Origin of the sequence: Amycolatopsis balhimycina FH 1894 (assembly GCF_000384295.1) — a bacterium.
Lineage (GTDB): Bacteria > Actinomycetota > Actinomycetes > Mycobacteriales > Pseudonocardiaceae > Amycolatopsis > Amycolatopsis balhimycina.
Genome location: NZ_KB913037.1, coordinates 956070 through 1159874, shown reverse-complemented (window position 1 = coordinate 1159874; position 203805 = coordinate 956070). Strand labels below are relative to the sequence as shown.

183 protein-coding genes, 3 tRNA genes and 8 pseudogenes (1 of these 194 cut by a window edge) are annotated in these 203805 nt (G+C 68.1%); 88 read left to right on the top strand and 106 right to left on the bottom strand.

Features of this window, described 5'->3' with window-relative positions; translation table 11 throughout:
* From A3CE_RS59545 to A3CE_RS50120, 3 genes are all read right to left on the bottom strand, one after another.
* The coding region (locus tag A3CE_RS59545; protein ID WP_020638860.1) for a winged helix-turn-helix transcriptional regulator at positions 1–735 on the bottom strand (735 nt) is incomplete at its 3' end.
* A gap of 342 nt (positions 736–1077) precedes the next feature.
* Positions 1078–1293 (bottom strand): hypothetical protein, encoded by a 216-nt coding sequence (locus A3CE_RS0104445; RefSeq protein WP_020638858.1) that lies wholly within the window; start codon positions 1291–1293, stop codon positions 1078–1080.
* A gap of 1348 nt (positions 1294–2641) precedes the next feature.
* The gene (locus A3CE_RS50120) at positions 2642–3805 is read right to left on the bottom strand and encodes an IS630 family transposase (RefSeq protein WP_043790678.1); all 1164 of its coding nucleotides are present in this window, start codon (positions 3803–3805) and stop codon (positions 2642–2644) included.
* A 72-nt stretch (positions 3806–3877) separates the two neighbouring features.
* Between A3CE_RS50120 and A3CE_RS0104435 the strand changes: the two genes are divergently transcribed.
* The 3 genes from A3CE_RS0104435 to A3CE_RS56100 all read left to right on the top strand — a co-directional run bounded on the left by A3CE_RS0104435 (position 3878) and on the right by A3CE_RS56100 (position 6425).
* Entirely contained in the window at positions 3878–4201 is a 324-nt protein-coding gene (locus tag A3CE_RS0104435) for a hypothetical protein (protein ID WP_043791768.1), read from the top strand.
* 525 nt (positions 4202–4726) lie between these two features.
* A complete protein-coding gene (locus A3CE_RS0104430) occupies positions 4727–6094 on the top strand; it encodes a hypothetical protein (protein ID WP_020638855.1) in 1368 nt (455 codons plus the stop codon).
* 31 nt (positions 6095–6125) lie between these two features.
* Positions 6126–6425: a hypothetical protein gene (locus A3CE_RS56100; protein ID WP_125591798.1), complete on the top strand. Its 300-nt coding sequence runs from the start codon at positions 6126–6128 to the stop codon at positions 6423–6425.
* A gap of 414 nt (positions 6426–6839) precedes the next feature.
* On the opposite strand, the gene A3CE_RS56095 is transcribed toward A3CE_RS56100, so the two are convergent.
* The 4 genes from A3CE_RS56095 to A3CE_RS56090 form a co-directional block, all read right to left on the bottom strand.
* A complete protein-coding gene (locus A3CE_RS56095) occupies positions 6840–7511 on the bottom strand; it encodes a hypothetical protein (RefSeq protein WP_125591800.1) in 672 nt (223 codons plus the stop codon).
* A 125-nt stretch (positions 7512–7636) separates the two neighbouring features.
* On the bottom strand, positions 7637–10564 hold the full coding sequence (gene fxsT, locus A3CE_RS0104425; protein ID WP_260473766.1) for an FxSxx-COOH system tetratricopeptide repeat protein: 2928 nt from the start codon (positions 10562–10564) through the stop codon (positions 7637–7639).
* A gap of 104 nt (positions 10565–10668) precedes the next feature.
* Positions 10669–10791, bottom strand: coding sequence for a hypothetical protein (locus tag A3CE_RS59200; protein WP_260473767.1), 123 nt, complete (start codon positions 10789–10791; stop codon positions 10669–10671).
* Complete coding sequence (locus A3CE_RS56090) at positions 10785–12542, bottom strand: SAV_2336 N-terminal domain-related protein (RefSeq protein ID WP_125591806.1); 1758 nt, start codon at positions 12540–12542, stop codon at positions 10785–10787. The genes A3CE_RS59200 and A3CE_RS56090 overlap by 7 nt, the downstream gene beginning before the upstream one ends.
* A gap of 134 nt (positions 12543–12676) precedes the next feature.
* Here A3CE_RS56090 and A3CE_RS58305 point away from each other — a divergent pair.
* Together A3CE_RS58305 and A3CE_RS56085 are read left to right on the top strand one after the other, a co-directional pair.
* Positions 12677–13140: pseudogene (locus A3CE_RS58305) on the top strand (aKG-HExxH-type peptide beta-hydroxylase).
* Between the two features lie 153 nt (positions 13141–13293).
* Complete coding sequence (locus A3CE_RS56085) at positions 13294–13677, top strand: hypothetical protein (RefSeq protein ID WP_020638851.1); 384 nt, start codon at positions 13294–13296, stop codon at positions 13675–13677.
* Between the two features lie 7 nt (positions 13678–13684).
* Here A3CE_RS56085 and A3CE_RS0104400 read toward each other — a convergent pair whose 3' ends face one another.
* On the bottom strand, positions 13685–13924 hold the full coding sequence (locus tag A3CE_RS0104400) for a hypothetical protein (protein ID WP_020638850.1): 240 nt from the start codon (positions 13922–13924) through the stop codon (positions 13685–13687).
* A gap of 46 nt (positions 13925–13970) precedes the next feature.
* Here A3CE_RS0104400 and A3CE_RS54750 point away from each other — a divergent pair.
* Positions 13971–14217: pseudogene (locus A3CE_RS54750) on the top strand (low temperature requirement protein A); the annotation flags it as partial.
* 16 nt (positions 14218–14233) lie between these two features.
* Here the strand turns inward: A3CE_RS54750 and A3CE_RS56080 are convergent.
* Positions 14234–14521, bottom strand: a complete 288-nt coding sequence (locus tag A3CE_RS56080; RefSeq protein WP_125591808.1) for a hypothetical protein — start codon at positions 14519–14521, stop codon at positions 14234–14236.
* 518 nt (positions 14522–15039) lie between these two features.
* On the bottom strand, positions 15040–15561 hold the full coding sequence (locus tag A3CE_RS50110; protein ID WP_020638846.1) for a DNA cytosine methyltransferase: 522 nt from the start codon (positions 15559–15561) through the stop codon (positions 15040–15042).
* Between the two features lie 727 nt (positions 15562–16288).
* Between A3CE_RS50110 and A3CE_RS58300 the strand changes: the two genes are divergently transcribed.
* The 8 genes and pseudogenes from A3CE_RS58300 to A3CE_RS57860 all read left to right on the top strand — a co-directional run.
* Positions 16289–16423: a hypothetical protein gene (locus A3CE_RS58300; RefSeq protein ID WP_281170655.1), complete on the top strand. Its 135-nt coding sequence runs from the start codon at positions 16289–16291 to the stop codon at positions 16421–16423.
* Between the two features lie 382 nt (positions 16424–16805).
* Positions 16806–17156, top strand: coding sequence for a hypothetical protein (locus A3CE_RS50105; RefSeq protein WP_020638843.1), 351 nt, complete (start codon positions 16806–16808; stop codon positions 17154–17156).
* Between the two features lie 95 nt (positions 17157–17251).
* A complete protein-coding gene (locus A3CE_RS0104360) occupies positions 17252–19648 on the top strand; it encodes a CHAT domain-containing protein (protein ID WP_020638842.1) in 2397 nt (798 codons plus the stop codon).
* Positions 19649–19975: 327 nt separating this feature from the next.
* Positions 19976–20509 carry a hypothetical protein gene (locus A3CE_RS50100; protein ID WP_125591810.1) on the top strand — a complete coding sequence of 178 codons (534 nt, stop codon included), beginning with the start codon at positions 19976–19978 and terminating at the stop codon, positions 20507–20509.
* Positions 20506–21543 (top strand): caspase family protein, encoded by a 1038-nt coding sequence (locus A3CE_RS54745; RefSeq protein WP_084641261.1) that lies wholly within the window; start codon positions 20506–20508, stop codon positions 21541–21543. The genes A3CE_RS50100 and A3CE_RS54745 overlap by 4 nt, the downstream gene beginning before the upstream one ends.
* Before the next feature lie 52 nt (positions 21544–21595).
* On the top strand, positions 21596–23026 hold the full coding sequence (locus A3CE_RS57295; RefSeq protein ID WP_169523883.1) for a hypothetical protein: 1431 nt from the start codon (positions 21596–21598) through the stop codon (positions 23024–23026).
* Between the two features lie 337 nt (positions 23027–23363).
* Entirely contained in the window at positions 23364–23555 is a 192-nt protein-coding gene (locus A3CE_RS57865; RefSeq protein ID WP_211231806.1) for a hypothetical protein, read from the top strand.
* 50 nt (positions 23556–23605) lie between these two features.
* A pseudogene (locus tag A3CE_RS57860) lies at positions 23606–23830 on the top strand (integrase core domain-containing protein); the annotation flags it as partial.
* Positions 23831–23917: 87 nt separating this feature from the next.
* Here A3CE_RS57860 and A3CE_RS0104340 read toward each other — a convergent pair.
* Positions 23918–24460 (bottom strand): hypothetical protein, encoded by a 543-nt coding sequence (locus A3CE_RS0104340; protein WP_125591815.1) that lies wholly within the window; start codon positions 24458–24460, stop codon positions 23918–23920.
* A 169-nt stretch (positions 24461–24629) separates the two neighbouring features.
* On the opposite strand from A3CE_RS0104340, the gene A3CE_RS56075 reads away from it, so the two are divergent.
* Positions 24630–25004: a hypothetical protein gene (locus A3CE_RS56075; protein WP_125591817.1), complete on the top strand. Its 375-nt coding sequence runs from the start codon at positions 24630–24632 to the stop codon at positions 25002–25004.
* Positions 25005–25074: 70 nt separating this feature from the next.
* Positions 25075–25293, top strand: a complete 219-nt coding sequence (locus tag A3CE_RS0104335) for a hypothetical protein (RefSeq protein ID WP_020638837.1) — start codon at positions 25075–25077, stop codon at positions 25291–25293.
* A gap of 211 nt (positions 25294–25504) precedes the next feature.
* Here A3CE_RS0104335 and A3CE_RS59195 read toward each other — a convergent pair whose 3' ends face one another.
* Positions 25505–25636, bottom strand: a complete 132-nt coding sequence (locus A3CE_RS59195) for a hypothetical protein (RefSeq protein ID WP_020638836.1) — start codon at positions 25634–25636, stop codon at positions 25505–25507.
* Positions 25637–25700: 64 nt separating this feature from the next.
* On the opposite strand from A3CE_RS59195, the gene A3CE_RS58295 reads away from it, so the two are divergent.
* Complete coding sequence (locus A3CE_RS58295) at positions 25701–26828, top strand: GNAT family N-acetyltransferase (RefSeq protein ID WP_245589426.1); 1128 nt, start codon at positions 25701–25703, stop codon at positions 26826–26828.
* Positions 26829–27470: 642 nt separating this feature from the next.
* On the opposite strand, the gene A3CE_RS56070 is transcribed toward A3CE_RS58295, so the two are convergent.
* A complete protein-coding gene (locus tag A3CE_RS56070) occupies positions 27471–27674 on the bottom strand; it encodes a hypothetical protein (protein WP_125591821.1) in 204 nt (67 codons plus the stop codon).
* Between the two features lie 83 nt (positions 27675–27757).
* Positions 27758–27955, bottom strand: coding sequence for a hypothetical protein (locus A3CE_RS0104315; protein WP_020638833.1), 198 nt, complete (start codon positions 27953–27955; stop codon positions 27758–27760).
* A gap of 242 nt (positions 27956–28197) precedes the next feature.
* On the opposite strand from A3CE_RS0104315, the gene A3CE_RS50080 reads away from it, so the two are divergent.
* On the top strand, positions 28198–28704 hold the full coding sequence (locus A3CE_RS50080) for an adenine nucleotide alpha hydrolase family protein (RefSeq protein WP_020638832.1): 507 nt from the start codon (positions 28198–28200) through the stop codon (positions 28702–28704).
* A 352-nt stretch (positions 28705–29056) separates the two neighbouring features.
* On the opposite strand, the gene A3CE_RS0104305 is transcribed toward A3CE_RS50080, so the two are convergent.
* The 3 genes from A3CE_RS0104305 to A3CE_RS50075 all read right to left on the bottom strand — a co-directional run bounded on the left by A3CE_RS0104305 (position 29057) and on the right by A3CE_RS50075 (position 33185).
* Positions 29057–30208 carry a methyltransferase domain-containing protein gene (locus A3CE_RS0104305; protein WP_020638831.1) on the bottom strand — a complete coding sequence of 384 codons (1152 nt, stop codon included), beginning with the start codon at positions 30206–30208 and terminating at the stop codon, positions 29057–29059.
* The gene (locus A3CE_RS0104300; RefSeq protein WP_020638830.1) at positions 30205–30432 is read right to left on the bottom strand and encodes an MvdC/MvdD family ATP grasp protein; all 228 of its coding nucleotides are present in this window, start codon (positions 30430–30432) and stop codon (positions 30205–30207) included. Before A3CE_RS0104300 ends, A3CE_RS0104305 begins: the two co-directional genes overlap by 4 nt.
* A gap of 137 nt (positions 30433–30569) precedes the next feature.
* Positions 30570–33185 carry an ATP-binding protein gene (locus A3CE_RS50075; RefSeq protein WP_084641254.1) on the bottom strand — a complete coding sequence of 872 codons (2616 nt, stop codon included), beginning with the start codon at positions 33183–33185 and terminating at the stop codon, positions 30570–30572.
* Between the two features lie 513 nt (positions 33186–33698).
* On the opposite strand from A3CE_RS50075, the gene A3CE_RS0104290 reads away from it, so the two are divergent.
* The 5 genes from A3CE_RS0104290 (at position 33699) to A3CE_RS56065 (ending at position 39111) form a co-directional block, all read left to right on the top strand.
* Complete coding sequence (locus tag A3CE_RS0104290) at positions 33699–35507, top strand: hypothetical protein (RefSeq protein WP_125592181.1); 1809 nt, start codon at positions 33699–33701, stop codon at positions 35505–35507.
* Positions 35508–35557: 50 nt separating this feature from the next.
* Complete coding sequence (gene istA, locus A3CE_RS0104285) at positions 35558–36823, top strand: IS21 family transposase (protein WP_020638827.1); 1266 nt, start codon at positions 35558–35560, stop codon at positions 36821–36823.
* A complete protein-coding gene (gene istB / locus A3CE_RS0104280) occupies positions 36820–37629 on the top strand; it encodes an IS21-like element helper ATPase IstB (protein WP_020638826.1) in 810 nt (269 codons plus the stop codon). Before istA ends, istB begins: the two co-directional genes overlap by 4 nt.
* A 77-nt stretch (positions 37630–37706) precedes the next feature.
* Complete coding sequence (locus A3CE_RS0104275) at positions 37707–38366, top strand: hypothetical protein (RefSeq protein ID WP_125592183.1); 660 nt, start codon at positions 37707–37709, stop codon at positions 38364–38366.
* Positions 38367–38922: 556 nt separating this feature from the next.
* Positions 38923–39111: a hypothetical protein gene (locus A3CE_RS56065; RefSeq protein WP_125592185.1), complete on the top strand. Its 189-nt coding sequence runs from the start codon at positions 38923–38925 to the stop codon at positions 39109–39111.
* Between the two features lie 172 nt (positions 39112–39283).
* On the opposite strand, the pseudogene A3CE_RS0104270 reads toward A3CE_RS56065, so the two are convergent.
* The 9 genes and pseudogenes from A3CE_RS0104270 to A3CE_RS0104230 all read right to left on the bottom strand — a co-directional run.
* A pseudogene (locus tag A3CE_RS0104270) lies at positions 39284–39503 on the bottom strand (IS481 family transposase); the annotation flags it as partial.
* A gap of 199 nt (positions 39504–39702) precedes the next feature.
* Positions 39703–42789, bottom strand: coding sequence for a DEAD/DEAH box helicase (locus A3CE_RS0104265; RefSeq protein WP_020638824.1), 3087 nt, complete (start codon positions 42787–42789; stop codon positions 39703–39705).
* 21 nt (positions 42790–42810) lie between these two features.
* The gene (locus A3CE_RS50070; RefSeq protein ID WP_020638823.1) at positions 42811–43410 is read right to left on the bottom strand and encodes a restriction endonuclease; all 600 of its coding nucleotides are present in this window, start codon (positions 43408–43410) and stop codon (positions 42811–42813) included.
* Positions 43411–43924: 514 nt separating this feature from the next.
* Positions 43925–44419 (bottom strand): NUDIX hydrolase, encoded by a 495-nt coding sequence (locus A3CE_RS0104255; RefSeq protein WP_020638822.1) that lies wholly within the window; start codon positions 44417–44419, stop codon positions 43925–43927.
* 57 nt (positions 44420–44476) lie between these two features.
* The gene (locus A3CE_RS0104250; protein WP_020638821.1) at positions 44477–45292 is read right to left on the bottom strand and encodes an endonuclease/exonuclease/phosphatase family protein; all 816 of its coding nucleotides are present in this window, start codon (positions 45290–45292) and stop codon (positions 44477–44479) included.
* On the bottom strand, positions 45283–45915 hold the full coding sequence (gene tmk / locus A3CE_RS50065; RefSeq protein WP_020638820.1) for a dTMP kinase: 633 nt from the start codon (positions 45913–45915) through the stop codon (positions 45283–45285). The genes A3CE_RS0104250 and tmk overlap by 10 nt, the downstream gene beginning before the upstream one ends.
* Positions 45912–47018 (bottom strand): radical SAM protein, encoded by a 1107-nt coding sequence (locus tag A3CE_RS54725; protein WP_020638819.1) that lies wholly within the window; start codon positions 47016–47018, stop codon positions 45912–45914. Before A3CE_RS54725 ends, tmk begins: the two co-directional genes overlap by 4 nt.
* 47 nt (positions 47019–47065) lie before the next feature.
* A complete protein-coding gene (locus A3CE_RS0104235; protein WP_245589424.1) occupies positions 47066–47326 on the bottom strand; it encodes a hypothetical protein in 261 nt (86 codons plus the stop codon).
* Positions 47323–48150: a Scr1 family TA system antitoxin-like transcriptional regulator gene (locus A3CE_RS0104230; protein WP_084641251.1), complete on the bottom strand. Its 828-nt coding sequence runs from the start codon at positions 48148–48150 to the stop codon at positions 47323–47325. Before A3CE_RS0104230 ends, A3CE_RS0104235 begins: the two co-directional genes overlap by 4 nt.
* A 516-nt stretch (positions 48151–48666) precedes the next feature.
* On the opposite strand from A3CE_RS0104230, the gene A3CE_RS0104225 reads away from it, so the two are divergent.
* Positions 48667–50109 (top strand): helix-turn-helix domain-containing protein, encoded by a 1443-nt coding sequence (locus A3CE_RS0104225; RefSeq protein ID WP_245589774.1) that lies wholly within the window; start codon positions 48667–48669, stop codon positions 50107–50109.
* Here A3CE_RS0104225 and A3CE_RS0104220 read toward each other — a convergent pair.
* The 7 genes and pseudogenes from A3CE_RS0104220 to A3CE_RS0104185 form a co-directional block, all read right to left on the bottom strand.
* Entirely contained in the window at positions 50100–50657 is a 558-nt protein-coding gene (locus tag A3CE_RS0104220) for an NUDIX hydrolase (protein ID WP_020638815.1), read from the bottom strand. The two genes, A3CE_RS0104225 and A3CE_RS0104220, sit on opposite strands and share 10 nt — an antisense overlap.
* Positions 50658–50937: 280 nt before the next feature.
* Complete coding sequence (locus A3CE_RS59540; protein WP_342668278.1) at positions 50938–51321, bottom strand: HAD family hydrolase; 384 nt, start codon at positions 51319–51321, stop codon at positions 50938–50940.
* 272 nt (positions 51322–51593) lie between these two features.
* Positions 51594–52584 (bottom strand): annotated as a pseudogene (locus tag A3CE_RS50060) (amidohydrolase family protein).
* Between the two features lie 202 nt (positions 52585–52786).
* Positions 52787–53233 carry a PNPOx family protein gene (locus tag A3CE_RS0104200; RefSeq protein WP_020638811.1) on the bottom strand — a complete coding sequence of 149 codons (447 nt, stop codon included), beginning with the start codon at positions 53231–53233 and terminating at the stop codon, positions 52787–52789.
* Positions 53230–54354, bottom strand: coding sequence for an MAB_1171c family putative transporter (locus A3CE_RS53285; protein ID WP_020638810.1), 1125 nt, complete (start codon positions 54352–54354; stop codon positions 53230–53232). The genes A3CE_RS0104200 and A3CE_RS53285 overlap by 4 nt, the downstream gene beginning before the upstream one ends.
* A complete protein-coding gene (locus A3CE_RS0104190) occupies positions 54351–54902 on the bottom strand; it encodes a hypothetical protein (protein ID WP_245589423.1) in 552 nt (183 codons plus the stop codon). The genes A3CE_RS53285 and A3CE_RS0104190 overlap by 4 nt, the downstream gene beginning before the upstream one ends.
* Before the next feature lie 81 nt (positions 54903–54983).
* Positions 54984–55403, bottom strand: a complete 420-nt coding sequence (locus A3CE_RS0104185) for a helix-turn-helix domain-containing protein (protein WP_020638808.1) — start codon at positions 55401–55403, stop codon at positions 54984–54986.
* Between the two features lie 220 nt (positions 55404–55623).
* Between A3CE_RS0104185 and A3CE_RS0104180 the strand changes: the two genes are divergently transcribed.
* The 12 genes from A3CE_RS0104180 to A3CE_RS0104130 all read left to right on the top strand — a co-directional run bounded on the left by A3CE_RS0104180 (position 55624) and on the right by A3CE_RS0104130 (position 66602).
* Positions 55624–57924 carry a helix-turn-helix domain-containing protein gene (locus A3CE_RS0104180; RefSeq protein ID WP_020638807.1) on the top strand — a complete coding sequence of 767 codons (2301 nt, stop codon included), beginning with the start codon at positions 55624–55626 and terminating at the stop codon, positions 57922–57924.
* A gap of 43 nt (positions 57925–57967) precedes the next feature.
* The gene (locus tag A3CE_RS0104175; RefSeq protein ID WP_245589422.1) at positions 57968–58750 is read left to right on the top strand and encodes a hypothetical protein; all 783 of its coding nucleotides are present in this window, start codon (positions 57968–57970) and stop codon (positions 58748–58750) included.
* A 172-nt stretch (positions 58751–58922) separates the two neighbouring features.
* On the top strand, positions 58923–59261 hold the full coding sequence (locus A3CE_RS56055) for a DUF6355 family natural product biosynthesis protein (RefSeq protein WP_125592189.1): 339 nt from the start codon (positions 58923–58925) through the stop codon (positions 59259–59261).
* A gap of 358 nt (positions 59262–59619) precedes the next feature.
* Positions 59620–60177 carry a hypothetical protein gene (locus tag A3CE_RS0104165; RefSeq protein ID WP_020638804.1) on the top strand — a complete coding sequence of 186 codons (558 nt, stop codon included), beginning with the start codon at positions 59620–59622 and terminating at the stop codon, positions 60175–60177.
* A gap of 194 nt (positions 60178–60371) precedes the next feature.
* Positions 60372–61145 (top strand): hypothetical protein, encoded by a 774-nt coding sequence (locus A3CE_RS54715; RefSeq protein ID WP_245589421.1) that lies wholly within the window; start codon positions 60372–60374, stop codon positions 61143–61145.
* A gap of 133 nt (positions 61146–61278) precedes the next feature.
* Positions 61279–61944, top strand: coding sequence for a hypothetical protein (locus A3CE_RS0104160; RefSeq protein ID WP_020638803.1), 666 nt, complete (start codon positions 61279–61281; stop codon positions 61942–61944).
* Positions 61944–62786, top strand: a complete 843-nt coding sequence (locus A3CE_RS54710; protein WP_084641248.1) for a MinD/ParA family ATP-binding protein — start codon at positions 61944–61946, stop codon at positions 62784–62786. The genes A3CE_RS0104160 and A3CE_RS54710 overlap by 1 nt, the downstream gene beginning before the upstream one ends.
* Complete coding sequence (locus A3CE_RS0104150) at positions 62783–64135, top strand: TadA family conjugal transfer-associated ATPase (protein ID WP_020638801.1); 1353 nt, start codon at positions 62783–62785, stop codon at positions 64133–64135. The genes A3CE_RS54710 and A3CE_RS0104150 overlap by 4 nt, the downstream gene beginning before the upstream one ends.
* Entirely contained in the window at positions 64123–65016 is an 894-nt protein-coding gene (locus tag A3CE_RS0104145; protein ID WP_020638800.1) for a type II secretion system F family protein, read from the top strand. The genes A3CE_RS0104150 and A3CE_RS0104145 overlap by 13 nt, the downstream gene beginning before the upstream one ends.
* The gene (locus tag A3CE_RS0104140; protein ID WP_020638799.1) at positions 65013–65900 is read left to right on the top strand and encodes a type II secretion system F family protein; all 888 of its coding nucleotides are present in this window, start codon (positions 65013–65015) and stop codon (positions 65898–65900) included. The genes A3CE_RS0104145 and A3CE_RS0104140 overlap by 4 nt, the downstream gene beginning before the upstream one ends.
* A gap of 20 nt (positions 65901–65920) precedes the next feature.
* A complete protein-coding gene (locus A3CE_RS0104135; RefSeq protein ID WP_026468127.1) occupies positions 65921–66121 on the top strand; it encodes a hypothetical protein in 201 nt (66 codons plus the stop codon).
* A 25-nt stretch (positions 66122–66146) separates the two neighbouring features.
* Positions 66147–66602, top strand: a complete 456-nt coding sequence (locus A3CE_RS0104130; protein WP_020638797.1) for a TadE/TadG family type IV pilus assembly protein — start codon at positions 66147–66149, stop codon at positions 66600–66602.
* Between the two features lie 23 nt (positions 66603–66625).
* On the opposite strand, the gene A3CE_RS0104125 is transcribed toward A3CE_RS0104130, so the two are convergent.
* Complete coding sequence (locus A3CE_RS0104125) at positions 66626–67867, bottom strand: MFS transporter (RefSeq protein ID WP_125592193.1); 1242 nt, start codon at positions 67865–67867, stop codon at positions 66626–66628.
* 254 nt (positions 67868–68121) lie between these two features.
* Between A3CE_RS0104125 and A3CE_RS53275 the strand changes: the two genes are divergently transcribed.
* Positions 68122–68997 carry a hypothetical protein gene (locus tag A3CE_RS53275; protein ID WP_020638795.1) on the top strand — a complete coding sequence of 292 codons (876 nt, stop codon included), beginning with the start codon at positions 68122–68124 and terminating at the stop codon, positions 68995–68997.
* Positions 68994–69482 (top strand): TadE/TadG family type IV pilus assembly protein, encoded by a 489-nt coding sequence (locus A3CE_RS0104115; protein ID WP_020638794.1) that lies wholly within the window; start codon positions 68994–68996, stop codon positions 69480–69482. The genes A3CE_RS53275 and A3CE_RS0104115 overlap by 4 nt, the downstream gene beginning before the upstream one ends.
* 65 nt (positions 69483–69547) lie before the next feature.
* On the opposite strand, the gene A3CE_RS0104110 is transcribed toward A3CE_RS0104115, so the two are convergent.
* Complete coding sequence (locus tag A3CE_RS0104110) at positions 69548–69988, bottom strand: hypothetical protein (protein ID WP_020638793.1); 441 nt, start codon at positions 69986–69988, stop codon at positions 69548–69550.
* Positions 69989–70159: 171 nt separating this feature from the next.
* On the opposite strand from A3CE_RS0104110, the gene A3CE_RS0104105 reads away from it, so the two are divergent.
* Entirely contained in the window at positions 70160–70585 is a 426-nt protein-coding gene (locus A3CE_RS0104105) for a pilus assembly protein TadG-related protein (RefSeq protein ID WP_020638792.1), read from the top strand.
* 160 nt (positions 70586–70745) lie between these two features.
* Here A3CE_RS0104105 and A3CE_RS0104100 read toward each other — a convergent pair whose 3' ends face one another.
* The 4 genes from A3CE_RS0104100 to A3CE_RS0104085 form a co-directional block, all read right to left on the bottom strand.
* A complete protein-coding gene (locus tag A3CE_RS0104100) occupies positions 70746–71264 on the bottom strand; it encodes a hypothetical protein (protein WP_125592195.1) in 519 nt (172 codons plus the stop codon).
* A gap of 105 nt (positions 71265–71369) precedes the next feature.
* Positions 71370–73334, bottom strand: a complete 1965-nt coding sequence (locus tag A3CE_RS0104095) for a hypothetical protein (protein ID WP_020638790.1) — start codon at positions 73332–73334, stop codon at positions 71370–71372.
* Positions 73335–73648: 314 nt separating this feature from the next.
* Complete coding sequence (locus A3CE_RS0104090; protein WP_020638789.1) at positions 73649–73963, bottom strand: helix-turn-helix domain-containing protein; 315 nt, start codon at positions 73961–73963, stop codon at positions 73649–73651.
* A gap of 13 nt (positions 73964–73976) precedes the next feature.
* Positions 73977–75050, bottom strand: coding sequence for a tyrosine-type recombinase/integrase (locus tag A3CE_RS0104085; RefSeq protein WP_020638788.1), 1074 nt, complete (start codon positions 75048–75050; stop codon positions 73977–73979).
* Between the two features lie 198 nt (positions 75051–75248).
* On the opposite strand from A3CE_RS0104085, the gene A3CE_RS57855 reads away from it, so the two are divergent.
* The 5 genes from A3CE_RS57855 to A3CE_RS0104060 all read left to right on the top strand — a co-directional run bounded on the left by A3CE_RS57855 (position 75249) and on the right by A3CE_RS0104060 (position 82695).
* Positions 75249–75656 (top strand): hypothetical protein, encoded by a 408-nt coding sequence (locus A3CE_RS57855; protein ID WP_020638787.1) that lies wholly within the window; start codon positions 75249–75251, stop codon positions 75654–75656.
* Between the two features lie 69 nt (positions 75657–75725).
* A complete protein-coding gene (locus tag A3CE_RS0104075; RefSeq protein ID WP_026468125.1) occupies positions 75726–78173 on the top strand; it encodes a hypothetical protein in 2448 nt (815 codons plus the stop codon).
* A gap of 789 nt (positions 78174–78962) precedes the next feature.
* Positions 78963–80189 carry an AAA family ATPase gene (locus A3CE_RS0104070; protein WP_020638785.1) on the top strand — a complete coding sequence of 409 codons (1227 nt, stop codon included), beginning with the start codon at positions 78963–78965 and terminating at the stop codon, positions 80187–80189.
* A 41-nt stretch (positions 80190–80230) separates the two neighbouring features.
* Positions 80231–81991 (top strand): vWA domain-containing protein, encoded by a 1761-nt coding sequence (locus tag A3CE_RS0104065; protein ID WP_020638784.1) that lies wholly within the window; start codon positions 80231–80233, stop codon positions 81989–81991.
* A 107-nt stretch (positions 81992–82098) separates the two neighbouring features.
* Positions 82099–82695, top strand: coding sequence for a TerD family protein (locus A3CE_RS0104060; protein ID WP_020638783.1), 597 nt, complete (start codon positions 82099–82101; stop codon positions 82693–82695).
* 79 nt (positions 82696–82774) lie between these two features.
* Here the strand turns inward: A3CE_RS0104060 and A3CE_RS50035 are convergent, their stop codons facing one another.
* The 4 genes from A3CE_RS50035 to A3CE_RS50030 form a co-directional block, all read right to left on the bottom strand.
* A complete protein-coding gene (locus A3CE_RS50035; protein ID WP_125592199.1) occupies positions 82775–83359 on the bottom strand; it encodes a MarR family transcriptional regulator in 585 nt (194 codons plus the stop codon).
* A 177-nt stretch (positions 83360–83536) separates the two neighbouring features.
* Entirely contained in the window at positions 83537–84499 is a 963-nt protein-coding gene (locus tag A3CE_RS0104050) for a C40 family peptidase (RefSeq protein ID WP_020638781.1), read from the bottom strand.
* Between the two features lie 18 nt (positions 84500–84517).
* Complete coding sequence (locus tag A3CE_RS0104045; RefSeq protein ID WP_020638780.1) at positions 84518–85588, bottom strand: replication-relaxation family protein; 1071 nt, start codon at positions 85586–85588, stop codon at positions 84518–84520.
* Complete coding sequence (locus tag A3CE_RS50030) at positions 85585–88059, bottom strand: type IV secretory system conjugative DNA transfer family protein (RefSeq protein ID WP_020638779.1); 2475 nt, start codon at positions 88057–88059, stop codon at positions 85585–85587. Before A3CE_RS50030 ends, A3CE_RS0104045 begins: the two co-directional genes overlap by 4 nt.
* Positions 88060–88445: 386 nt before the next feature.
* On the opposite strand from A3CE_RS50030, the gene A3CE_RS0104035 reads away from it, so the two are divergent.
* Positions 88446–89132: a hypothetical protein gene (locus A3CE_RS0104035; protein ID WP_020638778.1), complete on the top strand. Its 687-nt coding sequence runs from the start codon at positions 88446–88448 to the stop codon at positions 89130–89132.
* 44 nt (positions 89133–89176) lie between these two features.
* Here A3CE_RS0104035 and A3CE_RS0104030 read toward each other — a convergent pair whose 3' ends face one another.
* The 5 genes from A3CE_RS0104030 to A3CE_RS50025 form a co-directional block, all read right to left on the bottom strand.
* Positions 89177–90970 carry a VirB4 family type IV secretion system protein gene (locus A3CE_RS0104030; protein ID WP_026468124.1) on the bottom strand — a complete coding sequence of 598 codons (1794 nt, stop codon included), beginning with the start codon at positions 90968–90970 and terminating at the stop codon, positions 89177–89179.
* 5 nt (positions 90971–90975) lie between these two features.
* The gene (locus A3CE_RS0104025) at positions 90976–92013 is read right to left on the bottom strand and encodes a PrgI family protein (RefSeq protein WP_020638776.1); all 1038 of its coding nucleotides are present in this window, start codon (positions 92011–92013) and stop codon (positions 90976–90978) included.
* 13 nt (positions 92014–92026) lie between these two features.
* Complete coding sequence (locus A3CE_RS0104020) at positions 92027–93799, bottom strand: TrbL/VirB6 family protein (RefSeq protein ID WP_020638775.1); 1773 nt, start codon at positions 93797–93799, stop codon at positions 92027–92029.
* 423 nt (positions 93800–94222) lie between these two features.
* Positions 94223–94546, bottom strand: a complete 324-nt coding sequence (locus tag A3CE_RS0104015) for a pilin (protein ID WP_020638774.1) — start codon at positions 94544–94546, stop codon at positions 94223–94225.
* Between the two features lie 161 nt (positions 94547–94707).
* The gene (locus A3CE_RS50025; protein WP_020638773.1) at positions 94708–95592 is read right to left on the bottom strand and encodes a sigma-70 RNA polymerase sigma factor region 4 domain-containing protein; all 885 of its coding nucleotides are present in this window, start codon (positions 95590–95592) and stop codon (positions 94708–94710) included.
* A gap of 386 nt (positions 95593–95978) precedes the next feature.
* Between A3CE_RS50025 and A3CE_RS56045 the strand changes: the two genes are divergently transcribed.
* Together A3CE_RS56045 and A3CE_RS0104000 are read left to right on the top strand one after the other, a co-directional pair.
* A complete protein-coding gene (locus A3CE_RS56045) occupies positions 95979–96857 on the top strand; it encodes a hypothetical protein (RefSeq protein ID WP_125592201.1) in 879 nt (292 codons plus the stop codon).
* Positions 96854–97957, top strand: coding sequence for a TRM11 family SAM-dependent methyltransferase (locus A3CE_RS0104000; protein WP_020638771.1), 1104 nt, complete (start codon positions 96854–96856; stop codon positions 97955–97957). The genes A3CE_RS56045 and A3CE_RS0104000 overlap by 4 nt, the downstream gene beginning before the upstream one ends.
* On the opposite strand, the gene A3CE_RS0103995 is transcribed toward A3CE_RS0104000, so the two are convergent.
* Genes A3CE_RS0103995 through A3CE_RS0103985 form a run of 3 tightly spaced genes read right to left on the bottom strand, consistent with a single transcriptional unit; the run spans position 97873 to position 100965 of the window.
* Positions 97873–99561, bottom strand: coding sequence for a hypothetical protein (locus A3CE_RS0103995; protein ID WP_020638770.1), 1689 nt, complete (start codon positions 99559–99561; stop codon positions 97873–97875). The genes A3CE_RS0104000 and A3CE_RS0103995 overlap by 85 nt on opposite strands.
* A 3-nt stretch (positions 99562–99564) precedes the next feature.
* On the bottom strand, positions 99565–99891 hold the full coding sequence (locus A3CE_RS0103990) for a helix-turn-helix domain-containing protein (protein WP_020638769.1): 327 nt from the start codon (positions 99889–99891) through the stop codon (positions 99565–99567).
* Entirely contained in the window at positions 99892–100965 is a 1074-nt protein-coding gene (locus tag A3CE_RS0103985; protein ID WP_020638768.1) for a tyrosine-type recombinase/integrase, read from the bottom strand.
* Positions 100966–101258: 293 nt separating this feature from the next.
* On the opposite strand from A3CE_RS0103985, the gene A3CE_RS58290 reads away from it, so the two are divergent.
* From A3CE_RS58290 to A3CE_RS56035, 3 genes are all read left to right on the top strand, one after another.
* Positions 101259–101900, top strand: coding sequence for a hypothetical protein (locus tag A3CE_RS58290; protein WP_245589419.1), 642 nt, complete (start codon positions 101259–101261; stop codon positions 101898–101900).
* Positions 101890–102840, top strand: coding sequence for a tyrosine-type recombinase/integrase (locus A3CE_RS0103980; protein WP_084641245.1), 951 nt, complete (start codon positions 101890–101892; stop codon positions 102838–102840). Before A3CE_RS58290 ends, A3CE_RS0103980 begins: the two co-directional genes overlap by 11 nt.
* Before the next feature lie 247 nt (positions 102841–103087).
* Positions 103088–103261, top strand: a complete 174-nt coding sequence (locus A3CE_RS56035) for a hypothetical protein (protein WP_020638766.1) — start codon at positions 103088–103090, stop codon at positions 103259–103261.
* Between the two features lie 480 nt (positions 103262–103741).
* Here the strand turns inward: A3CE_RS56035 and A3CE_RS57290 are convergent, their stop codons facing one another.
* Entirely contained in the window at positions 103742–104011 is a 270-nt protein-coding gene (locus A3CE_RS57290; RefSeq protein ID WP_169523882.1) for a hypothetical protein, read from the bottom strand.
* Positions 104012–104150: 139 nt separating this feature from the next.
* Here A3CE_RS57290 and A3CE_RS50010 point away from each other — a divergent pair, with 139 nt between their 5' ends.
* The 3 genes from A3CE_RS50010 to A3CE_RS0103960 all read left to right on the top strand — a co-directional run bounded on the left by A3CE_RS50010 (position 104151) and on the right by A3CE_RS0103960 (position 107245).
* On the top strand, positions 104151–105158 hold the full coding sequence (locus A3CE_RS50010; RefSeq protein WP_312024835.1) for a serine hydrolase domain-containing protein: 1008 nt from the start codon (positions 104151–104153) through the stop codon (positions 105156–105158).
* Positions 105155–105829 carry a MerR family transcriptional regulator gene (locus A3CE_RS53265; RefSeq protein WP_020638763.1) on the top strand — a complete coding sequence of 225 codons (675 nt, stop codon included), beginning with the start codon at positions 105155–105157 and terminating at the stop codon, positions 105827–105829. Before A3CE_RS50010 ends, A3CE_RS53265 begins: the two co-directional genes overlap by 4 nt.
* A 612-nt stretch (positions 105830–106441) precedes the next feature.
* Complete coding sequence (locus tag A3CE_RS0103960; RefSeq protein ID WP_026468122.1) at positions 106442–107245, top strand: IclR family transcriptional regulator; 804 nt, start codon at positions 106442–106444, stop codon at positions 107243–107245.
* Between the two features lie 19 nt (positions 107246–107264).
* On the opposite strand, the gene A3CE_RS0103955 is transcribed toward A3CE_RS0103960, so the two are convergent.
* Together A3CE_RS0103955 and A3CE_RS50000 are read right to left on the bottom strand one after the other, a co-directional pair.
* Complete coding sequence (locus A3CE_RS0103955) at positions 107265–108092, bottom strand: fumarylacetoacetate hydrolase family protein (protein ID WP_020638761.1); 828 nt, start codon at positions 108090–108092, stop codon at positions 107265–107267.
* On the bottom strand, positions 108038–109675 hold the full coding sequence (locus A3CE_RS50000; RefSeq protein ID WP_020638760.1) for an FAD-dependent monooxygenase: 1638 nt from the start codon (positions 109673–109675) through the stop codon (positions 108038–108040). The genes A3CE_RS0103955 and A3CE_RS50000 overlap by 55 nt, the downstream gene beginning before the upstream one ends.
* Before the next feature lie 120 nt (positions 109676–109795).
* On the opposite strand from A3CE_RS50000, the gene A3CE_RS0103945 reads away from it, so the two are divergent.
* Complete coding sequence (locus A3CE_RS0103945; RefSeq protein WP_020638759.1) at positions 109796–110311, top strand: VOC family protein; 516 nt, start codon at positions 109796–109798, stop codon at positions 110309–110311.
* A gap of 56 nt (positions 110312–110367) precedes the next feature.
* Here A3CE_RS0103945 and A3CE_RS0103940 read toward each other — a convergent pair whose 3' ends face one another.
* The 7 genes from A3CE_RS0103940 to A3CE_RS0103910 all read right to left on the bottom strand — a co-directional run bounded on the left by A3CE_RS0103940 (position 110368) and on the right by A3CE_RS0103910 (position 118949).
* Complete coding sequence (locus A3CE_RS0103940; protein ID WP_020638758.1) at positions 110368–111810, bottom strand: carotenoid oxygenase family protein; 1443 nt, start codon at positions 111808–111810, stop codon at positions 110368–110370.
* A 19-nt stretch (positions 111811–111829) separates the two neighbouring features.
* Positions 111830–113293 carry an aldehyde dehydrogenase family protein gene (locus A3CE_RS0103935; protein WP_020638757.1) on the bottom strand — a complete coding sequence of 488 codons (1464 nt, stop codon included), beginning with the start codon at positions 113291–113293 and terminating at the stop codon, positions 111830–111832.
* A 53-nt stretch (positions 113294–113346) separates the two neighbouring features.
* Positions 113347–114147: an SDR family NAD(P)-dependent oxidoreductase gene (locus A3CE_RS0103930; RefSeq protein ID WP_020638756.1), complete on the bottom strand. Its 801-nt coding sequence runs from the start codon at positions 114145–114147 to the stop codon at positions 113347–113349.
* Between the two features lie 19 nt (positions 114148–114166).
* Positions 114167–115477, bottom strand: a complete 1311-nt coding sequence (locus tag A3CE_RS0103925; protein WP_026468121.1) for an acyl-CoA dehydrogenase family protein — start codon at positions 115475–115477, stop codon at positions 114167–114169.
* 88 nt (positions 115478–115565) lie between these two features.
* Complete coding sequence (locus A3CE_RS0103920) at positions 115566–117014, bottom strand: FadR/GntR family transcriptional regulator (RefSeq protein ID WP_020638754.1); 1449 nt, start codon at positions 117012–117014, stop codon at positions 115566–115568.
* 24 nt (positions 117015–117038) lie between these two features.
* A complete protein-coding gene (locus A3CE_RS0103915) occupies positions 117039–117461 on the bottom strand; it encodes a nuclear transport factor 2 family protein (RefSeq protein WP_020638753.1) in 423 nt (140 codons plus the stop codon).
* A 6-nt stretch (positions 117462–117467) separates the two neighbouring features.
* Positions 117468–118949, bottom strand: coding sequence for a carotenoid oxygenase family protein (locus A3CE_RS0103910; protein ID WP_026468120.1), 1482 nt, complete (start codon positions 118947–118949; stop codon positions 117468–117470).
* Positions 118950–119206: 257 nt separating this feature from the next.
* Here A3CE_RS0103910 and A3CE_RS0103905 point away from each other — a divergent pair, with 257 nt between their 5' ends.
* Genes A3CE_RS0103905 through A3CE_RS0103895 form a run of 3 tightly spaced genes read left to right on the top strand, consistent with a single transcriptional unit; the run spans position 119207 to position 121760 of the window.
* The gene (locus A3CE_RS0103905) at positions 119207–120430 is read left to right on the top strand and encodes an MFS transporter (RefSeq protein ID WP_084641242.1); all 1224 of its coding nucleotides are present in this window, start codon (positions 119207–119209) and stop codon (positions 120428–120430) included.
* Positions 120427–121257 (top strand): DUF8021 domain-containing protein, encoded by an 831-nt coding sequence (locus A3CE_RS0103900; RefSeq protein ID WP_020638750.1) that lies wholly within the window; start codon positions 120427–120429, stop codon positions 121255–121257. Before A3CE_RS0103905 ends, A3CE_RS0103900 begins: the two co-directional genes overlap by 4 nt.
* Positions 121258–121271: 14 nt before the next feature.
* Positions 121272–121760 (top strand): flavin reductase family protein, encoded by a 489-nt coding sequence (locus tag A3CE_RS0103895; protein WP_026468118.1) that lies wholly within the window; start codon positions 121272–121274, stop codon positions 121758–121760.
* 96 nt (positions 121761–121856) lie between these two features.
* Here A3CE_RS0103895 and A3CE_RS0103890 read toward each other — a convergent pair whose 3' ends face one another.
* Positions 121857–122738 carry a ribonuclease domain-containing protein gene (locus A3CE_RS0103890; RefSeq protein ID WP_125592007.1) on the bottom strand — a complete coding sequence of 294 codons (882 nt, stop codon included), beginning with the start codon at positions 122736–122738 and terminating at the stop codon, positions 121857–121859.
* Positions 122739–123161: 423 nt separating this feature from the next.
* Here A3CE_RS0103890 and A3CE_RS0103885 point away from each other — a divergent pair, with 423 nt between their 5' ends.
* The 3 genes from A3CE_RS0103885 to A3CE_RS0103875 all read left to right on the top strand — a co-directional run bounded on the left by A3CE_RS0103885 (position 123162) and on the right by A3CE_RS0103875 (position 127878).
* Positions 123162–126041, top strand: a complete 2880-nt coding sequence (locus A3CE_RS0103885) for an ATP-binding protein (protein WP_211231804.1) — start codon at positions 123162–123164, stop codon at positions 126039–126041.
* 119 nt (positions 126042–126160) lie between these two features.
* Positions 126161–127234 (top strand): sensor histidine kinase, encoded by a 1074-nt coding sequence (locus A3CE_RS0103880; RefSeq protein ID WP_169523933.1) that lies wholly within the window; start codon positions 126161–126163, stop codon positions 127232–127234.
* Positions 127231–127878, top strand: a complete 648-nt coding sequence (locus tag A3CE_RS0103875; protein ID WP_020638745.1) for a response regulator — start codon at positions 127231–127233, stop codon at positions 127876–127878. Before A3CE_RS0103880 ends, A3CE_RS0103875 begins: the two co-directional genes overlap by 4 nt.
* A 448-nt stretch (positions 127879–128326) precedes the next feature.
* On the opposite strand, the gene A3CE_RS0103870 is transcribed toward A3CE_RS0103875, so the two are convergent.
* The 6 genes from A3CE_RS0103870 to A3CE_RS49995 all read right to left on the bottom strand — a co-directional run bounded on the left by A3CE_RS0103870 (position 128327) and on the right by A3CE_RS49995 (position 134067).
* Positions 128327–129025: a S1 family peptidase gene (locus tag A3CE_RS0103870; RefSeq protein ID WP_020638744.1), complete on the bottom strand. Its 699-nt coding sequence runs from the start codon at positions 129023–129025 to the stop codon at positions 128327–128329.
* 349 nt (positions 129026–129374) lie between these two features.
* The gene (locus A3CE_RS0103865) at positions 129375–129857 is read right to left on the bottom strand and encodes a poly-gamma-glutamate biosynthesis protein PgsC/CapC (protein WP_020638743.1); all 483 of its coding nucleotides are present in this window, start codon (positions 129855–129857) and stop codon (positions 129375–129377) included.
* Positions 129851–131032 (bottom strand): poly-gamma-glutamate synthase PgsB, encoded by a 1182-nt coding sequence (pgsB, locus tag A3CE_RS0103860; protein ID WP_020638742.1) that lies wholly within the window; start codon positions 131030–131032, stop codon positions 129851–129853. The genes A3CE_RS0103865 and pgsB overlap by 7 nt, the downstream gene beginning before the upstream one ends.
* Positions 131029–132132 carry a HAMP domain-containing protein gene (locus A3CE_RS0103855; protein WP_043790664.1) on the bottom strand — a complete coding sequence of 368 codons (1104 nt, stop codon included), beginning with the start codon at positions 132130–132132 and terminating at the stop codon, positions 131029–131031. Before A3CE_RS0103855 ends, pgsB begins: the two co-directional genes overlap by 4 nt.
* Positions 132116–133147, bottom strand: coding sequence for a hypothetical protein (locus tag A3CE_RS0103850; protein ID WP_026468117.1), 1032 nt, complete (start codon positions 133145–133147; stop codon positions 132116–132118). The genes A3CE_RS0103855 and A3CE_RS0103850 overlap by 17 nt, the downstream gene beginning before the upstream one ends.
* On the bottom strand, positions 133144–134067 hold the full coding sequence (locus A3CE_RS49995) for a hypothetical protein (RefSeq protein ID WP_020638739.1): 924 nt from the start codon (positions 134065–134067) through the stop codon (positions 133144–133146). Before A3CE_RS49995 ends, A3CE_RS0103850 begins: the two co-directional genes overlap by 4 nt.
* A 358-nt stretch (positions 134068–134425) precedes the next feature.
* Here A3CE_RS49995 and A3CE_RS0103840 point away from each other — a divergent pair, with 358 nt between their 5' ends.
* Complete coding sequence (locus A3CE_RS0103840; RefSeq protein WP_125592009.1) at positions 134426–136561, top strand: hypothetical protein; 2136 nt, start codon at positions 134426–134428, stop codon at positions 136559–136561.
* 170 nt (positions 136562–136731) lie between these two features.
* On the opposite strand, the pseudogene A3CE_RS49990 reads toward A3CE_RS0103840, so the two are convergent.
* Positions 136732–137378 (bottom strand): annotated as a pseudogene (locus tag A3CE_RS49990) (AI-2E family transporter); the annotation flags it as partial.
* Here A3CE_RS49990 and A3CE_RS49985 point away from each other — a divergent pair.
* Positions 137372–139102: a M36 family metallopeptidase gene (locus tag A3CE_RS49985; protein WP_425387608.1), complete on the top strand. Its 1731-nt coding sequence runs from the start codon at positions 137372–137374 to the stop codon at positions 139100–139102. The pseudogene A3CE_RS49990 and the gene A3CE_RS49985 sit on opposite strands and share 7 nt — an antisense overlap.
* Before the next feature lie 69 nt (positions 139103–139171).
* On the opposite strand, the gene A3CE_RS0103825 is transcribed toward A3CE_RS49985, so the two are convergent.
* The 12 genes from A3CE_RS0103825 to A3CE_RS0103770 form a co-directional block, all read right to left on the bottom strand.
* Positions 139172–140806: an ABC transporter substrate-binding protein gene (locus A3CE_RS0103825; protein ID WP_169523931.1), complete on the bottom strand. Its 1635-nt coding sequence runs from the start codon at positions 140804–140806 to the stop codon at positions 139172–139174.
* 232 nt (positions 140807–141038) lie between these two features.
* Positions 141039–141869: a cyclase family protein gene (locus A3CE_RS49980; protein WP_020638734.1), complete on the bottom strand. Its 831-nt coding sequence runs from the start codon at positions 141867–141869 to the stop codon at positions 141039–141041.
* A 60-nt stretch (positions 141870–141929) separates the two neighbouring features.
* Positions 141930–142598, bottom strand: a complete 669-nt coding sequence (locus A3CE_RS0103815; protein WP_020638733.1) for a nuclear transport factor 2 family protein — start codon at positions 142596–142598, stop codon at positions 141930–141932.
* A gap of 4 nt (positions 142599–142602) precedes the next feature.
* Positions 142603–143274: a nuclear transport factor 2 family protein gene (locus A3CE_RS0103810; protein WP_020638732.1), complete on the bottom strand. Its 672-nt coding sequence runs from the start codon at positions 143272–143274 to the stop codon at positions 142603–142605.
* 34 nt (positions 143275–143308) lie between these two features.
* Positions 143309–144286 carry a sugar kinase gene (locus A3CE_RS0103805; RefSeq protein ID WP_020638731.1) on the bottom strand — a complete coding sequence of 326 codons (978 nt, stop codon included), beginning with the start codon at positions 144284–144286 and terminating at the stop codon, positions 143309–143311.
* A gap of 1 nt (position 144287) precedes the next feature.
* Entirely contained in the window at positions 144288–145316 is a 1029-nt protein-coding gene (locus A3CE_RS0103800; RefSeq protein WP_020638730.1) for an ABC transporter permease, read from the bottom strand.
* Positions 145313–146347, bottom strand: a complete 1035-nt coding sequence (locus tag A3CE_RS49975) for an ABC transporter ATP-binding protein (RefSeq protein WP_125592011.1) — start codon at positions 146345–146347, stop codon at positions 145313–145315. The genes A3CE_RS0103800 and A3CE_RS49975 overlap by 4 nt, the downstream gene beginning before the upstream one ends.
* Positions 146344–147138, bottom strand: a complete 795-nt coding sequence (locus A3CE_RS0103790; protein WP_245589773.1) for an ABC transporter ATP-binding protein — start codon at positions 147136–147138, stop codon at positions 146344–146346. Before A3CE_RS0103790 ends, A3CE_RS49975 begins: the two co-directional genes overlap by 4 nt.
* Before the next feature lie 2 nt (positions 147139–147140).
* Positions 147141–147818 (bottom strand): ABC transporter permease, encoded by a 678-nt coding sequence (locus A3CE_RS0103785; RefSeq protein WP_211231803.1) that lies wholly within the window; start codon positions 147816–147818, stop codon positions 147141–147143.
* Between the two features lie 303 nt (positions 147819–148121).
* Positions 148122–148784 (bottom strand): L-ribulose-5-phosphate 4-epimerase, encoded by a 663-nt coding sequence (locus A3CE_RS0103780; protein WP_026468116.1) that lies wholly within the window; start codon positions 148782–148784, stop codon positions 148122–148124.
* A gap of 12 nt (positions 148785–148796) precedes the next feature.
* Positions 148797–149639, bottom strand: coding sequence for an L-ribulose-5-phosphate 3-epimerase (locus tag A3CE_RS0103775; protein ID WP_169523928.1), 843 nt, complete (start codon positions 149637–149639; stop codon positions 148797–148799).
* A gap of 29 nt (positions 149640–149668) precedes the next feature.
* Entirely contained in the window at positions 149669–150463 is a 795-nt protein-coding gene (locus A3CE_RS0103770) for an orotidine 5'-phosphate decarboxylase / HUMPS family protein (RefSeq protein ID WP_169523919.1), read from the bottom strand.
* 61 nt (positions 150464–150524) lie between these two features.
* Here A3CE_RS0103770 and A3CE_RS0103765 point away from each other — a divergent pair, with 61 nt between their 5' ends.
* On the top strand, positions 150525–151490 hold the full coding sequence (locus A3CE_RS0103765; protein ID WP_020638723.1) for a sugar-binding transcriptional regulator: 966 nt from the start codon (positions 150525–150527) through the stop codon (positions 151488–151490).
* A gap of 155 nt (positions 151491–151645) precedes the next feature.
* A complete protein-coding gene (locus tag A3CE_RS0103760; protein ID WP_020638722.1) occupies positions 151646–152638 on the top strand; it encodes a phosphotriesterase family protein in 993 nt (330 codons plus the stop codon).
* A gap of 689 nt (positions 152639–153327) precedes the next feature.
* Here the strand turns inward: A3CE_RS0103760 and A3CE_RS0103755 are convergent.
* The 4 genes and pseudogenes from A3CE_RS0103755 to A3CE_RS49960 form a co-directional block, all read right to left on the bottom strand.
* Positions 153328–154602 (bottom strand): glycoside hydrolase family 1 protein, encoded by a 1275-nt coding sequence (locus tag A3CE_RS0103755; protein WP_020638721.1) that lies wholly within the window; start codon positions 154600–154602, stop codon positions 153328–153330.
* Positions 154603–154739: 137 nt separating this feature from the next.
* Positions 154740–155490 (bottom strand): annotated as a pseudogene (locus A3CE_RS59535) (fumarylacetoacetate hydrolase family protein).
* Positions 155491–155634: 144 nt separating this feature from the next.
* Positions 155635–155943 carry a RidA family protein gene (locus A3CE_RS49965; RefSeq protein ID WP_211231887.1) on the bottom strand — a complete coding sequence of 103 codons (309 nt, stop codon included), beginning with the start codon at positions 155941–155943 and terminating at the stop codon, positions 155635–155637.
* Positions 155944–156042: 99 nt separating this feature from the next.
* Complete coding sequence (locus tag A3CE_RS49960) at positions 156043–156342, bottom strand: cupin domain-containing protein (RefSeq protein WP_020638718.1); 300 nt, start codon at positions 156340–156342, stop codon at positions 156043–156045.
* 200 nt (positions 156343–156542) lie between these two features.
* Between A3CE_RS49960 and A3CE_RS57840 the strand changes: the two genes are divergently transcribed.
* The 5 genes from A3CE_RS57840 to A3CE_RS49950 all read left to right on the top strand — a co-directional run bounded on the left by A3CE_RS57840 (position 156543) and on the right by A3CE_RS49950 (position 160423).
* On the top strand, positions 156543–156716 hold the full coding sequence (locus A3CE_RS57840) for a hypothetical protein (protein WP_020638717.1): 174 nt from the start codon (positions 156543–156545) through the stop codon (positions 156714–156716).
* Positions 156713–157453: an amidohydrolase family protein gene (locus A3CE_RS57835; protein ID WP_342668128.1), complete on the top strand. Its 741-nt coding sequence runs from the start codon at positions 156713–156715 to the stop codon at positions 157451–157453. The genes A3CE_RS57840 and A3CE_RS57835 overlap by 4 nt, the downstream gene beginning before the upstream one ends.
* 59 nt (positions 157454–157512) lie before the next feature.
* Entirely contained in the window at positions 157513–157785 is a 273-nt protein-coding gene (locus A3CE_RS0103725) for a hypothetical protein (RefSeq protein WP_020638715.1), read from the top strand.
* A 271-nt stretch (positions 157786–158056) separates the two neighbouring features.
* Positions 158057–159526: a multicopper oxidase family protein gene (locus A3CE_RS0103720; protein ID WP_020638714.1), complete on the top strand. Its 1470-nt coding sequence runs from the start codon at positions 158057–158059 to the stop codon at positions 159524–159526.
* 138 nt (positions 159527–159664) lie between these two features.
* Positions 159665–160423 (top strand): PrnB family protein, encoded by a 759-nt coding sequence (locus A3CE_RS49950; protein ID WP_169523916.1) that lies wholly within the window; start codon positions 159665–159667, stop codon positions 160421–160423.
* 742 nt (positions 160424–161165) lie between these two features.
* Here A3CE_RS49950 and A3CE_RS0103705 read toward each other — a convergent pair.
* Both A3CE_RS0103705 and A3CE_RS0103700 read right to left on the bottom strand, forming a co-directional pair.
* Positions 161166–163796, bottom strand: a complete 2631-nt coding sequence (locus A3CE_RS0103705) for an alpha-L-rhamnosidase (RefSeq protein ID WP_020638712.1) — start codon at positions 163794–163796, stop codon at positions 161166–161168.
* Entirely contained in the window at positions 163793–164905 is a 1113-nt protein-coding gene (locus A3CE_RS0103700) for a LacI family DNA-binding transcriptional regulator (protein WP_245589418.1), read from the bottom strand. The genes A3CE_RS0103705 and A3CE_RS0103700 overlap by 4 nt, the downstream gene beginning before the upstream one ends.
* A 221-nt stretch (positions 164906–165126) precedes the next feature.
* On the opposite strand from A3CE_RS0103700, the gene A3CE_RS0103695 reads away from it, so the two are divergent.
* The 9 genes from A3CE_RS0103695 (at position 165127) to A3CE_RS0103660 (ending at position 176606) form a co-directional block, all read left to right on the top strand.
* Entirely contained in the window at positions 165127–166458 is a 1332-nt protein-coding gene (locus A3CE_RS0103695; protein WP_020638710.1) for an ABC transporter substrate-binding protein, read from the top strand.
* A gap of 24 nt (positions 166459–166482) precedes the next feature.
* Entirely contained in the window at positions 166483–167469 is a 987-nt protein-coding gene (locus tag A3CE_RS0103690; RefSeq protein ID WP_020638709.1) for a carbohydrate ABC transporter permease, read from the top strand.
* The gene (locus A3CE_RS0103685) at positions 167466–168311 is read left to right on the top strand and encodes a carbohydrate ABC transporter permease (protein ID WP_020638708.1); all 846 of its coding nucleotides are present in this window, start codon (positions 167466–167468) and stop codon (positions 168309–168311) included. The genes A3CE_RS0103690 and A3CE_RS0103685 overlap by 4 nt, the downstream gene beginning before the upstream one ends.
* A 72-nt stretch (positions 168312–168383) precedes the next feature.
* Positions 168384–169559, top strand: coding sequence for a serine hydrolase domain-containing protein (locus tag A3CE_RS53255; RefSeq protein ID WP_020638707.1), 1176 nt, complete (start codon positions 168384–168386; stop codon positions 169557–169559).
* Complete coding sequence (locus A3CE_RS49940) at positions 169556–170533, top strand: alpha/beta hydrolase (protein WP_020638706.1); 978 nt, start codon at positions 169556–169558, stop codon at positions 170531–170533. The genes A3CE_RS53255 and A3CE_RS49940 overlap by 4 nt, the downstream gene beginning before the upstream one ends.
* A 7-nt stretch (positions 170534–170540) precedes the next feature.
* Positions 170541–172931 (top strand): family 78 glycoside hydrolase catalytic domain, encoded by a 2391-nt coding sequence (locus A3CE_RS49935; protein WP_483756902.1) that lies wholly within the window; start codon positions 170541–170543, stop codon positions 172929–172931.
* Positions 172928–173131, top strand: coding sequence for an alpha-L-rhamnosidase C-terminal domain-containing protein (locus A3CE_RS58280; RefSeq protein WP_245589417.1), 204 nt, complete (start codon positions 172928–172930; stop codon positions 173129–173131). Before A3CE_RS49935 ends, A3CE_RS58280 begins: the two co-directional genes overlap by 4 nt.
* 85 nt (positions 173132–173216) lie before the next feature.
* Complete coding sequence (locus tag A3CE_RS0103665) at positions 173217–175634, top strand: glycoside hydrolase family 3 C-terminal domain-containing protein (RefSeq protein WP_169523914.1); 2418 nt, start codon at positions 173217–173219, stop codon at positions 175632–175634.
* Between the two features lie 18 nt (positions 175635–175652).
* Positions 175653–176606, top strand: a complete 954-nt coding sequence (locus A3CE_RS0103660) for an alpha/beta hydrolase fold domain-containing protein (protein ID WP_020638704.1) — start codon at positions 175653–175655, stop codon at positions 176604–176606.
* A gap of 43 nt (positions 176607–176649) precedes the next feature.
* Here the strand turns inward: A3CE_RS0103660 and A3CE_RS0103655 are convergent, their stop codons facing one another.
* Together A3CE_RS0103655 and A3CE_RS0103650 are read right to left on the bottom strand one after the other, a co-directional pair.
* Positions 176650–177609: an amidohydrolase family protein gene (locus tag A3CE_RS0103655; RefSeq protein ID WP_020638703.1), complete on the bottom strand. Its 960-nt coding sequence runs from the start codon at positions 177607–177609 to the stop codon at positions 176650–176652.
* A 58-nt stretch (positions 177610–177667) separates the two neighbouring features.
* Complete coding sequence (locus A3CE_RS0103650; protein WP_020638702.1) at positions 177668–178645, bottom strand: amidohydrolase family protein; 978 nt, start codon at positions 178643–178645, stop codon at positions 177668–177670.
* A gap of 76 nt (positions 178646–178721) precedes the next feature.
* On the opposite strand from A3CE_RS0103650, the gene A3CE_RS53250 reads away from it, so the two are divergent.
* Together A3CE_RS53250 and A3CE_RS0103635 are read left to right on the top strand one after the other, a co-directional pair.
* Positions 178722–179351 carry a TetR/AcrR family transcriptional regulator gene (locus A3CE_RS53250; RefSeq protein ID WP_020638701.1) on the top strand — a complete coding sequence of 210 codons (630 nt, stop codon included), beginning with the start codon at positions 178722–178724 and terminating at the stop codon, positions 179349–179351.
* A 360-nt stretch (positions 179352–179711) separates the two neighbouring features.
* On the top strand, positions 179712–180605 hold the full coding sequence (locus A3CE_RS0103635; protein WP_020638699.1) for an amidohydrolase family protein: 894 nt from the start codon (positions 179712–179714) through the stop codon (positions 180603–180605).
* 74 nt (positions 180606–180679) lie between these two features.
* Here the strand turns inward: A3CE_RS0103635 and A3CE_RS0103630 are convergent, their stop codons facing one another.
* The 5 genes from A3CE_RS0103630 to A3CE_RS0103605 all read right to left on the bottom strand — a co-directional run bounded on the left by A3CE_RS0103630 (position 180680) and on the right by A3CE_RS0103605 (position 184075).
* On the bottom strand, positions 180680–181291 hold the full coding sequence (locus A3CE_RS0103630) for a TetR/AcrR family transcriptional regulator (protein ID WP_026468110.1): 612 nt from the start codon (positions 181289–181291) through the stop codon (positions 180680–180682).
* 306 nt (positions 181292–181597) lie between these two features.
* Entirely contained in the window at positions 181598–182275 is a 678-nt protein-coding gene (locus tag A3CE_RS53245) for a carboxymuconolactone decarboxylase family protein (RefSeq protein WP_125592017.1), read from the bottom strand.
* Positions 182247–183026, bottom strand: a complete 780-nt coding sequence (locus A3CE_RS0103615) for an SDR family NAD(P)-dependent oxidoreductase (RefSeq protein WP_020638695.1) — start codon at positions 183024–183026, stop codon at positions 182247–182249. Before A3CE_RS0103615 ends, A3CE_RS53245 begins: the two co-directional genes overlap by 29 nt.
* Positions 183027–183096: 70 nt before the next feature.
* On the bottom strand, positions 183097–183597 hold the full coding sequence (locus A3CE_RS0103610; RefSeq protein WP_020638694.1) for a TetR/AcrR family transcriptional regulator: 501 nt from the start codon (positions 183595–183597) through the stop codon (positions 183097–183099).
* Between the two features lie 103 nt (positions 183598–183700).
* Positions 183701–184075 (bottom strand): hypothetical protein, encoded by a 375-nt coding sequence (locus A3CE_RS0103605; RefSeq protein WP_020638693.1) that lies wholly within the window; start codon positions 184073–184075, stop codon positions 183701–183703.
* 175 nt (positions 184076–184250) lie between these two features.
* On the opposite strand from A3CE_RS0103605, the gene A3CE_RS0103600 reads away from it, so the two are divergent.
* Genes A3CE_RS0103600 through A3CE_RS0103585 form a run of 4 tightly spaced genes read left to right on the top strand, consistent with a single transcriptional unit; the run spans position 184251 to position 189628 of the window.
* The gene (locus A3CE_RS0103600) at positions 184251–185795 is read left to right on the top strand and encodes an FAD-dependent monooxygenase (protein WP_043790660.1); all 1545 of its coding nucleotides are present in this window, start codon (positions 184251–184253) and stop codon (positions 185793–185795) included.
* Positions 185796–185844: 49 nt separating this feature from the next.
* Positions 185845–186669 (top strand): VOC family protein, encoded by an 825-nt coding sequence (locus A3CE_RS0103595; RefSeq protein ID WP_051183863.1) that lies wholly within the window; start codon positions 185845–185847, stop codon positions 186667–186669.
* On the top strand, positions 186666–187931 hold the full coding sequence (locus tag A3CE_RS0103590; protein ID WP_026468107.1) for an alpha/beta fold hydrolase: 1266 nt from the start codon (positions 186666–186668) through the stop codon (positions 187929–187931). Before A3CE_RS0103595 ends, A3CE_RS0103590 begins: the two co-directional genes overlap by 4 nt.
* Complete coding sequence (locus tag A3CE_RS0103585) at positions 187928–189628, top strand: AMP-binding protein (RefSeq protein WP_020638689.1); 1701 nt, start codon at positions 187928–187930, stop codon at positions 189626–189628. Before A3CE_RS0103590 ends, A3CE_RS0103585 begins: the two co-directional genes overlap by 4 nt.
* A 10-nt stretch (positions 189629–189638) precedes the next feature.
* On the opposite strand, the gene A3CE_RS0103580 is transcribed toward A3CE_RS0103585, so the two are convergent.
* Positions 189639–190979 carry a protoporphyrinogen/coproporphyrinogen oxidase gene (locus tag A3CE_RS0103580; RefSeq protein ID WP_185839831.1) on the bottom strand — a complete coding sequence of 447 codons (1341 nt, stop codon included), beginning with the start codon at positions 190977–190979 and terminating at the stop codon, positions 189639–189641.
* Between the two features lie 143 nt (positions 190980–191122).
* On the opposite strand from A3CE_RS0103580, the gene A3CE_RS0103575 reads away from it, so the two are divergent.
* Positions 191123–191920, top strand: coding sequence for a TetR/AcrR family transcriptional regulator (locus A3CE_RS0103575; protein ID WP_125592021.1), 798 nt, complete (start codon positions 191123–191125; stop codon positions 191918–191920).
* Here the strand turns inward: A3CE_RS0103575 and A3CE_RS0103570 are convergent.
* The 4 genes from A3CE_RS0103570 to A3CE_RS49910 are packed head-to-tail and all read right to left on the bottom strand — an operon-like array spanning position 191893 to position 196569.
* Complete coding sequence (locus A3CE_RS0103570; protein WP_020638686.1) at positions 191893–193638, bottom strand: FAD-dependent oxidoreductase; 1746 nt, start codon at positions 193636–193638, stop codon at positions 191893–191895. The genes A3CE_RS0103575 and A3CE_RS0103570 overlap by 28 nt on opposite strands.
* Before the next feature lie 11 nt (positions 193639–193649).
* A complete protein-coding gene (locus A3CE_RS49915; protein WP_020638685.1) occupies positions 193650–194618 on the bottom strand; it encodes a VOC family protein in 969 nt (322 codons plus the stop codon).
* The gene (locus A3CE_RS0103560; protein WP_020638684.1) at positions 194615–195535 is read right to left on the bottom strand and encodes an alpha/beta fold hydrolase; all 921 of its coding nucleotides are present in this window, start codon (positions 195533–195535) and stop codon (positions 194615–194617) included. Before A3CE_RS0103560 ends, A3CE_RS49915 begins: the two co-directional genes overlap by 4 nt.
* Entirely contained in the window at positions 195535–196569 is a 1035-nt protein-coding gene (locus A3CE_RS49910; protein WP_020638683.1) for a dihydrodipicolinate synthase family protein, read from the bottom strand. The genes A3CE_RS0103560 and A3CE_RS49910 overlap by 1 nt, the downstream gene beginning before the upstream one ends.
* Before the next feature lie 224 nt (positions 196570–196793).
* On the opposite strand from A3CE_RS49910, the gene A3CE_RS0103550 reads away from it, so the two are divergent.
* Positions 196794–198326 carry an aldehyde dehydrogenase family protein gene (locus A3CE_RS0103550; protein WP_020638682.1) on the top strand — a complete coding sequence of 511 codons (1533 nt, stop codon included), beginning with the start codon at positions 196794–196796 and terminating at the stop codon, positions 198324–198326.
* A gap of 79 nt (positions 198327–198405) precedes the next feature.
* Here the strand turns inward: A3CE_RS0103550 and A3CE_RS58275 are convergent, their stop codons facing one another.
* The 3 genes and pseudogenes from A3CE_RS58275 to A3CE_RS54675 form a co-directional block, all read right to left on the bottom strand.
* Entirely contained in the window at positions 198406–198669 is a 264-nt protein-coding gene (locus A3CE_RS58275; protein WP_020638681.1) for a hypothetical protein, read from the bottom strand.
* Positions 198670–198856: 187 nt separating this feature from the next.
* Positions 198857–200223 (bottom strand): annotated as a pseudogene (gene tnpC, locus A3CE_RS58270) (IS66 family transposase).
* Between the two features lie 802 nt (positions 200224–201025).
* On the bottom strand, positions 201026–201457 hold the full coding sequence (locus tag A3CE_RS54675; RefSeq protein WP_043790656.1) for a histone-like nucleoid-structuring protein Lsr2: 432 nt from the start codon (positions 201455–201457) through the stop codon (positions 201026–201028).
* Positions 201458–201681: 224 nt separating this feature from the next.
* Here A3CE_RS54675 and A3CE_RS0103525 point away from each other — a divergent pair, with 224 nt between their 5' ends.
* Positions 201682–202014, top strand: a complete 333-nt coding sequence (locus tag A3CE_RS0103525; RefSeq protein WP_020638678.1) for a helix-turn-helix domain-containing protein — start codon at positions 201682–201684, stop codon at positions 202012–202014.
* 152 nt (positions 202015–202166) lie between these two features.
* A complete protein-coding gene (locus tag A3CE_RS0103520) occupies positions 202167–203378 on the top strand; it encodes a tyrosine-type recombinase/integrase (protein ID WP_020638677.1) in 1212 nt (403 codons plus the stop codon).
* A 50-nt stretch (positions 203379–203428) separates the two neighbouring features.
* Here the strand turns inward: A3CE_RS0103520 and A3CE_RS0103515 are convergent.
* The 4 genes from A3CE_RS0103515 to A3CE_RS0103500 form a co-directional block, all read right to left on the bottom strand.
* Positions 203429–203503: transfer RNA gene (locus A3CE_RS0103515), tRNA-Val, on the bottom strand.
* A gap of 1 nt (position 203504) precedes the next feature.
* Positions 203505–203575, bottom strand: a tRNA-Cys gene (locus A3CE_RS0103510).
* A gap of 23 nt (positions 203576–203598) precedes the next feature.
* Positions 203599–203671, bottom strand: a tRNA-Gly gene (locus A3CE_RS0103505).
* A gap of 112 nt (positions 203672–203783) precedes the next feature.
* Positions 203784–203805: the 3' portion of an SsgA family sporulation/cell division regulator gene (locus tag A3CE_RS0103500; protein WP_013227152.1), read on the bottom strand. The gene runs 404 nt beyond the window's last position; the window shows 22 of its 426 coding nt (coding positions 405–426); its start codon lies off the right edge, out of view; it ends in the stop codon at positions 203784–203786.

The following is a 203805-nucleotide window of genomic DNA, read 5'->3' as shown; positions in this document are numbered from 1 at the left end:
CCGTGGGTTGCCGCGGCTGGCGAAGTCCGTTGCCAGCAAAGCGGTTGTGGTGGCGGTGGCGATCTCGGCGCCGCGCCGGAGGTCGCCACCGCTCTCGACCAGGTCGGCCGTCAGCTCGTTGAGACCGCCCGAGATGATCAGCGCCAGGTGTCGCGGCGCGGGGCCGAGTCCTGAGCGGCGGAACTCTTCGTTGTCCGACAGGTCGTGGATGAGGTCGACGAAGGCGTCGTTCGACTTGCGGATCACTTCCTCGGCGACGGCGCCTGGCCGCGATCGGCCGCGTCCAGCCATCATGCGGTCGCCGAAGACCTGTCCGCGGCGGGTGCCGAGGTGAGTCTCGCGCAGTTCGTCCATGAAGGCTTCCCACAGCGGGGGACCGCCGGCGGTGAGCACTTCCGCGCGGGCCGCGTAGGCGTCGGCGACGGGCAGGTGCCGCACTCCCCAGGCGCTGAGCTGCACGAGCACCGGGACGAGGTCGATCGCGTGTTCGGTCAGGCTGTAGGTGACCTTCTGCTTGTGCGACGCGTCCCCGGCCCGGGTGAGCAGCCCGTGTTCGACGAGCGCGGCCAGCCGGTCGGCCAGCACGTTCGACGAGATCCGTTCCGCACCGCCGAGCAGCTCCCGGAAGTGCCGCGCCCCGCCGAAAACGACGTCACGCAGGACGAGCAGCGTCCACCGGTCGCCGAAGATCTCCAGCGACAGGTTGATCGGACACCGCGACCGGGCTTCCTTCACCGCTCTCACCTCGAAACTGGTTGCGTTACGAGAGCAGTAGTACCCCGGAACGACCGGTGCCAAACCCCGCCGAAGCCGTCCAGCCGGCGCAGGACAGAAGAATTCTTGCCGTAACCGCGTGCGCCGGGTTGTGAGGGGAGATCGAGGTGACCGTGAACGTCACGCTCCTGGTGATCGGGTTGGTCTTCGTCGCCACGGCCGTGGTCGGGGGTGGGCTCAAGGCCGTTGGGGCGAGGTCTCGGTGATCTCCGATCCGGTTCACCCGATCGAAACCGATGCGCCGCGAGCCGGTGCCCTTGCTGGCCGTCGGGTAAGGCATCACCGTCGCACCAAGACCGACAGCTACGGGGACCCCGCCAAGGACCTTCTCGACCGGAGACGCCGCAGCAGAACGATCGCGACGATCACTGTCCACGCCATCGACGTGATTCGGCCGATGGGCAGGAAGGCGTTCGCGTAGTAGAACACCAAGGACAGCAAGGAAAGCGTCGCCAGGATCCCGGCGACGTAGCCTTGTACCCGGGCGAGCGGGCGAAGCTGGTGTCGTGGTTCCCGCACCTGCGGTCCCAGCGGGTGATCGGGCCGGGTCCGGGGGCCGTCGCCGGATCGTCGCCGACTGACAGCTGAAAGCCCCGCCCCTCCGGGGAGGGACAGGGCTTCTGACCTGCGAAAACATGTGGTGCGCGATACTGGGATTGAACCAGTGACCTCTTCCGTGTCAGGGAAGTGCGACACATAGCTCGACCAGTCGAAACGTGTACTTACGCAGGTCGCGGGCTGCTGTTCTGCTCCGGAGGGGCGGGCTTGGCGTCGTTGCTTCCGGTTGCCGTCGCCGGGGGATCGCCAGATGGGCGGGCCGCCCCGAAATGCGCGTGCATGTTGGTGGCGCCGAGCTGGCCGTACTGCACGCCGTTGTCAGGACGTCGGCGGGAGTCACGGGATCCTGGTTTGACCAGCTGGCTTCACCCGGTCGGCTCAGCAGCGTGAGGCAAAAGCAGTCTTCCCGGCGGTGGAACTTCGCGAGGTGTGCGCCGCTACCTCCTGACTTGCCGAGCCGGGTCTTCACCTTTGAGGCTGGCAGGCACCGGCAGGGCGGTCCTGGAGCTATGTCGGGCACGCTGACGTGCGATACTCATCTTTGTGAGGATTCGGCCGTCGCGAACGTTCGTGTGCGCTACGTTGATGGCCTCCTCAGCTGGCGCCCAGGTGATGGCGGGTGTGCCTGGCGGGTTGTCGATCTGGCAAGCGTGCTGGTTGCTTGTGACACTCGGGACAGCCAGCATGGGTGTTGCTCTGAGTGCATCTACATCGAGTCAGCCGCCCTCGTTGATTAGACCAAACGGTGGGGATGAGTATAAAAAAACTCTAGCTCGACTACCCCTAGTTAGTTTGTTTGAAGATCGGCGGCTACAGCCCGGTTTCCCTAGTTTCAATGAGTGAATTGTGTAACGCCGCTGGCCGAGTGTGTGCAGCGGTGGTGGACATCCGTTATCAGCGGTCGCCTTGGTTGAGCAGTTGGCGGCGACGGCGCTGACAGGTCGGTATCAGCCCGAAGCGGCTCGTCGTCCGTCGCCGGATGCGCGCGATCGACCCGCTCATCAACGTCGCGCAGCGGCCGGGGATCACCGTTGCCGAACCGCATCCGGAACTGCATGACGTCGACCTGATCACCGGGTGCGTCGACCACGACGGTCCCCGGCACCGGCCCAACCAGGTCGCGGTCGACTCGCGGATGCCCTACCTCGACATCACCGCCGGGGCCGACCGCACCGCCGCGCCCGCGGCTCTCGGTGGCCGTGTCGTGTTCGTCCTGCCGGACGGTCCTTGCCTGTCTTGCCTGACGAGTTGGATCCGGCGGAGGTCGGGCTGGGCTAAGTGGTCGGTTTCGGAAGTTCTTCGTGGGTGGTCATGCCGCGTGTGGGAGTTCGACAGGGACGTCTTGGCGTTCGTGGTCGCTGATCCTGGTCAGCAGGTCGCGCAGGTCCCGGCGGGTGAACTTCCATCGGAAGGGTTTGGCGGTCGCGTTGTAGCGTTTCTCGAACTCGGCGAGTCGTTGCTTGACCTCGTCCAGATCGGTGAAGTCGTTGGGAGACACGACCTTGCGTTGCACCACCGAAAAGAAGATCTCCACCTGATTCAACCACGAGGCGTGGATGGGGGTGTGCACCATGACCGCGTTGGGGAACCGTGCGGCCAGACGATCGATCGCGGCCTGGCCGCGGTGGGAGGACCCGTTGTCCACCACCCAGAACACCCGCTTCGCCGAGGCATACGGCTCGACGGTCATGACCTGCTCGACCAACGCCATGAACGGCACGATCCCCGTCGAGGCCGCGCAGGAGCCGAACACCCGCGCCTGATGCACGTCGTAGGCGGCCAGATACGCCACCGCACCACCCCGCGCGTACTCGTGGTTGACCCGCATCATCCGCGCCCGCCCGGGCGCCAGGGTGGGATGGCAGCGGCAGCGGGCCTGGATCGAGGTCTTCTCATCACTGGAGATCACGAACTCATCCGGCCCCAGCCTCCGGCCGTTCCAGCGGCGTTCGTAGAGGTCCAGCACCCGCCCGGCCTTCGCCGCGAAGTCCGGATCACGCGGAAACAGCCAGGACCGGTACTGCCACGGCTTGATCGCCTCCCGCGCCAGCCACCGCCACACCGTCGCCGCCGACATCGCCTCCGCGATGCCTTGGGTCACCGCCTCCCGGGCCAGTTCCGGGCACGACCACCGCGACAACGCCACCCCCGCACGAGCCGGAAACTGGCAGGCCAGCGCCTTGACCTGCGCGACCTGCACCGCGGTGAACCGCGACGGCCGACCCGACCGGGGAAGATCCACCAGCCCCGCCAACCCCAGTTCCGCGAACCGGCCACGCCAGGTCCGGACCGTGTCCACACTGATCCCCACCGCCGCCGCGATCGCCGTGTTGGACCACCGACGGGCGGCCAGCAACACGATCTGCGCCCGGACCTTGTCCCGATACGGCGTCTTCTGCCCCCGGGAACGCCGGGTCAGCACCCGCCGGATCGCGCCGGTCACTGTCACTGGGCAGGCCTGGACCACGGGCATCGCAACAGGACTCGTTTCATGATCGAGGAGTCAGGGCGGCACCCAGGATGGCGGTGGGGCACGATGTCGGTCATGGCCACCCCACCGGAGTCCACCAAGATCTCTGTCGGGCAACGGTTGCGCGCCCACGCCGCAACCCACTGGCCCCAGGCCGGTGAGCTGCAGTTCCGCTACCGGGGCGCGTTCGTCTACGTCGAGGCACACCTGCCCGACGGGACAGTGCAACCCCTGATCCGGCTCCGCTACGGCGGCTCAGCCCGGCACTGGGGCTTCGGGCTCTACCTGGCCAGCAGCGACCGCTACGAAAACCAGATCCTGCCCACCGGATTCCCCAGCGGCAGCCCCGAAGAAGCCCTCGACTGCGCCTGCCGCCTCTACCTGGACAACCCCTACTGATCCCGGGTCGTCACGACCCCCGAAGAACTTCCGAAACCGACCACTAAGTCCGCCGACCAGCAGGCCCTCGATCGGCAGCACGGCTACGGAACCAGCTCGGCCAACCCGTTTGTGGTCTACCTCAACGGGCTCACCGTCCACGCCGCGCTGGGCGAATTGGCAGCTTGGCTCCGGTTCGAGGCCGTCGGCGACGTGGCTCGACGAGGACCTGGTCGGCAGCACACGCCAGCCGGCACCAAGGTCGGCCCTCGACAGATCGCCGGCCCTAGCGAAGGCTGTATCGACTGCGGTGGAGTTCGACAATCCCGGTCGGCTTGACCGTGGTCGAGCCCGGACGGCGAGATCACCGGCGGACCGGCCGCCGAAACCATGCGGCGGATGGAACCCCACCGGTTGCCCGGTAGGGCTGCGGAGTAACGGTTTCAGGGCTGAACGGGTGCTTGTGACAACCTTGTCCTCTTCGCTATCGACGGCAGGAGTGTTGGCGAGGATCCTGGTTGGATCGCCGAAGGATCGGAGAGTGCGATGCGGTTTCTCCTCGCGCTGATGGCCGTCTTCTTTGTCGGCGCCCTGCTCGTCAAGCTCGTGCAGTCCGTGGTCGCCGGCGTGGTCTACCTCGTCTCCAGGGTGCCGGCTCTGTTGGAGACGATCGCGATCCCGCTCGCGGCTGTCGTGATCTTCGTCTTCGGGGTCTGGATTCTCGTTGTGATTGCGAAGCGCCGAGCGGCCCGACCGTCCGGCCGCTCGGCCCGGCGTGTACGGATGAGCCCGTCTCCCGCCAAGCCGATGCGGGCGGCCAACGAGATCAACTGGACCGGTGCCAACGTCCGTGCGACTGCGCACCTCGACAATCTCCGGCCCGGAACCGCCCAGCGCGACCCCGACCGGGCCGACGGCCAGAGCTGGTCGACGGACCGCCTGCCGCTGCCCAGACCACACCTGCAAGCGGAAGCCCGTGCCGCCGGCGGTCGGACAACACCACCACCGGTTGCCTCACACGGGGCGGGACCGTTCGTGGCGTCCGCGGTGCCGAAGCGTAAACAAGCCGCCCAGGTCGAAAATCCACCGATCGGCGAGATCGGCGATCCCAAGTCATCCCGCCGTGCGGGTGTCACCATCACGATCATCGTCAATGGCCCTGGGCGCCTGACCGGCTCGACGGACGTGCCGATCCGGTTGATTCACTCCGACTCGGTCGACGTCGTCGCTATCGGCGACCATACCAAGGTCGGTTGCGAGACGACCTATGTCGTCAAGCGCATGCACGTGGACATCAAAGAGTTCTGGCGAGACCTGACGCAAGCAGCTCGTGACGCGTTCCTCGACGTGGTGATGAAGCCGCGGGACGGCGCCGCGATCCACCGATTCCAGCGACTTCTCGACGCAGCACCGGAGGGCAACTTCAGGACCGCCGCCGAGTTGCCGGCTGCTGAGGATGTCGAGCTCAACCTGGGCGACTGCGAAATGGTGGTATACGGCGATCATAACCACGTCTCAGCCAACTCCCGGGTGGTCATCGCTCGGGCGACCGTGCCGCTCGATCACCTGCTCAAGACGAGCGACCTGCTGGTACGCCGCTTCGCGGAAGCGGTGACGGATCCGTCGGCCATTTCGGCCTTCAGTCGAGCACTGCACAGGTTTGAGAACCAGCAGCCCTCCGAAAGTTTCCTTGAATTCCAGCTTTCACATGATTCTAACGCGATCATCAGCGACGGCCGAGTCGACGCTGACGATATTCTTGCGTTGCCGATTGGTAGAAGCACGAAGTACACGCAGAATTTCGAACACGAGGTGAGGCGCATGGAGAAGCTGCCATGCTGCGAGCTTCACCGGATTCGGATGGAGTCGGTGGCGACGGAAGAAGTGCGAGCGCCCGGCTTCGGGCTGTTCTGATTCTGAGGATGTGACGACTATGCAAAAATCAGTGAAGAAATTCGTGGTTCTGGTGTCAACGACGGTCGTTTGCGCCGCGCTTGCAGGCTTTTTTCTAACCCAAGGCCTGGACAGTGCTGACAAGTACGCCAGCGTGTTTGCCCTTTTTGCTACGGTTATCCTCGCCGGTGTGTCGTATCGTGCGCGACCAATCACTTCCACGCAGGAACATGTCGGTGAGGCAAGCGGATCGCCGAGTGGTGGTCATAATCATCTTAAGATTAATGCGCGCCACATAGGTCATGTAAGCAATGGAGACAATCAAATAATTAATTACAATAAGCGCGACTGAAGTGTTCCGATGAGTTGCCGGGCCTATTTCGCCACAAGAAAGACGGATCGGGATTCTATTTACTGGGCGAACCTGGCGGTCCCACTGTCGCTTGGCCGCCCGAGTGCCGGGATCTCGCGCTGGGCCGACTGGAGCTGACCGCCCGGCCAACCTCTTGATGGGTGAGGTGATGATCGGCCCGATCCGGGTGTGGCGTCCGATCTCGCGAGGCCGTGGGGGAGACGACTTTTAGTAGGTCATGTGCCGCCACGGTATCTGCGCGATATACGCTTTGCCAGGGTGAGTGATCAAAGCGCAACTGTGAGCCACTCGCGCGAGTTGTCTTCCTGGATACTTTGGTGCGGAGAGCGCTGAAGCACCCGGGAGCGACGGATCCCGCTTTCGCGGAAGCATGGTGGTAGGAGGTTGCAGAAGTCACGGCGGAGCGTCGTAGGCGTCGCCTTCGGCGATCAGTTTGCCAAGACTGTAAGCGTCGAAGCCCGGTACGCTCACCCATGAAGTGTCTTCGAATTCTTTAAAGGCGACTGCTAGTTGTGCGAAGTCTCTGCGCTTTGCCAACTTCGTGTGATTTCCACTGAAGATCGTCCGGTATGTGGTATTAGAAATGATTAGAGCGATACTCATCGAGCTGCCAAGACGCTCTTTGGCGCATCGGAGAGCTAATTTCTTGAACTGTGGAGACTCTAATAGTCGGTTGCATGAAATGTTACTAGGGTATAATCCTGGTTTGGCTGGAAGTGGTCCAACCTCAACGGCTATGCGCAAGCGAAGTTCCGGCTTGTACCATTTATTATGATCGAAAACGAGCTCGGCCAGAATGTAAGCTAGATCGACGACTTGTCCGAGTTGGCGGCTGGAGAAGGCAAAGGACTGCCCATCTCCAGTGTATTGATGTCCCACGGCCGACTCTCGGTCTAGGTCGACGTCGGCCAGTCCAATGCGCACGAGGCGGTCAAGTCTTTCGGGAATCTGTGATAGTAGATGTGGTGCGGTTTGTGCGGACTCGATCACGTCAATTTGTAGCAGGGAGCGAAAATCGGGAACTGCGTTAGCCGGGTTCCGACGCGAAATTCTCCAAAGTCCCATGATCTCTTCCCTATGTCTGCTATTTGTTGCTATTTTTGGAAAGTTTGAAAAGGTTTGGGTCTGTGAGGTTGTATTGAGCTAGTCGTGATTGCTGTCGGGGTGCTCTGGTCTGGATAGCACTTGCTTCATCCGAGACACTGTCGCGTGCGGGAGCAGCTCGGAATAGGTCTTCCAGTTCGCCGAGTTCTCCGGGGCGTTGGGGTCGCGTGCACCAGCAACACGTGCACCGCGTTTCGCATCTCGTCGCGCTCGGCGTCAGTCAGCTGGTTCTTCGGCACCGTCTGCACCAACCGGTGCAGCTGGAGGGTGTTGCTGCGGTGATCCAGTCTCGCGAGGCTGTATCGGCTGATCTCCCGGATCGCGAGGTTGAGCTTGATCGGCTGGCTGAGCGCCTCGCCGAGGGCTTCCGGCACCGGCGCGTTCCGCACCGCCGTGAAGAGGTTGCGCGAAATCGGCTCGGGGCCGAAGAAAGCGCAGACCTGGAGCAGCTGCAGGGCGGCCGGGTGCGAGACCCGGAGCTTCGCCAGCGGGACGTTCCAGGCCGCGGTCACCGAACGCTGGTAGTCGGGGGATTCGAACGCCGTCGTCAGCTCGGCGAGGTTCTGGTCCAGCAGCAGCAGGTACTCGGCCACCGGCATCCCGGTCTGCGCCCGCCACGCCGCCGCCTGCTCCACAGTCAAGGGTAGATCGCCCGGCGCTTCCGCCAGCACGTCCGCGTCGTCGTCGGTGATTGCCCCGCCGGCTTTGCGGAGCAGCTCTTTGCTTCCTTGCCTGGTGGAGAGGTCGACCTCGACCATGTGCGCCACGCCGGACCGGCGTGAGCTGCGAGAAGTGACGACGACGCGCCCAGTGTCACCGGAAATGGTCGGGAAGAACGGGCTCACCAAGTCCGGCCGGTCGGCGCAGTCGAACACCAGCAACCAGCGTGAATTCGGCTCACCTCGTCCCAGTGCTTCGAGTACACCCGGGACCGCCGCGTCCGCCGTGCCTGGCACCTGTGAGCTGTGGCGTTTGGCCAGTTCGGCCAGGCTGCTCGAGATTTGGGGCGGCTGTTCGGCGGGTATCCACCAGATCACATCGCACTCGTTGGCGTGCCGGAAGATGTACTCGACCATCGTCTGCGACTTGCCGACACCGCCCATGGCGTGGAGGGCTTCGGGCGGGACCGCGGTCGCGCCGGCCGCCGGGGCCAAGCGGTTGCGGAGCTGGTCCAGTAGCTCGTCGCGGCCGACGAAGTAGGGGTTGCGCAGCGAGACGGTGCCCCACATCTGAGGCCGCGTCCGCACCGAAATCTGCGAACTCGAGCCAGAAGTGGCTGATGCGGAAGCGGTCACGGCGTTGGCTCCTTCCCGGGGATGGTTGCACACGCGGTATCGAGAGCGTTGGTCGTCGTAACTCTCGCGGCCTCGGTCCTGAATTGATACAGAAGCGGTGTTACGCCTCACATTAGGGGATCCGGCAAGGGCGCCGCCCACCAGCTCACCGTTCCGAGGCGCCAACTCCGCCCGCAGTTTCTTCGCCCGCCGGGCGTACCTTCCGGACAAAGCGCGGAAGACCGCCTCTTGTACACGCAGGTAAGGGGCGTTCTCCGGAGACGCTCCGACCTCTGATGTCGCGTCCGGATCGTCTATGGTGCCCCGGTAGTTCCGCAGGGCGGCGATTCGCGAGCCCGCATACTGCCCCAGAACGCGGGCGACCCGGACCGTTGTATCGCGCCTTTCAACCGACAAGAGTTCCGCGCGGACTCCGTCCCGGAACTCGGACGTCACCTCGGACGGATCAGCGGAGCCGCTGTTCGGGGAAACGCGCTGGAGCAGATCTCTGAGGAGGACCTCCGCCAGCGCCGGCAGTCCCGAACCCGGGAGCAGCACGCGTCGCACCAGCCTGATCAGCGGCAGGTTCAGCGGCGCCGCGGCGAGCAGGCCAGCTAGCTGGAACGCCTGCGCGGACGCGTAAGTGCGGAAGCGGAGCACGCGGGAGCGCGGCGAGAGCTCCTCCGGCGGCGCGGCGGGCCGGCGGGCCGGCCTCTTGCGGTGGTCGCGGTGCGCGAGGACCGCCGTCGTTTCGATCGTGGTCGCCGTCGAGACCAGCTTTGCCCAGTCGCCCAGCCACGCCTGGGACAGGTTCAGGACCGGCACGGCCACCGCGCCCTTGGCGGCGGCCGGCGCGTCGCCGTCGATCCGCCCGCGAGCCCGGACCCGCAGCCGCCGGTTCGGCACCCCGGGCGCGGTCGCGGACAAGCGGAGCCGGCTCGGCGAAAGCCCGTCCCACGTCCAAAGGCGTTGCGGCAGCACGTGCGCGACCGCCACCGGCATCTGCTCGTACCAGCGGGCCAGCATCTCGTGCGCCACGCCGTCGTGCCAGGTGGAGCCGATCGCGTCGGTCAGGACCAGGACGAGCCTGCGCCCGGTGCGATCGGCGAGGTCCCGGGCGCGGTATCGCGCTCCGACCGGCCCTTCCGCGCGCTGCACGGGATCTCCCACCGACGGCTCCGAACTGTCCATCAGGTGCACCCGGATGTCGCGGAACGCTCCCTGCCTGCGGGTCAGCTTCCGGAACTCGGTGACCGTGTTCTGCCAGAGCTCCATCGAGGGAGCGGTGTCCACCACGAGCGACAGCGCGAACTTGTGCCACAGGTCGGGTTGCCACACCGGCAGCCACATCCCGTCGTCGGCCGCTTGGATCGCGGTGGCCTCCTCGTCCACGACTGTCGCCCACGGCGAGGGTGACGCGCGCATGAGCGGCCGCAGCGCCCTGGCGACCCCTCTGGCGTCCGGCAGCGCGGGAGAAATCGACGTGAGCAGCGGAGCGGTAGCCTGACCGTCATCGGCGATCACGCCGGTGGCGTGGAGGAATCCAGGGTCGCCCGGCTCGAAGACCTGCCTGCCCAGCGGAGCCGGCTGCTCGGTCTTGGCTGGGTCAGGTTCCCGGCGCGGCTGGGTCTCTTCCGCTTTCGCGGCCGGCGGCAGATCGCTTTCCGGGGCGGGTGGCTTCGGTTTCGCGGACCCGGCGGCTCCGACTCGGCCGGCGCACCCGGCTCTCCGGCCAGCCATTCCAGACCGAGCTTTTTGGTCAGCCACAGGGCGTCGCGCACTTCCCGCCAGGTCGCCCCTTCCCAAGGAAGGGCGTCCGTCCAGTGGCGGTGTCTCGTCGGCGGTCATTCCGCCTCCAGGGACGACAACGGGTGCCAGATCGCCTCGCGGAGTTCCCTCCACTCGTCGTCGCTCTGGTACGCACCGGACGTCGCGAGCTCGGCGGCGAGGTGAACGGCGTTCAGCAACTGGTCCGAAGCCAGGCCGCCGACCCGTCCGCTGTGCTCGAGGAACCGGTGGATGGGCCCGCGGATGTCCACGCCGTCGGTTTCCCCGACCCGGGCCGCCACCATTTGCCCGAGCTGTTCGGAAGTCGGTGGCCGAATTTCCAGCCGCAGGCACCTTCGCAGAATTCGGTGGCCATCTGGGTCTTGCCGATGCCGCCCATTCCATGCAGGGTGGCCGGAAGCGCCGCCGTGGTGCCGGCGCCCAGGAGCCCACTCAGCTGGGCGAGCAACTCGCCGCGGCCGGTGAAGTTCGGATTGGGCGGGGGGATCACACCCCAGACCGGGGGAACCTCTTCACCCGAACGCCGTACCTGGCGCGAAGTCGACGCTCCTACGCTGGCCACGACGTTTGCCTTGTCGGCGAGTTTTGCTTCGGTCTCGGGAGAGCGTTCTGTCGTCTCCGTGTCCGCCACGTCCGTAGCGGCGGGCTCGCCAGGGTTACCCGACTGCTTGAGTTCCTGCGACATCGTCACCGCCGGGATGCTAGCAGCGCTAGTATCGTTGTTCATAGTAGGGGAACCACGCAAACTGAGTGAACTCGAAGGATTGGCGTTCAGTCTGGCCAAACGATCGGCTCGCGATAAGTATGGACCAGACAACGCACTCATGACATCGCGTTCGAGCGCTATCTCGGCAGCTGATGCCGTCGCGGGTTCCGGGTCCGGGGTCGGGTCCGGCTCGGCCAATGCTGCCTGCAGCCGGGCCAGCGTGGGATTCTGCCCCGTACTGCCGCGACGCCGCCCGGACCGCGTGTGCGTTGTCCGACCTCCGCGCCTCGCTGAGCAGCACTCTTCTGGTCTGGCCTGAGAATTCCCACGGGTGTTCCGGTCCCAAGGCTGCCGATCACCCTCGTGCCGCAGCTGACCACTCGTGAACACCTCCACAAGGTGATCCGGGCCGGACCCCGGCAGCATCTCCGCCTGCACCGCCGACGCGACATCGAGATCCACCGGAACCGCGGCCAGTAGCGTGGCCAGCCGAAACGCCGACGGCGAAGCCTGACTGTGAAAACCCCTCACCCGATCGCTCGAGGTGACCTCATTATCCCGCAAAACCGGGATTTCACTCGATTCGGTTACCGCTCCCGCCGGCCGGTTCCGAATCACCATGACCGAACATTTCCGCGGAACATCCGCCCGGCCGGTGACCACCTCCGCCCACCTGCGGAACCACCGTTCCTCCAGTTTGAGCACCGGCACCGCGACCGAGTCCGCGGTCAGTTCTTCCTGCGTGGCTTCGTCGAGCAGGAAGTCGGTCAACCGGACGAGGTACGAGGCGTTGGGGCGTACCGGCCCCTTGGTCGTGATCTCGGCGTTCCGCACGTCGACGCCGCCGCGGGCCCAGAGCCGGCGGGGCAGCAAGTGCAGCACCGCGACCGGGACCTTGCGCCCCCATCGCGCCAGCAGGGGCTGCACGAGGTCCCGGCGCCAGGCGTCGCTGATGCCATCGGTCAACACGAGCATCGACCGGCGGCCGGAGGAGTCGACCGGCTCGCCGGCACCACGCGCCGGGCTGTCCGGCGTCCCGCCGCGCAACACCGGCCCCAGGACCATGCCCCCCTCGGCCCGGCCGGTCTTCCCCGTCTCCAGCAGCCGCACCTGGACCGAGCGGAAGATCCCGAGCCGCCGCTGGCACAGCGTGACGAACGCCGCGATGGTCGGGTTCCAAAGTGCCATCGACGGCGCCTGCTCGACCACCAGGGTCAGGTACATCGCTGATGCCGTCCGTCAGCACGAGCATCCCCGGCGCCCGGAGGAACCGACGGGCCGGTCGGCGCGCCGCATCTGCCTTTCCGGGGTTCCGCCGGGCAGCAACGGCCCCATGACCGGCCGGCCTCGAATCGCTGGTGCCGGCTCCGGCGGTGACCTTTCGGCTGCCCAATGCGTCGACAGAAGATGCTTTCAGCAGTGCGATCGTGGCCTACAGCGCGGAGCCCGAGCAACTCGCGGCGAAACTCGTGCACGAGTTTCACCACATCCGGCTCGGCGGCGTGCAGCACCTCGCCACCTTGCACGCGACGACAGCCGGGAACGGTTGTACGCACCGTGGAGGGAAGCCCCGCGGCCCATCGACGGTGTGCTACACGGGATCTACGCGTTCTTCGGGGTCGCTGCGTTCTGGCGGGCGTTGTCCGCTGCGGAGCCGGCCCATGAACTGGCAGCCTTCGAGTTCGCGTTGTGGCGTACCGCGGTCTGGCGAACGTTGCGCGCGGTGTACGACGACGAAAGCCTCACTTCCACCGGACGCAGATTCCTCGACGGAATCGCGGCCAAACTGGCACCGTGGCAGAAGGAACCGGTACCCACCTGACCGGCGGCTTGGGCTGCGACAGCCGCGCTCGACCACTACGCGACCTTGCGCCTCCGCCACCTCCGCCCGGATGCGCGGACGGTCTCGATCCTCGCCGACGCCTGGCGCCGCGGGGAGTCATCGCCCAAGCTCGGCCGGTTGCCCGAACCAAGCATGCCGACTCCTGGCCCGGACGGCGGCTGGTTCGACGCCCGGACCGACCTGATCCGGCCGCGGCTGTGCCAGGACCGGAACTCGTTCGCCGTCAACGGCCCGCTGGTCCCCGGGGTGACGAGCGCGGATCTGGCGTTGATGGGAGGTACCCACCAGCTGGCGGCGGACGGCTACCGGGACCTGTTGGCCGTGGCCCCCGACGTCCCGGCGGCGCTGGTCGGTCTCGGGCTGGCCTTGGCCGCGCGTGGCACCTGGCCGGCGGTACGCGCTCTGCTGCACCGTCCGGAGCTGGTCCGGGCAGTGCACCGTGAACTCCGTTCGAGCACCGATTCCATGCCGGCGATCGAGGTCATCGCCTGGGGGTTCGGCCGGTTCATCCACTGATCGAAAGTTACAGCGGCATCGGGTCGCCGTTCGGAGTCATGACGATGATCGGGAAGGCTCGGCACGTGATGCGTCCGAACCGCACCACTGCGGTGCGCTCGGGATCGGCGGTTTGCACCCTGACCTCGGGGTGGCGGGTGCGCACGCGAGCCAGTTCTTCGACCGGGAACTCCCCGTCCTCGAACAGCGACAGTAGATCGTTCGGTAGGTCGGCCTCGGACTTGTCGAGTTCGTCGATGAGCAGCATCCGGGGCAGCCGGGGTGAGCAGGAACGCGGTGCCCAGCGGGCCGAGCTGCAGCGTGTGCTGCTCAAGATGTTCGTCGGGCTCCTGCCGAGCGTCGCGCTGCTCGATGTGGCCGCGTCGCTGAGCAGGCCCTGGCAGCTGGGGGCTATGGGTCGTCGCGCTGCTCGTCGACTATCTGAACGTCTACCTCGCCGGGCCGGACGGGTGGCGGCCTAACTCTGCCGCGCACTTCGCCGAGCGGTTCGGGCTCATCGTGATCATCGCGCTCGGTGAGTCGATCGTCGCGTCGTCGGTTTTCCAGTCGCCCACGGCTATTCCTGCCCGTCGGCGCGGCGGTAGAGCGCGACGATGGCTTTGGCGGCTTCCGCGGTGGCATCCACGACTTCGGCGCCGTGTTTCTGCCTGGCGGCGATTTCGTCGGTGAAACGCGCGTAGGTCACCTGAAAATCGTTGACGGCACCGAAGGAGCCGGGCCCGGCGAGACCTTCATGTGCGTTCAACACCGGGAGTTGAGCTGCCATGATGTCCCGTAACGCAGGAAGAGCGCTGTCACCGACGCGTTGCAACTCTTCGAGCGCCACCTTGAAGCCATTCCCCACGGGGCCTCCCCACCCTCGTACAGGCATGTCAACTCACCATAGCTGATCGATTACACACCGCAAGTGACGTGCGTCACCTGTATAGGTGCCCGGTCGTGGCGCTGAACCGATTCAAACCAGATTGAGATGCAGATCGGAGCGTGATGTCGGCGTCGATTCGGCCGACTCGTTCAATGCTTGGCGGTCGGCATTCGGCGCGCGAACGTGAGACTGCATGGCCTTCCGTCGGCGGCGGTGATTGAGGCTGTGCGCCGCCGACGGGACGACAGCGATGATCTCTCCCAGTGATCTGCCGGCCATGATGGTCGGGTCAGGCGGCTGTTTTGCGCGTGCGTGGTGGTCGCGCCCGTGAGGGAGGCGCCCGCGATGGCGGTGCTCGCGCTCGTCGGGGCCTTTATGTTCGGGGTGCTCGCGCTCGAATTGAAGGACCCGAAGATGCTGGAGGAGGTGAGGCCGGGCTCGTAGCCGTGGGAACGCGAAAGTCCCCACCTCTCGGCGGAGACAGGGCCTTCCGGTACTCACGAGGCGACGGCGGACAGGACGGAGCGGGCCAGGATCGGAGGGATCGCGTTGCCGATCTGTTGGAACGCCTTGGTCCGGTCGCCCTGCCAGGTGTAGTCCGCGGGGAAGGTCTGGAGGGCGGCGGCCTCCTCGACGGTGACGCGGACCAGCTCCGAGTCGACCTTGCCGTCCTGGGGCCAGCGGAGCCAGCTCCGGGCCTTTTCGGTGACGGTGAAGCTCGGCTGGTCGGTGCCGCGGAGGTCGCGGGCGCGATACTCGGTGCCGTTGATTGTGTTGGCCCGGCCGCCGGGGTCGACGAGTCGCGGGAAGCCGACGAGCCCGGCTGGCCAGCCGAGCGCCTCGGCCATCGAGACCCAGGGCAGGACGGCTGGGTCGCGGTCGGCCTGTATAACGCCCTTCACGAGGGGAGGGGGGGTCGGCGTCGAGAGCGCGGCCGTGCCGGAGCGCTTCGCCACGAGGATCGCGGGAGCGGGTCTGGGGCCGCCGAACTCCTCGGCGGAGAGGAGCCCGGTGTCCACGGACTAGCCCTCGCGGCGGAGCACGTCGGCGACGGCCTCCTAGCCGGGAGCACGGTGACCACCTTGTCGAAGGCGATCCACTCCGCCGGGGCGCCGAGGTCGAGGAAGGCGAGTCGACCATGTGGGCCACAGTGCCGCGCAGTAGCTGACCGACTGGAAGGCCGATTCGGAGGACACCGCGGCGTCCCCGGCGAAGCCAAGCGCGGTGTCCGAAGCACCTAGACGTTGAGACGCTCTTGCAGAGCTTCGTGCGTGCCTGCCTCGAGGACTTGTGTCGGCGCGGCCGGCCTTCCGCGCATGACCGAGGGGGTGTCCCTAATGACTACTGAACGAGCTGCTAAGGATGCCTCCCGGCGGTCGCATAGGTCTTGATCCGCGGGGGCCTTCGTGCTGCTCGTTCGGGCGGGTGGGGCCGGACGTGCTCGGTGGACGCCTCGGGTGTCCCTGGGCTTGCGAACCCTCCTGATAGAGCGGCGCGACCGGCGTGTCCGCGTCCCACCCGTCACCTGATCGGGCAGTTTCGTTGTCCGAGCCCGTTCGCGCGGAGGACACCTCAGTGGCCGGGGACCGCCCGAGTTCTCCGTCGAGACCGGTGCCCGCGCGGATCGCTGGGATCGCGAACGGCTCAATCGGAGGTCAGGCCGCAGAGCCTCGTCATTAGGGCGCCGCGCGTTCTCGTCAGGGTCTCTGACCAGCACAAACAGCTAGCCGAGGGGAAAGTTTAGGAGTGAAGGTGTTCTGCGGGATCGACTGGGCCGAGGACCACCACGACGTCGCCTTGGTCGACGCCGAGGGTGCCCTGGTGGCCAAGCGCAGGCCGTCGGGTACCACCTGTGAGTACGGTTTGGACGTAACGCCGTGAGAGGCGAGCGTGCGGCGTGACTGTGCAAGTCGATACAATGTCCGGTTGATCACAGTCCGGCGACTCCTTCCCCGGCGACGTAACACGCAGAGTGGTCGAGGCGACCTCCCACTGCACTGAAAGTCGCCGAGAGGCCAGCCATGACCCGTGCCGATGCCGTACCTGGAGCACTTGCGAAAGTGTCGTTTCGCAAGCGGCGGCCCTTTGCTGCCGACCGTCCGACCCGCGGCCGGTGCCTGGCCAAGCTGCGGCAGCTGCTGGAGACCGTCGGCCGGGACGACGAACGGTGGCTGTCATGAGGGCTTCCGACGAGGCGGTCCTGCGGCGGATCCGCGAGCTGTGAGAGGAAGCCGACCCACCGCCGCCGCTGCTGGCGGACTGGGTGTTGTTCGCGCTGGAGCCTGCCGATCCGGACATCGAGGTCCTGAAGGCGTGCGGGTACCGGGAGCCGGCGGTCGCCCGCGGCGATGAACGCACCCGCTCGATCACGTTCGAAGGCGCGAGCCGGACGGTCGTGCTGACCGTGACGCCCACGTCCGGCGGCCTGGTCCGGGTCGACGGCTGGCTCACCCCGCCCGCCGCGCTGCCGGTCGAGCTGCGCACCCCGGACGGTCCGGTGGCCACCAGCTCCGACGAACGGGGGAGGTTCGCGTTCGACCAAGTCGGACGCGGCACGGTGCAACTGGTCGTCCGGGACAACGGCACCACGCTGACCCCTTCGATCGTCGTGTGACGGCTGCCGATGGCCGGATCAGGCGGAGAGGCCCGCGCCCTGCACGAGCGTGGGGTCGCGGCCATCGGCGGGGCCGTCCGCAGGACGGCGCCCGGTTGCTCCGCGCGGCGCTGCGCGCGATCGACGAAACCGACTCGCTGCGGCCGCGGGTGCTGATCAGCCTGGCTGCGGCCGAAGTCCAGCTCGGTCACCGCGACGCCGGGTTCGCCCTGCTTGACCAGGCGGAGGCACTGGCCGAACCCACGGACGTCGGCATCCTGCTCCAGCAGCGCGGGTTGCTGCTGATGCTCGTCGGCCACCTGGACGAGGCCCTGCGGTGCATGGACGCGGCCGAGCCGCTGGTCGAGGCAGTCGGCGAGCCGTTCCGGATCGCCCGCGGCCTGCTCAACCGGGCCATGCTGCACGACCTCGCCGGCCGCATCCGGGCCGCGCTGGCCGATCTCGACCACTGCGAGCGCATCGCCGAGGCGGAGCGGCTGCCGCTGCTGCTGGCGAAGGCGCACCTCAATCGGGGGCACTGCGAGACGTTGATCGGGGACATCCCGGCGGCGCTGCGCGCGTTCGACGCCGCCAGACCCGGGTTCGCCGAGCACGCCCCCGGCCTCCTGCCGGTGCTCGGCGTCGACAAGGCGCGGGCGCTGCTCGCCGCCGGTCTCGCCGACGAGGCGGCGACGGAGCTCGATTCCGCGCTGGCGCTGCTGGCGAAGTCACGGACCACGCACGAGCGCGCGGAGGCCGAGCTCACTCGGGCCCAGACGGCGATCGCGCAACGACGGCCCGCCCTCGCCAGAGCCTGGGCGAAGCGAGCTGAACAACGCTTCCGGCGCCGGGGCAACGAAACCTGGGCTGCGGTCGCCGCCTTGACCGTGCTCGCCGCCGACTTCGAGGCCGGCCGCCGCGGCGTGGCGGATCGAGCGGCGGGGCTCGCCGAGAGACTGGCCAAGCTCGGGCTGCGGACCGACGCGCGGCTCGCCGGGCTCCTCGCGGCACGTGCCTGTGTCGCGGCAGGCCGGTTCGACGACGCCCGTCGTCACCTCTCGATGCGGCCGATCTCCCGGCCGTCACTGGACATCGTGCTCTCGCGCTGCCTGACGCTGGCGGAGCTCGCGGCCGGGCAGAACGACACCGGCGGGGTCTTCACCCAGGCCAGGGCCGGGCTCTCGGCGTTGCACCGGCACCGGGCCCGGTTCGGGAGCGTGGACCTCCAGACCGGCAGTGCCGCACTGGGCGAAGCCCTTGCCGGGCTGGGACTGTCCACGGCGGTGCGGTCCGGCCGTCCGTCGACGACGTTCGCCTGGCTCGAGCGATCGCGGGCGCAGGCGTTCCGGCTGCGGCCGGTGCATCCGCCGTCCGACGAGGAAACCCTCGACGCGGTCGCCGAACTGCGCAAACGGGCTTCGCTGGCCCGCACGGCCGAGCTGGCCGGCCACCCGGACCTGGCGACGGAACGCCGGTGTGCCGAGCTGGAACGGACGATCCGCGCGCACGGCTGGGCGGCAGACGGCACCGGCGAACACGATGAGCAGCCGGCGTTTCGTGAATTCGCCGAAGAACTCGACGCGGCCGGGAGCTGCCTGGTGAGCTTTCTCGTCGACCGGGAAGACCTGGTCGCGCTCACGATCGCCGGCGGCCGGTCCGGGCTCACGCGGCTCGGGTCGTTCGCGACGGTCACCGAGGCGGCCACCCGGTTGCGCAGCGACCTGGACACGTTGTGCGGGAGGCAGCTCCCGGTGCGCGTCGCCGAGGTCATCACCGCGTCGCTGCGGTACGACGCCACCACGCTGTCCGACCAGGTCGTCGCTCCGCTGGCCGCGGTCCTCGCCGACCGGGACCTCGTCGTGCCGACCGGGCCGCTGTCGGCCGTGCCCTGGGGGCTGCTGCCGCGGCTGCGCGGACGCCCGGTCACCGTGGCACCGTCGGCCACCACCTGGCTGCGCGGCAGACGACGGCCACCGCGGCCGCCGAGCGGACCGCTGCTGGTGGCCGGGCCGAACCTTGCACACGCCGATGGGGAAGTGCACGCGATCGCCGGGACCTTGCCGGGCAGCACCGCGCTCACCGGGCCGGCCGCGTCCGTGGCCGCCACGCTGAACGCGCTGGACGGCGCCGGTATCGCGCACCTCGCCGCGCACGGCCACCACGAACAGGCCAACATGCTGTTCTCCCGGCTCGATCTGGCCGACGGCCCCTTGATGGCCTACGACATCCACCAGCTCACCACCCCGCCCGAGCACGTCGTGCTCTCGGCCTGCGACGTTGGCCGCGCGATCGTCCGAGCGGGCGACGAGATGCTCGGGTTCACCGCGGCGCTGCTCTACGGCGGGACCAAGACCGTGATCGCCGGAGTGGCCCGCGTGCCCGACGACGCGGTCGTCGACGTCATGGTCCGCTACCACCGGATCCACTCTCGGGGCACGCCACCGGCCAAGGCGCTGGCGGAGGCGGCCACGGGCGAGCCGTTCATCCCGCTGGTCTGTTTCGGGAGCGGCTGACGTTCTCGGTACCGGCGTCCGGTATCTCGGCCCGGTTTCCGCACCCTCAGGAGCTGGCCACGCTCGGAAACGGGCACCGGCCACCTCGGCGTCCGCCGTGGACGCATTGCTGCAGTCGAGCTCTGCTCGGCAACACGCAAGGTATTACGTGCACGCGCTGGCCGGCTCGGGAGGCCGGAGCACTCAAGAACAAGGTAATTACCAACCACTGGCTGACCCTGGTCTGGTTTCACGAATTGTCAGCGAATGTAGCGATGATCGGTCTGCCCGCGACTGTACATGAAGACCCGACCGTGTTGAGGAGGGTCCTGGCAACGAGGAGCTGGTATGAGTGAGGTAACCATTCCGGCGGGTCAGGCCGGTCAAGATGGCGGGCCCGGCGCCGGCGGTGTTTCCGGTGCGGCGCCGGGCAGTTTCGCTGAACGCTTTCGGGGTGTTGTGGCCGTCGTGGCCGCGGTGCTGCTTCTGCTCGGTTTCGCCGCGCTGGTCTTCTTCCTCGTTGGGAAGGCTGAATCGGCGGGTGAGGGAACGTGGTCCCGCTTCGTCTACCTCTTCGGCGCAGCGGAAGCATTGGTGTTCACCGCAGTCGGATGGCTGTTCGGCCGTGAGGTTCACCGGCAGGCGGCGCAGAACGCCGAGGTACGCGCAGACCAGGCCACCACAAGAGCGGAGTCGGCGATAAACGTCGCTGCTGACCAGGAGGCCAAGGGCAGGGCGCTCAAGGCCGCCGTCGAGGCGCGAGCGCGGCTTCTGCCCGGCCAGAGCGGTGTGGAGGAGCGGGGCATCGGCACCGATGAGCCGCCTGCCGATGACGTGCGCCAGCTCGCTGAATTTGCCAGAACACTGTTTCCGAACAGATGAACCACCTCCATTTCGCGATCGTCGTCGGCATCAACTGCTATCCCAACATCGCCAGGCAACTGTCGGCGGCACGGGATGACGCAGAGGCGTTCGCAGGTTGGTTGAAGGACCCTGACGGGGGCGGCGTTCCGCCCGAGCAAGTCGAGTTGATCACCGCAAGCCCCACGGAAGAGCGGACATTTGTTGATTCCGGAGAAACACGGCCCGTCCGGCAGGAAGTGATCAATGCACTGAGGCGGTTTCACAAGATGGTCCGGAAGGTCGATGATCGCAGCTGGCCCGAGACACGCCTCTACCTCTATGTCGCCGGACACGGGATTGCCCCGTCAGGGGGAAGAGGTGCCTTGTTGTACGCCGACGCAGACCCGCCGGACTACGCGGACAATCTCGATCTGGCCAAGTACGACGAACTTTACGGGACCAAAAGTACGCCGTTCCACGAGGTCGTGCTGCTTGCCGATTGTTGCCGGGAGACCGCACTGGGTCTCCCGGATGCCGGGGCTGTCCCCTTCGGGAAAACGGAAATCCGGGGGCAGACCCGCCGGATACTCGCCTATGCGACTACTTACTCGAAGATGGCCGGCGCACCGAAGCGGATGATCGGGCCGAAAGACCACGGACGCGGATTCTTCACCGAAGCGTTATTGGCCGGCCTACGTGGCGGCGCGGCACACGATCCCGAGACGGGCGCAATTCGGAGTGACCATCTAAAAGACTACCTTTACGAGAGCGTTCGCAATCGTGCGGCGGCCCTGAACTATAAGCAACGAGCGGACTTGCAACTCTCCGGTCCTGGGCAAATCGACCTGGCGTACGTCCCGGTGCAACGTTACAGAGTGGAGTTTCGCGTACCCAAGAGGTGGAACGATGATGTTCTGGTAACTCAGGGTGACTCGCAAACGGTTCGGCACGCGCCGGTCGATGACGGCGTGGCGGTCATCGATCTACGCAATGGGATTTACAAGGCCACAGAAGGATCCGGAAGAAGCAGGTTTTTCCAGGTTGACGGGGGTGAACTGACCATTGAAATCTGAACCGCGTCGCTCGTCGGGAACGATCATTCTTGGCAATGAGTGGTGGCCCTCAGTGTTCCGTCTGCGGGACAGCAACCTCAGGACTTTCAAGGAAGGAATCACGCCGGCGGTCGTCGATGTGGCGCCTGGCCTTTACGCGGCGGAGGTGTGGAATTCGGTTGATCGCCGACAACGGTTGCTCGAAGTGTCGGCGGGCACTACCCAAATGGTCGGCCGGCTCGGCATCGCGGTGGACACGCCGGTCCCCGTCCATTGCGCGCTCGATCGCTCGCAGCCGGTTGCCGAGTTCGTCACTACATTGAGTGGTCGTCTCCGCGACACGGGCTCAGGCTCGGGATTGGTGATCGCTGCCATCCCCGGCCAAGCCGGAACTTGGTCCCAGCCCAGAACCGTCAGGAGCCAGTTCACCCTCCTGGACTCGGCGTACCACCCGATACGAGAGGTAAGTGTCACCTCCGACAACCTGCACGGAGGAGCCGCGGGAGCGAGCATGCCGTTGCGACCTGGCGGCTACGTTATCCGAGTGAGGTTGGCAAAGCTGGCCACCGTTGATGTACCGGCCTGGATTTCCGCTGGGTACCAGACGGTCGCATTCATACCCTGGGACGATGCCCCTGATATATCACGAATATCGTTTCACATGCTACCGTCAACATCGGTATGGACGGGTTTCGACGTCGCGTCCGGAATTCTCGAAATGGCCTTGGAAAACCTGCGCAGCGGGCGACGCCCATTCGCCGAGGACGGGCCTGGGCTGGACTTTGTCCGCATTTCGACGCTGAATCCGGTGCTGGGCCTGATCAGGGCCCATGATCTGCTCATGCAGCGCAGGGACCCCAGGTCAGTGCTCGCGCTGTTGAGCCGGCTGCAAACGGTCGTCCCCGGCCATCCCGACCTTCAGGCGTGTGCGGCCGTCAAAGACATGACTTTCCCGCCGATGACGCTCAGCGGCCAGCGCTTCGTCCGGCAGTACGCGGCCGACCACGGCCGTGCCATCGTCCCCGGCTCACTCCTCGACCTGTCGCTTCGGACCGCGAAGACAGCTGGGCCGTGGGCCTCCTGGACCGCCGATCCGAAGCGCCGCCAGGTCTCCGGCCAACCGTTACCGGACGCGCTCGGGCCGGCCGCACTGATCTCACCCGACGTACTCACCCGCGCAATCCGCGTGATCACCGGGTTCGTCTTGGGCGTGGCAGTGGTTTTCCTGCTGGCTTGGCTTCCTCGTCGCGAGGCAATCGCGGTGCTCGGCACTGGCGCGAGCCGTGACCAGATGACATACCTGGTTCGCACGTACCTCTCCGATCTGGTGCTGGTGGGCCGTGCCGGCACGGCGGTCGCCACCCTCCTCGGCGGTTCACGGCCGGCGCTGGCCCGGGCAACCGCCGCCTCCCGGAATGCTGCCACCGAGGCGCTTGACCAGGTTCGCCGAGAACTCTGGCGACAACTCGTCGCCGGCCGTCGCCGATTTGACCGCAAGAAGTAGGCGCAGTGTTTCCCGCCCAACGCTCGGAACCCCGGACGGCAACCGGCGGTGTCGGGCGGGCGGCGAGGGTCGCGGCGAACAGGCCGTCGGCGATCCCGACCTGGCATTCGACGCCGGCGTGGGCTTCGACCTCGGTGATCAGCAGCTCGGCGAGGGCTTCTGCGCCGCCGAAGTATCCGGCCGCGCCGGCTCGCCGTGCTTCGGCACCAGGTGGCGCGGCCGCATTTGCCCTGGGCTGATCGCGCGGTACTGGTAGCGCTGATGCGGCTGATACCGACCGGCTGATAGTTGCGCGACACTGGTGTGACACACGGTGTTGCCGCATTGACTGTATGTGTTGTTTGTCGTCGAGCACGCCCGCCGGCGGGTGCGCATCGTTGGGGTGACGGCTCATCCGACTGCAGAGTGGGTGGTGCAGCGAGCCTGGAACCTGCTGGTGAAGCTTGATGATCGAGTGGACAGCCTGCGGTTTCTGATCCGCGACCGCGACGTGAGGTTCACTGCCGAGTTCGATGCGGTGTTCGAGTAGGTCGGTATCGACATCCTGCGCAGCCCTGCTCGAGCACCGCGCGCGAAAAAGCGATCGCTGAGCGCTGGGTGGGCAGCGTGCGTCGCGAGTGTCTGGATCGGATGCTCGTCCTCAACTGGCATCGTCTGGAGCAGGTACTAGCCGAGTACGTCGATCACTTCAACCAGCATCGACCTCATCCCTCTTTGGACCAACGACTGCCCGATCAGGTGCTGGTTTCCCCCGAACGACTGGTGTGGGGCGGGTTCGTCAGCGTGATCGGCTCGGTGGACTGATCCACGAATATCAGCAGGTTGCACGATGTGACATAGTTTTCGGCACCCGCAAGGTCGCCAACAAGGCCAGTTCCCTTGGGGGCGGGCTCAGTGATCGCGGTTCTGCTGGTCGAAGGTGATACCGACAACCTCGCGGTAGGGCACTTCGTACGTCTCACCGGTCGATGTGGTGACGATCAGCAAGCCCTCCTGCCAGACCTGCTTCCAGTGCAGCAGTATGTCGACGGCCGTCCTCGCGGGAATCGTCAGCTCGATCTGCTCTTCGAAGATCTCTTCCGCCTGGGTTACCGAGGTCTGGCTCTGTTTGACCGTCTCCTCCAGGGCTCCCCGCAGGTTGAGGACGTTGGCCACCTCCACCCCGCCGGTGACGGAGCGTTTCTTCAGCTTCTCAAAGAGCAGCTCCTGCTTGCGGATCCAGCTGCGCTGGGCGCGGATGCGCCGGATTGATGTGCTGTTGGAAGCGGAGTTGTCGATTCGCCGGGTTTCCGTGCCGAGCGGCTCCTCGCTGCGTCCCATCAGGACCTGCTGGGATGCGATCACGGAAACCTCTGCTGGTCGCTCCACCCGGCGTCGCGTGATGAGCTCTCTGATCATCTGTTCGGCTACCTTAACCAGCACTGCCTCGATCATTTGTTCGCCCTATCTAACACGTGATCACCGTTCGGTTCGGCTGTGATTGTGGCATAGAAACGATGTCTGTCGGAGTGTCTGTTGGGCGTCATGCGCGTAACGGCTGTACAGGTTCGTCCGACCTCGATGCTGGTGCGTTCGCAACATCCGGATTCGGGGCGAAGGCGCCGTGAAGTTTCTGGGTAAGACGATCGCGGTCGGCCTGTCGAAGGCGGTCGGGACGGTTGCTTCCGTCGCGCAGACGGCGGACTACCTGCAATCCCTGGAGTTCAATATTTTCATTCTTGGCGTCTTCATCGTTGCCGCCGCGGTCGTACTGCTATTTTCGCCTGAGCTTGTCTCGAAGTTTCAGAAGCTGCGCAGCCGCGAAGACGCATCTGTCCGCCGGCACAGAGCAGTTGAGTATGTTGCCCCCGGTGTCCCGCGCGGTCATCGCCGCCGCCAGCGTGGTCACCGCCGTCATCGGGGTGATGGCATTCGCAGTCGGAGGCGCGGACCTCAATCAACTGTTGATCCACACCGGTCGAGCCGAGGCTGCGCCTGATTTTCAAGATCCATCGCAGGCCACCAGTTCTCAGCTCCGCCGGTAGAAACTCGGAAGGGTTACTGGTCCCGTGGAACTGCTCGTGGTCATCATCGCGCTCACCATCGTCAGTTTGATGGCGCTCGTTGTCGTCATGGCCGTCATCCGCAAGACGCCACCGATTCGTGTGCTGCTGGTGCTCGGCCTGGTACTTTTGGCTGTCCTGGCGCTGGGCGTTGGCAACCCACAGATGTTCGAGACGGTCGTCAACGCCTTCGTCACCGTCTTCAGCGGCAAAGCGTCGACCTGACGCGCTCTGTGGCCGGAGGTGATGCAGGCATCATCATCTCCAGGCCCAGAACTGCCGGACATCGACATGTGCGGCCAGCCAGCCGGCGCCATGACGACCCGCTCGACACCGCTCCCTGTCGACGTCACGACTACCTGACCAGCTCGTCGCAGTCAGTTCAATCACCCTGCGTTACATGGCGCACGGCAAGGTCGGCGGCCGGCCGTGTCGGCTACGAGAACCAGGACAACACGGTGGGCGTGATCGCGTTGACGACGATGCCGAAGATGAAGGCGATCACCAGCGCGACCCACCAGTAGATCGCGTTCGCCCGCCCTTGCGCGGTGTCGGTCGCAGGCTCCACCGCGCTGGTCCTTGCGCTACTGGCCGCAGCGACACGGGAAGGATCCTGGGTAGCGATCACCGGCATGCCCGACATAGGTGTGGCAGCCGCCGCCGAGCTGGGCGTCGAGCTGGAGCGGTTCGCGCTCGTGCCAGATCCTGGGGCCGAGGTCGCCGCGGTGCTGTCGGCGCTGATCGACGGGTTCGACCTGATTGTGCTCGGCCGGACCATCGCCTCGGTATGCAGCCGCAGCCGGAGCGCCGGCTGCTCGGACGAGCTCGCAACCGCGGCACAGTCCTGCTCGCTGCCGGTCCGCTGCCCGGCGCGGACCTCGAGCTGCGCGTGTCGAAACGTCGGTGGCGCGGGCTTACCGATGACGGTTTCGGCCACCTGGAGTTCCGTGACGTCGTCGCGACCAGCCGCGGCCGCGGCGTCGCGGCCCGTCCGCGCACCGTCGCACTGCAGCTTCCGGGCTTCGGTGGTGCTGTCGCCGCCGTCGAGGCGTCCACCAGTCGTAGATGGGCTGAGGTCGCCGGATGACCCGCACGTCGCAGCCGTTTCCGAACCAGCCGTGGCCGCGTGGTGCCCGGTGATGGGCGAGGCCGGCGAAGCCGTCCGGTCAGAAGCGCGCGGTGAGTACGGTGGGCTGATTCCGGTCCGGCCGGCGACGAGCAAGCTCGTGGTGTGCCTGCGTGGCCACCGGCTTGACCTGGACCTTTACGACAAGCTCAAGCCCTACAGCCATCGCTACCGGCTGCACGGCACGCTGTGCGAGGTCTGTCGCGCACAGGAGGCCTGCGAGCCCGCGGCTCGGCGCCTCACCGAGTGGGCGCACCTTGACGTCACGGTCCAGCACCCGACCGGTACAGCGCCGGGCAATGGGCTCGTCCTGGTCGCCCATCCGCCGGCAGCGGGAACGCTGGCGGGCCGGATCGAACTTCGTCTCGACGGCACGTTGGTCGGTGCGGTGACTGCCAGCCTGTGCGCGGGCTGTCGGACGGCCACCCTCGACTATGTCCACGTCGCCGCCGAGTACCGGCGCCTGGGCTTTGGCCGCACGCTTGTGGCGGCCGCGGTGGCTCGTGCCCCGTCGTATCGGTGGACTGCGCCGCTGCCGGACGGTCCGGTGGCGCAGTCTTTTCGGGCTCGGATGGCCATGCGTCGACCTGGTCAGCGATGCGTTCACGCTGGTGCGGTTGATTCCCCGCGATGAAAGGGGCTCGCGTCCGGTGCGGAGTGGCCGCGCCACACGCTGTGCTGTCAACCCAGGCAGAACTCGTTGCCTTCCGCAAATGCTGAGGTGTGACACCTTTCTGTGCAGCGAGCTTGGATCACCACTCACCTCCGACTCTCAGGCGGAGGTGAGCGGTAAGCCACGCTGTCTCAGGCTCCCAACGGAGTAATACTCAACCAACGGAGCAATGCTCGGGTTTTTTTGAAGCCCCACGTCGCAAGGGCGGCGAAGATGGCAGCGACTAGCGTGCTGCCAAGCTGGAAGAGGTTAGGGAGCTCGTGGAAGCCCGCGCACGCCGCCGCGATCGCGACGAGCGCCGCGATGGCCGCAGGCACGAACCGCGGTGCAGCGGTTGCGCGTCGAACTGGCTGCCTGCCCACGACGCCGATTCTGCCATGAGCGGTGTTCGACCCCCGCAAGAGCTGAGCTGTGACACCCTTCGACCTGGTGTCTGACCTTACCCGCGCTGCTTCGCGGCTCATCGTTCGCGATTAATCCGATCGCCCAGATTACTGTGCGCCGAGCCGCGCGACAGTTGCACCGTCGACCTGTACTGCTGCAACGACCACCGCAGCCGAGCGCCGCGTTCACCAAGCGCCCGTTCTCAGTCCTACGTCGACGTTATTCCGAAACCGCGGAGGATTTTTTAAAAACGGCCGTTGCCAGCGCGGCGAAGAGAGCGGCCACGAGGGTGCTGACCAGCTGAAAGAGGTTGGGCAGCTCGTGGAAGCCTGCTGCTGCCGCAGCAATCGCAACGAACGCAGCCATGATCGCGGGCGCGATCGGGCGGGCAACTGCGTTGCCTCGAATCAGTCGACCGCCCACCAGGTTGATTTTGCCATAAGTCTCGTTTAACTACTGGTTCGTGTCCTGACGCTTCAGCTGTTGCTCTTCGGTTCCCGCGAGGATCACGCAGAGGCGGCGGGATCTTCGGGCTGCCGCCGGTCCACCAGTTCACGAATCAGCGCCGCGCGGACGTGGGCGTCGATCTCCCTCGCTGGAACCGACCGGTCGGCAAGCACCTCGAACGGCTCGTGACTGCGCTTCTCCCGGATCAGGATCGTCTGTCGGCCGCCCAGATCGACCCGCTTGACCGTGTACTCCACATCGCTTCCGTTGCCCTGATGGCTTACGGACCCCTCCCCGCCGTCGTAACCGTGGCCTCACGGCTGGTGACCGGCGGTCGCTGGCGGACTACGAGAAGTTCTTCGGGGTCACGATCCCGCAGCTTCCGCACCCGTCGCTGTTCCGGTGGCTGAACAACCTGACGTTTCAAGTACCTGAGCGGCGGCTGATCATCGAGGCCGCTCAGCTGCCCGAGCCCAACTACGTCGAGATCTCCCGCGCGTTGTGCACGGAGTACTACGACCTGGACCCGGCGGTGACGTTCACCGCGGACTGCATCCGGGCCGCGGACTCCCCGAACCGCCGTACGGCGATCAAGGGACACGGCGCGGTCCGCGAGCACGTCATGAAGGTCTCGCCGGTCTGGGACTGGCGCGTGCGCCACGTTCGGGCGGCTCTGGCCGACAACCGGTGCCCACTGCCGATCGACTACGAGTGGTTCAACTGCAGCTTCGACGGGCCGGACTTCCGGTTCCTCGATCCGATCAGGCGCAACGCCCCGCCGATTACGCCCGAATCCTGGACTGGTTCCCGCTGGTGGACTTGGAGATGTTCCGTGCCGAACTCTGACAACGACGACCTGCTGGCCCAGCTCTCGGCACAGGCCGCGCCCGTCGGTGCCCAGTCGAACGAGGACAGCCTCGCGCAGCTCAACGCGGCACCGGAGCCGGACCCCTGGGTGACGTCGAGTACACCGGAGACCTCCCGGAGGACTCCCATAGGGAGCTGACCGAACTACAGCAGGGGTTCCGCGATCGCGCGAAGCGGGAGGCGGAGCGGTTCCGGCTGGCGACGGACTCCGAGTACTGGATCGCCGCAACCGATCCGCACGTCAAAGAAGCACTGAGCCTCGGCCCGGACGACAGCATCGTCGGCTTCCTTTACCGCGGCAGCCTTCCCGCCGGTCGCGAAGCGCGCATGCCGCGCCGAGAAACGGACATCTCCGGCGTTGTCCGAACCTGGTTCCCGTCCCCGGACACCCTTTCCACGGTGGGTCTGGCTTCTGCTCAGGACCTAGGCGGTTAGCGTCCGTGTCCGGTTGTGGAAAGGGCCGCCTCGAGCTGCGCTTTGCAGCGTGATCGTCAGCTGTGCAGGTCCCAATGGGTGTCGCTGTCGGGCTGGTCGAGCCAGACGCGGTGCGGCCGGCTGGGGTAGACGGTGAGGCCGAGTCGCTCCCAGCCTGGCCGGCCGAGCCGGGTCCAGGCGTGGGTGGCGGCTTCGACGCGGTCCCAGATTGCGGTCGGCCCGTTCTGGAGGACGTCCCGCTGTCCGTTGTCGTCGGGTTGTGTTCGGACGGTGCACCACGAGCCGTCGGGAGCGGCGAAGACTGCCCATTCCGGGCCCGCGCCGGTTGCGCCGCGGTAGCCGAAGTCGATTCCTGCTGGGAGGTGGGCGTGGGCGAGCAACCACGGCACGGGGGACGTCCACGGGAGCGGGTCGAGCTGTGTTGTGGTCGGTGTGCCGGTGTCGGGGTTGATCGGGGGCTGGTGGGTTTCGGGTGCGGTGTCGGTGTGGCGGATGGCCATGAAGCCGGCCCAGCGGGGGAGGAACCGGCCTGCCAAGCGGTCGTCGTGCCGTCTGAGCAGGACGAGGTTGCCGGCGTGGATGGTGCGTTTGAGGTCGGTCAACAGGAGGCCGCCGGGGCGCAGTTGTTCGGCCCAGGCCCAGGGGATTTCCTGGACGGAGCAGGTGGCGATGATCCGGTTGTAGGGGGCGTGCTGGGGGAGGCCGGCTGTGCCGTCGGTGACGGCGAGGGTGGGGGTGTGGCCGAGGCTGGCGAGGCGTTGGCGGGCGGCGGTGACGAGGTCTGCGCCGATGTCGACGGAGTACACGTGCTGGTCGCCGAGGCGGTGGGTGAGCAGGGCGGCGTTGTAGCCGGTTCCGGTGCCGATCTCGAGGACGTGGTGTCCGTCGTGGATGTCGAGGGCTTCGAGCATGCGGATCATCAAGCCGGGCTTGGTCGAGGAGGAGATGGTGACCTCGTGGCCGGTCGTGGTGGTGGCGAGCGCGGTCACGAGGGGCTGGTTGCGGTAGACCTGTTCGAGCCATCGGTCATCACTGTCGGTGGTGGTCGCCCAGGTGCCGTCGGCGCGTTGGGTGTGGAATGCCGGGACGAACACGTGCCGCGGGGTCTGCTCGAGTGCGGCCCGCCAGGCGGGGGAGTGCAGGACGCCCTCGTCGGCGAGCTGGTCGGCCAGGCTGTGGGCCAGTTCCGGCCAGCCGGCGGCTGTCATGCGGCTCCCTGGGCGAGGAGGTCGGCGATGGTGTCGGTGATAGGGGCGTTGATCGCGTCTTCGATCCAGCCGTATTGGCCGGTGGCGTTGCATTCGAGGAACACCCATGCGCCGTCGGGCCGGATGACGAAGTCGAAGGCGCCGTAGAGCAGGCCGAACTCGATGCAGTACTCCGGCACGCCGGCGACGACGTCGCACGGTGGGTCGATGCGTTCATAGTGCAAGGTGCCGTAGTCACTGCGCCAGCTGCCGCATGCTGGAGGAACAGCGTCAGGCCACGTATCCGCGCGGCGCCGGTCGAATCGACGTGACGTGGTTGCCGCCTGCTTTCTGCCGGTTGTGGCGCGATGGCGGGCGGTCCTCAAGCTGGGAGGTCGCCGTGCGCGGTCGTGCTCGGCCGATCACCGGGCAATTGATCACCGGCAGTGCTCTCCGGAAGCCGGGAGAGTGTGTCGAAGAGTTCCTTTGGAGAGTGCAGCAGCTGCGGATTGGCGCGCAAGATGCGCATAGTCTCAGCGGTGGGCACCCAGCAGGTGATTCGGCCGTCGACCTTGACGAGCACGAAGGAGCTGGTGCAGACGGCGACCTCGTCCTGGGCTTGGCACGCTTCGAGCAACCGGGCGATCGCGTTGGCTTCTTGTTCGTTGTGCCCGACACCTGCGGTGCTGTGGTTGAGAGAGATATTGCGAGCTTGGACTACCGCGCCGTTCACTGTGCCGTCCAGCTGGTTGGCCACCGCAGCCGCCACCAGCCGGCCCAGCTCTTCTCCGCCTTGGGAGTCCTTCTTGGTGACGAACAGGCGCTGGAACCAGGACCCGTGCTGGGGTACGTCCAGCGAAATGATGTCGAATCCGGCGACCTCCAGAAGTTCGACCAAGGCGTCTCGCACCGGTTGACCGTCGTCACCGGACGTGTGGATCGTGATCTCTTCCGCGTCGCCCGGTGCAGCATGATACAGAGCTTCCACCTGGTGTCGCGTGTCCTCGGCCTCTTCCGTCCGGCCCTGTTCGGTGAACAGCTCGCGGGCCTCGGTCCAGCGCAAATGGGCAGTTTGGTAATCGCCGACGCCTGCGTGGATTTCGCCGAGGTTGCGGAGTGTGTCAGCGACTTGGTAGAGGTCACCCAAGTCGCGGCGTAGTTGCAGAGCGTCACCATAGAGCGTCAGGGCTTGGGGATACTCGCCTGAATGGTGGGCGAGGTAACCCAGGGTGTCCAGCGTGTCAGCCTCTTCGGCGCGGTCGGGGTGGTAGCGGTGCAACTCCTGCGCCGCTCTGCAGTGATCGCGAGCTTGGCCGAAATGACCGAGCCGGGCGGCGTAACGGGCGACGGAGTTGAGGACCTCCGCTTCGGCGAAGCCGTCACCGAGCGTGCGAACGCGGTCGAGAGCCTGAAGAGCGTGGTCGAGAGCTCGTCCGCTGTCCCCTTGGCGCTCCAAGATCATCGCCAGCGTCCGATGGACTTCGGCTTGTTCGGCGGCCCCGGCAGGCTCGGACAGTTCGAGGCCTCGCTGCGCGAGATCGAGAGCTTCGGCGTGTTGCCCGGAGCGGGAACAGGCATCACCGAGTTGGCGAAGCGCTAGGGCCAGCGGACCCGCCTTGCCGAGGTGCTCGGCCGCGGCGAGTGCTGTCCGCCAGCTCGTGAGCCGATCGTCCAAGCTGCCCTTACGCCGCAGGTAGGTGTCCATGGCGATGGCCAGCTGCCACACAGCGCTGTACCGGCCCAAGGTCGAGGCCAGCCGTTGAATCGCAAGCAAGCAGATGTGCTCGGTATCGAACCACGCCAAGGCCTCGATCGCGTCCGCCAAGGTCAGGGGAATGGTGCCAGGTGCGAACTGACCGAGCTCGAGACGGCCCTTGCGCTGCGACAGCTGCTGGTTCGCGTCTTTGGCGGTGTGCAGGTAGAAATCGATCACCCTGTCGCGAGCGTCCGACCGAACGGCCTCGCCGTCAACCGAAAGGGTTAGTTCAAGGGCGTAGGTGCGTACCAGATCATGAAGCGCGTACCGATCGGGTGTCCGGTGTTCGACGAGGTTGGTCTGGTCCAGGACGGCCAGAGCGTGCCGGGTCTGGTCGATGCTCCGCTCGTTCAAGGTGGCAGCGGCGTTCAGCCCGAAGTCCGGCCCGGGCGCCAGGCCGAGCAGGCGAAAGGAGCGCGCGACATCGGCCGGAAGGGCTTGGTAAGACCAGGACAGCACCGACAGCAGGCTGATTGTCGGGTCGTCTTCGTTGGGTTCGAGTACGGCGGTGCGCAATTCGGCGGCGATGCCGGCCAACGGCAGGCGACGGCGTTCCCGTACTCGTCCACCGAGAATTCTCAATGCCAGCGGGAGTCCGGCACAGGTGCGGACCAGTTCGTCAATCGCCTGGGGTTCAGAGGCGGCGCGGTCCGCTCCGACAAGCTGAGCCAGCAGAATTCGCGATTCCGCTTCCCCGAGGATGTCCAGTTTCAGCCGGCGTGCGCCGTGGACGGCGGTCAGCTCGGTGAGTGACTGGCGACTGGTCACGATGACGGTACACGACGCGGTTCCCGGCAGCAGTGGAATGACCTGACGAGCGTCCCTTGCGTCGTCCAAGATAATCAGCATTCGTTTATCAGCGATCAGAGTCCGGTACAGGCGTGATTGGGCGTCGGGATTCTCTGGGACCTGGTTCGGGACAGCGCCCAAAGCATCGAGGAATCCACGCAGAGCAGTGCTCGGCGGCAACGGCTGGCCGGGCGAGTAACCCCGAAGATCGACGTACAACACCCCGTCGGGGAACTTGCCGATCCCCCGCCACGCCCACTCGATTGCCAGTGAAGTCTTGCCGACTCCCGGCATGCCGGTGACCACCACTACCGGTAACTCAGGGCCTGAGTGGCCCCATTGCTTGTCCAACGAGAGGAGTTGCTCTTCTCGCCCGGAAAAACCTCGGGAACGGGCGGGGAGCTGGTGTGGAACCGGAAGAGGTGGCCAGGGCGTCGTCGGTTCGTGCTGCATGGGTGGTCCTCCCGTCACCCTGCCACTATGGCACTGAGGGCTCTTTTCCGCAGCTGCACGCTTCGGTGGTGCATCTCGGCGAGGATGCATCTCGCCGCACAGTATTCACCAGCAGGACGGTTGAGGCCGCACGATGTGGGCGACAGTGCGGCGTGCACCCGGTGATGGTTCCGTACGGCGCTCTCGAACGCCAGCGCCAGCTTGCGGGGCAGGTAATCCGGTAACGAGTTGATGCGGTGGTCTCCCGGCTTGGAGCCCAAGCTGGTCGAGGGTGCGTTCGACACCGCCTTTGCGATGATCACGCCAAGGCGTCGGTCGTTGGCGTTGCGCGCCCCATCGCAGGCACCTGCGCAGCCGACGGGCCAGCGCTTGGCAGTTGATGTGGTCGATCTGGCGAGGACGAGAGTGTGTTGCGACCCATGAAGTGCCTCGATCGGATTAGCTCAACTTGGGAAATATGACGCACCGATGGGGCAGCGGCTCGAACCACGTATCGCATGGTTCAATCGGCCAGTGGCATCGACCGAAATCTTGTCGTACACCTCGGTAAGTACGACCCTGCGCCCTCCGCGAGTCGTTATCATCGTCGACGGCGGCCAGCATTGGAGCTACTGGGTGCGTCGCGCTCTGTATCGCGCGGACCGGGCCTGGGGCGGTGCTGGCTTCGCAGTCGTACCGCACCGTGGTGGTCAGGTCGACCCCGTACTGCTGCGCGCATGCGAGGCATATGACCCAGATTTTGTCGTGACTTACAGCCCAACTGTGGACGACTTGGAAAATCTCCGTCCGGGCTGGTTCACGATCGCCGGAGATGACGGCGAACCTCTCTCAGGAGACGAGCGAGAGCGGATGCTCAGCATGGTGGTGGACGAGGCTGTGCCGAGTGCCGCCGACCACGCCGCACGGGAACAGATCGCTGCCGTGTGCTCTCCCTACGCCTCTCGCCGTGGAGGTGCCTGGCACGAGAGCATCGAGTACCTGGGCGACGAGCCGACCGGCCATTTCCCGAACGTCGTGGATATGTCGGAGACATGGCATGCATCCGTCCTTGCCTGTCCCGCGCATTGGGGAGGTGTGCTCGGTGCTGCCGTAGCAAATCACGCTGGTGTCGCCGCACCACCAGAGCACAATGCTAAAGAACCTGTGCTCGACGATGACCTTCGGGAGCAGCTGGCCGGTTGGCTGCTCGACGACCCGAGTTGCTCAGCGCCCGACGAGTTGATGTGGCATCCCGGTGTAGCAGTTGGCATGGACACCAAGATGACGCCGACGGCCCACGCCCGATCCAAGACGCATCTCGTCGACGTTCATACCGGCTTTGACATCCACCGCACCGGACTCTTGGTCGTCGGCGACAGCGCCGAGGACTTTGCGCTGGCCCGCCTCTGGCAGCTGACCTTCGGCACCGGATTCTGGCTGCCGTCGTCGTTGCTTGATGGTGAGGGCACTGTACGGTGGCGTCTCGGACACCGTATTGCACGGATCGCACGTGATCTCGCTCGAAACTCCAACCGCCTGGCGATCACGTCGATCTCGCGATCGGAAAAGGAACTCGAGGTCACGCGCGACCGTGTCGTTGCGGCGAATCAGATCAAGATCCCTGGGCAGCAGGATCCGAAGCTCGATGTGATCTTCAGTCCAAAGTTGCCGTGGCGACAGCAGCCGACCGTGAGTCTGGCCGTGGAAGACCAGTGGGACAGCCAGGTGACCGTGCCGATATCCGTCGCGGAGGACGGTACTCGTCGAATGGCTGCACCGCTTCCTGCTCCGGTGCTCGTGAGTGCCGATTTGGTGGCTCAGGAGGATCTTCAGTGGCACGTCGACGTGCACTGGGAGGACAGCCGTGCTGTGCGTCGACGTGGTTTGGACAGCATCGAGCTGTTCGGTAGCCGCCCGGCTTTTATGTCCACATGGGCAAGAAGCAGCCGCCACGGCATGACCTACCAGTCACGGCGGAATGACTTCGTCACGCGCGGGACCAGGCCGGAAAACACCCTTGCCCGAGTCGCACTCCGCGAGTTGAGCCTCGTCGCATGGATCAGAGCCAAGGCGGCGGAACGCGATCTTGTAGCGAGGCCGAGTGAAGCTGGTCTGCGCACGGGACTGCTAGTGGGCATGCTCGGAGGGCGCGAGCAGTACGTCGATGTGTTCGGTGGAGTTCTGTTGTCGGCGCTCCGCGGCATGTTGGTGACCAGTTCGACAAGCAAGGTGGCGTACCCGGACGGGGACGGCGTGTCACTGTCGTCAACGGAGGGTGTGTTGACCTTCGCCGGAATGTGCACGCGCGTCGCCGGCCTCGATGAGGCTGTCGTCGCTTCGTGAAAACTGACCCCCAGGCGCCCTCCGAAAGTTGACCCCTCTGAGGTAGGAGGGTGCTGAACGTGGAGGACTGGGCGGAGATCCGCCGGTTGCATCGGGCCGAGGGCGTGCCGATCAAGGAGATCGCCCGGCGGCTGGGTATCGCACGGAACACGGTCCGGGCGGCGTTGAGATCGGACGGGCCGCCGAAGTATGAGCGGGCGGCGCGAGGGTCGGCGGCGGATGCGTTCGAGCCGCAGATCCGGGCGTTGCTGGCCGAATGGCCGCGGTTGCCGGGACCGGTGATCGCGCAGAAGATCGGCTGGCCGCATTCTATGTCGCCGTTGAAGAAGAAGCTGGCCGCGTTGCGGCCGGAATATGCCGGGATCGACCCGGTCGACCGGGTGGCGTATGAGCCCGGGCAGGTCACCCAGTGTGACTTGTGGTTCCCCGAGCCACGGATCCCGGTCGCCGCGGGTCAGGAAAGGATGCTGCCGGTGCTGGTGATGACGTTGTGCTTCTCACGGTTCCTTACCGCGACGATGATCCCGTCGCGGCAGGCCGGGGACATCCTGTCGGGCATGTGGCAGCTGATCAACGGGATCGGCCGGGTCACCAAGCAACTGGTCTGGGACCGGGAGTCCGCGATCGGCGGGACCGGGCGGGTCAGCGTCCCGGCCGCGGCGTTCGCCGGCACCTTGGCCACGAAGATCGTGCTCGCGCCACCGCGGGACCCGGAGTTCAAGGGCATAGTCGAGCGGAACAACCAATTCCTGGAGACCTCGTTCCTGCCTGGCCGCGTTTTCACCTCACCCGCGGACTTCAACATCCAGCTGGATGCGTGGCTGGCCCAGGCGAACAACCGGACCGTCCGGTCGATCCAGGGTCGCCCGGTGGAGCTGCTGGAGACCGACTACCAGGCGATGCTGCCGCTGCCGCCGGTCGCCCCGCCGATCGGGCTGAACCAGCGGGTCCGGCTCGGCCGCGACTACTACGTGCGGGTCGACACCGTCGACTACTCCGTCGACCCGCGGATGATCGGCCGGTTCGTCGACATCGCGGCATCCCCGGAGCAGGTGAAGGTGTCCTGCGACGGGCAGGTCGTCGCCCGGCACGACCGTTGCTGGGCCAAGCAGGTCGTGATCACTGATCCGGCCCACCAGCAGGCCGCGGCCTTGCTGCGGAAGAACTTCGCGGCCGAACGCGCGCGCCGCGAGGCCTCCGGCGAGACCCGTCGTCACGCCGACGGACACGTCGTCGCGATGCGGGCCCTGCCGGACTACGACGCGCTCTTCGGCGTCGATTTCACTGCACCACCAACGAAAGCGAGCAACACGTGAGCACAACCGAGTCCACCTCCGCGGCGCCGAAAGATGGGCTGCCGTCCCAGATCGCCTATCTCACCCGGGCGCTCAAGACCCCGACGATCGGGATGTTCTGGGAGCAGCTGGCCGGTCAGGCCCGGGACGAGAACTGGTCACACGAGGAATACCTCGCTGCGCTGCTGGCCCGCCAGGTCGCCGACCGCGAATCCAAAGGCACCGTGATGCGGATCCGCACCGCCCACTTTCCGGCGGTCAAAACCTTGGAGGACTTCAACCTCGATCACCTGCCTTCGCTGCGCCGCGACATCTTGGCGCATCTGTCGACCGGCACGTTCCTCGCGAAGGCCGAGAACGTGATCCTGCTCGGCCCGCCCGGCATCGGCAAAACCCACCTCGCGATCGGGCTCGGCGTCAAAGCCACCCAGGCCGGCTACTCGGTGCTGTTCGACACCGCGAGCAATTGGATCGCCCGGCTCACCGCCGCCCACCACGGCAACCGGCTCGAGGACGAACTCAAGAAGATCCGCCGCTACAAACTGATTATCATCGATGAGGTCGGCTACATCCCGTTCGATCAGGACGCGGCGAACCTGTTCTTCCAGCTCATCGCTTCCCGCTACGAGCAGGGCTCGGTGATGGTGACGTCGAACCTGCCGTTCGGGCGTTGGGGTGAGACCTTCTCCGACGACGTCGTCGCCGCGGCCATGATCGACCGCCTGGTCCATCACGCCGAAGTTCTCACCCTGACCGGCGACTCCTACCGGACCCGCCAGCGCCGCAACCTGCTACGCGACCAGCAGCAGAACCCCGACCGGAACTAGACAGCAACACCGCGGAGGGGTCAATTTTCCGGAGACCACCGGGGGTCAAAGTTCCCGAGGCGTTGACAGAGGCCGACGTGCGTGACCGGGTGGATGCCGCTCTAAGTTCCGGGATGCTGCGCCGCGGGATGGTGCTTCTGTGCTCGACGTGCCAGCAGAAGCAGTTTCAGACTATCGATCGGCTCGGCCAGCGCTGGCGGTGCGCCCGCTGTGACGCGTTGAACGACCTTGACCGGTCCGCGTGGAAGCTCCCCGTGAACGAGCCGACGTGGTTCTACGACCTGCATCCGGTGGGCCGGCATGTTCTGGCCGAGCACGGTGAAGTGTCTGCCCTGCTGTCGGCATACCTGCGGGCGACGCGGAAGGACCGGCGCTCGTCGTTCGGCGACGTCGAGGAGGTCACGTTTCTCGACGGAGGCAAACCACAGGTCGAAGTGGATCTGGTGGCGTATGCCGACGATGTCCTTACCGTGGCCGAGTGCAAGAGCGGTAGCGACCTGACCGGCCGAAAGGCCAGATTGGAGGTGGAGAAAAAGTGTCGTGTGGCGGCGTGGCTGCGCGCCGACCGGCTACTGTTCGCAACCAGCGCCGAGGCATGGACGCCGGCTACTATCGGCTCGGTCAGCGACATCGTGCGCGACTTCAGTGGTTGGGGTACGTCGGGTTCACCAGAAGTCAGGTTTATCTCGGGTCTCGGGCGGAATCATGCCGATGTCGTCGATGAAAGCGGCATATGACTGATGCCCCGGTTGGATGTGGTTTTCGGTACTCGCTGCGCGTTCTTCGTGCGGAAGGCGAAGAGCTACGCGCCCGATATTTACACCGAGCCGATTCTAGCGCAGTGACAACGGCTGTAAAAGCCGACGCGGGCGGCAGAGTGGAGCCAGGGCCGGCGGAATTGCAATAATCCTGCGTCATTCATCCACCGGGCGTTAGCATTGGCTCAATGAGATTCTGTGCCCGGCAGGCAGTGCAGGTCACGTCCTAAATGCACGTCCAGGAGTACGCGAAATCCGGTCCCATGAGTAGGCTTGAGTGTCGGGTGCCCAGACCTGACATGCAACGGTGATCTCTTCCCGTGTCAATTGTGGTCCTTTGTTCGACCCGCAAGTCCATTTGTAGGCCTGGTCAGTGGCGTGAAGAACACGACCTGCGAAGCTGTGCGGTTTGGTCTGACCCGGAATCCATGCGTCAGCCGGATATCCGGCCCTTTCGCAGGCGTCCTCCATGTGTGGCAGTCCAGTTTCCCGAAGCGGTGAATCTGGCGGCAGGGAAGTCTGACCGGGGTACTGCATGCTCGGCTCGACTCGAGGCTGCGTCGTCGGAGTTTGCTGTGAAGACGCGGTGGGGCTTGAGGCGGTAGGTGATACCGTTGGCGCTGCCGATGGTGACGAGTTCCAATCGTTTGTCGCGCTGACGATGGCGGCGATCATTCCGATCAAACCAATTACACCGCTGGTGATCGTCCATCGGTCTGGGTGATTCGACAGTCGTCGCATGAGGATCGCGAGTAATACTAGAACGGCGGCGACGATGACGATCGCTGTAGTGCGGGCCGCAGGACTCATAGCCCCAGAGTCGATTGTTTCGGCGGTCTTGTTACACACTTGTCAGTGTCATCGCACAAGCGACGCGGGCAGATACTCGCATCTCAGCGCCGCAGTACCCCGCCCTTGACGATTCGTCGTTCGGTCCGCGTCGGTGTCTGGGCTGGACTGGTGCGCGGGCGGCTGGGCTGGTCGGCCATGCCGGCTTTGCCGAGGTCGCGGTAGCGGCCGGCCCTGCAGACGGTGGTCGAGAACCGCACCTGGAGCCCGTTCCGCCGCCCGTCGTAGTCGTAGCGGTCAGCCGTGCTCAACGACGCATCGGGCCAGGTGGAGTCTCTGCCGGTCGGGGTCAGGGTGCGTTGGCGTGGGTCACGGGGACCTCCGTTGGGCTGGTGTCGACGTCGCAATCCACACCGAACCGGAGGCCTTCCGTCACACCAAGGTCATCCGACCATGTGTGACCACGATCGCGACCTCCCCGAGCAGTACACCTAGCTTTCTGCGGCCGCGGGTGTCCACGACGGTGCTACTCAGTGGGCGGCGGGAGCAAAGGGACGAACGACTCCTCGCTCTGCCGCTCACGGTTGTGCAGGAAGGCCTGGAGCTCAGCGGCCCTGGCCGTAGAGACGTTGAGGTGATCGGCCAGGCTCTCGACGTCGCTGGCTTCGACCTCATCAGGGGTCGTGATGCCGTGGCCGAGAAGTGCGAGGTACTGCGCCCGGGTGAGTTCGGCGCCGAGCACCATTCCAAGGTCGACAAGCTCGGCTGGGATGCCGAGTTCGAGACGTACCATCGTGCGCTCGGCCAGGGAGCTCGTCGCGACATCGGGGTGCAGGAACGTGAACACTCGCATGACGGCCGGTACCAAGTCGCGCGTGCGACCGGCGACGCTACGTATCGCGCCCGCGGCCTCGTTGCCAAGGTTGTGCTGCATGAGGTGTTGTTCCACAACGCCGAGTGGTGTGCTGCTCGCGTACAGCAGACAGGCCATGGCCTTCTTCGCCCTGACCGCGCTGGCGAGCTGGTCGGTGCCGCCAATGCGCAGCATGTTCTGCACGCGCGGCTCGACCTGCTGGTTCATCAGCTCCTGCGGCCATCGTCGGTGTTCGGTATTCCTGGCTTTCCGATGGAACGGGAAGTGGACATCGTCGAGTTCCTTCGTCACTTGGGCGGCGGTGATCAACGTCGTCGAGTTCGGTTGTGCAGTCACGTGGCGCAGCACTTCGACCAGCCGGATGATCGAGTCGACAAATACTCCACCTTCGCCTGCGAACCGCCCGAGGTCGGTTGGCCGGTACCGACCACCGTCGACGATCTCGATCAGCTGGTGCTGTTGAAGCTCGCTCAGGATGCCGAGAATGCGGCCTTTTCCCCAGCTCCATCCGGGGTTGGCCTGACGCTGCTGAAATGCGGCGAAGGTGCTTTCCAGGAAGGAGATCAGCACGTCGGACTCGACGCTGCCGTCCGGGCCGGGCTGCAGCGCTGCGAGTGTGCGAAGCACCTGCGTCCGGTGGTCGGTGACGTCTTTGAGGAAAACCGATTTCACGTCCTCGGGCCTGCCAGTGACGTAACGAGACCAGATCCGTTGAACGTCGAGACCTCGGGTTCCGACGATGTAGGACTCACCGTGTTCAGCATACCCCAGCCGGCCGGCCCGGCCGACCATGTTCTTGTACTCGGCGACAGTGTACGGACCGCTGAAATGATTGAGCCCGACGATCACTACCGCGGATGCGGGAGTGTTCACGCCCATGGCGAGCGTGGTGGTGGCTACGAGAACACGAAGCTCGGTGTCGCGACGACGGAACTCCTCCTCGAGGACCAGCCTTTCCTCGCGGGTGAGGTCGGCGTTGTGAAAGCCGACCCCTCCGGCAAGCGTCTTGTGCAACCGTTCGGAGGATGTCGAGAGATCGCCCGTCGGCAAGGCGTCGAGCGCGGCTTGGGCCGGTGGGAGACCGAGCTGTGCGGACAGGTAACCTGCACAACCGAGCGTTTCGCCCTTGGTTTCCCGGAAGACGATGACTTGCTTGCCTTCGCTGACAAGCTTGGCGACCAACGGGATGACCACATCCTGGCTGCTGTTCTTGCCACTCCACAACGGCGTGATCGCCTTCTCGGCCTTCGGCTGTCCCTCCTCGTCCAGGTACCGGTACTGGCCGGTCCCGTCGACGACGCCTTCGACCAAGGGCACAGGGCGTTCTTCCCGCCGGAGCTGCCGTCCGTCGAGCCAGCGCTCCAGACCGCCGGTGTCGCCGATGACGGCAGACAGGCAGATGATCTGCGGATTGATTCCGGCGGCCCGGCGGCTCTTGACCAGGGTCAAGACGAACTCGAGGTCTGCTCCGCGGCCCGGGTCGACCAGCATCTGCACCTCGTCCACGACAATCGTGCCGACTTGGCGCAGCAAGTACGGGTTGGCGAGGATCATCGAGCCGAACTTCTCGTAGGTCATCAGGCAGATGTCGTAGCGGCCGCTCATCAGCGCCGCGTTGTCGTCGCTGATTTCCCCGGTCGACCTAATGGTCACGACACCGAGATCGGCGTACTTGCGCGTGAATTCCGCGTACTTGTCATCGACCAGCGCGCGCATGGGGAGCAGAAACAATGCGCGCTGGTGGTCCACCGCGCCACGGAGCGCGGCCAGTTCGCCGACCATGGTCTTGCCCGACGAGGTCGGAGCGGTGACGAGCAGGTTCTTGCCGTCAAGGACGCCGAAGTCGTTGATCGCGGCCAGTTGTAGCGCATTGAGCTCGGCTATCGACCGCCCCCAGGTGTCCAGGACTACCTGAGGGATGCCAAAGGATGCCAGACTGTCCAGGTCCGCTGTCGCGGGCTGGCGAACGAACTCGGGAAAGGCTGCCGCATATCGGGCGCCCGGCGTGAGGATCGGCCACGTCGGCGTGCCGGCGAGGCTGCCTCGAAAGCATGGATGCTGTTCCTTGCGGACTGCCGAGGACGCGTCGACTACCCTGCGGGTGACGTGTTCAAGGAGTTTGTACACGTCGATCTTGCCACCGCTGACGACCTCCGGCGCTCCCTGCAGCGCTGTCAGCAGCTCGTAGGTCAGCAGGCCGTGACCAAGCCCGGGGTCCTCGTATGCCCGCTCATTCGGCGCGGACGCAGCGAGAACGATCCGGCCGTGGCCGGCGATGTGCTCCAATAGGTCGAGCTCCGATTCAAGACCGCGAGCGTGTAACGGAGCTGTCAGGGCCTTGGCGCCGAATCCGCCGGAGAAGCAGCAGTCGAGCACGCAGATCAGCGTCGCCGCCGGGATCTGGTTCAGAAGTTCGGCGAGGTCTTCCAGCGGTAGCCCGGTTTCCTCGAGCCTGGCGCGATCCGCATCATACGGGACCAGTTCGTGTGTGGTGCTGCCGTGACCCGAGAAGCTGACGACGACCAGATCGTCGTCGCTGCTGGACGCCGCCAGCCGCCGTAGCTCCTCGACGATCTTGGCTCGGGTCGCATCCGCGTCGGTCAGCAGAGCAGGTTCGCCGTCGAAGCCATCGGTGAACAGCGCGTGCAGTGCGGTCGCGTCGCGTACCGCAGAGGTGAGGAAGCCGATGTCGGCAGCCTGGTAGCGGTCGATCCCGATAAACGTGCCGTGGAACCGCATGGTCAACTCGTTCTCCGGGGTCTATACCGTCGGCATCTCGCCGGAGGTAGTGAACAGCAGGTCGCGTACCGACGATTGCTGGTCGCTCAGCAGCACATTGCGGAATCCCCGGTCGCCGAGACTGCGGGCGTACGCGAGAAAGTTGCCTGTGGGTTGCGGGACGGCCGGTGCGTTGTGGTCACGTGTCTCGTATGTCCAGGCTCCGTCGACCAGCCTCACGCACGCGATTCCGTGTTTCTGCGCGTACTGCAACGCGCCACGCTGGAACCCGCTTGCAGCGACGACAACACCCTTGTGTGCTCCCGTCGAACGCAGCTTGTCCTGGAGGACCTGGACGTCCTCGCGTTCGACCGGGCGAGAGTGTCTTTTGCATTCGAAGAGGATCACGAAATCGGCGCCCATAACCCTGAACCGGGCGGTCACATCGATAATGTATGTGCCGTCCATGCCCTCGACCGGGTCCAGGTGCTCTACTCGCCAGTCGGTAATCTCGTGGCCCGTCGTCGTGACAATGTCGACGACGGCGCGCTCGTACTCAGCTGGGCTCAGAGCGAACGTCGGCCACCGATCGAACCCATCCTCTACCACGAGCGCCCCACCTTCCGTTGCGGACATCGGCATCAGCGACCATTGTTCCGCGCCGCAAGCAGATAGCTTTCCGACACGCTACACCGTGTGGTGCGGTCGATTTTCGTAGGGGATACCGCTGCTTTACGTCGACCGTGCGGACTGAAACCGTTTGATAATATCCGCGCAGAGCCTGCGTGGTCGTGTGAATCGCTGTCGCGATCGGCTGCGGGGAAGCCCGGGCGTCGGCCTCGTCTCAGTCGCCCATCCGTCGGCCGCAGGCACGCTGGCCGAGCGGTCGGTCGAACTCGATATCGACAGCACAGAGGTCGGTGCGGTGACCGCTGGGCCTGTGCGTGAGCCGCCGGATGGATACTCTCGGTGATTCTCACATCACCGCTGAGTATCAGTTCCTCGGCTTCGGCCGGACGTTTGCGCAGCCGCGATGGCTCGGCCCTCGTCGTGTCATTGGACGGCTCCGCTGCTAGACGGTCCGGTGGCGCAGTCGGTCTGTGTCCGATCGCGATGCCGACCTGGTCAGCGATGCGCCCACGCGGGAAGGCTGGTCTCAGGCAGTGAGTGTCAGGGGAGTGATTGGGAAGCGGTCGTCGAAGAGTGCCTGCAGGAGGTCGGGCAGCTCGGCGGGCAAGAGCTTGTCACGGCAGGTCGAGACCGCGGCAGCTGACCACCAGCGCCGCTCAATCAGGCCGGCGCGCTCGTTGGCGGTGTGTCGGAGGGCGACCTGCGGGGCGTCGTGGTCGGTGCGGGCGAGGTAGACGTGGTCGAGGCGGTGGTGCTCTTGACCGCGGTAGGTGAAGCGGCTCTCGCGGGTCCAGAGCTTGCGGCCGATCTCGTCCAGAACCAGCCCGGTTTCCTCGGCGATCTCGCGGCGGGCGGTGTCCTCGAGCTTCTCGCCCGGGTCCTGGCCGCCGCCGGGGAGTTCCCACCAGTGATGGTCGGGGTTGTCGGGATCGCGGGCGTGGATGAGCAGGACTTCGTCGGCGGGGTTGAGGAGCAGGACGCGGGCGCCGACCCGCAACGTCGGGTCGCTGGCGACGGTCATCCGGTGAGGCCCCTTGTGCTCGGCGGCTGGTGTGGCGGCCGGGCACGAGCCCTCTGGCTAGAACAGCGTTGCCTCGCGGTCCGCGGCCGGGTCGGAGGTTATCAGCGGCGCGGTCGCGGTGAGCGTCAGCTGGACGGCGAGTCCTGAATGGTCCGTGAGGGCGGGGTTCCCCGAACGGGTGTCGTGGACGTACGTGCAGCTGGTGAGGTGGGCGAGGAGCGGGGTGGAGGCGTGGGCGTGGTCGTAGCGGTAGCCGAGTTCCGCGCGGCGGGCCCAGCTGTGCTCGACGGCGGTCGGGTGCAGCGCGCGGAAAAGGTCGGTGAGGCCGTGCCGTTGGGTGAGCGCGGTGTAGAAGGTGGTCTCGAACGGCGCGAACTGCCCTGGGTGCGGCGGTACGTGACCGGGTTCCAGGACGTTGAGATCACCCAGCAGGAGAACGGCGGCGTCGTCCCCGGTGGCTTCGTAGGCCTGGTGGAAGGCGTCGATCCACGCGCGCTTGCGGGTGGTCTTAGCTTCGGTGGCGTCGCGGGAGGGGACGTAGGCGCCGAGGACGCGCAGCGGACCGCCGTCGGTGTCCAGCACGATGCCGGCCAGCCGGGCGGGCAGGTAGGACATCGCAGCGCCGATGGGGTCCACCGTGCACTCGAACCGGGACAGCAGCATGACGCCGCGTTCCTTGTCGGGGTGCTCGGGGTAGGTGACTGACCAGCCGGCGTCGCGGTAGGACTCGGCGATCAGCTGGGTGCCGGGCCCGGAGCCGGTCTCGGTGAGCACAAAGACGTCCTCGTGGCGGCGGGCGAGCCAGTCGCGCTGGCGGCGGCCTCGTTCGAGGGCGGGGTTGCCGACGTTGAGGGTGAGGACGGTCAGGGGCATGCCGGGCTCTCCGTGAAGATGCGGTGGATCAGGTCGACGATGGTGCCAGCCGTGGCGCGGGGATCGTCGGCGCACTCGATCATCTCGACGGGCCAGCCCTGGTCGCGCAGAAAAGTCATGGCCGCCAGATAGCCGAGGGTTTCGCGAAAGCTGCTTCCGGGGGTGCGCTCGAAGCGGCTGTGTCCGCCGCGGGCGCGGAGTCGCTGTTCGACGTCCGCGGGTGGAGCGTTGAGCGCGCACACGAGGTCGGGGCGGTACACATCGTGGTTGAGCGCCCAGACGACATCGAGCGGGATGTCGTCGAGCCCTTGGAGGACCAGCGACGATGCCGCGTACCGGTCGCAGAGCACGATCTTGCCCTCGGCCAGGGCCGGGAGGATCTCGCTGGTCAGCTGGTGGTGACGGTCGGCCGCGCATAGGCAGGCCAGAGCCATGTCGCGGTAGGTGTCGGTGCCGTGCCGAGCCAGTTCGCCCAGCGGGGAGCGCGACGGCTGGACGGTGGCGTGCACGGGAACGCCGTCCGCTCCGAGGAGCTCGGCGACCAGCGCAGTGATCGTCGTCTTGCCGACGCCGCCGGGGCCTTCGAATGCCACCAGCTTGCCCGGCAGCCGCAGCGCGCTCATGCGACGTCCAGGGGCAGCAGCCGGTGTTCTTCGGCGGTGACGGGGCACTGCTCGGCGTCGACGTCGCCGATGCGTCCGCCCGCGGCGACGACCGCGGCGGGGCAGCCTTTGCCGCATCGGGGTTCGAGGCTGCAGGACGTACAGGTCGGGTTCGCGTCGACCTGGAACCGCTCGTGGAAGCGGTAGTTGTCGAGGCGGGCGGCGAGGTCGCGATCGGTGAAGATGTTGCCGACGATGAAGTCGGTGTCGGGGTGCCGCGAGATCGGGGTGCGGGCGGCGAAGACGAGGTAAGGGCAGACGGTGACCTCACCCGGAGTGAAGACGTAGATGATCGTTCCGGCCTCGCAGCCGGCGAGGGGCTTGCGGTCGGTGTTGGGGAAGCGGATGTGGGCGATGTCGAAGTCGGGGCCGTCGAACGGGGCGGTCAGCTCGAAGATCTCCTGCATGTGCATGGTCGTCTTGGCGAGCTTTCGCTGGGACTTCACGCCGCGGCCCATGCTGCCCAGCGGGTTGAGCAGGACGTAGCGGGCGCCGTTCTCGCGGGCGAAGGCGCACAGCCGGACGTACTCCTCGTTGGCGGCCAAAGAGTTCGGCGTGCACAGCAGGCCCTGCAGCAGCCCAGCCGCGGCGAGCTTGCGGACGTTGGCCACGGTCACGTCGAACGAGGCGCGGTCGCCGCGGAACAGGCCGTGGGAGTCGGCGGCGAACCCGTCGAGCGAGACGTTGACGTGGACTCCGGCCGTGGTCAGCTGCTGGATGAGCTTGTCGTCGAGCTCGGTGGCGTTCGTGCAGATGCCGACGTCGATTCCGGCGTTGCGGAAGGCGTGCACGATGCCGAGGAAGTCCGGGTGAACGGTCGGCTCGCCGCCGGTCAGCGTCACGCGCCGAACTCGGGCGTCGGCCAGCCGAGGGACGACTTTCTTGACGACCTCGGTCAGCGGCATGTCCTTGCCGCGTTTGGTGGCGGAGACGAAGCAGTGCGCGCAGCGCAGGTTGCACCGCTCGGTGATCTGCACCAGAGCCTTGCGGTATGGGGTGTCGACGGTGGTGCGGAAGTAGCAGCTCGACGCCTGCTCGTCGACGGCGATCGGACGGACGGTCATCGTTTACTCCCTTGAGGACGATGCGAATGGCTGTGGCTAGGGCAGGTTCAGTTTCTTCCGGTTCGGTTCTGCCGCAGTGGGATGCCTCGCTGTTGCCGGACTATCGCGTCGCATCGTTCGCACTGACGGGGTATCGTGCTGTGCCGCCGTTGGCTCAGCGGCAGGAATGCTGCGACGCCCGTGACGCCGCAGAGCATGGTGATCGCCTCGCCCGGGTCGGGGATGCCTGCAAGGCGTGCGTGGTGCCACACGCCGTCCATCACCGGGTGGATCATGAGGGGATCGATGTAGATCACCGCGGCCGTCATGACGCTCGGCCCCACGTGAAGCCGTCCAGCGTGTCGGCTTCAGCCGCCTCCGTCGAGGCTTGGCGCTGAAGGGCTCCTACGGTGTCCGAATACTTGTCGAGCAGTACCTTCTCTGTGAGGTACGCGGTGCAATGAACGTTTTTGAACGCTACGGCAATCGATGTGCGTCGGTTCTCGAAGAGGGTGAAAGCGTGAGGCGGGCTCAGTTCGTTCGCGGTTGTCGGCACGATCCTGACAGTGACGTGGAGCAGGCTCGCCGCGCTTCGAAGGCGCTGGATCTGTTCCTCAGCGTCAGCTTCGTTGCTTGCCGCACGTACTGCCTCCTCGCTGATGAGGAAGAGGTAGCGGCGAGGACCGTTCAGCATCGCTTGCTGGCGAACGGTTCGTTCAAGTGATTCCAGTTCGCGACAAGACGGGCTCTCGTCCGCGCCGGGGTCGCGATCGAAGTGTTGTGGAGTCCGAAGGAGATCGGGAAGACAGAAAGGAGCCCACTCCACGACCCGCTCCGCCAGCTGCTCGTACGTCCACATCAGACTGAAGGCCTGCGCGTCCTCGCCTGTGATGAGGTTGTCGTCATGGAGGTGCTTCGCCAGCTCCATGAACCTCTGGTACTCGGCGCCACTGATCCCGAGGAAGCCGAGAATGTGGGCGACATTGGGAGGATGCGGGATGTGGGTTCCCAGCTCCCAGCCGGACAGGCGCGCCGGTGACACGCCGAGCTTGTCAGCGAGTCGGCGCAGCCCGATCTTTCGCCGTTCGCGTGCCTCGCGGAGGCTGGCGCTGACGATCAATGCGGCAGGGCGGCGGATGGTTGGCAATGACATGGTCGATCTCTCTGCAGATTGTCGTGTTGTTTGGGATACAAACGAAGAACCGTGGCTTGTTATCGCCAGCGCTCCGGCAGTGGTCGCGGAGTACCGAACTTCGGCCAGAAGGTGTCGAGTACCAGCGTCGCCGCTTGATGATCCATCTCGGTCAGCTGCTCACCGTGTTCGCGCGGTCGCCTGAGCTGCCGGAACGCGGCCTCCAAGAGGACAGCCCCTTTCGGCTGGGGAGTCACGGCCAACGAAACCGGACCCGAGGAGGCAACCTGAACTTCGGTCGAGGCACCTGAGTCGCGGGGGATCTTGTTGTCACCGTGTGCTACCGCTGTCGCTTGCATGGGTTGAGCGTGCAGCGGAACGTTGCGGCCGCAAACGACGTCGACGTATGAGTTTCAGCAGGTAGGAGTCGTGTGGTACCGGATTCCATACATCCGGAGGATGAAATCCGACACGGTGTTGTGTTCAATCGAATACACTGCGTGCCAGGTATTGAGGAGGAGAGGAGCCAGCGTGCAGATGTCGACGAGAAGGTGCGAGAAATGCGGCGCGCGCCTGGCTCGTGACCGCGTGAGCAACCACTGCGGCCCCTGCCTCCGGGTGTTGATCGCGAACGAGGCGCCGCCTCAGCCGGACACCTTCTGGGCTGCGGAGAGCATCAGCGCTGCGCTGAAGGATCGTCATTTCGGCTGGCTCTTCGCCGCCTATCGTAAGGAATCCAACCCGCACGTGTCACAGGCAGCGCTCGGCCGTTGGCTCGGCCTGACGCAGGCGCAAGTCAGCCGGCTGGAAGCGCCGGGCGCCCGCCCTCCAAGCAACCTGGTGAACCTCGAACGCTGGGCGAAGGCCCTGCAGGTTCCTCCGGCACTGCTGTGGTTCAGCGTTTCCCATACCGTCGACGAATTGGCCGACTCGGGCGACGACATTAGCCTCGGATGTGTGCAAAGGCGACAGTTCTTCAGGACCGCAGGTGTCGGCGCCACGGCGATCGGCGCATCATTGCTCGGCGCCGGGCCAACCGCCGCTGCCGGCCCGCATAAGCCTCGCAGCACGGACGTCGAGATCGTGCGCGACATGACGGCGACGTTCCGGCGTCTGGACAATCGCTTCGGGGGCGGACACAGCCGCGCGACGACGACCATCACGAACTACCTGACATCGACCGTCGCGCCGATGCTGAAGGATACGACCAGAAAAGCTGCGGCACGCGAAGAACTGCTCGGTGCGGCCGCCGAACTACACCAGGTTGCCGGCTGGATCGCGTTCGATATTGGCAACGCCGCGGAAGGACAACGGCGCTTGCGTGATGCGTTGAAGCTGTCGCAGGACGCTGGTGATGATGCGCTCGAAGCCGAGATGCTGGCAGCCATGAGCCACCACGCTGCATTCAACGGCGCCCCCGAGGTCGCCGTCGACATGGCGCTTGCGGCAAGGCGTACCTCAAAAAGGTCCGGTCTGGCCGCGCTGCAGGCGGAGGCCGCGGTGCTCGAAGCCCATGGCCACGCTCTTCAACGAAACTCCTCGGCCTGCTTCGCGGCACTCCGCGAAGCCGAGCGGGCCTTCGAACGGTTTTCACCCGGTGCCGGGCCGGCGTGGCTCAACTACTTCGACAGCGCGTACCTGTCGGCGAAGTTCGCTCACGTGTTCCGCGATCTCGGCTCCGCGGCCGAAGCCGAGCAGTTCGCACGCCGAGCGCTCGGGATGGACGACGGGTACGAGCGTGGGAAGTTGTTCAACACCGCGTTGCTCGCGTCGACGTTGGCCGATCAAGGCAGGGTCGATGAAGCGTGCGTGGAGGCCACGGCTGCGGTGCGCATGAGCGAGCAGGTCCGGTCGATCCGAGGCGGTGCGTACCTCGCCGACGTCGGCCGTCGGCTCAGCCCTTACCGCGCCGACCGAAGGGTGCGTGCGCTCTACGCGCAGATGGACGCCGCCGGCGTGCCCACGCCGGTTCATCGGTAGAACGCGAGGACGTGGAGTAAGGCGACTTGGGAAGCCGCGCCGACGATCTCACCCTTGGTGATGCGGTCACGGACCGTGTCGAGCGGTATCCAGGCAACCCGCTCGGCCTCGTTGATGTCTTCGGGCTCGCCGACGTACTCCGCGCCGCGGGCCACGAACAGGAGGTTCTCGGCGTCCGCGCTGCCTACGGTGGGTTGCATCGATCCGAGCGGTTCGACGTTCAGCGGCCGCCAACCGGTCTCTTCCTCGACCTCGCGGACAGCTGTCGCCGCGGGGTCCTCGCCGGGGTCGACATAGCCGCCAGGGAGTTCCCAGACCCACCGGTCGATGATGAACCGGTGCCGCCACATCATGAGCACGCGGTCCTGGTCGTCGAGAACTGCCATCATCGCGGCCTTGGGCATGCGGAGCACGTACTGCTCGAACTTCACTCCGTCGGGTAGCTCAACCGAAGCGATGCTCAGGCGCAGGCGACGGGTGTCGTCGACGACCCGCTCGCCGTGGATCTTCCAGCGCGTCAGCTCTTGCCCATTGAGTTCGTCGGCCACGTCACGAGATGCTACGACGTGTTCCGCAGGGTGCGCGCGCTGCCGGGTGAGGATCACCGTCCGCGCATGTTCACACTCTCGTGATCAACTTTGGCCGGGCCACGGCGGAGAAGCGCGGTCCAGAGTCCGGCAACGATGTCGTTGTCGCGGTGGTCGCCGAGGTAGAGCAGTTCGCTCCGCGGCACATCAGCCAGCTCGACGACGCGCTGGAAGAACGCCGGATCCGGCTTCGCGACGCCTCAGGCCGCCGAAGTTCTGGCGATCAGGCTGGGCAGCTCGTTCAGGGAGTCGATGACCCAGTCGGCGTTCGCCAGAACCGCCGGGGCGTCCGCCCACAGAGTCCCCAGGGACCGCGGCGGATCAACGCGGTCCAGAGCCCGGCGGCGTGACCGGCGACGACGTCGTTGTCGCAGTGGTCGCCCACGTAGAGCAGCTCGTTGGGAGCGACGCCGGCCAGCTCGATGACGTGCCGGAAGAAGGCGGGATCCGGCTTGGCGACGCCCCACTCAGCCGAGGTCGCGATCGCGTCGACAGGGAGGTCGAGCTTGCGGAGCAGGCTCCCGGCCTTGGCGGTCTGGTTGCCGGCGAGCCCGACCCAGAGCCCTTTCTGCTGGAGCGTGGCGAGGGCGGGCCGGACGTCGGGGTAGAGGTCGTTCTCGTCGATGTGCTCGCCGGTTGCCGGCGTCCTCGCGGCGCTGTCGCTCGGCGGCGACGTCGAAGTCCGGCTTGAAGTACCGGAACGTCTCGGCGTTGTCCCGGCCGGACGCGGTGACAGCGCCGAGCACGGTCGAGAACGTGTGCCGGCCGACGCCGATCCAGTCCGCCCAGGTGTTCCACTCGCGCGTGTCGTCGAGCACGGTTTCCCCGATGTCGAGGACGACCGCCCTCACGGCATGGCGCTACCCTCCCGTAGGAGATGTTCCGCGCCCGAGTCTGTCATCTCGCCGCTGCTGTGGCGGGCAGCCCCCTGACCAAGACCAGGTGAAGCTGCCTCAAGTTGGCCAGGTCGGAGAGCGGGTCGCCCGTCGTGACCAGCAGGTCCGCCGACAAGCCCGGTGTCAGCTGGCCGGTTGTGCCGCCGAGACCCAAGGCTTCCGCGCTCGTTGTCGTGGCCATCTCGATGATTCGTTCGCGGTCGAAGCCGAGGTGCCCGTAGAGCTGGAGCGCGCCGGCGTAGTCGTCGAAGCTGGAGTTCGCGGTGCCGGCGTCGGTGCCGGGGATCATTCGGATGCCGTGGCTGGCCATCCACTTGAACCGGTTGGCCACAGCCTCGGCGCGTGCGGCACCGAAGCGGTTCATGACGGCTCGCCAGTCCGAGGGCCAGGCGACGCAGGCGAAAATCCCGCGCTCGGCGATCTTCTCGGCTACCTCGTCCCGCAGGTCGTAGCCACCTCCGCCTTCCTGCATCCAGGTGCAGTGCTCGATGGTGGCGACGCCTGCCTCGGCGGCCGCGGGCGATCGCGTCCGAGCCGTGAGCGTGTGCGGCGACTGGTAGGCGTGCCTTCGCTGCCTCGTCGACGACGACCGCGAGCTCGCGCTTGGTCAACTGGCTCTCCCACATTGGCGGCGATTTCGGGGTGATCTGGCCACCGGATGCCATCACCTTGATGACGTCGGCGCCGAGTTCGACGTTGTGCCGCACACGCGCGCGGAGCTCGGCTTCGCCGTCGGTGGCGCCGCCGAGGAACCAGCAGTGTCCGTCCGGAACGGTGATCGGTGGCCCGGACGCGACGATTCGCGGCCCCTGGGTGTGTTGGTCTCGGAACTGGATGGCGAGTCCGTCGCGGTCACCGAGGTCCCGGATCGTCGTGACGCCCGAGCGAAGGAGGCGGCCCGCTCGTTCCGCCAGGTCGGCGTGGGTCGCATCGGCTGCTGCCTGCACCGGGTCGCGTCCGGCGTCGAGGACGAGGTGGACGTGGCAGTTGATCAGGCCGGGCAGGATGGTGCCGCCCGGGAACGCGCGGCGCTCGGCGGTGGGGGAGGCGATTCCTTCGACGGCTGCGCGGGGCCCGACTGCGCGGATGGTGCCGTCCTAGAGGAGCACGGCTCCGTTGTGGATCCGGCGGCCGGCCGGGCCGGGGAGGACCTGGTCGGCGGCGAGAAGCTGCTGTCGCACGGCGGGGGACGTTTCAGGCGGGAAGGTGCAGCTGGAACACGGCGATCTGCTGCATGAACGGCAGAACCTGTTCCAGCGGGGCGTCGCCGGGGAAGGGCCATTCGTCGGAGACCCGGGGGAGACGGCCCAGGTAGCGGGCGACCGCGGTGGCCCCGTCTTCGTCTTCGACCAGTTCGGCGTCGCGAAGCTCGTGCTCGTCGGGCTCGACGACGCATCGGCCGGCCGCGAGTAGGTTGCGCACCCAGTCGCGACGGCGGTCCGGCGAGCAGACGTACTGGACCCCGCCGAGCTGCATCAGGGCGATCGGCACCGATCGTGGCTGGCCGCTGGTGCGGCCGGCGACCGTCATGACCCGCAGCGCATAGTGGCCCTCGCGGTGGGGCTGTGGCTCTTGCGAGCGGATCCGCTCGAGCATCTGCTGGTTGCGGTGGCCGATCTCGGCGTTCGAGGGGGTGGTCACGACGCTCCTTCCCGGGCCAGTGCCCGCGAGAGGTGGATGAGCTGCCGGACATCGGAGTTGATGCCGGCGTCGTCGGGCGCCGCGACGAGCACGGCTGTCCGGTTGGCTGGTCGGCGGCCGCCAGCCTGGTGTTGGAGTGCGCGCCGGAAGACACCGAGCTGCTCGTCGGCCGGGTGGTTCGGGTCGAAGCCCGCGTCGAGCAGCTGTGGGCTGAGCTGGAGGAGGCCGTCGCGGATCTCGATTACGCGTCGCCAGTAGCGGTGGCCGACCTGGTGGGGGAGCAGCGTTTCCAGCCAAGCTTGCCGCGGCGCGTGGTCGAGGGTGTCGGCCGGGAACACGGCGTGCAATGCGCGCCACAGCGGCCAGAGCTCGGCGTAAGCGCGGCGTCGGCGCAGCCAGGTCTTCAGGGCGGCGAAGCGCGCCGCGAGACCGATGGAGAACACGCCGGCGAGGAACAAGAAGATACTGATTGGAGCCAGCCGGTTGGTCAGCTGCGTCACCGGATACCCGAAACCGGGATGGCCGGCCCAGCGGACGATCGTGACGACGGCTCGGGTGCCGGTTGTGATCGCTGCGCAGACGAGTGCGAAGGCGACAACGCGGAGGCCGAAGCGGGCGCGACGGCCGGACTCGGCGGCGTACCGGAGGGCCCAGCGGCTCGTCTGCACAGTGGCGTAGAAGGTGTAGCTGTCGGTGATGATGTAGAACGGCGCCACCCCGGGGTGGCTCATGTTGTTCGGCAGGACCCCGGTCAGCGGGTACGCGGTGTCGCGGAGTCCGGAGGGAAGCGCGAGAATCGCGGCCGTCATCGCCAGCCAGACGCTGACGAGGGTGGCCGTTTCGATGCGGACTCGCCGCCATGAACCGCCGGCCGAAAGCAGGAAGAACAGCAGCAGGGCGTAGCGCGAGGTGCTCAGCGCGAGGTTCGTCAGCAGCTTCACGGTGCTGGACGCGGGCAACTCGCCGAACACTGCCCGGACGAACGTGACGAAAGTTGAGGCGCCGAGCAGTTGGAAGGTCACGCAGACGACGACCGCCCAGAGCGCCGGGTCACGCGGGGAACGAGCCAGCCGGTAGAGGAACCAGGCCAGCACGAGCAGGAGGAAGTTCGTCAGGTTCACAGCACATCGACCGGATCGCCGAGGGAGGTCTGTGCGCGTCGAGCCCGCGGCGACCGTCCCGGCAGGCTGATTTCCTGGGCCTTGACGATGGCCTCCAGCAGGACGGTCGCAAGTGCCTCGGCTTCCTGCTCGTACTCGTTCTCGTAGGAGGTGCGGCGGCGCAGAGCTTTGCGGATGACATCCGGCGGGATGTCGGGCAGCAGCTGGCGCCACATCGCGTCGTCGCCCTCGTCCGAAGGGTGATCGGCAAGAAGGTGGCCGAGTTCGTGGGCGATGATGTGCTCCTGGTGGAACCGCGTCGTGCCCGCCCGCTGGTAGAGGATGATGTCGGCCGCCGTCGTCTTGATCCACAGGCCGAACGGTCCCGGGACCTCCATCGGGACGCCCAGCAGGCGGATCGGTTTTCCACGGTGTTCGCCGAGCCGGGTACAGATCTCGGCCATCGGCGTCGGGCCTTCGACACCGGCGGCTCGAAGCTCGGATCGCAGCCTGCGCCGCAGGCCGGCTGTTCGCTGAGCGCGACGCACGCGCTGAACCAGGTTGCTCACGACGGTCCTCCCAGCCCGTTGTTGATCAACTTTCACGATCGTCGCAGATCAGACGCAGTGTTCGGCACCTTGGACGGCAAGTCATCCGGACGTGTGATTTTCGCCGTCGCGGCTGGCCTGGAAGTCGATGAAGTCCAGGACGGTGGACAGGGCGTTCGGTGACAGCTCACTCGCCCGGAAGGCGAGGTCGCTGATGCCTTGCCTGGACAGCCGGGCGAGGATGGCGTACTGGCCCTGGATCTCGCGGGCGCGCTGGCTGGTGCCGAAGTATTCGAGTTCGACCCCGAGATTCGTGGCGAGCAGCTGCGTCAGTCGAAGGCTGGGCTCGTTGGAGCCCTTGATTAAGCCGTAGAGGTGGCTCTTGGAAATGCTGACCTCTTCGGCGACCTCAGCCACCGTGTAGGGTCGCCCGTCGTCGTGCTTCTTCAGGCGGATCAGTCGCTCCAGCAGGACTCCGAATGGTTCCACGGCGCCGAGCTCAGATTCGGTTAGTTCGGACACGCCCACCTCCTTCGGAACCGAGTCCGAAATACTGGACTATTGGTCGCAGTGCGTCCGGTTTGGTTGACTCTCCGTCCGGCGTTTCGTACCGTTCTTGTTGATCATTCCAAGGTATCGGACACCGGGAAGCTCAGGAACTGCTGAAGCCCGTTGTCGCTCGATCGGGTCCCCGCCCAGGTAGACGCGTCATCCGACGCGATCTGGTGCGCGGGGAGGCGCGATGAGGACAATCGACAGCTTCGCAGCGGCGGTGCACCGCAAGCGGAGAGAACGAGGTCTCACACTCGGCGAGGTCGCGACAAAGGCCGGCTACAGCGCGAGCTACCTCTCGAAGCTGCTACACGGCCACCGCACGCTCCTGCCGGCGGTAGTGCACGACCTCGACACCGCACTGGCGGCCGACGGCGAGCTGGACAAGATCGCGGCAGCACAACGCGGCGACACGAGCCCGTTTGCGCGTCCCGTCCAGCTGCCAGCCGCTCCCGCAGACTTCGTTGGTCGTGAGGAGCAGCTGCAGGCCATGGACCACACGCTGGTGACGCAGGGCCGCCCGGGAGCCACAGCCACCATCGTCATCGAAGGCGGCTTCTGGACGGGCAAGACCGCGCTCGCGGTGCACTGGGCCGCCGGCGTCCAAGCGCGCTTCCCAGGTGGGTGCTTGTTCGCCGACCTGCGAGGTCTCGCCCCCGGCGCACCAGCCGATCCGGGAGAGGTCCTGGACGGGTTCCTGCTCGCGCTCGGTGTCAGCCCGGCCGAGCTCGGGACGTCCAGCCTGCAGGCTCGAGTCGCCCGGTACCGCTCGCTGCTCGCCGAGCGGCCCGCGATCGTGCTCCTCGACAACGTCGCCGACTACCAGCAAGCCGAGTGGCTCCTGCCCGGTGCCGGCAGCGTCGTGCTGGCCACCAGCCGGGAACGGCAGTCCGGGCTGCTGGCGCGCACGGGCGGCACCGTCATCGAGTTGCCGCCCCTGACTGCCGGACAAGCGCTCGAACTGCTCGGACGTCGCATCGGCGAGGCCCGCGTGCGAGCCAGCGCAGCCGCTGCCGACCTCATCGTCGAGCGGTGCGGCCGCTTGCCCATGACCGTTCTCGTCGCTGCCGAGCACCTGCAGCGGCACCGTGAGACGTCCTTGACCGAGCTGGCCGAGCGCCTGGACTCCGAGAAGACACGCCTCGATCTCTTCACGTCGAACGATTCGGCGGTGAACATCCACGGCGTCATCGACATCTCGTACCTGGCGCTGCCGGCGACGGTCAGGCGGGTGTTCCGGTACCTCGGCATCGACCCGGCCAACGTCATCGGGCCCGAGGCGGCCGCCGTGCTCGCCGACCTGGAAGTCGAGCGCGCGGAACAGGCCCTCCGGATCCTGGCCGAGGCACACCTGCTGGAGACGTTGCCGGATGGCCGGTACCGGATCAGCGTTCTCCTGCGGGCTTACGCACACCAACGGGCTCTGGTGGAGGAGAAGCTCTCCGAGGTCGAGCGGGCTCATGACCGGACACTGCGGTGGTACGCCGCCGCAGCGTGGGAAGCGAATAACACGTTGATCCCCAACTGGGCGGACAGCGGCCTTACCCCGCGGAACCTGTCCGGAGTCGAATCGATGTCGTTCAAGGCGCGCGGGTTCGAGTCCGCGATGGCCTGGTGCGAGCATGAGGTATCGACTGCCCTGCAGGTCGCGCGCAACGCCCGGACCTACGGCGCGAAGGACATCTTGTGGCAGCTGCCGACGGCGTTCCTGCCGTACTTCGTGCTGACCCGCAGCTGGAACACCTGGTTGGTCGCGGCCCATGACGGCCTCGCCGCGGCACATGCGGCCGGCAGCGAGGCCGGGATCGCTCGAAGCCTTGAGGCACTCGGCTGGGTCGAACACGAGCTGGGCCGGACCGACGAGGGCATCCTGCACCTCGAAGAGGCGCTTCGCCGTCACGCCGAACTCGGCGACGACCGGTCACGCGCATGGACCGCCTATGGGCTCGGGCTCGCCTACGCCGATTGCGGGCGTACCGAGGAGTCGCGCGAAGTCCACGAACTCGCCGATCGCTTGTTCGCGGATTCCGGGACCAAGATCGGGCTGGCGGTGAACCGGGCGGCCCTCGCCGGCGCTTGTGACCTCGTCGGCCAGGCGGACAAGGCGATGGAGTACGCCCTCGACGCCCTGCACCGCGCGCAGGCGTTCACGTCGAAAGCCATCCTCGGCATCGCGCACCAACGGATCGGTGTGCTGCTCAGCCGGCACGGCCACCACCGGTCGGCGCTCAAGCACTTCGACGAGGCCCTGGCTGTCCGCGGCCGGAGCTGGCAGCGCTGGGGAGCCGCCGAGACACTGATCTCGCGAGCGGAGGCGCTCCACCAGCTGGGGCAAGTCGAGCAAGCGCGCGAAACGTACCTGCAGAGCCTTGAGATCCTCGACGCTATCCGCGACGTACGGGCTTTGGATGTTCGCACGCGGTTGGCTTCCTTGGAGGCGCGTAGCGTCGGATCGGCAGGTTGGACACGACAGATCTCAGCCACTGCCTAGCGAATCGTCACGCTGCGGGTGTGGTCCGCGTACCCTCGGTTCGGTGAGGATCGTCGGTGTGGCGTGCCTTTCCGTGCTTTGTGCGGCGGTGCTGGTCGCGTGTGCGCCGGGGGACGCGGAGACCGACAAGGTCGCCAGGCAGGTGGCGGCGGAGATCGACTCGCCGCCCCAGACCTCGGCGGCCCGGTATGCGCGGAAGGCGCTCGACGCGGCGCGCGGCCCCTCGCCGAGCTTCGCGGTGGTCGAGATGCGTGACACCCCTTCGGACGATCCGGAGGCAGTCACGATGAGGCTCGTCTTCCGGGTGCACCACGACGGATCCCAGGACGAGTGGTTCCCCGAGCAGCCGGTGACGGCGTGCTACGACGTCGGCTTCAACTTCCGCGGGCTTGTTCGCGAGCCGAGCCGGCGGGACTGCCCGGCGGGGGCGACGCCAGTGGACCCGCCGCCGATCCCGCTGCGGGAGGTGCCGGACGGCTTCGACCCCGCTTTGCGGTCCGTGCTCACCGGACTTCCCGCTGCTGTGAACGAAAGCGACGTGCTCGCCGTGTTGGCGCGGTCGATGCCGGGACCGCGGCCGGTCAATCCCGACAAGCAGACCCCGGAGCAGCCACCGGTGCAGGATGTCGCCCTGCGTGGAGCCGATGTCGGCGTCGCGTACCAGGCGGGCGACCGGTCGACCTATGGGACCGACTGCCTGCTGGGCTCCCGGGTGCAGGGGGCGACGCTGGTCTGGCGTCCCTCGTGGGACCAGGTCCAGTCCGGTGAAGTCCCATGCACGGCGAAGACCGCCCTGGACCGGCGGGGAACCACTCCTCCGCGCTGACGCTCGATCTTGAAAAGGATTATCGGCTTGACACGATCGGCACAGCAGCGGCACTGAATCAGGACAACGCTGGGTTGCTAGATCAGTTCCTCGGAGGTGTGTTTGAGGTCCAAAGTGGATTTATCGGAGCCATCGAAATTTCTTCTGGCTCAAGGAAATCCATGGAGGAACGATGAGGCCGCGAACTCTGCACTCCAAGCTCTCCCGTGTTCTGGGCGTCTCGGTAGCGGCTGTGGCCGCATGCGTGGTCGCCGCAAATCCCGCGGCTGCCGCACCTGACGTCCAGCTCCGCGAGCAGTGTGGCTACCTGGGCTGGGGTGAATACCGGCACTGTGACGGTGGCACCGGATCTCGGGTGGATCTGGACGTCCAGGACATCTGGGGCAACGTCTACCACTACTGCGTCGGTCCCGGGACGACCAACCTGCAGCCCGTCATCCGGTGGAGGGTGACCGGCGCTTGGTGGAACGGCGGCATCGGTTGCTATCCGGGCTACGAGGGCCCGGCGTAACCACAGACTTGAGGACGTCTCCAGTCCTCGGCCAGTCGACGCGGTGGGCGTCCTTGCCCCCTCTGCGGCGCCCTCCGCGTCGGCGTTGATCGCCAAACCCCAGAGCGGTACCGGCCAGCTGTGCAAGCACAACGATCCGAGGTAACCGATGTTCGATCCAGTCGATGACCGCCAGCGGGGCGCCGAGCGTCAAGACGTAGGCGTAGGCATTCCGCTCGCGCTGATCGCCGTCCCCGCGGAGCCATGCCGGCCGGCGCGACGCTCCGGCGCATCGCTCGTCCTACCAACGAGTGAACCTCCGCCGCGGTGGTGTTCCAGGCCCGGCGGCCAGCTGATCATCGTAACGGGAGGGGAATCCATGAACCTGCGTGAAACCGTCCGTATCACCGTCGCCTCGTCTGCGGCCGTCGTCCTGCTCGGGGGCTGCAGCGCAACCGAACCGAGCCGGCCGACGGCGTCGTCGAGCACGTCGGCGGCCACAACCGTGGTCCCGCACCCGGCCGACCTGGCGAAGGAGCGCGCGACGGCCGCCTACCTCGGCATGTGGCACGACATGGCGGCCGCGGCCGTGACTTCGGACTGGCAGTCGCCCAAACTCGCGCAGAACGCGACAGCCGACGCGCTGTCGAGGATCTCCCGCGGCCTCTACGCCGATCACTTCAACGGCCTCGTCACCAAGGGGCATCCCGTCAACCACCCCACCGTCGAGTCCGTCGAGCCTGCGGCGGCTCCGACGACAGTGAACCTTGTGGACTGCGGCGACGACAGCCAATGGCTCAAATACCGTGCCGATACCGGTCAACCTGCCAATGACGGCCCTGCCGGGCGGCGCCACATCAATGCCATGGTGAAGAAGGCGGTGGACGGCTCCTGGAAAGTCGTCGACTTTGCGATCCAGGACGTGGGCACGTGTTGATGCGAGCCCCAGTTGTCGGCGGGGTAGTGGTCGCAATGCTCTTGGCTTCGGCCGCAGAAGCCATGGCCGGTGGCTGGGGGTCAGTCGATTGCGCCCAGGAGTCTTCGCCGTACTGCGATCTCGGAGCCGGTCGCAACGGCGGGAGGGCGCCGCAGCCGCCTGTGGCTCCGGGTAAGCCGGCGCGTCCCCAGCCGATGCCGGGACAACAGCAGCCTTGGGGCGACAGCATCATCGGTGGCAACGACACCACGGCGAAGTGTTCGTACGTCCGGAGCAACTACCAGCCGCCGGCGAACGGCGTGCAGACCATCGTGTTCCGCGACGTGCGGCGAAACGGCGCCTCGGTGGTTTTTGCGGAGTTCAGGCGTCAACAGCCGGCGGGCGCCTGGTACGTCTATCGGTGTTCCGGCCCAGGCGTACACGACGGCCTGTACCGGGTTCCGATTTGGCTTCCCGATGGCCAAGTGCCAGCGGCCGCCGCGTCGCCTTCACCGCAAGAGCTGGCCGACCAGGCGCGGGCCCAGCTGCGGTTGCCGACACCCCGGATCGAGGCGAATCCGCCCGGCGACAAGCTCGTGAGCCTGTCGACCTGGATGTGGCTGGATCGCAGCAGCTGGGATACGCGGCAAGCCACCGTTGCTGTACCAGGAGTGTCGGTCACCGCGGTAGCCGTGCCGGCCATGGTCTCGTGGTCGATGGGCGACGGTGAGGACGTGACCTGCTCGGGTCCCGGCACTCCCTACCCAGCCGCTGGAGATCCGCGGGCGCCTTCACCTGACTGCGGCCACACCTACCGCCGATCGTCCGCCGCGGCGCCAGGGCAACATTTCGCCGTCAAGGCGACCGTGCACTGGACGGTGACCTGGTCGGGGGCCGGAGCCAGCGGCACGTTCCCGGACCTGACCACTTCGGCAACCGCGGCCTTCCGAGTCGCGGAAGTGCAGGCGCTCGGTACCGGTCACCGCTGACGAACCATTTCCGCGAACAACCGAATCCAATTCTTGCTGCGCGTCAACGCTTTCGGTGATGCGCGGTGCGGTCGAACCATGCCTGGGGAGGCACGTCATGACCAGTACGAGTCAATGTAGCTCAGGAGCCGACGTGGGTTCCGTGGCGTGGTTGGGGAAGAACGGCCGGCTCGCTGCCGTACCGCCCGGTCGCCGGACGCGGCGGCGCTTGCCGCATCTGCTGGTGGGCGTGCTGCTCGTCGTGGTTTGCGTCGGCGGGGCGCTGTGGTGGGCAGCCGGCGCTCAAGGCCGCGTTTCGGTGCTGGCGATTGCCCGGCCCGTGAGCGTCGGGCACGTTCTCGAGCCGGCAGACGTCCACCAGGTCGAAATCTCTGCGGCTGACGGGGTTGCCACCATTCCGGCCGGCCAAGCGGCCACCGTGCTCGGCAGGCCGATGGCGACCAGCTTGACCGCCGGCGCGCTGCTCACCCGGGGCAGCCTCGGGCCGTCGATGATCCCCGCCTCCGGCCAGGCCGTCGTGGCGGTGGGTCTCAAGGCAGGCCAGTTCCCGCTCGAGCTCGCTCCGGGAGCTCCCGTCCTCGTCGTGGTCGCGGCGTCTACGCCGACGGCTGCGCTTCCAGCCGTGCAAGGCAGCGGCGACGGGCCGACCTGGCCGGCGACGGTGACCGGCGTGGCACGGGCTGAGAGCGACCAGACGACGGTGATCTCGCTGCAGATGCCCAGCGCCACCGCGCCGGCGCTCGCGCGAGTGCCGGCCGGGCAGGTCACGCTGGTTATGCTCGCGGGTGGTGAGCGCTGATGTTGATCGTCCTGACCAGCGTGAAGGGTTCGCCCGGCGTCACCACCTTCACCGTCGCTCTGGCCGCGAACTGGCCAGCCACCATCCGCCGGGTGGTGGTCGAGTGCGACCCGGCCGGCGGAGACCTTGGCCAGCGCTTCGGACTCGCGCCCTCTCCTGGCCTGCTCAGCCTCGCCGCCGCGGCGCGCCAGCCTGTCGAGGCCAATCCCGTTTGGAACCACACCCAGCTCCTTGCCGACGGGCTCCCGGTCGTTCCCGGACCAGCCGGTGGACCACAAGCTCGCGCGGCCTTGAGCACCTTGGCGCAGGCAGACTCGCCACTTCACCGGGCTGCCCGCGAGCCCGGGGTGGTGGTGTTCGCCGACTGCGGGCGGCTGGACCCCGGATCGCCGGCGGAGCCGATGATCCGGCAAGCCGATGCGCTGCTCCTGATCGCCGGCACGCACAGCGACGAACTCGCACACCTGGCCGCCCGGATCCACGAACTGGGCCGGGTAGCCGCTCGTCCGTCCCTCGTCCTCGCGGGCCAGGGCCACCCGACAAAGGAAGTCGAGCAAGAGCTCGGGATCCCGGTCATGGCCCGGATTCCCTACGACCCAACCGCGGCCGCGAGCCTGACCGGTCACGCGATCCCGGGTCGCGCACACAAAGGCGGGCTCGTCCGAACCGCCGTCGAGGTGGCACGAACCCTCGCCGCCGGAGGGGCGTCGATCGGAACTCCCGGACCGGCCGTCGGACAGCACGTGCCGGGCGTCCCACCCCAGCGCGTCTCGGCATACGGGGTCCGGATCGCACCCGACCTCCACGAAGTCGGCCTGCCTGGAGAGGAGGTCTCACCATGACCGTGCTCGACGAACATCGCCGCCCCTCCGCGACCAGCCCGGACGCACGCCTTCGCGCTGTCTTCCACCACGCGCTCGCCACCGAGCTGCCGCACCGAGCCGAAGCGGAGAACACCCCGATGACGGCAGAGCGCCGCCGCGAGCTCGCCCAGGAGCTCCTACGGTCCGCCGGAGCCGCGCACAGCGAGGCCGAATTGCAGGCCGGCCGCGTGCTGCTACCTCCGGAGGCCGAGAGGCGAATCGCCGAGGCCGTCCTCGCCGAGGTCTTCGGGCTCGGCGGGCTGCAGCCGTTGCTGGCGAATCCGAAGGTCGAGACGATCAACGTCAACCGGTTCGACCGGGTCTTCGTCCAGTACGCAGACGGCTCGCGGGCGCAGGTCGCGCCGGTCGCGGCCTCGAACGATGAGCTGACCGACCTGGTCCGGACGCTCGCGGCCCGCGCGTCGTCGGAGGAGCGCCGTTTCGACCGCGGCTCGCCGGCGCTGAACCTCCAGCTGCCCGGTGGCGAGCGCCTCTTCGCGGTGCTCGGGCTTACTGCCGAAGGGGTGACGGCGTGCTCGATCCGCCGGCACGGATACCTGACCACGAGCCTGGCCCAGCTGCGTCGCCGCGGCACCCTCGACGTCGGCCTCGAGCGATTCCTACGTGCACTCGTCCGGGCGCGCAAGAACATCCTCATCACCGGCGGCGCCGGGTTCGGCAAGACGACCTTGCTGCGCGCAATGGCCGCGGAGATGGACCCACTGGAGCGCATCGTCACCATCGAAGACGCCTTCGAACTTGGCCTCGGGCTCGACCCCGAGTTGCACGCCGATGTCACGGCTCTCCAGGCCCGCGAGGCGAACATCGAAGGGGCCGGCGCGGTCAGCCAGGCCGAGCTAGTCCGCTGGGGGCTGCGGATGTCGCCGGACCGGGTCATCGTCGGCGAGATTCGCGGGCCCGAAGTTATCCCGATGTGCAACGCGATGTCCCAGGGCAACGACGGCTCGATGGCGACCTTGCACGCGAGCAGCTCGAGGATCGCGTTCACCCGGCTCGCCTCCTACGCCGCGCAGAGCGCGGAGCGGCTGTCCTTGGAGGCGACCGCGCTGCTGGTGGCCTCGAGCGTGCACTTCGTCGTGCACCTGGACAAAGCCGCTGATCGCGCGACCCGGGTGATCTCCTCGATCCGCGAGGTCGTCGACGCCGACGGCGGCACGGTCGTCTCGAACGAGGTCTATCGCCCCGGCGCCGACCGCCGGGCTCGCCCAGCCGCCGGAGCGCTCCGCACGGACACCCTGGACCACCTCATCGAGGCCGGGTTCGATCCCGAGCTGCTGGCCGAGCCGGACGGGTGGTGGGCGACGTGACCACCACCGTCGTGGCCGGCCTGGCAGGGCTCGGCACTGCCGTCGGGTTGTTGTTCGTCCTCGTCGGCCTCCGCGGGCCTCAGCTGGTTCGCCGACCGCGGTCCGTGCCGCCTTGGCGGGTTGATCGGACGTGGGGTCTTCGGCTGGCGCTCGCGCTGGGTGCCGGTCTGCTGGTTGGTGTCGCGACCGGGTGGCTCGTCGGGGGAGTGCTCGCGGCCGGGGCGGTCTGGTTCCTGCCGCGGTTGGTCGGCCCGGATCGCGCGCATGTGCGCCGGGTCGCTCGGATCGAGGCGGTCGCGTCGTGGACGGAGATGCTGCGCGACACGCTCTTGGCCGCAGCCGGACTGGAGCAGGCAATCCTCGCCACCGCCCCGCTGGCGCCCGCCGCGATCCGCGATGAGGTCGCTAGTCTGGCGTCGCGGCTGCAGAACGGGCGTCGGCTCGCGCCGGCGTTGCGGCAGCTGGCGGAGGAACTGGCCGACCCGACTGCAGACCTGGTCATCGCCGCGCTGGTGCTGGCCGCTGAGCACCAGGCGCGGCAGCTCGGCGAGTTGCTCGGCTCCCTCGCGGAGACGGCGCGGTCGCAGGCGGCGATGCGGATGCGCGTCGAGACCGGCCGCGCTCGCACCCGGACCTCCGTGCGGGTCGTCGTGGCCACCACGATCGCCTTCGCAGTGGGCGTCGTGGTGTTCAACCGTGCCTACCTGACGGCCTACGACAGCGCGCTCGGCCAAGCCGTCCTGCTCGCCATCGGCGGCCTGTTCGGTACCGGCTTCGGCTGGCTGGTCAGGATCGCCGCCGGCCGCGCCGCTTCTCGCGTGCTGTCGCTCGGTGAGTCGGACGCCGGAGCCGCAGTTCAGTGGGACGGTGAGCGCGCATGATCCCGATCATCTGCCTCGGGCTGGGTGCCGGCATCGGCTTGTGGCTGCTCCTGGCCTGGGCAATCCCGCCGCAACCATCGCTTCACGAGCACCTCTCGTCAGCGGACTCTGCTGCGGCACCGGTTGTGGACGTGTCGGAGGCCGGCTGGGCGGTGGCCGTGGCGCGATCACTCGTTCCCCGTCTCCGGAGCCTTGGCCTGCCGGGGGAGAAGCTCGAACGCGACCTGCGAGTTCTCGGGCGAGGCGTCGACACGCACCTTGCCGTCAAGGTCGTCCTCGGCTGCGCCGGCCTGGTGACGCCCCTCCTGCTTCAGGGCCTGCTCGCGCTCGCGGACGTGGCGGTCAGCGTTGAAGTCGCTTTGGTTGCTGCGTTTCTGCTCGCTGGGTCTGGGTTCCTTGCTCCTGACCTTGAGGTTCGCGCCAAGGCGGCGCGAGCACGTGCTGACTTTCGTGGCGCGCTGTCGGTCTTTCTCGACCTCGTCTGGATCACCCTCGCCGGCGGAGCCGGGGTCGAGGTTGCGCTCCTCGCAGCCGCCGAGGTCGGGCGCGGGCCCGCGTTCACCCAGCTTCGCCGCGCATTGGACGCCGCCCAGCTGAGCCGCGCCACCCCGTGGTCGACGCTCCGCAGGCTCGGCGAGGAGCTGGACATCGGCGAGCTCGCCGAGCTCGCCGCATCGATCTCCCTCGCCGGTACCGAAGGAGCCAAGATCCGCACCTCGCTGGCGGCGAAAGCCAAGGCGTTGCGTACACACCTGGTCGCCGATGCCGAGGCGGATGCCCAGGCCGCCACCGAACGCATGGCCTTGCCGGTGACGTTGCTGTTCCTCGGCTTCCTCGGATTCATCGCCTACCCGGCCGTCACCCAAGTCCTCAACGGACTCTGACCATCCACAGGAGACACGCCATGCTGACCTACTGTCGAATGCTCTGGACCCTCGTCGCTGCCCGCATTCTTCTGCTGCGCAGGGACAACGACCGCGGCGAGATCACCACCACCGTCATCGTGACCGCCCTCATGGCGGTGCTGGCCATCGCCCTGATCGCGATCATCGCCGCGAAGCTGACCGCGAAAGCCAACAGCATCGACCTCGGCCTCGGCGGCTGACATGCCAGCGAATCCGGTCAATGCAATGGCTTGGCGCGCTCGTCGCGTCCACTCGGGAGAGCACGGCGCCGTCGCGGCCGAGCTGGTCATCGCGACACCCCTCCTGCTGCTCGCCCTGCTGGCGATCATCCAGTTCGCCCTCTGGTCACACGCGACCCACGTCGCTCAAGCAGCTGCTGCGGAAGCGCTCGCCGCGGCTCGCGTCCAGAACGGCACGGCCGCGGCCGGCAACGCCGCCGGCCGGCAGCTGCTGGACCAACTCGCGCAAGGGCCGCTGCGGTCCTCGCAGATCGACGTCGAGCGCACGGCGACCTCGGCGTCGGCCAGCGTGCGGGGCGAGGTCGTTGCGGTCCTGCCCGGCGTGCACCTGCACGTGCACGCCGAAACCGCAGGCGAAGTCGAAAGGTTCGTTCCGGATGTTTCAGGGTTCGCGAATTCTGGAGCGGTCTCGGGCGGGAACCTGAGCGGTGGTGGTCGTTGATGAGCGCGATCGACCGCTTCGGTTCAGGAACTTGTGCTGTGTCGCCGGGATGCCAGTGCCAGCCCGACCAGCGCGAGCACCATCCATGCCGTGAGATAGAAGAACGCTGCCTGCGCCGAGACGAATGTCCAGAGCACTCCCGTGATCGCGCTGGCGACGAAGTTGCCGCCTGCTTGGATCGTGGCGAGCAGCCCGAACGCCGAGCCGCGGATCTCAGCTGGGGCGAGTGTGGCGACGGCGGCGTGCTGGGCGGTCTCGACACAGCCGATGGCCAGCCCGGCGGCGAGGAACGGCAGCGCGAGCACAACCAGGTTGGTGCCGGTGACGGCGAAGCCGAGGTACGCCAACGCGAACAGTGCGACTCCGGCGGTCAGGACTCGGATCGGGCCGCGGGTGCCCAGACGGTCCGCGAAGCGTCCGGCCGGGATCGAGGCGACGGTGGCCGCGATGTTGTAGAGGGTGTAGAGCGCCAGAGCGAGGGTGGTGGCGGTGTCAGTGCCATGGCCTGGGGTGAGCAGTTGGGTGGCTTGCAGGATCAGCAGAGTCGCGGCGACGTTGCCGACCTCGAACGCTGTGACCGCGCCCATGAGCCGCCCGAGGTCGCCGCGCAGGACGGGCTTGATCCGGATACGCAACGGTACCCGGGCTTTCGCCGAGGCTGCCGGGGTGTGGCGGATGGCGTAGACGATCGCGACGGCGGCGAGGATGCCGGGGATAACGGACAGGCCAATCGCCCAGCGCACGCCGACCGCGGCCACCAGGCCGAGCGCGAGCAGCGGACCGAAGATCGCGCCGAAGTTGTCCATCATGCGTTCGAAGCCGTAGGCGCGTCCGTAGGCTTTGGGGTGGACCACGTCGGCAAGCAGGGCGTTGCGGGCGGGAACGCGCAGGCCGCGAGCGGCCCACGCGCCGGCTCGGAGGATGCCGACCTGCCAGACGGCGGTGGCCGCACCGGTGAGCGAGGCGAGCACGGCGGTGCTGGCGTAGCCGCCGACCGCGATGCTGCGGCGGCGAGCGGGGTCATCTGCCAGTGCACCACCCGCGAGACGGGCGGCGCCGGCCAGACCGTCGGAGATGCCCTCGATCAGTCCGAGCGCGGCGGCGGGTGCGCCGAGGGTGCTGGTGAGCAGACTCGGCAGCAGCGCGGTGGGTACCTCGTGGCCGACATCGGCAAGCAGGCTGGCAGTGCCGATTCCGGCGACGCCTCGGGTCAACCACCGCTTCTCGTCGGTCGTGGCGTCGGGGTGCTCAGCAGGGGCGGTCATGGTCATCAGTCTGGCCGATGCCGTATCGAGGCCCTCGCTGCAGACTCCCGGCCAGGACGTCACGGCTTCGGTTCACTGGCGGTGACCCTGCGTCACAATAGTCGACAGTCCGTCGGAAATCCCGACAAACGATCAGGTACTGCTCGCAATCGCCGGAACCCGCGCTTGCCTGCGAGTCGGTATGACCAGCGCTTCTGCCGCCTAAGCGAATCTGTAAGCGTTCTGACGGACGCCTGATCGAAGGGAGGGGAACCATGTCACTGCTGGAAAAGCCGGAAGCGGTGACCGTTGGCGACTTCGCCGACGGCCCCGACGTCATGCTGTGGAATCCCGCTGTCACAACGAAATACTGGCGAAGGTGGGTCAACCGCGCTTTCTTCACGCGGCTTTTCTCGACTCGTTCCGTGGCCGGGCTACTGACCCTGGCGCTGGTACTGGGTGGGGGCGCCGCCGAGACTCTCGGCGGCGCGCTCGCGGTCGGCGGCGCCATCGCGTTGCTGCTGAGCGGCCTTTGCGACGCGGGCATCACCGCGGCCTGCCTCGCGACCGATCACCAGCACGGACGTCGCTGCGCCCTGGAACGATCTCCCGGCGAGTTCTTCCTCCGCAGTGACGACTTCCTCGACCTCGGCCCAGCTGCGCACCGCACGGCCGGGCTCCTGATCGATCTCACCGGCGAGCTCCATGCCACGGCTTCACGCGACTGGATCGACCCCGAGCTGCCCGGCCGAGCCCACGAAGCGGTGTGGGACGCTTTGACACGCTTGATCCGGACAGCGCCTGCTCGCCGGCACGCCGCGCGGCTCGTCGCGATGCCAGGCGAAGCCGACCTCGCGACCACGACCGCCACGGCGATCGCCGAATTCGACACTCTGCTCAGCGAGCTGCTGTTCCACCTCCAGGGCTGTGTCACGCTGACCCGGGAATGGGAAGCCAAGCTTCGTCACGCCGAGCTCGTCGAGCACACCAGCGCCGTCGAGGCTGAGCTGCGCGCCGCGTCGATCGGCCTGATCGTCGAGGTCGCCGAGGAGCTGCCGAGGGTCGTCTTCGCGTACGTCACCGCGGCCCGCGACCTGACAGGCGCTGGACGGTTCCCGTGGGAGCTGCCGGCCACGGAGCCGGTTCCATGACCGCGGCACAGCCCCGCCGGGGCGTCGGCTGGTGGCGCGCCGAGCGCGGGTCGGTGACCGTCGAGGCGATCCTGATCGCGCCGGTCCTGGTCATGCTGCTGGTGTTCGTCGCCGTGGTCGTCCACCGCGGCGTCGACGCCCGGCTGCGGCTCGACGACGTCGCCCACCAAGCCGCGCGCGCCGCGAGCCTGCAGCGCACGCCGGCGGCAGCTGTCGCCGCGGCCCAGGCGACCGCCAGCTCGGCGCTGGCACACGCCGGGCTGGTCTGCCGCGACCCCGCGGTCAGCACGATGACCTCGGGGCGCCCGGGCAGCACCGTCATCGTCACCGTCCGCTGCACCGTCGACTTCGGCCAGGCGCTCGTTCTCGGTGTCCCCGGCAGCCGGACGCTCAGCACCACGGCCAGCGAGGTCATCGACACCTTCAGAGCGGGGGCCGCTCACACAGCCGCCTCGGCGACGCAGCACGGGAAGAGGTGGAGTTGATGGACGGCGCGCTGCTGCACCTTGATCTTTGGGTCGACGACCCCTCCGGTCTCCACCGGCCGGGCCTACAGGGTTTGTTCGTTCTCTGCAGTTTCGCGCGGTTCGTGCCGACTTCGTGTCTCGCTAAGCACTGTGCGGCCCGTAGACACCATAGTGGCATCATCCGTGATCTCGCCCCGGTTGACCCGGTCGTTCTGGATCCAGAAGGTCTTGTCGATGCTCAACGCCTTCTCGACGACTTCCGGCTCACCGATCAGCCACACAGCCGCAAGCGCCTGGTTCCACGTCACCCACTCGATCGGCGTTCCTCGCCGCCACTTGGCAGCCAGCGCATGGCTGATGCGAGTTGCCTCAGCGAGGATGGTGGCGCAGCTGTCGATCTGCTTCGTGCGGTTCCACAGACGCCGCTGGGTTCGGCCAGTCAGAGCCGCACCGACGAATACGCCGATAAGTGTGATCAACGCCCCTGCTGCACTCGAAGTCGCGATCTGCCACCAGTACGGCATGCGTTCCCCTCCGCGTCCGGTAGAGGCGGTCCTGCGCCGCTTCGTCCGCCGAGCACGAGCGGAGAGCTGTCACCGGCACGCGACCTTCGTCCTGTTCAGTCTGCCGCAGCTTCGACGGCGGTGGCTGTTCGGCGCCGGCCCTGTGGCTGGTGGCGAGCAGACGAAGGTCAGGTGTCGGCGTTCCTCGTCGTGCTGGTGCTCGGGCTCATGGCCTTGGCCGGCCTCGGGCTCGACGGCGGCCTCGCCCTCGCCGCGAAGGTCCGAGCCACCGGCCAGGCAGAATCCGCCGCACGCGCCGGCGCGCAAGCGATCGACCTCGCTGCCTACCGGGCCACCGGCGCGTTGAGGCTGGTGCCCGCGGAAGCCGACGGTCTCGCGCGCCGGTACCTCGCCGGCGTCGGCGTCACGGGCATGGTGACGGCCACGGCCGACACGGTGACCGTCACCGTCACGACCAGCCAGCGCACGCAGCTGCTGTCGCTCATCGGTATCCCGTCGATCGGTGCCCATGGCAGCGGCTCAGCCCACCCCCAGCGCGGAGTCACCGAAGTATCCCGTGAGTTCGCGAATTCTGAAGGGCCGACTGGTGGGAACTGAGGTGTCGACCTTGTCGAAGAGCGTATCTCTGCCATTGGGTTCGGGAACCCAGACCCGGCGCGTGGCTGCGCCGACGGTCGTTCGTGGCGCGGCGGTTTGCGTTGACGTTCGATGGGTCCTGGACGAAGTGCCCGGGAGGACGAGATGGCACAGGGGAGGTCTACTCTTCGGTGTCTTGCCAGATATTCGACAAGCCCAGTTCTTGGCGCGCGCTTACCATGAACTTGTGTTGGGCTTGCCACATCCTGTCGAAGAATTCTGTCGGAACGTTCTGTCCGGTTCTCGTGGCCCGTGCAGCAGCTATGCGACGAGCGGAATCGACGAGTTCCTTAGCGGCGTCAGCAGTTTCGCGGCGCGCCGACACGAGCCTTACGGCCATGATCGTTGCTTCGAGCTTCTCGCGATAGGGTCGACCGGCTTCATCGAAGTAAGGCATCATCTCGTCGGGCTTATACGGGTGTGGGGAAGCGGAGATGATCGCGTCGGCGTCGAGCGCGAAGGCGATGTACTGCCGATATGCAAAGACGAATTCGTTGTAGGTCGACAGCCGGATGTCGCGCCATTGACGTGCGTGATCTCGTCGCCACAATCGTTCCTGGTTGCGAGTGGTCAACCATCCGCCCAGTATGACGCCCAGCAATGTGACCACTGCTGTAGTGGCGCTCGTCGCGAGGTTCACTGTCACCGTCCTTGTCAGATCGTCCGCATCATTTCGATGATGCCTTGGCAGTCAACAGTTGCCAGGGCTTCTGGCGAAGCGGCGATGATGATCTGTGCGCGACGGTCAGTTCGGGTCGGAGGGCTCGAATACGGCGACATAGCGCTCGGCGCCCGCGACGGACAGGCCGAACAGGTCGCAGAGTCGGCGGATGTCGCCGCCGGTGGCGTGGACTTCGTGCAGGATGCGGTCCTCCCGCAGGCTCTGGGTGGGCAGGCCCAAGCGGTGTGCCAGCCATTCGATCTGGACGGGGCCGATGTGGTTGGCGCTGCGGTAGTGGATGAACAGGTGTGGGTTCCCTGTGGCGGGCCAGCGGGCGGCGCGGTAGTCGAGGTAGATCCGCAGGCGGTCGCGCACCGGGTAGGCCAGCGGGATGCTGCGGTCGCCCAGATGCAACCGCCCGTCGTAGACATCAGTGACCTGCAGGTCGCGCAGCTGTCCGGACGCCAGGGCGTGGAAGGCCACCAACGCGGCGATCGCGGCGCGGGTGGGATCGTCGTCGGCCAGGGCTTCACGGATACGGTCGACCGGGGCGGGCAACGGAATACGTCCGGTGAGCCGGCCGACGGGGATGCGTGCGGTCGGGTTGACGAAGACACGCTTGTGAACCTTGAGCAGCCGGAAGAGCGACCGCAGCCCCTGGAGCATGGTGTGCCGGGGCGTGCCGGAGGCGGGCAGTACGGCGAGCACCTGATCTCGGGTGATTTCCCGCAGGTGCTCGTGTCCGGCTTCGGCCCAGGCGTGCAGGGCGGGCAGTGCCCACCGCAGCTTGGACTGGACCGTCCGTGGAGCGCGGGGTTTGCTGCGGGGTGGGCTGGTGTGGCCGTGTCGCATGACGTCGAACCAGAGCTGCAGGTCGGTCACGATGGTTTCGGGCAGCTCGGCGGTTTTGTGGGCGAACCACCGTTCGATGGTGGGGACGCGGTCGTCGTGGAGGTACCCGACCGCGGTCAGGACATCGAGGATCGGGCGCACCGGAACACGCAAGCAGGACAGGGCAATGACATCGGTGGCGTTGATGGCTGCACCGGAAGTGTCCTGCAACCCGAGCAGGATGTGCAATCCCATCCGGGTGCGGGTGGTGACCTTCCCGTCCCAGCCGTGGCGTGCCGCGTGTTCGGTGACGCACGTGTCCAAATAGGTCACCAACTCGGGATCGGCGGGTGGAGGGAAACCGTGCTCGCGGCCGGCGCGGAGGTCTCGGGGGAGATTGAAGCCGGCCAATTGCTGGTGGCGTACGGGGTGCCGGGGCGGAATCGGGTGCGTGATGAGCAGGCGACGCCGTTGGGCTGCGGCGGCTCGGGCGACACGGACGCCGAGTCCGGAGAACATGTCGGCGAAATACAGCTGGTGTCCCCAACGCCGGACGTGCTCAGCAAGTTCTGCTCGTGCGGTGTCCGGCAGCCAGAGCGGCTGCTTGCGGCAGAGCCGGCAGATGCCGTCGTCGTTGATATGGCGGCTTTGTCGGCACATTCCGCAGGTGCCGAGGTGGGGATGGTTGCGACGCCAGGCGCGGCAGCCCTCGCACAGCCAGTTGTTGCCCCGGCGGGTGCCCCAGGCGTGGCAGTCCGGGCAAGAGTCCACCGTCAGCGGCGAGAACCGGTAGCAGCGGATACACAACCCGGCGGTGTAGTAGTCGGTGGGCGAGCCGCATTTGCTGCACGGCGGCGGTGTCACCTGGGTGGCGGGCTGGCATGGGTAGCAGTACTCGGCCTGGTGGTGCTTGACCGGCCGCTGGCCGCAGCGGGTGCAGGGCCGCGGGGTCGTGGTGGTGTTCGGGCGCAGGGCGTCGAAGATCGTCCATTGCCGCGCTTCTGGCGGACGGGTTCCGGCGGTGCCGAACCGTGCGGTCGGGCCGGGACGCTGGCCAGGCGGTCCGGGGTGGGTGGCTTTTCCTCTTCGGCTGCGAAACAGGTCGGCGAAGAACAGCTGGTGCCCGTTCTGGACCGCGGTGGTGATGTCGTCAGTGCCGAGCAGGTCGGCCTGCCGCCAGCACAGCCGGCACGCGCGCAGCACCGGGTCGACGGCCACATGCCGGCCGCACGTGAGGCAGTCGCCGACCGCGCGGCGCTGCCGCCAGCCGCGGCAGCCGTGACACAGCCACTTGTGTGTGCGGGTTGCGCCCCAGGCGTAGCAGTCATCGCACGAGTCGATGGTCAACGGCGAGAACCGATGGCAGCGAGTGCACAAGCCCGCGCTGTAGTAGTTCTCAGTCGTTCCGCAGCGCTGACACGGCGGTGGGGTCACGGGGCCGCCGGGCTGGCAGGTGTAGCAGTAGTCGGATTGGCGATGTTTGACCGGCCGCACGCTGCACACGCGGCAGGCCCGCGGCCACGGTCGCTTGGTCACGCCGGAGGCACCGACCGGTGCCGCCCCAACCGCGGTGTCACGACCGCGCCGCCGGTCGCCTCCACCGTCTTGGTCGGCTTGCGTGCCGCGACCTTCTCCGGCTCGCACAGCAACAGGTCGGTCGGTTCGCACGCCAGCACCGCGCAGATCACGTCCAGGTCGTCCAGCCGGATGGTGGTCGGGGTGCCGGTCCACAGCGCCGACATCTTGCCCGCGCTGATCTCCAACCCGGCGTCGGCCAACCGGCGACGCATCTCCGTGGACTTCCAGATCCCCGCCTCAGCCGCCTTCATCCGCAGATTCCACCGCATCGCAATACCTCCCTTACTGCCCGAGCCGGGACGCCACTCGCTGGTTTGCCTTTTCCCACGCGTGCTCAACGTGGTTGGCATGGACGTGGATGTACCGAGTCGTCGTCGAAAGCCACTCGTGACCGAGAATCTCCTGTATAGCTTTGAGATCCATCCCGCGCATGTACAACGAGGACGCGCAATAGTGCCGCAACCCGTGCGGTGTCAGCCGACCCGTCCACGAGGGAAGCCACCTGCTCACCGCGCCGGCCAGCCCGGAGCGCAACGCGTCGTCGCCGACTCGCGTGCACAAGCCGGTGTCCCGGTCGTGGCGCTCGCTGGGCAGCAGCGGGGCATCCGGGTCCGCCCAGTCCGGCCCGAACTGGTGGCGCACGTCGGTCAGCCACCACTCCAGCAACGCGTCGACCTCGTTGATCGCCGGCACCAGGCGGGGCTTGTGGCCACGGCCACGGCTCCCCTTGCCGAACCGCACATGTACCTTGCCGTGCTCGCCCAAGTCAGGTCGCCAGTCACGGATGTCGAGCATCAGCGACTCGGTGATCCGCAAGCCCGCCCGGCGCCACAACGAAGCCGCCATGTAGTCCCGTGCGGCTGGCAGGAACTTTCGGGCGTCGGGCAGCGAGTCGCGCCACGCGGTGAACAGGGTTTCGACTTCGTCCTGCGAAGGCGGTATCCGTGCGGCTATGTAGGCCGGCTTCGAGGGCCGGTTGAACTCATCGACAGGCTGTTCAAGCACGTGTCCCGTCAAGGCGTGGATGTCGCCCTGGTAGCGCACGACCAGGAAGTCGAAGAACGCGGCCAACGTGCCGGCCTTGGAGTACACAGTGGACGCCGCCCGGCCCCGCTTGCGCTGATCAGCCAGGAATCGATCGACGTCCTCCGGTCGTGTCGTCCACACCGGACGGCTCATGGAGCGCACGAACTCGAACACCACCGACCGATACGACCCCACGACGCCATCGGTCACTCCAGCACCGACCTGCGCGAGGGCGAACTGATCCACCAGCTCCTGCTCGAAGTCCTCGAACTCCTGAGCGGTGCGCAACGGCCGCGCGGACCCCAACGACCGCACCTCAGCCAGCGTCACGGGTACCCCTGTTCATCGGGAGACGGGATCTGTCAAGAACATCGGCATCTCGTCAGGAATCTCGACCTTCGATCGGAATCTCCACGCGATCGGGTGAACCCCGTTCCACCAGGTCAAGGGCCGGACCTGGGGCTGAGGTCGCCGAGCAAACCCGCGGCATTTCATGCACTGGAGCCCTGAACACCGGAGGAGGACGCCATGATCATGACCGACGAGATCGAACGGCGCGTCGAGAAGGCCGACGCGGAGAAGAGCGCGAGGAGGACAGCGGCAGCCCGCGAGGTAGGTGAGCTCGCCCATCGTCGCGCTGCGCTGGCCGAGGAGCTGGCGGAGGTCGAGCGCAAGCTCGGCACCGTGCTCGTCGCGGCGGCGGACGTCATCGGCATCGACGAGCTGGCCGAGTTCACCGACGTCCCGGCCGCCGACCTCACCCGGTGGCTCACCGTCGGCAAACCCCGCGCCCGGCGAGGTCGACCGCCGGGCAGCCGCCGGCCGAAGCCGGAGACTCAGCCCGAGGCTTTGCCGGCACCTGCACCGCCGGAACCGCGACCGGGGCCGCCAGCAGCCGGGATCCAGCCGTCGGTTGTCCACGGCCAGCGAAGCTGAGCCAGGGACGCTGTTGTGCCTGTAGAACGGCAAGCCGGAACCGGGCCGCGGGGAGCTCGTCGTGCGCTCGTGCGTGGCGCAGGGCGGGTGCTGCAGGCGGGCGTAGCGCTCGCGCTGCTGTCTGGGTTGTGTGCCGGGCTGCCGTGGGCGCTGGTGCGGTTCATCGGCTGGCCCCTCCCGGATCACCTGCCCACCATGGCCGAGCTCGGTGACGTGCTGACGGCTCGGCTGTCGGCAAGTCAGCTGCTGGATGTGCTCGCGTGCGGCGCGTGGCTGCTGTGGGGCGCGTTCCTCGTCGAGCTGGCCAGGTGCGGATACGACCTCGTCCGCACCGCCGGCCTGCCGGGCGCAGCCTGGCGCGGCGGCCCGCTCCGCCGGGTCGCGGCGGTGCTCATCACCACCGTGGTCGTGTCGTTCGTCGGCCGCACTGCCCTCGCCGCCTCTGGCGGAAGCGGCGCGGTCCAGCCCGGCCTGAGCTCGTCGGTGACCGCGCCATTGGCTGTTGACGGTCGATCGGAGGACGTCGAGCTGGTGCGTCCGCCCCGTGCCGGCGTTCACGATTCGCTGTACCGGATCGCGCAGCGCCGCCTCGGTGACGCCAACCGGTGGCCAGAGCTCTGGAGCCTGAACGCCGAGAGCACCCAGCCCGGCGGTCGGACGCTGACCTCGCCCAGCCTGATCTATCCGGGCGATCGGATCCGCCTTCCGCCGACGCCCATGCCTGCCGCCTCCACACCTCCGCAGCGGCAGCCGCCACCAGCGAAGCCCACGGCGACCTCTCCGCCGAGCTCGTCGCCACCTCCCACCGTTGCTCCGGGCCCCAGCTCGTCGTGGGAGCCCGGCATGTACGTCGGCCTCGGGCTGGCGGGCGCGATCAGCGCAATGCTGCTGGTCGCCCGACGACGTCACCGCACCGCCTACCGGCCCGGCAGCGGCCGGCGCGACGACGACCTGCCCGTCGCTCCGGTCGTCTACCAGCTGCACCTGGCCCACCGGCACGCCCACGCTGGACCCGACGAGGCCGATGCCGCCGAGCCCGAGACGATGCTCGAGCTGGGGGAGCCCGCCGATGAGGCCGCCGCGGACCTGGCGCTGGAGCTCGCGGCGACGCACGGCCTCGGGCTCATCGGCCCGGGCAGCCACGCCGCCGCCCGCGCGCTGCTGCTCACGGCCATGACCACCACCCGTCACCCGCAGATCGTCGCGCCGGCCGCGGATCTGCGTGGCTTGCTCGGCGTCCCGGAGCACAACGCCGACCTGCCCGAGTGCGTCCACGTCGTCGACGACCTCGCCGCCGCGCTCGCACACCTCGACAGCCAGACACCACAAGACAGGGCCGGCCGGATCTTGCTGGCGAGCGCGCCGGAAGGCGAACACGATCGCACCCGGCTGCAGCACGCCCTCGCCGGAGGCGGCGCGAGCACCACAGTGCTGCTGCTCGGCCAATGGCACCCCGGCGTCACGGCCTACGTGGACACCGCTGGCACCCTCACCGCGACCTCGCCGGGCCCGGGGGAGCGGTTACGCGGCCGGCGCGCCTTCTCGCTTCCCGAATCCGCGACCCGCGAGCTGTTCGCCCTCTTCGACGCCGCACACGGCACTCGGGACGACCACCCCGAGTCTGCTCTCGAGCCCAGCCACGGGTTGGAGATCGCAGGTCCACCGGACCAAGCCGAAGCAGTACCCGAGCCAGACTCGACGAATGCCGCCGAACACCAGCGTGACGTCGCCGCGCCGCTGGTGCTGGCGGTGTTCGGCCAGCCGAGGTTGTTGTGGCGACCGGACCTCACTCGCCCGGACCACGCGGTGGAAGTCACCGGCAGCTTGTCGCGACGGCTGTGGGAGCTGCTGATCTACCTCTCCCTGCATCCGGAGGGAGTTCCGCGGGCCGCGATCATCGACAGCCTGTGGGCCAATCGCCCAGCGCAGGACCCGGCCGCCGTGCTGCGTACCGTCCTGTCCCGCCTCCGCAGCACCGTCCACAAAGCCACCTCACCCGACATCGGCGACCTCGTGGTCGCACAGCACGGCCGATATCGCCTCGATCCCGCGGTCGTCGAGGTCGACTACTGGACGTTCGCCGGCGCGCTCGCCCGGCGCCGCACCACGACCGACGACGAGAACCGTGCCGCGGCCTACGCCGCGATCGTCGCGAGTTACGGCGGCGAGCTGGCCGCCGGCATCGAAGCAGGCTGGCTCACCGCGCTGCGCGAAGGCGTCCGCCGCGACGCCCTCGACGCCGTCGCCGCCCTGGCCCGCGCACGAGTCCGCAGCGATCCCGAGTCCACGCTGGAGCTGCTGGAAGCGGCGCGGGACTTCGACCCGCACAACGAGCTGCTCTACCGCGACATCATGCGCCTCGAACACACCCTCGGCCGGCACGACGCGATAGCCCGAACGCTACGCCTGCTCGAAGCACGCATCGCCGAGATCGACGAAACACCGACCGCCGCGACAATCGAGCTCGCCCAACGACTCCGAGAACCCCACGCAGGAATCGCAGCCCCCAAGGCCTGAACCGGCCCGGGGCGCGCCATAAAGTACCTCTACGCTGAAATAGCTGGTCAGTCGCGACGGATGTTAGTGTCGACGTACTGATAGTCGTCGCGAAGAAAAAGCATCCCGTGTTTCCGTTCAGAGTCGCCATTTGGTGTGGCACCATCGAGGTGCCACAACGCGTCGCACGGACGGACACGCCCGTGCGACAGTCCGAGCGGCCCGCTCGCCGGAGCCGATCATCCGCGGGCACCGTCCCTCGGATGGCCGCCAGCCATCGGGGGTGCCACCGCACGCGCCGATCGCCCCGGCGCTCCGTGGACCGCCTAAGCCGGATCCTCCGTCTCCAGGCATGCTCGCAGGTCAAGGCCTACATGCGGGGATCCGCCGGTATCCCAGACTCGCTTGGCGACAAGCAGGTAAGCACATCAGGGCCGCCCCGTCGGTCCCGCTGCTGTGAACATGTCCCCACGGTCTGGCTCTCCTGGTCATCTCACCTCGTGTCGACAGTCATCCGTCTATTTCTATTTTGCTCAAATAAACGATTGTCCATTTCCTTTGTTGTGGCTGTTGTCGGCTGCCTGACGTCCGCGACCTGCGCAAACGGTTCGGCGAAATACTTCAAATGCTTTTGGCTGGATGGCGGAATTCGTCACCTGAATGGGGCCTGGAAAGGTATTGTGCGACTGGCCTTATCGAGTTACTTTTGTTGTGTCGCCCGGGAAATCCGGAAATCACATTTAAGGGCCGCTACGGATCGTTCTGATTCGCCGAACCGCCCGCGTCACGCACTGGAAGGGAACACCTGCGATGACCACGCCCACCCCGCCCGCCACGGCACCCGCCACCGGGCCGACCACCCCGGCGGGTGGGACGGCAACCCGGCTCCGCAACGGCGAACTCCGCGCGATGGTCGCCAAAGTCCTGGCCGATGACCCTGCAGGCACCCACACCCCCGGTGGCATTGCGCACACCCTCAACCGCTCATCCGGCGCTGTCGGCAACGCCTGCAAAGCGCTGACCGACCGGGGAGAAGCCGAACTCGCCACCACCGCGCCACTGGCCTACCGGGCAACCGCGATGACGGCGGCCGCCGCCGCGCCCGCCATCACCCCGGCCCCGCCATGTGCACCCCGCCGCACGCCACCCGCGACGGCACCCGCCGCATCCCCGACCACGCCCGCTCCGTCCGGTGCAGGCAGCACCACCAGCCGACCGGCGCGGAAGGTCACCGGCCCGGTGAAACGCCCGAACGGGATGGACTACCACCCCCGGCTGCTGTCCGGCATGCCGGACGTGACTGCACTGGCGCGGTTGCGTGACGCCGGGGTCGCCGCGCTCCTGTACGGGCCGCCCGGCACCGGCAAGACCTCGGTGGTGGAGGCGGCGTTCAACGACTGCCTCACCGTGCAGGGCGACGGCGACACCGTGGTCGCCGACCTCGTGGGCGACTACACCAAAACCCCCGACGGCGACTTCGTGTTCGTCCACGGCCCGCTGGTCCGCGCGATGCGCACCGGGGTGCCGCTGTTCATCGACGACGCGACCCTGATCCCGCCGACCGTGCTCGCCGTGGTCTACCCCGCCATGGACGGACGCCGCGAGATCGTGATCAAGGCCAACGGCGGCGAAGTCGTCCACGCCGAACCAGGCTTCTATGTCGTGGCCGGACACAACCCCGGTGTCCACGGGGCGGTTCTCTCCGACGCGCTTTCGTCCCGCTTCTCCGTGCACATCCAGGTCTCCAGCGACTACGCCCTCGCCGAACAGCTCGGGGTTGACAAGAGGGCCGTGCGGGTGGCGCGCAACCTCGCGACCCGGCAGGAGAAGGGCGAGATCGGCTGGGCGCCCCAGCTACGGGAGCTTCTGGCGTTCAAGAAGCTCGCCGACGCGTGGGACCTCGACGCCGCCGCCGGGAACCTGGTCGGGATCGCGCCGGAAGAGGACCGCGCCACCGTCGCCACCGTGGTGCGCGACGTCTTCGGCAAGCCCGTCACCCCGCTCGCCCTCGGCGCCCGCATCACCACCAAACCCTGAGCCAGCCACGCACCGCGTACCGTCGCGAAAGGACCCGCGCCATGAGTGCCCACTTCACCGCCGACCCGGCCGCCACCGGTGCCGCCGTGTTCCCCGCGCGCCCGGAATGGCTGACTCTGTCCGCCGCGTTCGCCGACGAGGTCCCGGTGATCGCCGACCGCGACGACCTCGTGGTCAGCGTCGCTCCCGGCGCGGGCGGCGGTGCCCCCGCGTGTTTCTACCCGCACCGCGCGTTGATCGAGGTCGACGGTGACCACCTCGGCGTGGACCCGGCCACCGTGGACCCGGCGAACCTGTCCGACCGGGCCCGCTACGCCCCGGCCTGGGGTGCCCTCACCCACGAGTGCGGACACGCCAAACACACCGCGTGGGAACCGCCGGACGGCGCTCCGCCCGGCGTGGTTGCCGCCGCCATGCTGCTGGAAGAGCCGCGGATGGAAGCGGCGCACATCCGCCGTCGCCCGGACGACCGGCACTGGCTGCGGGCGTGCGTGCAGGGCATCGTTGCCACCGACTTGCACCTGTTTGCCGACCCCGTCACCGCGCCGAAGATGACTGCCGCCGACGCCGCGCGCACCGCCGCGCTCCTGCTGGGCCGGGCCGACGGCGGGGTGCTCACGCACGCCGAGGTCCACCCGGTCGCCCGGGTCGTCGAGGACGTGCTCGGCGCGGAAGTTCTCGGCAAGCTGCGGGCGGTGTGGCGGCAGGCGCTGCGGACTGCCGACGACGCGGGCGAGGACATGCTCGACCTCGGGCGGCAGTGGTGCGAGATCCTCGGCACCGACCCGGACTCGGCCTCGTCGCCGGCCTCGCCCGGCACCTCGGACCCGACAGGTAGCTCGCCCGGACCCGCCGCCCCGTCACCGTTGGCGGATGCCATTGCCGCCGTGCTGGGCGGGGTGGCGGCGAACGTCGCGGGGGAGAAGGCACCCGAGGACCCGGCCGCAGTCGCGGCCGCCGCGAGGGAAAGCGAAGAGGCCGCTGAGAAGAAGGCGGGAGCAGTGGCGCGACGAGTGTTCGGGACCGGCGGCCCCCGTGGCGGCGACACCAGGACAACAGGCACCCGGCCGCCCACGCCTGAGGAGTGCGCAGCCGCGCGGGTGCTCGCGCGGGCGCTGGACACCGCCGGAACCCGCGAACGAGTCGCCGTGCGATCCACCTCGGAGGTGCCGCCCGGGCGGCTGCGGATGCGCGGTGTGCGGGCGGCCGAGGCCCAGCGTGCCGCCGGTGCCGTGGTGACCGCCGAGCCGTTCACCCGCACCATCCGTACACCGGTCACCGTGCCGCCGCTGCGGGTCGGGATCGCGTGTGACGTGTCCGGCTCGATGGGCTGGGCGCGCGAACACGTCGCCTCGGCCGCCTGGATCCTGGCCAACGCCGCCCGTCACACGCGGGTGCCCGCCGACACGGCGAGCGTGATCTTCGGGAACCATGTGCGCCCGCTGACCCACCCGGGCAAGCCGCCTACGGAGGTCACCGAGTTCCGCTCCAACGACAACTACGAGGACATCCCCCGCGCGCTCGACGCCCTCGACGGCTCCCTCGGCCTGTCCCGCCCCGGCGCGGCCCGGCTGGTCGTCATCGTGTCCGACGGCAACTACCGCGACGACCCCCGCCGCGACGGGCAGAAGAAGCTCGACCGGCTGCGCGCCTCCGGGTGCGCGGTGCTGTGGCTGACCACCAGCGACGTCGACACACCGCTCGATGGGGCGACTGTCCACGTGCTGACCGACCCCGCGACGGCCGCGCGTGCCATCGGGCACGCCGCGACCGCCGCGCTTCGCGCCGCCGCCCGCCGGTAACCGTAATCGCGCCAGAGTTGGCTCGCCTGTTGGGGTTTGCCTCGACCTGACGACCTGACTGGACCTGTACGACCAACAAATCGCACACGAAGACAGAGGAGACCACAATGAATGCCTCGATGACCGAACGCGACGAAGCGACAGGCGTCACCCTGACCAGCTACCACCACACCCGCGTCGTCGAGTTTGCCGGACGCACGCTCCGCGCACGCGTCGAGCGCGACTACTACATCAACCAGAGCTTCGCGGTCGCCGAGGTACTCAGCGACCAGATGACGTGGACGAGTCTCGCCGCTGACGCTCCCAGCAACTGGTGGCACGACACGCCGCGACCGAGCACTGACGTCCACGCTGCCACCGCTCTCGCCGGGCTGACCGAGCGCCTCCTCGGCAGGGCCGCCGAAATCCTTGCCGCCCCACCGACCACGCAGACCATTTCACCTCATGTCCACGGTGGGATCAGTGCGTTGCTGGCCATGACTTACGGCTTCGATGGCGAAAAGTGTATCGATCCGGACGACATCGTGTGGGCCTACCGCCACGGCGGCGCACTGCACATACTCGAACATCCTGACGGTAGCGTCACCTTCACCAAGGCCCATCGAGGCGACTGCCCGTTCATTGCCACCGCTGGCGCGCAGGACTGCGACGACGAGTGCATCTTTCCTCATCCGGCTGAGGTGAACCAGCAGGCGACACAGTGACCTTCCCTGCCGGGTTCCAGCGCTAAACGGGGGCGGATCACCACGATGGTGATCCGCCCCCGTCGGGTTGCGCTGACGGTCAGCTGGAAGTGAAGCGCTTCGGCGCTTCGCACGTTTTCGTTGCCAGCCCGTTGGTGACGAGCTTCTCGAGGGCGTTGTTCACTGCGCCGCTGGATCGGACCAGCTCTGTTCCGATCTTGGCGGGGCCGAACTCTTCGCCGGGATGCGCCTGAAGGAACTCCTTCACCAGCTCGTAAAGCGCGCCCTTCGGCAACCGGTCCTTCTGCGGCGTTTCCGCCGTAGCGGTAGCGCCGGGGTCAGGCAAGGAGGCATCGGCCTCTCGTTCGTCGGCGGGTCCGACGGGACGTTCCGCCTCCTGATCTGCCGTGGCGGGCACGTCGCCGGGCTCCACGACTTCGGCTGCGTCGTTGGTCTGATCGTCGTGGACCGTCCACGTGACGGGGACCGACTGGTCCTTGCCGGTGGTGCGGGTCACCAGTCCTTCGGCGGCCCAGCGGGAGAGGATCTTCGTGGCTGTCGAGCGGCCGACTCCGGCTTTGGTCGCGATCCGTGCGGCGGTTGCGCCGGGGTTGGCTTCGAGCGCGCGGCGAACCTTCGGCTCCGCGGTTTCGGGTTTGGTGTTCGACGAGTCGTTCTGAGACATGACGATTCCGTTTCGGTTGAAGCGGTGGGTGGTCATGCCCCGGCCGGGGCGTTCGCCCGCCGGTGCGCATCCGGTGGTTCGGGCTACACGTCCATCGACGCTCCGTCAGCCACTTCGTGTCAAGCTATTGTCCAAACAAGACATACGTATCGCCCAGAAGTGCTTGTGTTTCAGGTCTCAACGTGGCGAAACTGGCCTGGTGGAACCGATGTAGCCGTCGCCGGAGTGGCGGTACGGCTCCACTCTCACGGCCTGTCCGAAGTCAGGTGCGTCGATCATGTTGCCGCCGCCGACGTACAGGCCGACGTGATGCACGCGCCCGGCGGTCGCGTAGAAAACGAGGTCGCCCGGAAGTAGCGGTGCGCCGGCGGGCACGCGCGGTCCGGCGGCGTACTGCTCGCGCGAGGTTCGTGGCAATGGGATGCCGGCGGCGCCGTACGCGGCTCGGGTCAAGCCGCTGCAGTCGAAGCCGGCGTCCCCCAACTCGGGGCCGTTGCCGCCCCACACGTACGGCAGGCCGCGTTGCCCGCAGGCGTAGTTGATGGCGGTGAGCGCGGCGGGCGTCGGCGCGGCGATGTTCGTGCAGTCCCCGGTACCGGTGTGTTCGCAGGCCACTCCGGCGACCGCGGCGACGATGGCTTCGGCGTCCGCCTCGTGGCGGCCGTACGCCTCTGGTGTCCCGGACCGCTGGACGGCTTGGGCGGCGTCGTTGAGGCTCATCTGCTGCCAGCTCGGCACGGCCTGCAGGTGCCGATAGAACTGCGTCGCCGCGTAGGTCGGGTCCATGATCTGCTGGGGCGTACCCCAGCCTTGAGACGGGCGCTGTTGGAAGAGACCGAGGCTGTCGCGGTCGCCGTGATCGAGGTTGCGCAGGGTGGATTCCTGGATGGCGACGGCGACCGCGATGACCCACCCGGGTTCGGTTACCTGCAGCTGATTGCCGACCGAGGTGATGATCGCTGCGTTGGCGAGCTGATCGGGCCCGTAGCCAGGCACAGTGCGGGTAGTCGTCCCGCTGGGTGTGCAGGTCGTGCTCCCGTTGCCGGTGAACGCCGTGACGACGGCCTGCGGCACGGCTCCCAGCAGCACCGGAAGCATCGCGACCACGACGGTGACGCCGACCGCGATCTTCGATCCCATGACGCTCTCCTCGCGTGGTCAGGACTCGGGACGGGGAGTTCGGGTGGGCGTGGCGTCCGGCGGTGTGGGAGCGGGCGGCGGCAGCCGGTATGCCACGGCCTGCCCGGACGTCGGGGCGATTCCGTCGTCAAGGTCAGCCGCTGGAACGAGGGTCGGCCACGTGCGCGTCAGTTCGCCGAGCGCGTACCGCGGCGAAGTCCGCGTCGATGACGTCGCGTTGAGCGGGAGCCAGACCTCGTCGGCAGGGCTCGGGCAGGCTGTGGCCGCGTCGAGGAGGTCGGCGGCCGCGGTGGCGACGGGGACGCCGGCGGTCTGGTCGAGGTCGGCGTGGATGCGGGCGAGCGCTGAGCGCGCACCGGCCTCGCGGCGGCTCGTCGGGAGCCAGAAGAGCACCGGGGTGGCGATGCGGGTGGAGTCGGCGAGCCGGGCGTAGGCGAGCAGCTTGCGAGCGACCTTGGTCAGCGACTCGCTGCCGGTGTCGAATTCGAGGAAGAACTCGAGTTCGCCGGTGGCGCTGCGCCAGCGGCCGTAGGCGTCCGGGATGACGAGGTCACCGAAGTGCCGGGCGCAGCGGGTCTCCGACCACCAGGCCGTGACCCCCTCACCATGTCGAACAGGGTCGCGGCGTCGGCTGAGCGCGATCAGCGAGGTGAAGAAGTCGGCGACGCCGACGGTGTGGGCGAGGCGCTGGTTGTGGGCGATGGCCATCGCGCGGTCGTGCCGGTAGCCGAGGTCCTTGACCTCCAAGCCATGCTCGGCAGCCAAGACGGCGGCGCCGGCGGGACCGAGGACGTAGTGCATCGGCGCCGAGCCGAGTGGCCGGAACGGCTGGAACCGGCTGACAGCGCGCCAGAGATACAGCTCGCGCAGACGCTGGCGGGTCGAGCGGCTCGAGGGGAACGCGGCGTCCTGGATCTGGGTGGAGGTCAGGACGCGGTGTTCGTGGAGCAGGGCCAGCAGCCATTTGTCCCGGGCGGTGAGGCGGGCTGCGAGTGCGGCCTGGTGCTCGACCGAGCTGGCCGCGCGGGCGGTCGTCCGGCCGGGAAGGTGCTGGCGCAGGTGGTGCTGGCGGGTGGTCGTGATGATCACGGCGAACCTCCGAGCGAAACGTCGCGGCGGGGATCGGTCTTGCGTCCGTGTGGTCCTGGGGAAGGTAAGTGGCCCGGGGGCGCGGCCTCGGCGCTGCGGATTGCTGCACGGATTTCTTTGGCTCGTCCGGGAACGGCGGGGCGCATCGGCGAGGTGGTCATGGTGAACGGCTCGGTTTCGGCGCCGTTGACGACGAGCCGTCCGGCGACGTGGTAGACGCCGAGGTGGGCGAGGTCGTGTTCGGACAGCCGCGGTGCGGTGTGGCGGGCGAGTTCGCGGGCGTCCTCGGGGGAGGCGTTGAAGAAGATCTTCGAGCGGGCGTTGGTGGAGATACCTTCCTTGAGCTCGCGGGGCAGCTGGCCGAGGTGCTGATGCGCGAGCGTCATGGCCAACCGGAAGCCGCGGGCTTCGGCGAGCATGTCCTCGATCGGGTAGGGCAGGTTGAGGAAGTTGTGGCACTCGTCGATGACCAGCGAGGCGTCCAGGCGTTCGCGCTGGGGGACTCGGGCGCGGCCGGTGGTGGCCTGCCAGGTGCGGGCGACGACGAGTGACCCGACGAGCCGGGTCGTCTCGTCCCCGAGCGAGCCCTTGGGGATCCGGACCAGGCAGATGCCGCCCTGGTCGAGGACGTGGTGCATGTTGACGGTGGAGCGGCCGCCGGCGATGGCGTCTTTGACGAACGGGCGCAGGAGGAAGGCGCGGAGTTTGTTCATCAGCGGGGAGATGACTTGGCTTCGGCTGGAGTCGGTGAGCTCGTCGTACCACTCCCAGAACCCGGCCAGGACCGGGTCGGTCAGCCCGCCGGTGATCCGTGTCCGGAAGGCTTCGCTGGTCAGGAGCTTGGGGAGATCGGCGAGGGTGGGGACGCCGTCTTGGGCGCGGAGGGTGAGGCAGGCGGCGCGCATGAGGTCGTCGGTGCGCGGGCCCCAGAACGCGGAGTAGACGCGACGGAAGACGGAGACGAGGTTGTCGACCTCGCGGTCGGTCTCGCCGCCTTCGAGGGGGTTGAGGCAGGGCGGGCGTTGGCGGGAGTCGGCGTCGAACAGCACGACCCGGTCCGCAGCCTCGCGCGGGAGCCGGGAGAGGACGTCGGTGACCAGGTCGCCCTTGGGGTCGATGAGCACGACGCCGCGGCCGGCGTCCGCGTCGTCGAGGATCAGATTGCCCAGCAGGGTCGACTTCCCGGACCCGGTGGCGCCGAGGACGTGCAGGTGGTGGCGGGCGTCCGGGACGCGCAGCCCGATGGGGCGGGCGTGGCCGGTGTCGGCGACGCCGAGCGGTTTGACCTCGGGGCCGGGTACAGCGATGCCCGGTGGTGGGGCGACGGCTTTGGCGCCGGCGCGTTCGATGCCGGGGATCTCGGCGTCGACCGGCAGGTGCGCGATCGCGGCCAGCTCGGGGACGGAGAGCAGGTCGCCGCGGTCGAGGCGCCGAGATGCGAGTGCTCGGTCGGGGTGGCGGAGGCGGATCCGGGTGTAGTGGTTGTGCTCGGTGTAGGCGGCGAAGCTGGCGGCCAAGGCATGAGCGCGGCCGCGCGCGGTGTCCCGAGCCCGCCGCACCTCGGCGTCGGTGGCGTCGGAGGGGAGGTGGGTGGTGACGGCGTAGCGGACGACGGTCTCGTACTGGGAGCCGCGCTGCTTGCCGACGATCGCCCGGTTCTGCGCGGAGTACTCCAGCGACAGCTGCGGATCCTGGCTGATCCGGCGGGCATCGCGCGTACGCCGGGGACTACTTGCCGACGCGCCTGGCGTGACGAGGTCAAGCAGTCGACCGCCGAGCCGCCCGGAAGAGCCGGCGTGCACCCGCCGGGCGGCACGCCGAGCTCGGCCCACCCGGCGGCCGGTGACTGGCCGGGCGAGGACCTGCACGCTGGCGTGCTCGTCCCGGCCGAGGCCGACCGGTGCGCCGAGCAGCCCGCGGATGGGGTCGGCGTCGAACCCGGTCCGGATTGGCAGCGCCTCGGAGCGGGCGAGCCTCAGCTGGCCGCCTACCGTGATGGCCCGTCGGTTCTTCTGCTCGGGTAGCGGTGCCTCGGCGGGGACGGCGCGGGTGTGCGTGCCGGGCCACGCGGCTTCGATCGCGCGCTCGACCAGGCCCGGCGGGATCACGCCCGGGACCCACAGCCGCAGGGTGACGCCGTGTTCGGAGAACCGGTACTCCCAGGCGAGGTGCGGCTGGCCGGTGAGCCAGCGTCGCCAGCTCGGCCGCAGCAGTCCGACGAGATTGGCCCACAGGAGGACGCCGCCGGCGGGATCGACGGTGGGCGGGGCGAGCACGGTGATGCACCGCGCGTCGGCGACGAGCTGGGCGTGGCAGCGGGCTCGCCACCACCAGCGACCGGCGGCTTGCCCTGCGGCGAACACGGCGAGCGCCGGAACAGCGACCGGACCCCAGCACAGCGCCCACTCGACGACCTCGGCGAGCAGGTGGTGGATCGAGGTCCAGGGATCGGTCAGGTAGCTGCCGACCAACCCTCGATGGAGTTCGGATGTATACCCGAGAATCACGAGCTGACCTCCGTGTGAGCGCGATGGAGTGATGACGGCAGCGCCTTGGATTGGCGACGTCGTGAGTCGACTGGCTCTTCGGCGGTTCTTGTGAACCGAAACTTCATTGATCGGTGTCGGTCCCTCCGGAAAGGGCCCCGGATTGTCGGTGGTCGCCGGTAGGGTCCGCGACCGTGACTTCCACCGCAGCTCCCACTGACAACGGCCGCGAGATTCCCGGTATTGCGGGATTCGCTCGTACTGCCACGCGCCTGCACCCGCGACCTGGCGCGCCCACCGCTCGCGACAGCCACATCGGGGGGCCACTGTGGTGGCCCGCCGACGAGCCGTGGCCGCACTGCGACGGACGAATGCCCACCTCCAGCGGAAGACCACAGGATTGCTGGACAGCCGAGCACGAGGTCGACGGGCCGATTGCGCTGATCGGCGCTGCCCAGCTGTTCCGCCGTGACTTCCCCGACCTGCCGTTTCCCGAGGGCACTGACCTGCTGCAAGTGCTGCTGTGCCCCAACGAGCACCAGCTCGATCGCAGCGGGGCGGACTACTACTACGGTCCGGCTGCCCACCTTGTCTGGCGCGCATCCGCCGAGGTGACCGAGGTCGCCGGGCAACCGCCACAGCCGGCGAGCGTCGGCGGCGAATTCGTGCCCCGTCCGTGCCTGTTCACTCCTTGTCAGGTCGTCGAATACCCGGCGCTCGACGAGGTCCCGGACGAGATCAAACGGACGTTGTCCTTTGTGCAGCCGGGCGGGTTCGTCGACAACTACGAGGGCTGGCCTAAGGTCGGCCAGAGCAGCAAGGTCGGTGGCTGGGCCTTCTGGTGGCAGAGCAGTCCGTGGAAACACGACTGCCAGGACTGCGGCGCCGGTCTTCGTCTTCTGCTCTCGCTGCACTCCTACGAGCACAAGGACGCGCTGTGCTCCTGCGAGCAAGACCAGCCGGACCCCGTCGGGTGGGAATTCGGCAGACAGGGCGCCTTCAACATCTTCGCCTGTCCCAACGACGTCACCCACGCCTTCAAACTGCACATCGATTGAGGGGCACGACGGCAGACCCGCACCACGTGGTTCCGCGGACGCCTTCACAGCTCCACCCATTCACGGTTCGCGTCCGCGTCCTGCAGCGTCGACAGGAACTCCGGGTCAGTCGTGACGAGGACGTCTTCAGCCGGCGAGGCGAGCGCTTGGAAAGCAACCCATTCGGTACCGGAGCCGAGCAGGCCTTGGCCGCGGTCGGCGGTGAGCAGGAACTGGCGTTGTCCTTCGGAGAGGTTGAAGGTCGCCGCGATCTGGTCGATCGCCTGCGGGGACTGGCGCAGCAGGACGCTGGTGGCGGCGTTGGCCACGATCGCCCGGCCGAGTTCGCTGTGCAGGACGTCGTCGATGTCCTGGGTCGCGACCGTGAGCCCGGCCCAGTGCTTCCGGAAAGTCTTGGACATCCGGTAGAGGAACTTCGCGCCATCGGGGGACTGCATCAGCAGCCACGCCTCGTCGACGACCACCAGCCGCCGGCGCCGGTCGGCCGGGTTGGACACCCGCCGCCAGACCGCGTCGAGGGTCAGCAGCGTGCCGATCGCCTTGAGCTCCTCGGGCAGGTCCCGCAGGGAGAACACGACGAGGTGGCCATCCGGTGCTGTGGTGGTCGGGCCGGAGAACAGGTCGGCGAAGGCGCCGTCGACGAATGGGTGCAGCCGGGCGGCGAGGTCCGTGGCCACGGCATCGCCGCTCGCTGCCAGGACGTCGCGCAGGTCCCGCATCAGCGGTGCTGGCCGGGTCCAGGTTCGGGCGTCGGTGGTGATGCCAGCGTTTGCGTAGGTCGTGGTGAGCGCGGTGTCGAGGGCGGCGCGTTCGCCGGCGGTCAGCTCGGCACCGAGGCACACCGCGAGGACGGTCTGCAGGAACAGCGCGCGCCGGGTCAGCGCGTCCTGCGGCGCGGTCCGGCGTCCGGCCGCGGTGATGTGGATGGGCAGGTCGAAGGGGTTGAGCCGGACGCCGCCGGCGCCGAGGTGGACGTAGGCGCCGCCGACCTGGGCGGCGAGGCGGGCGTATTCGTCTTCGGGGTCGATGACGAACGCCTGGATGTCCCGGTAGAGGCTGCGCAGGGTCTCGAGCTTGACCAGGTAGGACTTGCCCGAGCCGGATCGGCCGAGGACGACGGCGTTGTGGTTGTCGCAGGCGAACCGGTCCCAGTGCACGAGCCCTTGGGAGCCGACGTTGTAGCCGTAGAGCACGCCGCTCGGCACGGACGAGGTCGGATCGACGGCGGGCAGGTCCGGTGATGTGAAGGGAAATGCGGCGGACGCGGCGGCGGTGTCGAACGTCCTTTTCAGACCGAGGGAGTCCAGCCCGAGCGGCAGCGTGGTGACCCAGCCTTGCAGCGACCGGTACGTCGCCGGTTTGGCGTCCAGCAGCAGCGACGCGCACAACGACCGAAGCGCCGACACTTCCTCGGCGAGTGTCTCCTCGTCGGGTGCGTGGATGGTGAGGTAGAGGCCGAATTTGAACAGCCGGCCTTCGCCGCGGGCGATGCGCCGCGAGAGGTCGGCGGCGTCTTCGGCGGCCGCGTCGAGATCGGGGTCGTCGAGCTGGTCGTGCCGGGCGTGGTGGCGTCGCGAGGACTCCAGCCGAGCGCGTTGCTTCTTCAGCCCGCTGGTCGCCGTGACCGGATCGACCGGCTGGACGTGTACGGAGACGTCGAGCCTTGCGGGGTAGGTCAGCAGCGGCGCGAGCCAGCCAGGGTAGACCTCCTGCGGGTAGCCGGTCACGCCGAACGAGGCGACCCACTCGTTCCCGACTTCGAGGTGGCGGCTGCCGATCGACAGCGCGTCCGGCGTGAACGCCTCGGCCGTCGAACTGCGGTGCTGGATCTTGGACATCGCGGTCACCGGCCTTCGATCTCGTCGTCGTAGAGGTCGGTGCCCGGGACGGCGGTGACGATGTCACCGGCGCCTGCGAGCGCGGCCGAGGGTGGGAGGAAGGTGTCGGGGTTGCAGGCGGCGGCCAGCACCCCGGTGGCGGTCGCGGCGTCCAGCGCGGTGACGGCGATCCCAGCCGCGGTGAGCAGCTCGACCGCCTCGGTGAGGCGCCGGACGAGTCGCTGCTCGCCAGCCTGGCGCGCGGCGGGGTCGATCACTTCGGCTGCCGCGCTGCGCCGGAAGCGTCCTAGCGCCGAGGTGACGGTCGGGCGGGCGGGTTCGCGCAGGACGAGCAGGACCTGGCGGCGCAGCAGGTCGGCGTGCTCGGCGAGCTGGATGAGGTAGTCAGCGTGGTCGTGCGCTGCGGCTTCGAGCGCGGGATGGGGCAGCCCGCCGGCTCGTGCGCGCAGCTCGGCGATCTGCGGGGCGAGGTCGAGCCGCTCCGCCCGAACCAGGAACTGAACCGGCGCGGTGAGCGAGTGCAGGTAGCGGGCGAACGAGCTGACGAGGGCCTCCTGCTCGGCGGGAGTGCGCAGCGAGAAGTTGACCGTCGAGCACGCGGCGATCACCGCGAGCCCATCCGGCCCCAGGTCCACGATGCCCGCGGCCGTCCCGCCGTCGACGCCGCGGGCGGGCAGCTCCAGCGGTGTCGGCGCCACGTCATCTCCCGAGTGGCTGCCGGCGAGCCATTCCGGAACCGGCTGGATGCCCTCGGGCGCTGACACCTGGTGGTGCGGTGTGAACCGTTGCCGGACCGCGGCCGCCAGCAGGCGGTCGAGCGGGACGCCGTCGCGGCGGCCGAGCGCGACAACCGTGACTGCGAGCGCGACCGGAGCTGCGAAAACCAGGAACAGCGGCAGCGGGACGAGTCTGTGGGTGGCGTTGTAGAGGGCGTAGAGCAGCAGGCCGGTGACGCCGAGGATCGCCAGCTGCCGGGCGGTCAGCGGGCCGAGGACGCGGTCGGGCCGGTCGACGTCGGCGGGAATGCGCACGGGATAGGACATGGGCGTCGCGACCTCACTTCGACTTCGGGCGGTGGCGCCGCAACGGCATGCTCAGCGGCAATGGCAGCTGGGTGTCGGCGGGTTTTCGCGCGGGCGCTGGTGGCGGCGGTGTGGGTTTCGGCTGGCGGCGCAGGCCGAGCGGGAGCGGGTATTGCCCGGACGCGAGCGGCCGGTTGCCGCTGAAGGCGTCGGGCGCGGGGCGTCGGTGAGCGCGGGCCGCGCGGTTGATCTGCCCGGACGGCGTGATCAGCCCCGGTCCGGTCTGTGGCGCCGGGTTGGTCTGTCCGAAGTCGTCGGCGAGGGTGCGCCGCGCGGGTCGCGTAGTTTGCGGCGGGAGGTGGATCGGCAGCATGCCCGCGCTCGGTGGGATCAGCGCGTTCGGCAGTTTGGCGGGTGGGCGGGCGTTGCGGTTGATCCGCCCGTCGGGCATGAGCAGGCCCGGCTGGCGCGGTGGCCGAACAGGTGCTGGGTGCGTGGGGTCGTCGGCGAGGGTGCGTCGCGGAATGCGGTCGGGGTCGCGTCGGACGGTCATCGGCAATCCGAGCTGGTCGGCCGGCAGCGCGTTCGGCAGGTCCTTCAGTGGCAATGCGCGCGGATTCGGATGCACTTCCGGGTGCCTGTCGTGGGTGCGTTTGGTGAATAGCGACAGTTGGCCTGGGACCGGCGTCCCGTCGAGCACACCGGTCGTCGGCGGCTCGTCCCACCGGCGGCGCGAATTCCGGGGCGAGCTGGTAGTGCGGCGCAGGCGCATGGGCAGCATGAACTGGCCCGACCGCGTCGCTGGCGGATCGGGTAGCGCGCCGGGCGGCCTGCCGATACGCGGGCGTCCAGTGCCGCGGGCACCGGCGGCGCCGGCGAGCAGGCCCATGGTCTTGTAGGCGATCACGCCGCGTGCGATCCGCCCGAGCAGCGAGGGGCGGCCGGAGCGGAGCGGGGCGAGGAACCAGAACGGGATTTTGATGAGCACGTACATCAGAGCGATGCACAGCAGCAGGTTCATCAGCGACGAGAGCGACGGCCCGAAGATGGTGAACCCGCCCGGTGCGAAGAACACCCGCACGGTGACCACGAGCGTCAACGACTGACCGACCTGGATGAACAGCACTCCGCCGGAGCCTTTCCACCAGAGGTAGGCGATGCCTTCGGTGTGGGGGAGGGCGTGGAACATCAGGGCGATCGGGGCGGCGGCGACCAGCAGGATCGTCACCATCACTCGCACGACGAAGACGACCAGCAGGATCAGGAGCATCGCCACCAGGGCCAGGCCGAGAATGCCGAGGAAGATGCCGCCGCCGTGCAGGGAGCTCTGCACCATTGTGATCAAGCTGCGTGTCAGCTGCGCTTGGTCGACGCCTTCGCCGAGGACCGCGGCTGAGAGCGCGTTGGCGACCTGGATGGCCTTGGTCATCAGGAACAGGGAGAGCGTCCCGGCGAGGAATCCGATCACAAGCCGGGGCGCGATTTCCTTGACGGTGTAGCGGGCCTGCAGGGTCTGGTAGCTCATGATGATCAGCCCGGCCAGCAGCACGAGGATCACGTAGGCGGTGAGCAGGATGTGCCACGAGCCGGTCCACACGGCGCCGAGGCCGGGCAGCTGATCCGGTTCCGGGGTCGTCAGCAGCGTCTTGCCGAGCAGATCGAGCAGCGGGTTCATCCCGGCGGCCACGACCGCGGCCAGCAGTGCGCTCGCGGCGACGACCATGCACCCGGTGAGATCGGTCAGGCCGCACTCCGCGGCGTCGCCGGCGCCGTCCGGGACCTGAGCTGTCGGTGGCGTACTCGGCACGAGCGTGGACGGCTGCGGGATGCAATTCGGCCCCTGACACGGCGAGGTGCTGCCGGCCGGTGTGCAGCCGGGATCCAACGACCCGGGAAAGCATGACGGCGGAGCAGGCAGCTCGGTGATCGGCGGCAGGGGAGTCGCCGGAATCGACGAGACCGAGCTCGCGCTCGGAAGGTGACAGGCCGGTTCCGCGGAACCTGGATCGCATTGCGGGTTGGGTGGCAGCGGCAACGGTGGCTGTGCCGGAGCGAGCTGGACTGCGGCGGCGTGTCGCGGGCCGGCGGCGGCTGCATTGGACGCGACGCCGTCGAGCACGGCCGCGAGCAACGCCGCCAGGGCAACGAGCCAGAACGAGCGGTGGCGACGCGACGGCCGAACCGAATCCCTGGGTGCGACCATGCGGCGTGAGGCGTGGGCGGACATCGTCTACACCCCGCCGACGATCGTCTTGAGGATTTCGACGACCAGCGGCGCGAGCGCGGCGAGACCGAACCCGATCCCGGCGGCCTTGAACGCGCCCTTCGCCTTCTCGATCTCGCCCGGATCGCCGGACGCCAGGAGGTAGCGGAGCCCGCCGATGGTCAGGAACACGAGCGCGACGCCGGCGAGAATGCCCATGATCCACGAGCGGATATTCGACAGGACCTGATCGACGGACTGGGCGAGCGCGACGTACTGCACGGTCTCCGCGTGCGCCGCGGAACCACCGAGCAGCAGCGCGGCGGCGGCCAGCATGCAGCCGAGCACCATGACCCGGCGACGACGCGATCGCACACGAGAGATCGGAGCTTTCAGCACAGAACGGGTCTGGCGGCAGCTCGTCGCGTGAACTGGAACTCGAGCCGTCGTGCGGTGGTAGCGCCGGTTCGGCGGTCGGCGGGCGGGTGTGTGATGACCGGGGCGGTGCGAGATCAGTCGCATGAGGACGCCTCCTGAACGGCGCCCGGTTCCGACGTGGACCGGGATGGGCGAGGGCGAGCGGGCACTCGCGTCCCGCGCTCACCAACTCCGAATTTCGGTGGCCGGGGAGACACCGGACGCCGCGTCTTCTCGGGTTCGCGGGCGACAGTGCGCCGCCTCTTCGGCCGCGTTGCCGCGTCGCTCTCGCGCATAGCGTTCAGGTATTCGGCGAGCTTGCGTTCGGCGCGGTGCCGGGCCTGCTGCGTCGCCTTATACGTCTGTCCGCGGGCCTGCGCCGCATCCGCCAGCGACATCTCGCCAAACCTCGTGTCGCCGATCAGCGCGGCTTCGGCAGCAGTAAGAACACCGGCCTCGACGGCGGCGAGCAGAACGAAATCGGGATGTCCGCCGACCTGCTCCGGCCCGGGAGCGCGAGCGCCGAGGTCGGCGACCGGCGCCGCAGCGTCGAGCGCCTCACGCAAGGCGCGGTGGCCGGCGCGGTAGGCGGCCCAGCGCAGCCGGACGAGGATGGCCGGCCGGTCGAGGTCGACGTCGGTGAGCGCTTCGAGGAAGCCGGTCAGCACCGCGGCGTGGATGTCATGGACCTCGCCGCGGAACCGGTTGGTCAGCTTCGCCGCGACCGGTAACAGGACGGGCAGCGCGAGCCCGGCGCACGCGACCGTCCACGTGCTGCCCTCGGCACGGGACCGCGTTACGAGCGCTGTCCACACCGCGTCTCGCGTCTGCTGTGGACATCCTTTCGAGACGGTCAGCTTGCCGACTTCGTCCAGCGGCACGAGCCGCGGTGGCAGTCCGCGGATCTGGCGGCCGTCGAGGGCGACCGGGTGCGGTCCGGTGACCAGCCAGGCGAATGCGGTGCGGGCGGTATCGAACACGCCGGGCTCGCCACGCGGACGCGCTGGCGGGCCGGATGCGGGGTGTTTCGGTGATGAGGGGTGGTCCATGGCGGCACTCCTGAGCGAGCGGAAAGGTGACGTCGCCAGGAAGCCCGTCGGGGCGCCTCAAAACCGCTTCAAGACCAGGTCAGAGGCGTGCCAAGGCCGCTTCAAAGCCGTTTCACGCCTGCACCCCGGCCTCGAAATTATGGGGAGATCTGGCTGCAGACCTGCTCGGACTTCGCCACGGAGGTTCGGCCGCCGGACGGAAAACACGGATCCGGCGTGACGGTGTCTCTTGGCGACCTCGTTCCCGGAGTTAGGCGGCGACCGTGCAGAAGCTGCCGACTCGATCCGTCGGTGACCCGCCTCCGGAGGTTCCGCTCGTGACTCGACGTCCGCCGTCCGCCGCCAACCGGCCGTCCAATCGAGACGGCTCGACCCGCCCACCGCGCACCCGGCCCACCAACGGCATCCCGTACCCAGGCGCACCCGACCCTGCCGGCTCGAGCGCTCGCACCCGCCGCTCCGCGAAACGACCGGCCGCCACCCGCGAGCCGGCACCGATTCCGCCGACGGTGTGGACCGCCGGGCCCGACCCGATCGACCCGGCAGCCACCTGGCCGGTGCCGATCATCGAGACCATCACGACCAGCTTCTCGGCACCCGGCGCCCGGGTCCTGCTCGCGCCATGGCCGGCCGCTGAGGAGGCCGCGAGCCGCGCAGAGCACGTCGGCGAACTGGACGCTGCGCTTGATGCCGTGCACGCGCTCGGTCGCCACCCCGCGATCACGAAGCTCGAATCGCAGACCACGGACGAGGCGTCCACGAGCGGCGCGACGACGTCAGCCTCGGTCGCGGCTGTCGAGCGAGTCGACTTGGTCATCACGTCGCTGCCGCCGGAACGCGGCGCCGACGGCTCGGTCGAGACGCTGGCGCTCGCGGCAGCTCAGGTCCTCGCCTTCGGCGGCATCCTCGCCGTTTACACCTACAGCGACTGGTCGAGCGGCCGGCTGACCGACCCGTCAGGCCCGATGATCGCGGCCGGGCAAAACGCCGACCTCCTCTACCTCCAGCACATCGTCACCCTCCACACCCCCATCCGAAACGGCCGCCTACAGCCGCCCACCGCGACGGACCGAACCGACGGTGCGCGCGGCGGCCGAGAACCCGCCGCGCCGACGACGCACACGCGGGCGCACGGCGACGTCCTCGTCTTCGCCCAAGCCCACGCCGACGCCACGCAGCCCGAAGACCTCCGATGACCAGCCGACCGAAAGGCACGTGCACCGCCATGACCACCACGCCGCCGAACACCGCGTCGTCCTCGGCCGACGAGCCGACCATGCCGCTTTCCCGCGCGTTCATCGACGCCCTCGACACCACCCCGCCCGCCGACTTCGGCGATCTGCCGGTGTCAGTGTGGGCGACCGCGCAGGCCTCGCCGGCCGCGCAGCGCAAAGGCCGGTACGTGCCCGAGTCGACCGCGCACCCGGCCAAAATGCTGCCCGCCGTCGCCGCGCACGCCATCGAGCACTACACCAAACCGGGGGAGGTGGTGCTGGACCCGATGTGCGGGATCGGCACCACCCTGATCGAGGCGATTGACCTCGGCCGCCGCGCCGTCGGCGTCGAGTACGAGCCGCACTGGGCCGACATCGCCCGGGCGAACCTGCGCTTCGCCCGCGAGCGCGGCCACGATCATGACGGCCAGGTTGTCCGCGGTGACGCCCGCCAGCTCGCACGGTTGCTGCCCGCCGAGTACGTCGGCCAGGTCGCGCTGGTCGTCACCTCGCCACCGTATGGGCCGTCGGTGCACGGCCTGGTCAACACGAACCGGGAGCCCGGCATCGACAAGGTCAGCAAACGCCACTACCGCTACGGCAGCGCACTCGACCGCGGCAACCTCGCCAACATCGGGCACCACCGGCTGCTCGTAGGTTTCACCCGCATCCTGACCGCCTGTGCACGCGTCGTACGCCCGGGCGGCCACGTGGCGATCACGGTCCGGCCGTGGCGCGAGCACGCCGAGCTGGTCGACCTTCCGTCGCAGGTGGTCGCCTGCGGCGCTGCTGCCGGCTTGATCCCGGTCGAGCGGTGCGTGGCCCTCTTGGCCCGGGTTGCGGACACCGAGCTGGTCACGCGCGGCAGCTTCTTCCAACGCGACTTCATCCGCAAGCAGCGCGACGCCGGCCTGCCCTTGCACCTGATCGCTCACGAGGACGTCGTCGTGTTCCGTGAGCCCCGAACCCGCTCAAGTTCAGAAAAACCGAAGCAGGTTCAGACCGAACCCGAGCACGCACCTGGGTCATTGTCAGGGTTGGATGCTCGGGTTCGCAAGGGATCCGAGGGCGCGGCAGCATGATCGTCCTCGAGCAGTCGCAGGGCGTTCACGGCGTAGCGCACCGCGGCGGTGTGGGAGATCCCGAAAACGGTCGCCAGGCGAAGTGGGTCGCCGCCGCTGGTGAGTGCTTCCTCGAGTTGCCGGTCGATGCGCAGCCGTTCCAGGGTTGCGCGCAGGCCGCGAAGGTCGAGGATCCAGGTGGCGCTGACCGGACCGTGGTGCAAGGCGGTTTCCTTGCTGACCAACAGATGCGGGTTGGCGGTGTGCGGCCAACGGCCGCGCCGGTGATCGAGCCAGTCGAGCAGAACGCGGTGGGTCAGCTCGTCGAGTGGCCGGGTGGTTCCGGCGATGGTGAGTCGCCGGTCGCCGAGGCGGATGTCGTCGAGTTTCAGTGCGCGCATCTGGCCCGGCCGAGCGGCGTGCACGGCGGCAAGGACAACGCACAGCCGTGCTTGTGGTGTCGTGGCCGCCGCGACCGCGTCGGCCAGGTCGGCGTCGGTCAAGGGCTGCCAGATCCGGTGCGCGCGTTTTCCGAGTCGGATTTGGGTGGCGGGATTGCGGAAGATCACCCCGTTTCGCCGCGCCCAGGTGAACACGGAACGGAGTGCGGTCACGGTGCTGTCCCGGGCACTGCCCTGCAGCGGATCAAGGTAGGCGAGCACGTCGTCGTGGGTCACTTCACGCAGGTGGTCGTAGCGGGTGGTCCAGTCTCGCAAGGCGGGCATCACACTGCGCAGGTAGGCGCACACGGTGTCCGGGTGTCGGGCACGGCTGCGCGGGCCGCCGTCGCGCAGGACGCGCACCCAGTCGCGGACCGGCGCGTCGATCCCCGGGGCGAGGCCCTCGAGTTTCGCCTCCAGCCACAGCTCGAAGGTGGGCGTGCGATCCTCGATCAGGATGCCCATGCGGTCGAGGATGTCTGTCGCGTTGTTGACGTTTACGCAGAAGCGCAACGCGATCGCCCGCACCTCGGATGCCTTGACGAGATCACCGTCGTCGTAGTCGGCGAGCAGACGCACCAGCGTGCGCTGCATCGCCCGGCGCGCGATCGGCGACCAGCCGCGCGCCTCGGCGGTGGCATGCGCGAGGTAGAGCGCCCAGGCCAGCCATGGATTATCTGGTGCGGGTGCCGAGCGCAGGTCGAACCGCACGGCCGCAAAGCTGCGCGGAAGGTCCTCGGCGGACACCAGCGCCAGTTGCGTTCCGGTGCTGACCGGACGCACCTGCGGAGTCGGCGGAGTCTTGTGGGGTCGGCCCTTCTCGCCGTAACGGCGGGGCGTGGTGCGCGGGCGGCCGCGGCGTTTGGTCATCCCGGCGAAGAACAGTTGCTGGCAGCGCACGCGTGGGAGGTAGGGGGCGAGTACGACGCGGGAGCGCGCGTCTTCGGCGGCGACGGCGCGATCTTCCCGAGCCTGGAACCAGCACAGCCGGCAATACCCCTGCTTCAGCGGTATCCGGCGGCCGCACGCGCCGCAGTCACCGACGTGGTGCCCGAAGTGCGGCGCGGAGAAGTTGTAGCAGGCCAGGCACACGCCCTGGGCGTGCGTTTCGCCCCACGCGAAGCACTCCGCGCAGCTGGTCACCGCACGAGGGATCTTCCGGCCGCAGCCGTCGCGGGCGACCACCGATCACGTCGGGGGAAGCGATCGGCCATCTCGTCGCCGCGGCACCACACGCGGCGTCGGGCGTTCGCCTGCGACCGACTGATCGGACGCGGCAGTCTCGGGCTGCGGCACGGTTTCCGGTTCCGGGATCAGCAGTTCGCCGACCTCGCAGCCCAGCACCGCGCAGATCACCTCCAGATCGGCGAGCTTGATCGACGCCGGCTGTCCGGACCACAGATTCGACATTTTGCCCAGCGAGACGACCAGGCCGCGTTCGGCCAGCATGCGTTGCAGGTCGGATGCCTGCCAGATGCCGCGATTCGCGGCGGCCAGCCGCAGGTTCCACCGCATTCACATCAGCCCTTCCAGCCGCGCGGCAGCGCGTTTCTGCCCGGCGATCCAGGCGTCCTCGATCCGGCTGCGCTGCACATGGACGTACTTCATCGTGGTGGCAACCCAAGCGTGGCCGTACATCTCCTGAATGGAGATCAGATCGACGCCGCCCAAGTAGAGCTGCGAAGCGCAATAGTGCCGCAGCACATGTGGCGTCAGCCGCCCCGCCCACGACGGCAGATGCTCGGCGGTTGCCTCGACCAGCCCGACCCGCAGCGCGTTGTAGCTGACCCGGCAACGCGACCGGTCCGTGTGGCGGCGCTCGGAGGGAAACAGCGGCGCGCCGTGACGGGTGTGATCGTCGTCGAACTGGCCCCACACGTCTTCGATGTACCAGCGCAAGGTGCGGCCGGCGTCGTTGAGCAGCGGCACCATCCGCTCCCGCGGCCCGGAACCTCGCGCGCCCTTGCCGATGCGGACGTGCAGCTTCCCGAAGCGGCCCAGTTCCCACCGAATGTCGTCCAGATCGAGGTGGCGGGCCTCGTTGATGCGCAGCCCGACATCGGCCATCAACCGCGCCGCCGCGTAGTTACGGGCCGTCGGGGCGTACTTCCGGCAGTCCGCGAGACTTCTTGCCCACCCCGTGAACAAGGTGCGGACTTCGGACTCCAGCGGCGGGATGCGCAGCTTCGCGTTCTTGTTGCCGCGGGGCCGGTTCACCTCGTCGAGCGGACACTCCACGACCCGGCCGGTCATCGCGTGCAGCTCGACCTTGTGCCGCAACTCCAGGAACTCGAAGTACAGGGACAGCGCGCTCGCCCGCGCCAGCCGGGTCCCGCTCGGCGCCTTCCGCAGCTCGCGTCCGAAGTAGACGTCCGCATCGGACGGTTCCATCTCCCACAGCGGCCGTCCGAACCAGTCCCGGATCTGCTCCAGGTTGCTCAGCTCGCCACGGATGGTCTTGTCCGCCATCCCGGCCGAAGACCGGGCCAGCACCAACCCGGCCATCACGTCGACCTCGAACTGCTCGAGCTCATCCGCCGAGGGCGACGGCCGATGTGACCGCAGGTCCCGCACTGCCGCGACCGCCAACTCACACCACCTGTCTTCACTCAACCTGGAATGAGATCACACGCGATGAAACCACTTCAGAAATCCCGAAGCAACTTCAACACGCCGACAGCCGCAGCGGAGGACACAAAGCCGCTGATCAGCGGCCAGTCGGCACCAAGGACGCGAACGAACTCGGGTGATGTCGTACTGTCCCGCTCGGCGGGTTCAGGAATCTCGACGGACCGTTCGGATTCGCGACGGTTCCTCACCGGCCGAGCGCGACACGCCGGGAACCCGAGGGGCGAGTCGAGTGTGTCGGAGAGCTGGGCGGCATGACTACCCGGCTACCCCGCACCCGCGCTCGGTCGGAGCGCGACTCCGCCCTCGTCGCCGTCACCACGCTGGCGGTGGGGGCGGTGCGGGCGGCCACTTCGCCGACCGTGCCGGATGACGTCCGCCAACGCCAGTCCTCCGTGCTGGAGCAGCTCGCTGACGTCGTTCGAACACCGCTGAGTAGACGTGGCGTCGAACCCAGGACCGGCGATCCGTCTCAGGTGCCGACGGCCGCATCGCCGCCGAGATTGCCGGTTGCCACACTCATCGAGCGCGCACCCCAGACCATGGCGTACTACGCGGTGACGACCGTCGACAGCCGGGGGCGTCTGGCCGATCGATCACCGTTGCGCGTCCTCGGTTGGTCGCCGCTGTCGCGAGTCTCCATCGAGACCGTCAAAGGTGAGCTGATCCTTATCCGGCGCTGCGACGGCCCGGACACGATCACCGGCCAGGGGCATGTTCGGCTCCCGCGCGGATCCGGCACCTGTGTCGACTTGAGCCCGGCTGTCGCGTCCTCGTCGCCGCCTTTCCGACATGCGACGTGCTGGCGGTGTACATCGATTCTGCTCTTGATGCGATGTTGCTCGCGTATCGCGAAGCGCTTCGGGTCGGGAGCCGGGTCCCAGGATGAGCGCTGACTACCTTCCGCAGGTCGCCAATGCTGTCCCAGCAGGTACTCGTCGCGTTTACGGCTCGTACTGGGAACGCGTCGTCGCGGTCTGGGGCGATCGGCGAATCGACGAGCCGACGCCGCTGGAAATCCGGCAACTTGCCGATGAGGTGAAGGCTCGCGTTGTCGTCCGGAAGAACTCACGGGGCGGGCGAAGCGCGGCGGAGCATTTGATCGCTGCGCTGAGGTGCATGTATCGGCATGCTGTCGCCGATCAGCTGATCGCCGAGGCGGACAACCCGGCGACACGCGTTGCCAAGCCTCGACGGCTGGCCAGCACCCGACGGGCATTGCCGAACGAGCGACTCGCTGAGATCAACGACGTCGCCGCGGCGACCGGAAACGATCCGGAACTCGACTTGCTCATCCTGCGACTGCACACCGAGACAGCGTGCCGCCGGGGTGGGGCACTCGCCCTGTGTCCCGACGACCTGGACGCCGAGCAGTGTCTGGTTCGGTTGCGTGAGAAGGGCGAGACGGTGCGGTGGCAGCCGGTGTCTCCCACCCTGATGCGCCATCTCCTCCGGCACGCTGAAGAGCGTGGCGCGACCTCCGGTGACCAGCTCTTGAGGTATCGCATTGGCCAGCCGATCACTGCTCGGCGCTACGACTACTTGTGGACGCGCTTGGGAAAGCACCTGCCGTGGGTCGCAAGGCAGGGAGTCACCACGCACTGGCTGCGACACACGACCCTGACCTGGGTGGAGCGGAACTTCGGCTATGGTGTCGCGCGGGAGTACGCGGGGCATACCGGCAAGAGCGACGCCGGCACCACGACCACCTACGTCCGGGCCGATCTCCACGAAGTCGCCGCTGCTCTGGCCGCCATGACCGGCGAGACTCACCCGCTCGCGGAAAGCCGCGAGCGCAACTCGGTTATCAGCCGACCTCATTATCAGGCCGCTTAAGCTCTTGCCGCCTGTCGATGAGTCGGCTGAGCAACAGATGTGGGTGTTCTATCTCGAGGAGCAAGCTGCGGGGCGGACTCCACGGGGGCGGACCTTGATTATGTCGCGGCCACGAACAGCTACGGTCGCCGGGTGCTGTGGCGCCGGCGGGTTGACCGGTCGGGGCCCATGGCGTTGCCGGCCCCAGGGGTGTTGTGCCGACCCTGTGTCGGGTGTTTGAGGTACAAGGTCGAGGCTGCCCACAAGGGTGATCGATTCCGGCCGGACGATCTCCGAGGTCGCCCGCGAGCTGGGTATCGACGCGGGCATGCTCAGCGTCTGGGCCAAAGACGAACTACGCCGGATTACCGCGGCCGAGGTCCACGGCGACAAGCCTCTGGAGGCGGCCGAGCGGGCCGATGTTTATGTCCGCGAGTTTTGACCGCACTTGTTCGTGGATTCTGACCGCACATGTCGGTCACCTGCCATGATCAATGTCGCCGAGTTCCGACCGCACTATGGCATTACTTGTGATCAAGTCGGGCCGCTGCGTGAGGCCTGTTCAGATCGTTCGTCCTCCGCTTCGCGCCGGACGCCCCAGTTGTCTTTCGTCGTTGCGGGGCCACCGCGTTGTCAGTCGTGGGTGGCCGAGGAGCGCGGAAGTGGAACGGGTTATCGCGCTGGCGGCTGGCGAACGCCGCCGCCTTCCCGAACGACCGGTAAGCCATGAGCCATGAGCGTACGTCTCGCCGCTGACTGCGTGAGCCAGATTACGGTTGAGGTTGACCTTGGGGCAGGCCGGAAGCTCGTCGCACCGGCGCATCAAGCCCCGGGACGACCGAGTTGAAGGAGCACCGCCATGTCCATCACCCTGACCGATGAGGACCGGAGCACCCTGCGCACCGCCGCTTACGGTGCGGTTTCACTGATGGCCGCCGCCGGTGCTGCCGGCAAGCCCGTCGAGATCGCCACCGACGGCAGCATCGCCCTGGCGTCGGCGACCGGTCCGCTCGGGCATGTCCTCGCCGCGAAGGTCAAGGACATCGACCTGAAGGGCAAGTCCGCCGCGGCACTCGCCGATCAGGTGCTGCTGGCCTTGGCCGCTGCCGTGAACCTGCTGAACCGGCAGGAACCAGCCGAGGCCGCCCACTTCCGCGACACGGTCCTGCTCGCCGTCGAAGCCACCCGCCACGGCGGGCCCAGCCCGACCATGGCCGAGATGGCCCGCAAGATCGCCGCCGTGCTCGACATCGCCGAGCCGGATCGGCCGGAGCTGCGGAAGGCGATCCAGGAGATCGTCGATTCCGGTTTCCTGGGGGTGTCGCTGCGGGGTGCACGACGAGCGGGGCGAGTGGGTCGGCAGTGCCGGAGTGGCCGAGCTGGGCGGGACCATGCAACCGTCGGTCGACGGGCACGTCCGGATCGGTTCCAACACCAAGACCTTCACCGCGACCCTGGCGCTGCAACTGGTGGCCGAGGGCAAGATCGGACTGGACCGTCTCGTGGCGGGCTACCTGCCCGAGTATGGGCTGGACGAGCGCATCACGGTCCGGATGCTGCTGCAGCACACCAGCGGACTGTTCAACTTCACCGGCGAGGTGTCCGACGAAGGGACCGTAACGCCGGGGATCCCCATTCCGTACGGCAGCGCGGGCCCGGAGTGGGTCGAAAGCCGGTTCACGACCTACCGCCCGGAGGCGTTGGTGCGGCTGGCGTCGGCCAAATCGGTGCGGTTCGAGCCGGGGACGGGCTGGAGCTACTCCAACACCAACTACGCGCTGATCCGGCTGCTGATCGAGAAGGTCACCGGCAACTCGCTCGCCGAGCAGCTGCGGCAGCGGATCGCAGAACCGCTCGGGCTGTCCGGCACCGTGGTTCCGGACGCCTCACCGGAGATCCCCGAGCCGCACGCCCACGCCTACTACCGATACGAGGACGCCGGCGAACAGAAGACGATCGACGTCACCCGGCACAACCCGTCCTGGCTCTCCACCGGGGGCGACATGATCTCGACCACCCGGGACCTCCACACGTTCATCGCCGCGCTGATGCGTGGCAGGCTTCTGCCGGGCGAGCTGCTGGCCGAGATGTGCACCCCGCACCCGACCGGTATCCCGGACATGGACTACGGCCTGGGCGTGTTCGTGCTTACCACGGCCGACGGCGCCACCGTCGGTCACGCGGCGCTGATGTACAGCTCACCCGACGGCAGCAAGACCCTGACCGCCGCGCTCAACTGCGTGGACGACGCCGGCATGTCCATCGCGGCAGCGTTCCGGAACGCCCAGCAGAGGCTCGTCGACGAGGTGTTCGTCGCACCGGGCAAGCTGACCCCATGAGGAATGGGGTCCCGATCGGGGAGGCGGCGGCCTTCGTCGGCGTCACGGTGAAGACGGTGCGGCACTACCACAAGCTCGGCCTGGTCGCGGAGCCGGAACGCGACAGCTCCGGCTACCGGCGATACGGCTCGGCCGAACTGTTGCGGCTGGTGCAGTCCCGGACGCTGGCCGCCGCCGGGGTGCCGCTGGCCGAGATCGGACGCCTGCTCGACGCCGACGCCGCCGGATTCGCCGCCACGCTCGCCGACGTCGATCGGCAGCTCACCGCCCGGATCGACGAGCTGATCACGCGGCGCGCCATACTGCACCGGCTCACCGACGGCGACCGTGCGCTGCTGCCCGACCGCGCCGTGGCGCTGCTGGCACGGATGCACGACATCGGGTTCCCCGCCGACGAGGTAGCGGCCACCCGAGAAGGCTGGGTGCTGGCCGAGGCCCTGGTGCCCGACGGTTTCGACGACTACCTCACCCATTTCGAGCACGCCCTCGAAGACACCCGGCTCGTCACCCTGACCCGGCAAGCGGCCGAAGCCGCGGCCTGGGAACCGGACGACCCCCGCATCGACGAACTCGCCACCGCCGTCGCCGACCATTACCTCGCCAACCCCGCACTGTTGAAGACCGTCACCGGCCTGCAAGCCCGCACCGACGCAGCACCCGCTACACGCTGATCGCCCACCACGGCGAAGAGCCAACCCCGGCGGCGGCGCGGCTGACCGCACTGTTCGAAGCCAAGCTCCGCGCCGCCGGCATCCGCATCCCCGGACCGGATCCCCGCTGACCGCACCATTCCCCGACCCTGCGCGCCGGCGTGCGCAGGCTGACCCGGTGGCACTGGTTCCCGGCTTCTTCTGGACCTCGTCGGCTCGGGCGCGAAGTGACGGAGTCCCCGTCTCACAAGCCGGGCATCAAGTGCGGTCGGGCATCACGAACACAAGCCTCCCCACCGAACCCCGTGCGGTCGGTCTTCACAGAGAAACGCGATCGCATCTCGCGAACAAAACCAGCTGTTGGGGTGGGTGACCTTCGAGTGCGCTGCGGCGGCCGTTGCCGGCAGCCGGAGTGTGGCCGTCACGAGGTGCGGCTGCGAGGGGTGCCGGGCAACGCCGCTCACGAGTGGCACTCGTAGAGGGTCTGCGCTTCCGTCGGTCCCACCGGCTGCTCACTCTGCTGCCGGTGCCCGCCATAGGCAGCCGGGTCGACCTCGGTGCAGTGGTAAAGGGCTGGTTGAAGGGTCGGCGTCAAGCCAGCCATATGTCGGATCTTCAGCTATGATGTCCTGCATGTCAGGACAGGTGCCGAGTGGTGAGCCCGCAGCTGCGAGCCATTATCGCGAACGCAATTCGACGGCCGACCGAGCCTTGGACATCCTGGGGTTGTTCTGCGACACCCGGCTGTGCGTCAGCGCCCAGGAGGTCGCGCAGGCGCTGGGTACCGCGCGGTCGACGGCATACCGTTACGTGCAGAGCCTTGTCGGAGCGGGTTTCCTCGAGGAAGCCCCGGCCGGCGGCTTCCGGCTCGGTCCGCGCGTGCTGGAGCTCGGCCGCCTCGCCCGGCGGAGCTACGGCCTCTCGGACGTGGCGTTGCCGATCATGCTCGAGCTCTGCGAGAAGCTCGGCGAGACGGTGCTGCTCACCAGGCGTGCCGGGGCCCATGCGATCTGCCTGGAGCGGGTGGAGGCCGATCATCCGGTCCGCATCTCGTACGAGCGGGGCAGTACCCTGCCGGTCAACGCGGGCGCATCGGCGCTCGTCCTGATCGCCCACCTGCCTCCCGCCGAAAGCAAGGTGCTGCTGAAGCGGGAGCGGCTGCAGCAGTTCACGCCGCGCACGCTCACCAAGGTCGAGGATCTGCTGGCGCGGCTCGAGTCGATCCGGGCCGACGGCTACTGCGTCGCGCGCGGGGAGCTGGACGAGAACATTCTGGGCGTCGCGGCTCCGATCGTCGATGCGAGCGGAGCGGTGACCGCGGCCGTCAGTGTGGCAGCCCTCGAGACCCGGGTCCCCGACGAACGGTTGCCCGAGGTGGTTGCTGCCGTGGTCGACGCCGCGGCCCGCGTCAGCGACCGGCTGGCCCTCGCCGGCTGAGCGACGGAGGTGGGCGCGGTCAGACCGTCTCCGCGACGACTCGGTTCTCGATCTTGCCGATGCCGGTGACCTCGACGCTGACCTTGTCGCCGTCCTTGAGGAACAGCTGGGGGTCGCGCCGGTATCCCACGCCGCCGGGCGTCCCGGTGAGGATGACGTCGCCCGGCTCGAGGTTCGTGAACTCCGAGACGGTGCTGATCAACTCGGAGATCGAGAAGATCAGCCGGTCCAGCGAGGAAGACTGGACGACCTCGCCGTTGAGCGTGGTCGTCAGTGTCCGGGACTCGATCTCGACCTCGTCCGGGGTGACGACGACCGGGCCGAGCGGGGTCGAGTTGTCCCAGGCCTTGCCCTGCAGCCACTGGTGTGTCTTGTACTGGTAGTCGCGCATGGTCACGTCGTTGGCCACGCTGTAGCCGAGGATGTGCGAAGTGGCGTCCTTCGCCGGGATGCGGCGGCCCGCCCGGCCGATCACCACGGAGAGTTCGCCCTCGTAGTCCACCTGTCCGGCTTCCGGCGGGAGCAGGATGTCGTCGTGCGCACCGATCAGTGCGGAGGCGAACTTGGTGAACAGGACCGGGTAGGTCGGCAGCTCGCGCTTTGACTCGTCGACGTGGGTCAGGTAGTTGAGCCCCACGCACACGACCCGCCGCGGGTCGGCGATGGGGGCGAGCACCCGCTCCTCGAACGGGAACCGGCCGGCCTCGTCGCGTGCCGCCGAAGCCAGGCGGTCGATGCCGGTGGTGGCGTCGATCGTGGTGATGCCCTCCAGCGGAGTGACGATCCCGTCGGTCACCTCGCCGATGCGGGTGTTGCCGTTGTCGTCGTAGTAGCGGGTGAGTCGCATTTCTTCTCCTTGTCGTCAATCCACTGGCCCAGCCATGCGCGGACGTCGTCCCCGTAGCCTGGAGTCCATGAGGCTGCGATGAGCCGGTCGGGGCGCACGAGCAGGAATCTGCCGCGGTAGGGCTCGAACTCGCGCACGAGGCCGCCGTCCACGTCGACGAGCACGCGCGCGTTCGCCATCGCGGTGGGGAGCGTCTGGCCGACCACGACGTGCAGGCGTCGAGCACCGGTCATGGCGCAGACGGACTCGGCATCGGTCCACGCTGCCGCGGGAACGTCCACGCCGATCGTCGTCCATCCGTGGCCCGCCGGCTCGTCCAGCATCCGGACCTTGCTGGTGGCGGCGTCGAACACGCGCGGCTGGGCCACGGCGGTGCCGGCTCCGAGGTCGCCGCTGCGCACCAGCCCGGCGGCGACGGTGTTGGCGGGCCGGTAGCGCATCTGCTCCAGGTAGTTGCGCCCGTCGTCCGTCTCGAGCATCCGGCGGATGATCCGGTCCCGGCCGGTCGCCAGCCGGTTCGACGTGGTCATCACGACGCGCCCGAGGCGCTCGGAGACCCGGATGGTGGCGTCCACGTGCGGTCGGCGCTCGGTTTCATACGTCGAGAGCAGGTGCTCCTCGAGGGTGCCGCCGAGGACCCCGGCGAGCTTCCAGCAGAGGTTCGCCGCGTCCCGAATTCCCGAGTTGAGCCCCTGGCCGGCGAAGGGGGGCATCATGTGGGCCGCGTCGCCCATCAGGAAGATGTTGCCGCGCCGCCACTCGTCGGCGTTGACCGCGTTGAACCGGTAGACCACCGCCCGCTGCACCTGGTCCGGCCTGATGGTCCGATGGGGTTCGAGCAGGCGCTCGATCAGGGCGAAGCCGGGGTCGGGGCCGGGCTCTGCCTCTCCGCCTTGAAGGGCGAACTCGTAGCGGCATCGCCCGTCCAGGCCGGGCACGATGACGTGCGGCCTTTCCGGGCAGCCGTAGTGCATCGCGTACCGCTCGGTGCGGGTGTCCTCGAGGGTGTCCACGACAAGCCAGTTGTCCGAATAGGACCGGCCGGTCAGGTCGATCCCGAGCAGGGTGCGGACGGTCGAGCGCCCGCCGTCCGCCGCGATGAGGTAGCGCGCCCGGACGCTGCGCGCGACGCCCGCCACCTCGGTCACGGCGCAGACCCGGTGCCGGTCCTGGGTGACGTTCACGACGCGCGACCCGAACCTCAGGTCTACGTGCGGGTTCTCGGTCAGCACGGTGCGCAGCACCTGCTCCAGTTCCGGCTGGGCGAACGGGTTCTTGAACGGGAAGCCGAGGCGGTACGGCGCCGGGCCGGAGGCCTGGAACAGCCGGCGCCCGTCGTGTCCGAAATAGACGGTGCCGGTGCCCGGCACGACGATGCGCATGATCCGGTCGGCGATCCCCGCCGCCTGGTAGGTCCTGAGCGACTCGTCGTCGATGCTGATCGCCTTGGGCTCGGCGACCGGTTCGGCCTGCACCTCCAGGACGATGACCGACACGCCTTGCGCCGCCAGCAAGGCCGCGGCCGTCATACCGACCGGCCCGGCCCCGACGACGATCACGTCGACGTCCGGCTCTTCGCGCACTACGCCACTTCCTTGTCTCGTTAAGCAGGATGCGTGTCTCTCATTACAGGACTTGCTCTCTCTTCGTGTCAAGCCGTACGTTCTGATATTCAGAGCATCTGTCCTGCCAAAGGAGACATCATGTCGATCGTTGAACTGGGCCACACCGGCTTCTGGGTGGAGGACCTCGCCAAGATGCGCGACTTCTACACGCGGGTGCTCGGCCTGACCGTGACGGACGAGGACGACGAGCTCGGCATCGTTTTCCTCTCGTCCCGCCCGGAGGTCGAGCACCACGAGTTCGTCCTGGCGAACGGTCGTACCGCTCCCGCGGGCTCGCTGCTCACCCACCAGGTCTCGTGGCGGGTGGACTCCCTGGAGGCCATCGTCGAGTACCACCAGCGGTTTCGGGCCGAAGGCGTCCAGGTGCAGCAGGAGGTGACCCACGGCAACGCCATCGGCATCTACTTCTTCGACCCCGAGGGCAACCGCAACGAGGTCTACCTGCGCATCGACAAGGACGTGCGCCAGCCGTTCCGGAAGTCGCTGAACCTCGACCAGGACCTCGAGGCGATCCTCGCCGAGGCCGAGCGGCTGCTGAGCGACGGCGGCGCCGCCTACCAGCCGGTGACCACGCAGCCGGATCCGGCCAGGTGACGTATCGACGGTTTTGGGCCGGGCCGTGTTTCACGGCCCGGCCCAAAACGATCCGATCAGCCCTCGTTCTGCCGTGCGACGGCCTGGTCGAGCGTCGCCTGACCGGCCCAGGAGCCGTGGAACCCGAACGGGACCCGGCTCGGTAGCTTGACCCTGGCCAGCGGTTGGCGGATCAGGTCCGCGGCGTCGTGGACGAGCAGCTCCGTCAGGTCCGTCTCGCGGTTCCACCACAGCGAAAGCAGGTAGCCGTCGTCCTCGCCGATGGCGTCGGCCCGGCTGACGAAGACCGGTTCGCTGGGGCTGGTGAGCGGCCCGGGGCCCTCGACGACGACGGTGGTGTCCCGCAGGTAGTCGTGCTTGGCCAGGCCATCGCTCATGATGTCGCGCGAGACACCCCGTGTGGTGACGAAGTACCCGTACCGGTGGCGCCGTCCGGTGTAGTCGTCGTTGATCTTCGGGAACTCGCCGGCGAGCCCGCTGACCCTCTCTTCCTTCGCCGTGCCGGTGGCCAGGTCCACGGTCCATCGGTGCGGGATCGCCGGCGGGAACCACGAGTGTGCCGACGGCGGGGCGTCCAGCCGGTCGGCCGGCGTGCCGAGCCGCGTGATCCGGTGCCCGTCGATGATGAGCCGGCCGCTGTCCTCGTACGCGTTGTAGAAGTGCGTGTTGGCCCAGCTGCCGCCCACCTCGTGCCACGTGACGGCGTGGGTGCGCCGGTCCAGCAGCACGATCTGCACGCCGTGCGGCAACGACTTCTCGTCCCACACCACGCCGGGCTTGCCCTGCATGATGTGGTCGAGCCGGAACTGCGCCGGGGTGACGAAGAAGACCGCGTAGTTTTCGCTGACCGCGAAGTCGTGCATCAACACCGGAACCCCGATGTCGAAGCTGTGGATGTCGATCACGGTCCCGGTCTTCGCGTCCGCCCGCAACCACGTGATCCTCGGCCCGGTCGCGGCGAAGAACAGCATGTCGCCGCCGGAGGGGTCGATCTTGTAGTGGGCGGTGCAGAGAACGTCGATGCCGCCGTGGAAGTCGTACGTGCCGTACGTCTCCAGCGTCTCGGGATGCATCGAGTAGGGCAGCCCGCCTTCGAAATAGACCAGCAGGTGGTCGTCGAAGATGCCCACGTTCGTGTTCGCGACGTTCTTCGCCGGTGGGGCGCCGGGCGGGAGCGGGCGCGGGTTTCCGCCGTTGGCGAATCCACTGTAGACGGCTTCGCCCTGCTCGACCTCGAACCTCATCGAGTCGGTCTCGACCCAGCGGGTGCGGTAGGCGGCGCGGCCGTCGCGCAGGTAGACGCCGCAGACCATGCCGTCGCCCTCCCACCAGTGGTACCGGTCGAGGTCCAGCGGCGCGAAGCGGGGGTTCGCGGAGATCCGGAACAGCGCGCCGGCGAGATCTTCGGGGATCTGACCGTCGACTTCCAGGTCGTAGGCCACGTTCTCCTCGGCCCAGGGAGCGAACGGCCCGGCCAGGAACTTGTTGTCGGTGTGCACGTGAGTGTTCTCCAGTGCCTCAGAAGGGGTAGGCGGGGATTTCGCCGTGCACGGTCACCCACTGCAGCTCGGTGAAGGCCTCGAGGTTGGCGGCGGCGCCGCCGTGCCGGGAGCCGTTGCCGGACTCGCCGACACCGCCGAACGGGACGGTGGCCTCGTCGTTGACGGTCTGGTCGTTGATGTGGACCAGACCGGTCGGGATGCGCTCGGCGAGCGCGAGGCCCTTGGCCACGTCCCGCGTCAGGATGCCGAGGGAGAGCCCGTACTCCGTGTCGGCGGCGAGCCGGGCCGCCTCGTCGAGGTCACCGAAGGCGACCACGGGCGCAACCGGGCCGAAGATCTCCTCGGCGTAGGCGCGGGCCGTCAGCGGGACGTCGGTGAGCACGGTCGGCCGGTAGAACAGGCCCTCGTAGGTGCCGCCGGCGGCCAGGCGCGCCCCGGCCGCCACGCTGTCGGTGACGACGGCGTGCGCGGCCAGCAGCTGCCGCTCGTCGATCATCGGGCCCACCGCGACCGGGCCGCTCGCCGGGTCGCCTACCGGCGCGCCGTTCGCGCGCTCGACCAGCAGTTCGGCGTACAGGCCGGCGACCGAAGCGTGCACCAGGTGCCGGCTGGAAGCCATGCACACCTGTCCGGCGTGGTGGAAGGACCCGAATGCTCCGGCGGAGGCTGCCTTCTCCAGATCCGCGTCGTCGAGGATGATCAGCGCGGAGTTGCCGCCGAGCTCGAGGTGCACGCGCTTGAGCCGCTGCGCGGCGGCCGCGGCGATCGCCTTGCCCGCCCGGGTCGAGCCGGTGAACGCGAGCACCGGGACGCGCGGGTGGTCCACGAGCGCCGCGCCCACGTCCGCGCCGCCCGGCAGCACGTGCAGCACGCCTTCGGGGAGACCGGCCTCCTCGAACACGCGCGCGATGGTGACGCCGCCGCAGATCGCGGTGCGTGGGTCCGGCTTGAGGACGACCGCGTTGCCCAGGGCCAGTGCCGGGGCGAGCGCGCGCATGGCCAGCACCATGGGCGCGTTGAAGGGGGAGATCACGCCCACCACGCCGACCGGGCGCCTGCGCGAGAACGAAAGCCGCTGCTCGACCGAGCGCAGCACCTCACCGTACGGCGCGGCAGCCAGCGCCGCCGCCTCGTAGCACTCCTCGGCCGCGCCATTGGAAGTCTGGAAGGCCGCGAAGCCCGGGTGCGTGCCCGCCTCGCGCACGATCCACTCCGCGATCTCCTCCTGGTGCTCCTCGAAGAGCTGCCCGGCCCGGCGCAGCACCCGCGCCCGCTCTGTGTACGGCAGCGCGGCCCATTCGGCCTGGACCCGCTGCGCCCGGGCCACCGCCTGGTCCACATCGGACGGAGCCGCCGCGCCGACCCGCCCGAGCGTCTTGCCGGTGGCCGGCTCGGTCGAGTCGTACGCCTCGCCGGAACCCTGCACCCAGCCGGAGGAGAAAATCCGTCCCTGCCAGTCATCGGAATCGAGAAGAGTCATGATGTTCCTTTCACGTCGTTGTGCGGCTTGGATGGCCGATGAACTGCCGGCGGTCAGTCGGTACCGCCGTCCACCACCAGGTTCACGCCGGTGACGAAGTCGGCCCGCGGGCTGGCCAGGTAGCAGACGGCGGCGGCGATGTCCTCGGGGCGCCCGACCCGCCCGGTCGTCTGCTGGAACACCTCCACGGCGAGGTGGCGCTCGTGGGCCCGCCATCCGCCGTCGAGCCGGAGTTCCGCGGCGATGTCGTCGAGCTCCGCGGCCGAGCCGGGGGTATGGATGATTCCGGCGCTGATGCAGTTGGCCGTGACGCCGGTGCCGGCCAGGCTCCTGGAGAGGCTGCGCGTCAGGTTGATTTCCGCGGCCTTCGCCGCCTGGTAGTCCGGGAAGTGCGGCGGCTGGTGCAGGGCCACGGCGCTGGCGATCTGGATGACCCGCCCCCAGCCGCGCTCCGCCATGACCGGCGCGAGCCGGTTGATCAGGGTGGCGGTCGAGACGACGTTCAGCTTGTACGTCTCGAGCCAGTTGCCCGGCGGGGTCGCCAGCCAGCCGTTGCGTTCCCAGCCGCCGTAGCGGCCGCCCGCGTTGTTCACCAGGATGTCGACGCCGCCCGAGGCGAGGATCTGCTCGCAGGCCGCCGCGGCTTCCGGCTCGACCGTGAGGTCGCCGAGCACCTCGTCGGCCCGTCCGCCGTGGTCGCGGATCGTGGCGGCGGTCTCGGCGGTGCGCTCTTTGTCCCGGCCGTGCACGACGACGTGGGCGCCTTCGGCTGCCAGCATCAGGGCGACGCCGGCGCCGATGCCGGAGCTGCTGCCGGTGACGAGGGCGCGCTTACCGGAAAGTCCGAGGTCCATCTGGGTTCTCCTGCCCGGTTCAGGCGACGGGGACGGGGACGGCGACCTGGGCGGTTTCGGCGGCCTTGGCCACTCCCGGTACCGCCGCCATGCCGTCCGTGAAGGGCGGCTGCCCGAGCAGATGCCGCCCGCTGATCTCGGCGGACGGGTCGAGCCGGGTCGAGCCGTGCGTCAGGGCGACGCGGACGTCGCGGGCGAACCGCTGGATCGGGTTGCGCACGCTGACGGTCGAGGACCCGAGGGTGAGCTGAAGGGTGTCGATGGCCGCACCGCACACGTTCCCGGCGTGGACGAGGTCCATCATGATCGCGGACTCCTCGGCGGCCGTGAACGGCTCCCGGGCCTGCGCCTTCCGGTCGATGTGGTCCGCCCGGCCGAACAGCAGGCATTCCGCGGCGTTGATCATCGCGTGCGTCTTGCCCGCGGCGACCTGGACGGACGGGGTGGCGGCCAGCGTGTCGTAAGGCAGGTTGAACGGCTTTTTCCGGCGGGACTGGTCGAGGAAGCACTCGAAGGCGCCCTGGGCCATCCCCAGCGTGACGGCCATGGTCTCCAACGCGGGAATCAGCATCTGGCCGCGTCCGTCGAGCTGGTAGCCGAGCCCCTGGTAGCGCTCGTGGAGCTGGTCGAGACGCTCCGGCATCCGGGCCAGGTCGGCAACACGCTGCTCGGGAACGAAGATCTCCTCCGTCGTCCTGACGCTGTTGCTCGACGAGCCCCGCAGGCCCATGACGTGCCAGTCGTCGACGATCTCGTACTGGCCCTTCTCCAGCAGCGCCATGGCCCGCAGCACCGAGCCGGGGCCGGTCGGCACCTCGATGCCGACGACGACGTACGCGGCGTGCTTGCAGCCGCTGCCGAATCCCCATTTGCCGCCGGAGGGGATCGAATAGCCGCCCGGGACGCGGCTCGCCCGCTGGATCCGCTCGGAGAACAGCGATGCGCTGGCCACCACCGGCCCAGGCCATTCGAGCGACCGTGAGTAGACCTCGCGCACGGCGTCCTCGGGGAACGTCAGCATGACCCGGGCGAACCCGCTGGCGATCATCGCCATCCACGCCGCGGACCCGTCGCCGGTCGCGACCGCGGTCACGATCTCGGCGAGGTCGCGGGCTCCGAGGGCGTAGCCGCCGAATTCAGGCGGTACCGAGGCACGGAACAGACCCGTGCGGTGCAGTGCGTCGAGCGTCGCCGGAGGCAGGCATCCGAGTTCCTCGCCGGCCGCAGCGTGCTCCCGGATCAACGGAACGAGTTCGCGTACCTCGTCGCGGATACGGCGCCCCTCGGGCGTGCTGAAAGGTGACTCGTGAACAGACGGTATTCCAACCATTTCTTGCCTTTCGAAGCCGCTTTTCTCTGATGCTAGAGTCGGGCTTCCCGGGAAAAAAGACGGTGGAATTCCGGCCGGGGGCGAGCAGTCAGAGACCGGCGTCGGGCAGGCCGTGCTCCGAAGTGAGCAGCATGTGGCGGCACTCCGCGAGCGTTTCCAGTTTCACCGACTGGAGGCGCTCGGCCTCCTCGGGGTCGCCGCGGCCGATGGCCCGCAGGACGTTCTCGGTGGACCTGGCGTACAAGTCGATGACCCAGGACGGCGCGTACAGCTCATCACGCATGCTCCACGACAAATACGCCTTGATGCCGTCCACGAAAAGTGCCAGCAGGGCATTGTGCGCCAGCTGGTTCTGCAACCTCTCGATCGGCTGGACGGCTGATATCGGCGCCGCCTGGGCCGGTTCGCGCAGCCGGTCGTAGGCCGCGTCGAGCAGGGCGGCGTCGTCCGGATCGGCCTTGCGCGCCGCGAGCTCCGCCAGCTCGATCATCAGGCCGCCGAGCGCTCGCGCGGTCTGATCCCACGGTTCGCCACGGGCGGCGAGGTGGATGCACAGTTGGCGGCTGAGCGGCCCCGAACTGGGGCAGCGGGTCATCAGGCCGCGCCCGCGCCCGGGCAGGGGCACCGCGGTCTCCGCGTCCTCCATGATGCGGATGGCCTGGCGGATCACGCTGCGATCGACGCGGAGCCGCTCGGCGAGGTCGAACTCGTTGCCCAGCGGCCGGCCCTTGACCCACTCGGCCGGGGTGATTTCCGACATCAGTTCGCGCACGATCCGGAACGCCGGGATCCGGAGCTGATCGAGCGGTGCCGGCACCTCCGTGCCGGACCAGCTCGCCGATCGGTCCAGCGTTTCGCGCGCCGCGGCGCGCAGCAGGACGCGGGTCCGCCGCGCGGCCTCGTCGCCGCGGCCGTGCTCGAGGTCGCCGATGATCAGTTCCGGCGCGGCATCGGCTTGGTCCAGGTGCAGCGGCGGCAGCAGCGGGGCGATGATGTCGCGCAGGCGCCGGAGAACGCCGCTTCCGCTCCACTCGATGACCTGGGCGGCGAACTGCTCGATGTCCGCGCCGGAGGGCGTCGCACCGGGTCGGTGCGCACCGATCAGGCGCACGGCCGTGACATGAATGGCGACCCAGGCCTCGACGATTTCCGGCAGCTCGATGCCGGTGAGGTGCGCGTAGCCGCCGACCATGACCCGCAGGTGGGTTCCGGACGGCTTCGCGACCGCGAGACCGCCGCGCGGGCCGCGCCGCACCTGGAGCGCTTGGCGCGCTTCGAGCACGCGCGCGGCTTCGCGCATCACATCGCGGCCCACCCCGTAGTGCGCTGCCATCTCGGCCTCGCTGCCGTAGACCCGGCCCACCGGCCAGCCGTCCCGGATGAACCGCTCCTCGATGTCCCGGGCCACGAGCAGCGGCAGTTTCGTCTGCGCCTCCTCGGCGCCGACCACGCTGGAATACAAAGCGGAGATCGTCGGCCCGGGCTTCGCGTCCGCACCCGGCCGGGAAGAGCGGCGAGAGATCTCGGTGCTGCTCATGGCCGCCTCCCTCCGTTCTGCGATCTACTCGGTGCTCACCGGAGCGCCGTCCCAATGCTCGGCGAGCTTGCCGTCCTCGACGCGCCACATGTCGAACCAGTAGGACCGGTAGGTCTTGCCCGGTTCCCGCGGGTCGGGCAGGTCCCGGCTGATCATCATCACGACCTTGTCGCCTTCGGCCACCATAACCGGAGGTTCGGGTGCGGGACGCATCGATTCGCGCGCGTGCCGTGCCTCCTCGGTCTTCGTCCAGGCGATGATGGCGTCCGCTCCCGAGGCGATGTTCGGGTTGTGCTGGAGGTAGGTCTCGGTGAGGTGGGCGCGTGCCTGCTCGGAGGTCGCGGGATCGGTCAAAAGTGACATCATGGTCAGCACGGTCTGCTTGTGCGCCGCGAGCTGGGCCGCGACGAGGTCGGTGACCGGTGCTTCGGTGTGGTCGATGGTCACGGTGTGCTACCTCCAGGTGGGGATTTCGGCGCCGTCGAACCACGTGGCGTGGATGCCGAGGCGCATGCGGACGGGGAGCCGGAGCCGGGCGACCGGCCCGCGCGCGAGGTCGAGCGTGTCGAGGATGACGAGTTCGCTGCGCCGCTCCAGCGGCCAGTTGAGCGTGGCGATCAGGTACCCGTCGTGTTCGGGCGCGTCGGCGGACTTGGTGAAGTACACCGGGTCCTGGAACGTCGCGGCCGGCCCCGGGTACCAGTCCTCGCGGGTGCCCGCTTCCAGGTCGAAGTGGCTGAGCTGGTTGAACATCACCGGGTAGGGGCGGCCGTTGACGTCCGTGGCGAGCTTGCCGCGGTCCAGGGTCGGCACGAACACGTGCCGGTACGGCTTCAACTGGCGCCGGGGGTCGACGTGCGGCCCCTCGCCGTTGACGATGGCCAGCACCTCCCGCTCCACCAGGTGCTCGTCGTCGGCGAAGTAGTCGATGCGCCAGCGCACGTGGCGCGTGGTGAGGCCGTCCGGGCGCATCGGCGCGCCGTTCTTGTCGGGTACGACCGGGGCGAAGCCGTTGCCGTCGGTCTCCAGCAGGTCGAAGACGATCGTGCCGTCCTCTTCGTAGGCGTTGATCGTGTGGCCGGGGAACGCGTGCGGTGCCTGGAACCAGCGCACCTCGTCGGCGCTCCCGTAACGGGGCATGACGCCGAAGACCTGCGGGAGGTCCGCGTCGTAGACGAAGTGCGGGCCGCCGGCCTTCAGCCGGTCGAGATCGCTGGTGACCGGCATGATCGGGAACAGCATGTAGTGCTCGGTCAGCGCGCAGTCGTGGATCATGGCCGAGTACGGCGCCTCGAACCACGCCTCGTGGGTGACCTTGCCCGCGGCGTCGATCACGTAGTACGCGATGTCCCGGGTCGTCTCGCCCCGGGCCGCGTAGCCGAAGCCGAACATCTCGCCGGTGTCCGGGTCGAACTTGGGATGCGCGGTGAAGGTGAGGCTGGTGATGGCCCCGTGCGCGTTCCAGACCCCGCGGGTCTCCAGCGTGACCGGGTCGACCTCGTACGGCAGCCCGTCCTCTTTGGAGGCGAGCATCCGGCCCGCGTGCCAGTAGATGGCGGTGTTCGCGGTGGTCCGGTCCTTGCCGGCGACGCTGGGGTCGTCGGAGTACGGGTCCCGGTAGTTCCCGAACAGGGGTCTGCGCGCCTTGCGCTCCAGTTCGAACCGTTCCGTGCGGACATAGCGCGTCCGGAAGTCCACGCAGCCGTCCTTGATCCGGAACGCCCGGACCGCGCCGTCCCCGCCCGCCGCGATGGTCATCGGGTAGAGCACCGGGACGTCCGGCAGGTACACCTGGTCCGGCACGGCCTGGACGAACAGCCCGTCGATGTCCGCCGGCACCTCGCCGTCCACGACTTCCAGGTCGAACACCTCGAGATCGAACCGGCACGGCTCGTCCATACCCGAGGTGAGCTCCGGCGGGAAAGCCTTTGCCATGACGCCGTCTCCTTTGACTGACCTGGGTGGTACGTGCCGCTCCCTGCGGCTTGCGTCACGGTAGGACGCATCCTGGAGTCAAACCAGACGGCGGATTGGAGACCGGGCGCCCCCCGCCACGGCCCCGGGTTTCGCCGCCTTGTTTGGGCGAGTACCCCACCTACCATCGTGGAGCACGGTCGCCCCCACGACGAAGTGGCAGGAAAACAATGGCGAAATCACTGCGTATTCAGGCTACGGTAGCCACGTTCATCTGCATGACATTCAGCATGTCCGGCATTTTCGTGGGCTCTTTCTCGGTCTTCCTGCCCGCGGTCTCGCAGGCGATGCACTGGGGACTGCCCGTCTTCACGCTCGTGTTCTCCGTTTCCCAGTACGTCACCGCTGCGGCCTGCCCGCTCGGCGGCCGAATCATCAGACTCGTCGGGGTGCGCATCACGGCCACCACCGGCGTGGTGCTGTTCGCGGGCGGACTGCTCGCCCTGTCGCAAATGGACTCGGCCGGGCCGCTCTACTGGCTGGGCATCGTCGGCATCGGGCTCGGCGCGGGCCTGTCCGGGCCGGTCGTCTACGCGCGGGTCGTCTCGTCCTGGTACGACGCCAACCGCGCGCTCATGCTGGCCCTGGTGACCGCCGTCGCGGTACAGCTGTCACAGACGTGGGTCGCGCCGGTCGCACGCTGGCTGATCGACACCCACGACTGGCGGTTCGCCCTGCGGGTGCTCGCCCTGGCGGTGCTCATCTGCGCGGGCGGCGCGGCGGCGTTCCTGCTCCGGCTGAACCCGGCCGAGCCGCTCGGCGCCCCGACTGCGGATGACGGTGCCGGCCCGGCAGCCGACGCGGGAGCTTCGGGGACGAAGGCGATGCGCACGCGGACCTACTGGGCCCTGACCTTGGCCGACTGCCTGGCGGCGGGGTCGCTGGTCGGCACCCAGACACACCTGGTGCCCTGGCTGGCGGGCCGCGGGGTCTCGGCGGACCGCACCACCCTCCTGGCCTCGGTGCTGGCGTTCTCGGGCATGGCCGGCGTGGTGTTCTGCGCGTTCTTCGCCGACCGCATTCAATCGCAGCGCTTCATCGCTGCCCTGTACCTGATTCCCGTCTCCGGCACGATGCTCCTGTTCTTCTCCGGGACGTCGTTCGCTCTCCAGTTCCTCGGAGCCGTCCTCTCCGGGGTCGCGCTGAGTACCGTGACCATGCTCCTGCCGTACCTGGTGACCCGGTACTTCGGCCTCAAGGCGTCCGCGGAGATCTTCGGCTTCAGCCTCGGACTCAACGTCGTGAGCATCGGGACGGCGACCCTGCTCATCAGCGACGGTTTCGACGCCACCGGCAGCTTCACGGTGCCCATGGCGCTGGTCATCGGCGCCACCGTGGTCGCCTTCCTGCTCATGGCGACGCTCAAGCCCTTCACCTACACGGTGTCGCGGACGCCGGCGCGCAGCGAGAGCGCCGTCCTGGCTTCCCCGGCCGAGCGATGACCGCCGCGCCCGTCCAGGAAGTCGAGCGGATGCTCCGAGGGCACGGTGATCGCTTCCTGGACAGCCTGGTCCGCCACGACCCTGGCTTCGCCCGGTGGAACAACTCCTCCCGGGTGACGGAGAACGCCGTCGAAATCAAGCCGGGTGAAGGGCTCTGGAACACGGTCGGCGACTTCCTCGGCCTGCAGACGTTCGTCGACGTCGAACAGGGCCAGCTCGCGACGACGGGGGTCGCGGTCTGCGCCGGGCAACGCCGTCCGTTCGCGCTCCGGCTCAGGGTGGCGGACGATGCGGTGAGCGAAGCGGAGTTGCTCGTCAGTACCGACACGGCCGGGCACTTCGCCGACGTCGACCGGCTGTTGACTCCCGACGTGCTCTACGACGCACGGGTGCCGCCCGAACGCGCCTGCGACCGCGACGCGCTCGCGGCGGTGGCCGGCGGCTACTGGTCGGCCCTGGGGGAGAGCGACGGCAGCCTGGCGCGGATCGGCTACCGCTGCGACCGCTACGACAACGGCAAGAAGGTGACGAACACGCTCACGACGCTGTTGTCACCCGACGCGACAGTGCACACCGTCGCCAGCTGCCTCAACCAGACCCGAGGGGCCAGGCCGACCGTCCGCGGAGGTCACTTCCCCGTTCTCGATCCGGCCCGTGGCGTCGCCGTCAGCACGGTCATGGTCGATTTCCACCCGGTGACGCACAGTCCGAGACCCGACAGCGGGACCTTCTACATGGTGGCGGTCTTCAAAGTGGTCGACAACGAGATCCGCAGTATCGACGAGATCCGGGAGATCCTGCCGCTCGGAACGCCGCAGGCATGGTGACGGAGGAGATAGCCATGGCAGTCGGTCCGAACGCGTCGCGCGAACTACGCGATGCCTACGGCCACACCGCATCAGGGGTGGTGGCGGTCTGCGGGCTCGTGGACGGCAAGCCGGTCGGGATGGTGGCGAGCTCCTTCGTCCCGGTCTCCCTCGACCCTCCCTTGGTCTCGTTCTGTGCGATGCGCACTTCGCGCACGTGGAGTGTGCTGCGCGCAGCGCGGGGCCTGGGCGTCAGCGTGCTGGGGGAGAACCACGGCGACCTGTGCCGCCAGCTGTCCGCTCCGGCGGGGGACCGCTTCGCGGGCATCCGATGGGAGGCAGGGGAATCCGGTGCGATCTTCCTGCACGAGACGGCGCTGTGGCTCGAATGCTCGCTCGAGGCCGAGGTGGATGCCGGCGACCACGTGATCGCCCTGCTGCGCCTCCGACGGGTGACTCCGTTCCCTCGGATCCGGCCTCTGGTTTTCCACCGCGGGCGTTTCGAAAGGCTGGCGCCTGTATAGGCGGCGTCGCGACCGGCCGGTGGGTCCCAGCGGAACTGCCCCCTGGGACCCGATCCGGTCGGCCGTGACGGGCCTGGTGGTGGTCTTGTCGCGGTACTACCAGGTTCCGTACCAAAAACCGGTAAATTCCCGGCAGAGTGCACTGGGGTCGTTGTGAATGTTCAATGAGTGCTGGGCGTTGAAGCTGATGTATTGACGGAAATTGTCGGCATTGGTGTCCACGTAGTACTGGCCATCGTGGGAGTTCCACCACTCCCAATCCCGCTGGTAGTCCACTTCCATTCCGGAGCCTGGAAGCCCGTGAACCGTCCACTCAGCGCGGTTCCAGTGGCCCGAGTGAAGGACGATCCGCCTGTCGTTCGGCTGACCGGTCGGGTGCTCGTAGCAGAACACGTGGTCGGGGAAACCGGGGGTGGGCAGGTTTCCGAAGTTGAGCGGGGTGAAGTCGGCGTAGTGGTCTTCGGTGTGGAAGACGATGCCCGTTTGGAGGTTGAGGACATATCGCTGGGCGCCCCGGTTGTCCCACGTGTGCTGCCTGACCTCGCCGTCGTACTCCCGGAAATCCCACGGCCCCCAGTGGCCGGTCTGCCGCGAGAGCCAGCCGGCCAGTTGCCCGTCGCGGTCGCCGTACGCCCCGCCCCCGTTCACATACCCGTGACCCGTGTTGAACGCAGCGTTTTGGGAGCCGGTAGCCGGCCAGTTCGCGGTGTTCATCCAGTAGCTGAAGGCCGTCATTGCCACAGTGCTGGTGACCCAGGAGTAGCGGTCGTCGACGGCCGCGTCGGCCTTGCCCGCGCCGACCGTCTGGACGGTGGCCGAGATCGGCACGGACGCCAGGACGGCGGCCAGGACGAGGACGATCATCCTGCGCGGGCGTCGCTTGGACGCGCTGCCGCCGATCTCGGGAGATGTGCGCCCCCGGTTCTGCGCGGTCCCAAGGCGGGAACGAACCGCCCCGAGCACGTTCTTCGTTTTCATTGTCTTCCCTTTCAATGGTGCGGACCTGCCCCGGTTGGCCGGCCGCGAGTGGCGCGCCGGGTGAGGTGGCCCGGCGCTGGAGAAGCGGTTCCGATCGGCGGATTTCCCGTTGTTTCGGCGCTCGGGAGCACACGACCCCGCTGGAGTTCAACGGGTCGCTCGGGGTTCACGGGTTGTTTACCGGTACCCCCCGGACAGTCCGGTCGTCGGCCCATGGCGGGCCCCGCACCTCGGCCCCGGCGCGAACAACTAGTGGGTCATGGCGTTTGCGCTCCGTTTTCACGCGGTGGAGTGAGCGTGACCGCGCCGTCGTGCTCTCGAACGATCCAGACGATGCGGGTCCTGCGCAGGCCGCAGCAATGGGGAACGGATTTGAGTGGGTAGTATGCGCAAAAGATGGGTATGCGGGAGGACGGTGACGCGGTGGATCGGAATGCCGGATTTGGCCGGGGTTTCGCATTCGTCGGCCGCCGTCACGAACTGGGGCAGCTGGTCGATGCGGTCCGGCGCGCACCGGCCGTGGTCGTGGTCGAAGGCGATGCCGGCATGGGCAAGTCCCGGCTGGTGCGTGAGGCCACCACGATCCTGGAGCGGGAGGGGTGGCGGGTGGTGACCGGCTTCTGCCACCCGCTGCGCGAGCCGTTGCCCTACGGGCCGGTGGTGGAAGCGCTGCGCAAGGTCGGCCCCTGGCTGCCGGGTGCCGAGCTGCCGCCCACTGCCGGTGCGCTGGCACCGCTGCTCCCGGATCTCGCCGGCCTGCTGCCGCCCGCACCGCCGACACCGGACGATCCGGGCGTCGCCCGGCACCAGCTGATCCAGGCCGTGCGGTCGGTGCTCGCCTCGCTCGGCCGGGTGATTGTGGTCGTCGAGGACCTGCACTGGGTCGACGACGCCACCCGCGAGCTGCTCGTGATGCTCGCCCGCGACCTGCCCGACCACCTCGCCCTGGTGCTGACCTGGCGCGCCGAGGATCGGTCCTGTGTGCTCGGTGGCGCCTGCCGCCCCACGGTGATCCGGCTGGCGCCGCTGACCGAGACCGACGTCGCCGAGCTGGCCGGGGCCGTGCTGGGTGCCAGGGCCACGCCGGAGCTTTGCGCTGTGCTGCACCGCCGCAGCGAGGGGTTGCCGCTGGTCGCCGAGGAAGATCTGCTGACCTTCCGCCACCAGGAGCGCCAGGACGCCGCCGCGCTGGAGCACGCCGACGTGCCACTAGGACTGCGCGCGGCGATCACCGAGCGGCTCGTCGCCCTGTCACCCGCAGGGGCGGCGGTGGTCGACGCGGCGGCCGTGCTCGCCGTCCCCGCCACCGAAGCGCTGCTCACGGAGATCGCCGGGCTGGATCCCGAGCAGGGCGCTCAGGGCCTGATCGACGTACTGGACGCCGCCGTGCTGAGGGAGGCCGGCACGGGCCGGTACGGCTTCCGGCACGTGCTGGCGCAGCAGGTCGCCTACCGGCACATTCCCGGCCCGTGTCGCATCCGCCTGCACCGGCGAGCCGTCGAGGTGTTCGAGACCCACGATCCGGCGCCGCTGGTGCAGGTCGCGCACCACACGCTCGCCGCGGGTGACCACGAAACCTGGCTCGTGCGCGTGGAACAAGCGGCCGACCAGGCCGTGGCGCTCGGTGACACCGGCACCGCCGCCACCCTCCTGCGCCAGATCCTGAACCGGCAGGACATCGGCGCCGACCGGCGGTCCAGGGCCGCGCTCGGACTCGCCAGGATTGCCAGTGCCGGCGTCGACTACGCCGCGACCGCCTCCGTGCTCACCGCCGTGCTCGCCGACCACCGGCTGCCGGAGGAGGTCCGCGGCGAGATCCGCCTCGGTCTGGGGCTGATCATGCTCAACCTCGCGGGCGACCCGGCGGGTTTTTGCGAGCTCGAACGCGCCGTCGAAGAACTGGGCACACTCCCGCGCAAGGCGGCCAGGGCCATGATCGCGCTGGCTTTGAACGAGTACGACGGTGCCGCCGCGCACGCGTGGGAGTGGCTCGACCGGGCCGAGCAGGCCGTCCGCGACAGCACTGACGAGACTGACGAGCCGGTTCGGACAGACGTCCAGGTCACCAGGCTCATGCTGATGGCCAGGGCCGGCGATCCCGCCGTGTGGCCGCTGGTGGACCGGCTGCCGCGCCGGGACGCGGCCGAGCCCGTGCTGCGTCGGATGTGCCAAGCGCTGTACAACCTCAGCGAGGCGGCCCTCCAGCTCGGCCACGACCGGCGCGCCCGCGGCCTGATGCTGGAGAGCCAGGATCTGGCCGCCCGCACGGAGAACGCCCCGCTCGAGTGCCTCACTCGCGTCAGGCTGCTGCGCACGGACTGGCTGGCCGGTCGCTGGGTCGGTCTGGACGAGCAGTACGACGTGCTGTGCCGGGCCTATCCCGACGTCCGGCAGGCCGACCTCGACCGCGCCCTGTACCGGGGACATCTGGCGCTCGCCCAGGGCAAACACTCCCAGGCACTCGAGCACTTCGCCGCCGCCGGGCGTGGACGTGAGACGTCCGAGGCGGACGTGAGCATGAGCATCGCCGCCGGCCTCACCGCGGTGCGACTCGCACAGAACGACCCGCGGGCGGCGTGGGCGAGCGCCGAACCCGCGGTGACCATGCTGCGCCGGCTCGGCAGCTGGACGCGCACCACGGGCCTGGTCCCGGTCGCGGTCGAAGCCGCACTGGCCGGCGGACACCGCGAGGAAGCCGAGCGGCTGGTGGCCGATGCCGCACGCGGTGTGCGGGACCGGGATGCTCCCGCTGCCACGGCCGAACTCGAGCTCGCAGCCGGACTGCTCGCGCGGGACAGCGCACCGGCCACCGCCGCCGAGCACTTCGCCACGGCCCGCGCCGCGTGGCAGGACATCGGCAGGCCCTACCACGCGGCACAGGCCGCGGAACAGCTCGCGAACGCCTTGGTGCGCTCCTGCCCCGAGGACGCGGCCGCGCACCTCACCGAAGCCGCGCACGTCCACAGCGGACTCGGCGCGATCGCGGATGCCATGCGCTGCCAGCACACTCTGCGCGCGCTGGGGGTCGAGGAATCGGCCAGGCGCGGACGCCGGGGGTACGGCGACGAGCTGTCACCCCGCGAGCTGGAGGTCGCCGAACTCCTCAGCCGCAGCGCCACCAACGCCGACATCGCCGAGACCCTGTTCCTCTCGCCCCGCACGGTCGAGAAGCACGTGGCTCGAATCCTGGCGAAGCTGGGCACGGACCGCAAGGGCGTCCGCACCACCCTCGCACCATCGACCGGCATCGACCCGGTGGGCCGATCATCCGACACGTTCACCGCGACAACCGACCACAGCTGAACTCGGCGTAACGAGCGGAGAACTCTGGGCAATGCCTGGCCTTGCGGGTTTCGGACCTCCGGCAAGCGCGCCGGATGGGCCTCCACGCGAGCACTCGGGCAGGTGTCAAACTGGTGGCCGTGGACAGTTCCGTTGTCGAGTGGTTCCGGGCCCGGTGGCATGGCCTCGGCCGACGCAGCCGGGAGCTGATCGTCGACGCGGCGGTCACCGGGAGCTGCGTCACGCTGGGTGTCGTGCTGGCGGCCGGGGCCGAGGAGGCGTGGTGGAACGCCGGCGCAGCCGCCTTGCTTGCGGCGCGGCGGAAGGCGCCTTCGGCGGTGCTGCTCGCGATCACGGCGCTCGTTGCGTTCTCGCCTTCCGACGCCATCGTCGTGCCGATGTGTGCCCTGTACGCGGTCGGTGCGTTCGGGCGTGCGGTTCCCGGTGCCCTCGCGGTCGTCGCGACCGCGGTGGTGTTCGCGCTGCCGGCGCCGGATATGCCGGATGTACCTGATCCTGACGGCACCCTGTTCGTGGCCGAGGTGGGGGTGCAGGTGCTGGTGCCGCTCATGGCGGGCGCCTACGTCCGGCGTTCCCGGCAGATGGCGGCGATCCAGCGGGACCTGGTGCTCACGCAGGAGCGCGACCGGATCGCCCGCGAGATGCACGACGTCCTCGGGCACAAGCTCAGCCTCATCGCGCTGCACGCCGGGCGGCTCGAACTCGGCGGCGCCGCGGACGCCGAGACCGCGCGGCTGCTGGGCGGGACCAGCCGCGCCGCCATGCATGATCTGCGGCAGATCGTCCGGGTGCTCGACGCCGAACCGGTCACAGTGGACACCCTCATCGATTCCTCCCGCCGCGCGGGCTTGCGCATCGAGTCCACTTTGCCCGGTGACCTCCACGAACTCCCTCCCGAACTGGCCGACGTCGTCCGGCGCGTCGTCCAGGAGGCGCTGACGAACGTGCACAAGCACGCCGGACCGGTGGACGTCGTCGTCGAGTTCCGGGTGGTCGACGGCCGGGCGCGGCTGCTGATCCGCAACCGTCCCCCGGAACAGGCGCCGAGCACGCAGGGCACCGGCACCGGCCGGGGGCTGCGGACGCTGGCCGCGCAGGTCGCGGCGAGGGGAGGCCGGCTGACCTGGGGCGCCGACGCGGACGGCGGCTTCGAGGTGGCCGCGGAGTTCCCGGCGACTGTGGGTGCCCGGTGATCTCGGTGGTCGTCGCGGACGACGAGCAGCTGATCAGGGCCGGCGTCCGGGGGCTGCTGGAGACGGCGGGGGACATCAAGGTCGTCGCGGAAGCCGGGAGCGGGTCCGAGGCGCTGCGGCTGGCGCACCGCCACCAGCCGGACGTCCTGCTCCTGGACATCCATATGCCCGACGGCGATGGCCTGGCCACGGCCGAACTGGTTGGCCGGCACGTGCCCGCCACGGCGGTCGCGATGCTGACCGCCTTTTCCGACGATCGGTATGTCCTGCGGGCGCTGCACGCCGGCGCCGCCGGGTTCCTGCTCAAGGACACCGAACCGCGGGTGTTGCTCGACGCCGTGCGGGCGATCGCCGCCGGTAAGGGGTACCTCTCGCCGCAGGTGACCTGTGCGGTGCTCGCGCGGTTGCGGGACCGCGACCCACGGCGTGCCGAACGCGCCCAGGCCCGGCTTGCCTCGCTGACCGGCCGCGAACGTGAAGTTCTGCGGCCGCTCGCTCAAGGCCAGTCCAACGCGGAGATCGCCCGTACTTGCCGGATGAGCGAAGGCTCGGTCAAGGCGCACATCAGCCGCATGCTGGTGAAACTCGAGTGCGCCAACCGCGTGCAACTGGCCCTGATCGCCTACGAGGCTGCCGAAAGCTGACCGGCCGGGTCCAGCCGGGCGTCGGTTCCCGGATGGACGGTGGTTACCACGGGCACCGGTCGCGATCGTAGTCGTGGGCCTTGCCCTCTTTCTCGTGCCGACCGCGAGCACGACTGGGTACCCGAGACCGGGAAGACCGACCTTCTTGCCGATGTGCAGCAGCTCGCAGAAGGTGCGCCGGGCGCCGGTGTCGGTCTGCTCACGGACAGTGTACCCCGGAGATGATCGATCCGGCCAGGCCCGGCCGAATCAGCGAACAGGTTCCGGAAAGGCTGGCCGACACCTGCCGCGGCGTCTTGGCGAACGCCGGCCTCGAGGCTCGGGGCACTGCCGCCTGAACGCATGCCCGATCCGGGTTCACGCCGGCGCGGTGTCTTGTCCCGGTGGGGGTGGTCTGGCCTCCACCCGGCCCTTGGGGGATCGGTGGGCCGGGTGGAGGTGCGGGGGGCTACGCGCCGGCGGTTTCGCGGATCCAGGCTCGGCTGTTGGCCACGCTGGCGTAGTTCTGTGTTCCGTTGATGTCGGAACCGCTGTTTGAACCGGTGGAGCAGACGCCGACCTGGGCGCCGCCGGCGAGCTGGAGGCCGCCGGAGTCGCCGTGCCACGCGGATCCGTCGACGCCCTGGCTGGCGATCGCGGGTCCGCTGTAAGCGTCGGTGCCGGCGCCGGTGACCTGGACGTTGGCGGTCTTGAGGACGGGGGAGGGCGGGTTGGTGCCCTGGGTGCGGCCCCAGCCGTAGATCTGGTTCGTGTCGCCGACGGCGGGGTCGGAGTCGGCGAGTGTGATGTAGGTGGCGTCCACTGTGGAGCTCAGGTGGAGCAGGGCGATGTCGCCGGTGGGTGGGGTCTGGGTGCGGTCGACGGTGGCTTTGGTGCCCTGGCCGAGGTTGAGGCTGCCGACCAGCACGTACATGGCTCCGGTGGCGAGGCAGTGCCGGGCGGTCAGTACCCACTGGGCGGCGATGATGGAGCCAGAGCACTGGAAACCCACGCTGTTCCAGTAGACCTGGGCGCCCCAGGGGGCATCGGTGGCGGTGCCGCCACCGATGATGTTCGGAACGACAGTGCTCGCCTGCGCGGCGGGGGTGGCGAGTGTTCCGGTGGTGAGGGTCATGGCGGCGAGGGTGGCGGCGACGGTTTTGCGCATGGTGGATCCTTTCGGCGACTCAGTGGGGGCGTCGATTCCGCGGAAAGCCGACCGGGGGTGAGTTGGTTTTGCAACCACTTTCCCGGGGAGAAAAATAAGGACTGTCGCGGACGGTGTTTCGGCGAATCCCGGCTCGGGGTGCGCGGGTAAGTCGAACTTTATCGGCCGGTGCAGGTGGTGGTACCCGACGAAGGTAGGAGCCTGTGCGCAGGTCTCAGCGTCTTCTCAGTCGTGGCGATTGCGCCGTATCCGGTCCTACGCGAGATCCGCATCGGCCTGGTGGCTGGAAAGCATGAGACGCCGGGCTCGTCTCTTGGTCCCCTGCTTTGCTCGGTCACCGGAAGTCCTTTCAGGAATGCGGCAGGAAGTTGAGCAGGACGCCGGAGAGCAGGACGACGTAGGCCAGCAGCGTGACGATGCCGGTGGAGGCGAGGGTGGCCTTGATGGGCTGGCGGACGCACTGGTAGGCGATCAGGCCGGGCACGATGAAGCCGAGTGTTCCATGGGAGAACAGGAACGGGTGGTCCTTCAGCAGGAAGATGAAGGTCGTCAGCTGGAGGAACACTCCGAGCAGCAGGACGGCGGCGAAGAGCCGCTTGCCGTACAGGATCACCAATTTCTGCAACAGACGCGTGCCGAAGTAGGTGGCGACGGTGACGCCGGCGATGATCCACAGCCTGCGTGGATCGGTGATGGTGGCCAGGGCGAGCCAGCCGGGTGTGATCATCCCGCCGGGGGAGAGGTTGGAGACCAGGTAGCAGCCGAGCGAGAACACCAGGCCGATGGCGATGCCGAGCACGGCCACCTCGGCCGTCACGGTGGCGGTCAGCACTGCATTCCTGCCTTTTCCAGGTGGTGCAAGAGTTTTTCTCCTTGGCCGTGGATGTTGCCGATGGCGACGAGCGAGGCGTCGCGGTCGATCTGGTCGACGATGGTGCGCAGGATCTCCTCGACGGGGCGGTTCGGGCCGCCCAGGTCGAAGGCCTGGCCGCGCCAGCCGGCCGGGATCTTGGCCAGCGCCGACCGGGCGGGGTGGCCGATCACGAACAGCTTGTCGGTGCGCAGTTCGGGCACGATCTCGCCCATCTGGCCGTTGCGTTCGACGCGGTCGGGTCGGCAGTTGACGAGGGTGAAGACGGGTTCCCGGATCTGTCGCTGCTCGATGAGCTGCTGCACGTTCATCACGGTGGAGCGGGGGTCGTTGGCGGCGAACACGTTGGCGAAGCGGAGTGTCTTGCTGCCGAAGTCGTAGGACTCCACGGTGAGGACGCCGGGATCGGGTGGCGCGTCCCACATGCCCTTGAGGGCCTGTTGCCGGGGCACGCCGAGGAGGCGGGCGACTTCGAGGGAGATGGCGACGTTCTCCTTGAAGCTGTGGTAGCGGAATCCGGCCATTTCGCGGTCGGTCACGTCGTCGGAGTTGACGGCGATCAGCTGGCAGGACCGTTTGTCCGCTTCCTCCTGGAGGATGGGCAGGAGGTCGCGTTCGGCCGTGACGCAGATGCCGCCGATCGGCATGGACCGCGACAGGGAGCGGGCGACGTCCTGGAGCGTCGGGCCCATTTCCTGAAGGTGGTCTTCGCGGACGTTGCTGAGCACGCCGATGGTGGACTGGATGAGTTTGGTCTGGTTGATTTCCTGAAGCGGAGGCATGACGGCCATGCATTCCATGACCAGGACGTCCGGCTGCGCGGCGGCGGCCTGGCGGACGATGCCGATCTGCTCGACGACGTTGGCGATGCCGAACTTCCGGTGGACCGGCTCCTCGGTCGCGTCGGGGTGGATGAACCGGGCCGCGGTGCCGGTGGTCTTGGCGACCGTGGCCAGGCCGCCGGCGCGCAACGCTCCCGCGCACAGCCGGGTGACCGAGCTCTTGCCGCGGATGCCGTTGACCAGGATCCGGCTGGGGATGGTGTCGAGGTTGCGTTGGTGCCGGCGCTGCTCGATGATCCCCGCGACGAGCAGCGTGCCGAGCGCGAGGCTGAAGACCGCATACAGGAAGATCATCGGTTCCTCCGGATCAGCTCGCGCCGGACCCGTTCGAGGTTCCGGGCGATGAGGCCGAGCTGGTCGTAGCGGCGGACGATCACCGGGTCGTCGGTGTCGCCGCGGGTGATGCGTCCGGCCGCCCTCGCCAGCGCGGACAACGGGCCGACGATCACCACGTAGAGCCAGCCGAAGACGACGATGGTGAGCACGGCGATCAGGGCCCCGAGCAGGATCAGTTCGCGCTTTTCGTCCGAGTGGGAGAGGGTCAGCGCGGACTCCGACCGGTCGGTGACGACCGTGAGCCCGGTTTGCCGGGTGGGTTGAGTGCTGGTGACCGGCGCCCAGCTGACCGCGTGCCGCTCACCGTCCACCTCGCGCAGCGCGTGACCGGGCCCGCCTGCGGCATCCTTCGCGGCTTGCTCCAGATCCGGGCGAGACAGGGGTTCGAACGCGGTGAAGCCGGTGGTCGCGCCGATGACCTTCCGGTCGGAGTTGAGAAGCCGGGTGTTGCCCGGCCCCGCCAGCGACAGCGGTTTGATCAGCGCGTCCGGCTTGAACTCGGCGACCAGCCGCCCGGCCTTCGCGCCGGTGACGGGAGCGGAGACGAACACCCGCGGTGAGACGCCCTGCGGCGGGCCGACCGCGAGAGCCGGCTTGTCGGCCGTCTTCATCGCTGCGGCGTCGACGTCCTCGCCGGCCTTGGCGCGGACCTCGCCGGTGGGCGAGAGGTACGCGACGCCGCGATAACGATCCCGTGCTGACATCAGCTGCGACAGCAGCTTCGATGGTGTTTCGGCGTCTTTGAGGACCCGGATCCCCGCGGCGACGGCGTTCAGGTCGGACACGCCGCTGTCGAGCGAGTGCTGCAGCTGGCGGGCGGCCAGAGCCGTTCGTGTCTGTTGTTCGGCCGCGACGCTCTCCGGTATCGGGTCGACCAGCCAGGAGGACGGCGCGGTCGCGACCGTGCCCGCGGTACCGAGGAAGAGGGTAGCGCCCAGGCCCCAGGTCAGCAGGGCCAGCGGAAAATGGCGCCTGGGGCGGCTCTCGGCCGCAGGGGCCGTTCTCGGCACCGGGGCGTGCCGGTTCTGCGCGTGATTGCCGTCAGTGCGTGTAGTCATTGCCCCTCGTCAGATTCCGGCCGGACGGTGTTGCCCGGGCGTGGGTGAACGCCATCGCCACGCGTCCTGCTTCACCGTGTTTCGGTGCCTTGGGTACGATTTGGCCGGTTGACTCGGCGACTCGCCATAGCAGCCGGATCTGGCGCAGCACCAGGAAATAGAGGGTCGCGAAACCGATCACGGTGAGCACGGCCAGCAGGGCGGCGACAGTGATGGCTCGCTGACGAGAGGCGTCGGTGGGGGCGACAGTTTCGACGGTCGCCTGGTTCGACACCACAGTCCAGCCGAGCGTGCTCGACGGCGGCTTGCCGCCCAGGGACGCCCAGGCGATCACTTCGTACCGCTCGGCGGTGTGCTGAACCCGGCTGCCGGAGGAACCCTCGCCGGGTTCCATGTCCTGGTCGACGACTCCTTGCGGTGGCGTGCGATCACGGGGGCCGGCAATCACCGAGCCGGATTTGTCCAGCAGCCAGGCGCCTTCCGGGCCGGCCACCGCGAGCAGTTCGCCGAGCCGGTTCGGATCGAGATGCCCGACGAGCAGGTACTTCGCGTCGGCGGCCTTGCCGACCGGCGTGTACTGGACGATTTGCCGGTCGGTGCCGACCTGTGCCAGCCGCGAGCCGGCCTCGCTCGGGAGCGGGTCGCCGAGCACCGCGGGCTGTGCGGGGTCGCCGACCTGGGCCACGACCACGTGACTGGTTCGGTTGACGACGTAGAGAGACTTCCAGATCCGGCCCTTGAAGGGGAGCAGCAACGCTCTGTTCCGCTGGCTCATCGATTCGTCGACGACGGTGGCGATTTCCGCCAGGCTGCTCAGCCCGCCGTTGAGCGACCGGGCGATGGCCTGCTGGGCCGCTACGGTGCTTTCCCGTCTGCTGTCGAGGATGGACTGGGGAACCGGCGAGGAATCCCGCGGGCGGGACATGTAGATCCCGGCGGCGGCCGCCAGTGTCAGGAACAACACCAGCCCGGCGATCCATGGTGCCCGGACGCCCGGTACGCGCCGCGCGCTCATCGGCCGGCCACCTGTTGGGCGAGTGCGGACACGACACGGCCGCTTGCTTCAGCGGTGAACCTGGTGTCCTGGGATACCTCGATGTGCGCGAAGTCGCCACCGTGTTCGGCGACCCATTTTGCCTGGACGTTGGTGGTGGCTTCCAGGCCTTTGCAGCCGGTGACCCATGACAGGCACACCGAGAGCCCTGCTGCCTTGAGCCCCTGGGCGATCCGTTCCACATAAGGGCTGCCGAGTTCCGGACCCGCGGAGAGGACGATATCGCTGTCAGGCGCCGATTCGTTCCGGAAACCGTGCAATTGCATGACCGGAACCTTGCGCTGTACCAAAAGTTCGTGCACCGTCTCGAATACGCTTTCATTCGTGTGGGCCATGTCGGCTTGTCTGTACGGCGCCGCGCGGCGGTGCGCGCCGGCGATCACGAGAACCGAGCCGGGTACCCGCTGGAACAGGGCGATGCCGAGCTGCTCGCTGCCCAAGTCGGCCTTCGGATGGGGGACTTCGATTCCCAAGTGGACGGTGGCGGCCGTGTCGATCAGGATCCGGCCCCATCCGCGTGGCCGGTCCGTGCTGTCCGACACCTCGTAGAAGCTCCGCTTGGTCCCGGTGTCGACACGCTTCGAGACCGTGTAGCCGACGGAGGCCATTGCCTTTCTCGCATCGAGCGGTTCTCCGTCCAGCACGCGCCGAACGCCTTCGCCGATCGCCGCGCGCTCGGCGGGAGACGGCTTCGAGTAGCCGGATTCAGCCGACATCCCCTCCGCGAACTGGCGGACGTCGGCCGCCAGGTCGATCTCGCCGGCGTCGAGCTGCTCCGGCTTGTCGGTCACGCCGGGCACGAGGAGCAGGACGAGGGCCACCGCGCTGGTCACCACCACGACGCCGGTCGACACCCACATGGCCGTGCGGGAGTGCTTCATGAATTCGACATTCCACGATCACGCGCTCCGGCGCAGCTGGATGTAACTATCTTCCAGCCCATGCCCGACCGTCGGCTGGCCGAGCGCCGCCGTAGTGCGCCGTTCCGCCCACGCGAGACCGGACGAGCCCCTGCCGGCCCTCTGTGAGCGCCCGGTTCAACGTGGCGATGACGAAGTTTGCGCTGGACCGGGCACGTCACTGTCCCTGGCGGACGCGGAACCGGCCGTTCGTCGCGTATGGGCTGGAAGATAGTTACATTCGATTGCGCTGGGACGGGTGCTCGTGAAAAGTCGAATTCGTGAGGCAATCCCGCACGGCCATCCGGGTGTCGGCCTTCGCGCGGCAAGCGGTCTGCCGATGAGCGGGCGGCGCCTTCCCAGCCTGCGGGCACCTTGGGTCGCCGGGCTGATGTCGTTCCTGGTGCTGGCGTCCGCCGCGGCAATCTGCCTGTCCCGCACCGGGGATTCCGCTCCGGTTCCCCAGTCGGTGCTTGACAGCAGGCAGGAAAGCACAGAGGCGGCGCAGGAAGCGATTTCCCGGTCGCTCGACGGCGGGATGGGCAGCCTGGCGGAGATTGCCGCGGTCGTCGACGAATCGCTGAGCCGGCCGGACCGAGCTTTGCCGGTCCTGTCCAAGGGCCGGCCCTGGAAGTCGCTCTACGTCGTCGATCGGGCCAGCCGCGAGGTCGTGGCCCAGGCCGGTGCACCGGCACAGCCGGCGCTTCTCGGCGACCCGGCCCCCAGCGAGGCCGGGATGCGGCTGGCCCAGGTCGACACCGGACGACAGATCGTGGAATACACGCCCATCGGCAAGGCGGCCGACACGAAATACCTACTCGTCGGGCAGGTCGATCCGGACCGGCTCGGCGAACTGCTCGCCGCCGCCGGGCCGGAAGGCGCTTGGCTGCTGGACAAGTCCGGCTCGGTGATCGTCGGCCCGGACAACCGCAGACCCCCTCTGGGAGTCATCGATCCGGGGCTGGAGCCCGGCGCAGCTGCCTCCGGCAGCCGGGCTCAGCACGCTGCCGGGCAGGAGGAGGTGGTCGCCTGGGCAGCCATGGATGGCACGTCTTCTTCGACCGCGCTCGGCTGGACCGTGGCGTCGGAACAGGCGACCACCGAGCCGGCCGCGTTCGCCGAGGCGTCTGGTCGGCGTGCAATCACGGTCGGCGCCGGGCTGGCCGTGCTCACCGTGATCGTTTTCGCCGCCTTCTATCTTCTGCTGCTGCGGCCGATCCGGCTTCTCAGCCGAGTCGCGACATCTTCCCGCCGCACCGCGGCGAAGGCACCGAAGCATGGGGAAGCAGGACGCATCGCGCTGGTGTTGACCCACGCCCGGGCCGGGCGCTCCGGACGATATCGTCCGCTGGCCCTGCTGACCTGGTCCGCCGGCGCCGCCCTCTTTCTCGGCGCTGCGGCCACCGTCACGGTTCTTCCGTCATTTTGGCCGGTCGACGCAATCCCGGCGAGTGTTGCAGCGGAACAACAGGCGCGATCGTCGCTGGCTGCTCACCAGGTGCAATCCTTGCTGGACAGCGGCGTGTCCGACCTGACCGCCGTGGCAACGGGAGTCCGGATGTCGAAGGACACCGAAACACCGGCGAAGCTCCTCTCCCAGCTGATGTCCACACGGGACCGCTATCGCGGCGTCGTCTACCTCGCCCCGAACGGCGAGCTGCGAGCCAAGTCCGGAGAGGACGTCGACGCCGCGGCGATCAAGGCCGCCGACGAACCGGCTCTCGCGGTCGACACTCCGCAGGGCGGCTCACCGCGGGTGTTCGTCTCCGCTCCCGTCACCGGCGAGAAGGCAGGCCGGCTGATCGCCGAGTTCGCACCGAGCGCGCTCAGCGGACCGCTGTCGTCGGCGGGACCCGGCAACACCTGGTTCCTCGACGCCGACCGGGAGGTCATCGGGACGACCACCGCGTCCGGGCTCTCGAGCCGCCCGGACTTGGCGCAAGCCGTCCGGGACGCCGCCGGAGGGCCCGGCCACGCGCTGCGCGACGTGGACGGCGGGCGGCACCTGGTGAGCTGGGCGCCGGTCACCAGCACCCTGCTGACCGGCCTCACCGTCGTCACCGACCGGCCGGAAACGCCGCCGACCCACCTGAACGAAAAACGCGACCTGATCCTGCTCGGGACGCTGATCGCCGTGCTGACCATCGTCATCTTCGCCCGGCTCTACGTGGTGGTCATCAGACCGTTGTCCGCGCTGGCGGAGGTGGCGGAGCGACTCGGCCGCGGCGACACCGGTGCTCCGGTGATCGTCCGCGGTTACGACCAGCTCGGCCTTGTCGCGCGCGGCCTGGAACGAACCCGGCGCGACCTGATCCGATCGATCGCGACGACACCACCCACCGCTCGCCGCCCGACGCCGCGACCGAGGCCGGCGACCGCCACCCACTCGCGCACCGCCGCAGGGCCGCCCCCGCCCAGCTCGCGGAGGACGCCTCGATCACCCACGTCGACGACCACCCGGCGACCAAGACGCTGACCCGCCGGGGCCGCGGACCGGACGCCCCTGCCACGAGTAGTCCACCGAGAACGTCTGGAGGGCGGCTGCCTCCTCGACCGTGACGCGGAGCGGCTCGGAGTCGACTCCGCCGTCCTGGTGCCGGCGGAGCCCAGCTCCGGGCGGTTCCGGCCGATGGTCAGCAGGTGCGGCTATGCCGGGACGGGCCCGCTCTTCGGTGCGTCGATGGCGGGCTCCTCTTCGGACTGTGGGATGCGACGGTCGACAAGCGACCGGATTCCGGTGTTGAGCACGGCCAGCAGCGGCACCGCGAGCAGTGCGCCCGAGATACTGCCCGCAACCAGGCCGACACTGATGGCGAGCACGACGGCCAGGGGGTGCAGCTTTACGGCCCTGCTGAGCAGCAGCGGCTGCAGGATGTGGCTCTCCAGCTGCATCACCAAGACGACGATGCCGAGCACGACGAGGGCGGTCACGAATCCGTTGGTGACCAAGGCGGCCAGCACGGCGACCGCGCCCGCCACGACGGACCCGACGATCGGGACGAACGCGGCCAGGAACACGAGTGTCGCCAAGGGAATCGCCAGTGGTACGTCCACGATCCACAGTCCCAGGCCGATACCCACGGCATCGACCACGGCCACCACCGCGCGCGGACGTAGGAGACCAGTGAGACGAATCCGCGCCGGCCCGCCACGTCGACGCGAGGACGGATGTCCGCGGGAACGCCCTTCACGAGGAAGCCCCAGATCCCGTCGCCGCCGGCCAGGAAGAAGATCGTGATGAAGAGGGTGAGCAGAGCACCGGTGAGGAACTCGCCCACGGCGCCCGCTGTGCTGTTCGGCCGCCCTGCAATGCTCGTGGGATCCGAAGACGTCGAACTCCTGGCAAGTCAACCGGGCCAGAACGCGGTGCAGATGTTCTCCTTCCTGGGCACCTTCCACGACCACCTGCTGGCCGGCCCGATCGGCTTCACCCGCACCGCGGGCAACTTCGAGGCGGTCGACGGCGACGCCGTGCAGGGCAGGGTCGGACGACGGCGCCGACACTGCCGGCGGCCTGCCCGACGGCTCGCACGTGGACAACGCGAACATAAGCACGCCCCTGGACGGCACCCCGCCGCGGATGCAGATGTACCTCTTCAAGCCGGACTCGCGGTTCCTGGCCGGCAACTCGGGCGACAGTGCGGACATCGTCTACCACGAATACCCGCACGGTCTGTCGAACCGGCTGGTGGTCGACGCGAACGGCGTCTCCACGCTCGGTGACGTGCAGGCCGGCGCGATGGGCGAAGAGTGGAGCGACTGGTACGCCGAGGACTTCCTGGTCGGCCAGGGCCTGGAGCGGGACAAGGCCGTCGGCGACGTGCGGGTCGGCAAATACGTGACCGGCGGCGGCACGATCCGCACGGAGCCGCTCGACTGCACCGTCGGCGCGCCCGCCAGGGTCTGCCCCGGCACCCCGACGACCGGCTCCGGTGGCTACACCTACGGCGACTACGGCCGTCTCTCCGGCTTCGCCGAGGTGCACGACGACGGGGAGATCTGGGCGCAGACCCTGTGGGACCTGCGCAAGGCCGTCGGCAGCGCGAAAGCGGAGTCGCTGATCACCCGGGCCATGGAGCTGTCCCCGGCGAATCCGTCCTTTTTGGACGAGCGCAACTCGATCCTGCAGGCCGACTTGGTCGTCGACGGCGGAAAGCTGCAGAAGGCGATCTGGCAGGTCTTCGCCCACCGCGGCATGGGTTACTTCGCCGCGGCGAGCGACGGTGACGACATCCAGCCGGTCGAGGACTTCTCGATGCCGCCGGCGGCGGACACGCCGCGGGGCACGCTCACCGACCAGGACAGCGGCGCGCCGCTCGGCGGCATCACGGTCGCTTTCGGCGGGCACGCTTCCGGCTTCGGCGGCGGCCTGGTGGCCACCACGGCCGTGGACGGCAGGTACACGATCTCCGGGATCCTGCCCGGCACGTACACCAAGGTGGTCGCCCGCGGACCCGGCTTCGACCCCACGGAGAAGACGCTGTCCGTACCGTCGCACCCGGTCGGCCAGGACTGGACGGTCCGCCGGGACTGGGCCGCGGCCGGCGGCGGCGGTACGGTGGCAAGCTTCACGGGGCCCGACTTCAGCCCGATGTGCGGTCCCGGCACCATGATCGACCAGTCGCAGTACAAGGGCTGGGTCTCCCTCATCCAGCCCGGCGGGCTGAACGTCGTGGTCGAGCTGCCGTCGAAGGTCGACATCGCCCAGGTGGTGGTCAACCCGACGCCGGTCTGCCTCCCCCTCGAGAGCGTGCAGACCGGTCAGTACCTGGTGGAGACGTCCGCCGACGGCACGACGTGGACCACGGCCGCGAAGGGTACGTTCCCCTCCGCCACCTTCACGCCCGCTCCGGTGGCGCTGACCCCGGGCACCGGCAACGGCGTCGGATACGTCCGGTACACGATGCTGACCACGCGAGGCCAGGAGGACGGCCTCTGCACCCCCGGCACGTCCACGCTCGGCTCCTTCTTCATCAGCAGCACCGAGCTGGCGGTCTACGGGACGCCGGCGGGGTAGGCGCTTTCATGGAAAAGTGCCGGGCCGGCAGCGGCCGCCCAGGAAGCTGGGCGGCCGCCGGCGGAGATGCTACTTGTTGAGGTTTGAGATCCGCGGTGTGATCGGCCCGACCGCCTGATCGACGTTTCCGGCGTTCGAGTTCATGGCGAAGATGTTGGGCGTGTCCACGAGGGGAATCCACGGGAACTGCGTCGCGTTGTATTGGGCGATCTTGACAAGGGCTTCGTTGTATTCGGGAGAACCGGGCTCGGATGCGCCAACCGTGTGCACCAGGGCTGAGAACTGCTGGTCTTTGAAACCCCATGAGACGTTCGGTGAGTCCGGCGACTCGAGGCTGACGTCGAAGTACGTCGACGGCAATGCTGCGCCCGAGTAGTAGAGAATCGACTGGTACTTGCCCTCCTGGAACTGGGAGTTGAAGTCATTGCCGTTGGCGACATGGTTCAGTTTGACGTTGATGCCGATTTGTTTGAGCTGGTTCTGGATCAGGATCGAGCTCTGTGTGACCTGCGAACCAGGCTGGTTCTCGTTGTAGCTGAGAGTCAGGTCGAGGCCGTTCGGAAAACCAGCCTCGGCCAGTAGTTGCTTCGCTGCCGACACGTTGTAGGTGTACTTCGGGACGCTGTCGGAGTTCGGCGGCATCTCGGAGGGCAGTAGTGCTGTGGTCGACGGTGTCGCGAGTCCGGCGTAGGCGCTCTTGTTCAGCTCGTCGCGATTGATCGCCATGCTGATCGCCTGGCGAACCTTGACGTTGCCGAGTGCCTTGTCGTTGAAGTTCAGGATGAGAACGTCGCGACTGAGCGGTGCACACGGGTAAACCTTGACCTTGCTGTTGCTCATCAAATCTTTGTATTGCGTCCACGTCGGCGCGTTGGCGTAGTTGATCGAGCCCTGCTGGAGCAGCTGGCTCTGGTCGGATGCGCCGGCAACCTGCTTGACGATCAGCTTGGCGACCTTGCCTCGACTGCCTGTGTAGCCCTCATTCGCAGAAAGGGTCATCTGGTTGCCCGGGTCGAACGAGTCCAGCTTCCACGGGCCGAAGACCGCCGCGTTCTGAGCGACCCACTTCTTGCCCCACGGGTCGTCCTGGGTGGCGTGTTTCTTGATTTCGGTCGAGTCGAAGATGGTGAAGGTCGGGATGGCGAACAGGGCGAGATCGTCCGGGGTCGCCTGGTCGACGTTCAGTTTGAACTCGTGATCGGAGACGACGGTGACAGGGGTCTTCGAGAAGTGCGCGTCGGCGGACGCCAGGTACTTCGAGATCGGACTGTTCGCGATCGCGTAGTCCACGCTCCACTTGACGTCCTGAGCTGTCAACGGGTTGCCGTAGCTGCTCTTGTAGTCGTTCAGGACTATGTCGTAGGACTTCTTGTCCGGCGACTGCGTCCATGACTTCGCCAGGTTGCCGACGAGCTTGTCGCCGGACAACGAGGTGGTGCAGCTCGTGGACTCGAAGTCGAAGAGGAACGAGTCGAGGAAGGACATCGCCGGCCGCGTGCCGCCGCTGAACGAGGTCGGGTCGAGCGTCGGCGGCAGGGCGGGGATGGCGGCGACGAAGGTGGACGATGCAGGAGAACCCGATCCTCCGCTGCTGCCACATCCGGCGACGAGGCCGGCGCCGGCCAAGAGGCTCAAGCACGCCGCAGCGGTGCGCGAGCGCCCCCGGATGCGCCCAAGGGGCGACAGGTTGCCGATTTTGGGCATCATTGCCTCTCTTAATGTCAGTTGCGGTCTCCTCGAGCCGCCCTCCACGGCACCGAACGACGTCGACGCATGTAGTGGAACCGTCTGGTTGACCGGTAACGCTAACCGCAAATGTACGTACGTCAACGCGACGTGCACATATGTGCAGGCGACTATAGTGCGAGGTCAGGGCCGCAAACAGGCGGGCACGAGGGTCCACGCGGAGCCTCCTGGCCGCAGGAGGACCGGTTCGTCAGGCGTTCGCCGGGATGAGCGCGAGCGGGTTGACCGGCGACCCGGTGCCGCCTGAAATCATCAGGGGTGCCATCACGAACAGGAACTCTGCCGGCCGGCGCTCCGAGAGCGCACGCAAGTCGAGCATCTCCAGGATGAAGACCCCTGCCTTGGGGATGAGTTCCGCGTGCACGCCGAGGGGGTCGGGGGAGGGGACTGCCTCGTAAGGCATGGTGTCGGACCCGGTCGCCACGATCCCGCGTGCTGTGAGTGCTTTGGCGGTTGCGGTGTCGGGACCGGGCATCGGTGCTTCGAGGAAGGTGTCCGCATCGTGATAGATGCTGTCATAGCCGGTGCGCAACAGAACGGTATCGCCGCTCCGGATCTGCACGCCTTGGTCGGCCGCGCAGGCGTCGAGGCGATCCGGGGTGATCACATAGTCACCGGGGATCCTCTCGACGTCCAACCATCGCGCGAAGTCCAGCAGGACGCCTCGGGACACCACAGGCCGCAAGTTCTCCATGGTGCGCATCCGGATGCCGTGGGCGGCGTCCTGCACCCCGGGGTCGTCGATGCGGGTACCGTCGAGGAGCTTGCGCCGGTAGGAGACGTGGGCCAGGCCGTCCACATGCGTCCCGGTGTGTGCGCCGAGCGATATCGCGTCGGTGGCGCCATGGATCTCGGGGGATTGTCCGGGGAGATTTCCCGCTGTGGTGCCGAGCGGACTGAGCAAGGCATGCATGTAGGGCGGCGAGAGGGCAGCCCGGGCCTCCCCGACCCGAAGAGGGTGCGCGAGCGATACCACCTCAGCCTGCAACAGCCCGTTCAGCACCGCGACCTGATCGCCCACGCCCTCACCTCTTCGGTCTGCCCGGGCCGTCCGGCCCGGCCGTGATAACGCCTTTGTGTGTCAGGGAAGACCTTCGTACAGCCAGCCATCGTCGGTCTCGTCGGGATAGCGTTCCCACGTGTCGCGCGCCGGCGGCTCGGGTACCGCTTGCCGGACCTCGTCCTTGCGGTAGGCGAATCTGCCGAGGAAGGCCCTGTCCTGTTCCGGCGTCAACGGCGGGCGTGTGTTCGTCGGCTCCATGCTGTGCACCCAGCCGGCGTGGTACTCGTTCTTCGTCGTCCGTTGCCAGACGCCGGAGAGGATGCGCCACTCACCATCCTCCACAACGTGAGTTCCGGGGACCATGCCGATACTGATGATCGCCATCGGGTGCTCACGGTGCTTCGACAACCCCTCGAGCCCGAGTGACCACCAGACGCCGCGTGCCCGGGTGGCGGTCTGGTCGACCTCGATGATCGGCGTCGTCAGAGGGTGGAAGAGCGCGTTCCCTTCGAGACTGTCGACCACCGCGGCCCGGGGAGCGGTGTAGGCCGGGTTCGCACCGGGGTGCCGGGTCGCGTACAGCTCGCGGCGCGCCTCTCCGAGGTGCTGGTCGTCATGGAAGATCGCGGCTTGCCCGCGCAGATTCTGCACCTGCCACACCGCGAGCAGCCGCTCCACCTCTGCCTCGTACTGTTCGAACTCCTCGTCGTCGAGCGCGGCGAGGTCGTCGATCGTGATCGGGTCCATCGGGTCAGTGCGTCTTGTCGCGGTTGAGCATCCAGCCGATGCCCTCGTAGGTGCGGTGGGGCCGTGGGGCTGCGGGAAGACCGTCCCGGATGCTCAGCGGCGAGTACGGGTTGTGATGGGTCGTCGGCTTGGCCAGCGGGTGCATCGGCACGTTCGGCCTGTTGATCAGACTGGTGTCGTCCGTCCAGCCCCGGTCGTAGTGGCACTTGATGTACCGGAAGTAGTGCAGGTGCCAGATTTTCCACGTGCCGCCGTCGGGTACGAAGTCGGCGGCGAGTGTTCCCCACAGCCAGATCGCTTCCGGCTCGTCGGTGCCCTCGACGAGCGTGCCGGCGCCGGGGCACCACCAGAGCGCTTCGGCGCTTCGCTGGTCGTCCGCGACCTCGATCATCGGTGTGGTGAGTTGGAGGTCGACCATCTCGCCGGGCGCACGTTCACGTCCGATGGTTTCCCGCACGATCGTCGTCACGGCTTCGGGGCCGATGAAGACGCCTTCGTCGGCCCACTCCACGGAGACGTCGGGACGGCCGAGGGCGAATCGCGCGAGAACTTTGTCGGGCTGTCCGAAGTTGACGGCCGCGACAACGCGGCCCATCTCGTTCTGGATCTCGTGGTACGCCCGCAACTTGTTCAGGTTCGCGGCGAGCCGAGCCCGCCGCTCGTCTGTGACAGCCATTCTCGGTCTTCTCCACTCGGCTCTACGGTGAGGCTCAGCGAACAATATCCTGGCCGAACGACCTGGTCAGGGCTTCCAAGTCCGGCAGAGTCGTCCGTACTTGGTCGTCGTGGCGCGTGAGGGCGAGGGCGGCTGCCGCGATTCCCAGCCGCAGGCCCTGCTCGGGGTCTTCGTTGAGGAATCCATGCAGGAAACCACCGATCAGCGCGTCGCCGGCGCCGACCCGGTCCACGACGGTGGTCGCCGGCGGCTTTGCCAGGAGCACGGTCCCGTCCACGTAGGCTGCGGCGTCGCACGCCCCGTCGGAAACCAGCACCCAGCGGGCGCCGAAGCGGTTGCTCAGTGCGGTCGCGACGTCGCCGACAGGGCCGAAGAGGCCGAAGACCGTCGCGGCGTCACGTCGTGAGCAGGAGATGATCGAGGCTCCGTCCAGCAGGGGGGTGAGCTGTTTCAGCGCGCGTTCGGGCGTGGTGAGTTGCGACCGGTAGTTGACGTCGACCGAGACGGCTTGCGCGTGCCGGTGTGCTTGAGCCACCGCTTCGGTCAGGCAGGCGTAGAGGCCTTCGCTGAGCGCGGCCGTGATGCCGGTGACGTGGAGCAGCCGCGCGTCACCCAGGTAGTCCCAGTCGATGTCGTCCCGGGTGAGCCGGGCGAAGCAGGAGTCGGCTCGGTCGTAGGTCACCCGGCTGGGAACCGGTGGGGTGGAGGTTTCGACGAAGTAGAGCGCGACCCGGCCGGTTTCCCGCCACACGATCGCCGACGTGTCGACGCCGGCCGTGCGGTACTCGCCGGCGATGCGCCGGCCCAGAGATCCGGTGGGGAGGCTGGTCACCAAGCCGGTGCGATTCCCCAAGCGGGACAGCAGGCCGAGTACGTTGCCCTCCGCGCCGGCGACGTGCACGGCGAGGTCGTTCGCCACCTCGAGCGATGTTCCGAGCCGGGTGTTCAGCCGTAGCTGACCTTCGCCGATGGCGGTGACATCGCGGGATGGCTGCATCTTGCCGGTCGTCATGTCACCGCGCCTGCTCAGTCCGCACACGCGGGTCGAAGATCGCGGTGAAAACATCGAGGAGGACGTAGACGATCAAGGTGACGACACCGGCCAGCAGGACGAAACCCTGGGCCGAGGGGTAGTCGGACCGCTCCATCGACTGAACCGCCCACTGGGACAGCCCGTTCCAGTTGAAGATCGTTTCGACGATGGCCGTACCACCGAAAAGGCTGCCGAACACGATGGCACCATAAGTCAGGATCGGCGTCCTGGAGGTCAGCAACGCGTACCGGAGGATCTGCCGCTCTGGCAGCCCGCAGGCCCGGGCGAACTTGGTCTGGTCGGACTCGAGAGCCTCGCGCAGGGCCGTGCGGCTGATCCTGGCGAACACCGCGGCGATGACGAGGCCCAGCGTGAGGACCGGGAGGATCGCATGCATCAATGCGTCGTGGAACGTGTCCCACTGACCGGTCAGCAGGCTGTCGAGCAGAACCATACCGGTGCGGTGCGGGGGAGGTGTGGTGACGATGGACAGCTGCCCCTCAGGTCCGGGCAGAGCCCCCGTCAGGTAGCTGAGGAAGTAGATGAGCACCACCGCGACGATGAAGTCCGGCATCGACTGGAAGATGCCCGCGACGGTGGAGGCCGCGCGGTCGGGCCATCGCCGGTGGAAGTACGCACTGACGCTGCCGAGCAGAAGGCCGAGGACCACGGCGACGAGCAGGCTGAGGATGATCAGCTCGATCGTCGAAGGCAGGTACTTCCCGATCTGGTCGCGCACGCTCGGATTGGCTCCGAACAGCGAATTGCCCAGGGAGCCGTGGAACAAGCTGCTCCAGTAGTCGAAGTAGCGCGTCAGCAGCGGCTTGTCCAGGCCCAGGCGATGGCTGATCTCGGCGATCTGGTCGTTGGTCGCGTACGGCCCGCCGATCGTCCGCGCGGGGTCGGAGGGGGCCAGCGTGACCAAGAGGAACGTGACCGTGATCAGGAACCAGAGGGAGGCTGCCATGAGCAGGAGCCGGCGGCTGAGGAACTTGGCCCAGGCTTTCATCGGATCGCTTCCTTCGCACTTCGCTCGCGCGCTGCGTCGGCCGGGGCCGATGGCGGAGGCGTCAGATCCGCCCAGCGGATGCAGCGCGATTCGTGGCCCGGCCGGATGGCTGCCATCGGGGGCAGTTCGGTTGCGCAGGCATCGATGGCCAGCGGGCAGACGGCGCGCAGCGGGCAGCCCGTCGGCAACCCTTCGCTGCCCGGCGGCCGCGGCTTGAGCCGGTAGCGTGACGGTGCCGCGTCGAGTTTCGCCGGCAGCTCGGACGACACGAGAGCCTTGGTGTAGGGGTGCCCGGGCGCGTTGAGGATGGCTGCCGTCGGGCCTGACTCGACCAGATGGCCGCGGAACATGACGACCGATCGTTTGGCCATCCGCCGCACCGAGCCGATGTCGTGGGTGATGAGCAGATAGGCGAGGTCGAGGTCGGCTTGCACCTTGTGAAGCAGGTCCGTGATCTGTCGCCGGATGGTGCGGTCCAGGGAGGCCGTGGGCTCGTCGAGGACGACGAGCTTGGGACGTCCGATGATGGCGCGGGCAATCCCGACGCGCTGCTGCTGCCCGCCGCTGAGCTCGCCCGGGAACCGACCGGCCAGTTCGGGCTTCAGGCCGACCTGGCTGAGGGCCTCGGCGACGCGCTGCCTGCGTTCGGCCTTGGAGACATCGCCCTGGACGACGAGCGGCTCGGCGACCAAGGAGCTGACCCGCAGCCGCGGATTGAGGGACTCGTACGGCTCCTGGAAGACCACCTGCATCTGGGTGCGGAGTCGCTGAAGATCCTTCGGTGATGCTCCGACGATTTCGGTGTCCTGGAAGTGCACTTCGCCCGAATCCGCGGCGAGCAACCCGAGCAGCAGGCGGCCCAGAGTGGACTTTCCCGACCCGCTCTCACCGATCAGGCCGACGGTCTCGCCGGCGCGGATCGCAAGGTTCACGTCGTTCACCGCGATCAGGTCGGTTCCGCCCTGACCTCGAAAAGTCTTTCGCAGATGGCGTGCGTCGATCACGACAGGCGCGGGACCATTGGTCGTCATACCGATTCCCGGAGTTCGAAGTCGTCGGCGAAGAGCTCGCGTGTGTACTGGTGGGTCGGGTCCGTGAACAGCGTGGAGACCGAGGATTGCTCGACCACGCTCCCCGACTTCATCACCAGCGCATGATCGCAGTAGTTGGCGATCACGCCGAGGTCGTGCGTGACGATCAAGACAGAGGTGTGCATCTCGTCGCGGAGCCGGGCGAGCAGGTCGAGGATTTGCACCTGGACCGTCGGGTCGAGCGCGGTGGTCGGTTCGTCCGCGATGAGGAGCTTCGGGCCGAGCATGGTGGCCATGGCGATCACCACGCGCTGCGCCATTCCACCGCTGAGCTGGTGGGCATATCCGTTCAGGACTTTGTCGACGGCGACGATGCCGACGGAGTCGAGCGCTTCCTTGGCCAACCGGAAAGACTCGGACTTGGAGCTGGTCTTGCGGTGTGCACGCAGCACGTTGTGGAACTGCCTGCTGATGCGAAGTGTGGGATGGAGTGACCCGAAGGGGTTCTGTCCCACGAAACCCAGCGTTGTTCCGCGGAGTTGGCGCAGCTGCTCTCCTCGAGCGGCGAGCATGTCCACGCCCGAAAGGTGAATTTGTCCGGCCACAGTGGACTCGACCGGGCGAGGAAGCCGGGCGATCGCATGGATGGCTGCCGACTTGCCGGATCCGCTTTCGCCCACCAGGCCCACGAACTCGGCGTCGCCGATTTCGAGATTCATGTTGTCGACGACAACGTTGGAGCCACGCCGGGTCCGGTAGGTGACGGTCATGTCTTCGACGGAGAGCACCATGGTCACCGCGCCTGAGTGAGATCTTCGACCACGCGGGCCGTGAGGTTGACACAGCTGATGACCACGAGAATCGCCAGGCTGGGAAACAGCGCTACCCACCACTGGCCCTGGTTGATGACGCCAGCACCATCGAAGATCATGCCGCCCCAGGTCGGGGTGGGCGGATCGACGCCCACTCCCAGGAAGTTCAGGCCGGCGATCACGACGATGGCGAGTCCGACGCCGAGCGTCAGCTGCGTGAGAACGAGGTTGAGCACGTTGGGCAGCACGTGCACCCGGAGAATGCGTGCTTCGCTGCTGCCGGTGGCGGTGGCCGCCTCCACGTACCGCTTGGACCGGATCACGACGGCGCCGGCTCGAACCAGGCGGATGAAGCCGGGTGCGATGACGAGCACCATCGCGAGGATGACGTCGTAGAAGTGGTCGCCCGCCAGTGCCACCACGGCTACGGTGACGATCAGCAGCGGAAGTGACTGGAGCGCATCGACTCCGCGCATCACGATGTTGGACAACCAGGACTCTTTGCTGACCGCCAGCCCGATCGGCACGCCGATCACCATCGCGAGGAGCACACCGCCGAACGCCAGCGGCAGGTCGATCCGGGCCGCCTCGATCGTCCGGGAGAACACGTCGAACCCGTTGGCGTCCGTCCCGAACCAGTGGCTGCCGTTGGGGGCCACCGAGATCACGCTCGTGTCGGGCGTGGTCGGGGCGTACGGCAGCGGTGCGAAGACGCTCGCCAGGAACAGGCCGATGATCGGCCCGAGTCCGAGCGCGAGCCGGATGTAGTCGCCGCGCGGCGACTTCGGAGCCTCATGCGACTCCGGGAGCATCGTGTCAACGACACTTGCTGTAGTCACGCAATCACCGCCGTCTCGTCGAGTGTGTTCCACTCACGCGGCGTGACGCGCACCACTTCGCCGTGAGTGCCATAACTCTAAGCAACTACGTACATTCGTCAAATGTGAATGCACGTATGTGCGTCAACCCTGACTTGCTGTTGCCGTGCCGTAACGGTGGGTGTATCGCTCGTGGTTGGCCGTGATCTCGGCCTCGGGAAGCGGGGTGAGCGGGCCGAGCTGGCTTGCGTACCAAACGGTCTTCGCCACGTCCTCGACCATGACCGCGGCCTTGAGTGCGGCCTTGATCGACGCGCCGATGGTGAACACGCCGTGCTGCTTCATCAGGATGGCCGGCGATCGACCGATGGACCGGCAGATCTCCTTCCCGATGGCGTCGCCGCCGATGGCGGCATAGTCGCCGAGGGGGATCTCGCACCCGAATTCGTCGGCGATGGCGGTCATGTAGACCGGGATCGAAAGACCGGCCGTGGCGAAGGCCGTCGCGAAGGTCGAGTGCGTGTGGATGACGCTTCGCACGTCGTCCCGGTTCGCGTAGACGTAGAGGTGCGCGGCGGTGTCCGAGGACGGACCGAGGTCACCGTCGACGACTTTGCCGTCCAGGTCCACGACCACCATGTCGTTCGGGGTGAGGTCGTCGAACATGCGGCCGCTCGGCTTGATGACGACCAAGCCGGTCTCGGGGTCGCGAACGCTCACGTTGCCCGAGGTCCAGGTCACCAAGCCGGCAGCGGGGAGCTGTCGGTTGGCAGTGCAGACCTGCTCGCGAAGTTCGGGGAGAAGCATCCTGGTGTCCTGTCAACTGGCGCTGGCGAGCGCGTCGGAGATCGTCTGGCGGATCCACCGCAGCGCGTCTGTCGCGATCTGGGTGGCGGTGGTGGGATCGTCGTTCCACATCTCGAGCGTCAGTGGCCCGTCGTAGCGGATCTGGTTCAGCGTCTGGAAGACGGCGGGGAACGGTACGGTGCCCTCGCCGAACGGCACACGTCGCGGTTCGCCGGCCCGCGCGTCCTTCAGGTGAAGGCCCACCGCCGCTCCCTTGACAAGTGCGGTCTGGGCCGCGACTCCGAGGGAATGGACGGCGAGGTTGCCGATATCCGGGTAGATCTGGAACCACGGGTTGTCCAGTTCGTCCCGCAAGGTCAGGCAGTCGCTCACTGACGCCATGTCGACGGTGTCGATGTTTTCCACGGCGAGCATCACGCCGCGTTCAGCGGCGTGCGCCAGGCCGACGCGAAGGCCGTCGACATACCGGGAGCGGGCGTCGGGGGATTCGGGCTCGTAATAGGCGAAGTAGCCGGCGATCTGGATGACGCGGACACCGAGATCGGCCGCGAGATCGACGGCGTCGTGCAGGATCCGCGCCGCCTCGGTCCGCACCTGCGGGTCCGCGCTGCCGAGGCCGAAGCGTCGATGTGCGCTGAGGCAGATGGAGTAGATCGGGATGCCGGTCTCCTGGATGTCGGCGACCAGCCGGCGTCGTGTCTCCGCGGACCAGGCCAGCCTGGCCAGACGATCGGCGGACTCGTCCAGTGACATCTCGACGAACTGGAAACCGGCATCGCGTGCCTGCTCGAGCATGCCGAGCCACGGTCCCGGCGCGAGAGCCTTCTCGTAGATGCCGAACGGGCGGTCGGCCAATGCGGTGCGCATTTTCGGATCGCTTTCCATTACTTCAGTGACGGGAGATTCGCGACCGCGGCCCGGAAATCCCACGCGCTCGCAGCCGGATCGGCGGAGTCGTACAGAGCCCGCCCGGCGATGAATATCTCGACGGGGTACGCGGCGAAGTGGGGGACCTCGCTCACCGACATGCCGCCGGTAACGCTGACCCGGCCGCCGAGTTCGTGAATGCGGGAGATCGACGCCAGGTCGTCGGCGGACCAGGAGAGCTCGCCGCGCGCCTCGGCGTCACGGCTGCGGTGCAGGATGAAATGGCGGATGCCGAGATCGCGGCATTTCTCGACGAGGGCCCAGGTCCAGCCGTCCGAGAGTTCGACCTGGACGTCGCCGCCGAACTCGGCGGCGACGTCCACGACGGCCGCAAAGCTCTCCGGAGCGGCACCGCTGACGACGGAGACGAGGTCGGCGCCGGCCTCGAACGCGAGGCGAGAGAGGATCGAGCCGGCTTCCGCGACGCGGATGTCGGCCAGCAGCAGGTGATCCGGGTAGCAGGCCCGCATCTCCCGGACCGCACGCATACCCTCGGCAAGGCAGAGGACGGTGCCGATCTCGATGATGTCGATGTGCTGCCCGACCTGGCGCGCCGCGGCGAGCGCGTCGAAAATGTTCTTCGTGTCGAGCGCGACCTGGACCTTGCGGCCCGGACGGACCGCCGTCCGCTGCTCCTCAAGGGATCCGAGGCGAGCAGCCCTCGTATGTGTTTCTGTCACTGTGGCGCACTCCTTGGTGTCGGTGCGGGCTTGACGCCGACCTAGGGTCAGCAGGGGGCGGACAATCGTCAACTTCCCCTGCACTTTTGTTCACGGTCGCGATACACTGGCCGTCGCCCGACTCAAGGAGGGGATGACTGCGGACTCGATCGAGGACCAGATCCACAATTTGGTGGCAGCTGCGCGGATGTACTACGAGCAGGATCTGTCCCAGGACGAGATCGCCAAAGCTCTGGGGAAGTCACGGCCGACCGTCTCCCGGATGCTGGCCGCCGCGCGCAAGCAAGGGATCGTGCACATCGAGATCCGGCCACCGCTGACGCGGTTGGTTCCGCTGGAGCGCGCGCTCCAGGAACGTTTCCGACTCGAAGACGCGCGCGTGGTCAGGTCGACATCCGGGGAACCGGACACGGCCGATCATCTCGGGCGTGCCGCAGCGAACTACCTGCAGTCAGTTCTCCGCGATGGTATGGCCCTGGGTGTTTCGAACGGCCGGTCGCTGGCCGCCACTGCGCGTTTCCTGCAGCCTGAACTCGCGGTCCACATCAACGTCGTTCAGATCATCGGCGCACTCGGCCACGACAATCCGGCGATCGACGGGCCGGACGTGGCCCGGGCTTTCGCCACGGCCTATGACGCCACGTGCCGGTACCTGCACGTGCCGATCCTGGTCGAGAGCCCCGTCATCAAGCAGACGCTGATGCGTGATCGCAACATCGCGCAGACGCTGCGTGTCGGCGCGAACGTCGATGTGGCCGTCGTCGGCGTCGGCACCTTGGATCCGACGAACCAGAGTCCCATCTTCGAGGGTCTCATCACGCAGAAGGACATCGTCAAGACCAGGCAGGCCGGCGGCATCGGCCACATCTGCGGCGAGTTCTACACCGCGACCGGTGCCCGCGTGCAGGCCAACCTCAATGACCGGACGATCAGCATCGGCCTCGACGCGATGAAGCGGATTCCGAAGGTCATCGCTGTCGCCGGGGGAGCGTCCAAGGCGACCGCGATCGTCGCCGGTCTTCGAGGCGGGTACTTCAACACGCTGATCACCGACGACCGCGCGGCCGAGCGGATGCTGCGGATGACGCCCGTCCGGTAGCCGGCCCTGATTCCGGGCTCCCCTCAAGCTTGAACATTCGTGCACGGCTGATTGACAGGTGTCCACGGGGGGCGAGGATGTGAGTACGGATGGCAGTTGGTTCGCCATGAGAATCTGCCGCCTTCTCCCACTACCGCAGACTCCCAGGAGCAACGATGTCCTTCGTCCGCACCATCCAAGGTGACGTCGATCCCAGCAGTCTCGGCGTGGTCAACTGCCATGACCACCTGATCCGGGTCGGTGCCGGAGAAGTCTTCCTCGACGCCGACCATCTGCTCGACGACGTCGACAAGGCCGTCGAAGAGGCCTCGTACTTCGTCAAGGCCAGCCAGGATTGGGTTGCCGGCGGTACGGTCATCGACATGTGCCCCTCGGCGTGCGGGCGCTCGGTGACGAAGCTCGCTGAGGTCGACAGCCGCGTCGACGGACTGCAGATCGTCGTCGCGACCGGCTTTCACCAGGAAAAGGTGTACCTCGAGACGCGTACCAGCTGGGTCAACCAGTACTCCGTCAACCAGATCGCGGACCTGCTGATCGCCGACATCGTCGAGGGGGTCGATGCCCACGACTACATGGGCCCGATCGTCGAGCGCACCAAGCACAAGGCCGGTGTCATCAAGTTCGCCTCCGCCTACGGCAAGATCACCGAGTGGGAGCACAAGACCCTGGAGGCCGTCGCCATTGCGGCGAAAGAGACCGGCTGTCCGATCAACACCCACACGTCCGCGGGAACCGCGGCGCTCGAGCAGGCCAAGGCGTTCGTCAAGCTCGGTGTCGACCCGGCGAAGGTCGCGATCGGCCACGTCCAGCGCAACAATGACGTCTGGTACCTCTCGCAGATCACCAAGCTCGGCTGCTACCTCGAGCTGGACGGCACGAGCCGGATCAAGTACCTGCCCGATAGCAGCCGCGTCATGATCGTCAAGGGTCTGACCGAACTCGGTTACGGCAAGCAACTCCTGCTCGGCACGGACTCCGGCAAGCGGTCCTACCAGAAGGCCTACGGCTCGGTCACCGGCATGGACTTCGACCCGGCGGTGTTCGCTCCCCGGCTGCTCGACGAAGGCTTCGACCGCGACGTCGTCCTGGACCTGCTTGTCAACAACGCCCAGACCTTCTTCCAGTTCGGCCAGGGGCGTCAGCAGTAAGCGTTCTTGGGGACAGCTCAGCCCGCCCGATGTCGTTCGATGCCGGGCGGGCTGGCGTGCGGACTCCGATGTTCGCCTGAACCGACCGCACTGGGAGGGCGTGCGGGAATCGGCTTGTGAGCAGACGTGCCGGTGGGGATGCTCACGAGGTGCTGATCGAGTTCCGCCGCGCGCCGCGGGGAGAGTCGCAGGTATGGGTCCACCGCCCCGACGGGGTGCTGGTGTGACTGCCGTCGTACTCGCGAAAGTGGCGGGTGCCGCACGACCTTGCGCATGCGGTCACCGAGCGGGAGCTGGGACTGGCCTAGGACCGGCGGAGGTGCTGGCCGGAGTGCTGCACCAAGCCGGTGGAGCATCGCCGACCGGTTCCGCAATCGGCAGTGCGCGAGGCGTGGGGGGTGGTCAACCAGGATCCGTTCCCGTGGACATCCGCAGACATCGCCCGCGCCACCGATACATTGGGTGCTCTTGGCGAGCAATGGTCCACATTGGACTCTCAGTCCGTGCTGAAGTTCGACTGGCCGAAGCGGCTGATCCGGAGGCCGCGCTAGGCCCACGGGCAAGTGCGATCACTCCTCGCGGACACGGACTTCCCCCACCGGGGTGTGATCGGCTCCGACGAACAAACGCGGCCACTTCGCACAGACAGAACCAGCCGTGGCCGCCGCGCCGACGACCTGCCCGATCGCCTATGCCGCGGGGGGCCACGTCACCGGCTCAGCCGGCAGGCATCGGGAACGTGCGACGTCTCCGAGCCAATACGCGCTCTCCTTCGGCCGGCGAGCGAAGGTCTGACGGTCGACCGCGACGAGACCGAAGGTCGGCTCGAATCCGCCTGACCACTCGTAGTTGTCGAGGAGTGACCAGTGGAGGTAGCCGCGCACGTCGATACCGTCTGCCAGGCACGTGTGCACGGCGCGCAGCGCCCGGTCCATGAAAGCCACCCGTTTCGGATCGTGGGTGGTGGCGACGCCGTTCTCGGTGAGCAGGATCGGCTTGCCGCCGCTGACTCGGTGAACCCGCCGGATCGTCCCGTCGAGAGCTTCGGGGTAGAACTCCCAGCCGACTTGCGTCGTGTCGTCGGTTTCCACAAGGCCGTTCTTGTTCTCGGGGTGCAGGCCCGGTCCGCGTTCCCCTTCGGGGCCGAACCGGATGCGCGTGTAGGTCTGCAGCCCGACGAAGTCATCCTCTTGGGCGGCTTCGATGTACCGTTCGCTGATCAGTGCGTTGAGCTCCCACTCGGTTTTGCCGGGTGTCGCGCCGTCTTCGTACTGCATGTCCTGAAGGGCGAGTGAGACTCCCGCCGGCATCGAACCGTGGTCGTGAATGGCCTTGACTCCCAAGCGGTGGGCGGTCAGCACGTTGTCCGCGACGCGGTGAGCGAGCTCGCGGTCGCCCACCCTGCCGGGCGGGTGGATGCCGAGGACGTACCCGGCATCACCGGCTCCCTCCGGTTCGTTGATCGTGACCGCCCAGCCGATGAGATCACCCAGAGTCCGCGTGACGTGGGCGCAGAAGCGCTGAAAGAGCTGCGGAAAATCGTCGGCCGCGAAACCGCCACGCCGCTGCAACCAGAGCGGCAGCGTGAAGTGGTTGTAGGTCACTACGGGCACGATGCCGTGCTCGTGGCAGGCGGCAAGCACGCGGCGGTAATGTGCCGTCTCGGCCCTGGAGAACATCCCTTCGGCCGGCTCGAGCCGTGGCCACTCGACGCTGAACCGGTAGGCGTTCAGCCCGAAGCCCGCGACCAGGCCGATGTCCTCGGGGTAGCGATGGTAGGAGTCGCAGGCGTCTCCCGACGGCTCGTGCACCGGGGAACCCGGGCGGTGCTCGAACTCCCACCAGTCCGAGTTGGTGTTGTTGCCCTCGGTCTGGTGTCCTGCGGTCGACGCCCCGATGAGGAAGCCGTCCGGGAAGCGAAGCGGGCGCTTTCCCTGTGCGGGTGCGCCCGGGTTGTCGGACATCCGGTGAGTGCCTTTCCTTCCGGCGACTGATCGGAGCTTTCGGAGTTCGAGGTAACGCTAGCTACCCCTGTACGTACGTCAACTACTGTTGCACATTCGTTCGTCGAGAGGCGGGGCCGTAATCGCCGCTGGTGATGCTACGGCTGCCCGCTGAGGTCGGTCGTGACAACCCGGTTGCGAAGCTCGCCGAGACCACTGACGGAGGTGACGACCTCGTCTCCGGACGCGAGGAACACTTGCGGTTCGCGGGCGTTGCCGATCCCGCTGGGGGTTCCGGTGAGGATCACGTCGCCGGCCCGCAGGGTCACGCCCCAGCTCAGTTCGGCGATGATGCGCTCGAAGCGGAACGCGACCTGGCGCGTGGAGGCCTCTTGCAGTACCTCGCCGTTCAGGGTGCAGCGCACGGTGAGGTCGTACGGGTCCGTGACCTCGTCGGCCGTGGTGATTCAGGGGCCCAGCGGCATGGTCGCGTCGATGCTCTTGCCCTTGAGCCATTGGCCGCCGTGGCGGCGCTGGAGGTCGCGCTGGGACACGTCGTTGGGCGACGCACAGCCCGAACACGTGCTCCCAGGCCCGCTCTTCCGGGATGGACCGGCCGTCCTTGCCGACGATCAGCGCGACTTCGGCTTCATAGTCCCATCTGGCCGAGATCGCCGGGTCGAACGCGATGTCGTCGAACGGGCCGATCACCGTGCCCGGGCCCTTGGTGAAGAACGTCGGATGCCGCGGCCGCTCCGGTGGGTCCTGTCCATCGCGTTTGCCCCGGGATTCCTCGAAGTGGTCCCAGTAGTTCCAGCCCGTGCACAGGACGTTGCGGGTTGAACCGGCGCAGCGGCGCGGCGAGCCGGACGGCGTCCAGCGAGAGACGCTCGCCGCCGAGAAGCTCACGGCGGACGGCGGCGAGTGCCGAGGGACCGTCGCGGACGACGTCGTCGAGCGTCGGCGCCGCCGCGGGCAGGATCGTCACCGTCGCGTCCTCCGGCCGCACCGCGCCGAGGTGGTCCTTGCCGCGGAGCCGGACGGTGGCGATCCTCATCGCGCGTCCTCCGGGAGGACGGCGATCGCGTTGATCTCGATCAGGTAGTCCTTGTTCACGAACTTCGAGACTTCGACCATGGTCGAGGCGGAGGCCGCGCCGGTGAAGTACTGCCGGCGCACGGCGTGGATGTCTTCGAAGTCCTCCATGTTGCGGACGTAGACGTCGACGCGGGCGATGTCGTCGAGCGTGCCGCCGGCGGCCTTGACCGCGGCTTCGAGGTTCTGGCACACCTGGTGGGTCTGGGCGCTGATGTCCCCGACGCCGGTGACGCCGCCGTGGCATTGCGGGCGGTCATGCCGGATATCAAGACCAGCCGGCCCGCGCGGGTCGCCTGCGCGAAGTGTCCGTTGGGGACAGCCAGATCCGGGGAGACGATTTCCTGTTTGGGCATGGGAGTTCCTTCAGCGGGCGTCGGCAGGGTCTTCGTACCAGTCGGGCTGGGTGGGGTAGTGTGGGCCGTCGTAGATCTCGAGCAGCACGGATTCCTCGTCGGCGTGCGTCGGGCCGTGCTCGGATCCCTTGGTGTTCCAGTAGAAGGCGCCCTCGGTGAGCGTGATGCCGGTCGGCACGTACGTGTAGCGGCCCTTGAGGCAGAACATGAACTGGTTCGACGCGTGCGCGTGCCGGGACGGGATGCCCGCGCCCTTCCGGAACCGGACGAGCGCGATCGACGCGCCGGTCTCGTCGTCGCGCCAGAGCATCTTGTGACAGGCCGTCCAGGGTCTTGTCGATCCAGTCCGGGTCGTGGGTCTGGACGAGGATCTCCCGGAACCGGCTGAGCGCGCCGGGCTTGCCTACGCGGGCACGGTCGGCGGCTTCGCCGGAGTAGGCGGCGGGGGCCGAGAGGTTGGTCGTCATCGGTTCTCGACGAAGTCCTGCGCGACACCGCGGCGGTGGCCTGATGACGTCGATCGATCTGCACGTCCACCTCGCCCCCGCAGGCGTCGGCCAGGTGGGGCCGGCGCTGCTGCACCAGCCCGGCGAAGCCGTGGCCTACCTCGACCGCGCGGGCCTGGACGAGGGGGTCGTGTCCATCCCACCGCCGTATTTCCGGCAACCCGCCACGGCGGAGTGAGTGCGCGCGGTGAACGACGGGATCCTGCGCGCGGTCGGCGGCCGGCCGTGCCTGCGACCGCTGGCTTACCTTCCGTTGGAGGAGCCGGAACTCGCGGGGGCCGAGTACGACCGCGTCCGGACCGAACCGCGGTTCGCCGGAGTCTGTGGCGCGGCGGACGGCGCGTCACAGTCCCTTGCGGACCCGCGGTTCGGTTCCCTGTGGAAGGTCCTGGACGCGGACTCGCGGCTGCTCCTGCTGCACCCCGGCGCGTCGCCGGACGACCGGCTTTCCCCGTTCTACCTGCACAACCTGCTCGGCAACCCGTCGAGACGGCAGTTGCGGCCGCGCAGCTCGTCTTCGGCGACGTCCTCGCCACCCATCCGGGATTGCGCGTGCTGCTCGTGCATTGCGGCGGCGCCGTGCCCACGGTCGCGGGGCGCTGGCAGCGCGGCGTCGACACAGCCCGGCCGGACGTCGCGCCGCTGGCCGAGGGCCCCCTTGCCGCGTTGCGACGCGTGTTCGTGGACTGCCTCGCCCACGACCCCGCGCTCGTGGACCAGGCCGTCGCGGTGTTCGGGGAGGACCGCATGGTGCTCGGCAGCGACTGGCCCTTCGCCATGGGCACCGACGACCCGCGCGGTCAAGTCTCCCACCGCGGCGAGGAGTTCGTGCGGCAGGTCGCCTCGGTGAACGCGGCTTCCGCACTGGCATCGCACAACGGACGGCCGGACGCGCTCAACGGATATCGGCAGTGACCCCGGTCACCTAACGTCGGCAGGGTCAGGGCAGCGGACGAACCGAGTGGTGATCCACCATGACGAACCCCCAGCTCACCCACCGAGCCCACGCCATCCTCCGCGCGACGGCGTGCGGCCGTGTCCGCGTCTCGCTCAGCTGCGAACCGGACATCTTCGTCGACGGCCTGGCCTTCTGTGACCAACCCGGCGCCCGTGCCCTGATCCACGCCGGGCTGATCAGCCCGGCCAGGCCCGGCCGGATCGGCGAACAGGTCCCGGCGAGATTGACCGACACCGGCCGCGGCGTCCTAGCCGACGCCGGCTTCGGAGCCCGGGGCACCGCCGCCTGAAGGCAGGTTGTGTCACGGTCCTCACACCTTCGGGTTGTGTCAGATGGCTTGACCCGGTCGGTGCATCCGGGGAACTTATGATCTTCCCGTTCATCGGGACGATGTCTGTTCCGTCGGCCGGAGAGGAATGGCCTTCTTGACCGCACGTTCAATCGCGCCTCGATCGCGTGTCGTCCGCCTGGGAGCCCTCGCTGCCGGGGCCGCGCTATTGTCTGCTTGCCTCGTGGGGTGCGAGAGCGCAGGGCCGGACTCGGCCCCCAAAGGGGGGAAGGTGCCGGCCGCCGAGGAGCAGGCGTCCGGCATGGTTTCCGGCGCCGCGCTGGCGGATCCGCCCGACCTCAATCCGGCAACCCCCGGCGACCAGGCGGTCGAGCTGACGGCGGTTCAGCAAGAGGTGATGATCTCGGGCAAGAAGGTGATGGCGGAGACCTACAACGGGAGCCTCGTCGGGCCGACGCTGCACGTGCTGCCCGGCCAGCGGGTCACCTTGAACCTGGTCAGCAAGCTGGGCACGTCGACCAACCTGCACTTCCACGGGCTGCACCTGTCCCCGGAGGGGAACGCGGACAACATCTTCCTGTCCGGCAAGCCTGGTCGCACTCTGACCTACCAGCTCGACATTCCCGCGAACCAGCCGCCGGGGACGTACTGGTACCACGACCACGACATGTGCCCCAAGAGCGGCCAGTCGATGCCGGGGATGACGATGCCCGCCGACCCGGCGAACGGCCGTTGCGACGGAACCGAGAGCCAGATCGGGGCCGGGCTGTCGGGAACCATCATCGTCGGGGACAACCGCGAATCGTTGCCGCCCGCCTACCGCGGCGTCACCGCGCACACGTTGGCGCTCAAGGACGCCCAGGTCAAGGAAGGCAATTCGATCGTCTACCCGGACGGGGTCCTCGAGCCCGCATCGGCGACGGTTCGCCTGGTCAACGGTCAATACCAGCCCACGCTGACCATGGCAGCCGGGGAAACCCAGTTGTGGCGGATCGCCAACGAAGGTTACGCCATCGCCTACGACCTCCAGCTCGACGGCGGCAGCTTCACGATCGTCGGCCAGGACGGAAATCCGTCCGCGGCGCCGGCTCAGGTGAACCACCTCCTGTTGCCGCCCGGCGGACGTTTCGACGTCCTGGTGACCGCCGGAGCCCCCGGATCGACCTGGCTGCGAACCCTGGCTTACTCGACCGGGCCGACCGCCGACAACTACCCCGACACGACCCTGATGAAGGTCGATGTCCAACAGGGCGACGGCGCTGGACCGGCGGGCATGACCGCCTCGCCCCAGATCGCCGGGCCGCTTCCCGGATCCCTGCCCGATCTGTCCGGGGAACCCGTCGCCCGGTCTCGCAGCGTGGAACTCAACGACGACGGCGGCAACAACTTCTCCATCAACGGCAAGCTGTTCGACATGCAGCCGACGTTCCCGGAACCGGCCGCCCTCGGCACCGTCGAAGAATGGACGCTCACGAACGCGAGTGGCCAGAACCATCCGTTCCACATCCACACCGCACCGTTCCAGGTCCTCAGCGTGAACGGTGTCGCCCAGCCGCCTGCCGACTACCTGGATGGGGTGACCGTTCCCTACGCGGTCGACGGCGTGGCCGGAAAAGTGGTGATCCGGATCCGCTTCGCGGACTTTACCGGGAAGTGGATGTTCCACTGCCACATCACCGGCCACGAGGACAACGGCATGATGGGCTACGTCAACGTCAACGCCGCAGGCGGCACCGGATAACCATAGACCGCCGCAGCCCGCGTCCGGACAAGGTCATTGTGCTCTACCCCAATCAGAACACGTGGGCTTCGTGCTGCCGCCCATAGGCACAACCCCGTGCGGGGAGCGAACCTCGTTGGACACACGAGGAGGCGCGCAGTGATCCCCGAGACGACGCGCAGCCGCGCTACCAGGCCCCGGGTGGCCACGCTGGGCGAGTACGCCTTCGACGCCGAGCGCGGGTTCGTGCCCGGCGAGGACCCGGTGGACGCGTTGCCCGCGTTCTACGCGCCCTGGGAGCGGCTCGGGCGGAACGTCGCGGCGCTGGTCATGACCGGACGCATGCGCCCGGCGGTGGAGTCGATGCCCGTCCTCACCCCGGACCGCCTCCGGTCGGCCGGGGAGCAGGAGCGGGCCATGCTGCTGCTGAGCTGTCTGGCGAACGCCTACGTCTGGGGCGCCGAGACGCCCGTGGACCTGCTTCCGGCGCCGGTGGCGCAGCCTCTCCACGCGCTCGCCCAGGACCTGGACCGGGCTCCGATCGCCGCCCACGCCTCCATGGTCCTGAACAACTGGCGGCGCATCGACGCCGGTGAACCGCTGAGCATGTCCAACATCGACACCCAGCTGACGTTCCTCGGCGGTGTGGACGAGAAGTGGTTCTATCTGGCGACGGTGGGTGTCGAGCTCGCCGGTGCCCCCGGGCTGCCTCTTCTCGTGCAGGCCCAGCACGCGGTGGCGGGCGAGGACCACGCCCGTCTCACCGAGGCGCTGTCCGGCATCCGGAGTGTCGTCGACCGGGTGACGGACGCGTTCCTCGACGTGGAGCGCTGGTGCGACCACTACGTCTTCTACCACCGCATCAGGTCGTTCCTCACGGGGTGGTCCGCGCCGGGGCTGCGGTTCGAGTCGCCGTAGAACGCGCGCTCGTATTCGCCGATCACGACCGCGTCGAACGAACGGTCCGGTCGCTCTGCTGCTGCGATCAGCTGGGCCGCGGCTGGCCGTTGATGCCAGGGCAGCCGACGTGAACATCCTTCGTCGAAGTACTCCGCCACGATGACACCGTGCCCGCGGACCGTCTCCTCAGCGACCTCTCGCTGCCACCCCGACGACGTCTCCCGATCTTGGAACTCGACCGTGGACATCCTCCCGTAAGATGCGAACCTCATTCCATGACCGCCGGCGGCGCCGGGCACCGGCGCGGCGCGGCGAGACTGCGTGTGGCATGGTGGCTCTGCGGGCGGTAATGATCATCGTGCACCTCGATGCTTGAGGCGGGTTCGGGTCGAGGGCGGAACGCAGTCGCCTGCCGCCGGTGACGAGCTTGGCGCCGATGTGCACTCGAATAGCCGCATTTCAGCTCGTATCACCCGCGTTGCACCGTAAGTGGGCGGTACCTGTTGTATGGCGGCATGACACCGATGGTTACGGATGTGCGCGAGCGACGGCGGGTTCGATACCGTCGGAGGCCATCCGGTAGATCCGAACGCTGATCGACCTGTGTGGGTCCCGGAACGGCGACTTCTTCGATCGCGACGGGCGGGCGGTTCCCCGAGACCGCTGGCGACCGCGAATGCGTCCAGGTCGGCGAATCCCGGGACCCGTCGAGCAGCGCCGGGTGTTCGGCGACGCACGGTGGATGGGCGCGGGGCCGTTTTCAGAGTTGAGCCGGAGGCGTGGCGTCGCCGAGGGCGCCGGGCGTGTCCGGGTGGGTGAACCGATGGCGACCGGCACCGACCACGACGGGCGTCCACTCCGGCACGGGGAGGCGGATCGTCGCTTCGCTCCCGACCGGCACGGTCACGTCGACCTCCCACCTGCTGTCTGCACGGCGCCAGGACACCTCGGCCAGGCCGTAGGGAGTCTCGTGGGCGGTGCGCGCCCAGTTCAGGTCGCCGCCCGGTTGCGGGGTGACGTCGAAGGTGCGGAAGCCGGGCGCTGTCGATCGAAGCCCACCGACGACGCGGTGCAGCCAGTCGGCCACCGCTCCCAGTGCGTAGTGGTTGAAGGACGTCATCTCGCCCGGATTGATGCGGCCGTCGGGCACCATGCTGTCCCAGCGTTCCCAGATCGTGGTCGCCCCCATCGAGACGGGGTAGAGCCACGACGGGCACTCGGTTTGCTGCAGCATGCGGTAGGCGTCATCCAGGGCGCCGGCCTGGGTCAACGCGTCGCATATCAGCGGCGTCCCGAGGAAACCGGTACTGATGCGGTGACCCTTTTCGCGGACCAGCTCGACCAATCGCTCGGCGGCGTGCGGCACGCGGTCGGCGGAGAGCAGGCCGAAGCTCAGCGCGAGGGCGTAGGCGGTTTGGGAGTCGCTCACGAGACGGCCGTTCGGCGTGACGTACTCGTCGTTGAACCGCGCGGAAAGGCAGTCGGCCAGGTCGTGGTACTTGCCGGAGTCGGCCGCCTGGTCGAGGAGCCCGGCGATGCGGGCGAGCAGACGGGCGACGTGTGCTCGGTAAGCCGTGGCGACCAGGATGGGGTCGGTTTCGGCGCGTGCCGGATCATCCGGTGGCGCGTTCGGATCGAGCCAGTCCCCCAACTGGAATTGGTTGTCGCCGCCGTGCCCTGACGGATCGCCGGTCTGAAAGCGATCGACCCAGGCACACATGCTGCCGTAGTGCGTGCGCAGCACTTCCAGGTCGCCGAACCGCTGGTAGAGCACCCACGGGACGATGACCGCGGCGTCACCCCAGCCCGCTTGGCCGGCCAACGCGCCGGCGGTCTGTCCGGGGATGGGCACGAAGGGGATGAACACCGGCACGTCGCCGTCAGCTCGCTGGTCGGCCGCCAGGTCCTTGAGCCACGAGATGAGGAAGCCCGCGCAGTCGTAGAGGTAGCTCGCCGTGGGCGCGAACACCTGGATGTCGCCCGTCCAGCCGAGTCTCTCGTCACGCTGGGGGCAGTCGGTCGGCAGGTCGACGAAGTTGCCTCGCATGCTCCAGACGACGTTGTCGTGCAACTGGTTGACCCGCTCGTCGGAGCATTCGAACCATCCGGTGCGTCGCAGGTCGGTGTGCAGCACGACGGCGACGACGTCCGCGGGGTTCACCGCGGTCGGCCAACCGGTGACCTCGGCGTAGCGGAACCCGTGGTAGGTGAACTCCGGCTCCCACACCTCACCCTTGACGTCGCCGCGCAGGACGTAGGTGTCGGTGGCCTTGGCGCTGCGCAGTGGGCGAACGCCGAGTTCTCCGTTCTCCAGGACCTCGGCGTGCCGCAGCGTGATCTCGGTCCCCGCCGGCCCCGTTACCCGGATGCGGAGGCGACCGACGAGGTTCTGACCGAAGTCGAGGACGGTCGCGCCCGACGGTGTCGTGATCACCTGCCTGGCCGGGATCTCTTCGGTCCGGCGTACGGGGGGTCCATCCGGCGCGCAGAGCAGCTCGGTTGGCGCTGCTGTCGCTTCAACCGGTTTCCAGTCGGTGTCGTCGTAGCCCGGCTCGGCCCATCCCGGACGCGCCAGGCGGGCGTCGTAGGTTTCTCCGTCATACAGGTCAGCGGTCTGCACGGGCCCGGTCGACCAGTGCCAGGCGCTGTCGCTGACGAGCGTCGTCTTCGATCCGTCGTCGTGGGTGATGACGAGCTGCGCCAGCAGCCCGAGGCGGTGGCCGAAGACGTTGCGCAGGCCGGTCCAGCCGAGGCGCCCGCGCCACCAGCCATCGGCCACGGTGACCCCGATGGCGTTGTCGCCGGTGCGCAGCGCATCGGTGACGTCATAGGTCTGGTAGCGCAAGCGGCTGCCGTAGCTCGTCCAGCCGGGCGCCAGCGTGTCTTCGCCGACTCGGGCGCCGTTGAGCTGCACCGAGTACACGCCCTGGGCCGTGATGTAGAGGCGAGCTGCGACGATCGGGTGCTGGGCGGTGAACTCGCGCCGGAACAAGACGGGGGATGGGTGGACGCCCGCGGGCCGGATGAGGTCGGCCGACCAGTCGCCCGGTTCGAGTAAGCCGGCCTCGACGGAACTGGGGCGGCTCCAGCGCGAACACTCACCGCTCGTTCCCCGTACGCGCACCCGGACGGTGAGACGTTGACCGGAAAGGAGGTCCGGGCCGGGCCAGGGCACCAACACGCTGGCTTCGGAATCCCGCACGTGCCTGGAGACCGTCGCCGTGCCCGGGTCGCTGATCTCGATCTCGTAGCCCGCTTGTCGCCACGCGATGCCCGGCGGCGGTACCTGCCACGAAAGGCGCGGCCGTACGTCGCCGATCCCGAACGCGTCCCGGTGATGCTCGAACGTCGGGGGACTGGGTGCGACGTCGACCGGCACGGCGGGCTTCACACCCCACCACTGGGGTCGGCAGGTCGAACCACCGCCGTGCTGCGGCGTTCGACGAGCTGGGTCGAGACGGAGAAGGTGACCGGTTTGTCACGGCCGTCCAGGCGTTCGCGCAGCAACCGGGCACTCATCGATCCGGTGAGCTCTCCCGACTGGTCGACGGTGGTCAGCGAGATCTGCGGCAAGCCCGAGATGGCAACGTTGTCGTAGCCCACCACACTCACGTCCCCCGGCACGTCCAACCCCAGCTCCGCGGCTGCGCGCAGCACGCCGAAGGCGGCGACGTCAGCTCCGGCGAAGATGGCAGTCGGCGGACGCTCGGAACGGAGGGCTGCCATCGCGGCGGTGTAGCCACCTTCCTCGGTGTAGGACGTCGTGACGACGTGCGGGACCAGCCCGCGGTCGGTCATGGCCCGGCAGTAACCGTCCTCACGCGCCGTGTGCGACAACACCGAAGGTCGCCGCAGCTTGCCGATCGGATGCGCGATATGGGTGATGTGCTCGTGGCCGAGCTCGCTCAGGTGCTTGACGACCAGCTCGGCGCCCGCGACGTCATCGTCCACCACGCTGTCGTAGTTGCGCCCCCTGCCGTGACGGGCGATGACGACGACCGGGACCTCCTCGGCCAGTGTTTCCAGCCAGGTGGTGGGCACGTTCGGGGCGATGAGGATCAGCCCGTCCATCTGGCGGTCGACCATCGCTTCGATGCTTCGCTGCTGCCGCTCGGGCGACGCACCACCCGGGCCGAGGAGGACCTGCAGGCCGGTGTCGTCGATCTCGCGTTGAATCCCGTCGACGATCATCGGCGCGAACGGCGAAGCCACGTCGGCCAGCAGTACGCCGATCGTGTAGGACCGGCCCCGCATCGCCCGCGCGGCGGGCTTGGGGCGATACCCCAGCTTCCGGGTCGCCGCGGTGACCCGCTCACGCATGGCGTCGCTGACCCCGTAGGCGTTGTTGAGCACCTTGGAGACCGCTGCCGGCGACACGCCGGCCTCGCGTGCGACATCGCGAATGGTGATACTGCGCGGATCGGTGGCCCTCATGGTCTCCTCGTCGAGGTCGCAACAAACGATTGTGTACCGTTTTACAGGAACGCAGGGCACCTCCACAACCGCCAACCGTCTGCCGCTGATCCAGGGTTGGTGATTCGCATTCGCAGGTCAACGCGCCGTCACTAGAAGCCACCGGGTCAGTGGTGGCTCGACCATGACCGGGTTTCCGACGCTTGACGACCGCGCGGGCCCGGACCTAGCATCTGGCGATGTAAACCGGTCCACAACTTTTCACGGTACGCCGGTTGCGCCCGGACGACGAAGGAGTCGAACCAGCCATGAAACTGTTGCTTCGTGCCGTGAGCGTGCTCGCCGCATTCGGGCTCGCGCTGTCGGCCTGCTCGGCCCACAACGGCAGTTCGGGGGGCTCGACGCCGGGCGTCGCCGCCGACGGCTCGGCCACTGTCAAGGCCAAGAGCCTCACGGTGTGGACGAACGCGGCCGACCCGGCCTATGTGACCGACGCGTACACCGACTTCGGGAAGAAGTTCGGTGTCACGATGAACATCGTCAAGATCCCGGCTGACTCGTTCGAGAGCCAGGTCCAGACCAAGTGGGCCAGCGGCGACCGCCCCGACCTCCTCGAGTACCACGCCACGTCGCTCTTCTGGGCGTTGAACCCGGCCTCGAACATGATCGACATGTCCAAGATGCCGTACGTGGCCAAGTCGGGCGACGTGTACCAGAGCGGCGGCTCGTACCAGGGGAAGGTCTACGCCGCGATCACCTCGGCTCCAGTGCTTTTCGGTCTCTACTACAACAAGAAGACACTGGCCGACGCCGGCCTGTCGGCGCCCAAGACCTTCGCGGACATCGAGAACATCTGCACCACGTTGAAGCAGAAGAACCCGACGGTCACGCCGCTCTGGGAGAGCGGCGGCTCGGGCTGGCCGACACAGATCCTGAGTCTGCTGTACGTCGCCGACGCGGAGAAGGCGAAGGGCTACTCGACCGAACTGCTGGACAAGAAGACCACGATGGACGACCCTTCCGGCCCGTTCACCGCCGCGATGGCCGAGTACAAGAAGCTGCAGTCCATGGGGTGCTACAACAAGGACGCCACCACCGCCAAGTTCGAGGACTCGATCAAGGCCGTCGCCAGCGGGACCACGGCGATGACCGCGCTGCACAGCGATTTGGTGTCGATGTTCGCCGCCCAGTTCGGCGATGACCTCGCCAAGACCAGTGACGCCATCGGCTGGGCGTCACCCTCCGCTTCCGACGCCACCGCGGCGTGGGCACCGTCGGTCAGCGGCACCTGGTACATCCCCCGGACCGGCGACACCGACAAGGAGAGCTCGGCGTTGGCCTTCGTGCAGTGGATCACCGGCGCCGGCTACCAGGACTACGTCAACGCGCAGCGGTCGTTCCCGATCCTCACCGGGGCGAAGGGGCCCGAAAACACGCCGGGAATCCAGCAGGAGATCCATGCGGCCTATGAGGCGAACCGGTCCCTCGCGTTCAACACGAACCTGGTCGGCTTCAACTCGCAGTCCATCGCCTGGATGACCGGGCTGCTCAGCGGTCAGTATTCGCCGGAGCAGGTCGGTGGGCTCGCGCAGAAAGCACTGGCCCAGGGCGCCAAGACGGCCAAGCTTCCCGGCTGGTAGGCGACCGTGCGTGGAGATGCTGCGATGACCCGATTCGACGACGACTCGACGGCCGGCCGCACGGACGTCACGGCCATCGACCCCGGCACCGGACCCGGGGCCGGTGGGCGCACGGTCCGCCCGCCTCGGCGCCGGGGATCACCCAGGCCAGGTCCGGCTCGGCGGTGGTGGCCCTTCGCGCTGCCGGCCTTCGTCCTGGTCGCCGGGTTCTTCATCGTGCCGTTCGTGCTGAACATCCGCTTCGCCTTCACCGACTGGAGCGGCTACTCGGATGCCATCACCGCGAACGGACTCGACAACTTCCGGACGCTGGCGGACCAGGACCTGCTCTGGAACGCCATTCGCGCAACCTTGATCTACGCCGTGATCGCGATGCTGGTGCAGAACGTCTTCAGCCTGTCGGCGGCCCTGCTCCTCCAGCGCCGCACGCGGGTCAACGGGTTCTTCCGTTCCCTGTTCTTCGTCCCGGTCCTGATCGCACCGGTCGCGGCCGGCTACATCTGGAGCGCGATCCTGGCGCCGTCCGGCCCGCTCAACAAGGCGATCGGGATCGTCAAGCCGGGCTTCGAATACGCCTGGCTGGGCCACTCCGGCAGCGCATTGGCGTCCGTCGCCTTCATCGACGCCTGGAAGTGGAGCGGGCTGATCACGCTCGTCTACATCGCGGGCCTGAACGCCATTCCCGCGTCGCTGATCGAGGCGGCCACCCTCGACGGCGCCAACGGCTGGAAACGCTTTTGGAAGATCCGGTTCCCGCTCCTCGCCCCGGCATTCACCTTCACCGTCGTGGTGACGCTGCTCGGTGCCCTGAACGCCTTCGACATCGCCATGGCGACGACGCACGGCGGCCCCGGCACCGCGACGACCGTCCTCAACGTCGCCATGTTCAACCAGTACGCCAGCGGTTTCTTCGGCACGTCCAGCGCCCTGAGCCTCATCGTCACGATCCTGGTGCTGGTGATCGGCGTGCCCCTCATCTTCTTCCTGCGCCGACGGGAGATCGAAGGATGACCAGCATCAGCAAGACGTCCCGCCGCCTGATCCGTCCCCTCGTCCTGCTGCTGGTCGCGTTGCCCTGGGTGGTGCTGCCGCTGTGGCTGCTGCTCGTCAACTCGGCCAAGCCACTGAGCGAAGCGAGTTCGCTCTCGCTGTCACTGCCCGCCAAGTGGGCGTTGGGGGACAACTACTCCACCGTGCTCGGCGAGGGCCACTACGGCCGGGCCTTGACGAACAGCCTCCTGGTCATCGTCCCCACCCTGGTCGTCGTGGTCGTGCTCGGCTCCATGGCCGCATGGGCCTACGCGCGCTCGTCCTCGCTGCCGATGAAGATCGCGTACAGCCTGACCGTGCTCTCCATCCTCTTGCCACCGGCGATCCTGCCCACGGTCTACGAGCTGCAAACCCTGCACATCGACGGCAGCCGGCTGGGCTACTTCCTCGTCATGACCGGCACCCGGATAGGCACGGTCGTCTTCCTGGCCACCGGCTTCATCAAGGCCCTGCCACGGGACCTCGAAGAAGCAGCGTTGACCGACGGCGCGAACCGCCTGCAGGTCTACCGGATCATCATCTTGCCGCTGCTGGTTCCCGTGCTGCTGGTCGGCTGCGTCATCCTGATCATCTCCACCTGGAACGATTTCTTCTTCGCGTCCTTCTTGCTCCAAGGTTCCGAGCGGGCCACCCTGCCTCTCGCGCTGTACCAGTTCGCCTCGGCATCGACCGACGTCTCCGCGATGCGCTGGAACCTGATCTTCGCCCACATCGTCCTCACCAGCTTGCCGTTGATCCTCCTCTACCTGCTGGTCCAACGACGGGTGATCGGTGGTTTGTCCGAGGGCGGCATCAAGGGCTGAGAACCATCCCTGCCCCACCCGCGCGATCTCGGAGTCGCGAACTCGCGAGATCCATTCAAGAAGGTAGGCCGCATGAGCGGTGTGAAGGGCGTGACGGTTGCCGGGTTCGAGTCCATCGCGGACGCCCTCGAGGCACTCGGCGAGGCCGACCCCACGTACAACGCGCACGTCTGCGCGGTCCACGAGGGCGAAACGGTCGTCGACCTCATCGTCGGCGACGACCTGGCCGCGGACAGCCTCATCAGCGTGTTCTCCTGCAGCAAGGGCATCGCCGCGTTGAGCCTGTCGTTGCTCCTCGGCTCCGGAGACCTCGACCCGGACGCCCCGGTCGCGCGCTACTGGCCCGAGTTCGCCGCCGCCGGCAAGGACGCGGTCACCGTCCGCACTGCGCTGTCGCACCAAGCCGGGCTCATCGGAGTCGCCGGTGGGTTCACCATCGAGGACGTCGTCGAACACCACGACCTCGCCGCTCGGCTCGCCGCAGCCTCACCGCTGTGGGCGCCCGGGGCAGCGCACGGCTACCACGGCGTCACCATCGGCACCATCATGGCCGAGCTCGTCGAGCGCATCACCGGCACGTCGTTGCAGACGTTCTTCCGCGCCAACGTGACTGACGCCATCGGAGCCGACTTCCACTTCGGCGTCCCCGAAGCCGACCAGGCACGCATCGTGGAGGTGCTGCCCCCGAAGGCGGACGAGGAGCAACCGGATGAGCCGGAGCCGATGAGCCTGGTCGGATTGGCCTTCGGAGGTGGCCTCATGCCGCCGATGCGCGAGCTCGTCCGCCACCCGCTCGTGGTCGCGAACGGACCGGTCGGGTTCGGAGGGTTCGGGAACGCACGAAGCATGGCTCACCTGTACGCCCAAGGCCTCGGCGACGGTCTGTTCCCGGTCGAGGCGCTCCGGAGGATGAGCCAGATCCAAGCCAACGGCACCGACCTCGTCCTCGGCATCGAGACCCGGTTCGGACTCGTGTTCCAGGTCCCCGACGCCCGCCTCGACTACGGAAGCCCGTGGGCGTTCGGCCACGACGGCGCCGGCGGCGCCATCGGCTTCGCCGACCCCGCCCGCGACCTCGCGTTCGGCTACACCAGTCGCGTCCCCACCCCCGCCGGTGCCCACCAGCCCGGGCTCGAGCTCGCCCGGAAAGTCCGCGCCTGCCTCAGGAGCGCACGCCGCAGCCGCCAAGCCGGCCACGAGTCGCGGTCGATACCGCGGGTCGCGCTGTCCCCCATGGAGAACCGATGACGATCAAGACCCCGCTGCGTGTGCCCATCGACGGCGTGCCCCCCGCGTTCGTCGATGCCGCGGTCCTCACGCCCGTCGAGACCGACGGTGTCCGGTGGTGGCGGGACGTCGAATACGCCCTCGTCGCCGGCTACCGGCCGCTGCTTCTCGACCTCAGCGTCCCGAACGCGCACGGACCGGTTCCCCTGGTCGTGCTCATCCACGGTGGCGCCTGGCTGGGCGGAACCAAGAACATCCAGCTCGGCGGCCTCGACGACTTCGGCGCTGTGCGGGCGCGACTGCACGAGGAGGGGTTCGCGGTCGCCGCCATCCAGTACCGGCTCTCGGGCGAGGCGGCCTTCCCCGCCCAGCTGCACGACGTCAAGGCCGCGATCCGGTGGTTGCGCACCGCGGCGCCCGCCGCCGGCATCGACCCCGGCCGGATCGCGAGCCTCGGCGCCTCCGCCGGCGGCCACCTCGCCGTCTTCCTCGGTACCAACACGACCGTGCCGGAGCTCGAGGGCACCGTCGGCCTGACCGGCCCTTCCTCCGCCGTATCCGCAAGCGTCGGCTGGTACCCGCCCACCCGGCTGGACACGATGGAGGCCGAGAGCATCCCCGGCACGCCCTTCACCGCGCACAGCGCCGCGGACTCACCGGAATCGCGCCTGATCGGTCACACCGTCGGCGAGCGCCCCGACCTCGCCCGGCACGCCAGCCCGATCGCGCACATCGGCGACGCGACCGCGCCGACCCTGCTCGTCCACGGCACCCTCGACCAAGTGGTCCCGCACCAGCAGAGCATTGCGTACCACGGTGCGCTCGACGAGGCCGGCGTCCCCAACAAGCTCGAGCTCGTCGAGGGAGCCGACCACGGCTTCTTCGGCGGCGACATCGACGCCGTCATCGATACCACCGTTGCGTTCCTGCTCGACCAGCTCGCCACCGTCCAGGCAGCTTCGCAGGCCCTGAAGTCGGCAACCGATAAGGCTTAGGAGTGTCGTGTCCGAAGGGCCTCGTGTGTCTCCCGTGCGGTTCGAAGCGCACCGATCGGCACTAGGCGTAGCTGAAACGGCACCGCGGCTGTCGTGGCGTGTCACCGCGGGCCCGTCGTGGCGCCAGGCTGGTTACGAGCTGATGATCGACGCAGATGTGCGTCGAGTGGACTCGGCTGAGTCGGTGCTGGTGCCTTGGCCGGCCCCACCGTTGACATCGCGAGAGCGGAAAACCGTCCGGGTGCGCGTCTGGGGCGTCGATGGCACGAAGTCGGCCTGGAGCGATCCGTCGATCGTCGAGGCCGGCTTGGTGGAGCCTGCCGACTGGAACGCGTGGATGATCACGCCACACGCGGACCCGGCGCCCTTGGTGCGGCGTGCGTTCCGGCTGCCGAGGGGGGCCGCGTCGGCACGGCTCTACGTCACGGCGCACGGGCTGTACCGGGCCGAGATCAACGGCCGCCCGGTCGGCGACGAGGCGTTCACTCCCGGCTGGACCACCTACCGCCGCCGCCTTCGCTACCAGACTTATGACGTGACCGATCTGCTTCGCGACGGCGACAACGTCCTCGGCGCGAGGATGGCCGACGGATGGTTCCGCGGCCGGCTGACCTTCATTGAAGGCAAGCGAAACGTCTACGGCAGCCAGCTCGGACTGCTCGCGCAGCTCGAGGTGGTGCTCAAGGATGGAGAGCGAATCGTCGTGGCCACCGACGGGTCGTGGCGCGGCGCTACGGGCCCGATCCTGAAGGCGGACTTGTACGAGGGCGAGCTTCACGACGCGAGGCTCGAGCCGCCCGGGTGGTCGCTTCCGGGATTCGACGACACCGACTGGTTTCCTTGTTCCCCGGCCGAGTTCGACGTCGGCATCCTGGTGGCACCCGACGGTCCGCCCGTGCGTGCCGTCGAGGAAGTGGCGGTGCGAGAGGTGATCGCCTCTTCCTCCGGGCGGGCCCTGCTCGATTTCGGGCAGAACCTCGTCGGAAAGCTCCGCATCAAGGTGCGTGGCCCCGCGGGCACCGCCGTTACTCTCCGCCACGCCGAAGTCCTGGAGGACGGCGAGCCGGCGGTGCGACCCCTGCGCACCGCCACCTCGACGGACAGCTACATCCTCCGGGGAGACGAGACCGCGGAGTCATGGGAGCCGAGGTTCACCTTCCACGGCTTCCGGTACGCCGAGGTGACCGGCGGGTCCGGAAAACTGGATCCGGACGCGGTCAAGGCGGTCGTGTACCACTCGGACATGGAGCGCACCGGCTGGTTCGAGTGCTCCGACCCGCTGCTCACGAGGTTGCACGAGAACGTGGTGTGGGGGATGCGCGGCAACTTCCTGGACGTTCCCACCGACTGCCCGCAGCGTGACGAGCGGCTCGGCTGGACCGGGGACATCCAGGTGTTCGCGCCGACCGCGGCCTACCTGTACGACTGTGCCGGATTCCTCTCGTCCTGGCTCAAGGACCTGGCTGCCGATCAGACTCCCGAAGGCATCGTGCCCATGTTCGTCCCATGGGTCGACATAAACCGGTCCCGGGGCGAGGTCACGCCCTATGCGGGCTGGGGCGACGCTGCGGTGATTGTGCCGTGGGTCTTGTACCAGCGGTTCGGAGACCGGGAAATCCTGCGCCGGCAGTACTCGAGCATGCGCGGCTGGGTGGACGGGGTGACCAACATCCTGGGAACCCGGGGATTGTTCGACGAGCCGGCCGCGCAGCTGGGAGACTGGCTCGACCCGGCAGCGCCCCCCGAGGACCCCGCCGCCGCGTCGACCGATCCGATCCTCGTCGCTACCGCCTACCGCGCGCGCTCGGCCGATCTCCTCTCGCGAGTGGCAACCCTGCTCGGCGAGGACGCCGACGCGGCCAAGTACGCCGACCTTGCCGAAACGGTGCGACAGGCCTTTCGGGACAACTACGTCAGGCAGGACGGCAGCCTCCTCGGTGACTCGCAAACCGGGTACGCATTGGCCCTGGAGTTCGCACTGCTGGCCGACGACCGTGAGCGGCGCGTGGCTGCAGAACAGCTCGTGGAAGCGGTCCGGAGCAAAGGGCACCGGATCGCCACGGGATTCCTGGGGACGCCACTGATCCTCGACGCACTCACTAGGATTGGCGCGGTTGACGACGCGTACGGCATGGTGAACCAGACGGAACCTCCCTCGTGGCTCTATGCGGTCACCATGGGCGCCACCACCATCTGGGAGCGCTGGGACGCACTCTTGCCGGACGGACGTATCAACCCGGGCGAGATGACGTCCTTCAACCACTACGCGTTCGGGGCCGTGGCCGACTGGATGCACCGCGTGGTCGGCGGGCTCGCTCCCGGCGCCCCCGGCTATCGCGTGCTCGATGTCGCGCCACACCCGGTGGTGGCCTCACGTCCGCAAGGACCGCCCACGTGACGCCGTATGGCCGCGCAGAGGTTTCGTGGCGTCGTGCCGGCGAGGTGTTGTCCGTGGACGTCGTGGTGCCCACCGGCACCGTTGCGCGAGTCCGGCTACCCGGCCGCGCGGCCGTCGAGGTCGGTCCTGGCCCGCACTCTTTCGAGTGCCCCTTCCGTGCCCCAGCCGATGACCCGGGAGTTCTCGATGCCACTCGATGACACGACGATGCCCGAGTCTGGGGGAGGCGCACTGAACGGCCGGACCGGAGCATGGTCGGACCAAAGCCTGTCAGCGGAGGATCGCGTGGCTGCGATCATGGAGGACTTGGACTACGACGAGTTGGTATCCATCGTCTGCAACGACTTCCGTCCGTTCGTGCAACGGGGAGTTCCGGCTCCGGCGTACACCGATGGCCCCTGCGGTCTGCGAGAAGTGGAAGGCGCGACGGCATTGCCGGTCGCAGTTGCCCTTGCGGCCACGTTCGACCTGGCGGAGGCCTACGGCTACGGACGGGTCCTCGCCGCGGAGGCCAAGCACGCGCAGCACAACTGTCTCCTGGGACCGAGTCTGGACATCGCACGTGACCCGTCGGGCGGACGGCTCCCCGAAGGCTACGGTGAGGCCCCCGAGCTGGTCGCCTGTATCGGAGAGGCGTACGTGCGCGGAGTGCAGGACAATGGCGTCCTCGTCATGGTCAAGCATTTCGTGGCCAACAACTTCGAGTCCCGCCGCACCGGCTGGGGACCAGTCCTCGAGCGTGGCGACAGCGTCGACATCCGGCTCGAGAGGGCTGCCCTCTGGGAGACCTACCTCTGGCCATTCCGCCGGGTCGCCGATGCCGGCGCCTGGGCCTTCATGGGGTCCTACAACCGGCTGAACGGCCACTACACCTGCGAGTCGAGCGACCTCTTGGACATCCCGAGAAGGCGCTGGAGCTGGCTGGGATTCTTCGCGCCCGACTACATCTTCGCGGTCCGCGACGTCGAGTCGGCCTGGCGCGCGGGGCTGGACCTGCCCGGGATCGAAGGAGACTCCGGCCGAACGGCCGAGATCGTCCGTCGAAGCGGCATCGATCCTGCTCCCTCGGTCCGTCGAGTCGCCCGAGCCATGATCGCGAGCGGGACGATGGACCGCGCGACGGCGACCAGCGATGGTCCCGCATCCACCGCGGCACATCGCGATCTCGCCCGTCGCGTGGCAACTCGTGGAGCCGTGCTGCTCAAGAACGTCGAAGGTTTGCTTCCGCTCGACGGAAACGTCGGCTCGATCGCCGTCGTCGGCCCATCCGGTCTCGACGCGATCTATGTCATGGGCGGCTCCGCCTCGGTCTCTCTCGAAGCGCAACGACTCGTCACGCCTCTCGCCGGTCTTCAAGCGCGCGCCGGCGAACAGGTACGGCTGGCAGTCGCGCAGGGCAGCCTCGGAGACGCACCGCTGCCCGACGTCCCGGCGGAGCTCTTCACGACACCGGACGGTGCCGGTGCCGGCGTCGAGCTCGTGCTGTCGTACCGGGACGAGCGGGGAGTCGAGCAAGAGCGTCGAGACGTCCTCTCGACGATGTCGTTCAGCGGTGCGCCCGAGGGAGTGGCGGGTGCCTGGAAGGCCACCCTGCGCACGTTCCTGACTGTCGAGCAGGGTGGTGACTATCGGCTCTCGTTGCTGGTGGGCGGCCACGCTGAACTGTCAGTGAACGGAACGAAAGTCATGGCCGGGGCGCGGGAGGCTTCCCGATTTCTCGGCGGTCCGGCTTGCCCTTTGCAGGCTGTTGTCACCCTGCCCGCGCACCAAGGCGTGCTGCTCGAGTTGACCTACGAGCCCGGGCCCGCGATCGGGATGGCCGAGGTGGACCTCGTTCCCGGAGTCCGGCTCGGGTGGCAGCACCCGGCGGCCATGCACGAGGAGGCGGCCGCCGTGGCGGCCGGGTGCGATGCGGCGATCGTCCTCGTGAACGCGGCATCGGGCGAGGGGATGGATCGTGTGGGCTTGGGCCTTCCTGGTGATCAGGACGTCCTAGTCGAGCGGATCGCGGCGGTGAACGCCCGGACGATCGTGGTGCTCAACACGCCGGGGCCGGTCCTGATGCCCTGGATCGACGAAGTCGGGGCCGTGCTCGAGATGTGGTATCCGGGCGAACAGTTCGGCAACGCGCTCGCGGACATCGTCTTCGGCGACGTCGCGCCCGGTGGGCGCCTTCCGGTGACCTTCCCGGTGGCGACCGCTGATCTCCCGGGTCGCCCGGACACCGGTTCGTTCCCCGAAGTTGTCGCCTACGACGAGGGCACCCTGGTCGGGTACCGCCACCTCGCCGCCGCCGGCAAGCCGGCGCTCTTCCCCTTCGGTCACGGGCTCTCGTACGGCGCCCATGCGAACGAGTTGATCGGGACGGACGTCGAAGGAGCCTCGGTCCGGCTTCGCTTGCGGGTCAGCGAAACGTCGGGCCGGGCGACGGAAGCCGTGATCCAGGTCTACGTGCGGCCGGAGACGACCGCCACCGAGCCTCGGCGGCTCGTCGCGTTCCGGCGCGCGTCGCTGGCGCCGGGGGAGAGCGTGGAAGTTCCCGTGGTGGTCGAGCCGCAGGCTTGGCTGTCGTACGACGAAGGTGCCGACGATCTGGTCGAGAAGGACGGGGTCTACGAGCTGACGATCGCCGACGATGCCGAAGATCGCGGGATCGCGATCTCAGTACGGCTTGCCGACGGTGCACTGTCCGTCCTTCGCTAGTGATGAAAGTAGGTTGCTGTGCCGCTCGACTCCTTTCTCGCCGCGAAAGTCCATCTGCTCGAGGGCCTGAGCTGGGCCGATCGTGACGACCCGGCCGCGGCCCACCGCTTTGCCGAGTTCGAAGTCGACCCGGCCGCGTGGGTGACGCCACCGGGCGTCTCGATCGAGGATCGCACGATCGACGGTCCGCGCGGTCGCATTCCCATCCGCAGCTACCGATCGCCCGCAGGCCAGGAGACCGTGCTGGTCTGGCTGCACGGAGGCGGGTTCTCCGGCGGGGACGTCGACATGCCCGAGTCGCACGTCGTCGCGGTCGAACTGGCGGCCCGAGCGGGCGTCACGGTGGTGACGGTCGGGTACCGGCTCGCGCGGGACGGCGTGCGGTACCCGGTACCCGTCGACGACGCGGAAGCAGCGTGGTGCTGGGTGGTCGACCAGGGCTGTCCGGAGGCCGGCTCCTACGCACTCGGTGGTGCGAGCGCCGGCGCCACGCTCGCGCTCTCGACGGCTCTTCGCCACCGCGCCTCGCCTCGCCGGCCGGACCGGTTGTTGCTGGCGTACCCCTTCGCGCACTTCCCGGTCCCTGCGCTCGACAGCAGCACCGCGGCCGACATGCAGCTGCTGCCGCTGGCGATGCGTTTCGAGCCGGCAACGATCGCGGAGACGGTGCGCAACTACGTCGGGCGCATCTCCGACCTGCCTGCCGACGCGATACCCGGTGCAGCTGACCTCTCGGGCTTGCCGCCGACAAGCGTGGTGCTCAGTGAGCTGGACGACCTGCGAGGCTCCGGGGAGCTGCTCCTCGAGCAGCTGGCCGAGGTGGGGGTGGCGGCGGACGCGTACCTCGCCACCGGCATGCCCCACGGTCACCTCAACCGGACCCCGTCCCTGCGAGAGGTGGATTTGTCACTCGAGTACCTCGCCGGTGCCCTCAGGGACATGGCGCGCACCGGCCGAGATCGCACCGCCTGACCCCTCCGGCCCGGGGTGGAAGATCAGGTAAGGCAGACGCACGTCACAGCCGGCGATCATGCCCTGCCTGGAGCCCGAAGATCGCGGCTGCGTTGGTGTCCAGGATGGTGGTCGCCTGCTCGGCGCTCACGGCCCGGCTGATGTAGTCGATCGCCGATTGGTACTCGGCTTTGGCCTGGAACGGGAAGTCGGTGCCGAGTACCAGGCGGTCCGCGCCCAGGGTGTCGACGGCGGCCCGCAGTGCCGGGGCGTGGTCGTGCGCGACGGTGTCGAACCACATCCGGCGGGCGGCGACGCTGGGCAGTTCGGGTGTGCCGGGGGACTCCCACGGGACCTGGTGGTCGGCGCGGTTGAGCACCATCGGCAGCGCGCCGCCGAGGTGCGAGATGATGATCTTCATGTCGGGGTAGCGGCTGGGGATGCCGGCCAGGATCAGCTGCATGACCGCCACCGTGTCCTCGATGGGGGCGCCGATCGACCAGGTCAGGTTGTGGCCGGCGATCAGGTCCGAGCCGGCCCCGGCGCCGGCCGGGTGCACGTACAGCACGCTGCCGCGCCGGTTCAGTTCCTCGTACACCGGCTCGAAGGCCGGGTCGTCGAGGCCGCGGCCGAGCACGGAGGTGGTGATCCCCACGCCGGCCATGCCCAGGTCGTCCAGGGCTCGGGTGAGCTCCTTGATCGAGGCGTCGACGTGCGGCAGCGGCAGGGCGGCGAAGGCGCGGAACCGGTCCGGGTGCTCGGCGACGACGGCGGTGTACTCGTCGTTGCCGGTCCGGGCGGCGCGGACGGCGGCCGCCTCGTCGGGCAGATGGGGCGAGAACGGTGTGGCCGACAGGATCTGGACGTCGACCCCCGCCGCGTCCATCTGAGCGAACCGGGCGGCCAGGTCCTCGTCGGTCGCTCCGGCGCCCAGCCCCCGCTGGGCTTGCGTGAGCTCGCCGCCTCCGCCCAGTTGCTCCAGATACTGCTCGCTCCACAGGTGAGCGTGCACGTCGATGCGCATGGTTGTCCTAAATTGGTTGGTCCGTGTAGTTCACTGTCCAGTCGGATTCGTCGGCCTCTCAGGCTGGTGCTGCGATGGCGTCGCGGTGGCGTTGGGCGGCTGCGGGGAAGAGGTCGAAGGCTCGGCGGCCGAGTTCCTCGACTTCTTGCGGTGCGAGGACGTGGGAGTTCCGGAGCGCGTCGATGTTGCGTTTCATGTTGTTCTCGTTCGAGCAGGGGACTCCGGCGTCGGCCCCGTAGACGATGTGGTCGCGGGGCACCATCGTGACTGCTGCGGCGAGGTTGGCGTCGGTGCCGGACGCGGCGGTGTCGAGGTAGAGCTTCGCCAGGTCGGTGCGGATGTCCTCGGCGGTCAGGCCCAGTGGGTTGAACACGTACTCCTCCGCCCCCAGCAGCCCGAGGCGGCCGGAGAGCGCGGGCAGGGCGCCGCCGCAGTGGGCGAGGACGACGGTGAGACGGGGGTACCGGCGGAAGAATCCTGCGTAGAGCAGGTCCACAACGGTCCGGGTGGTCTCGAACGGAAACTCGACCAGGACGGCGGTCTGCCGGAACACGGGCGCTACGGCGCTCGGATGGACGAACAGCACGGCCGAGCGCCGGTCGAGCTCCTCCCATATCGGCGCCAGACGTGGGTCCCCGAGCGCGACACCTGCCCAGCGGGTGAACAGGATGTAGCCGTCAGGGTGAGTTTCGGTGTCGCCACGCGCGATCTCGGCCAGAGCTGCGTCGGGGTCGTCCGTGGGCAAGCCGGCGAGCAGGCCGAAGCGGCCGGGGTGGTCGGCGACGAGCTGGGCACCGTAGTCGTTCCAGGCGCGCAGTTGCGGAAGCGGGGCATCGAGTAGTGCCGGGCTGAGCATCTGCGTGGCGATGCCGAGGCCGTCCATGGCGGCGAGCATCATCTCGGGTCGCCAGTGGTGGGGCTCGGGCGTCAGGAGGTGTGCGTCCCTCAGTTGGCGCCACTGGGTTTCCCGGGCCTCGGCCGTGGTCGGCGGGGTGAAATGCGCGTGGATGTCCACCCAGCCGTTGATCTTGTCCATGACGCGTTCTCCTCACATCAAATTGCACTCCAGTGCAACAAGTTCGATGGTTGCACTGGAGTGCAATAATGTCAACATGAGGCAGGCGGAGGGTGAGAAGCAAGACGGCAGGACGCGCAACGCCCAGGTCAACCGGGAGCGCGTCTACGCGGCAGCGATCAAGGTGTTCGCATCGCGCGGCTACGACGCCGCCACGATGGACGAGATCGCGGCCGAGGCCGGCGTGGTCCGGCGGACCGCGTTCAATCACTTCCCCGCGAAGTCGGACATCGCCACCGAGTGGGCCGTACGAGTCGGGGAGTCGGTGTTCGCTCTGGTCCGCGACGTCGACCACATCGCCTCCGCCGCAGACCGGGTGCGGGCGTATTTCCACGAGCTGGCCCTGCGGGCGGAGCGGGACTGGGACGAGACCCGGCAGATGACAACCGGGCTGCTGCGCGGACACGGCGCACCGGCCCACCGCTCGCAGCTTTCCGCGGAACTGCGCGACTGGCTGCTCGCCTCTCAACGGGAGCGGCCGGACAACGGACCGGCACCCTCTGTCGATCCCGCCCTGACCGTGGACGTGCTCTACGACGTCTTCCAGGGCGCAGTCGTGCGACGGCTCTCCCAAGAGGCTCCGCCGCACGGGGCGCTCACGGCCGAGGTGGACGCCGCAATCGCGCTCGTGCTGGCCGGATTCGCGAGTGGTGCCGGACACCCATAGGCAACGCAGGAAGGCGTGCCGCCAGGGACAAGGCTCATCCCGGCAACGCCGGCCGGGCGGGTCACCGGATGATCCGGGAGGAAAGTCCGGATCGTCGCCTCGTTCTACCGCAACCGCTGGAGCGCGAAGAGAACGTCTTCGCCGGGCAGTGGACCGATGTGCTGCGCTGCTGCGGCGGCCGGCTCCTCACGATCCGGCCGGCCCGGTCGGGCGCGACCGGAGCCGAAGCCGGCGTCTGGTGTCCGGCCTCATAATAATTTACTTGACTAGGCTGTAAATGAATCGCACGATGGGGACATGAAGACGATCACCCTTGAAGAACACTTTGGAGTTCCGGCAGTCAGCAAGTGGGTCCCTGAGATGCAGGGGGACTGGCTGGCCGGCCAACTCGACGACCTCGGCGAAGGGCGGCTCCAGGAGATGGACGCCCACGGAATCGACATCCAGGTCCTTTCCCTCCTCTCGCCCGGCGTGCAACTGCTCACCGGTCAGGAGGCGGTGCAGACCGCCCGGAACTCCAACGACCTGCTGGCCAAGGCCGTGCGGGAACACCCGACGCGATTCATGGGATGGGCCGCGCTGCCCACGGACGACCCCCGAGCCGCCGCGGACGAACTGGACCGGGCCGTGAGCGAGCTCGGCCTCGCCGGGGCACTGGTGAACAGCACATTCGGCACCAACGGCGCCTTCCTGGACGACCCCCGGTTCGAGCCGCTGCTCGCCCGGATCGAACAGCTCGGCGTGCCGCTCTACCTCCACCCTGCCGCACCGCCGCAGGCCCTGCGGAACCTGCTGTTCGACGGCTTCACGCCGGTCGTCGGCCACCTCCTCGAGACGGCCTCCTGGGGCTGGCACTCCGAACTCGGGCTCCACAGCCTGCGCATGGTCCTGGCCGGCGTCTTCGAGCGCCACCCGGATCTGCGCGTGGTCCTGGGGCACGGCGGGGAAATGCTGCCCTTCATGATGGCCCGCATCGACGAATTCCTGCTCCCGGAACGGACCGGGCTCGCGGAACTGCCGTCCGCCTACTTCCTGCGGAACTTCTGGGTGACCACCAGCGCCCTCACCGCGCTGCCGCCCGTCCTGTGCGCCCTGCAGGTCTTCGGCGTCGACCGGGTCCTGTTCAGCGTCGACTACCCGCTCACCCAGATGGGTCCGGTCCGCGCCGTGCTCGACGCGCTGCCGCTCGCGCCCGCCGACAAACAGAAGGTGGCCGGTGGCAACGCCGCCACACTGCTCGGTCTCGGGTCCTAACCCGGGCAGCAATGCCGGCAGGCCGCGGCGGAACCTTCCGCCGCGGCCTGCCGCGTCATCGCCGGGGAGGGGTTTCAGCCGTCGGTGCTGATCAACGGCCACAGGGTGTCGATCACCCGGTCGGCCTCGGCGGGATCGAGCTCGCCGGTGCGAAGGAAGGTCGCGAGGTAGCTGCCCAGGCACAGGTCGGCCAGGACCTCGACGTCGACGTCCGCCTTGACCGAGCCGTGGTCCTGCAACTGCCGCATCGTGTCGATCAGGATGTTCAGCTGCGGAGCGATCGTCCGCTCCCGGAAGATCTCCAGCAGGTCCGGGTGGCGTCCGGCGTCAGCCAGGATGTGGCCCATCAGACCCAGGCCCCGCTCCCGCACCTCTTCCGGCATCACCGCGCGCATGGCTGCCTTGAGGGCGTCCTGCGGGTCGAGTCCGTCCACATCGGCACCGGCCGCGCCCGGTGCGATCAGACCGAGCGCATCGACCACGAGCTCGTGCAGGTTCGCCCAGCGCAGGTAGATCGTCGGACGCGTGACGCCGGCCGCCTTGGCGATGTCTCCGAGCGACGTGCGCGCGTATCCGTCCGCCGCCAGCCGCTCCAAGGTCGCCCTGAGGATCGCGCTCTCCACCGCGGGGTCTCTCGGCCTGCCCCGGGACGCCGCCCCGGACTGGGCGGTCTGCTCGCTGGTCATGGGCGCGAGGTTATGTGCGCGTCTCGGCTACCGGCAACCCGGCCGCGTCAGCGAGGCACCCAGGACGGGGCGTCGTCCGGCCGGTACGGCGGATACTGCCAAGGGGCTTCAGCCCGGCAGCAGCGAAGTTCGGCAGCTCGGTGCCCACTTTGACATGGCGAGCAAGGTCGGCAGTGTTCTCCGGGAAGACGCCGGACTGCACGGTCCGAATCCCGCCGGCGTCAGTGGAGGCCAGCAGGGCCTCCAGCAGCGCCAAGTCAACATCACGGCCCCAGGCGTCGGGGGTCGGTTCATCCCGGCGCTTTCTCAAGATGTCGGAATGTGCTGTTGGGAAGTCTTGTATTCGTCCACGATCGTGCTGAGCACCGAGCTGTCGTCGGGTGGGTCGATCTCCAGCTGGAAGACGGTGCTCACGCGGGCAATGAGGAAGTAGAAACCGACCATGATGACGGTCTCGACCAGTTGTTGGTCGGTGTAGTGGCCGCGCGCCGCCTCGAAGATCTCGTCCGGCACCTCGGGTGATCGTGCGGCGCTGTCGGCAAACGCGAGCAGGGTGCGCTGGGCCTCGGTGAACTCGCTGGAACTGAGGTCGCGGGCGGCCAGCGCGTCGCGCTGGGCGTCGGTGACTCCCGCCGATCGTGAGATGGAGATGTGTTGCTCCCATTCGTACGGGGCCGAGAACGCTACGCCGCTGTTCATGATGACCAGCTCACGGTCGACCGCGGGCAGTGCTCCCGCGGCGAACTGGGCTGCGCCCAACTTGTTGACGGCGGAGCCGATATCGGCTGAATGCCTGAGCATGCGGACGATGTTGACTGTCACCTCGTCCGCGGGAAGTTCCGGATAGCCGATACGAGCCATGGTTGCCCGCCCTTCAATTCGTGTGTGGTCGATGTGGTTCGGACCGGTCCGGAGCTCGTTCGCGTCGGCCGGTGGACGGCTTGTGGCCAGGAGATCAGTAATAGATCGGACCGAGATCACCACCGCTGGCGATGATCGGATCGCCGTTGAGCGCGACACTGCGCGGGCTGGCCAGGAACGCGACCACTGCGGCGACCTCGTCCGGGGTGACGATCCGGCCGATCGAGATCGCCGCGCTGAACTCGCGTTCGACCTCCTCCGGCGTCAGCCCGCGGGACTCGGCATTGGCGGCGAGCGCCTTGGTTGCGGTGTCGCTGCTGGTGGGGCCGGGGTGTACGACGGTGACGTTCACGCCACGTGGACCCAGTTCGTCGGCGAGGTTCTTGGTCAGCGCGGCAACGGCGATGTTGCGTACCGAGCCGGTTACCGAGCCGGTGCGCCGCGCGGCGATGCCGCCGACGTTGATGATCCGGCCCCAGCCGCGCTCGACCATGCCGGGCGCGAACGCCCTGGCACAACGCAGATAGCCCCGTACCTTGACGTTGATCTCCGCTTCCAGCGCCGACTCCGCGATCACGCCGGGGTTGGTCATGGCCGCGTTGTTGACCAGGATGTCGACGCCGCCCAGTTGCTCGATGGCGGTGGCGGCCATGGCGGCTACCGAGGCGTCGTCACCGGTGTCCGCGCCGATCCCGATCACGCGTGCCCCGGTGTCGGCGGCGAGCAGAGTGGCCTGCTCGACCGCCGCCTGCGCATTGCGGCCGACGAGTGCGACATCGGCGCCTTCCTGGGCGAGAGCCCGGCCCACTGCCAGGCCGATGCCCCGGCTGCCGCCGGTGACCACCGCGCGTTTGTCCTTCAGTCTCAAATCCATGACATGTTCTCCTCATTTGATCGACACCGCAGTGCGATGAGATTGGCGCTGTCCCGTTAGGACGGTCAATTCAGGGGCGATGGCATAGCGCCTGTAGCACCATGTCCCCATATCGGTGCCAGACTGCGGGGTCACGTTCTCCGAATCGCACCAGCTGCAGTGCCGCGCCGCACAAGAGCACACGCACGTCCCGCGGCGTGGCGTCCGCACGCAGTTTTCCGGTCGCCCGAGCGTTCTCCATGACCTCGATCAGCGGCTCCAGGAGTGGAAGGGCGGTCTGGGAAACAGCATCCGCGAGCCGTTCGGCCAGTAGGCGATCGTGGGCCAGGACATCGAAAAGTTCGAAAACATAGACGCGGAACCCCTCGTAGGGGTCGGCCTCGCGCCGTGCCTTCGCTGTGCGTCGTGCGAGCTCGTCCAAGCCCAGTTGCGTGATCGACTCGAGCAAGTCCTCCTTGGTGGGAAAGCTTCGGTACACCGTTGCTTTGCCGACCTGAGCTTTCGCGGCGACCTGGGGAATCGTGACCAGCGCCCCGTGTTCGCGGAACAGGTCGATCGCGGCGGTGATCACCCGTTCGTGGTTGCGGCGGGCGTCTGCCCGTCCCGGTGAGGCAGTCGCGTGCCGAGCCGGTCCGGGATTCTCGGGCGAATTCACAGGACGAAACCCCTGCCCATCAAAGAGTCTGGTCAGGTCGATCGATGTCGAAGCCGCTCTCGCTCAGACGCCGGAAGCGACCATCGTCGGCGAAGGTGCCGAAGACCGCGATCTCCCGGTGGTGAAGTGAACCGTCCGCGAGGCTCAGCCGGATGGTGTGCCGCTCGGCGTAGGTGACGCCATCGCAGAGCTCGTCGAGCACGGTGACCGCGCCTCCGGTGACCTGGCTGCGCACGCGACGGATCACCTTGGCGAACTCGTCGCGGTTCAGCGTCTTTCCGTCGATGCGGTGTGTGTAGTCGGGTGCGTAGTACTGATCGAGGACCTGGTGCAGTTCGAGGTCGGGCTCGAAGAGCAGGGCCTGAAGGGCTTCGCTGATACAGGCATGACTCATTGCGGGAATCCTCACGCCGGGAGCTCAAGTGGACCCGTGGGTCCGGTTCGATGGTAGCGGACCCACGGGTCCGTTTTGGCGAGGGTTCCCGTGTTGCTCGTCACGTGGGGTCGTTCGCGGATGACTCCTGCGGCGAATTATTGACATTAACGTCAGACGGCGGTACTCCTGGAACATGGCAGCAGCTCGACGTGTGCACGTGCTCGGCGGCGGTCCCGCGGGTCTCTTCGTGGCCCGGCTGCTGGCCCTTCGATGCCCCGGCTGGCACGTCCACGTGTACGAGAGGAACCCTCCCGAGGAGACCTTCGGTTTCGCGATCGGCCTCACGGGTGGCCTGCTCAGGGCACTGGAGCAGGCCGACCCGGACATGCATCGGAGCATCACGGACGCCGCGTACCGGTTCTCTTCCGGCGGCTTCCGGCTTCCGCAGGGCGAGGCGCGGCTCGGCCGGTTCCACAGTGGCGCGATCGCTCGCGCGCAATTGCTCCGGCTGCTGCTGAAGGGGGCACGCGAGGCGGGCGTTCGCGTGGAGATCGGCCGGTCGTGCACGGCCGCCGAAGTACTCGGAGACGCGGACCTCGTGATCGCCGCCGACGGGGTCTCCAGCGCCACCCGCAACCACTTCCGTCAGGAGTTCGGCGCCCAGGTCACCCGGGGCCGCGGCAGGCTCATCTGGTGCGGCGCCGAAGTACCGCTCGACGGCGGGATCTTCATGCCGGTGACGACGCCGGACGGGCTCTTCGTCGCCCACGGCTATCCCTACGGTGAGGGGCTGTCCAGCTTCGTCATCGACGCGTCTGCTTCGACTTTGGCGAAGGCCGGATTCGGCGACCGGCAGTGGGCCGGCGAGGGTCAGTCGGACGAGGCGGCCCTGGAGTACCTGTCCAGGGCGTTCTCCGAGTTGCTCGGCGGTGGTTCCTTCATCGGCAACCGGTCACGGTGGGGATCGTTCAACACCGTGCGCTGCACCCGCTGGCACCACGGCAAGATCGTGCTGCTGGGTGACGCGGCGGCTACCGCCCATCCCTCCCTGGGGTCCGGCACGAAGATCGCGATGGAGAGCGCGATCGCCCTCGCCGATGCGGTGACGACCGTCTCGGACGAACCGGTGTCCGGCGCCCTCGAGCGCTTCGAGGCCACCCGGCGTCCCGAGGTCGAACGGCTCCAGGAACGCGCCACCCGCAGCCAGCTGTGGTGGGAGTCCTTCGAAGTCCGCCGGCACCTCACTCCCGCCCGCTTGGCCGTGGCCTACCTCAGCCGCTCCGGAGCCGTCTCCCTCGACGACCTGGCCGTCTCGGACCCGCAGCTCGTGAGGCTGGCCCTCGCGGACTTCGCCGATGTGGCGCCGAGCGAGGTGCCCGGCTCGGGGATCACCGACTGGGTGCTCGGCCGGCCGTTGGAGGCACGGCGGCACGGGCACTCCGGGTCTGCCGAGCCCACGGCGTCCATCGAGGTGACCTCCGGGGACGCCTGGGGGCTCGCCGCCGACGAACTTTTGGCGCAGGCAAGGGAGTTCCTCCGGCGAGGCGTCCACACCATTCGCCTCATCGGCGCGGACTCGCGCAGTGCCCTCCTCGACCGCCTGGCCGTCGGGGAGCGGATCAAGACGGAGCTCTCCGCCGTCGTCGAGGTCACGGCGAGCCCGGAACACCTGCGGCACGCCGCGGACGGCATCGTAACCGGCCGCGCGGACCTCGTCCGCACAGGCGACGGGTCATGAGCGCGCGGTTGCAGGAGAAATTCTTCGGATGTTCGCGAAGGGAGACGTCATGCTTTCCCAGAAGTTTTTCACCGGCAAGGGCGAGGTGAGCGGCGCCGGGACCATCGGGGCCAACCACACCGCGTTCGCCTGCTGGAACCCGGTCGAAACAATGCGGTTCTACGGGGAGATCCTCGGATTCCCCCTCGTGCACGCCGTGCCCGCCCTCGGCTGGGGCAAGGACGACAACCCCGATATGGTCCACTTCTTCTTCGACATCGGGAACGGCGACACCCTGGCTTTCTTCTACTACTTCGGCTGGCCGCGGCCGGAGCCGGTCCACCAGGTGCTCCGGCAGTCCAACCACATCGCCGTCGAAGTGCCGGACGAGGCGGGTCTGCGGGCGTTCCGGGACAAGCTCCAGGCCGCCGGATACGAGGTCATGACGGTGGAGCACGAGACCATCGAATCGATCTATGTGGACGATCCCAACGGGATCTTCTTCGAGCTCACCCGGCCCCTGCGGGACCTGACCGGGCTCGACGCCGACGACGCGCGGCGCACGATGGACGGGCTGACCGCGGCCCTGAACGCGGGCGGCACGTCCATTCAGGACGTCTGGCGGGCAAAGGCCTTGGCGAACTCCCCGGTCGGCGGCCCCGCAGTCCACGTAGTGGATCAGCCCGAGTGGCAGGGCGCGGTGGACTTCGCACGCAAGACCGGTCTCGAGACCGAGCAGCGCGACGGCTATGTCGTCATCCACAGCGCCGGGCCCTTCGAGATCCGGCGCGGGGAAACCGGGCTCAACCTGGCGGTGTGGTTCACGTTGCCCGCGGGCGGGCTGGAAGGCCGGATCACGAAATTCGACCGCGATTCGCTGAGGGTGGAGGAGTGAGCGCGGCACCCGCCAGGGTGCTGTCCGGCCGCGGCAGGGCGGCTCTGGCGACGGACTGGTACCCGGCGTCCCTGCCGGAAAAGACCACCGTCGGCCCGCACACCCTGATCAGTCACGACGGAGAGGTATCCCGTGGCGTCCTCTACGAGCCCGCCACGGCGAGCCGGACGGTCTTCTGCCTCATGCACCCCCGGCAGGACCTCCAACGGCACCCGCTGATCCCCGGGCTGCTGACGGCCGGGCACCCGGTCTGGGCGCAGACCGGCCGCGAAGGGGGCAACGACCTGCGGCTGGTCCACGAGACCGCGCTGCTGGACGTGGCCGCCGGAACGGAGTTCCTGCGCGAGCGCGGCTTCGAGCACATCGTGCTCATCGGCCACTCGGGAGGAGCGGGCCTCTATTCGTTCTACACGGAGCAGTCGCTCGCCACCCCCTCCGGCCGCGTCACCCGGACGCCGGGCGGGACGCCGGTCAGGCTGGCCGAGGCGGCGATGCCGGCGCCGGACGGGCTCGTTCTCGTCGCGCCGCACCCCGGCCAAGGGAGTCTGCTGCTGTCGATGATCGACCCTTCGGTCACGGACGAGAACGATCCGTTCTCGGTGGACCTCGATCTCGACCCGTACCACCCGGCGAACGGCTTCGGCGCGGCGCCGGAGGGGTCGCACTACCCGGCCGAGTTCGTCGAGCGGTACCGCCGGGCCCAGCACGAGCGGGTCGCGCGAATCGACGAGCGGGCGCGTGACCTGATCGCCGATCAGCTCGCGGCCCGCAAGCGGCTCAAGGGCGGCTCGGACGATCCGGCCGACCGGCGTCGCAGTGTCCTGACGCCGATCATCACCACGTACCGGACGGACGCCGACCCACGCTGCACCGACCTGCGCCTGGACCCGTCCGACCGTCCGTACGGTTCGGTGATCAGCGCGCGGCCGTCCGTGTCGAACTACGGCGTCACCGGCTTCGGCCGCCTCGCCACGCCGGAGTCCTGGCTGTCGACCTGGTCCGGCCTCTCGTCGAACGCCTCTCTCGTCCGCTCTCTCGGCGGAGTGGCGATCCCGACGCTGACCATCGAGTTCACCGGGGACTGCTCGGTGTTCCCCGGCGACGTCCAAGACGCTCTGGCCGCCTTGAAGGCCGAGGATTCCACTCACCTGCGCGTCCGGGCCGACCACTTCGGCAGGCCGCTCGCCGACGGCGACGAGTCCGGGATCGCGGTGGCCGTACGAGAAGTGGTTGCCTGGACCGAGGAGCGCATGAGCCGATGAAGACCACATCCGAGTCAGCGCCGACGCCGGAAACCCTGGTCCCCTTCCCCGAGGAGGCCGTACGCCGCTACCGCGCGGCCGGCGTGTGGTCCGACCGGACCCTGGCGCAGGAGTTCCGCGCGATCGCCGGCGAGCACCCCGGCCATCTCGCGGTCATCGCGCCCGACGCGCGGCTGACCTACGCCGAGCTGGACCGGCGCACCGATCGGCTGGCTCTCGGGCTGCGCGATCTCGGGCTGCGGCCCGGCGAGCGGGTGCTGTTGCAGGTGACCAACGGCGTCTGGGCCGTGCTGGCCTGGTACGGACTTCTCAAGGCCGGACTGGTCCCGATCGCCACCCTGGCCTTGCACCGCCGCCACGAGATCCTCGATATCGCCCGCCAGGCCGAACCCGTGGCCCATCTCATCGAACCCGACTTCCGCAGCCACGACCTGGTCGCCCTCGCCGCCGAGGTGGCCAAGGCGCAGCCGACGCTGCGCCGGCTGCTCACGATCGGTACGGCAACACCGCCCGCGGGCGCCATCACCCTGGAGTCGCTCGAGTCGGCGGATCGTCCGGTGGATCCCGCGGTCGCGCGCGCTGCGGTGGAGGAGATCCAGGACGCCATCCGCGGCGATGCCTTGGGCGTGCTCCAGCTCTCCGGCGGCACGACGAACACTCCCAAACTGATTCCCCGGCTGCACACCGAGTACTGGTACAACGCGCGGACCTACGCCGAGGCCATCGATCTCGACTCCACCGGTACGGTCGTCCATCTCCTGCCCATGGTGCACAACGCGGGCATCGTGTGCGGGCTGCACGCCGCGCACGCCGTAGGCGGCTGTGTCGCACTCGCCGCGCCGGTGCCGGCTCAGCTCAAGGTGATCGCCCCGCAGGTCACGCACGCCATGCTCTCGCCGGCGCTGGCGGCCATGGTGACGCAGGACGCCGGGCTCTTCGACGCCCTGGCCGGCCTGCGCCGGCTCGTGTGGGTGAACGGCCCGCTGTCTGCCGACATCGTGGCGAGGTTCGAGACGCCGTCGCGCACCATCATCCAGATGTTCGGGATGGGTGAGGGGATGTGCATGGTCACCCCGGCCGCGGCACCCGCCGAGATCAGGCACCGGACGGTGGGCACTCCGATCGGTCCGTTCGACGAGGTCCGTGTGTACGCGCCGGGAACCGAGGATCCGGTACCGCCGGGCACGCCGGGTGAGCTCTGCGCCCGTGGCCCGGTGACCATCCGCGGCTACTTCCGGGCGCCGGAGCGCAACGCGGAAGCTTTCACCTCCGAAGGCTTCTACCGCACTGGCGACATCGTCGTCGAGATCCCGCATGGCGGCCGCAGCTTCTACCGCCTCCAGGACCGCATCAAGGACCTCATCAACCGGGGCGGCGAGAAGGTCAACGCGGCCGAGGTGGAGAACCTCCTCGTCCGTCATCCCGCCGTGGAGCGCGCCGCCTTGGTGGCCATGCCCGACGAACGGCTCGGGGAACGCGCCTGCGCCTTCATCGTGCCGAAGGCCGGTGCACGGGTCCCCGGCCTCGGCGAGGTGCAGCGGTACCTCGACGGGATCGGTGTCGCGAAGTTCAAGTGGCCGGAGCGCATCGAGCCACTTGACGAGTTCCCACTCACCAACGTCTCCAAGGTCGACAAGCGTGCTCTGCGGGCCAGGATCACGGAGATCCTCGCGGCCGAGAAAACCGGTGACGCGTAGGGATTCACCGTCATGGGTGCCGAAGTCGTTTCCCGAGCGCGGCGGCGGCACGTTCGCCGGACTCGGCCGAGCCATTGGTGCTGGGGTTCCCGAGGTAGTCCCCGGCGAGGTGGACGATGTCGTCCGGGTCCATCAGCCGGCGCAGTTCCGCGACTGTCCGGTAGAACCCGACGGATCGTGAGTTCGCCGCGGTGTCCCAGCGCTCGAGCTGCGCGAACTCCACTTCACCGGAGAATCCTGGGACGACGGCATCCATGTGCCGCAGCATCTCTGCCAGCATCTCGTCGTCGGGCCGTTCGGCGGCCGCCTTGAGGTAGCTGTCGACCCAGTGTCCGGAGACGACCGCTTTGCCGGCCGGCACGGATTCGGGCATGGACCGGGAGTCGTAGGTCACGATACCCAGGCCCAGGCCCGCCTTGCTGGGGACGGCGATGAGGCCCGGCAGGTTCGCCGGAGCACGGCGCAGGGCGAAGATGCCTTTGAGGATACCGGCGTACGGGATCGACTCGATCAGTTTGCGCTGGCCATCGGGCAGGTCCGGATAGATGTCCAGCACCGCCGGACCGTTGACGGCGAGCACGCAGCCACGGGTCTCGACCGTGTGGTCGCCGCCGGCGTCGTGCCAGCGGGCCCGGACCCCGGCCTCGGTGCGCCGGACCTCCTGGACCGTGGCTCCCGTGCGCACGTCGAGCAGGGAGGCGAGGTGCCTGGCCAAGAAGTCGATACCGGTCGGATATCGCATCGGGCCGCCCTGGGTGAACTTGCCGAGCGTCACGAAGAGGTCGACGACGGACATCTTCGCCGGGTCCTCCAGGTAGACGCCCCGGAGCAGGGGGTCGATCAGGTAGTCGTAGATCTCCTGGTGCAGCCGGCGCCGCGCGTACGTCGGCACCGTCTCGGTGTCCAGCCGGGCCGCCGCCTCGTAGTCGTCGTGCCCCAGCTGGCGCTTCCACCGCCTCATGTCGACGAGAAGCCGGCCCAGCAACAACTTGCTCCGCGAGGACAACAGGTCGGTGCGGACCCCTTCCATGACGGCGCCGAGGCCCTCCCCGCCCAGCGACCGCAGCCTGCCGTCACGGGGAATGCCGATGCTGAGGGGCAACGGCCGGAAGGGGTTGCTGAGGCCGGCGTCGGCGCAGAGGCGGATGACGGCGGCATGGCCAGCCGGGAGCAGCGTCGCCGCGCGGTTCAGCACGAAGCCGTCGCGCCGGGTGCTCCTCATCATCCCGCCGACGGTGTCCGCTGCCTCGAACACGGTGACCGTCCGGCCCTGCTGCTGAAGGCGGAACGCCGCGGCGAGACCGGCGATTCCCCCACCCACGACCATTACGTCGGGTTCGGGCTTGTTCATGATCGACCTTCCGGAAATCTTGCTGACTTGCCTGTCCATGTTTCGTCGATGGAGTCGAGAATGGGAAACGGCGGATGCGCTGACCAGCGCTCGAGCCGATGTGCCCGGCGTGCCGAACTCAGGCCGGTCGCTAGTATCAAGACATGACGGAACGCTCGGGGAACGCCTCCAAAAGTGCCAAGCCGGAGAGTCGGCGCCGAGCACAGCCCAAGAGCGCGGCAGGACGCCGCTCTCCGAAAAAGCCGGCCGACACCACCACGCGCCCCACGGCGCGGCGGGAACTGGTGGAAAACGAGATCTTCGAGCAGGCAGCCCGCCTCTTCGCGGAGCGCGGGTTCGCCGGCACGAACCTTCAGGACATCGCCGACGTGATGGGCATCACCCGGCCTGCGCTCTACTACTACGTGAAGAGCAAGGACGACCTTCTCGCCAAGCTCGTGGCCCAGATGACCGAAGCACCCGCCGCGGAGATTGAGGCACTCGCCAACGACGACTCCCTCGACCCGGCCGCGAGGCTGCGCAAGATCGCCCATCTCATCGCCTTCCAGCGGGCCGGTCACCCCAGCCGGTTCCAGTTGCTGCTCCGGTCCGAGGCGGACCTCCCGCCGGCCGCTGCCAAAGCGAACAGAGCAGGTCAGCGCGCCGCCCTGACCGGTCTCATGCACGTGATGGAGGAGGGAGTCCTGAAGGGCCAGTTCCGGCCGGTGGACACCCGGGCGGCGGCGCTCGCCGTGGCCGGGATGTGCAACTGGGTGGCGTGGTGGCACCATCCCGGCGGCTCTCTGCACACCGACGAAGAAGCCGCCGAGCTGGTGGCCGACATGGCCGTGGCCATGGTGATCCGGCCGGACGAACGGATACCGGAGGTCTCCGGCCCGAAAGCCGCGCTGGCCCTGCTCCGCCAGGACCTCGACTACTTGGAGAGAGTCCTCGACGCCTGACGCTCCGGCCGGTTGCACTGTGCGGTCACCGCGCCCCGTACCTGGTCCAGCAGGGCGCCGGGGTCGGGCGGCAGTGCCGCCCCACGCCAGGCGACGTGCTGGTCGGGGCGGGCGAGCACGAGAGCGTGCCGATATCCCAGGTCCGCGAGATCGATGCCCTTCTCGACATCCTCGGCCGGGTCGACATTGACGACCCGGAGCGGCACTCCCCGCTCCGCGGCCGCGGCTGCCAACGGCGCGACGTCGACGTTGTCGTCGAAGCGCAACAGTGTGAAGCCGTCCGGCAGGGCGTCGTACAGCGACTCTCCGTCGGCGAACCAGAAGTGGGGCAGCCGGGCGCCCGGCACCGTGGAGGGCTGGTAGTCGCCCATCGTGAACGGCGGGGGTTCCTCGCCGTCGTGCACGACGATCGGTGAAGTGCCGTACGTGTAGCCGAAGTTGAGCCCGGTGGGCACCATCGACCGGATGTTCGCGTCGCGCAATCGCTGCCCGAAGGCCCGGCGTGCCGCAGCACCGGCCGCGCTGTCCTCCTCGATGACCTCCGACTCGGTCTCCTGGAGCACCTCGACGAAGTTCGAGGCGAAGGCCGACACCTGTTCCGTGACCGGCCGCCGTTCGGCGTCGTGTGCGGCGAGGAGTGATTCCGGCGCCCATCCCTGGAGCACGGCGTCCATCATCCAGGCGAGGTTGGCCACGTCCGCGATGCCGGCGTTCATGCCGTAGCCCCCGTAGGGCACCCAGAGGTGGGCGGCATCCCCGCTGAGGAACACCCGGCCCACCTGGAAGGTGCCGGCGACCAGCCGGCGGCCGATCCAGTCCTCGTCGCGCACGGTCTCGTAGGTGAAGTCCGGACCCACTCCCAGCGCGTCGCGTAGCGCCTTGTCCAAGTCGAGGTCCGCGAACTCGCGCGTCGGCGGCATGAAGCAGTGGAAGTTCCACAGTTCCTCGCCGTCGATGGCGAGGAGCGAGGACCAGATGTCGTCGACGATGAACCAGTTCATCCACGCCCGTGGGTAGTTGAAGCGGGACAGCAGATCCGGCGCCCGGAACAACCGGGTACGGGCCCGGGTGAGGTTGTCGTCACCGCGCAGGCGCAGTCCGAGCGCCTTGCGCACGCTGCTGGACGCGCCGTCCGCTCCGATCACGTACCGGCTGCGGATCTCGAACTCCTCGCCGGTGTCCTCGCGCACGGCGTACGAGACCACGTGGTCGTCGTGCTGCTCGAACCCGGTGAACCGGGTCTCGTGCAGCACCGGCACCTCGCTGAACCGCTCGCGCAGGTGGTGGCGCAGGACCGGCTCCAGGTAGAGCTGGCTGACCCGTGCCGCGCGCTCGGGCGAAGGCAGGTCGCCGTCGTCGTAGCCGTGGTCGTCGAAGCGGTCACGGCGACAGGGCATCCGGAACCGGGTGAGTTCGTAGCCGGTGAGGCGGGTGGCGTAGACGCCGTCGTTCGGGAAGTCGTCGGGCAGGCCCTCGGCCCGGATGGCGTCGGCCACGTCGAGCCGGCGGTAGATCTCCATCGTCCGGGCGCTGATGTGGTTGCACTTGGCGCTGGCCGGGACGTCGGCGCCGCGCTGCTCGATCACCACGACGTCGTTGCCCCGGTGAGCGAGCTGCATCGCGGCGGTCAGGCCCACCGGTCCGGCACCCACGACCAGGACCGCGGTCTCGATCGCTCTCGGCGCGTGGCCCGCGGCAGCAGGGGTGTCGCCGTTCATCGCGGAGTTCCTCACTTCCGGGCCTGCGCGACGAGCTCGGTGAGCGCCTCGTCGATTCCGGCGTCGCCGGTCACGACGCCGCCCTTGCCCACGAACTCGGGCTTGGGCTTGGCCTGCCACAGATCGGCGTCCTCCGGGGCAGCCGACATGAAGCGCGGCCCGCGGTAACCGGTCTCCGGGAACTGCTCCATGCCGAGCGTGTACTCCCAGAGCATCCCGTCGGGATCGGTGATGTAGAGGTGGACGCTGCCCGAGGTGGGATGCCGGCCGATGCCGAACGCGCGTCCCACGGCGTGCTCCTCGATCCGGTTGAACAGTTTGCCGATGTCGTCGATGGAGTCGACGAGGAACGCGAGGTGGTGGAACGCGGGGGCACCGGTGCGGGTGGGCAGGTATCCGAAGCCGTGGTGGTCGCTCACCGGCCACGGCCGCATGAACACGGAGGTGTAGTCGCCGACGATGTCGGATGCGAGAAAGCCCATGTTGTCCAGCAGGAACTGCGTGGAGCGCTGCACGTCCGGCACACCGATGCCGACGTGCGCGAACCGCTTGAAGGTCGTCAGGTCGCCGTCGAGCGGGCGGCTCAGGTACTCCATGCGCGAGTAGTACTCGAACTCGACGCCGTTGACCGGCTCGCGCACGCGGAAGGCATCGCTGATCGACAGGCCCAGCGCGGCACGCTCCTCCGCCGGGACACGGCGAGGCTTCAGGCCGAGCTGCCGGAAGTGGTGGAACGCGCGCGAGACGTCGTCCTCGGTCTCCAGCTCCCAACCGGCCCGCACGAAGCCGGGCTCGGCCGCGGGCTGGAGCACCACCTCGTGGTGCCGGGGGCCGGATCGGTAGAACCTTTCCCCCGACGGACCCTCACCGGTGAAGGTGAGGCCGTAGATGCCGGTGGCGAAGTCGTGGGTGCGGGCGAGGTCGGTGACGTTGAGCGCGACGTACCCGGCTCGCTGGTAACGGAAGTCGGCGGTGGTCATGCGGAAGCCTCCTCGGGCGTGGTGTCGGATTCGTTCTCGGTGTCGGCGCGGGTGTCGCCGTACCGGGCGACTCCTGCGTAGAAGTCGAGGAGCACGCGGTTGAAGTCCGCGGGGTTCTCGATGGTCGGGTAGTGGCCGGCGCCGGGCAGCAGCAGCACGTGGGTGCCGGGGTAGTCGGCGCGCATCTCGTCGATGAACAGCTTCCGCTCGTGCGGGGTCTCGTCCTCGCCGAGCAGCAGCATCAGGGGCAGCCCCCGGGCGGAGAGCTTCGCGGCGATGCCGGCGCGCCGCTCGCGGGACAGCTGCGGGATGGTGACGAACGCGGTGGGGGAGGTGAGCCGGTGGGCGGCGGCGAACGCCTCGAGGATGTCGGGGCTTCCCAGCACCTTCGGGCCCCAGAACTGCCCGGAAGCCAGCCGGTCCTGGTAGACCGCCATCATCCCCTCGGTGCGCGCCTGTTCGTGCATGCGCCGGAAGTTCTGCTGCGCCTGTTCCCCGAGGGCGTCGTAGGCCTTCTCGCGCGCATCGTTGATGATCATGTACGTCGACGAGATCACGAGGCCCTTGACCCGGTCCGGGACCCGGTCGAACAGGTGCAGGGCGACGTTCGCGCCCCAGAAGGCCTGGCCGAACAGGTAGAACCGGTCGATGCCCAGCTTGTCGAGCAGGGCCAGCTGGTCGTCGACCATGTTGTCGAACGTGTAGAAGCCGGCCGCGGCGGCCTCGTTCTCCTCGTGCGTGGTCAGGCCGTGTCCGCGCAGGTCGGCCGCGACTGTGCGGTAATGCCGGGACAACTCCGGGAAGTTGCGATCGAAACCCGTGATGTTCGACGTCAGGTTGTGGACCAGCAGCAGGTCTTCGCCCCGGCCCCCGTCCCGGTAGTTGATCTCGATTCCGTTGAGGGGTACGAGCGGCATCAGCGGTCTCCGATCCGGACTTCGGCACGCGTCACCGAGGCCGCGTACTCCTGGTATTCCTCCTGCAGCGCGGCCCAGGCTTCGCCGCCGAGCCGGCCGAGCTCGGCGATGTGGTCCGGCACGAGGTGGTGCGGTGGGCGGTGCGGGCCGGCGCGGAGGAAGCCGGCCACGTTCATCCGCCCCTTCTCCAGGGCGATGTTGTGCGTCTGGAACGTGTCCATGTCGCCGTAGGCGATCGTGGGCAGTACCGCCGCACCGATCTGGTCGTTCAACGTCCGGGCCAGGGTCCAGTCGCCGGTGCGCTTCGCCTCGGCCACCCGCTCCCGCAGGGCGATGGCCGGCGCCGGCCCGCACGAGGCGCTGCTCGACCAGAACGCGACGGCCGAGTCCGGGTCGATCCGGGCGGCGGAGTAGAACTCCGCGTCGATCGGCATCAACCGGATCCGGCCGGCGCTGGCCTCGAGGTCACGCAGGTAGGTCGCGGCCCCGGCGGTCTTGGCCATGACGACCTGGGGGATGTCGGCGACCTGGGCCCAGAACGCGGGCGGGAAGCCGAACTTGAAGACGCCGGGGTTGGCATAGACGCAGATCGAGATTTCGGGCACGGCTTCGGCCACGTCACGGAAGAACTGCGCGGCCGTGGCGGTGTCCGGCCTGTTCCACATCGGCGGGCCGATCATGGTTCCGTCGACACCGAGATCGCTTGCTTCCCGTGTTTGCCGGATGGTCTCGCGCGTGCTCAGACTCGACGTCCCGGCGAACACCGGTACCCGGCCCGCGGCGGCCTCGACCATCGTGGTGATGAAGGTGCGCTTCTCGTCCCAGGTGAGCGTGGCGGTCTCGCCGAGCGTGCCGAGACTGAGAATGCCGTCGATCCCGGCCTCGATGAGGGCGTCGACCGCCCGTGCCGTCTCGTCCACGTCCACCGTGTTGCGCGCGCGCCAATCGGAAGCGTCGTCCGTGGCGGGTGTCGGGATGATCGCCCACGCACCGCGGATGTCCGCGGCCGTGAGGCGATCTCTGAGTTTCGTCATCTTCGACCAGGTCTTCCTGTACGCAGGCGCGGGGTCCGCGCCACAAATTTGTCGTCTACGTAGAAAGTTAGACGCGTGAGTTGAGCGCGTCAACGACGATCACCGTGCCGACCGCCACACTCGTTTGACGCGTGGTGCGAAAAATTGACGGTAAGGTTGAACTCGGGTCTGTGCTGTGTCTACACTCCGAGCGCCGAGGCGGCCGATCAGAACGGAGTGAGCCCATGACGACGGAGTCCGAGGTGCTGACCAGGACCGAACGCGCGCAGCGGTACTTCCGTGCGGAGTACGGCCACTTCATCGGCGGCCAATGGACGGAGGGCAACAGCGGACGAACGATTCCCGTCACCAACCCGGCCGATGGAACGCTGCTGTCGACGATCCAGGCAGGCGACGCGGCGGACGTCAACCGCGCGGTGGCGGCCGCCAAGGCCGCCTTCCCCTCCTGGTCACGTTCTCATCCGATGCAGCGCCAGGCCGTGCTGGCGGAGATGGCGCGCCGGTTGAAGGCCCGCATCGACGACTTCGCGATGATGGAGACCCTCGACAACGGGAAGCCGATCCGCGACTCCGCCGGGTTCGACCTGCCCGGCACGGCGGCTGTCTACGACTTCTACTCGACGACGCCGCTGCACCTGCGCGGCGAGACCATGGACTTCCCGGACGCCATCTCGCTCGTCCACCGTGAGCCCCTCGGCGTGTGCGCCGCGATCGTGCCGTGGAACATCCCGATGTACTGCACGGCACTGAAGCTCGCGCCGGCGCTCGCCGCCGGCAACACCGTGGTTCTCAAGCCCGCCGAGTCGACCTGTCTGGCTGTCCTCGAGTTCTTCGCCGAATGTGCCGACATCCTGCCTCCCGGCGTCGTCAACATCGTGACCGGTTACGGTCCCGAAGCCGGCGAGCCACTGGTGACCCACCCCGACGTCCGCAAGGTGTCGTTCACCGGCTCCAAGCCGACGGCCCGCAAGATCATGGGGTACGCGGCGGTGAACATCATCCCGCAGACCATGGAACTCGGCGGCAAGTCGGCGAACATCATCTGCGCGGACGCCGACCTCGACGCGGCGGTCGAGGGTGTCGTGATGTCCACTGTCTTCAACAAGGGCGAGGTCTGCATCGCGGGTACCCGCACCTTCGTGCAGCAACCGGTCATGGAAGAGTTCCTGGAGAAGCTGAAGACCGTTCTCCGCAGGGTGTCGCAAGGCGATCCGACACTGCCGGAGACGCAACTGGGCCCGCAGGCCGGCCAGGTGCAATTCGACAAGGTCAAGTCCTACCTCGAACTCGGCCCACAGGAGGGTGCGAAGGTGCTGACGGGTGGGGTTCCGGCGAGGATTCCCGGACTGGAAAAGGGACTCTTCATCGAACCGACCATCTTCACCGAGGTCGAGAACGACATGCGGATCGCCCAGGAGGAGATCTTCGGACCGGTCACCTGCGTCCAGGCCTGGACCGACGAGGAGGAGGTTTTGCGCCTGGCCAACGAGACGCCGTACGGCCTCGGAGGTGGCGTCTGGACCCGCGACCTCGGCCGCGCTCACAGGTTCGCCCGCGAGATGCAGACAGGCTCGGTCTGGATCAACCGGTACTACAACTTCGTTCCGGGCCAGCCTCTCGGTGGCTACAAGGAAAGCGGCTTCGGGCGGGAGAACTCCTTCGAGACGCTTCTCCATTACACCCAAGTGAAGGCCGTCGTCATCAACCTCGCCGAAGGACCGCTGGGGATCTACGGTTCAGCACCAGCCGCGATCTGACGCGAAGTTGTCCGCGCAGCACAGCGCTTTCGGGTACGGCGCAGGCACAGTTGGTGTCGTTTGCCGCTGCGCCTGGACATCAGGCGACGCGGGGTGTGGCCGGGCCGAGATTCACGACCTCCTGGTGTTGCCGGTGTTCTTCGGCCAGGCGGCAGACAAGCGGATCGAGAACTGCCAGATCGGCATGTTCCTGGCCCATGCTTCCGGGTTCGGGCATGCGCTGATCGACCGGGTTGGCGCCCCAGGCGACGCAGAGCGCGAACCGGCTCTCGAACGCCGCAGCGCGGGGTGCGTAGTACCCGCCGAGGAACCAGCCCACGATCCCGATCCGGCTGGTGTCCACTTCGGACCGTTTCGCGTGTCGAGCCGATGCCGTCGTCGTTCGCGATCAATGCACGCATATCTAGTGTCGGATTTCAGCGCCGCTCGGTAGCCCTCGGCAGACGCTGACGTGAGCCGGCTGGCGTACAGCCGCCATGCGGCGCTATGGTCTGTCGCATGAACACGCATCCTGCGCAGGGAGTAACTGTTCAGGTCGTTTCGACAGCTGTTGGCAGCCAAGGGTTTCCGGTGATGGCATCACGGAGCGCGGTGATGACGTGCAGGCTGTTCTTGCGGACGGTGGAGATGTAGCCGCGGACGCGCAGCCATGCCTGGGCGCCGTGCCGTGTGCGCCAGCCGCCGGAGATCTTCAGCTGGGCTTTGATCATCCGTAGGTCGCGTTCGGCCTGGTTGTTGGTGAACGGGACGGTGAGGTCGCGGGCGAAGAGCAGCACTTGGTGCTGGTAGTCGCGTAGGCGCACCAGCAGGTTGCGGGTCTTGCTTTGCTTGCGGCCTCGGTCCGGTGGGTGCAGCAGCAGCCCGAGATGGATGGTGCGGACGAACCTGGAGATCAGCGGATCGACGACATGGGCGGGGATGGCGTCCAGGCCGGCGTCGCGTGCGGCATGGGCGGCGGTGTTGAGCTGTTCGAGGGTTTTCATGGCGATCCGGGGCCAGGTGTGCTCCGGGTGGGCTTCGCCGGCCGCGACCAGTTCGCGGAGGTGGTGGGCGTTGCAGCGGGTGTGGTTGCGTCCGAAGTCTTGATACGACATGAGGCCGTCGTGGACGCGACGCCGCGGAACCGGGTGAGGATCCCGAACTCGTCCATCGCCTCACCACCACGCTGGCGGTGCGGCAGGTAGGCGGTCAGGTGTGGGGTGCAGGCGACGTGCAGCCACCAGTTCTTCCCTTCGACCCGGATGCCGGTCTCGTCGAAGTGGGCCACCGGCGCTGCCCGCAGCGCCTGTTCGACCTGCTCGGCGAACCCCTCGAGCCGGGTGGCGACCGGGGAGAGGACACCGGCGACCCAGCCGGTCGACACCGGCAGCCCGAGCAGGTCCGCCAGCAACTGCGCTGTCCGAGCGACCGGTATGTGCTGGTAGGTCAGCAGATATGCCGCCAACGCGGTCACGTTCGGCCCGTAGCAGGCCGGCGCTGTCGCCTCCGCCGGGCCGGGTGCGGTCGTGATGTGGCGGCAGCCGCGGCACCGCAGCCGGTGCAGGCGGTGTTCGGTCACCGACGGACGCACCGGCGGCAGATCCACCACCTGCCGCCGGATGACTCCCACACGCTCGGCACGGCGCAGACCTGTCCCGCATCCCGAGCATGCCGACGGCGCATGCTCGACGATGGTGTCCGGGTTCTCCATCAACGACAGGGTCGCCCCAGGTGCGCCGGGTTGCTTACCCTGCTTGCGGCCGGACTTGCCGCGCAACGACTTCGGGGCAGGTTTGCTGAACCGGTCCGATGAGGGTGGCATCGAAGAGTTACCCGAGTTCGTCCCCAACTGGCGCTTGAGCGCAGCGACCTCGGCCTGCAACGCGGTGATCTCTTCCCGTGCACGTACGAGCTCCACCGCCTGCGCTGCGACCAGCGCGGCCAGCTCGTCATACGACGGACGAACACCTTTCCCCACAACAAGATCATCCCACAGACCCGCTCACAGCCCCAAAACGACCTGAACAGTTACCGCAGGGATGCTGCGAACATGTGTTCGAGTCCCCCTTTGAACACGCAGACATGGGGTAATCTCCCGCGTTCTGGGCGCTTCCCACAACCCGGCCGCGCGGATCGTCGCGTGTGGGTTCGAGGGTGCGCGGGTCGGGACATTACTGATAGCCGATGACGTTGGTGGTTTCGTGGTCATGGCGCAATGACGCTGCCGTTGTTACTTCAGGTGGGCCACTCGGGGTTGTCGGGAGCTGTGGTGTCGCCGTGCACTTGGAATTGTCATGAGTGTCGGTAAGCCGGTTCGGGCGTGAGCTCACCCAGCTGGCAATGGACTCGAACGCGTCTGGGTCGGTTGTGCCGTCGATGCCGAGGTCGGTTCAAGCCGTCTTGGAGCCGGGGATCGACGGAATGCTCGTCGGCCACGGGTAGTACCAGCTGCCAGCGTGATTGGCCCGGCCGGCTGCTGCGAGCCGCTGGAGCTCGCCAGTGAGCGCTGGCTCCGGCAACCGCATCAGGGCCGCCCCGCAACGCGCCAACTGACCGGTGCCTGTCTCCAAGCGCGGGAACAACCGGAGTTAGAGGTCACCGGTGCCAGCTCGGGCGCCGGATCGCTTGAGATGGAGCGCCGATGATTCTTGTCTTTCGAAGGGTTCCCGGTGTGCGGTCTGACGGTGCGTCGGCCGGGGTGGTGTCCTCCTGCTGGCGAGTCATTTGCTTCGCGTCGACTTTGGTCGCGCTGTTGATTGTGCTCGGTTCTTTCGCGAGGGGCCGGAGTTTTCGGTCTTTCGTGATGCGTGATAGGCGTCGACTATCGAGGCTGGAATTCGTCCTCGGTTGGCCACTTCGTGGCCGTTTTGCCGCGCCCAGTTCCGGATGTCGTGTGTAGCTGTGTATTCGGTGGCTGCTTCGGTTTCGGTCGTGGTGTCAGTGGTTGCTTGGCCGACGGCGACCTTGATGCGGCGGCCGCCGGTGCGGCGCGCGGCCGACACGTACGGTGTCAGCGCTTCGCGTAGTTCTTCGGCGTTCGGCGCGGATAGGTCGATCTCGTAGGACACGCCGTCGAGTCCGAACGGGACGGTCTGTTCGGCCGGGCTGCCGTCCGTGTCGTCGAATATCTCGATGCTGACCCTCTTGGCCATTTGTGTTTCCTTCCGTTCCGGTGCAGGTGCATGGTGAATTGGTCGAATAGTAGCGTCGTGGAATCGTGTGGTGTCGGCGGGTAGGTGTCTGGACGAGTCTCTTTGAGTTTCTTTCGAGAAGCTGTTGACCGTCTGTGGTCTTGTAGGCATGGATGGGGTGTGTGGTGTGGCGAACACTTCCCTGTTTTGAGTCGAGTTCTCCAACAGGAACATTGGAGGTTGTGATGGAAACCGAACGTGACCAGGGGCAGGTCAACGCTGTTGCTGCTGCGATCCGGGAGCTCGCGGCGGCGGTCCGTGCGGCTGTGCCGGAGCCGCCGGTGGATCCGGACGCGTTGCTGACCGCGGAAGAGGTGGGGGAGCTGTTGCAGCTTTCGCCGAGGACGTTGAAGGACCAGGCCGCCGTGGGAGTGCTGCCGCATCACCGCTTCGGCAAGCACTACCGGTTCACCCGTGGCGATGTCGCCGAGATCGTGCGGTTGAGCGCGGCGCCGGTGAAGCCGCCGCGGCGGCGGGTGTCCGTTGCGGACGTTGCCCAGGACTTCCGCGCCGCGTGAGGCGGGCGGAGTAACAGAGAAGGAGTTGAAGGATGGCTCACGGCCAGGAAGAGCCCGGCACGGGTGAGTGGCGTGCCCGGTACAAGCGTCCCGACGGGACGTGGGGGAGTAGGTCAGGGTTTCCCACCAAGAAGGCGGCCGAGGATTGGGGGGTGGAGCAGGAGGCGCTGATCCGGCGGAACCTGTGGCTGGATCCTCGTGATGGCGAGACGCGCTTCGATGACTTTGCGGAGGAGTGGCTGGCGGCGGTGGCTCCGCGGCTGGAGCTGAACACAGTGGCGAAGTACCGCTCGTTCCTGGACACGCAGCTGCTGCCGCAGTGGAAGGCGTGGCCGCTGATCGCGATCTTCAACGGCTACGTCGAGATCGAGCGGTGGCTCTCGGAGCTGCACGAGGACTACGCCGAGTCGTCGGTGTCGTCGTACTTCGCGCTGTTCTCCACCATCCTCAACGCTGCCGTGCGCGCTCGGATGATCCCGGCCAACCCGTGCAGCGGGGTGCGCGTGTCCAAGGGCGAGTTCGACGCCGAGCGGCTGGTGGCCACCCCGGCGCAGGCCTTGCGGGCCGCGATGCGGCTGTACGAGCTGGGTCTGGGGATGCGCGGGTTCGTGCTGTGCTTGATGGATTTCTATACCGGCGCCCGATGGGGTGAACTCGTCGGGCAGCAACGGCACGAGTACGACTCCGAACGCCGCGGCATCGACATCCGGACACCGCTGAAGGAAGTCAGCGGGAAGGTCTACAAAGGAGGACGGAAGAGTGATGATCATCACTCAGACGGCCGCCAGCGGCCACCGACGAGGCGCGGGAACTCCCGGCCCAAGAAGGGCCGGACCAAAACTCCTGCGGGTACGAGGTTTGTGGCGCTCCCGCCCGGGATCGCGGTGCTCTACGAGGAGTTGATGGACAGCCATCGGGAGCCGTTCGTGCTGTGCACGCCGGAGGGGTATCCGTGGCGGCGGTCGAACTTCCGCATCCGGTTCTGGCGGCCGGCCTGGGACGGGGTCGAACTTGATGACCCTGGTGCGGGGGAGCGGCGCCCGCCGATCCTCCCGACGTTCACCTTCCACGAAGGCCGGCACACGCACAGCACCTGGCTGACTGAGGACGGGATCCCGGAGGTTGCCCGCCGGGCGCGGCTGGGCCAGAAGATGAAAGGCATCGCCCGCGTCTACGACCATGTGACCCCGGCCATGGTGAACCAGATCCTGGACGCCCTGGAGGAACGCTGGCTGCGGTCGCTGGCGTCCCTGTACCCGGGGGAGCGCGCGAAGCTGGTGTCCTGGTTCCCGCACCTGCGGTCCCAGCGGGCGATTGGGCCGGGTCCGGGGGCCGTCGCCGGATCGTCGCCGACTGACAGCTGAAAGCCCCGCCCCTCCGGGGAGGGACAGGGCTTCTGACCTGCGAAAACATGTGGTGCGCGATACTGGGATTGAACCAGTGACCTCTTCCGTGTCAGGGAAGCGCTCTCCCGCTGAGCTAATCGCGCGAGGTGGAGACGGGATTCGAACCCGTGTACACGGCTTTGCAGGCCGTTGCCTCGCCTCTCGGCCACTCCACCGTGCCAGGCTCGAGAGCCTATCGAGCGGATGACGGGATTCGAACCCGCGACCCTCACCTTGGCAAGGTGATGCGCTACCAGCTGCGCTACATCCGCACTCCACCGCTCCGGGAGGTTGTTACCCCGTCGCCGTGGTGTGGGAAAACCATATCGGACCCCGGAACCGGGGCCGACACCGGGGTGTCACTCGGCCGTTGCGTGGCCGTCATCAGGCCAAATCGTGGGGGATG

Bases quoted from the DNA above. Each gene is read 5' to 3' on its own strand.
- A3CE_RS0103815 (WP_020638733.1), bottom strand. From the start codon at position 142,598: ATGGACCCGATCACGATCGACGACCTCGCCGCGCTCGACGACGAGGAG.
- A3CE_RS0104030 (WP_026468124.1), bottom strand. From the start codon at position 90,970: ATGTCCAAGATCCAGCACCGCAGTTCGACGGCCGAGGCGTTCACGCCG.
- A3CE_RS0103570 (WP_020638686.1), bottom strand. From the start codon at position 193,638: ATGAACGGCGACACCCCTGCTGCCGCGGGCCACGCGCCGAGAGCGATC.
- A3CE_RS57855 (WP_020638787.1), top strand. From the start codon at position 75,249: ATGATCATGACCGACGAGATCGAACGGCGCGTCGAGAAGGCCGACGCG.
- A3CE_RS0103810 (WP_020638732.1), bottom strand. From the start codon at position 143,274: ATGGCTGTCACAGACGAGCGGCGGGCTCGGCTCGCCGCGAACCTGAAC.
- A3CE_RS49915 (WP_020638685.1), bottom strand. From the start codon at position 194,618: ATGACCACCGCCGACTTCCGTTACCAGCGAGCCGGGTACGTCGCGCTC.
- A3CE_RS0103780 (WP_026468116.1), bottom strand. From the start codon at position 148,784: ATGCTTCTCCCCGAACTTCGCGAGCAGGTCTGCACTGCCAACCGACAG.
- A3CE_RS49960 (WP_020638718.1), bottom strand. From the start codon at position 156,342: ATGCTCTGGCGCGACGACGAGACCGGCGCGTCGATCGCGCTCGTCCGG.
- A3CE_RS0103910 (WP_026468120.1), bottom strand. From the start codon at position 118,949: ATGGCAAAGGCTTTCCCGCCGGAGCTCACCTCGGGTATGGACGAGCCG.
- A3CE_RS0103550 (WP_020638682.1), top strand. From the start codon at position 196,794: ATGACGACGGAGTCCGAGGTGCTGACCAGGACCGAACGCGCGCAGCGG.
- A3CE_RS56095 (WP_125591800.1), bottom strand. From the start codon at position 7,511: ATGGGACTTTGGAGAATTTCGCGTCGGAACCCGGCTAACGCAGTTCCC.
- A3CE_RS54745 (WP_084641261.1), top strand. From the start codon at position 20,506: ATGAACCACCTCCATTTCGCGATCGTCGTCGGCATCAACTGCTATCCC.
- A3CE_RS0103630 (WP_026468110.1), bottom strand. From the start codon at position 181,291: ATGACCAGCGAGCAGACCGCCCAGTCCGGGGCGGCGTCCCGGGGCAGG.
- A3CE_RS49975 (WP_125592011.1), bottom strand. From the start codon at position 146,347: ATGACGACCAATGGTCCCGCGCCTGTCGTGATCGACGCACGCCATCTG.
- A3CE_RS0104340 (WP_125591815.1), bottom strand. From the start codon at position 24,460: ATGATCGAGGCAGTGCTGGTTAAGGTAGCCGAACAGATGATCAGAGAG.
- A3CE_RS0104250 (WP_020638821.1), bottom strand. From the start codon at position 45,292: ATGCCCCTGACCGTCCTCACCCTCAACGTCGGCAACCCCGCCCTCGAA.
- A3CE_RS0104255 (WP_020638822.1), bottom strand. From the start codon at position 44,419: ATGACCGTCGCCAGCGACCCGACGTTGCGGGTCGGCGCCCGCGTCCTG.
- A3CE_RS0103605 (WP_020638693.1), bottom strand. From the start codon at position 184,075: ATGAGTCATGCCTGTATCAGCGAAGCCCTTCAGGCCCTGCTCTTCGAG.
- fxsT (WP_260473766.1), bottom strand. From the start codon at position 10,564: ATGGCTGGCCGGAGAGCCGGGTGCGCCGGCCGAGTCGGAGCCGCCGGG.
- A3CE_RS0104050 (WP_020638781.1), bottom strand. From the start codon at position 84,499: ATGGGATCGAAGATCGCGGTCGGCGTCACCGTCGTGGTCGCGATGCTT.
- A3CE_RS0104025 (WP_020638776.1), bottom strand. From the start codon at position 92,013: ATGTCCTATCCCGTGCGCATTCCCGCCGACGTCGACCGGCCCGACCGC.
- A3CE_RS0103840 (WP_125592009.1), top strand. From the start codon at position 134,426: ATGAGCGGGCGGCGCCTTCCCAGCCTGCGGGCACCTTGGGTCGCCGGG.
- A3CE_RS0104400 (WP_020638850.1), bottom strand. From the start codon at position 13,924: ATGCTGCTCATCGACGAACTCGACAAGTCCGAGGCCGACCTACCGAAC.
- A3CE_RS0103600 (WP_043790660.1), top strand. From the start codon at position 184,251: ATGGCAGCAGCTCGACGTGTGCACGTGCTCGGCGGCGGTCCCGCGGGT.
- A3CE_RS0104125 (WP_125592193.1), bottom strand. From the start codon at position 67,867: ATGACCGCCCCTGCTGAGCACCCCGACGCCACGACCGACGAGAAGCGG.
- A3CE_RS0104130 (WP_020638797.1), top strand. From the start codon at position 66,147: ATGGCTTGGCGCGCTCGTCGCGTCCACTCGGGAGAGCACGGCGCCGTC.
- A3CE_RS54710 (WP_084641248.1), top strand. From the start codon at position 61,944: ATGTTGATCGTCCTGACCAGCGTGAAGGGTTCGCCCGGCGTCACCACC.
- A3CE_RS0103650 (WP_020638702.1), bottom strand. From the start codon at position 178,645: ATGGACAAGATCAACGGCTGGGTGGACATCCACGCGCATTTCACCCCG.
- A3CE_RS0104015 (WP_020638774.1), bottom strand. From the start codon at position 94,546: ATGGTGCTCGGCTGCATGCTGGCCGCCGCCGCGCTGCTGCTCGGTGGT.
- A3CE_RS53255 (WP_020638707.1), top strand. From the start codon at position 168,384: ATGAGCGGTGTGAAGGGCGTGACGGTTGCCGGGTTCGAGTCCATCGCG.
- A3CE_RS50070 (WP_020638823.1), bottom strand. From the start codon at position 43,410: ATGCCGATGTCCGCAACGGAAGGTGGGGCGCTCGTGGTAGAGGATGGG.
- A3CE_RS0103525 (WP_020638678.1), top strand. From the start codon at position 201,682: ATGGAAACCGAACGTGACCAGGGGCAGGTCAACGCTGTTGCTGCTGCG.
- A3CE_RS0103935 (WP_020638757.1), bottom strand. From the start codon at position 113,293: ATGACTCTTCTCGATTCCGATGACTGGCAGGGACGGATTTTCTCCTCC.
- A3CE_RS0103960 (WP_026468122.1), top strand. From the start codon at position 106,442: ATGTCAGGACAGGTGCCGAGTGGTGAGCCCGCAGCTGCGAGCCATTAT.
- A3CE_RS0104235 (WP_245589424.1), bottom strand. From the start codon at position 47,326: ATGACGGCCGCGGTGATCTACATCGATCCCCTCATGATCCACCCGGTG.
- A3CE_RS0103870 (WP_020638744.1), bottom strand. From the start codon at position 129,025: ATGCGCAAAACCGTCGCCGCCACCCTCGCCGCCATGACCCTCACCACC.
- A3CE_RS0104115 (WP_020638794.1), top strand. From the start codon at position 68,994: ATGACCGCGGCACAGCCCCGCCGGGGCGTCGGCTGGTGGCGCGCCGAG.
- A3CE_RS0103690 (WP_020638709.1), top strand. From the start codon at position 166,483: ATGACCCGATTCGACGACGACTCGACGGCCGGCCGCACGGACGTCACG.
- A3CE_RS0103695 (WP_020638710.1), top strand. From the start codon at position 165,127: ATGAAACTGTTGCTTCGTGCCGTGAGCGTGCTCGCCGCATTCGGGCTC.
- A3CE_RS56090 (WP_125591806.1), bottom strand. From the start codon at position 12,542: ATGTACCTGACCCTGGTGGTCGAGCAGGCGCCGTCGATGGCACTTTGG.
- A3CE_RS53250 (WP_020638701.1), top strand. From the start codon at position 178,722: ATGAGGCAGGCGGAGGGTGAGAAGCAAGACGGCAGGACGCGCAACGCC.
- A3CE_RS53275 (WP_020638795.1), top strand. From the start codon at position 68,122: ATGTCACTGCTGGAAAAGCCGGAAGCGGTGACCGTTGGCGACTTCGCC.
- A3CE_RS49910 (WP_020638683.1), bottom strand. From the start codon at position 196,569: ATGACGAAACTCAGAGATCGCCTCACGGCCGCGGACATCCGCGGTGCG.
- A3CE_RS0103595 (WP_051183863.1), top strand. From the start codon at position 185,845: ATGCTTTCCCAGAAGTTTTTCACCGGCAAGGGCGAGGTGAGCGGCGCC.
- A3CE_RS0104165 (WP_020638804.1), top strand. From the start codon at position 59,620: ATGAACCTGCGTGAAACCGTCCGTATCACCGTCGCCTCGTCTGCGGCC.
- A3CE_RS0103895 (WP_026468118.1), top strand. From the start codon at position 121,272: ATGGCAGTCGGTCCGAACGCGTCGCGCGAACTACGCGATGCCTACGGC.
- pgsB (WP_020638742.1), bottom strand. From the start codon at position 131,032: ATGATCTTCCTGTATGCGGTCTTCAGCCTCGCGCTCGGCACGCTGCTC.
- A3CE_RS0103990 (WP_020638769.1), bottom strand. From the start codon at position 99,891: ATGCGGTGGAACCTGCGGCTGGCCGCCGCGAATCGCGGCATCTGGCAG.
- A3CE_RS0103930 (WP_020638756.1), bottom strand. From the start codon at position 114,147: ATGGACCTCGGACTTTCCGGTAAGCGCGCCCTCGTCACCGGCAGCAGC.
- A3CE_RS0103765 (WP_020638723.1), top strand. From the start codon at position 150,525: ATGACTGCGGACTCGATCGAGGACCAGATCCACAATTTGGTGGCAGCT.
- A3CE_RS0104110 (WP_020638793.1), bottom strand. From the start codon at position 69,988: ATGCCGTACTGGTGGCAGATCGCGACTTCGAGTGCAGCAGGGGCGTTG.
- A3CE_RS0103825 (WP_169523931.1), bottom strand. From the start codon at position 140,806: ATGCCCAAAATCGGCAACCTGTCGCCCCTTGGGCGCATCCGGGGGCGC.
- A3CE_RS0103850 (WP_026468117.1), bottom strand. From the start codon at position 133,147: ATGAGCGCGCGGCGCGTACCGGGCGTCCGGGCACCATGGATCGCCGGG.
- A3CE_RS0104035 (WP_020638778.1), top strand. From the start codon at position 88,446: ATGCCCACCTCCAGCGGAAGACCACAGGATTGCTGGACAGCCGAGCAC.
- A3CE_RS54675 (WP_043790656.1), bottom strand. From the start codon at position 201,457: ATGGCCAAGAGGGTCAGCATCGAGATATTCGACGACACGGACGGCAGC.
- A3CE_RS0104265 (WP_020638824.1), bottom strand. From the start codon at position 42,789: ATGCGGTTCCACGGCACGTTTATCGGGATCGACCGCTACCAGGCTGCC.
- A3CE_RS0103955 (WP_020638761.1), bottom strand. From the start codon at position 108,092: ATGCGACTCACCCGCTACTACGACGACAACGGCAACACCCGCATCGGC.
- A3CE_RS0103585 (WP_020638689.1), top strand. From the start codon at position 187,928: ATGAAGACCACATCCGAGTCAGCGCCGACGCCGGAAACCCTGGTCCCC.
- A3CE_RS0103855 (WP_043790664.1), bottom strand. From the start codon at position 132,132: ATGACTACACGCACTGACGGCAATCACGCGCAGAACCGGCACGCCCCG.
- A3CE_RS0104140 (WP_020638799.1), top strand. From the start codon at position 65,013: ATGATCCCGATCATCTGCCTCGGGCTGGGTGCCGGCATCGGCTTGTGG.
- A3CE_RS58295 (WP_245589426.1), top strand. From the start codon at position 25,701: ATGCCCGACATAGGTGTGGCAGCCGCCGCCGAGCTGGGCGTCGAGCTG.
- A3CE_RS0104435 (WP_043791768.1), top strand. From the start codon at position 3,878: ATGGCCACCCCACCGGAGTCCACCAAGATCTCTGTCGGGCAACGGTTG.
- A3CE_RS0103790 (WP_245589773.1), bottom strand. From the start codon at position 147,138: ATGGTGCTCTCCGTCGAAGACATGACCGTCACCTACCGGACCCGGCGT.
- A3CE_RS57840 (WP_020638717.1), top strand. From the start codon at position 156,543: ATGACGTCGATCGATCTGCACGTCCACCTCGCCCCCGCAGGCGTCGGC.
- A3CE_RS0104230 (WP_084641251.1), bottom strand. From the start codon at position 48,150: ATGTCATTGCCAACCATCCGCCGCCCTGCCGCATTGATCGTCAGCGCC.
- A3CE_RS0103560 (WP_020638684.1), bottom strand. From the start codon at position 195,535: ATGCCGCTCGTACCCCTCAACGGAATCGAGATCAACTACCGGGACGGG.
- A3CE_RS0103755 (WP_020638721.1), bottom strand. From the start codon at position 154,602: ATGTCCGACAACCCGGGCGCACCCGCACAGGGAAAGCGCCCGCTTCGC.
- A3CE_RS58290 (WP_245589419.1), top strand. From the start codon at position 101,259: ATGACTACCCGGCTACCCCGCACCCGCGCTCGGTCGGAGCGCGACTCC.
- A3CE_RS0104060 (WP_020638783.1), top strand. From the start codon at position 82,099: ATGAATGCCTCGATGACCGAACGCGACGAAGCGACAGGCGTCACCCTG.
- A3CE_RS0103580 (WP_185839831.1), bottom strand. From the start codon at position 190,979: ATGAACAAGCCCGAACCCGACGTAATGGTCGTGGGTGGGGGAATCGCC.
- A3CE_RS0103905 (WP_084641242.1), top strand. From the start codon at position 119,207: ATGACATTCAGCATGTCCGGCATTTTCGTGGGCTCTTTCTCGGTCTTC.
- A3CE_RS0103725 (WP_020638715.1), top strand. From the start codon at position 157,513: ATGACGAACCCCCAGCTCACCCACCGAGCCCACGCCATCCTCCGCGCG.
- A3CE_RS0104180 (WP_020638807.1), top strand. From the start codon at position 55,624: ATGAGGACAATCGACAGCTTCGCAGCGGCGGTGCACCGCAAGCGGAGA.
- A3CE_RS0104305 (WP_020638831.1), bottom strand. From the start codon at position 30,208: ATGACAGCCGCCGGCTGGCCGGAACTGGCCCACAGCCTGGCCGACCAG.
- A3CE_RS0104090 (WP_020638789.1), bottom strand. From the start codon at position 73,963: ATGCGGTGGAATCTGCGGATGAAGGCGGCTGAGGCGGGGATCTGGAAG.
- A3CE_RS0103945 (WP_020638759.1), top strand. From the start codon at position 109,796: ATGTCGATCGTTGAACTGGGCCACACCGGCTTCTGGGTGGAGGACCTC.
- A3CE_RS0103760 (WP_020638722.1), top strand. From the start codon at position 151,646: ATGTCCTTCGTCCGCACCATCCAAGGTGACGTCGATCCCAGCAGTCTC.
- A3CE_RS0103575 (WP_125592021.1), top strand. From the start codon at position 191,123: ATGACGGAACGCTCGGGGAACGCCTCCAAAAGTGCCAAGCCGGAGAGT.
- A3CE_RS0104070 (WP_020638785.1), top strand. From the start codon at position 78,963: ATGACCACGCCCACCCCGCCCGCCACGGCACCCGCCACCGGGCCGACC.
- A3CE_RS0104430 (WP_020638855.1), top strand. From the start codon at position 4,727: ATGCGGTTTCTCCTCGCGCTGATGGCCGTCTTCTTTGTCGGCGCCCTG.
- A3CE_RS56065 (WP_125592185.1), top strand. From the start codon at position 38,923: ATGCTCGGCTCGACTCGAGGCTGCGTCGTCGGAGTTTGCTGTGAAGAC.
- A3CE_RS56085 (WP_020638851.1), top strand. From the start codon at position 13,294: ATGCCGACTCCTGGCCCGGACGGCGGCTGGTTCGACGCCCGGACCGAC.
- A3CE_RS50035 (WP_125592199.1), bottom strand. From the start codon at position 83,359: ATGTCTCAGAACGACTCGTCGAACACCAAACCCGAAACCGCGGAGCCG.
- A3CE_RS54715 (WP_245589421.1), top strand. From the start codon at position 60,372: ATGCCGGGACAACAGCAGCCTTGGGGCGACAGCATCATCGGTGGCAAC.
- A3CE_RS0104135 (WP_026468127.1), top strand. From the start codon at position 65,921: ATGCTGACCTACTGTCGAATGCTCTGGACCCTCGTCGCTGCCCGCATT.
- A3CE_RS0104065 (WP_020638784.1), top strand. From the start codon at position 80,231: ATGAGTGCCCACTTCACCGCCGACCCGGCCGCCACCGGTGCCGCCGTG.
- A3CE_RS50075 (WP_084641254.1), bottom strand. From the start codon at position 33,185: ATGCAGCACGAACCGACGACGCCCTGGCCACCTCTTCCGGTTCCACAC.
- A3CE_RS0104000 (WP_020638771.1), top strand. From the start codon at position 96,854: ATGACCAGCCGACCGAAAGGCACGTGCACCGCCATGACCACCACGCCG.
- A3CE_RS0103980 (WP_084641245.1), top strand. From the start codon at position 101,890: ATGAGCGCTGACTACCTTCCGCAGGTCGCCAATGCTGTCCCAGCAGGT.
- A3CE_RS50120 (WP_043790678.1), bottom strand. From the start codon at position 3,805: ATGCCCGTGGTCCAGGCCTGCCCAGTGACAGTGACCGGCGCGATCCGG.
- A3CE_RS49995 (WP_020638739.1), bottom strand. From the start codon at position 134,067: ATGAAGCACTCCCGCACGGCCATGTGGGTGTCGACCGGCGTCGTGGTG.
- A3CE_RS50100 (WP_125591810.1), top strand. From the start codon at position 19,976: ATGAGTGAGGTAACCATTCCGGCGGGTCAGGCCGGTCAAGATGGCGGG.
- A3CE_RS0103615 (WP_020638695.1), bottom strand. From the start codon at position 183,026: ATGGATTTGAGACTGAAGGACAAACGCGCGGTGGTCACCGGCGGCAGC.
- A3CE_RS0103655 (WP_020638703.1), bottom strand. From the start codon at position 177,609: ATGCGCATCGACGTGCACGCTCACCTGTGGAGCGAGCAGTATCTGGAG.
- A3CE_RS0103925 (WP_026468121.1), bottom strand. From the start codon at position 115,477: ATGGTTGGAATACCGTCTGTTCACGAGTCACCTTTCAGCACGCCCGAG.
- A3CE_RS0103920 (WP_020638754.1), bottom strand. From the start codon at position 117,014: ATGAGCAGCACCGAGATCTCTCGCCGCTCTTCCCGGCCGGGTGCGGAC.
- tmk (WP_020638820.1), bottom strand. From the start codon at position 45,915: ATGAGCGCGCTGCGGCTGCCGGGCAAGCTGGTGGCATTCGAAGGCCCC.
- A3CE_RS49940 (WP_020638706.1), top strand. From the start codon at position 169,556: ATGACGATCAAGACCCCGCTGCGTGTGCCCATCGACGGCGTGCCCCCC.
- A3CE_RS53265 (WP_020638763.1), top strand. From the start codon at position 105,155: ATGAGGAATGGGGTCCCGATCGGGGAGGCGGCGGCCTTCGTCGGCGTC.
- A3CE_RS0104225 (WP_245589774.1), top strand. From the start codon at position 48,667: ATGTCGACGAGAAGGTGCGAGAAATGCGGCGCGCGCCTGGCTCGTGAC.
- A3CE_RS0104150 (WP_020638801.1), top strand. From the start codon at position 62,783: ATGACCGTGCTCGACGAACATCGCCGCCCCTCCGCGACCAGCCCGGAC.
- A3CE_RS0103900 (WP_020638750.1), top strand. From the start codon at position 120,427: ATGACCGCCGCGCCCGTCCAGGAAGTCGAGCGGATGCTCCGAGGGCAC.
- A3CE_RS0103890 (WP_125592007.1), bottom strand. From the start codon at position 122,738: ATGAAAACGAAGAACGTGCTCGGGGCGGTTCGTTCCCGCCTTGGGACC.
- A3CE_RS54725 (WP_020638819.1), bottom strand. From the start codon at position 47,018: ATGACCGTCCGTCCGATCGCCGTCGACGAGCAGGCGTCGAGCTGCTAC.
- A3CE_RS0103685 (WP_020638708.1), top strand. From the start codon at position 167,466: ATGACCAGCATCAGCAAGACGTCCCGCCGCCTGATCCGTCCCCTCGTC.
- A3CE_RS0103635 (WP_020638699.1), top strand. From the start codon at position 179,712: ATGCAGGGGGACTGGCTGGCCGGCCAACTCGACGACCTCGGCGAAGGG.
- A3CE_RS0103805 (WP_020638731.1), bottom strand. From the start codon at position 144,286: ATGACGACCGGCAAGATGCAGCCATCCCGCGATGTCACCGCCATCGGC.
- A3CE_RS0103800 (WP_020638730.1), bottom strand. From the start codon at position 145,316: ATGAAAGCCTGGGCCAAGTTCCTCAGCCGCCGGCTCCTGCTCATGGCA.
- A3CE_RS56055 (WP_125592189.1), top strand. From the start codon at position 58,923: ATGAGGCCGCGAACTCTGCACTCCAAGCTCTCCCGTGTTCTGGGCGTC.